Source organism: Streptomyces sp. R41 (assembly GCF_041053055.1).
GTDB lineage: Bacteria > Actinomycetota > Actinomycetes > Streptomycetales > Streptomycetaceae > Streptomyces.
In genome coordinates, this window is the sequence record NZ_CP163443.1 from 54,558 (window position 1) to 282,116 (window position 227,559).

The following is a 227,559-nucleotide window of genomic DNA, read 5'->3' on the forward strand; positions in this document are numbered from 1 at the left end:
CGAACTCGAACGCGCCCGGGCCATCGACAGCGGCCACCCGTCCGGGGAAAAGCCCTACGCCGAGCCCCGCGTGGCTGTGACGTTGTTCAGCGGGGTCTGGCACAAGTTCCGTGAGCGGTCACCCCCCGTAGTTATTGATCTTCCGTCGCGTGGTACGGAAGTCGCCTTGAAATCGCTCCTCGTGCGGGTGACACGGCCGACATTCGATGGCCGTGAACGAGGTGCTGTCCCGGTTGCAGGAGTTGTTGTTCCCATCGGTCCCGGGAGTCGCTGTCGTGGCCGTACGTACGGAAGGCGAGGCGTTACGCGTCGAGGCCCGGTGCACGCCCATCGGGGCCGCCTGCCCCGACTGCTCCCACTGGACGGAACGAGTCCACAGCTCCTACCTGCGGTTTCCCGCGGACCTACCCGCGGCCGGGCGGAGTGCACAACTCGTATTGCGGGTCCGGCGGTTCTTCTGCACGGCCAGGGCATGCGGCCGACGGACGTTCGTGGAGCAGGTGCCCGGCCTGACCCGCCGCCACGGTCGGGTCACCGAGCGGCTGCGGCAGACGATGAGCGCGATCGGGCTGGCACTGGCCGGCTGGGCCGGCGCTCGCCTCGCCCAGCTCATGGGCATTGCCACCAGCCGGACCACGCTGCTGCGCCGGGTGATGGACCTGCCCGACCCGACCGCGACGCGTCCCCGTGCCGTCGGCGTGGACGACTTCGCGCTGCGGCGCGGGCACGTCTATGGAACGGTCGTCATCGACGCAGAGACCCACCAGGTCCTCGACCTGCTGCCCGAACGCGACGCCGCCACCCTCGCCCCGTGGCTCGCAGCCCATCCCGAAATCGAGGTCATCTGCCGCGACCGCGCCGGCGCCTATGCCGAGGCGGCCGACACCGCCGCACCCCAGGCCCTCCAGGTCGCTGATGACGGCGGACTTGCGAAGCTCTTGGTAGGCGGACAGATCGGTCCGGTCTGACGGACAGTAAACGTCCTGGTGCACGGACGTGTGATCTCCACGCTGGTCCCGTTCAACGAAAGATCCCTCCGGGCAGGCTCGCGCTGTTTGCGATCAGCTGCCGCCGGCCCGGAGGGATGTTGACCAAGTCTGCCAGGGATGTCATGGAGATTCTCGAAGCGTTCGACCTGACCCGCTGCGCGTTCTCAGCCGCCCAGCTGGCCGGGTGCGATCCGAAGACCGTTCAGAAGTACGTCGATCGCCGTGAGGCCGGGCTCTCTCCGCAGGAGACGGTCCGCCGGCCCCGGTTGATTGACCAATTCCTTCCGAAAATCGAGGAGTTGGTGGATCACTCCAAAGGACGAATCCGCGCCGACGTCGTCCACCAGCGGCTGGTCGCGATGGGCTTCACCGGCACCGACCGCACCACCCGCCGGGCGGTCGCCGAGGTGAAAGCGGCCTGGAAGGACGGCCACCGTCGCCGCTATCGGCCCTGGATGCCCGAGCCGGGCATGTGGCTCCAACTCGACTGGGGCGAGGGCCCGAAGGTGGCCGGCCGACGCACCCAGCTGTTCTGCGCCTGGCTGTCCTGGTCCCGCTTCAGGGTGGTCATCCGGGCCTGGGACCAGACGTTGGGCACCCTGGTGGCCTGCCTGGACGCCACCCTGCGCCGGCTCGGCGGGGTCCCTGCCTACGTGCTCACCGACAACCCGCGCACCGTCACCATCGACCGCGTCGCCGGGATCGCGATCCGGCACCCGGACATCGTGGCCGCCGGCAAGCACTACGGCTGCACGGTCGCCACCTGCGAGCCGTTCGACCCGGAATCCAAGGGCGGCGTCGAGGCCACAGTGAAGATCGCCAAAGCGGATCTGGTGCCCACCACCGCCAACCTCCGGGCCGAGTACGGCTCGTTCGCCGAGCTGGCCGCAGAGTGCGACCGATGGTGCGAGCAGGTCAACGCCCGCCCGCACCGCTCCACCAAGACCGCCCCGGTGCTGCGGCTGACCGCCGAGCGTGAGCACCTCCACCCGATCCCTGCCGCCCCGCATCATGCCGCGCTCGGCGACGAGCGGGTCGTCGACGACGACCAGACCATCAGTTTCGGCGCGGTCCGCTACTCCACCCCGCCCGGCTTCGTCGGCGCCCGGGTGTGGTGCCGGGTGACCGGCGACGAGCTCGCCGTGACCGCGATGACCGAGACCGGGCTGGAGGAGATCTGCCGACACCAGCTGTCAACACCGGGTAATCCACGGATCGTTGACGCCCACTACCCGCACCATCCCGACGGCCGCGGCATCCACCGGCCCAAGCCGAAACCCCGCACATCGCAGGAGATCGCATTCCTCAACCTGGGTGAAGGTGCCCACCGGTGGCTGGTCGAGGCCGGCGCCGCCGGCATCACCCGGGTTCGTTCGAAGATGGCCCGCGCGGTCGAACTCGCCGTCGCCCTCGGGGCCGAGGCGGTCGACGAGGCGCTGGGCATGGCGGCGATCGCGGGCCGGTTCGCCGACGACGACCTGCCCTCCATCCTCGACCACCTGGCCTCCGCGGCCGCCGTCGGCGACCTGGTCGTCGCGGACGAGAAGCACTCCGTCCAGCCCGGGACCAACTCCTGGAAGGGGTTTGGCCAGTGACCACCCATCCCACTGCTCCACCGATCCCGGACGCCCTGGACCATCCTGCGCCGGATGCGGCTGCCCTACCTCCGCAAGGCCGCACCCGACGTGCTCGCCACCGCGCGGGCCCAACGCTGGGATCCCGCCGAGGTGTTGCGGGTGCTGCTGAACGAGGAGGTCATCGGCCGGGACGCGGCCACCCCACGGATGCGTCGCAAGACCGCCAACTTCCCCACGGGCAAGACGTTTTCGTCCTGGAGACCGGAGGAGTCCTCCATCCCCGAGCCCACCCAGCAGGCCCTCAACACGCTGGAGTGGATCGGCCGGGCCGAGAACCTCGTGCTGGCCGGCCCGTCCGGCACCGGCAAGTCCCACTTCACCGAGGCCCTCGCGCACGCGGCGATCGAGAAGGACCTGCGGGTCTCCTCGTTCACCCTCGAATCGCTGACCGCCACCGTCGGCCGGGCCAAGGTCGACAGCACCACCGCCCGCACCGTCGCCAGGATCTGCCGCAGCGACCTGATCGTCGTCGACGACATCGGCATGCTGCCGGCCGGACAGGACGCCGCCGAAGCCTTCTACCGCATCGTCGATGCCGCCTACGAGCGCAGGTCCGTGGCCGTGACCAGCAACATTCACCCCTCGGGCTTCGACTCGATCATGCCCAAGACGCTCGCCACCGCGACCGTCGACCGGCTTCTGCACCACGCACACCTCGTCCCGACCAAGGGCGACTCCCACCGCCTCGCCGAGGCCCTCGCCGGGAAGGGAGTGATGCCGCTGAACTGACGCCTCAACCGGAAATCACGTGTCCACCAGCGCGGACAGAACCTGTCCACCAGCCCGGATGTCCACCGCCCGCCCAACCAGACTTCTCCATGACCGTTGACATGCGTTGCGGAGAACGATCCCGTCACCCGATCAGTGGCCACGCTGAAAGAGCTCAGTGAACGCCTTTGCTCCGCAGCGGTGTCGGCTACACCCCGTCGCCTGAAACGCCACTCTCTGCGGGGCCAATTGCCTGGGCAAGCCGCGGGTCTCCTGCGAGGTCGCGTACGTTCCAGCCAGCATGCCCATCGATGACTGATTCTGTGAAGATCCTTTGACTCTTCCGTGGTGTCCATGATCCGATTCGCCGGGCTGGGTGCGACATGTGTCCGCATCCAGCTGCATGTTGTGCGCACATGACCAGTGCGCGCTGACACGTCAGACAGGGGAGAAGACGTGCGACTCAGACGAGTCCTCATGGCGATATCCGCGCTTGCCCTCATCGCGAGCGGAAGCAGCACGGCCGTTGCCTCGACCGACGACGCGGCCAACTCCGCACATGCGGCGGCCATTTCGCCGACACGGGAATCCAGCTCAACTGACAGACCGCAGGTTGTGCAGCCGCGAAAGAACGCCAAGAGCACCGTGCCGTGCGACCAGATCCGAAAGCAAGCAGCGGCCCAGGGAAAGGCGACGGCCCTGTGCGTGGAGTCCGTCCCGGTGTTCCAAGCCCCCAAGCGGGTGGCACGGGCCGCCACTGGCAGTGGTGTGACCTGGTGTGATGCTCAAGCGCAGGGTCAGGTGTATGTGACCCGGAAGTCTATCTGCGAGAACCAGGTGTCCCACGTGAGCCTGATCGTCCCGGAGACGCGGGAGGTCCTCGGCGAGGCTTGGCTCAACATCAAGCAGGAAGTCAACACCAAGAACACCGACGTCAACTTCAGCGAGGACTTCTTCCTGCGCGTGCAAGCAGTGACCGGTGCGCTGGTGAGCGGCTTCAACGTGGCAATCAAGGGCGAGTGCGCTGCAACGTCGGCATGCCAGCAGGGGCTGGGCCCGTGGACGGGGCCGGCCCCGGTGACGCTGTTGTCGGAGAAGGAAGGGACCTGGCAGCGTAACTGGAAGAACACAACGGGATTTGACACCTTGATGCTCGAGTACACCCTCACTGCGTCATACGGGGCCGCGAAGGCCTCCTACTCGTGGGGGGTGAGCCAGAATGCCGGCTGGCAGGTCCGGTGCGACAAGGAACTCAGCACCGCGGGATGCGTGGTCCCCAAGTACACGCCCACCTTCGAAATCCCGTCCAAGTACAACGAGGCACGTCAGTTCATCGGCATGGTGCAGGCGAGCATGTCCAGCCACCCGGGCTGGGAGGGCAAGGGAGAGCCGCTGCACCGGGAAGCCAACGAAACGGTCGCGCGGAGGAATCGCGACATCGTCTGCGACGACACCTTCAGGCCCAGCTCAAGCACCCCCAAACCGGTCCAGTGCGATGAGTTCCCCTTCGCCGGGTCGAAGGAAAGCGGAGCTCAGCAAGGGGTCACCGAAGGGAAGACCTGTCAGCAGTACTCGGTTGTCTCCGAGACCAGGGAGGGCAAGGAGTACCTGTCACTGACCTGGCCCGGACTGAACCAGGGCAAGATGCCTCCAGCGAACGCCAAATGCGCCCGGGCCAGCATGCCGAAGGTCCAGAACGAGGGCGTGGGCGGCGAACTCGGAAGGAAAACGAAGAAGTGGCGACTCCTCATGGGAGACGCATACTGGGTGGACGCCGGGAACAAGTAACCGCCAGCCATGACGCCGCTGTTCGGCCCGTTGACGGTGACGAACAGCGGCTATTGCAGCAGGTCAGACAACCACGCCGAGGTAGTCATGAGCACTGAAATTTTCCCGAATAATCAGCTGTACCAGTTCGGGTACTGCGCGATCTTCGCGAAAGCCATTTCACCGATCGACCTCCTCACGAGAGTAGCCGGTGGCCCAGTCCAGCCAACCCTGGTGAGCCGCACCCAAGCAGAGATCATCGTGGCACTTGGAGAGGACATCAGCGAGGACGACCTGCCCGAGCTGGACATCGACGAGCTGCACAGTGTCGGGCTCCTCCAGGACGACGGCCCCCTGCTGCGCGCCGGCACGCACGGCGACTGGTCATTTGTCATCGAGCCAGAAGGCCCCTACCTGGCCAACGACGAAGTCCTCAAAACCGTGTCACATGACACTACCGCCTTGTCAGTACGTCAGAGCGATTCGGGATCCTCCTGGATTTCCTACGCCGAGAACGGAGAAATCCTCTCGTCCTTCGATCCGCTCTTCCCCGGCAATGACTATGGGAAGCAACCCCAGGTACTGGAGCAACTCACCGGGCACTTGGAAGCCATCAGCCATGGAGAGCGCTACGATTCCTTCCCAAACGCACTTCGGAAAATTCAGAAGGAATTGCATTGCACAGTTCCTCAGGAGGCAGACGCAGGTCCTCTGCAAGCGATCCGAATCGCCGGGGGCTACTAACAACTCGGAAACCTACAAAAACGCGAGCCCACCTCACCGCGCGGCCTTCATGTCTGATTGCCTCTGGATGGAGCACGGGATCAAACGAAGGCCGCCTCCACGCCCGCCAGTTCCTGCCTCGGGTCACCAAGCTCTAGGAATCACTCGACCAGCGACGCACCCCAGGACGAATAGTCATTTCCTGAAGGGGCGGTGTACGTCAAGTACCCTGTTTCCGGCTGTCAAAGGTTGGGCCCGCAGGGCCCCAAGTACCTTCTGTGGCAGGCTCGATACCGGAGGTATCCATTCGAAGCAGCCCCTGACGCCCGTCGCGGGTTTGACGACCAGGGATGTGTCGCGGACCCCTACGGCCAGGTACCAGACTCCGGGTGACAGTAGCGCCAGACGGCCAGCTCACTCAGCTCTCGGCCGCCTCGGGCCTGCCCCGGTCCCGGCACTCACGGAGGAAGCGCAGAACCTCGCTTCCGAGCATGAGGACAGCAGCGGCTGCACCAAGAGCCGCGTTGAAGGTTTCCACTGCCCAGGGTCCCTCTCTCCGGGACCTGGGCATCAGGCGTGCCAAGATCCCGGCACGTCTGTACATGCCTGGATTCCTTGGTCACGCCCGGCAACTGAATCCGACAAACTGCGGCTTCCCCCGACCAGTTGCTCTTCGCGGGCAGTGGTTGGACCCCCGGCGCTGACGCCCCTCCATGGGAGCCCGACATCGAGGCGATACCCCAAGGCGGACATCAACAATCCTAGGAATGACGCCCGTCAGCTCCTGACCGCTCCCCCGTCAGCACACGCGCGCGAGCAGGTGAGTCGACCCGGCCCCGCCCCGCTTTCGTGCGGCACGCGTGCCTGGGTAAGGGTCGGGTGCGTCCGATGTCTGCACCGACATGGGCAACCGGCCCTCGGGAGCTGGTGAAGGCCTGGGACCTTGGGAGTGGGGCTTGCCCGCATCGTCCAGCAGCGGTACGCACAGGGGTAGCTGGTGCGGGTCTCGGTGAAGGCGGAACGTGCTGTGATCACTGGCGGGTTGTGATGACGCGCAAGCGGGGTCGTCCCCGCCGTGGGGCTCTTCTGGAGCCAGGAGTCGGGATGCGCGTGCGATGGAGCGGCCGGCAGGTGGCGGAGGCGTCGTTGACTCCCCGCAGTCCCGGCCGGTACGAACGTGTCCTCATGCCCAGCGACGAGAAGACGCTTGCAGCGATCGGTGCGATCGCCACGGGTGAGAGCAGTGCCCGTCTCTATGTCGCCCCCGCCCCGCCGGACCAGCCGAAGCGGCTGCACTTGTGTGTTCGCGGAGCTCCCGGCGCTGTGCGGGTCACCGGTTTCCTTGAGGCTTACCGGGATCTTCTGGTGCGGCAGACACAGGCTGCCATGCGGCGTGCCGCTACCGAATATCAAAAGGCTGGCGACGCAGAAGTCGCAGGCCGGCTGCGGAGCATGGCCGGTGCTTTGCCTGCCGCGAGACGGGCTGCGGACAAGAAGAGCAAGGGCCGCAGTGTGCGGACGGTCTCCGGTGGGCTGCCGACGCTCGGGCACCGCCACTGAACCTCGATCTGTCTGTTGTGCCCGGGCGGCGAGGCCCACGTCGGCGGCCTGCTCGCAGCGTCGCTCTCGCGCAGATGGTCAGGCCGGGCCCGCGTAGACGCCGCGTTGTCCGGGACGGGTGGTGGCGCTCAGCCGCGCACCAGCGGTGCCGGGCATCGGGGTGCGCGGTCTTCCACGCACAGGCAGAGGAGTCGGGTCCGAGCCCGGCGTTGACGATCAGCATCTCGCCCAGGCGGTTCAGCCTACGGCAGCCCGTCGGCCCGGAGAAGGAGCCGGTTCAGGGCGTCACGGGTCAGCTGTCGCTGCTCTGCGAGGACCTGTTGGACGCGTTCCTTGGCCGTCTCCACCGGGCCATGAACGCGTCCTGGCCGGCCATCAGATTACCGACGGTGCATAGCGGTCGGCATGAGAATGACCCGGCCTTTCGTCACTCACGTCAGCCACAGATGAACACCATCCGTCAGTGCCAACCACGAGGTCATTGAGCCTGCGCCACTGACGCTCAGATGACGATGCCCAACTGACGCTCCTCCGCAGACCGTCACACGACAAGAGCCGACCCCGAGTCGAGCGCTCCCTGCTGGCCGTGTACTGGGCAATCTCCGGCTACGGCCTGCGCGCCTCCCGAGCCGCGGGTGGCTGGCGCTGACGATGACCGCCACATTCTGCGCCCTACTGCCGTGGGGCCTGCCGAAGGAAGCCCCGAAGCCGGAGACCACCGGCCGCCTCACCGGCCAAGAAATCTCCCTGCGCACTGACACCCCAGCCCCTCGCAACCCGACCGGGCCGCTGAGCGAGCAGCTCAACGGCGAGCGCGCTGAGAAGGCCCTGCGGGTGGTCCTCAACTCGGTGATCTTCCGCACTTCAGGGCAGAACCTCACCACCGCCGGCACCTACATCGAGATGGCCTCCCGGTTCATCGAGCCGATTTCTCCTTGCCCTGGCCCTGCTCGCCGTCCGTGGCCGCGTCAAGCGGTAGCAGCAACACCAGCTCGGCCGGGACCTCGACCAGGGTTCCGTCGAGGCTGTGCAGCTCGCCAACCGCGGCGCCGTCGTACGGCGCGACGGCACCGTGCTGTACGCCAACGAACTCACCCCCGAGGGCAACTGGTCGCGCCATCCCGCAGCAGAGCGGCGGTGCGCGTGGAGCGGTCGCGACCGTGGACCGCTCCCGAGACCGCCGTCCTCCGCCGCGAGCTGCCCCGCACCCGAGGCGCCTCCCCCGCGGAGCAACGGCCCGCACGGATGCCTGCGCTTCGACTCCGCCGCCTACCTCCCCCTACGGCACGCAGGTAACCATCTTCGACCGCATCACCCCGGTCATGCACTACAACCGGCTGCGAGGAGCTCAGATAGGTCCCCAGATTGCTACTTCGCCGTCTGGGACGCACACAATGCGTCGCCCATCTGGGTAAACCACCCCCCAAGCCTCATATTCATCGTGCGGAGGGGCGGTCAGCTCTTCCCCTCCTTCAAAGGACATGGACAGCACTCCTGCGTCGCTGTAGCTCGCAGTTGAGATCACCGAATGGAGTAGCTCCACGATGCGTCCCGCCACTGGACCGGGGCTTTCGGGATCAAACCTCACGTGAATCCCATCAGCTCCCATGAGCGTTGCGTCCGTTTCGATGCGCATCTCGACATCTCCACTGGTGAAAAGGGTCAGCGCACTATCGAGGCAAACTCTGTCGACCGATTGCCCTCGAAGTTCCAGGTCCATGACTACCATCCAGCCGGCAACGGGTAGGTTCCGTCGGAATTCATGGGGATATGTGTTGCCGCTCTGTCCCCAGGCTTGCCATTCAGTCCAATGGGTTGACCATGCTTGTTTTCGAAGCGGACGTAGCCGTTCGGGTATCTCGACGTCGGGCTCATGATGCGAATCGACGTGGATTTACCTTGCGCGTCGGCGGGCGAGCGCCAAATCATACCCTTTCCGTTTTGGGCGGTACCTGCAGTCCATTCACCCGTGGTTCCTGCGGGACGCTGCGGAAAAATACTATTTCCTGCAGAAAGCTGCGGACCAAAATTCGGACACGCGGTGCTGTTGTGAACCAGCACCGGAATATCTCCTGCAAGCACATAATACGTGTGGAGCCCGTTAACAGTCAGGTCGTGCATGTCGGCCTGGCCAGGCCGAGCAAGCACCGCGACAATCACCGCATGGCTGGCATCTGCGGAATTCACGATGTGGCCTGGTGTCAGTCGCCCTGCTTCCTTCCACGCCTTGGCCGTATCGTCCCAGATGGGGTGGAGAGATGTCGTGTGCAGGGTCTGCAGGCGTCCGTCGCGACCGCGGATCTTCACATCGATGAGGTCACTGTCGTGATTGATGTAGGTGGCCGTTACCTCCCGGGTCCCTTCATGGCGTCCCGTGCCCGGATCGGCAGCCTCGACTTGATCCCCTGGTTCGACCTTGCCGATAGGCTTGGTTTTCCCGTCCTTCATCAGGACCGGAGTTGAATGACTGAAGCTGCATCCGGCCGCTTTGAGGACTTTACTGAACGCTGCTCCGACTTCTCCGGCGAGAAGGATGGGAACGGTCTCTGACGCTTCCTTCATCGAGTCATACGCGCCCTTGTCGACTCCGCAGAGTTCAGCGTTGTCAATGCAGTAGGTGGCAGCGATTCTCTTCGCTTTGGCGAAGTCGCCGGTTTCCTTCCATACCCGGTATGCCTCGGAACAGGCGGCTCGACCGAAGCAAGCCATGGCTGTTCTGTCGCCGTCGCCGACGGGTGCGTCCCAGTAACCTCCACCCGTGCGGTTTTGGCCGTAATAGACCCAGAGGTTGGCAAGACGATCCTCATCCATGTTCTCGGGCCGCGGCAGAAGCGACAGCATGAAGTCGCCTGTGGTGGGGTCACCATCGGTGCCATTGCCCTCCTGAAATTCGCTGGTACCGCCGTAACCGTCGCCTTTGCCGCCGGGTTCGTAGTCGCTGCCGCCCTGGTCGAGGTGTCTTGTCAGGCCGGTGGGGTCGGAGTAGTTGATGGGGTCGTTGCCGCTGTAGCTGTAGGCGGAGAGGTTCTGCGGGTCATAAGGGGCGCTGAGGGGATCGGGGCTGAGGAAGCGGCCCAGATGCGGGTCGTAGGCGCGGGCGCCGAGGAGGGAGAGGCCCGTGCTGGTGTCTTCGGTTTTGCCGAGGAATCCGTTGTTGGTGCCGGTGGGCAGGGCGCCGCTGCGGTCGTCTCCGAAGGGGGTATAGCGACGGCGGGTGGCGGTGCCGCTGGTGGCGTCGACCGTGAGCTGTGTGGAGGCCTGGTTGTCGGCCATCAGGTAGGTGACTTTGCCGCCGGAGGTGGTGTTGCCCATGGTGGTGCGCATGGCAACGGTGGATCCGCCGCTGCTGTAGTACCGGGTTGCACTGACTTTGATGCCGTCGTTGCGCAGTTCCATGCCGCCGATGTAGGCGACGGTTTCCTGCGGGGTGGTGCGGACGGCGAGGTTGCCGTCGGCGTCGTATACGTAGCGGGTCAGGTCGCTGCCGGACGCCTTGGTGGTCTTGACGGTGGAGAGTTGGCCCTGCTTGGTCCAGGTGTAGTCGGTGGTGGTGCTGGGTTCGACGCGCTTGAGCATCGTCCCGTCGGCGTCGTAGGTGATGGTGTCCGTACTGGTGGTGGCGCCGGCGGTGATGTGGTTGATCTTGCGGACGCCGTGCGGCCAGTCAGCGTTGGCGGTCGTCCAGGTGCCCGAGTCGTTGTATCCGGGGTAGAGGTAGTCGCGGTTGGTGGCCTTGCCGGCCTGGTCGGTGTCGGTGACGGACTGGAGGTTGCCCAGGCGGTCGTAGGTGTACGCGGTCTGGTAGGGGGCTTCGCCGGTGAAGTCGGAGTTGTTGCCCAGGGGGCACGTGCCCGCCCCTGCACGGGTGTAGGCGTTGGTCAGTCGCGCCTGGTCGTCGTAGCGGAAGCACTGCGCCTGCTCGGCCTGACCGCTTGCCTGTTCAAGCAGTTGGGTGATCTTCCCGTCGAAGTCGTAGCTGTAGGTGTCCTTCTGGGACTCGGTGATGAGCCGGTCGACGGTGGTGGTCGTGGAGATGCCCTGCAGCCAGCGGGTGCCGTTGTCGTCGAAGTAGCTGTACGAGCGCTGGGCCGTAACACTGCCGGCCCCGATGGTCGGCATGCCGTATAGACGGTCGGTCAGACGGCTGTACGCGTCGTAGACCGTCGTCTTGACGTAGGTCTGCTGGTCGGAGGTGAGGCTGCGGGGCTGTCCGTAGGAGTTGTATCCGGTGGTGACGGTTTCTTGGGCCAGGCCGCCGGCCGCGGGGTAGTTCACCGAGGTGACGTGGTCGGCGGCGTCGTAGGTGAAGCCCGTGGTGTAGTCGCCGGCCAGGCCGGTGACGTTGGCCGGGATGGTGACGGTCGTGCTCTCCGGGCGGCCGCGGTCGTCGAAGCTGTTGACCTTGGTGGTGTAGGTGTTGCCGCTTGTGTCCCGGCTGATGGCCGAGGTGATCTGGCCCTTGCCGCCGGGGGTGGACTGGCCGTCCCACACCCATGCGGCCAGTTCATCGGCCCCGCTGGTCACGGACGTCTTGCGGCCCAGGCTGTCGTAGCCGTAGGTGAGGACGGTCTTCCCGTTGTTGCTGGTGGTCTTGCTGATCTGTCCGTTGGCGTCGTATTCCGTGGTCGACGATCCGGCGTCCGGGTCGTCGACCACGGTGCGCTGGCCGGCCCAGTTGTAGGTGTAGATGGTGTTGTTGCCGCGCGGGTCGCTGATCTGCTTGAGCTGGCCCGTGCTGGTGTAGGTGTACTGGGTGGTGTAGGCGGAACTGCCGTTGTGCTCGACGACCTTCGAGGTCTGCCCGTACACGTCGGTGTAGGTGTCCGTGGCTCCGCTCGTCGTCGGGGTGACGGTGGTGTAGTCACCGTGGTACGACGCCAGCGCACGACCGTACAGCTGAGGCGAGGCAGAGGTTCCGTCACCGACGAGAATCTGCGACTCGGTGGTGCGGCTGGCCCAGTCCAGGGTCAGGTCGGTGTAGGAGGGAAGGTCCTTCACCTCGGGGCTGGAGGGTCCGCCGGAGCCTGCTGTGCCTTGGTTGCGGAAGACGGCGGAGGTGCCGGTGACGTTGCCTGCCGTGTCGTAACGGGTGACGGCCACCTGCCGGTTGGGTACCTCCTCGCCCGTCGACGGGTCGATGCCGTAGGGGATCGGAGTCTGTGTCTCCCGGGCGCGGCCCAGACCGTCGGCGTAGGTGTACATGGACAGATAGGTGGTCCCGGACTGCAGGGTCTGGGTGCCCACGCGGGGGTAGCCGTCGACCGAGTCCGGCACCCCGCCGATGGGGGAGGTGGGGATGCTGTAGCTGAACTTCGCCGACGGCGAGGTTCCGGTCTCGGTGGGCTTCCACACCTCGAGGGTGCGGCCTGCGGCATCCAGAGTGGTCTTGGTGATTTTCCCGTTGGGGTCCTTGCTCTGGTAGGCCACACCCCAGAAGCGGGACAGCCACACCGTGGAGGTCAGGGGACCGCGGTAGGCGGCCGGACCGTCGGGGTCGGGGGTCGTGGTGGTGATGCCGTCTACCGGCCAGGAGTTGTCCGGGCTGTAGGTGATGGTGGTGCGGTTCGCCTTGCCGTCTTCGGTCCACACCGTCCGGCCGGCGTTGTCGTAGCCGTGCTTCACCCGCAGGAAGTCGGTCGATCCTGACGAGGCGTAGGTGCGCAGCTCGGTCGGGTTGCCGTCGACGGGATTGTTGGCGCCCACCGAGGCGGCGTTGTCGTAGAAGGTGACGGTGTAGCCGTCCTGGTTGTCGGCGCCCCGGCCGTCGCATCCGGAGCCGTCCGTGCTGTAGTGCCGCGTTTCGTCGATGAGGACAGTCCACCGCTTGACGTTGCTGCCGTCGTATGGGTCGTCGTTGTAGGCGCGGCCGAAGGTGGTGCAGCGGTTGTCCGAGACGCCCTTCTCGCCCTGGTCGTCGACGCGCATGGGCAGCCCGTACTTGTTTGCGGTGTCGTTGTCGTCGAATTCGTTCTGGACGACGTGTTCACGCCAGCCGGTGGAGACTTTGGTGAAGGTGGTGGATTCCTTCTCGCGGACGAAGCGGGCGTCGGGCAACCCGGTGTAGGTCGCGGTGGGGTGAACCCAGTACTGGTGGAACACCCGTTCGTGCGAGTCGCCGGTGTCGTCCCGCTTCGACGTTTCGATCGTCTTGCCCTGCAGCCACGGCGAGTCGGTGTATGAGGTGCCCTCACCGTCGGTGACGCTGACCGAGCGGGTCTTCGAGGGATCGGCCTTGTCGGTGCGGTCGGCGTCCAGGCCGCGGTAGAGCCAGTGGAAGGTGGAGTGCTTGACGGTGCCGGTGCCGGTGGTGACTTCGACGCGCTGGTAGCCGCGCCAGTCCGACCAGGTCTCGTCGTCGTCCGCGGTGAGGGGGTCGTTGGTGAAGCGCCAGCCGGCCCCGCCCTGGTAGTCGTAGGTGGTCGTCATCTCCGGGGCGCCGTCCTGGTTGCTGGTCACCGTCGGGTCGACGGTGACCTTGGTGACCAGGAATTTTTTGAACCAGCCGGTGGTGGAGTCGGTCGCCCCTTCGGGGGTCCATTTCTGCCAGTAGCAGTCCTGGGTGTTCGACGACTGGGTGGGGTAGTTGTCCGAGCTGCACGCGTTGGGTGAGCCGTAGGAGACCGTGGTGGTCGCTCCGAGGTCCCCGTGGATCGTCTCAATGCGGCGGAAGTTCAGCTCCTTCTCGCCTACTTGGTTGTCCAGGTCGATGCCGTTGAAGTTGATGACCGGCAGGATGATGTCTTCGCCCGACTTGTACGTCTCGCGCTGCACGTAGTCCAGCCACAGCGTCTTGCCGACCGAGCCGTCCGGGTTGGGCAGCCCGTGCTTGGTCTGGTACTGCTGCACCAGGTCCCAGCCGGCGGCCGACGTGTCCAGCACGTAGGTCTTGATGTCCCACAGCATGTCCTTGGTGAAGAACGTGGGGTAGTACGTCTTGCCCGCACAGTAGTAATCCGCCGACGAGCCGTCACACAACAAGTCGACCGGCACATCCGGATACGACGACGGCGTGGAGGAGATCGATGGGCAAGGTTTCGGCTCGCTGCGCAGCGGGTCCGCGTCAGACATCCGCTCCACGCACCGGCCCACATGGGACAGGACGACCCTGCCGGTCGGCTTGGAGCCGGCGATCTGCGTCGGCCACCCGTACTGGATCTCGGTCAGGTAGCCGCCCGCGGTGTACGAGCGGGCCTTGTCGGTGTTGGCGACCGACCGGTAGTAGTTGGTGTCCTTGTCGTAGAAGTAGACCGACTCGACCTCGTTGGCATCCACGGTGCGGTCCAGGTTCCACCGCCAGGCCTGCGTGCACGGCTCGGGGAACTGGTCGTGGCACGGCTCGCCCTGGTCGTTTCCGACCACGGGTTCGGTGAAGACGGAGGCTGTCGCGCTGCTGGTGCGCTCGGAGCGGCCCCAGCCGAAGTAGTAGCGCTTCCCGTCCTGGGTGGAGATCACCCAGTACTCGTCGTCCGCGCCGTGCCCGCCCGTCAGGTGCTGCACTCGCCAGCCCGGGTCGTCCTGCACGTGGTAGGAGCCGGTGCCGGTGTTGTCCTGGACGAGCTGCGAGCTGACGCCGTTGAGGCTGATGACGTAGACCGCGCCGTCCGGCTCCTCGGCCGTGTTCGGCGAGTCCCAGCACATGTCGCCGATCGTCTTCAGACCGTCCTGGCTGCAGTTGCGGTAGCGCCGCTCGATGAAACCGACACCCAGGTCCCAGCCCATACCGACCCAGGAGGCCTGGTTGTTGGTGGCCGAGGTGCGGCCGTCCACCGACTGCGAGTTGTACGTCATCGCCAGCGACGGGGCCGACCCCATCGCCGGCCTGGGCAGCTGCACCGGCAGGCTGTAGGTGAACGCGCCGGAGCCGGTCGCCACGTCCCAGGACCCGCTCGGTGACAGTGCCGAGGCCCGGTAGTCACCCTGGTCCGAGGACGAGCCGGTGGTCACCGCGTAGACGCTCGCACCCGCACCACTGGTCAACTGCGAGGACAGCCCGCTGTCGTCCGGCTCGGCCACCACCGTTGCGGTCAGCGTGCCCGCGGTGGTGTCGTTGTCCACCGGCACGAATTCACGGCTCGTGCAGCCCTCGGCATCGGGGGTCTCCAACGCACAGGCGGGAAGCTTCACGAGCCGCAGCCGGGAAGCGAACTCGCCGCCGTAGGCGTACTTGAAGCCGGAGTAGTCGATGCTGACCTGCACCTGCCCTGGCGTGGCCACCCCGTCGGAGCGAGTGACCTGCAGACCGAGCCCGACCCCTCCCGCCGGCGCGACGTCGGCACGGTCCAGCACCCGCACATCGACCTGATCGGGAGACACCGGGTCATCCGCAGGCTCAGCCGATGCCGAAGGAGAATCCGAGGGCTCGGGTGAGGAGGTCACGCTCGTCTCGGGCGTGGGTGACGTGGCCGCCTCGGGGCTGTCCGAAGGGCCGGGGCCCGTGGACGGTGACGCGTCGTCGTCCGTGAGCCGTGCCGAGGCCAGTTGGGCAACAGCCCCATCTTCTTCGGGCAGAGGAGCCACCTCGACCACGTCACCGACCGCAGTGACGTCTTGGTCCTGCGACTGCGACGCGGACGCGCTCGGCGTCACCGCCCCCGCATCACCAGGCGCCACCTGCGACAGGTCCACCGTCGCCTCGGCCGCACTCGGCCAGTTGGGCGCGGGCAGCGCCTTGCCCACTTCCTCCGCCTGCTGCGCGGGCACCCTACCCAGCGACTGGGAGGGCACGATCGGTGTCGAGTCCTCCGCAGCGGCCGCCTCGGGCGGCGACACCACCGACATCGTCGACAGCAAGCCGGCCATCAAAGCACCGGCTAGCCCAACTGACAGCAAACGCGCACGCCTTACGGCCACTCGACCCCCCACGCATGCCACCTGCATCACACGCAAGGGCAGTCCAATGAATCAACTGCCGTCATCCGGGCACGCCGAACGTGCTCACCAGCACGACGGGATCGGCCTGACCCGGAATTTGATCAGTGAAGCGGGACAGTAGTTCCTGTGAACAGGGCGTGAATAGAGGGTTCGTTCGCAGGTTCCATCCTGGAGCTGTGACGTTCTCCACACACAGATGACCTGCCAAGCAGGTGCCTGACCTGCACTTCAAGCAACATTGTCCTGATTCGAGCTTTTGCGTGGCCGCAGCGAAGGGCCGCATCCGGCCGCATCAAGCACAGCGCAGCCCCGCCGCGGAGGGAATTTCCCGCGAGCGAGGCTGAGTTCTCTCCGGCATCTAGCTCGGCAGCAGCACGGTGAACGACGGTCTCCCCGAGGCGTCGAAGTAGGTCACCGTCCCGCCCCTGCGGACGACGTCGAGGACGACACTGCCCGTCACGGACTGGCCCGGCGCATACTGCCTGTCGATGTCCCCTCCCCCGACGGACTCCCGCGTCGTGCAGTCCCGCTCGCCTACCCCGTCCTGGCACCTCATCGCGCCATACGGGCTGAAACGCCCGGTCTCGTTCCCGACGTTCTTGATCGTGAGGGTGAGGACGACGTACTGCCCGCGCTTCGACCCGTGCGATGTGCCGAGCTCCGCCGCCGACAGATACTTGGCCGACTGCACCCTGACGCGCATCTTCGTCGACACCGATTCGTCAGACCCGTCCACGGCCGTATACGGGCCGACCGTTCCGACCATCAGCAACGGGGCAAGCGCCGACGAGGACGGCTCCTCCGACGGCTCCGAGACAGACTCCACATCAGCCTGCGCAGACACCGACGGCTTCGCAGCCCCCTCATCCGAGGGACTCTCTCCCGAACACCCCACCGCGAAAGCGGACAGGACCACAGCCGGCACAACGGCACGGCGAACACAAGCGCGCACAGCGCATCCCCCCCATGAACAGCGGCCCTCCCTGGCCGCAGGAGCCGTAAGAGTAGGCCACGCACCGCGTGCACCTGCGAGGTGTGTCCCCTTCCCCGTGCGCGCAGCAGCGGCCGCGTCCTGGGCGCACCGGGCAGACACCACCGACGGGCCGCCTTCGGGCCGCTGCCAGGCGACCTTACGAAGGGCACGAATCACAGGGCGTGCAGTGGCCGCCTGGGCCGTGTCGACGACCGGTGATCATGTTGGGCACCGGCCACGGTCTAAAAGTCCTGCGATTCCCGTACGCCGAGCCGCCCTGCATCCACATCGTCAGCGGCCGACGGGTCGGTCGAACGGTCCCCGTGGAAAACCTCGTCACGTGCGTTGAGCAGGCGTGACACCCCCTCCACGCGAACCCGGTTGGAATCTGGCTTCTCAAGTGGCGGGCCGTGGAAGGCCTCGCCCCGTCAAGCGGGCGCGCGGAGTGGTGGGATCCGCCGCCTGCAAGGGATGCGCGGGAGCATGAGGGTGGATGGCGTCCCGCCAAGTGGTGTAGCGGGGCATGGCCCTTCTTGGGTGGACGTGGCTATCTGAAGGCGCCGTCAGGTGAACGCGGCTGCTGGCAGCTCTGCCTCCGTCTCCTCCCAGGGGAGGTCGATGCCGAGCTCGCCCTCCAGGAACCGCAGGAACGCGACGTCGCCCATCTCGTTACCGCTGTGAACGAAGCCAAGCGCCACTTCGGCTGGTTCGCCGTTCGTAAGGTGCGGCTGGCCGGGCTCGAAGGACGTCACCGGCTCCCCGCCGTTTCTTTTGGCGTAGCTGGGCTGTTGGTGCTACTCATCAGCCCAGCCGGCGGTGTTCGAGTAGGACTCGTAGGAGTAGCGGGTGCTGCGATCCCACTCTTCACCGGTGATTCGACTGTATGCCTCGTCTGGCACGTAGAGCAGGCTCTCTGCCCAGATGAGGTCTTGGGCGTAGGGAGTAAACAGCTGCGGATCGCGGAGCACTGCTTCGTAGGCTTCGCGGCTGGCGGCCACAACGGCTGCGCGGGTGTAGAGGAAGCTGTCGCTCGACAGGTCGTGCCCGTACTCCTTGCGATCCAGTCGGTAGAGCGCCCATGACAGCTGCTCGGCGAACCCGATGACCGTCGCAAGCGGTCCAGCGGAGAGACGGTTTGTCAGTGCCATGGCCAGTTGTTCGGCGTCCGGGTCGGGCGTGGACGGTGTGCAGTCGTCGATGAGCTGCCAGAAGGCGTTCTCGTTCATGCGCAGAGCATGATGGAGGGCTCTGACAGCGGCTGCCCACGGCCCCACCGTCTGTGCCCTACCCCACCAGACGACGGTGGGAGATGAGGGCTGTGGAGATGGCGACGAAGGCGAGGAAGTGTTCAGCTTTGCGCTTATAGCGTCGCCTGCCGGCAGAACGGGGACAGAGGGTGGACTGAAGCCGCGTGCTGTCGCACAGACCGCCGGGCATTCTACGATCCGGCGCATGATGGACCCCGAGGTGCCACGTCCGATCCTGTCGACCGAGGCAAGTACGGCTCGAAGATCCACCTGATCACGGAAAGAACCGCAGATTGGGTGACCCGCACGTCCGTCCGCACTTACTGATCGTTTCAGAATGAGTTCCGGAGGCGGCGAAGGCATATGAGGCTGCAGGTCAATTCGAGCAGACCTTGGTGGAGATCGGCGCGTCGTTCGTAGCGGGTCCGGAGCCGGCGACGTCGCGTCGGTCGATCAAGGGTTTGATGCCGCGTTTCCTCGATGCTTGACGCCTTCGACGCATTGCCTGAGCCGTTTTAGAGATCATCTCAATTGGTGAGTCTGCGGTAGCAGATGAGGGTGCAGGCGATGCTGGTGAAGGCCAGGAAGTGGATGGCCTGCCGCTCGTAGCGACGGTGGAGACGTCGGCAGCCGGCGAGCCAGGCCATGGTGCGTTCGATGGTCCACCGGTGGCGCCCCAGCTTCTGTGACGTCTCAACTCCCTTGCGGGCGATGCGTGGTGTTATGTGGCGTAGGCGGAGCCATTGCCGCAGGTGACGGTTGTCGTAGGCTTTGTCGGCGTGAAGCTTGGCGGGGCGCCGACGGCGTGGACCGCGCCGGGATCTGATCGGTGGGATGCCGCGCACGAGCGGTTCGAGGGCCTGGCTGTCATGAAGGTTGGCGCCGGAGATGCCGACGGAAAGCGGCAGTCCGGTCCGCTCGTTGATCAAGTGGATCTTCGAGCCGTACTTGCCCCGATCTACAGGATTCGGACCCGTCAGGTCCCCTTTTTCAGGGCCCGCATGTTCACCGAGTCGATTGCGCATCGTGACCAGTCCAGCTCGCCTCGAGCCCCCAGCTCGTCCAGGACCAGACGATGCAGTTTCGCCCAGACCCGTTGTCGGCTCCACTCCATGAACCGGCGGTGAGCCGTGGCCCCCGATGGCCCGAACACGGGCGGGACCTGCGACCACGTGCACCCGGTCGTGGCCACGAAGACAATCGCCGCCAACACCTCACGGTCCCCATGACGGCGCCGACCACCACCCTGCGGCCGAGTCGGCGCCTCCGGCACCACCCGCTGGAACAACTCCCACAGCCCATCTGGGACCAGACGCTCAGTCAGCAACACAGCACCAGACTACCGGCATCACCAATTGAGATGATCTCTTAGAAGCCGTTGTCTTTCCGGACGTGATCGTTGAGTTTCCGCTGCTCAGGCATGGTTCGGGTGTCGTTGCGGGAGAGTTCGGGCGATCAGTTCGTTCTTGGCGATGCGGAGATGACCGGTGACATCGGTGATGGGTTTGCTGGAGGAACGTGAGACGGCTGCCCGGGTGCGGGCGGAGGAGCTTCAGGCGGAAGCGGACCGGATTCTCGCGGAACTTGCCGAGGCGGAGGCGGTGTTGGAGCGTCGGGTGATCGCCAGGGTCGAGCTGGCCGAGGCCCTGGCCGCGCCTGGCGATGCTGCCGATGCGTCTGCCCAGGAGGTGGCGGCCCCGGTGCCGCCGGCCGGGGCGGCGAGGGTTCCGGTCTCCGGGTCCGTCGTGCAGCGGTGGCGGGAGGGGATGACGGCGGTGGCGCTCGCGCCGGACTACCGGCGGATCGTGGAGCTGCTGGAGGATGAACTGACGGGCGGCGGGGAGGGGTTGATGGCGAAGGAGATGACGGTCCGGCTCGGGCTCGAGTCGGTGCCGGCGAAGATCGAGGGGGTGCGGTCGAAGGCGAAGCGGCTGGTCGAGCGGGGCTGGCTGACCCTCGCGCCGTCGGGCCGGTTCATGCCGCGAGTGTCGTCTGTTCCTGACGCGGCATCCTGATCGTCTGACCGTGGGCAGTGGTGCGGGCCAGGCGGCGGGCCATAAGCATGCTCGCCGAGAAGTGGATGAACGCCTCGCTGCTGGCGGGTAGCGTCTCGTAGTCCCGGGCCAGACGCCTCGTGCGCAACAGCCACCCCAAAGTTCGTTCCACCACCCACCGTCTCGGCAGTACCACGAATCCCTTCATGTCGTCGCTCCGCTTGACGATCTGCAGGGTGAGCTGGAGTTTCTCCTTCGCCCAGTCGACCAGGACGCCCGTGTAGCCGCCGTCGGCCCACACCAGGCTGATCTTCCTGAACCGCGTCCGCAGCCGGGGCAGCATGACGCGGGCGGCCTGCCGGTCGGTGACGTCCGCGGCGGTCACCAGCACCATCAACAGCAGGCCGAGGCAGTCCGTGATGACGTGCCGGCGCCTGCCGTTGATCTTCTTCCCGCCGTCGAAGCCGCGTGAAGCAGCCGGCACCGAGGCGGCGCCCTTCACCGACTGCGAGTCGATGATCGCCGCACTCGGCTCCGTCTGACGGCCCTCGGCCTCACGGACCTTCCCGCGCAGCCGGTCGTGCAACTCCTTTACCAGGCCGTTCTCCCTCCACCTGCGGAAGAAGGCATACACGCGGTCCCAAGCGGGGAAATCCGCAGGAACCGAGCGCCACTTCACGCCGTTGTCGGTGACGTAGAAGACCGCATCCAGCATCTGCCGGTGACAGTAGCCCTCCGGCTGGCCGCCCCTACCCTCCAGCCACGCCGGCACCGGCAGCGCGTCACGCACCACCGCCCACTCCGCGTCGGTCATGTCCGACGGATACCGCCGCGCCCTCTCGGGCCGGTCGGCCGCGTTCCCGAACCGGTGAGCGAGGCAATCGCACACCGACACGCGGGAGTTGGACGGGACGAGGGCCGTCACGCAAGACTGGAACAACAGGGCCTCCTGATACTCGAGTGGCGTCGCAACCCCGAGCTACCAAGGGGCCCTGTTCTCATGCATCCACCCGGCTAAGATCACCCGACCAGGCACCCTGTTCGACCAGAACCGTCCTCGTGATCGATAGGAATACGGCCTCTTAGACGCCATCTCAATTGGTGACGAGTGGCGTCGATAGTCGCTGGCAGACGTGCTGTGGCGGCGGTTGAATGTCGTGGTGAGCAACTTCTGGACAACACCTGCGCATCACGCGGTCGAGCACGAGGATGCGGAAACCCTGGCCCAGATGCTGGCCGACGGCACCGATCCCGATGAGGTCTTCAGCAACATGACGCTGTTGACGCACGCGATCGATGCCGAGGGCGACGGCTCCCTGCAGAGCGGCAAACCGTTGACCGTGCACACCACTGCTGTGCTGCTGGCCTTCGGGGCTGACCCGGAGCTCGCCGACCCAGACGGTCGCACCCCCATGGACGTGGCCGAGTACTACGGCCACGACCTGGCGATGAAGCTACTGCGGGCCCACATCAGCGGCCGAGCCGCCGGTAACAGATGAGCGTGCAGGCGATACTCGTGAAGGCGAGGAAATGCTCGGCCTTGCGCTCATAACGACGGTGGAGGCGGCGGCAGCCGGCGAGCCAGGACATGGTGCGTTCGATCGTCCAACGGTGACGTCCCAATCGCTGGGAGGTCTCAACTCCTTTGCGGGCGATGCGGTGCCTGATGCCGCGGCTGCTTAGACGTCATCTCATTGGTGAGTCTGCGGTAGCAGATGAGGGTGCAGGCGATGCTGGTGAAGGCTAGGAAGTGGTCGGCTTTGCGTTCGTAGCGGCGGTGGAGTCGGCGGCATCCGGCGAGCCAGGACATGGTGCGTTCGACGGTCCAGCGGTGGCGGCCAAGTCGTTGTGAGGTCTCGATGCCCTTGCGGGCGATGCGATGCCGGATGCCTCGGCTGGATAACCATCGCCGCAGGTGGGCGTAGTCGTAGCCCTTGTCGGCGTGAAGTTTGTCGGGCCTGCGGCGTCGGCGTCCCCGGCGGGAGCGGATCGGAGGGATGCCCTGTACCAGGGGAATCAGCGCCTGGCTGTCGTGCGTGTTGGCGCCCGAGATGCCGACGGACAGGGGCAGGCCGGTCCGTTCCGTGATCAAGTGGATCTTTGACCCGTACTTGCCCCGATCTACAGGATTCGGGCCTGTCAGATCCCCCTTTTCAAGGCCCGCATGTTGACCGAGTCGATCGCGCACCGGGACCAGTCCAACTCACCGCGGGACCCGAGTTCGTCGAGGACCAGGCGGTGGAGTCTGGCCCAGACTCGGGCCTTCGTCCACTCGGTGAATCGTCGGTGAGCCGTCGCGCCGGACGGCCCGAACGACGCGGTCGGCAGCTGCTGCCACGTGCATCCCGAGGTCGCCACGAACACGATTGCGGCCAACACTTCGCGGTCGCCGTGCCGGCGCCGACCACCACCCTGAGGCCGCGACGGCGCCTCCGGCACCACCCGCTGGAACAGCTCCCACAACTCGTCCGGCACCAGCCGCTCAACGATCCCCGCCATGGTCGACAGCGTACTCAACCAAATGAGATGGCTTCTTAACCATCGCCGCAGGTGGGGATAGTCGTAGCCCTTGTCGGCATGGAGCTTGCCGGGCCTGCGGCGCCGGGGGCCCCGGTGGGACCGGACCGGCGGTATGCCCTTCACAAGTGGGATCAGGGCCTGGCTGTACCCGGCACCGCGGTTCGGACAAGGCCGAGCACAGCGTCAACCAGCGCCGGTTGCTGCTGCTCCTGCTCGACAAGCGGCAGCAGGTAGCGCACCTGAGTGCGCTGGCGCAGGTGCCGCTGGCGATGTGGCTGTGGTGGGACGGCTACGTCTCCACCCGGCAGGCGCAGCGGGCGTGGGTGACGTGGGTGGGGCGTGGCAGGCGCAGCCAGGAGGTGGCGCGCGAGGGTGCTGTGGGTCTGCTGGAGCAGGTCGGGCATCAACTGGCCGGCGAGACCGCGCGGGCCCGGTTCGTGCGGATCATCACCGCACTGGGCAACGGGAGGACCCTGACGGTGCGCGGGCGAGCCGAGCTGCTGGATGCCGTACGGGACGTGATGGAGCCGGAGTCGGTGTTCGCCGCCAGCGGCCTCGTCCGCGCGCTCGGCCCCGCGCAGACACCGATGACCGTCGAGGCGGTCGTGGGCCACGTCGAGGCCCTCAGCGCCGCGCTGAGCCGCACCCTGGACGGGACCGTGGACAGTGCGCTGCTGGAGCGTGCCCGTGCCGTCCACCGTGCCTCCATGGCCGACTACCTCGCCCAACGCGGCGACCTCGCCGCCGGAGCCGGAGAGCTGGCCAGCCTCTTTCGCGAGCCCACCCTCCAGGAACAGTTCGACCAGGCCGGGAAGCAGCTGCTGCTCGTCGTAGGGATGGAGCTGCTCCACGGCCGTACCCGTCCGGCCGGGCGGTAGGAGCGGCGTACTTCGCCGGCCAGACAAGGCGCAGCCGTCAACGGGCGGTTCGCGATGCCCTTCGAAGGGCGTCGGAACGAGGCCGCGAGATCCTGCTGCGTTCAGCCCCCCGGGTCCTGGGGGTGCCCGTCCATATCACCGTGCCGCGGGTGAAGGGGGTGGGTGCCGTCCAGGGCGTCGGCTTACGCCGAGGCGTGCGGCACTCGATCATCGACCAGGTCACCCACTGAAGCGAGGTAACCACCAGGTTCGCGTAGCGATGGCCGGCCTCGGACGCCCCCCAGGAAGCCCCACAGCCCGGCCGATCCTCTGGAGATACCATCAGCTCTCTTTGCGATCATCTAGGGGAAACCGTGCGTCGACGTCGAGTATCCATATGTGCCGCTCTTGGAACTCTTGCCCTGGTCACAGCCTGCTCGGACTCACAGGCCTCCCCCACCTCCACCGCACAGCCATTGACTTCGGCCACCACGCAGTCATCGACTCCGGCCACCACGCAGTCATTGACTACGGCCACCACGCTCGACCAAGCCGATGAGCGCCTCCACGAGCTGTTGCTCAAGGTGACCACGGCCGCACGGAAGTCAGGACCGCCCCCGATCGGCGCCGTGCATCCCGCAGTGGAGACCGCTCCTGACTGCCAGGATCCGGGCACCGCGAGACACACGGTAACCATGTCGCTCCTTCAGGGGGCCGGGTCTGCGGACGTTGGCCCGGATGTCCGAGCCGACCTCCAGAAGCAGGGCTGGAGCATGGGCGGATGGCGCATCCATGACAAAAGAAGGCGCTACACATCTCCGGGCAAGTTCGGGGGATTCACCATCTTCGTCTCCTACGTGAAGGGCTCCGGCGAGACGAACGTGCTCGCGAACACTCCGTGCCTGAAGGGCTCGCCACTCACGAAGTCCTCAATGTTCCCCGAACCTGGCAGCACCGAACCCCAGTAAGCTCCCAGCGGTGCGCAGGACGACAAGGACGGCGGACTGCGGCTAAGGGCTGGCTAGCTCGTGCCCGCACGCACCTCGTGCAGCAGCTGGCGATGCGGTGCCGGATCCTGCGGCCCCGGAGCCATCTCCTCAGGTGGTCGTAGTCGTAGCCCTTGTCGGCGTGGAGCTTGGCAGGACGTCTGCGGCGGGCCCTCGGCGGGAGCGGATGGGCGGGATCCCGCGCACAAGGGGCTTCAGGTAGGAGTCGGCTCGGGCTTGTCGGCGCGGACGGACATAATTCGGCTGTGGATCTGAGACCGGAGTTGTTGCCCCCGCCCGTGAGTCGGCAGCGGCTGGACGAGGTGTGCGCCGAGGTGGAGCGGATCGCTGACCTGCTGGAAACCCGCCCGGAGGCGGCGGGTGAGGCGATCAAGGCCTTCAACGCGATGACCGGGCACGACTACGTGGCCCTCGACTTCGCCGAGTACCACGGCAGCAGGAGCCTGGAAGAGTTCGGCACAGAGGCGGCCCGGCCGGCCCGCCCCGTGGTCGCGGACATCACCCGGGACGAACTCGTGGAGATCGTCCGCAGACTGCTGACGGTCTCTCCGGAGAGCGACTACTACCTGCGGCTCCTGGAAGCGAACGTGCCGCATCCCCACGTGATTGACCTGATCTTCCACCCCTCGGACGACCTTCAGGACGCATCTGCGGAGCAGATTGTCGATGCGGCTCTGAAGTACCGACCGATCGCACTCTGAACCCTGCGCAGATGTCAGCCGGCCGTGGCCTGTTGCTCGGCGCGGGCGCGGGTGGTGGGTCAGGAGACTGCAGGTAGCGGCGCAGCATGGAGGCGTCGAGGTCCTGGCGCTGGAGGTGGGCGGCGAGGTGACACACGTGGCAGCGTCCAGGCGGCTCAGCGCACCGTGGCGGCGTCTCGCGGGACGAACCGCGTGTAAGGGTGGGCGGGGTCCGGGCTCGGCTCGCCCGGCGGCAGCACGGGAGCGAGCGTCTCGAACACCCGCTCCATCACCTGGTCCGTGTACCCGTCCATCGTGGCCGATGCCTGGAGCAGCACACCCCCCGCCCGCAGCGAAAGCACCCGGTGGAACGCACCCGAGTCCTCCAGCGCCGCGGCGCCACCCAGCCGCGCTGCAAGTTCCGCCGGACAGACCGTCACCCAGGCGTAGCCGCGTAGGAACCGCCGGCCTTCGCGCAGGGACGTGCGCCGCCTGCGGCGCAGCACGGTATCGAGGTTGGTGAGCTCGTCGAAGTTGTCCCACTCGATGTGGCCGAAGAGGGGGCTGCTCCCATCCAGTGCGGCGTACAGGAAGTCCACCACCGCAGTGCAGGATGCGGCGTCATCCGGGGAGTTGACGCTGGCCGAAGCCGATGCCCGCCAGATGGAACCGTCATCCATGACGTGATAGGAACTCGCCCGTCCCAGCACAGCCATGGTCTCCATGGGACCGATCGCCCCGACCACTCGACCGGCATCGGTGACGGCGAGAACTGGGCCGACGGTGCCAGCCTGAATCTGATGGTGGAGGAATGCGAGGCCGTCGCTGGTGAGGCGGTGGGCGAAGGCGGCGAACGTGGCCTGTACGGGCGCTGGTAGGCCGTGTACGGGCCGGACTGGCCCTTCTTTGTGTGACTGGGCCTGGCCGAGTTCCCGGAGCTGTACGCGCGTGACGGCCGTCCCGGCAGGGGGTTCGTCGTTGGGGCCGTGGAAGGTGATCACGCGAGCTGTGGCGGTGGCGTGGTCGGCCGCGAGCTTTGCCGCCAGGTCGGCCGCCTCGTCATGGCCGGGCCCGTAGGTGTAGACCGTGAGAGTGCCGTGGCCGCGGTGGATCAGGGTGGGGATCAGGGTGCGGACGCTGTTGTGCTCGATTGCATCGGGCAGGACTATCTCGTCCTTGTGCTCGGACCAGCGCTGGTCCTTGTCGTAGGGGAGGAACGTGCCGGTGCCGGCGACGCGGACGATGTCGGTGAAGAGGCCGGGATCGAGGGCGCCGGGGTGGACGGGGCCGATCGTCGGCACGTACGGCACAGCTACGACAGGCTGCAACCAGTCCCACTTCAAGCGCATGGCACTCACGCTACTCGCCTGGCGCACAGGGCTCAGGCCCCGGCGCGTTCGGCGGATTCCACGCGACCATGCAGGGGGCCTTTCTCTGCTCTGGGGTCAGGCTTCGGGGCGTCGGTCGTAGGCGGCGAGCGTCGCCTTGTTCGTCGACGCGTCCTGAAAGACAAGCTCCCACGGGCCGGTGTTCACATCGAACTCCTTGCCGAACCCGACCCACTTGCCCGTCATACGGCGGCCGGTCGGCTCGACGAGCAGCTGAATCGCGCCGTGGTAGCGGGCTCCGCGGTAGTAACCCTCGGATGCCGTCTGCTCCGTCCACGTGCCGGTAGCGACGTGACCCTCTATCTCCAGATCCATCGTCAGCGGCGAGTCCGACGAGCCGGGCAGGGAGCGCACCGTGAGCCGGTTGCCGTGCTGCAGGATCACCGCGTAGTGCAGACCCGTGAAAGCGGAGTCACGGCCGCTGGAGAAGTACTCGTACCGCGACAACCACACCCCCGAGTAGTTGCGTGACGAGGTCTGCGGCACTCCCTGCGGCGCGTTCACCGCGGGGCCAACGCCGTTGGCTCCTGCTTCCATGTCGTGCCCGCCGTGGCCGTCGTCAGAGACGCGCGCCAGGGGGACGGTGACGGTGAAGCCGAGCGATTCGATGGGCAGGCCGGTGACGTCCTCAAGGGCGCGGGCGTAGACCGGTCGGGGTGAGGTAGTGGTGCCGGCTTCCCAGCGCTGCACCAGTCTCTTGTTCGCATCGTTGGGGACACCTGCGCGGGCGCCGGCCTCACGGACCGCGCGGGCGAAGTCGTCTTGGGACAGGAGCATGCCCATACGTACTGCTCGCAGGGCGCTGTTCGGTGTGGCCATACGAGCACGGTAGACCTCGGCCGCTCGGAATGACACCGAAATGACACCCCCGATGTCGCCGGTTTGACGCCTGCACTGACGCCGCGCAGCCCACCGTGACGGGGCCACCTTGAATCCGTGACCGATACAGGCAGCGACAGCATGCACCCAGGTCTGACCATCACGGTCTACCGAGTCGACCCCGAGACGATGAAGCGCACCCCCGTCTACTCCCGCTCGCTCTCGCCCGCCGACGAGCCCGTATTCAGCCTGGCCTTCCCGCCGTGCCGCTGCTTCCGCTGCACGAAAGGCGGCTGACCGGATGAGCCCGATGTGGGACGACAAGCCCGAGCACACGGAAGGGATCTGCGTCGCCTGCGGCCAGCACACCGATAACGGCATAGTTCGCTGGCTGCCCCGCACGTCCGGACCCGACGTCCGCCTGATCGTCCACGCAGAGGGCAACGAGTGCTGGCCCAAGCAACCCGTGGAGCCCATCCGGCTGGCCAGCTCCGGCCTTTGAGACCCCGCCCTCGTACCCCGTGGCTCCTGAGGGCGGGCGGCCCAGTAAGCCCGATCAGAGCGGCGCACACATCGAAGCCGGTGCCGCCGTCCTGTCTATCCACAGAGGGGGAATGAACGGTGTCTCTGCACCCTGTCTCACCCAACACGGTGCTCGCCAACGCGCTCACGAGCGCCGAGGATGTTCTCGCACCATGCATTCGCAATACGCCGCCCGACCGCGTCGTGTTCGTCGTGGGCACTCAGATCAACGGCGCGCCGCACCTGGGAACTTCGCTCGTGCAGTCCCTCAGCTTCGCCGCTGCGGCGCGCGTCCGCGACCGCTTCGCGTTACCTGTCGAGGTGCACTTCGGCGCCCTCGACAACGCGCCGCACGAGGTCATCACCGACCCGGCATCGGGCCACAGCTACCAACGCGCCTACGCGCACGCGCTCGGCGAGGACGCCCTGGCCGCGGACGTCGATGAGATGTACCGGCCGCTGTTCGCCGAACTGTCCGAGCGGCTGCACGTGCCTTACTCGATCGAGATGTACTCGCAGCAGCAGGCCGGCGAGCACTTCCGGCGAACGTGGCTTCGCACGCATCGACGCATCAACGCTGCTCGCTGGTGGCTCGCCCCCTCGACGGGTGTGCCGCACGTGCGCGTCCCCTGCCCGCAGCCCGGGTGCGGATGGGCAGAGAAGTACGCCGAGCGGACCTGCATTCGCACGAGCGGCGACGAGCGCGCCGAAGTGAGCTCAGTCTGCCTGCATCACGGCCCGTATGAGGTCACCATCGAGCCGACCCGAGGCGGTTACCTCGACCTCGCAACGCTGTATCGGAATCTCGTCAAAGAGTTGTCTCTCGCCGGGTCCCCGGGGCGCCTGTACGTCATGGTGAAGGGCGGCGACTGGGTGTTCGGCTCGCAGCTCGTCGACGGCGCACTGCAGGCAGTCGGGCTCACGCCGGGGCAGCGGCCGGCGCGGCTATTCTGCCCGCAGGTCGTCACGGACACGGGCGCGAAGCTATCGAAGTCCCTCATACGAGACGGTCTCGCCGACTTGCCCGACGGCTCCGCCCCTTGGATGCTCGACACCCGACTCTGGTCAGGATCGTTGTCCGACTACGCCGAGCAGCTGCTCGGCATGGCCGAGGTGCTGCTGTCGAACCCCCGGCACTTCTTCCGCTCGTACTCGGCCGGCGAACTCGGCCGCCTGATGACAACAGCCACTAGGAGCGTTCCCGCCTCATGAAGGAAACCGCCGCTCGCGTCCACGAGCTGAACCTGTACCGCCGGTACTTCGACCTCGTCGCAGCCGGCCGCAAGACGATCGAGGTGCGGGTGCGGTACCCACACCTCAAGGACCTCACCGCCAGCGACGTGATCCGCTTCCGAATCAAGGGCACCGAAGAGACGTGCGAAGTACTCGTGCGGCGGGTCACCGCGTATGACGACTTCGAGGCGCTGCTCGACGGCGAGGGACCAGTGAACGTCAACCCGACCGCGAGCCGCAACGAACAGCTCGCGAACATTCGAAGTATCTATGGCCCTGAAAAGGAAGCGCTCGGCGCTCTCGCGATCGATATCGAGCTCATCGCATCGTGAGCCCAGGAGCCTGACACGCACGATGAGCCCCGGCCGGCGGCTGGTTCCCTGCCGGGGCTCTCAGCTGCCCTCAGGCGGGCCTGGGGCGAGGAGCAGGGAGTTCCCACTGCGCATCGTCGTCGACACCGTCGACACCAGCGACACGGCCTCGATCATGCTCTGTGCCGACGAACACCGGTGGGCGGAGGCCCGGTTCCCGCGCAGCAAGGGCGCCGTCGCCATCGGCGAGACCCCCTATGTGAGGGACGACGTCGTGCGGGACTCCCCGCCACCTGGTTGATCTCTGCATGACGAGTACAGCGCGGCCCAGCACACTCGTTGCTGCCCCTGTGCCGCGACCGCGCAGCGGCCCGACCATGACGCCGTGGTGGGGACGCCCCTGTCTCGACCCGCCAAGGTCTCCGACGTGGTCGGTAGTCTCAGCCCCGGACAGATCGTCGCGATCGAGTGCACGGTCTCACGCTCGTCCAGACCGCAAAGACGCTGGAATCGTGGGCGTGACAGTAGAGGTCGTCGGGATCGCGAGGCGATGACGGAAGCCGATGTCCGGCCGGAGTTCCGTGCGGCCGCATAGCAGCGGCGAAGTTAGCGGCCAGCCCGAGTCTCGCCTCACGCGGCAACGTCATTCCCAGGCGAGTTGCCCTCTCTGGAACGATGCCGGAGTGTGGCAGCGCCTACGCAAGGTGCTGCTTCGGCCCGGCCTCGGTCGACCGGCTGTGATCACCGACGGCCATGGCACCCCGCTCGCGGTGCTGTCGACCGACGGCAACCGCAACGGCGTCACCCAGCTACTGCCTTGCTCGACACGATCCCGCCGGTCCGCCGCTGGGTAGGCCGTCCCCGCCGCCTAGGGCGCGCCACCAGCAGGGTTGGAAACCACAATCCCAGAGGCTGAAAATGATGTCCGCAGCTGTGTTCGGAAGTGGAGGAGGGTGCTGATCACACCAGCCGCGGGTGTTCTGCCCTTCACTCGTACCGGCCAGATTCCTTGTGCCAGTCGTAGTTGGAGCGCTGCCAGTTGCCCATCCCCGTGATGAAGTACTCGACGCCTGGTTGGCCGGTGTCAGACAGGAGCCGGTATTCGTCGGTCGCCTGCAGGAGTTCTGCGTGGTCCTGGAAGCGCCGCACAGCGGCGTGGAGTTGTTCCCTGCTCCTAGCGAGGACCTCCTCGAGACTCGGCCCTGACCGCTCCCGGATGATCACATGGTCGTGGAATCCGCCGCTCTCCTTCTCCTTCTTTGCACTGAACGCGTCGTTCACCTGGGCGACGATGTCGCCCAGGTGCTCGCGCAAGCGATTCACCGGTGCCGTCGACTGGATGGACTCGGGAATCCCGAAGTGCCATCCACGCTCCAGTAGGTCGAGGTACACCGGCGCCCCACCGGCGATGGGGCGCAGTGCACACATAGCCCGGGAAGCGCTCAGCCCACAACCTGATGCACCATGACTCAAACCAGCTCGGGCTGCGGTTCCGGTTGCTGCGCTGGTGCCGCATTCGGATCCCACAGCTTGGTGGTCCGCACGTAGCCGTGGACCACTGAGGTCATCGCCAGAATGAGAAGTGGTCCAAACACCCACGGGTGTTTGGCCATCTCCATCGGCAGATAGCGATATGACACCAAGAGCGCGGCGAAGACCGTCGCACCGTAGGCGACCAGCTGGATTCCTGGCCGGTCCCAGCCACGGTCGAGCGAGCGCATCGCCGCCTCGATCGTGAGAGCAAACACCACACCGGCAACGAGATCCGCGCCGTAGTGGTAGCCGAATCCGAGCGTCGCGCTCAGCGTGGCAATGAGCCAGAACGCGCCTGCGAATCGCAGAAGCCGTGGACCCTTGCGGGAATGAATGAAGAGCGAGGTGGCCCACGCCGTGTGCAGGCTGGGCATGCAGTTGCGTGGGGTGATCTGGTCGAACGGGATCTGGTGCGGGGTGTAGATCGGCGGCGGCATGTCCGGCCACAGGTTGGCCACCGCCCAGTGGCCGCCGTCGGCGCCGTAGGCGAAGACCGGTCCGACCACCGGGAAGAGCATGTAGATGCCGGGCCCGAGCAGGCCGATGACCAGAAAGGTGCGCACCAGATGGTGGCCCGGGAAGCGACGCTCGACCGCCACGTTACGCAGCTGGTACAGCGCGAAGATCGCCGCTGCCAGCGGGAGCTGACCATAGACACCGGCGAGAACATGGGAACCGATCGGGCCGATGGCCTCGACAATCCGCCCTGCCAGCCACGACGGGTTGCCCAGCGCGTGATCGGCGGTTGCCACGTACTGGTCGAGCACCGCCGGGCGGGTCTTCGACGTGATGAGCAGCCAGGTATCGCCAGTCTTGTGGCCGGCCACCAGCAGCAGGCCCAGCCCGACACCCTTCAGCAGCAGGACACGTTCCCGGCCGGTGCGGCGCGTGACAGCGATGACCGCATAGCCCAAAATCACCCACAACGCGCCGTTGCCGAAGTTCATCCTGGCGTCGACCGCCCACCGCACCAGCCAGAAGGCGACGTCGATGCCGATCGCGACACCAGCCGCGATGAACCGTTGCCGCCAGGTGAGCACCACCATCATCAACGCCATACCGGCGTACAACAGCGGCCCCGAATGGGGGGCGAATATCACCTCTCGCACCTGGTTGGTGATCGGCCCCGGCAGGCCGTAGCGGCGCGCGGCGATCTCCAGCGTGATGAGGAATCCGAGAGCCGCCACACCGGCCATGGCCCACAGCATCGCCCGCCGTTGACGCCACGCGGCGAACGTAATTCTGCAGGTTATTCGCGAAAACACCCGCAACGCTATAGATATCAATTGTTCGGCCGATTTGTTAGATGTTAGGTAGATGGGTAACACGGAACGCCGGCCGCGGTCAGGGCGTCGATGACGCCGTGAAGGCGGGCGGCCTTGATGTCGTGTACAGCGCCGGACGGTCCCGGCGACGCCCAGCGCCGTGCGCCCGCGGGGGTTGCTCCGACCGAAGGGGACCGTCCCACACCGTCTCGGTGTGGGACGGTCCCCTTCATGCGTGCGGTCCGCTGCCCGGACAGCCCGGCGCTCAATGCGCGGGCAAAGTCACCGTGCCCCAGAGGGGCTGGTGGTCCGAGGGGTTGGCGGTGTTCGAGCCGATGGTGCAGCCGGACCAGGTCGCGGAGGTCGAGCCGAAGAGGTAGTCCAGCTTCGAGCTTCCCTTGGTGGGCCTGTTGGCAGGCTGATCGCACTCCTTGTACGCGTTGTACAGCGGCTGGAGGACCGGCTCGCTGCTCCCGTCCGGCGTCACGGTCGGGGTGGCGTTCAGATCGCCGCCGAAGACGGGCCGGTAACCGCTGTACTGAGCGACCTGCTGCGCCAGGTAGGTTGCTTGGGCCTGCTGCGTATACCGCTTCGGGTCGTCGTAGCCGGAGCCGCCGGTGCTGAAATGGGCCGTGCAGGCCATGACGGCCCAGGTCGGAACAGCGGCGCACAGGGCGGTGCGGCGCTCCGTGTCCGCCGGGGACTCCAGCTCCACTGCCTTGTACCAGGTGTTCTCGGCGGGCACGGCGATGGCGACGCCGTAGGCCCCGCGATTCGCGCCGCACGACTTCTGGGCCCAGTGGCTGGTGCCGACCTTGTACTGGATCGGGGCGAACCGGACGTCCCAGGTGTCCGCCCCGCCGTCGAGGGTGGCTTCCAGCTTCTGCTCCAGCGGCTTGGCCAGCTTCTCGCAGAACTCCTCGAGGAAGATCACGTCAGCCTGCGCGGCGACGGCCCGCTGCGTGACGGCGTAGGCGAACTCGTCGGCCGAGTAGTCGTACATCGGGCAGTCGCCGTTGTTGCTGCAGGTGTTCCAGGTCAGCGCGTGGATATTGCGCGTCGGCGTGGACGCGGCGGTCGGTGGCTGCGACGAGGCGGGGATCGGAACGAGCTTGAAACGCTCCCAGGAGCCCGGCGTCGTGGTCATACGGGCCCGCAGCAGTCCCTCGTCGCCGCCGGTGCTGTTGACCTCGGCGGAGACGTAGTAGTCCTGGGACGTGCCGCCCTCGGTGAAGTTGTACTGCAGCGCGTACCAGCCGTCCTTCAAGTCGACCAGCTCAAACCGCTCCCAATTGCCGATGGCGTCGGTCTGCCGGGCCCGGAGCATGCCGAAATGGGAGTCCGCGTCGTGGAACTCGGCGGACACATAGAGGCCGTTGGCTTCGGAACGCAAGGCGGCGTGCGAGCCCTTGTCGTCGGTGTGCAGCGTGAAGGTCTCCCACGACCCGAGGCTGCTCGGGTCGCTGCAGTTCGTTCGCGCGCGGAGCTTGCCGGACTGGTTGCCGGCGTCGTTGATCTCCGCCGAGACGCACACCGGCTTGCCGGCGTTGTCGCTGGCCGCCTTCGACTGGAGCGCGTACTTACGCCCCGCCGACTTCTCGGTCAGGACGTCGCCCGCCTGCGCCGACGACGCTATGGACAGCGTGAGGAACGTCAGCAGGAGCGCGAGCAGGGCTCCCGTACGCGTTGTTCTTCGCAACGTAACTCCGTTCTCCTTCCCAGGGTGTTCCTCGGGAGGTCCTCATTTCTCGGTTCCACCGGCGGTCTCCGCGAGGCCGGTGCCGGATGGTGCCGAGCGTCGTGTCGGGCACGCCCGCGTGCGGCGGCACGAGGACACGCAAGGGCCCGGCACAGCCTCGTGTTAGCCCGTGCCGTGGGCGATCTGGATCTTCTCATAGAGTTAAAGTCCGATAAACAGAGAATGAGGTTTTTCTAAACTTCCTCCGAGGGTCGGCAGTGGGCTGCGAGCAGGGCCTTGGCCTGCGGAAGCTCAATGTCGACCAGGAGTGGAGGCCAGATGCCAGAACCTCAGCTTGGGAAGCTCAGGTGATGTAACACGGCGCCCCCGCTGACCTGCGGAGTCGGCGCGCTGACGCGTGGCCGGCCACCGACTCGGCAACTCGCCCTGAACGGCGGGGATCTGGGGAACCTCGACTCGTATTCGACAGGACGGTTGAAGCGGTCGGGCCCGACTGCCAGCGCTCTTGCGAGGGGTTGAGAACTGCTGGCATTGGAGTGTGTGTGAGTGTGTAAGACTATGTATTAGTGTATTGGCATGAACCTTACGGAGTGGGCGCGAGCGCAGGGGATCAGTCCCCATACCGCTTACCGCTGGTTCCGTAACGGCACTTTGCCGGTGCCTGCTGAACGTGTCGGGCCGCGCACGATCCTGGTGAACGTCGAGGCCAACACCGCACCCGAGGCGGTTGGCGGGATCGGCCTGTACGCCCGCGTCTCCTCCCACGATCAGAAGGCGGATCTGGAGCGTCAGGTTGCTCGGCTGTCGGAGTGGGCGGCGAAGGCCGGTCACCGGGTGGTGCGCGTGGAGTCCGAGATCGCCTCGGGCATGAGCGGTGCCCGTTCCAAGGCCCGCCGCCTGCTGGCCGACCCGGACGTGACCACGGTTGTCGTGGAACACAAGGACCGACTGGGCCGCATGAACGTCGAACTCGTCGAGGCCGCACTGTCCGCCCACGGCCGCCGCTTGGTGGTCCTGACCGACGGTGAAGTTGAAGACGACCTCGTGCGGGACATGGTGGAGGTCCTGACCTCGTTCTGTGCCCGCCTGTACGGGCGCAGGTCGGCGAAGAACAGGGCGTGCAAGGCGCTGGAAGCCGCCAAGCGTGGCTGAGCTCCGCCCGATCGATCCGCCGTTCGTTGCTCTCGGCCCGTCCGGGGTGGCGATCCGCGACCGCTTCAAGGGCCTCACGGCCGAGGATGACAAGGTGTTGTGCCTGGTCGGGCTACATCTGGGTTCGCTCGCGTCGAAGGACCTCGCGGCCCGCTGTCGCGATGGGCTGGAGCATTCCACGGACACGTGGGCGGCGCGGAAGCGGGAGCTGACCTCGCAATCGTCGTCGCGGTGGGCGGGGGCGATCACCAAAGCCACGCATGATCAGTGGGCGCTCGCTCGCCGCTGTCAGCTCGCGCACATCCAGAACCTTGAAGCCGGCATCAAGACCATCCGGCATCGGCTGTCCCTGCCGATCGGGGAGAAGGGCAGCAAGAAGGCTCCGGGCGGATACCGCAGTAAGCAGGAGTGGTTCGCCAAGGCCCGGCGTTTGCAGGTGCTTGAGGACCGGCTGGAACGCGAGCGGACCGACCGCGAGGCTGGACGAGTTCGCGTCGTGCGCGGAGGCAAGCGTCTGGCCCGTGCCCGGCACAACCTGGGGGCCGCGCAGCTCACCGAGACCGGATGGCGGCAGCGGTGGGAGGCCGAGCGCTGGTTCATCCAGGCGGATGGCGAGTCCGGGAAGCGGTGCGGGAACGAGACGATCCGCGTCACCCCGGACGGCGAGGTGAGTATCAAGCTCCCGGCCCCGCTGGCTCATCTAGCGAACGCAAAGCATGGCCGGTACGTCTTCGCTGCAAGGGTGCGGTTCCCGCACCGGGGGCAGGAATGGGCCAACCGGATCGAAGCGAACCGGGCTGTGGCCTACCGCATCCACTACGACGTGGCGCGCGGGCGCTGGTACCTGACCGCCTCCTGGCAGTATCAGCCAACCAAGACCATCCCCATCGAGGCCGCGCTCGCCGAAGGCGTGATCGGCGTCGACACCAACGCTGACCACATCGCCGCATGGCGCCTCGATATCCACGGCAACCCGATCGGCCAGCCGCGCCGCTTCTTCTACGACCTGTCCGGCACCGCGGAACATCGCGACGCGCAGGTCCGGCACACCCTCACCCGGCTGCTGAACTGGGCCAAGACCTGCGGCGTGCGCACTGTCGCGATTGAGGACCTGGACTTCGGTGCGGAAAAGACGCGCGAGAAGCATGGCCGCAAGAAGCGGTTCCGCCAGCTCATCTCGGGCATGCCCACGGGTAAACTGCGCGCCCGGCTGACGTCTATGGCCGACGCCGCCGGTATCGCGATCATCGCTGTGGACCCGGCCTACACCTCCAAGTGGGGCGCCCAGCACTGGCAGAACCCGCTCACCAGCAGCAAACGCAAGACCACCCGTCACGATGCGGCGAGCATCGCGATTGGACGACGCGCCCAAGGGCACCCGATCCGGCGTCGGACGGTACCGCCCCCACACGACCAGAGCGATCGTGTGGGGCATCGGACCGTCCAGGCCGACCGGCGTGCTCATGGGTGCGAGGAACTCCGCCCCCGCATTCCCGGACCACGCACACGATGCGCTGGGACCGGATGCGGAGCGAATACGGGGGACCAGTGTGCCCAACACCGTTCGGGGCACGCGGCTGAACATGTGCAACTCATGCTCAGTCTTTAGGAACGGTACGAGACTCCCGAAGCGTGGTCGGCGAGCTGTGGGAGCTAGGGAGGATTGAGCGCCTCGCCATCGGCTTGTGAAGTCCGAGCAGGGCGTAGACCAAGGGCCCAGTTCCCAGGCGGACCTGAGCGGAGAAGTACGTGACCGTACCTCAGTGTGTGCATGCCCCAGACGAAGGGTTCCCGGCTCACGCGAGCCGGGAACCCTCCGAACCGGTGTGGACTATCGGTTGATGCGGCTCATGTCGGCGTACCGGTCGCCGACCGGTGCCACCACCTCGGACAGCTGCTTCAGTTGCTCGGTCGAGAGCACCAGCTCGTCCGCCACCACATTCTGCTCCAGGTTGGCGACCCGGCGCGTGCCCGGAATGGGCGCGATGTCGTCGCCTTGCGCGAGCAGCCACGCGAGCGCAACCTGAGCGGGGGTCGCGCCGAGCTGCTTGGCGACGTCGTCCACCTGCTCCACGATCCGGATGTTCGCCTCCAGGTTGTCCCCCTCGAAGCGCGAGTTGGACCGACGCCAGTCGTCGGCGTCGAGCTGGTCGAGCGAGCGGATCGTGCCGGTGAGGAAGCCGCGGCCGAGCGGCGAGTAGGGCACGAAGCCGATGCCGAGCTCGCGCAGGGTGGGGAGCACTTCGGCCTCGGGGTCGCGCGTCCACAGCGAGTACTCGGTCTGGATGGCGGTCATCGGGTGCACGGCGTGCGCACGCCGAATGGTGGCGGGCGCCGCCTCCGACAGACCGTAGTGGCGGATCTTGCCTTCCTCGATCAGCTCGGAAAGCGTCCCGACCGTGTCCTCGATCGGCGTCCCAGGGTCTATCCGGTGCTGGTAGTAGAGGTCGATGTAGTCGGTGTTCAAGCGTCGCAGCGAGCCCTCGACCGACCGCCGCACGTTCTCGGGGGTGCCGTTCAGCCCGAGGACCGGCAACCCATTCTTCTCGGGCACGAGGTGGTTGATCTGACCGAACTTGGTGGCGATGACCACCTCGTTGCGGTGGCTGGCGAACGCCTTGGCGAGCAGCTCCTCGTTCGTGTACGGACCGTAGGTCTCGGCGGTGTCGAAATAGGTGACGCCCAGCTCCATGGCGCGGTGGATCGTGGCGATCGACCCGGGGTCGTCAGTACCGGCGCCGGTGTAGCCCCCGGACATGCCCATGCAGCCGAGGCCCAGACGAGAGACCTCGAGCCCCTCGCGTCCCAGGGTGATTCTTCTTCATGCGGATAGCCTTTCCTGATAGGGACCGATCTTGTAGTCGATGGCGGCGAGGCTCACCGTTTCCTTGAGCCCATCCATTGCTGGGCATATCCCTTCGGTGAGTGAGGGTGCGGCGCTGGCGCGGCAGGTGGGAACAGTGCCGGAGGCGCTGAGGCGGGAATGCGCCGCCTGCAGTGCCCGGTAGTTTCTGCCCTGTGCGCAGAACGAGCGCTTCGACCGGTGCGTTGACGCCCGGTGAGTAAGTCCACTGCAGGAGCGCGACGAGGGTTACAAAAGGTACTTTTATGTTCCTGGGGGACACCGGAATTGGGCACCTTCATGGATGACGACGACTGTGCCCCCTACCGAATCGCTGCGTAACGCGGCGACATCCACAAGGCGATCCACCGCCTTCGTGAACTACGTCCGCCATTCGCACGATCAGGGTGCCCGGCCTCAAATGGCCCAGCGCCGACTGCCGAGTGCGGTAAGCCCGGTCATTTATGGAGCCGGTGCGGGGAGCGGAATGTCGCCCACGTTCCCACGCCGCCCGTGCGCCTTGTGTATGGATCACGCCAGGTGGAAGGCCGTCCGTGCCTTCCACCCGGCACCGGAACGCCTCCGCTCGGAGCGTGCCGGGGATATGAGGCTCAGGACGAGGGGCCTTGATGGCGGCGGTGAGGGTGCTGAGGGCCGGAACGGTACGACACCGACGCGCTCGCCGAGATTCGGCGCTCCGTGGGCGAGCGGGTCTGGTGGAGCCTCTACATGCAGCAGCCGCGCCTGCAGGACGGCGGCGTGTGGCAATGGCCGTGGACCAGCAACAACCCGCATCAGCGCAGCTCAATTCCGCGGCATCGACCTGGCGCGCATCGTAGTTGCGGTCGACCCGGCGGGCGGAGAGTCCGCGGTCGGCGACGAAACCGGCATCGTCGCCGCAGCCTCCGCCCGCGACGGCCACCTGTACGTCCTTGACGACCGCTCCGGCAACCGTGGCGCCGACTCCTGGGGCCGTGAGACCTGCCTTCTCGCGATCGAGCTGCGCGCGGACGCCATCGTGGTGGAGAGCAATTACGGCGGCGACATGAGCCGCCAAATCCTCCAACAGGCCTGGCAGGAACTCCAGCGTGAGCAGCGCACCGAGAACATGGCGATGCCCGCGGTCCTGCCGGTCACCGCCAAGCACGGCAAGAGGTTGAGGGCGGAGCCGATCGCCCAGCTCTACGAGCAGGGGCGCGTTCACCACATTGGGGAGTGGCCAACGCTGGAGCAGCAGATGGTGACATGGGTTGCCGGCATGGACTCCCCAAACAGAATGGACGCAGCGGTACACGCACTGACGCAGCTCGCCGACCCGCAACAGGGCGGCTTCACATCGTCGGCCTATCAGGATGGCCGACTGAGCGGACGACGATGACAGTCAGTCCGCGCCTCACCCAGCTATGCCGTCCCCGCGTCATGAAGCCTCGCTGTCAACTACCTCGGGCTGAAGCCCGAGGCTTGTAAGTCCTGTCCGCCACTGGCTGTGGCGTCTGGCCTACGTCCTACACCTTGACGGTGTTGGGGCGGTTGACTGCGCCCCGCTGCCACACAGCCTCGCCACGGTGGGCGATGTTGCGGGAGCCGTTGCGGTCCGCGTGCATCACCACTCCGCAGGAGCGGCACGCGAACCAGGCCTGGGACACCCGGTTGGTGCGGTGGGTGTGCCAGCACTCGGAGCACTGGCGGGAGGTGTTGCGCGGGTCGACGAAGACCACGGGCACACCTGCCCGCCGTGCTTTGTACTCGACGAACGCGCCGAGCTGGGCGAAGGCCCACGAGTGCAGCCGGTACCGCTGTTCCTTCTTGGCCGTGACCCTCTGCCGGATGCCCTTCAGCTCTTCCAGGGCGACCCCGTGCGAGGTGCGTTCAGCGGTCTTGACGATTGTCTTGGCGATGTGGTGGTTGGTGTCGGCGGCGAACCGGGCCTCGCGGCGGCGGATGCCTTTCAGCCTGCGCTTGGCGCTTTTGGTGCCCTTGGCCTGCAACTTCTGGCGCAGGCGGTTCATGCGCCGCCGGTAGCGGTTCACCTTCCGCCCGGACATGATCTTTCCGTCCGACGTGGTGGCGATGTTGACGATGCCGAGGTCCACGCCGAGGAAGCCGTCAGGCTCATACGCTGCGGGTTCGGGCAGGTCGATGGTGGCGACGAGATAGAGCGTCCCGTCACGCAGCATCAGGTCGGACTCGCCCTTGCGGTACTGGAGCATCTTCAGTGCCTCGGGCGAGCACACGAACGGCACGCCCTTGATCCGGCCCGCGACGGTCCAGATGGAGACGGTCTTCTCGTCCAGGTTCCAGGTAAGGCACCGGTCGTCGAACGGCTGGGCCGCGTCCTCGCGGAAGACGATCGGCTTGGACTCCGCTTTGCGCCTGGCCTTGCCGGTCAGGTGGCCGGCCTTGATGTTCCCGGCCATCGTCGCGTAGGCGTCCACGACCTTCTTCACCACTCGCACCGCCGGTTGCGCCGACAGATCGAAGGTGGCTTTGAGGTCGTAGTACACCTCGTCCTGCAACTCGTTGCGGCGCTTGAGGCCCTTGTTGAACGCCACCGTGGAGACCCAGTTGGCACCTCGGTTGCAGGCACGCAGGGTCGCGGCCAGCGTGTCGGCGTCATAAGCCGACCGGGGCCGCAATTTCACCTGCGCAACAATCTTCACACAGCTGACCCTAGTAAGCCCGAACAAAGTAGGTCAACTCGGGGCCGCCCTGGGGGCTTTGTGCTGCGCAGCGATGCTGCGGCGCTCCGCGCCGCAAGACCGAGGAAGCCATTCCTCCCCAGCCTGAAGGCCGGGGCATCCTGGCTAGATGTGGGTGAAAGGCCACTTGAGCTGGTGAACGATCGCGGCACGACGACGTGATCAATCCTTCTCCCTCCGGGGGTTGGGCGCAGGGGCACTGTTCGCAGAGCAGAGGGCGGCACTAGGCTGCCCGGTGAGGCCCGAGCCCCCGGCAGCAGCTCAATTGCTCCGCCCCAGGGAGGCGCGTGGTGCACGCAGGTCTCGGCAGCGCCTTCGCGCATTCCCATTCGGCGAGGCAGGACTCGACCTCCGGCAATCGTCAACGCTGTCTCGGCTGCGGCGATGCACCGCGTCCCAATTCGGTGTCAGGGCATCGAACCAATCTTGACGTGATCCGAACTTCACGACGAAGCCAGCCAGTTGACCCAGATCTCCCTCTCGTTTCGGCGGCAACCGGCCGCTGGCCCCCGATGCCCAGCCACACGAGGAGTCCCCTGTGACTGCAACTGCTCTCGCACCCCCTGAGACCACCGTCGGCGAGGAGTTCGGCAAGGAACTCGACCGAATCCGCTCCGAGATCATCGCCGCGCGCGGCGCTGGCGACGCGCACTACATCCGTACCGTGATCGCCGCCCAGCGCGGTCTGGAAGCGGGAGGCCGGCTCGCCCTCGCCGTCTCGCTATTTCCGCCTGCCTGGGCGGCGGGCACGGCCATGCTTTCCCTCGCCAAGATCCTGGAGAACATGGAGCTGGGCCACAACATCCTGCACGGTCAGTGGGACTGGATGGGCGACCCGGCCATCCACTCCACAACCTGGGAGTGGGATTTCCTCACGCCCGCCGAGGCCTGGAAGCACACCCACAACCACCTGCACCACACGTACACCAACGTCGTGGACCTCGACCGCGACCTCGGGTACGTCGTCTTCCGGATGAGCGCCGAGCAGGCCTGGCGTCCGCGCCATCTGGCCCAGCCGTTCTACAACTTCCTCCTCGCGCCGCTCTTCGAGTGGGGCATCGCGCTGTACGACCTGGAGCCCGATGCCGTCGCCGCCGGTCGCAAGTCGTGGCGTTCCTTCCTGGACGACGTGAGCGGGTTTCTTGCCAAGGCCACCCGCCAGCTAGCCAAGGACTATGTGATCTTCCCGTTGCTCGCGGGCCCGTCCGCGCTGCCCTGCCTGCTCGGGAACCTCACCGCCAACACGGTGCGCAACGTGTGGACCCACACCATCATCTTCTGCGGCCATTTCCCCGGGGCCGTCCAGACCTTCTCCGGGGAGCGCATCGAGGGCGAAACCCGCGGCGAGTGGTATCTGCGCCAGATCCAGGGCTCCGCCAACATCGAGGGCGGTCCGCTCTTCCACATCCTCAGCGGAAACCTCGGCCACCAGATCGAGCACCATGCCTTCCCCGATCTGCCCAGCAACCGCTATGCGGAGATCGCCCCGCAGGTGCGCGAACTCTGCGAGAAGTACGGCATCCCGTACGTCACCGGCCCGTTGTGGCGGCAGTACGGCTCCACCTGGGGCCGCATCCTGCGCTTCGCCGTACCGACCGGCTGAACTGCCCTGACGGAACTGAGGCGTTCGCCGCTTCGGACGCCTCTTGGGGCCGGCACGCAGCCACCTCAAGAAGCGCGGGACGCTCTGTCCGGCCGGGGGGTCGTTCCGCAGCCTTCGAGTAGCTTGCCAGGATATGGCTGAGGAGAATTCCCGTACCCCGCGCGAGGAGACGACACTGGAGCTGGCCGACCGCAATTACGGCGCGCAGATCCTGTTCGCGTTTCTGCTGACGCTGGCCTTCACCGCCCGCTTCCCCACGCTCGATACGGCGCAGCGCACCATGTACATCACCACTCTGCTGCGCGCGGTGCTCGCGGCGGCCCTGTTCACTGCACCGGCTGCCTTGCACCGCACGCTGTTTCAGCGCGGGGCCAAGCCCGAGATCGTGCGGACCTCTCCACGGCTCGAGGGGGCGGGTATGAGCGTCTTGATGCTGGCTCTCGCCGGTTCCGTGCTGCTCGTCGTGGACGTGGTGCTCGGCCGGGTCGAGGGCATGATGGCGGGGAGCGCGACGCTGCTGTGTGCAGCGGTCTGTGGGGGCTGTTGCCGCAGCTCGTCAGGCGGCACGCCGCACGGTCCGAGGCCCGTGCGGCCCTGGGACCGCCGACCAGAGCAGGCCAAGTGGGCGCAAGTAGTCAGGAGTGATGCCCGTCGTGCCGAACCTAGTTGCCGACCGTGACTGCGATGCGGGTGACCGGTCGGCTCCCCCCTGATTCCAGAACACAGCCGCCGCAGTCACCGGTGTGATGCATGCACCGGTTCCCTGCGGCGGCTGTGTTTCCTGCGGGGAGGGCAGTGTTACTGGCTGGCGGGTGCTGACATGTGCAGCAGCCGTTCGGTGATCTCCCGGTACGACCTGAGCGCGAGCCGTAGTTCCTCGGTCTGCGTATCTGTTTCCTGGTCCTGCCAGCCCGATCGCAGGACGCGCCGCTGCTCCGTGAGGGTGCTCGTGAAGTGGGTGGCGACTTCGTCGAAGACACTGTCGGCTTCCTCCACGGCCTGGCGTGGGCTGTCGACGAAGGTGTTGAGGGCCTGTTGGAGGCGCAGGGTGAGCTTGTCATGTTCGCCCTGCGGGAGCAGCTCCGCGACCGGCTTGCGATCGGGGCTGGGGCTGGGGCGGTCGGCGTTGGTGGCGGGTTCACGCGGTGTGTGAGCGGGTTGGGTGGGAGGTGTCTGAGAGGCCCGCTGGGTCTGCGGGGTGCGCTGGGGCGCGGGATCCGTGCCTCCGGGCTGGGGGTGCCGTGCGTGTTCGGCGTTGTGCGACATCAGGTGCTGCTTCCCTTCGCGTGGCGTCGGTTCAGTGCCCACGGGGCGTGGCCGTTGCCGTCGGGGGACGGCGGGCGGTGCCGGTCGAAGTCGCCGGCTTGTTCGGTGACCAACGTCTCGAAGAGGCTTCGGGCCTCGATCATGGCCTCCCGCATGTCCTCGGTGTCGCCCTGGCCGTGTGCCGCTGCGTGCACGCAGCGGTAGCCGTGGACATGGGCGGCGTGGTGGACAGAAAGAGCAGCGAGTTGCTCCTCGAACTGTTCGCCGTCGGGGAAGCCGCGGTCCCTCGCCAGGCCTGCAAGGAGTGCGTCGGCCGCGGTGACGGCCTTCTGTGGCGAGTCGACGAACTGTTCCTGGATGTCGGCCCACTGAGCCCTGTATTGCGCGCGGGCCTCGGGCGACAACGGCTGCTCCACGAGGGAGCCGTGTTGCTTGACGCGCTCGCCGAGTTCCTGCTCGGCAGCCTTGGTGTCGCCGTTGTGGTCGGCGACGGCACGGTCGTACTCGGGTCCGAAGCGGTGCTTGAGCCCGCGCCCGCCGCCGTCGCGGATGCGTCCACGTCCGACGATGAGGACGGTGACCGCCGCGATGACGATCACGGCGATGATCACGATGGTGAGCATGGCGGCCTTCTCTGGCTCTCGGCTCGTAGGTTGTTTGGCTTCATTACCGTCCCCATCAATTCCTGTCGGCTGACTCCGCGTTGGCCTGCCGGGTGGTGTCCACGCGACGTGGGCACCACCCGGGGCGTTTGTGGTCAGTGCCTGAAGGCGTCCTTGGCCTTGTCGCCGGACTGCTTCAGGTTTCCGGAGATCTGGTCGGTCCTGCCTTCGCGCTGCAGTCGCCTGTTGCGGGTGGTCCGGCCGATGCGTTCGGTGACCCGGCCCTTGAATGCCTGGGTCTTGTGCTTGATCGTCTGTCCGACGCTCATGGTTGTCCTCTGCTCATTCGCTGGATGGGCTCCCGCGCGTGATTGCCGTACAAGCCGCCATTCCCGCGGGCGGGAGAGCGCCTGGTGTGGACTACCCGCGACTGCGCCCGTACCGGCGGCCGCCACCGCCACGCCTGCCCCCGCCGCGTCCGCGCATCGCGAAGCCGACGAGCCAGACGACCAGCAGGACGGCGGCGACCCACCAAAGGGCCTGCATGGTGAAGCCGAACCCGAACACCACCAGGATCAGCAGAAAGAGAAGAATCCATAGGATCATCGCCGGGCCTCCAGATCGCGGGGATTTCCTGTGTTCCGCGGGGTCTGGGCGAAGCGGGAAGGTGGAATGCGTCGCCCCGAGTGATCCGGAGCGGCATAGCCCTACGCCGTGCTGTCAGTCAACGCCTGGCAACTTCCCTTGTCAACGTAGTGTCGGCACGGGGGAGTTCTGCGAGCTGGGCAGGGGCCGCTGGGGCAAACGGAGCCTCGGCGGGAGCGTCGACCGGCTCGGCCGGCGGCGCCGGCAGGATGCGGTCCTCCCACCAGGACAGGGCCAGCACGGTGGCGAGCAGGACGAAGGGCGTCGAAGCCGGAACGATCAGCGCGTACATGTGTGTCGCCTGTCGTGAAATGTGTGCGGCGCGGCGGGCAGCAGATGGACGGTGCCCGCTTGGGGCGCATCGAGGCTGCGTCAGGATCGCGTAGCGACGGCGAGTGCGGGAGCGGCCCGTTGGTGGCGGGGCAGGTTCCGGCACCGATGCGCGAGGTGCGCCCTCGAAGGAGCGCGAGAGGTGATCGACGCTGCCGGGGGCTCGGGCCGTACCGTGCACGGTAGCCCTCGCCGCACTCCCTGAACAGACGGCAAGTGGCCATCTGCACCAGGTAGAAGACCGTTACATGGGGCGCTATCCGCAACCTCTGGGCAGGGTTACGCTGTTCGCACAGGCCCCAGTCCCCGGCAGTGATGCCTGGTTCCGCTCCCGGGGAGGCCCGCCGTGTTCGTTCTGCTTCTCGTCCTGATCGTGGTCTTGTTCGGCCTCGGCTTCCTCAATCCCCTCTGGTGGGTGGCCGCGGCCGTGCTGGTCTTCGGCGCCACCCGGTATGGCCGCGGTGGTGGCGGGGGCTGGATCCGTGGTGACGGGTCCGATCTCGGGGAGTACCGGGACTACGAGAACCGCCGGGATCGTCAGGACCGCTGGGACCGTCGCTACAGCCGTCAGCACCGGGCGCGCTGGAGGGGCGAGGACCGGCGGGACCGCGAACGCCGCGGGTGACCTGTGAAGTTGCCTGACATCCAGAGGTTCCGGGGCGGCTTCAGCCACGCCGGATGCGTGGAAATCGTGGAGAGGTAGATGCCATGCATCGCACAACCATGCTCCCAGAGGATTGGTGGGATCTGCGAGCCGAGGCCTCGGTAGAGAACTCGGCGGGTCAGGATGTCGTGGCGCTGCGCGCTGAGATCGATCAGCTGCGGCGGTCGCTGGCCGCCCGTGCGGTCGTCGACCAGGCCTGCGGCATGGTGATGATCCTGGCCCCCTGCCGCCGGGGGCCGGCCAGGAACCTGCTGATGGACATCTCGCGGCAGTGCAACACCAAACTTCCGGAGGTGGCTGCGGCTCTGGTCGCCGCCTGGGAGGGGGAGCCGCTTTCGTGGCGGATGCAGCGGGCGCTTCGGCGCGCACTGCGGCGGCTCTACGCGGAAGACCGGGGGTGCGACTCACCACCGGCGGATGAGCCGTCCGGAAAGGGAAGGTCATGATTCACGCAGCCGACGTCCGCGAATGGCGCAACCGCGACGTCGTCGACACCGAGGGCCACAAGATCGGTGTGCTCGAAGCGGTCTATGTGGACACCACCACCGATGAACCGGCCATGGCCACGGTACGGACCGGACTGCCCACCCGGCACCGTCTGCTCTTCGTCCCCATCGAGGACGCGATCGCCGGGCCGGGCTATCTCAAGGTCGGCTATGTCAGAACGCTGGTGAAGCAAGCTCCCTCGATCGGCACCGACGACGTGCTGCCCGCCGGGCAGGAGGAAGCGATCTTCAAACACTACGGCCTGCCCTACCAGCCCGGTGCAGCCGGGGAGAGGCAGCTGGCGCGCCGCTGAACGCCCATGGACATGAGGACTGCGTTGCGAGGACTGCGTTGTGAGGTACGCACCATGCACCAGCTGACCACGCCCCATGAAGAACAGCCTCTGTTGACGGCTGTGGTTTCGGCGAGGGATGCGGCTTTGCTGGCCGAGGTCGTCGAACTGCGCGCCAAGAACAAGCAGTTGGAGCAGGCGCTGGCGAGCCGAGCGGTGATCGACCAAGCGCGCGGCATGGTGATGGCCCTGGCACCGTGTTCCAGCGAGCGGGCCTGGGACCTGCTGGTGGACGTATCGCAGCACTGCAACGTCAAACTCCGGAACGTGGCTGCAGCCCTGGTCGCCACGACGAGGGACAAGACGCTCCCGGAACCGATACAGCGGGAGCTGCGCCGGGGGCTGCGGCGCCTTCACGCGGCAGACCGGAGATGACGGCACGCGCGCCCAGCGGACGGCACCGGGGCTGTGAGCTCAACCCCCCGGTGCACTTGTCCGCGCTTGGCCATGGGACGCTCCGTCGAGTATCCCAACTCTTGTGATGGCAAGCACCCTCGGCCCGGCTCTCGCTGCTGTTTTCGGGCCTGCCCTTGACCATCACGTCCACCTTCACCACGCCTACGTCGTACTTGTGCTCCTGATCCGGTGGCAGGGGGGAGGCTCGCGCTTCCACGGTGATGCGGTGTGCCCGGGAACTGTTCCGGGCACACTGCATCGCGCCGCCCAGGCGTCAGCCGATACCGAACGGCTGCTGACCCATCTGGCCGTAGCCGAAGCCAGGCCGCTGGCCCTGCTGACCGAACCCACCACCCTGCTGGCCCTGCTGGCCCTGCTGGAGCAGCGCCACGATCGCCGTCGGCAGCGCCTGCTGCACGGACTGTTCCACCGCATGCTGGATGCCGGTTTGCAGCGAGCGGTGCAGCGCGAGAGCGAGGTACGGGTGCGCCTGCTGGGCCATGCCCTGCTGCTGGAGCTGCTGCTTGATCTGCTGGATCTGGTGGAAGGTCTGCTCCACTCGCTGCGCGACCTCCTGGCTCGCCTGCTGACAGGCCTGCTGGATCACCTGCTGGACCACCTGGGCGAGCTGCTGCTGACCACCCGTCTGCGGGCCGGCCTGCTGCATGGGTTGAGTACCGGTCATCGCCGACATGAATCCTCCATTCGAGGCCATCAACGGGAAGACGGCATAGGAATTTATGCCGTCTTTGTCGGATAAGCCTGAGGATCTAACCGCTAGGTCGGTGTCGACTCCACTGCAATCGGACGACTGACTCCTGGGTACCGCGTTCGGATTGCCGCCTCCACCGGCATACGGAGTGAGATTTTCTCAGTGAAATGATCTTCGTGAAGCGGCGCGAATCGCCTGCGCGTGGGCGAAACGGATGAGCGGTACCCGGCCACGGACAGGCCAGACGTTGGCCTCAAGCCGGTACGCGCCCATAGGCATGGGCCGGTCATCAGAGCAGATTCACGGCCGCGGTACAAGTCCATGCCCTTCCAACGACGACGCTGGGATTAGGTGCAACGGAATCGTCACCCAACCGCGGGGGCGGAATTCCGTCCGCCGCGCAGCAGTAGCTGGTGTCAGCCTCAGCCTGCCGAACAGGACGGATACCGGCGTCGGCGTAGTGGGGCGCTTCTTTCGCAAGATCCTTTTTGTCCTGTCGCCGGATACCTCGCGGCGGGTCGTGCGTGGAACGGATCGGGATGATCCGCACTTAGGCCGTCTACCAGTAGTGCCGTCGTCCACGGACCGCGTGTCCCAGCGATCCCAGGATCCACAGAATTGCCCCGATGACGAGCAGGATGATCCCGATGGTCCACAGGATGGCGATGTTGGCCAGGAAACCGATGACGAGCAGGATGACTCCAAGGATGATCATGATGTCCTCCGATCTCGCGGAGTAATCCCCCTACCCAGGGTCCCCGGCCCGCCTCAGCGCAAACCCACACCTGAGTGCCCGGAAGTTGGCTAGGTCGCGGCCGAGCGGCATCGCGGTCGATGGTCCCCAGCGAGTGGGCCACCAGTCCCCGGGGATCCTGCCGTCCCTGTCGCGGTGGCTTCGTGGGCGCTGCGGTTCTACTGTAATTACCAGGTAGACCCCGGAGCGCATCATGATCGTCATCCTCGGACTCATCATCTTGATCGCCGCGGTAGTCGTCGGCGTGGCCGGTGTTCTCACCAACAGCGCCAGCGGGCATGAACTCACCGGCGGGTTCTCGGTATTCGGCCACGGCATGACCGGCTCCACCGGCACGCTGTTCCTGTACGGCATCATCGTCGGAGCGGCGGCCCTGTTCGGGCTGATCCTGCTCTTGACCGGTGCACGCGGACGCCCTTCTCGCCGAGGCAGCGTCTCGCGCCGCGGAGTCAAGCAGTCCCGCGGCGAAACGGCCTCTGCCGGGAGGGACCGCGACGACCTGGTCGACGGACGCGAGCCCGCCCGCGCGGAGGACGCGAACGCGCGGGGGAACTCACCCCACGGTGATCGCACTCTCACCCCGGACGGCGGTCGTCGCAGCAGATTGCACTTGTTCGGGCACCGATCCGCCCCCCAGTAGACGTGCTGCCGCACACGCAGAACGCTGACCGGCCAGCGCCACGGATACTCCTCCCACCGAACCCCAGCAGACAACTCACCCAGGGTGGCTCCCCATGAGTATCGCGAAGAAGATCGCGCACAAAGCCGAAGCGATGAAGGGCGGTGCCAAGAAGACAACCGGCCGCGCCACCGGCAGTCGGCGCCTGCAGGCCGAGGGCCGCGGAGACCAGGTCAAGGGCAACATCAAGCAGGCCGGGGCGAAGATCAAGGACGCCTTCAAGCACTGACCACTCCGCCCCGTCGACCCGACCAGGGCGACGGAAAAGCACGTGTCGAGGGGCCGGGTCGCCGGTTCGTCAGCGAGCCTTCGCCGCCAGCGCATCGCGGACCGGCCAGTCCGTACGGCGGCCACGTCGTACAGGAAGAGCCCCATGCCCGCTGCCGCGAGCATGGCCACGACCGTCGCGGGCACGCGTCGCGCGGACCAGAACCGGTGCACGTGCCGACCGGAGTCGGCGCCTACCGTCGCGCCCGGTCCGGGCGTGCCCGCCGCGGTGGACGAGCACCCCATTCCGGAAGGGAGATCGGGGTAGATGGCCGGCACACGCTGGGTTGCCGGCTCCGGCTCCTGTTCGCTCATCTCGTCCTCCCCCGCCTCATGCCCCGCGTGTGCGCTGAATGCAGCTGTTCGACCGAGACCACGACTGTGTGCACGTCCATGCCTGTCAGCCCGCTCACCTTCTCGGCGACTGCGCGGCGGACCGCACCGCACTGCGCGCCGATGTCGGACGGGTAGCCCAGCTCCACCGCGATGTGCACCCGCGCCTGACCGAGCACGGTCCTCCGCTCGGCGGCGCCCGTGTCGGCAGCGCCTCGCGAAGCTCTTTCGCGTTCAGGTGCGGGCCGAACCGATACCGTCGCGTGCGGCTTCGAACGGCCGGGAGGGACGAGATGGGCGGACTCGCTGAATCCGCGCAGCGCCTCGCGAGCCGCCTGGGAGGCGATCTTCGCGACGACCCGATCGGCGACACTAGTCGCACCGCGGCCGCCTGCCGGCACCGCCTTGGCCGTGGCCTCGGTCTGGGGCACTGGTCACCGTCGCCGGTCGACGCGCTCGCGGGTTCGGGAGAAGCCGCCGAGCTTCAGGTCACCGTCCAGGAACCGCCCGGCGACGAATCCGCCGGCGCCCAGCGCCGCCACCAAGAGAAAAGCCCCGAAGCCGCCGAAATACCCGGCGAAGGCGAGCGCCATCCCGGCAACCAAGCCCACCACGGCCATGCTCATCGTGCCCTCCTTCTTGTACCGCCGGTCGGCTACCGCAGCCGTGACGGCTCTTCCTCTTCGTCCTCCTCGTCGGGAAGCTTCACGTCGCTGACCGCCACGTTGACTTCGACGACTTCCAGGCCCGTCATCCACTCGACGGCGGAGATCACACTCTCCCGCACGGCGCCCGCCACATCCGTGATGGAGACGCCGTAGTCGACAACGATCGCCAGATCGATGGCCGTCTGTGTCTCGCCGACTTCGACCTTGACCCCGCGCGAGACGGACTTGGTGGTGCCGGGTACGCGTTCCCGCGCGGCGCCGAAGGCCCGGGAGATTCCGCTGCCCATCGCGTGGACACCGACCACATCACGGGCTGCCGTTCCGGCGATCTTCTCGACTACACCGTCGGCGATGGTGGTCCGGCCCCGGGTGCCGGGCTCGCCGCCGCGCTTCGCGCCGACGTTCTTCCTGAGGTTGTCCCCCGTGAACTCGGCGCCGGAGTTCTCGGGCCGGTTCTGCTGTCCGGTATCGGTCATAGCCGGTCGTCCCTTCCGAGGAGAGGAACCTGCCGTCCGCTTTTCCACCTTAAGTCCGTTTCGCTGACACGGCTCCAGGCATGCGGCAGGCGTGGGACCGCCCCACCGAACAGGCGGCATGAGCAGCCGCAACAGGGTAGTTCCGGCAGTCTGGGCACAGCACGGCAGCGAAAGAACGCGGTAAGAGAAGGGGTGAGAGACGATGACGGATGACGGATGGGCCAAGGCCGTACGGCAGCAACTCGGCCTGGGCCGACTACTGCCGCTCGGCGGCCCCGAGGACGGGTCCTGGATCACCGAACAAGCGGCCAGCGGAGTACTGAGCCGCGCACCCTCCGGAGTATCCGGGATTCGGCCGGGCACGCTGCGGATCCGCCTGGCTGACCCGGAAGCAGCGCCGGAGCCAAGTATTCCGGCACCCTGGACCGCACTGCCGCCCGGACCGCTGCGGATCGAGGCGGAATTCTCGGCGCCGGCACGGCAGCCGCTGCCCCAGATCGCGGAGCAGCTGCGGCAGACGCTGCTCGCAGCGGCTGTCGAACGTCTCGGGCTGGTGGTGGCCGAGGTCGATCTGCATGTGACGGATCTGCTGGAGGTTGCGGCGTCGGCGCAGCAGCCGACCGCGGCCGAAGCCTCCGAAAGTGCAGCCGGAGAAACCAGTGCCTCGCACGTCGCGGTCACCAAGCCCGGGCACCCGTCGCCCGGGCCGGTGCCGGTGCGGGACCCGGCAGCGGAGCTGGCCACCGTTGCCATCGCTGTCCCCGGCGTGACCCGCCTCGCCCCCGTTCCAGGACTGCCCACGCCCATGGCCAGAGGAGGACTTGCTCGCCCCGTCCGGATCGAGGACAGCGACGAGCCCCCAGACAGACACGTCCAGATCCAGCTGGCGGTCGCCGAGACTCATCGCGCTCTCGATGTCTCCCTCGCCGTCCGTGCGGCGGTGGCCGCGGCAGCGGAAGGGGACGCCCCCGGCTCGGTGACCGTCGCCGTCCTCGTAACAGCGGTGGAGCCGGGTCAGGTCCTGCCGACATGACCGGCAGGACAAACACGGAAATCGCGGCCTCGCGTTCGGCTCACGGGTGGCGCGGTGTTGCCCGTGCACGCCCGTTGGCCGTCGCCCGCTGCGGCGCGTCACCGCCTGTGGGGCTGATTCCAGGCTCCGGTTCCTCCCCTCGGCTGTTTCGCCGGACTGCACCGCCGTCACTGTCGCCGTCTAGGCGGCGCAGTACACCAGCAGCCTGGCCATGAGGTTGATCCACAAAACGACGGCGACCGCCACCCCGAGAGGCCGCGATGCGCTGAACACTGAAGAATCGACTGCGACTTTCAGCGAAATGCTGAGCACTGTGCGACGCCCGACGCCAGTGGGGCGTGCGCCCGATCAGCGTGCCTCAGACTGCATCCTCTCGTGGACGGCGGTCATACATGGCGAGCAGTAGCGTTCGGTCGGCGGGTCATCGGAGACCGGCCTGGTACGCACGGTTTGTGCGACCTGCTGTCCGCACAAGGTGGTGCGGGCATCACCCTTGGCCCTTACGTGCCACATGACTCCGGCACCGGTTGTCGCAGGGTCGGCGATCATCTCGTACATCGGCCTCTCCCCTGGTTTATGGCCCCGGCTGGGCATGGGTCGCTTGCCTGGCGCGAAGCCGGGTGACGGGCCGCGAATCGGGCGCCATCCCGCTCGTCCATGCAACTACGCCAGCATCTGATCGGACCATCGGAGGGGGCCGACCGGGTGAATCAGAAGGCGTTGACCTGCTCGGGCCCAGTTGAGTCACGGCTACTGCGACACTCCGTGAACACCGCCACCCACTCGTCGTCGGCAGCCCGGGTCCAGCTCTGACTCCGGCTCTTTCAGCGGGCTGTCCCAGTGTGCTGCCCCTGGTGCGGCGTGACTGTTCCGGCAGAGGATCGGCGACCTCATCGCCGGAAGAAGCAGAACGGGCAGGACACAAAGCCCCTGGGGCGACGGTGGGCACTCACCGCCGGGGCGGGGCGTGACCAGAGGCAGATATGATGAACGGTCCGCGGCATCGGAAGGCACCATCGGCATGCCTGTCGACTACCACGGGCAACGACGGTCTCACGGACTGCCTGAAGTCACGCTGCGCACCCGGGAGAGAAGATCGCCGCCGCTGCCGTGAGGCGCAGCTTCTCCAGCGCGTCGATCTGGCCCCGCGCCCGGTCCAGCAGATCCTGCAACTGGGATTCATCCAGACGGGGCTCCTCCGCGGCCACGACAAGCAGCGTCCGCCAGATGAGAGTCTTCCCCTCGACTCCCAGCCGTAGGGTCTCGAGCTCGATGAACGTGCTCAGCCCGGAGCGCCGGTACACGACTCCGTTTGGTTTCAGGCGCCCCAGCCGCTCGGCCGCCCAGCCACCGTAGACCTTGTAACGGCGTGCGGGGACGCCGAGTGCGTCCATGAGTTCGAGCAGGGTCTCCCGGTCCTGGGCGATCTCGTCGGAGATGCGCTTCAGGTCGGCGCTGCGCGCCGAGTGGCGGTGCTGATGGGCGATGCGCTGCGCGAGCCCGATGCCGAAGGTGGCACCGGCCAAGTGGTCATTCAGGTAGATCCCGAGCTTGTCGCGATGCATCCTGGGCCGCCCCTTTCTCGACTGTCCTCGGCGATCTCCTCGACGGTGCGACCGCGTACACAGGCGGGCTGGGAGCACCGGCGTCGGAATTCCCCGCACCACGACAGCAAACCGCGAGAGAACGGAATCGACGGGGCGAAATGCTGGGAAAGGACCCGAACGGCTCACGGGTCCAGACGCTGGAGGCTGCATCGGAATCCTCCGCGCCAGCCTGGCAGTACCTGCCCCAGGCCGCACAGCAGCTGCGGCAGACCCTGCTCGCAGCGGCCCGCGAGCGCCTCGGGCTGGTGACGACCGAGGTCGACTGCACGTGACGGACCTCCTGGAGGACCCGGAATACCCGACCCCGGTCGCAGCCACCGAAACCGGAGCGTCCCACGTCGTGGTTTCCGGCCCCCTGCACCTGTAACCGGGCCCGGTTCCCGTGCGGGAACCGGGCGCAGAGCCGGCCGACGCGGCGATGGCCGTACCCGGCGTGATTCGCCTTGCTCCAGTTCCGGGGCTGCCCATACACCAGGCCGGAGGAGGGCTCGCTTACCCCGTCCGGATCGGGTAGGGCGACGAGCCCTCAGGCAGCACGTCGAGATCCAGCTGGCGACCGACGAGGGCCATCGCGCGCCCGCCGTCGCCCGCGCTGTCCGGACGGCAGTGACCGCGGCGGCGGAAGCGGACGCCCCCGGCCCGGTGACGGTCGCCGTTCTCGTGATGGCGGTGGAACCCGCCAGGGGTCGGCCAGCGTGACTGGCGAGACACGTATGGATTCGGGCGCTCTTGACCGCGCTCGGCATTACGGGCCGCGCGCTGGAGGCGCCGTGCGGCGCGGTGCTGCTGGTGCGCCGTCGTTGGACGCCGCCCCCTGTGATACGTCGCCGGCTGCTGGGCTGACCCCGGGACCCGGGCCCTCACCCTCGGCTGTCTCGCTGGACTGCTCCGCTGTCGCCGTCCAAGCGGCGCAGTACAGCAGCAGCCTGGCCATGAAGTTGATCCACAGCACGACGGCGACCGGCACAGCGAAGGCGCCGTACATGCTCTTCCCCGCGACGCCCTGCAGATAGCCGGTCAGCAGCCACTTGAGCAGCTCGAAGCCGACCGCACCGATCAAACCTGCGACCACGACCGCGTGTCGGCCGGGATGCACCCGCGGCAGCCGGGTGAGCAGGTAGACCAGGAGCAGGAAGTCGACGAGCAGGGCGATGGCCAGGCCGGCGAGGAACAGCAGCGCCCGTCCCGCCCCGCCCTCGATCCCGACCTTGTCGGCGGCCCAGCCGACGGCACTGTTCGCGAACACCGAACTGCCCATGGCGACCAGCCCGACCACGCCGAGACCGACCAGCACCCCGGTGTCCTTGAGCCTGAGCAGGATCGGGTTTCCCGGGTCCTGCTCCTTCTCCCACACCGCGCGCAGGCACCCGCGCAGGGCGCCGACCCAGTTGATGCCGATCACGAGCAGCAGCGCGCCCGCGATGAGCCCGACGCTTCCGGCGTGCGCGACCAGGCGGTTCAGGTTCAGCAGGTCGGAAAGGCCCGGCGCCTGGGCGGCAATCTTGTCCTGGAGCTTCCCGAGTTGGTCCTCGCTCAGCAGCGCAGCGCCGATCGCCGCACCTACGGTGATCAGTGGAAAGAGTGCGACGAAACTGGTGAAGGTAATGGCGGCGGCGAGCCGGGCCCAGTGGACCGCATCCAGCCGCTCGAACGCCCGCCACACGTGAGTACCCCTCAGCCGTGCGATCAGAGGCAGCCTCGTCAGTGATTGCATGAAGAACACCCACTCTCAGCGTACCCACGGCGGGGAGAAGAGGCATCCGGCGGCGAAGCCTCACCGAGGTCCGTGGCGAGGCGCGTGCCCTGTGAATGCGGCAGGAGAGCCGGGTCGGTAGTCGGGGCCTCGTGAGCGGTGAGCGCCGAAGGTGTTGCGCGAGGCGGCGGCCTTCAGCCTTCACCCCACCACTTACCAAATAGAACAATTAGGGGCAATTTGTGGAATCCTGGAATGTGGCACGTCAAGGGACGGCATGTGTGGCGGTGGTCGTCGTTCGCCCCTATCTGGCTGTCGGCGTGCGCTTTCCATGAGTGGAGGATGCGATGTCGACAATCGTCATCATCGTGGCTGTCGTGGTCGTCTTGGCTCTGGTCGCGCTGGCCCTGTGGACCATGGCCCGGCGCCGGCACCTGCGGGAGCGTTTTGGGCCGGAGTACGAGCGCACGGTCGAGGCGAAGCACAGCCGTGGAGCGGCCGGCCGCGATCTGCGCGCGCGCGAGGAGCGGCATGAAGCTCTGGAGATCAGGCCGCTGCCCTCGACGGTTCGGGACCGGTACGCCCGGGATTGGACCAGTGTGCAGGAGCACTTCGTCGACAGTCCCGACCGGGCCGTGGGTGAGGCGGACCGGCTCGTGACCACGCTCATGAGCGAGCGTGGCTACCCTACCGACAGTTACGAGCAACAGAAGCGGGACCTCTCGGTGGAACACTCCCGGACGCTGGAGCACTACCGCGTCGCCCATGAGATCAACGCGCGAGCCGGAGGCAGGGACACCTCGACGGAGGAACTGCGGAGCGCGATGGTCCACTACCGGGCGCTGTTCGAGGAACTGCTGCATGACGGCACCGGTTCGCCGGATGAGAAACGCCGATGAATGACCAGCGGCCGGGAGCGGCAGCTACCACCCCATGGAGGTGAAGGGACATGCAGAGAGAAGCGCCATCCGGACGCGACGAGTATCCCGAACCCGTCGAAGAGAGTCTGTCCACCGAGGACATCGCCCGGCCCCAGACCGATACGTCGCAGCAGCCCTCAGACGAGGACCGGACGGCAGCCCCCAATGCCGACCGAGCAGCGCCTAGGACCAGAATCACGGACGAGGCCGGAGACGAGCCGCACGCCGTAGCCGGCGAACGCAACGCGTCCACGCAGGAGCCCGATACTGTCCCGCTTCTCGGGCCCCACGAGAGCGAAGGCCTCCGTACCAGGTGGCAGGAGATCCAGCAGGGATTCGTCGATGACCCACAGAAGTCGGTCCTCGCCGCAGACGGGCTCGTCGCCGAGGTCATGCAACTGCTCGCCGTCACATTCGCCGACCGCAAACAGGCACTCGAAGGCCAATGGCACCGCGGCGAGGAGGCCGCCACCGAGGACCTGCGCCTGGCCCTGCGTCAATACCGGTCCTTCTTCGACCGCCTGCTCAGTACCTGACCACCGGCCCGGCCCTCACGGCCCGTCCGGCCGGTCACTGCAGGCACCTCGGCGAGGCGCATCATGACCGGATTCTCGCTACTGGGTGCGGAGTTGCCCGCTTCGCGCTTTCCCGGTGGGCCTTCTTCGCGCGCTCGGTGATGCAGTGTTGTCCCATGGGACTGTCGATGACCAGGTGCGCCCGGCCGCCCGGGCGGCGATCGTACCGACCGCTTCCGGGGCGACGGATGATGAACCCGCAGAGGATCTGATCGGTTTCAAAGTCGAGGCGACCGATGGCGGCATCGGCAAGATCGACAAGCACTCCGACGACGTCGGCGCCGCCCTGGTCGCCACGACGAACGGCGAGCCGCTCCCGGAACAGATGCAACAGGAACTGCGCCGGGCGCTGCGGCGCCTTCATACAGCAGATCGGTGGTAACGGCCTGCACACCCAGCGGGCGGCACCGGGAGTTGTGACCTCAACCCTCCGGTGCCTTTGTCCACGCCGGCGATGAGACGCTCTGTCGGGTATCCCCTCTCTTGCGACGGCAAACCGCCTGCGTGTGCGCATCCTCTTCGGCCATCTGCCGATTTTCGGGAGCCCGGTCCGAATGTTTGGCGAAGTCCGATGGGGGGACCCAGCCGACGGCAGTTCGGCGAACAGAAGCCCTGCTGTGTTTTCTTCGAAATTTCGAGGAGGAGTACTTCGTGAGTGACATATGGGGCTACGATCCGACCGCCGGCCACAGCGCGGGCATCAACCTGATCGGTTTCACGGTGGAAGCCACTGACGGCAGCATCGGGAAGATCGACAAGCATTCCGACGAAGCCAGCTCGGCCTATGTCGTGGTGGACACCGGTGGATGGATCTTCGGCAAGCAGGTACTGCTGCCTGCTGGCACCATCAAGCGCGTCGACGTTCCCGAGCAGAAGGTCTACGTGTCCCGGACGAAGGAAGAGATCAAGGACGCGCCTGAGTTCGACCCGGAAAAGCATCTGGGAGACCCGGACTATCACGAGCGTTTGAGCTCCTACTATCAGCGTCCGATGGCCTGACCCGGCAGTGCTTGACTGCCTCGGTGGTGGTTCGTCCGGGGACCTGCGGCTGAACCGGCATCGGGGCGAACCAGGGTGCCGACCGCCCTGATCGCCGGAGAGAAACCGGCGTGGTCGGGAAACGTGGTCCGGGAAATAGGACCAGGGGTGTCTTGGGCCATAGATTTCCCCGGTCGTCCTCCATGCGTGGATCGAGTACCGGAATGACTCTGCCGCGGCTCGCGCTTGACTGCGTGACTGCATTTCCGCCTTTCACCGGAGGGTCATTCGGCTCCCGTGCGGTTCCTCAGGCCCCCGGTGCGGACTCCACCGCGCCCGGATAGGAGCGCCTTCCCGCAACGGAGGGGATCAGGCGCTGTCCCTTCGGTGAAAGCGACCGGTCCGCGACAAGCGAACTACCGCGTCCACGCCGGGATTTGGCGGAGACCAGGCGCTGGTCGCTGTTCCCCGGCCGACAAGCGTCGTGGGCCACCCCCTGTCGCCGACGGGAGTTCGACCGAATGCTGAGACCGGTACGGCGCTCTCGTAGGGCTGTCGGTGATGTCTCCACATGTGATAGTCGATCTGCATGCCGAAGAAGTCTTCCGGGGGCCACCGCTCGTCTGTGTCGGTACGGCTGTGCCGTGTGATCCGAGATTCGCCGGCCGAACGCGGATGGCGGCGGGGCAGAGAGATCGAACTTGGGCCGAGGTCGCTGGGCTTTGCGGCGCTCGGATTCCTCACGCTGGTGCCCCTGCTGATCGTTGTCTCCGCGGCTGATCCGGCGCACGGGCGGGGGTTCGCGCAGTGGCTGGGGGACGGGCTCGGCGTGTCGAGGGCCGCCAGGGACCAGGTCGCGCAGCTGTTCGCGCGGCCGGGCCAGGTGCTGCAGACCACGACCGCTTTCGGCCTCGCCGCTCTCGCTGTCTTCGGTCTGAGCTTCGGGGCGGCGGTGCAGACCGGCTACGAAAAGGTCTGGGAGCTGCCCCCGGCCCGCTGGTACGCCAGATGGCGACACGTGCTGTGGCTCGCCGTACTCGTCGGATCCCTCTTCCTGACCGGCACCACCACGCTGTGGCGCCATTCGGCGGCCGGCACGCTGGCCGCGACGCTGAGCGCCGTCCTGTTCTTCTGGTGGTCGCAGCGGATGCTGCTCGGCGGGCGGATCGCCTGGAGCGCCCTGCTCCCCGGCGCGGCGGCAACGGCGGTCGGGCTGCTCGGTCTTCGGGTCTTCTCCCGTCTCGTCTTCTCACCGCTGATCGCCTCCAGTGCCGTCACCTACGGTCCCTTCGGAACCGTCCTGGTCATCCAGTCCTGGCTGGTCGGTGTGGGCGTCGTCGTCTTCGGCGGTGCACTGGCGGGCCGCCTGCTGCACGAGGAACTCCCCCGCGTGGCACAGGCCCTGAAACAGCGGACTCGGCGACAACGGCCCTGACACAGCGACAACCGCGCGGAACAGCACAGGCGCCGACAGCAGGCCCAAGCCGGGAGTGGCCAGTGCTGCGTCGGCGACGCCCAAGACGATGACCGATGACTCAGCCGGCTACGCTCCGGCCGCTGCGCGTCGACCGCGCGCATCAATTCCCCCGCCCGGGGCACTCGAGAGCGGTGGACGCGCACCGCACGCCCACGCCATGGGGAGGACATCGTGACGTCGTCTCACACACAAGGGCGCGGCCGGGCCGCGAAGTCCGCGGCCCGTGCCACGGAGAACGAGACGCTGACTGCCGCAGGGCGAGCGGGCTTTGTCGCCCGCGGCATCGTGTACGTACTGATCGGACTCCTGTCCATCCGGATCGCCGTCGGGAACGGCGGCGGCCAGGCGGACCGCCAGGGCGCGCTGCACGAGATCGCGGCGCAGCCCTTCGGGAAGGCAATGCTGTGGGCGCTGGTGGTCGGCTTCGCCGCCATGGCGCTGTGGCGAGGTGCCCGCGCCGTGCTCACCCGGGGACCCCGGCGGAAGGCGAGTTCGCGCGTGCTGGACGGCGGCCGGGCGGTCTTCTACGGCTCCGTCTGCTGGGGCACCGCCGCGTACGCCGCCGGGGGCGGCCAGGGTTCCAGCGGCAACACGCAGTCGCAGGACTGGACGGCATCGGCGCTCAAACTGCCGTACGGCCAAGTGCTGGTGGGCGCCGCGGGCTGCCTCCTGATCGGCATCGGCACGGTACTCGCCGTCCGGGCGGCCTTGCGGCGCTTCCTGCGGCAGCTGGACACCGGCACCATGAGTCACCGTACAAAGCAGATCGTCACCGCTCTCGGCGTGGGCGGAGGCGTGGCACGTGGCGTGGTGTTCGCCGCGGCCGGGATCTTCATCCTGGTGGCAGCCATACGCTTCGACCCGCACGAGGCCAAGGGCGCGGACGCGACACTGCGTAGCTTCGCGCAGACACCGGTGGGGCCGTGGCTCCTGGTCGCCATCGCGATCGGGCTGATTCTCTTCGGCGTCTTCTCCTTCGCCTCAGCCCGCTGGCGCCGCCTGTAAAACGGTAAGCCAAACCAGGTCAGCGAGGTTTCAACTCTTCTGCCAGGGCTACCCGTTGAACATGTCCAGACGCTACGGCGGCAACCCCGCGGGGACGGTCATCCTCCTCATCGCGGACATCACGGCACTGATCCTGATCCTGTGGATCGCCTTCTACCTGTTCGACGCCAACACCGCCAACAGCACGGTCTCCTGGGTACACGACGCGGCGAACTGGCTCTCGGGCTGGTCACACAACCTGTTCACCATCCACTCGGACAACTGGCGCACCGTGGTCAACTACGGCCTGCCCGCTGTCGTCTACCTGCTGATCGGTCACGCGGTGGCCGGCCGGGTCAACCGCACCTAGCCTCCCTCCGCCGAGGCGCAGCCGCGCGTAGAACATCAGGGCGGGACGGGCCGCCATCGGCATCGGCCCACCGCCCTCGATGCCCACGTGCCGGAGTCCGTGCGCAGCATCGACTGTCCGCGAGATGCGGACGGCACTGAACGGGCAGCCCCAGTCCCAGTCCCCGGCAGCATGGCACTCCGCCCCGAGGAGGCCCACGGTGTCTGCAGGTACCGCAACTCCCCTCATCCCCGCAGAAGTCCCCCGCACTCCGAGGCGGGCGAATACTCGCATGTCCGTGCAGAACTGCTCCTCACCTGCCGTGTCCACCCCGGGCCGGCGGCCTGTACTCGCCGGTGTGCCGGAGGGCTGCGAGAAGGTCGTCGTCAGCGGCAGCCTCGCTCTCGCCACCGTTCCAGCACTGCGCGAGCGCCTTCTGAGCCCACGCCACAACCCCGGAAGCCAGTTGAACCTCGACCTGTCGGGCGTCACCTCCTGCGACACCCTGGGCCTCGGGCTGCTCGTCGCCACGGCACGCAAGGTCCACCTCTCCGGCGGTGGCCTGCGCCTCGTCGCCCCGAGCCACGCCGTCGCCGAGGCGCTGAGCGACAGCGGGCTGATCCGGCTCCTCCACGTCCTTCCCGATGCCGGCACAGCTGTCGGCATCACGGCGGCCGAGGCGCCCGACCCAGAGCTCCTGACAGCGGCCTAGACACACAGACGACCGATGGACATCCCCGCTTCGCCGGGCGCTGTGCCCTTGAAGGGGCTGAAAACTGCTCCATGGTTCATCAGTGGATGTCAGTCTTTCTGAGTGTGCATCATGAGCTCGTGAAGCTTTCCGAGTGGGCGGCACGCAATGGCGTGCACTACCAGACCGCGTGGACGTGGGCGAAGGAGGGCCGAATGCCGGTTCCGGCGCGTCAGACACCGTCCGGTACGTGGCTGGTCGACGAGCCTGCCGTGGACACGACCGGGCGCGTGGTGGTGTACTGCCACGTTTTTTCGGCGGACCAGAAGCCGGACCTTGACAGGCAGGTCGCGCGCGTCGTCCAGGGCGCGACGGTGTTGGGATTGCCCGTTGCCGGTGTCGTCACCGAGATTGGATCCGGCCTCAACGGTCGCCGTCGCAAACTGCACCGGCTCCTGTCCGACCCGGGCGTCGCCGTGATCGTGATCGAGCACCGTGACCGGCTGGCCCCATTCGGTGTCGAGCACTTGGAAGCTGCCCTGTCGGCATCCGGTCGGCGCCTGGTAGTCCTCGATCCCGCTGAGACTGCCGACGACCTGGTGCGGGACATCACCGAGGTGCTGACCTCGATGTGTGCCCGCCTGTACGGTCGCCGGGCGGCGAGGAACCGCGCCGTTCGCGCTATCGCCGCAGCAACCGCGCAGGAAGACCAGTAGTGCCGAAGAACAAGCGCCTGCAGCCGCAGCCGGGAACCGACCGGTACCTGTGTCCCGGCCCCGTATCCGGTGTCCTTGGAGTCAAGCGTCACATCATCGCTGAGGCCATGCGCCAGGCCGGACGGGATGAGCCGCTCTCCGTGGCCGAGGCCACGGCATGGCGTGATCACCCGGAGAAGGCGCCGGAGGTAGGCATAGCCGTGCTCGCCACCGTGGTCGCTGCGAAGGCAGAGCGTGAGCACCGCGAGCGCCAGGCGGACATCGAGTATGAGCACCACATGCTCAACCTGACCGAGAAGGTCACCAAGCGTCTGCTCGCTGGAGCGAAGCACTTTCGAAACCCGGACGCCGAGCTGATCGCGCAGGACATGGCGTTCCGCGCCAGCAAGGAATTGTGCCGCGCGCACACCGACAAGTGCGGCGAGATCAACCCCGAACTCCTCTCCAAACTCGACCTCGCCGCCCTACGGTGGGCCGGCATCGATCCATACGCCCACTCGACGTGGATCGTGCACCGGGGGGACTGCTCGGCGTGAAGAAGTTCCAGCCGCAGCCCGGTTTCGTGGTCCAGGCGTATCAATACGCCCTGGACCCGAACGCCGGCCAGGACAAGGCGCTCAGGTCGCACTGCGGTGCCGCCCGCGCCGCCTACAACTGGGCTGTGAGCTGGGTGTGTGCGGCGTGGTGGCAGCGGAAGGCGGAGGAGTCCTACGGAATTTCCGCCGACAAGCTCACCGAGTGGCGGCCGTGGTCGCTGCCCTGCCTGCGGAAGGCGTTCAACGAGGCCAAGCACACCGACCCCAGGTTCGCCAGATGGTGGACAGAGAACTCCAAGGAGGCGTACTCCACCGGCCTGGCCAACGCCGCCGCCGCGTTCGACAACTACGCCACGTCGAAGAACGGACGCCGTAAGGGCTCCCGCATGGGCATGCCTCGCTTCAAGTCGAAGCACAAGGCGCCTCTGGCGTGCCGGTTCACCACGGGCACGATCCGCGTCGAAGCGGACGGCCGGCATGTGACCCTGCCCCGGCTGGGCACGATCCGCGCCCACGAGCCCACCGGCAAGCTCCTGGGCCACGTGCAGAACGGGACGGCCCGCATCCTGTCCGCCACCGTCCGGCACGAGCGAGGATGCTGGTTCGTTTCCTTCCAGACCGAGGTCAAACGCGACATCGTCCGCGTCGCCCGGCCCGACGTCGCAGTCGGGATCGACCTCGGCGTGAAGGTCCTCGCGGTCATGGCCGACAGCGCCGGAGAGATCCGCTGCATCCCCAACCCGAAGCACTACGACGATGCGCTCAAGATGCTCAAGCGCCTGTCCCGACGTGTCTCCCGCCGCCGGGGGCCGAACCGCAGAACCGGGCAGAAGCCCTCCCGCCGCTGGGTGAAAGCGAACGAACAGCGCAACAAGGTGCATCACCAGGTCGCGAACCTGCGCGCCGATGCCCTGCACAAGCTGACCACCCGCATCCGCGCCGAGTACGGCACCGTCGTGGTCGAAGACCTCAACGTCGCCGGAATGCTCAAGAACCGTCGCCTGGCACAGAAGATCGCCGATGCCGGGTTCGGGGAGATCCGACGCCAGCTCACCTACAAGGGCCGGCGCAACGCCTGCCGCACCGTGGTAGCCAACCGCTGGTATCCCAGCTCAAAGACCTGCTCGAACTGCGGCGCGGTGAAAGCCAAGCTGCCGCTGCACGTCCGAGTCTTCTCCTGCGACGCCTGCGGCCTGGTCATAGACCGGGACGAGAACGCCGCACGCAACCTCGCCGACCTCGCGTCGGCCGGCATGACAGGTACCGGAGTGGCCGGAGACCTGGGCACGCGAGTGCCGAAACCGCGTGGAGCCGACCAGAAGACCCGCACCACCACCCGCAGCCGCACGGCCACGGGTGGGCGGGCAGGTGGCGCAAAACCGACCCACAGTCGGAAGGAACCGCGAGACCTTCATCAGGACACCACGACCCAACTCGGGCTGTGGTGACACCGTTAAGGACCTTCCGTGTGGAGACGCACGGATTGCTGATGTCTGACTACGACCTCAGCAACGGTGTCCCCGCAACCGACCCCTCCCTTGTGAGCACGTGGAGTGGCGGTCCGCCCTCTACCCTACGCGTCAGTGGACCGGGCGTCGGCGCGAGCGTGATACCGAGCGCACGAGCAGGTACAGCACGCCGGCGACGAGGAGCAGCACGCCGGTGGACAGTAGATACAGCATGCCGTCCACGACAGCGCCGATGATGACCAGCGCGAGGGCGCTGCCGAGAAGAACCAGGAAGAAGACCATGGCCCAACGCCTCCGGGCGTCGTGGCGGATGGGTGGACCGGACGACCTTGGGGCAGCATCAGGAAGGCGTGACCGTCAGTCGTACGAGGGTGCGACGGCGTGCGGAGTCAGGTCATCTACCCGTAGTGCTGGCGTCCGCCGACCGCGTGACCGACCACACCCAGGCTCTACAGGATGACCCCAAGAATGATCATGGTGTCCTCCGCTCTCGCACGGACCTCAACTTCAGGGTAGACGCAACCTGTGGCGGTGGCCTGCTGGGCAGAACGGTTCTACCGTGGGGAAGGGAAGTGGCTCCCGGGAGCGCGTCCTGATCATCATCGGACTCGTCATCCTCGTCCCCGCGCTGGTCATCGGCGTCGCCGGCGCTCTTTTCAACAGTGGCAGCGCCCACGAGTTCACCGGCGGATTCTCGGTCTTCGGTGTCGACGTCACCGGCTCCACCGGCACGCTCTTCCTCTACGGCACCATCGTCGGGGCGGCGGCTCTGCTCGGGCTGAGCCTGATCCTTACCGGTACACGCCGCACCACTCGCCGCGGCCGCACTGCACGTCGCGGGCTCCAACAGTCCCGGCGCGAGACTGGCCCAGCCGAACAGGAACGCGGCGGTCTGATCAACGAACACGACACCGCCCGCGCGCAGACGGAACAGCCGGAGCGGAATGACGAAGACCGCGCCGACTTGGTCGAACGCCCTCGTACCCCGTTACCTCATACCCGGGTCCACTCCGTCCGCTTCGCCGGGCCGCTCGGTGCTTGCGTTGTGTGCCAGGCCGTCCGGTGTCGCCTCCGTTCGCTCCCCGAGAGGAAGGACCAGCGCCCGCAGGATGGGCAGGCTCGGCGGCCGGTTCAGTTCTCCGACGTCCTGCCATCCCCAGGAGAGGAAGGCGTCATAGGTCACGTGGTCGGTCTGACTCACCAGAGTTACGCCGAGGGAGGCCTGGTGGTCGGCGAGCAGTCGCTCCTGCAGGTGGCGGGCGAGGCCGCGGTTGCGCTCATGCGGGTGGACGACGATTTCGGTGATCGCGAAGACATGTCCCGAAGCGGTGAGCTGCTCGATGTTCTGCGGGAGTGCCCCGACGAATCCGTGCCACCAGTCGCCGTCACGCCGCACCGGGAACCCGAAGACGCAGCCCACCAGCACTGCCGTCTCCGCTGCCACTGTTGCCTCTGCGACCATCATGTCGAATCCCGGCTTGCCTACATCGTCCGTGAGGCGGCCCAGGAAGCCCTCACGGTTGTGGTACTCCTCACCGGCCGCCGTATCCGCGGACTCCACGTACAGATCCGCCAGGTCCTCACGCTGGTCCTCGGCCTGCCAGCGGCTCAGCCCGCGCAGGTATATCTCTCCGCCCGCGGACGGCTCGTAGCCCTCTACCTTCTGGGCCTGCCCCGGTCCTGACCGTGCCATCACAGCGCACGGCCCAAGAGGGCAAGCGTGACCGGGGCAGGCGGTGACAGAGTTCCATCGAGGGACGGGAGGCGCAGTTGCAGGGACTTCCCTGCTACGGCGATCTGCTGCGGAATGGACATGACGCCTCGGTTCGGGTAACCCGCTGCACGTACGAAGAGCCAGGTGAACGGCCTTGCCGGCAGGCTGAGTTCCCGGGCCTGCTTCCCGGCCGTTTTCCCTGCGAGGATGCGCCGGGTGACCGGAGGAAGGTTCCGCTCCCGGCAGGCATCGTGGCCAACTGACAGTGTGCCGCCGGGGTCTGGGACGCCTACTCGGCAGCATAGTCCCCGGGCCGCGCCGATGGGCTGCCCGCAACAGTCATCGGCTGGTGAGCCGGTAGGGGATGGTGCAGATGACGGCGTCGGTGCTGGTGCGCAGTACGGTCGCGAGAAGTAGGCCGCGCTGGTTTTGCAGGATCCGGTAGCGCCATCGGCGTGGTTGGACCTCGGGGATGAGGACGGCGACCTGCCGATTGCCCTGTTGCGCGTGCTGGACGTACGCGACGATCGGGTGCACCAGGGAGCGGTGCGGGCTGTTGAGGGTGTCCAGCCGCACGCCGGGGTCCCAGAGGTCCCATTGGGTACGGAAGGCGGCGCTCTGCTCTTCCTCGGGGTGGACGCTCACGGCAACGACGTCGTTGCCGAGGGACAGTGCGGCGTGCAGGGCCTGCTCGGTGAGCTTGCTGATGCCGCCGACGGGGACGATCACCAGGCTCTTGGCCGGATGAGGTGGGTGCGGGCGTCGGCCCAGGTCGAGTTCGCGTCCTACGGCCTGGTAGTAGCTGTGGATCCGGGAGAACAGCAGCATCAGCGCTGGCACGGTGAGGACCACCACCCAGGCGCCGGCGGTGAACTTTGTGGCGATGAAGACCGTGGTGGCGGTCGCGGTCAGGAGTGCGCCGGTGCCGTTGAGGGCGGTTCGCAGCTTCCAGCGCGGGGAGCGCAGGCGGTACCAGTGGAGTACCAGGCCGCTCTGGCTGATGGTGAATCCGATGAACACCCCGATCGCGTACAGCGGGATCAGCCGATGGGTGTCGGCGTCCACCGTGATCAGCAGGACGGCCGCGAGTACCGCTAAAACGACCACGCCATAGCGGTGGACCGGCCGTTCGGCCCGCAGGCCGAACAGGTGAGGCAGCCGGTCGTCGTCGGACAGCAGGCTCATCAGTACGGGCAGGCCGCCGAAGCTGGTGTTGGCGGCCAGTGCCAGCACCACGGTGACGGCGATGCTGGCGGCGTAGTAGGCCCAGCCGGTGCCGAACGAGCCTGCGGTGAGCTGGGCCAGCACGGTGACCCCGCCGCGGGGCGTGACGTGTTCGCGGTGGATCAGCACCGACAGTCCGATGAGCATCGCGCCAAGCAGGCCGCCCAACATCAGCTCGGTGCGCTGGGCGTTCCGGGCACGCGGTGGGCGGAAGGCGGGAACTCCGTTGGCGATGGCTTCGATCCCGGTGAGAGCCGAGCAGCCGGCGGCAAAGGCCTTGAGGATCACGATCGCGCCGAGGGCCTCGCTGATGTGCACGGGTTGTGCGCTGCCGACCAGTGCGGCCGGGTGAGGGCGGAGCAGACCGATGACGATGACGCCGAAGACCGTGACGAGGAAGACCACCATCGGCAGCATCAGAACACGGGCGCTTTCGGCGATGCCCCACAGATTGACGGCTGTGATCAAGAGCAGGCCGATCAGGCACATCCCGAGCATGTGGTGGGCAAGGGAGGGGAACACCGATGCGAGGCTGGCGGCCCCTGCGGCGAGACTCACCGCGACGGTCAGTACGTAGTCCACCACCAAGCTCGCGGCCGCCAGCAGACTGACGGTGGCCCCGAGATTCTTCTTGCCCACCGCGTAGGCGCCGCCCCCGTCGGGGTGCACCGCTATGACCTGGCAGTAGGAGACGACCAGCACGACGAGCAGGCCCGCGATGGCCAGGGTGACCGGGACGGTCAGACGGAGCGCCGAGGTACCGGCCACCACCAGTACCAGCACGATGGCTTCCGGCCCGTATGCCACCGAGCTGAGCGCGTCGAGCGACAGTGCGGCCAGCCCTCCGAAGCTGGTGAGATGGTCCTTCTTCCCCTCCCCGTGCCGCGACGGCACCCTCGGCGTGACCTTCTTCGGCCCCGTTCCAAAGCCCATGCGTGCCTTCCCTGCTCCCTGTACTCAAGCGCGCCGGAGGACGGCTCTTGTAGTTACCGGCAACAAAGCCAGTGGGGTTCTTCCTGGTGGGGCGGCTGCGTCCGTTCGCCGCCTCGGAGACGGCGTCAGGCCACCAGGCCGTGGAGGGGTTCGGAGTCGTCGATGAAGGCGCGAGCCACATCGGACAGGCGTCGGTTGTGCGCACGGGCGTAACTGCGCAGGGTGGTGAAGGCCTGTTCCATGTCGATGCTCTGGCGTTCGGCGAGTTTGCCCTTGGCCTGCTCGATCAGTACGCGGCTGTTCAGCGCCGTCTGCAGCTGCTCGTTGAGAACCGTGCTGCGATGGGTGGAGCGTTGTTGCAGGAGGCTGATGGTGGCGACGTCGGCCAGGGCCTGGGCGATGAGTGTGCCCGCCGGGTCGAAGGGGCCGGGGGCGGCACGGAAGAGGTTCAGGGCGCCGACGACCTCGTCCCGCAGGCGCATGGGCAGTGCCTGGACCGCCCCGAACCCGCTGCGGTGGGCCGCCGTGACGAAGCGCGGCCAGCGGTCGACCTCCTGGGTCAGGTCGGGGACGATCACCGGTGTGCCAGTGCGGAAGCACTCCAGACAGGGGCCCTCGTCGTTCTGCAGCTGGAAGAGTTCCAGCAGGCGCACCTGCTCGTCGGAGGCGGCCATCACGCGCAGTTCACCGTCGCGGTCCGCGAGCAGCACTCCGGCCGCACTGGCGCCGAGCAGCCCCACGCAGCGGTCGGTCAGCAGGCGCAGGAAATCAATGAGGTCGAAGTCGGCGACCAGGTTGTCCGCCAGCTCGACGAAGGTCTTGGCCAGGAGCCGCTGATTCATCATGCACACCCTCGATTGAGACTAGTCCCGCCGGGAGGGGGCGGGAAGTACAGCACGTTCGTCGGTTGGCACCGGTGCGTCAGGTTTCCTCGTCGGTCCGTTCGGGTTCCGCGTCCGGGGAGAAGCGGAGTCGATGGGCCACCACGTCGGCGGCCACGTCCGCGAGCCGGCGGCCCTGCATATAGGCGTAGGCGCGCAGCCGTACGAAGGCTTCTTCGATACCGACGCCGAGCTGGACGGTGAGGATGCCGGTGGCCTGGTCGATCTCCGCCCGGTATCCGCCGAGATCCTCGAAGCCTCGATCTTCCAGCGCTCCGTCGACCGGCGCGCCCGTCTCCTCGATCCGGGCGTCGAGCAGGAGCAGCGTCGCGAGATCGGCGAACGCCAGCGCATCGGCCAGCTCCTCTGCATCCAGCACCGTCGGCACGTCGGCGTACAGGTCCAGGACTCCCGGGCTGATCGCCCCCATCTGCAGAGGCAGCGCGAACACCGCGCGTGCCCCGGCTTCCAGGGCGGCATCGGCGAACACGGTCCAGCGGTCCTGCAGCACACCGGTCAGCAGATCGGGTGTCAGGACGGCCGAGCCGTGCAGGAAGGCATCCACGCAGGGCCCCTCGCCCAGCGTGAGCTGCAACTCCTCCAACTGCTCGCTGATGTCGTCGGTGCTGCACAGCGGATGGCTCGCCGCAGTCCGGGACATCGCCGACAGCCCGGCCCCGCCGACCGGCAGCGCGGCCACGGCCGCGGTGCACACATCCACCACACCGACCCGGGCACCGCGTCGCGCAGCCTGCTCGGCGACCAGCACCTGAATCCGCGCCGAGCGGCTGTCGGACCTCATCCGGGCCACCGCGTCCAGGCATCGTGAGCAAGACCCTCCAGCCGCGCCGCGGTTCGCTCCCCGACCGGAAGGACCAGCACCCGGAGCACCGTGGCGCCGACTGACCTCCAGACTTCTCCTACGTCCAGCCAGCCCCAGGAGCGGAGCGAGGCGAGGGTCGGGTGATCGGCCTGGTCTACCAAGGTGACGCCGAGGGACGCCTGGTGGTCGGTCAGCAGCCGCTCCTGCAACTGGCACGCCACGTCACGGTCCTGGTCTTGCGGGTGCGGGCGGACCAGGATGTCGGTGATCGCGAAGACGCTGCCGGACTCGGTGAGTTGCTCGATGCTGCGCGGTAACGCGCCGTCGAACCCCAGCCACCAGAAGCCGTCGCTGCGCACCGGGAATCCGAAAGCGCATCCCACCAGGCCGTCCGTCTCCGCGATCACCATGGCGAACCCCGGCCGCCGGATCTCGGCGGTGAGACAGTTCAGAAAGTCCTGGCGGCTGCGGTATTCGTCACGGGCAGACATGTCGCGGGAGTCCACGTACAGATCCGCGAGCCCCCCGGCCAGGCCCTGCGCCTGCCAGCGGTTCACTCGACGCAACCGCAACGCGTCCATGGTGGACGGCTCGCCGCCATCGGGCTTGTGTGGCTGCCCTCGTCCTGACCGGGCCGTCACCGCACATCGCCCGAGAGGACAGGCACCAGCGGAACAGGCCGGTGCGGCGAGGCTTGAGCGATCGGGGCTGGGACATCCCCGGGAGGAGACGACAGGTTCCCGACCGGAGGGCCGAGGAGCAGGAACCCGGAGCCGGTGAGGTCGAGGATCAGGCCCAGTGCCGGTGGCGGGTGGTGCAGTCGTAGGATTCCGCCGGCCTCTGTGGTCTTCTGTGAAGCGTAAAGGAAGGCATTGAGGCCGCTGCAGTCGCAGAAGGTCACAGGGGTGAGGTCGACATCGACGATGCGGATGCCGTCGCTCAGACACCGCGCCAGTGCTGCGCGCACCAGCGGCGCCGATTCCAGGTCGATCTCACCGGCCAGGGTGATCAGCGTCCGGTTCTGTCGATCATGACGGTAGATGGTGAGCTGTGGGAGGGGCATGACGCCTCGGTTCAGAAGACCATCCGACAGTGCACGCGGTGACGCCGGGATTCCCGGCCCCCCTTGGCGCGCTCCTGGCAGGGGCGTACGTTCGGCGGAGGCGGAGCAACGGCCGGCCCACCAGCCTGTGCGACAGGACAGCGGACCCACCCAGTTCCCTCCAGGGATGCGCCGGGTGACGGACGAAAGGTCCGCTCCCCGCAGCCATCTGTATCGAGCAACGACAAGCCGCCGGGGTCTGGGACGTCCGTACAGCAGCATAGCCCTCAACTGGGTGCGGCAGACGGCCCGAAGCCGCCCAGTCCCAGGATGTGGACGGTGCCAAAGGCCAGCGCGCATATCCAGTGACCTGCACGGTACTTGGGCCAGCAGCACGAAGGCGGCGGCTGACAGCCGCTCAGGTATGGCAGTCCGTCGACTGCCCGAGGAGGTGGCTTCGCATGACGGAGCCGAACGGTTCAACCCGGCAGAAGTCCGATCCCGATGAGCCGAGCATCGGCGTGGGCACGACGCTTCAGGCCGCACGGCCCGGGCCTCAGGAACCGCCGGAGACCCGGGGCCGGACGACCATCGCGGACGGGGTGGTGGAGAAGATCGCGGGGATCGCCGCCCGGGAGGTCCCCGGAGTCAACGCACTGGGCGGCGGATTCACTCGCACCATGGGCGCCGTGCGCGACCGGGTCCCGGGCGGGCACGCGAGCGCGGGGCGCGGCGTCAAGGTCGAGGTCGGCGAGAAGCAGACCGCCATCGACCTCCAGGTCGTCGTGGAATACGGGGTCAGCATCCGCGAGGTCGCCGCAGAGGTCCGTGAGAATGTGATCGCGGCGGTGGAACGGATGACGGGCCTGGAAGTCGTCGAAGTGAACATCGCCGTCAACGACGTGCACCTGCCGGACGAGGACACGCCAGAGACCAGCGGAGACCGGGTGCATTAGGGCCTCACCCCAGCAGACACAGGCGCGGCTGTCAGAGGCGGCGGCCGTGCCGCGTCCGACAGGAAGGCGTGAACCTCGGCAGGCATACCGGTGACACCGACCTGTCCCGGACGTACTGAACAGTCGCGAGGCGTGCAGCGGCTCACTGTCGTAGGTCACCACCCAAACACCGATCGGCTGGTCGCCGACCGGACTGAGGGGGATGATCGACATTGCGACGAAGGAGCCGAGCCACGGCAAACCGACTGCCTGCGGCCAGCGGCGTATGAGCTCCTCCTGGTCAGAGAAGAATTGCGGCGTGCCGGTTCGGATCACACAGGTCACCAGTTCTGGATCACCCAGCGACAGGCCGTCCATGGCGTAGCTCTGCCGCGGCTCGACCCTGGCATCGGAGGCGACGCGTAGGAGCCCCGTCGCGTTGTCGACGAGCGCGAGCAGAGCGCCCGTGCCGCCGAAGGTCGCCGCGACCCGCGTCAGTACAACCTGCCGCAGTTCCTGTTCGGTGGCGGCGGCGATCAGGGCCGAGGAGAAGGCGGCGATCTCGTCGGCACGCTGCCGCTCGGCACTCAGCGTGGCCAGCACTTCCTGTCGGCCCTCCTCGAGCTGCGTCTCGTCGCGGAACACCCCAAAGACCTGCTCAGGGCCGCCATAGCCCAGCTGGATCCGACGGATCTGGCAGGCCACATGGTGGGAGACGGGGCGGCGGTCGAGCGCACGATCCGTCCCAAGGCCTCCCGGTCATCTGGGTGAACTCGCCGGACCATACTGGAAAAGGAAACGGAGGCCTCCGGGAACAGCGCGGCCAGGGCGGGTGCGCCACCCAGCCACTCCAGCTGGTGCTCCTCGGGTGAGTACATCCACAGGCCGAGGTCCGCAGCCGCGGCCGCCAGCTTGAACGGGACCAGCAGACCGCCCAGGTCGTTGCGCGCGTCCACCAAGTGCACCCACACCAGCCGGGGGCCACCCGCGGGATCTTCCACCGGCCGGGCCTCGACGAGGCTGACCACGGACGCGCTGCCCGGCCCTGGGAACTGCAGCACACGCATCGCGACCGTCTTCGTCGTGGCCCCGTGCGTCAGCAGATTCTCCCCCGAGGCCCGCTGGGTTTCGGGCAGCATTCGGAGGAAGTCATGACCTACGCACTGCTCCGCCGGCCTGCCCAGCATCGCGGCCATCGAGGCGTTGAGGGAGCGGATGGTGCCGTCCAGGGTCAAAAGAGCCGACGGTTCAGTCCTCCGAATGAGTTCGTCCAAGGTGTCCATCTGCCGCACCCCGACAATCATCGAGCGATGAACAAATGATCACTCCTCATCATATTCCGCGCTTTTTTCTGCGATGCCCTGTAAAGGGCTAGTGCACCCGCGCTACGCCGACACGCTGCATCGAGGCCGTCAGGGGTGAAGCAACTGGCCTGCTGAGCCGCGCGGGGTTGTCTGGGCCGCCTCGGGGCGACCAGGGTCGACCGGGGGCGACGGCGCAATCGCATGGGCAGGGGCCGCGTGGTGCTGCGCGGGTACCCGCCGGCCTGAGAAGTTCGCCGGCATCCCCATTGCCGGGGCCTGCCTACCTACGTAGAGCCCATCGAGGTGCCTGCGTCCTACGTCGATGACGTCCCGGCCGAGCTGCACGGCTCTGTCGGCGCAAACGTCGCGCGTCTCTACAGGCAGCTCGCCCGCGACCTGTCCGGCGGCACCCACACCGAGCCGGACTTCGAGCACGCCCTGGCAACGGCACCGGCTCATCGACGCCATCGAGCGCGCCGCCGCCAGAGGCACTCCAGATCGTGAAGTGACCGACACACGGACGTCCGGCGTGCTCGCGGGCGGGCCGCCACAGGAGGTAACCCTGCCGACGCGCTCGCGCACCCTCAGGACCCGGTCCGTACACAAACGGCGCATTCCCTGTCGCGTCCGCCAACCCCGGCCGCCGTCTCACTGAAGCGGGCCATACACCGCGCTCCCCCAGGGCACGCCCGTTCGGCATCCCGCGGTGGCACCTAGGACGGTCGTGGAGCCCGCCTGTCCTTGCGCTGTGCCAGTTCCTCCGACCGCTGCCGCGCACGTGGGGACCAAGCTCCTGCGGAGCTGCCATCACGCCCAGCACCTGGGCAGGTTCGGCGGCCACCGGCCGGGCAGCCTCCAGGGTGCTCCGACCGTCCTCACAGCGGTACGAGGCTCCGTGCCGTTCGGACTCTTCACCGGGTAGCGGATCATTCGCGGGGCGAGAATCAGGGAGTGACTGTGCCATCTGAGACCTCGCCCGCGTCGGGGCAGACCCTGTGTGGCAAGGAGGTTCGCAGCCCTCTGTTGGCTTTCCTCCACACCGAGACCGGCAGTGCCGCGGTGCTGCTCGCTGCCGCGCTCGCGGCGCTCACCTGGGCGAACATCGGACCCGGCTCATATGAGAACTTGTGGGGCACCGAGCTGTCGGTCCGCATCGGATCGGACGGGGTGTCCCTGGACCTGCGCGAGTGGCTGAACAGCGGGCTGATGGCTCTGTTCTTCTTCGTCGTCGGCCTGGAGGCACGCCGCGAATTCGACATGGGCGAACTGCGAGAACGCCGGCGGTTCACCCTGCCGCTGCTCGCCGGACTCAGCGGCATGCTCGTCCCCGTCGCGATCTACCTCGCCGTCAACGCGGGCGAGGACTCGGTCCACGGCTGGGGCACCGCCATGTCGACGGACACGGCCTTCGCCCTGGGCATGCTCGCCATTTTCGGAGCTCGGCTGCCCGGCAGTCTTCGGGTCTTCATCCTCACGGTCGCCGTCGTAGACGACTTCCTGGCCCTGGCCGTCATCGCCGTCGCCTACAGCGGAGCCATCGAGCTGCCCGCACTGCTGACGGCGCTCGGCCTCTTCGCGGTCGTCCTGCTGGTGCGTCGCACCCTCGGGGTCCGGATCCCCTCCTTGTACGGGGTGCTGGGCGTGGCGATCTGGGTGGCGCTCCTGAAGTCGGGTGTGGACCCGGTCGTCACCGGCCTCGCCATGGGCATGCTGACCTACGCCCGGCCCGCGGAGCGGAGCGACCTGGAACACGCCAGCAGGCTCTTTCGGCGCTTCCGGGAGCAGCCGACCCCGGAACTCGAGCGCAGCGTACGCCGCGGGATCGCCTCGACGCTCTCACCCAACGAGCGGCTCCAGCGGATGTTCCACCCCTGGACGAGCTACGTGATCGTGCCGCTGTTCGCCCTCGCCAACGCCGGCATCACCATCAGCGGCAACCAGTTGGCCCACGCCTTCACCTCGCCGATCACCCTCGGCATTCTCCTCGGCTATGCGCTCGGCAAACCGCTCGGCATCATCGGCGCGACCTGGCTCACCACGCGCGCCAGCCGAGGACGCCTCCACCCACCGGTCGGCTGGGGCGCCATCACCGCCGGCGGCACCCTGGCCGGAGTGGGATTCACCGTGTCCCTGCTGATCGCCGCACTTGCCTTCGACGGCGCTCGGTTGGAGGAGGCGAAGATCGGCATCCTCGCCGCCGTGGTCTGCTCGTTCCTGCTCACGTTGCTGGTCACCTGGGTGATCGGCGCCCTTCCCCGGCCATCCCGTGCCCGGGCCCTGCTCGGCACGGGCCAGGCCATCGTCGACCTCAGCGACCCCGTCGACGTGGACCGCGACCACATTCGCGGCCCACTGGACGCACCCGTGACGCTCGTCGAGTACGGGGACTTCGAGTGCCCCTACTGCGGGCTGGCCGAGCCCGTGGTGCGCGAACTGCTCGCCGACTTCGGCGACGTGCGCTACGTGTGGCGGCATCTGCCGCTGGCCGATGTGCATCCCAACGCCGAACTCGCCGCAGAGGCTGCCGAAGCCGCGGCCCTCCAGGGCAGCTACTGGGAGATGCACGATCTGTTGATGCAGCACCAGGGCAATCTAAGTTTCAAGGATCTGCTGCGCTACGCGGAAGAGGTCGGTCTCGACACCGACCGCTTCCGCGGCGACGTCCACGCCGGCGTGGGCGCCGGCCGGGTCGCCGCGGACGTGGAGTCCGCCGATCTCAGCGGCGTGTCGGGCACACCGACATTCTTCGTCAACGGCCGCCGCCATCACGGCGCCTACGACATCGCCACGCTGTCCGCGGCGGTACGCGCCGCCCGGGAACGGGCGGCCCTCACCGGGGCAGGCCAAGAGACCTGATAGTGGCTCAGAAGAAGCAATGCGGGAACCTCCGACTCTGCAGACAGTCGACGCGTGTTGCCGCTCGGCTGAAAACGCCACCAGGAGGATGGACCTGCGGCTGACGACTGCCGTCCAGGACACACTTCCATTCGTCGACTCGACCGGGATCCCTACCGCCTCAAAGTGGTGCCAGCGATGGAACGGCCTACGGCACTCCTTTCGCCACGGCAGTGAGGGCGGGTTCGATGCCCGGCGGTGCGCGGTCGAGATGCTGCCAGAGAAGGCGGCGAACGCCGTGATCGTGCTGGAAATCCTGACCAAGATGATCCTGTCCACCCTCGCCGAGAAGATCGCCGAGGGCGGACAGGATACTTTGCCGGCCGAACACGCCAACCTCGACGATCTGCTGATCGTTCAGCGGCTGCTCGGACACGCCAGCTCCACGATGCGGTCTCCGCGCCACATCCGGCGGACGAACCTGCTGGTTGCGAAGGCGATTGCGGAGTGAAACGACCAGAACAAGACCTACGCCGACAACGCGAGCCGTCTGGCAGAACGGCAGGCGGTCTGATGCCCAGACGAGGAGAACGCAGGTCCCGGTAGGGGGCGAAGCCGCGTGAGCGGGTCAGGCAGGTGTCCCGGATCGGGACGCGCGAGCTGATCTACATCAATCCCAAGGGCACAGCCACGCGGCGCGTGATCCGCCCGGAGAACTATCGGTGCTCGCAGTTGGTCATCCAGCTGGCGCACACCACCGGGCTACGGCTTGACGAACAGCCAGACCCAAACGCGCGTGACCAGGCTGCTCGCCGAGTTCACCGACGGCCGCCCGGCGGCCCCGGGGGCTGGAGGCGGCCGCAGCACGGCTGGACGGAGCGGTCATCGACCTGATGGAAGCGATCGTAATCTTCGCTTTCGAGAAGGACGTGCAGGACGGCTACCCCGCCGACTCGCCACGACCTCACTTGGCGAGTCCTTTCGGTGATCGTCAACCGTTAACTCAGACGGGAAGTTCGGTGATGCTGAGGGCGAAGTCCAAGTTACCCACCCCGTGGTTGGCGAGGCCCACCGTGACCACGCCCGCTCCTTCCAGCCAGTGCGCCATTTTCAGGCCGCCGACGTCCAGCGGGCGCAGCCCGAGGCTCTCGACGAACGCCTCCACACTTGCCTTGGCCTGCGCATTGTCGCCAGCGATGAAGACGTCGGGCCGACCCTTCTCCAGGACTTGGCGGAAGACGGTGTTGAACGCCTTCACCACGCTGGCGCTTGCCGGCGCGGCCTTGGCGACTTCTTGTGCGATCGAGGTCTCCTCGCGGTGGGCTAGCCCGTCGAACGTGGAGTTGAAGGGATTGCTGATGTCCACGATGACCTTGCCCGCGAGAGCGTCTCCGTACTGGGCGACGACCGGCACGACGCCGTCGTACAACAGGGCCACGATGACGATGTCCCCGGCCGGGGCGGTGCCCCATTCTCCCGTCGTGGCGCCGCCGCCGAGAGCCTTGGCCAGGTCAGCGGCCTTGGACTGATCGCGGCCCATGACCTCGACGGTGTTACCGCCCGCTATCGCCCGCGCGCCGATGGTGCGGGCCATGTTCCCGGTGCCGATGATGCTGATGTTGCTCATGAGATGTCCTGCCCTGGTTGTGGTTGTTTGATTCAGATGGCGGTGGTGCCACCGTCGGCGACGAGTTCCATGCCGTTGACGTAGCTGGAGTCGTCGGAGGCGAGGAAGAGGGCGGCGGTGGCGATTTCGTCAGGGCGGCCCATCTGGCCGCGGGGGATGAGGGACTCGAACTGGCGCTTGGTGGCCTCGTCGAAGAGTTCTTCCTGCTTGGCGGTGGCGACCTGGCCGGGGGTCAGGACGTTGACGCGGATGCGGCGGTCCTTGAGCTCGTTGAGCCAGACGCGGGCCCAGGCCTGCTGGACGGCCTTGCTGCCGGCGTAGACGCTCCAGCCGGGGAAGGCGCCGAGGGAGGCGTTGGAGCCGGTCATGAGGATGGAGCCGCCGTCGTTGAAGAGCGGGAGGGCCTTTTGGACGGTGAACAGGGTGCCGCGGGCGTTGAGGTAGAACGCGGCGTCGAAGTGGGCCTCGGTGATCTCGCCGAGCGGGGCGGGCTCGCCCCCACCTGCGCTGGCCCACAGCACGTCGAGGCTTCCCTTCTCCCGCTTGACGGTGTCGTACAGGCGGTCCAAGTCGTCCAGGTCGGCGGCGTCGCCCTGGACGCCGGTGACGTTGCGGCCGATCTGCTTCACGGCCTCGTCCAGGGCGTCCTTGCGGCGGCCGGTGATGAAGACGTGCGCTCCCTCGTCGACGAACAGCTTCGCGCCGGCCAGCGCCATGCCGGTGGTGCCGCCGGTGATGACCGCGACCTTGCCGTCAAGCTTTCCCATAGTCGTTCCCTTGAGTCGGTGGTGCCGTGGGTACCTGGGGCGACGGTGTTATGTACACCGCCCTGTGTGCTTACGGTACGGGGCGGGTGGCCGGGGTGCAACTATGTACACCGGTCGTTACCTAACTGCGGTACGGTGGATCCATGACGGAGATGGAGAAGGGCCCCACGGGCCGCCGCCGCGGCCGGGGCGCCCGCGAGCGCATCATCAGCGCGTCCCAGCAGCTGTTCCGCGAGCAGGGCATCAACCGCACCGGCATGGACCAGCTTTGCGCGGCGGCCCAGGTGTCCAAGCGCACGGCCTACCAGCACTTCAACGGCAAGGACGAACTCGTCGCCGAGTACCTGCGCCGGTTCGACCCCTCCGTTCTGTCCGGCGTGTTCGACCGCACCGACCTCACGCCCCGCGAACGGCTCCTCGCCGCCTTCGACATCCCCCCCACCACCCCCCTGTGCCCCTACATCGCCGCCGCCGTCGAACTCCACGACCCCCAGCACCCCGCATCCCAGTGCGCACGCGACTACAAGAAGGCCGTCGCCGCACGGCTCGCCGACACCGCCCGCGAAGCCGGCGCCGCCGACCCTGAACAGCTCGGCGAGCAGCTCGCGCTGCTCATCGACGGCGCCGCGGCCCGCACCCGGGTCCTCAACGCCGACGCCTTCCCCACCGCCGCCGCCATCGCCGCCGTCCTCATCGACAACGCCATCCCCGCCACAGCCAGCGATGACCGACGACGGGAGGAAGTGTCGAGTTGACGTGGCACATCGCGGCCGGGCTGGACGCGCTACCGGTCACGCGGCTGCACCGGCCGGCACGCGACACCAGCCGCCCGGCACCTGGCATTGAAGGCTTTTACGGAACTGCCCGGCCCGCCCGCCTGTTGAAGGCCACAGCAGAAGCCACCGGGGAGAATGGCGCCCCTCGAAGGTTGCAGGAGTTCGAGGCCGTCGTCTCGGCCCAGGGCGCTGACGCGCCGCCGGTTCGAACAGAGGGCTGATCACATACTTCCGTACGCGGTGGCGCATGAAGAACTCGTACGCAGCTGGCAGAGGTTGTCAACTTGACCGGCCCTGAAGGACCGGGCTTGGAGGTAGGGCACCACTGGCTGCGGTGTGGCCTCCTCCGTCCAGACACCCTTATGAGGTGGCAGGGACGCGTGACTCACGCCCCGCAGTCCACACAGCCTCGCCCTTGCGGGCGATGTTGTGGGAAGCGTTCCGGTCTGCATGGGCAACGACCCCGCAGCTTCGGCAGGTGAACAGGGCCTGGCTTGCCCGGTTCTTCTTGTCGAGGTGGCCGCACTCGCAGCACTGCTGCGAGGTGTAGGCGGGATCGACGAAGACCACGGGCACGCCGGCCCTGCGGGCCTTGTAGACGATGAAGTCTGCGAGCTGGGCGAAGGCCCAGGAGTGAAGCGCGACCCGTTGGGGCTTGCGGAGCCGTACCCTCTGCCGGATTCCCTTGAGTTCTTCCAGGGAGATCCCGGCCGAGGTGCGTTCAGCCTCGGTCACAATCGTCTTGGCGATGATGTGGTTGGTGTTGGCGGCGTGGCGCTGCTCGCGCCGGTTGCGCTTCTTCAACAGCCGCTTCGCGGACTTGGTGCCCTTGGCCTGCAACTTGCGGCGCAGGTCCAGTTGCCGCTTGCGGTGCCGGTTCAGGCCCCGCCCGGCTGCCTTGTGGCCGGTGGAGGTGGTGGCGATGTTGACGATGCCGAGGTCCACACCGATGAAGCCGTCCGGCTCGTAGGGATCGGCCTCGGGAACGTCGCAGGTCGCGATCAGGTAGAACACGCCCTCGCGTTCGATCAGGTCCGATTCGCCCTGCCGGTGGTCCCGGAGCGTCTTGAGTGCGTCAGGCGAGCAGGCAAAGCGAACGTTCTTGATGCGCCCGGAGGTTGTCCAGATGCTCACCGTCTGCGCGTCGTACTGCCAGCTCAAACACCGGTCGTCATACGGCTGCGCGGACCCGGGCCTAAAGGCGATGGGCTTGGACTCGGCCTTGGTACGGCGCTTCGATCCAGGCTTGCCGACGTTCCCGGCGCGGATGTTGGCCCTGAGCGTCGTGTAGGCATCGCGGGTCTTCTTGATGATGTGCTGGGCGGCCTGCGCCCCCAGTCCCCGCGACCGCAGTTCGCCGTAGGTGTGCTTGCGCAGCTCGTATTCACGCGGCACACCCTGCTCGAACGCCACCGCCGACACCCAGTTCGCGGCCTCGTTGACCGTGTGCAGCGTCACCGACAGCGCGGCCACCTGCTCGGCCTGCGGCATCAGCTTCACCTGCACGACGACCTTCACGCGGGCGATCGTATCGACGTATGTCACCACGCTGGGAGCCAAACCCCAATATTCGCAGGAGTCACACGGTCGTCTGCACCCGCCACGCCCACGTGGTCGTCACACCCAAGTACCGGCGCGGACCGTTCACCGACGAGATCCTTCGACGCTGCCAGGAAGTCATGCGCGCCGTCTGCGCGGACTTCGAAACAGAGTTGGTCGAGTTCAACCGCGAGACCAATCACGTACACCTGCTGGTGCACTACCCGCCGAAGGTCTCCCTGTCCCGGCTGGTCGGCTCCCTCAAGGGCGTCTCCGCCCGCAGACTCCGTCAGGAGTTCCCCGGACATACCCGCAAGTACCTGTGGGGTGACCACTTCTGGTCGCCCTCCTACTTTGCCGCCACGTGCGCAGGCGCCCCGCTGTCGATCACCAAGGAGTACATCGACAACCAGAGGCGTCCCGGCTGAGGTCAACCGTGCGGACCCGCGGGAACCTGCAGGCCAGAGCAGTCCAGAGAAACACTTCCTCCCGGGCGTGAACGCCCGGGGTTCCGCGCTAGATCCTGCTGAAGATGCGGGTGGCCCATCTCGGCGACGCCAGCCCGAAACGAAGGCCCACAGGCGGGCAGCCAACACGTCCGGCTGGAACCCGCCGTCGGGTTCTGGATCCCAGGGACCGACTCCCGACGCTACGAACGGCAGACCGTCGGTGAACGGCTCCGCTCCGACGACAGGGCGATTAGCCGACTCGAGCCGCGTCCGCAGCACGTACTTCCAGTCGGTCTCAGGTGCTTCCGGGCCCCCCAGACAACTGCTGGCCGAAGAACGGAACCGTCTCAGAGGTCAGCCGCAACAGCACCACTGCGTCAGGCCATTTCACTCTTCAGCGCATGATGAACGGAGTCAGCCGAACTGCTCAAGCGTGCCTCGTGACGGCATCGCCGCCAAGCTGCCACATCTCATAGTTCCCACACTCTGCCGTGATCTCGGCCGTCGACTGAGCCGCAGTGACGAAGTCATCTACTACCGGCGAGGTGTGCGATGCCGCCACCGCGAGGCACACCTGGTCGGGCGCCAGTTCCGGGATGGGCACATAGACGACGTCTGGATGCGAGTAGAACACGGACGCCGAACGGGCCAGGAAGGAGATGCCCCGTCCGGCCGCGACATGCTCGAGCGTCTCGTCCACCCCGCGCACCGGGTACCCGGCATTGGGGTGCGGGCGCTTGGTGGGCTGCGTGCTCGGGTCACCGTGCCAGACCAGCGGTTCGCCGGCCAGGTCGGCCTCGGTGACCTCCTCCTTGCCGGCAAGCCGGTGGCCGGCGGGCAGTACCGCTACGCGCGGCTCGGTGTACAGCGGGGTGACGCGCAGGCCGGCCTCGTCGATGGGCAGCCGCACATAGCCGATGTCGATGCGGCCGTCGAGCAGCATCGCAGCCTGGTCGTCCCCTTCGATCCGCTGCACGTCCACGACCACGTCCGGGTGCCGGTCCTCGAACGCACGGGCCGCCGGGATGACCGGGATGCCGGCCCGGAAACCGACCATCAGCCGCCGCTTGCCGCTGGCGGCCGCGGACACCCGGCGGCGGACCGCGTGGGTTGAGGCGAGCAGCGGACCGGCGTCGGCCAGCAGTTGCCGGCCCGCGTCTGTCAGCTCTACGCCGTGGCGATCCCTGGTGAACAGCGAGGCGCCGAGATCCTTCTCAAGCGCGCGGATCTGTCGGCTGAGCACCGGCTGCGCGATATGGAGCTCATCGGCGGCGCGGCCGAAATGCAGCCGGTCGGCCACGGTGACGAAGTAACGCAGTTTGCGCAGATCCAGATCCATGGCGCCTCCCGGCCTGGTGATGCCTTCAAGGTATCACCACAGCTTCAAGAGGTCTTGGACACCCACTCAGACTCGATGGCAGCCTGAAAACAGGCGCTTAAGGGCGCCGAAGTGAATTCGACCCAAGAATTCGACACTGGAATTTGACAGCAGGGCCAAACCCCGGAAAGCAGGAACACCGATGAGCAGCATCAGCATTATTGGACTGGGAAACATGGCCAGTGCTTTGGCCGGCCGGGCGCTCGCCGGCGGTAACGCCGTCGAGATCATCGGCCGCGACCCGGCCAAGGCCAAAGAATTGGCCGCCACGCTCGGCGGCGCCACGGTCGGGACGGCCGGGGCCGCCCCGGCCGGGGACATCGTGATCCTCGCCGCGCCGTACGCCGGCGCGGCGGCGGTCGTGAGGGAGTACGGGGACGCACTGCGCGGCAAGGTCATCGTCGACATCACCAACCCCGTAGCCCCCGACCTGCAGGGCTTCGTCGTCCCCGACGGCAGTTCCGGCGCACAGGAGATCGCCAAGGCGGCTCCCGACGACGCGCATGTCGTCAAGGCGTTCAACACTGTGTTCTCCCACGTTCTGGCCGCCGGCCCGGCCGAGGGCCGCCCTCTGGACGTGTTCATCGCCGGCGACGACGCGCAGGCGAAGGCACGCGTTTCGGCGTTCGTCGAGAGCTTGGGGCTGCGCCCCTGGGACACCGGGGAACTGTTCATGGCGCGGGCACTGGAGAACGTCGGCCTGCTGGAGCTGGGCCTCATGAACCACTCCGTCAAGCACACCAATTTCTCCCTCGGCATCGCCCTTCTCGGCTGAGCGCACCCGTACCGCTACCTCTCGTGCCGCATTACGCCAGTTCACTTACGGCACGAAAAGACCCTGCACCTACCCTCAAAAGGACAGTTAAATGCGCGTTTTCGTCGCCGGGGGGACCGGCCATTCCGGTTCGTACATCATCCCCGAGCTCATCGCCGCCGGGCACGAGGTCACCGGCCTGGCCCGGTCGGACGCTTCCGCAGCGGCCGTGTCCGCGCTCGGCGCGAAGGTGCGTCGCGGCGACCTCCAGGATCTCGACGGGCTCAAGGAGGCAGCCGCGGACTCCGACGGCGTCATCCACGTCGCGCACAGGCAGGATCTGCTGCCCTCCGGCGGGCTCGACGCCGTGGCCGCCGCGGAGCTCCCGATCATGCTCGCGTACGGCGAGGCACTCGCGGGAACCGGAAAGCCGCTGGTCACGGCCGGAAGCATAGGCTCGCCCGGGAACCTGGGCCGGCCGGCCACCGAGGAGGACCCGGCCCTTCCCGCCGGCGATGAGCACAAGGGCACCCTCCGGGTTCGCAACGTCGTGGAAACCGCCGTCGTCGGCCTCGCCAAGCAGGAAGTGCGGTCTTCGGTCGTGCGGATCGCCAACATCGCGCACAGCACGACCGATCGTGCCGGCTTCCTCCCCACGCTGATCGCGCTCGCGAAGGAAAAGGGGTTCGTCGGCTACCACGGCGACGGCGCGAACCTGTGGAACGCCGTGCACATCCGCGATGCCGCCACCTTGTTCCGCCTGGCGCTGGAGAAGGGGCCGGCCGGCAAATACTGGCACGCGGTCGAGGACGGGGGCATCACCTTCCGCGACATCGCCGAGGCCATCGCCAGCCGCCTGGGCCTGCCCGCCGTGAGCGTTCCCAACGATGCCCTGATGACGCCGGGGTACTTCGGGTTCCTCACGAATATCGTCACGCAGAGCTACCCGGCGTCCAACCTCATCACCCGCCGGACCCTCGGCTGGGAACCCGCCCGGCCCGGCCTGCTCGCCGATCTGGACAACGGCCATTACTTCCCCGCCGGCTGACTGCGGGAACCCGGATCGTAGCGAGCCCTGCAACCGGCAAGTTCGGCTCTTTTGAAGGACGTTGAGATTATGACGACTGTGGGATTCATCGGAAGCGGAAGCATCGGCAGGACCCTCGCGCGACTCGCTGTCGGGGCCGGGCACCAGGTGGTGCTCAGCAACTCGCGCGGTCCCGAAACGCTCGTGGACACGGCCGAGGAACTGGGGCCGCGGGCGTCCGCGGCGACGAGCGAAGAGGCCGCGGCGGCCGGTGACATTGTCGTGGTCACGGTGCCGGTCAGCGCCTTCCCCCACGTGCCCGCCGCGCCGCTGGCCGGGAAGACGGTCATCGACACCTGCAACTACGGCCCCGAGCGTGACGGGCACATCCCCGAGCTCGACAGCAAGTCCCTCACCTCGAGCGAGCTGCTTCTGCGGCACGTCCCGGACGCCCTGCTCGTAAAGGCGTTCAACAACATCTTCTTCAAGCACCTGCTGTCGCTCGCCCGCCCGGCAGGGGCGGCCGACCGCTCCTACCTGCCGATCGCCGGGGACTCCGCACCGGCGAAGGCGGCGGTGACCGAATTCATCGACTCCATCGGCTACAGCGTGGTGGACGCGGGAACGCTGGCCGACAGCTGGCGGCAGGCGACGGGCACGCCGGTGTGGGGAACACCGTACGGGCCGTACTCGAACGAGAAGGGCCAGCCGGTCGGCGAGGACGCCATCCGCGCGGCACTGGCCACCGCAACGCGGTAACCGTCAATTATCGCGGACCGTGATGTGGTCCGGCCGTGCCATGCCCCCGCCCGGTGGATACCGGGCGGGGGCATATTTCGCACGCAAAGGCGTCGACTCCAGCGACGGGTTGCCCCTGCGTCTCGTCGCGCGGAGTCAGGTTCGACGTCGCCGGGTCAGGTCGCGGACTGCTCCCTGGGCGGCCACCTGCCCGCGCAGATTCGTGTTGGCCTCCTTGAGCTGGTGGTTCTCGATCTCCAGGACCTGGACGATCCGGGCCAAGAGCTGCGCCTGGCTACGCAGATCGTCGCGTTCGGCGCGGATGCGGGTCAGGTCCTGCTGCTGCTTGTCCGCGCGGGCTCGCGCCGGCTCGGGCACGGTCTCGGGAAGGGGGTCGTGGCCCCTGACCAGGGCGTAGAACAGGTCCTTGAGCCGGTGTCCTTGTGGGTGAGCTTGTTGCGGCGTAGGCCGGTTTCCGCGGCGAGGGAGACGATGGTCAGCTTGCCGTCGGAGTGCAGCGGGGCGCCGATCAGCAGGCGCACCATGGCGTCGGTGATGGCGCTCTGATCTCTGAGGCGTCCTCGGTGCCGTCGTGACCCTGGGCGTGGGCGACGGCCTCGCCGGCGAGCTGGGCCAGCGCCGCGCCGTCGCGCGGGCCGGGGGCGGCCGCGGCGGCGGTGTTCATCGTCGCTCCTCGGATTCGGCACTCGGCGGCTGGGCGTCGTGGCGGCGGATGATGTCGGCGAGATGGGCTCTGCGTCTGGCGAGACGAGGATCGGTTGTCGCTCGCGCAACCCGAGCGCTCGCTCGCGTGCCTCCAAGTCCTCCCACCCGGGAACCGGCTTGCCACCATCCCCAATCCAGAACAGCCGCCACTCGTACGCCACTTGACTCCCACAGCCGCAACACGACATGAGGCAACACAGCATGTGTCCACAGAACACCGCTATTGGGTCATACCAGGGTGCACTGGGCAGGATCGCGGCCGCACTCACAGTGAAGTCCGCCCACAGCGTGGGGCATTGGCGAAGTGCCTGAAGGACCGAGATTGACGTCGCCCACTGGTCAGAGGCTGGTGAGCAGGCCGTCGAGTGGGGCGGGTACGCGGTCGGGGTCGAGGGCCTCGACGAGGACGCGGCCGTAGCGGATCTTGCGTCCTTTCTTCGTGCCGAGGAAGCGCCGCAACTGCTGCTGTGAGGTGCGGCCCCGCTGGGCGGGCTGGTGCAGGAAGGTCTGCAGGGCGCGCAGGTCGCCCTCCGCCCGGACGAGCTCCTCCACCCGTGTCACGCCCAGCGCGCGGATGAGCTCGTCTTCCAGATCCGCCGCGCAGACGAAGAACCCCTGCTGTGCTGCGCTGGCCCGCTCCAAGCCGCGGGCGTAGTAGCGACGCTCCGCCTCGTCACACAGTCCTGTGAGGCGGAGGCCCAGGCCGGGGGGCCCGAGGAGGCGGGCGAAGCGCCCGACGCTCATCGCGCCGCCCATCGGCAGGACGCAGACTCCTTCGGCCGCCAGGTTCCGGCCGCGGCTCGCGGCCAGCGCGCTGACCGCTGCGACGTCGCTCGGCCCTTCGAGCAGAACGGCTGCTCGGACGGACAGCCGCGCGGCCAGCTCGCGCGCGGGGTCACCGGGGCCACCGGCCGCCCACGCGGTGACCGCCTCCCGGAACGACCCCATGTCAGCCACGAGACGAGTCTCCGCCCGTCCCGGCCACCACGCCAGGGAATTTCCGCCGGCGCGCCGATCGGCGATGAGCAGTCGGGCCCGACGGTCCGAACGAAGGAGCAAGCTGCCGCCAAGTGCAGCCCGAGGCGGCCGCAAAGATGATCGCCGCCGGCACCTCCCGATCTCCATGCCGCCGTCGGCCGCCGCCCCCACGACCGCGAGGGCGGCTCGGGCACCACTCGCTGGAAAAGCTCCCACTGCTCATCCGGCGCCATGCGCTCCACGATCCCCACAGCCGCAGGCCACCGGGCCGTCAACGCGGGCACGGACTCGTCGCCGTCGGCACGGGCGACCCGGCCCACGCCGTGGCCGAAGCGGTCACCCGGGCGCTGGCGGTCGACTCGCTGGCCCGCACGGCCCTCGCCGTGGCCGCCACCGGCGCTCCCCTGCGTCCGATCCCCGACGAGGACATCGCCGAACTGCCCGATCCGGGACCGGCGTTCAACCATGGCCGACGCCGTACGGGCGCTCGAGGAGTCGTACCGCGATCTCGCCGACGGAGTCGGGATCTGCCGTCCGCGCATCGACCTGTCCCTGCCCGTCGACGACACGCGGGTGTACCGGTGGGGAACCATGGAGGGTAGCTCCGCGCGCAGCGGTTACGTCGCCATCCGGATGAAGTCCGACGTGCTCAGGGAGACCGGCCCGCCCGGGCTGCGGACGCAGGAGAAGTACTGCGTGCGGCCGGGGCGGTTCTGCGGGCTGGTGCTCCTGCTCGACGCGCGGACCGGCGAGCCCGTGGCCCTGCTCAACGACGGGTTGCTGCAACACCTGCGCGTAGGTGCCGATTCAGCCATCGGTGTGCGTTTCGGTGCCCGCGCGGACGCCCGGGTGCTGGGTCTGCTCGGCTCCGGGGGCATGGCGCGCAGCCACGTCGAGGCGTTCTTGGCCGTGCGCCCGCTCGAACGGGTCCAGGTATACAGCCCCACCCGGCGCCACCGGGAGCGCTTCGCCGCCGAGATGCGGGAGCGGCACGGCCTGGAGGTGGTGGCGGTGGACGAGCCCGAACAAGCCCAGCACGGCGCCGACATCGTGGCGGGCTGCACCGACACCGTCGGCGACGTCGTCTTCGGGCACCATCTGCGCCCGGGAACGCACGTCACCTGTGTCGGAGGGCGGCCCGACGCGCGGGCACGGGATCGCTTCGACGTGTGGCTGCGGCTCGGCAGTGCCAGTGCGCCCGCCTCGGCTCCCGGCTGGGCCACCGAGGACGAATACGTGACCTACCGGGCCCGGCCGGACGCCCCGGTCTGGCGGCACCATCACGACAGAGGCGGACACCGGCCGCCCCAGCACGCCCGGCTGGTCCGCCTCGACGCCGCCCTCGCCGGCCACGACCGTGCCCGTGACGACGAGGAGCAGGTGACGTTCTCCGAACGCGGCAACATCCAGGGCGCCCAGTTCCACGCCGTCGCGGCGGTCGTGTACGAGCGCGCCAAGGAGCGCGGGCTCGGCCACGAGATCCCGCGCGATTGGCTGCTGCAGGACATCCGCGAATGAGCACGGCAGCGGGGCGCCCCCTGCCAATGCCGGTAGGGGCCGAGCCCGTTGCATCCGCACCGCCGCCACACGCACAGCAGGCGTCGTCGCAGGCAGAGGCAGACGTACGGCAGCCCGAGCGCATCGTCGAACACGCCCGCAGCGTCCTGGACTTCACCCGTCCGATCGCACTGTCACTCATCGCGCTGGTGGTTCGAGCGGCCGCTGCGCCGCCTCAACCGGCGCCCGAGCGTGCGGACGGTGGCGGCACCCCGGCCGGCCCGAGCACCTGTGAGCGGAACTGCATCGGATGCAGGTGCCGAGGTTCGGAGAACCCGACGAACCGCCAGGTGGACGCACCGCGCCGGAGTAATCGTGGCTGTGCCGATCGATCCATGACGTTCCGCCCGATCGCCCGAGGCTGAACGGGAGTTGGCGTTCGTTGCTTGGGGATCCAGACCCGGCCATTCCGCTACGCCATTTGGGAGACGCGCGTCACATTGCCCAAATGCCGGATTGACTTGAAGCGCTTCAGGTATCGGAGGCTTTCTGCATGGCAGCAGCGAGGACAGAACAAGCCGTGGGCCTGACCATCCAGGAGATGGCTCGCCGATCGGGTTTCACCGAGCCCACACTCCGCTACTACGAGAAGATCGGCCTGCTGGGAAAAGTCGCCCGGGACGAGTCCAGCGGTCATCGCCGGTACGAGCCCACGACCGTGGACCGCATCGAGGCGCTGTCCTGCCTGCGTTCGGCGGGGATGACGGTCAGTGGGATGCGCCGCTACCTGGACCTACTCGCGCAGGGAGACTACGCGGCGGCCGAGCAGCGGGATCTGTTCGCCTCGCAGGCGGAAAAGCTGGCCGCCGACATCGAGCAGCTTCAGCTGCGCCTGACGTATCTGCGGCGCAAGGCAGACCTGTGGGATGCCCGTGTCCGTGGGGACTCGGCCGCCGAGAAGCGGGCAATCGAAGCTGTCACGCGCGTAATGGACCAATTCACGTACTGAAGGACTGAGCAAGATGAGCACAGAAGATTTCGCCGCCTCCCCCTCAGAACTCGGGACGGTACTCGTCACCGGTGGTACCGGCTTTGTCGGCAGCCACTCGGTCGCCCGGCTGATGAGCGAGGGGTATCGAACCCGTGTGACGGTTCGGGAGTCCGGACAGGAGGCCGAGGTACTGGCAGCGCTCCATCAGGCCGAGGTCGATCCGGCGGGCCGGCTGGAGTTCGTCGTCGCCGACCTCAGCGCCGACCGCGGCTGGGTGGAGGCCATGGACGGTGTCAGCCACGTACTGCACCACGCGTCGCCCTTCCCGTTCACTCCGCCCGAGACGGAGGACGAAATCATCCTCCCCGCCCGTGACGGCGCCCTGCGGGTCATCTCCGCGGCCCGAAAGACCGGCGTCCCGCGCGTGGTAATGACGTCGTCCTACGCCGCGGTCGGATACACGCTGAAGCCTGACAACCACTACTCGGAGGCGGACTGGACCGACCCGGACACCGAGGGCCTGCCTGCCTACCACAAGTCGAAGGTTCTCGCCGAGCGTGCGGCCTGGGACTACGTCCACACCCATGGAGACATTGAGCTGACGGTCGTCAACCCGACTGGCATCTTCGGTCCTCAACTGGGCAACCGGCCGTCCGGCTCGGTCGGTCTGGTCACGCGCATGCTGACCGGGCAGATGCCGGTGGTGCCGATCATGTACTTCGGCGTCGTCGACGTGCGTGACGTCGTGGATCTGCATCTGCGCGCCATGCTGCACCCGAAAGTGGCCGGCGAGCGCTTCCTCGCCGTCAGCGGACCGTCGATCAGCCTTTTCGACATGGCACAGATCCTGCGTGAGCACTTCCCCGCCGCAGCCGCACTACTGCCCTCCGCAGAGCTGACCATCGAGGAGGTGCGCGAGGCCGCGAGGACCGAGCCGGCCCTGCGGGATGCCGCAACTCTGCAGGGCAGGATTCCCGTCATCAGCAATGAAAAGGCCCGTTCGATGCTGGGATGGAACCCCCGGGACGTCAACGAAACGATCCTGGCAACCGCGGACAGCCAGATCCGGCTGGGCCTGACCCTGCCCGAGGGCGACAGCCCCGCGCCGTGACCGACATGGGCAGCCGGACGCGGGACGAAGCTCGGCGAAGGTCCCACGTCGAAGTCATACGACGGAACCGGCGAGTGCTGCCTGACCGGCTCCAGCACGTCGCCTGCATCAGACGTAGTCCCAGTCGCCATGCCGCCCCCTCACGCTGCAACAGCCTCTGATCCTGCGGTCCAGAGCTTCCGCGACGTGATCCATAAGAGAAGCCCTGAGCGATGAAGCCCTGACCGGCGACGAGGCTGACGGTCCTCACGGCGTCATCCGCCTACGCACAACCACCGCGGGCGGGTGGCCGAAACACGCCGATGGGGGCACGCTTGAACTATGAGCGTGCACCCTTCCCCAGACGCTCATGATGTGCTGCCCCTGCTGTCTCCGATGCTCGCGGTGATTGGCGCGCCGCCCGGTCCGGAGACGGAGGCCGAGTTCGCGTTTGAGACGCTCTGGAACGGGGCCCGGGTCATTGCCTATCTGCCCGGCGACGGAAGCGTGCGGCTGTTGTCCCAGACTGGGATGGATGTCACCGCGCAGTACCCCGAACTCCAGGCGCTCGCCAGACTCCTGCCCGCGCCGGAGGCCGTGCTCGACGGCGAAATTGTCACCTTCGACGGTGACGGACACCCGTCGGTGGAGCGCCTGCAGCAACGCATGAGCCTGCACCACCCCGAGGCCATCGGCCACGCAGCCAATGACCTGCCGATCCAGCTGATGCTCTTCGACATCCTCTACCTCGGGGAGCCGACGGTGCAGCTTCCCTACACCGCCCGCCGGGACCTCCTCGATGACCTGGGCCTTGCCGGTCCCGGCATCGCGACGCCCGCGGCCTGGCCCCCACTCGCCACCCAGGCCATGGAGCAAAGCCTCTATGAGGGCTTCGACGGCGTGGTCGCCAAACGTCTCACCAGCCCCTACCTGCCCGGCCGCCGCACCCGCGACTGGATCAAAATCAAGCACCTGAACGCCGGAAAGTGAGCACACCCGGCCCCGCAGCCCCTCGTGCGCCTCGCAGCGGCTGGGCCGCCACCGCTTGACCATCGAGCGCACCATGGCGGGGCTCGCCGACGGTCGCCGCCTGACACGACGCCACGAGCGCAAAGGCGACCACTTCCTCGCCTTCACGAGCCTCGCCAGCGCACTCATCTGCTGCCGCAGGCCCGCGAAATGAGATGACTTCTTGGGCCCGTGCCCACACCTGCCAGGTCCCCCGCATCCAACGCCGCCCAACCAGACGATTGCGCTTCGCCACCCGAGCGGACACGCAGCACCAATTCAGCCAGGCCGGAGGTCCATGGGGAGCATCATGCCCGCCTACCTCGGTTTGGACATGCCAATGCGCTGCCGCTGGGCAATGTGAGGGGCCAGAGGGAGCATGGAAGCACGGGTATTCAGAACCGAGGCGTGCGGCGTTGCCTGCAGAGGTCGGCATGTCCTGCCCTGGTGGAGGAAGGTCTGGGATGACAGCCGAATCCTTCCAGTTCAACGGTGACGAGTTGGACCTCGAGCCGTCCCGGCCGATCGGCCTGCTGGATGTGCTGAGCGTGGCCGCGGTGGTCCTGGACGCCGGCGGGCGGATTGTGTTCTGGACCCCTCAGGCCGAGGAGCTCTTCGGCTATACCGCGGAAGAGGCCCTGGGCAAGTACGCAGCGCGACTGTTCATCCACCCGGAACATCTGAAGGCTGTCCAAAGTCTTTTCGCGGAGGTGCTGGAGACCGGCCGGAGCTGGGCCGGCGCCTTCCCCATCCGGCACAAGGACGGCACCACTCGGCTGATGGAGTTCCGCAACATGCGGCTGCTCGACGATCTCGGGGATGTGTACGCCCTCGGCATCGCGGCCGACCACACCCTGCTCCAGCGCGTCGAAACCGACCTGGCCCTGTGCGAGCGGCTGATCAACCAGTCCCCGATCGGCCTCGCACTCCTGGATCCCGACCTGCGCTACCTCTTGGTCAACCCCGCACTGGAGCGCATCGACGGCATACCCGCCGAAGACCACATCGGGCGCCACATGAGGGAGACTCTGCCCTTCCCCGACGTCGACACCATCGAGTCCGCCCTGCGCCAGGTGCTCACCACCGGAACCCCTCTGCTCGACCAGTTCCACGTGGGCCGCCCCCCGGCCGACCATGACCATGAGCACGACCTCGAGCACGACCATGCCTGGTCCCTCTCCTTCTACCGGCTGGAGGACCCCGGCGGGCGGGTCCTGGGCGCCGCCACCTCGGTCGTCGACGTCACCGAGCGGCACCGCGCGGCCACCCAGGCCGACCGGGCCCGGCGCCGCCTGGCTCTCATCGCCGACGCCTCCATCCGCGTCGGCACCACGTTGGAGGTGGAGCAGACCGCCCACGAACTGGCCGAGATCGCCACCCCCGAGCTCGCCGATGTGGTCGCCGTGGACATTCTCGACTCCGCCCTGGCCTGCCGCCGCTCACGCAGACCGGACAACGGCCCGGAACTCTTCCGCGCGCTTGCCCTCAAAGCGGCGCATCCCACGGTGGCCCTGCGTGCCGCCGACCCTCCCGGTGACCTCGCCGCCTACGGGGGCGACCGCCTGGTCACCCTGTGCGTCCACACCGGCCGACCGGTCCTGGTACGCCACGTGGGCGACCACGATCTACAGCGCATCGCCCGCGACGCCGAGGCCACCGCACTCCTGGCCCGCGCCGGCGTCCACTCCTATCTCGCCGTGCCGTTGATCGCCCACGGCGAAGTGCTGGGCGCCCTCGACCTCAAACGCACCCGCAACCCGCTCCCGTTCGACCAGGACGACGTCATCCTGGCCACTGAGCTCGCCACCCGCGCAGCCGTGGCCATCGACAACGCCCGCTGGTTCCAGAGCGTGCGCAACACCGCCCTGACCCTCCAGCGCAGCCTGCTGCCCGACCACGCGCCGCACCACACCGGCCTGGAACTCGCCTCCCGCTACCAGCCCGCCCAGAGCACCAGCGAAGTCGGCGGCGACTGGTACGACGTCATCTCGCTGGCCGACGACAGAACCGCGCTGGTCGTCGGCGACGTCATGGGCAACGGCATCGACGCAGCCGCCACCATGGGCCGGCTGCGCACCGCCACCTGCGCCTACGCAGACCTCGACCTCGCCCCGGACGCCGTGCTCCAGCACCTGGACAAAATCACCTGCGATCTGGAGCACTACATCGTCACCTGCCTCTATGCCGTGTACGACCCCCACACAAGGCAGTGCCACATCGCCAACGCAGGACACATGCCGCCCGCGATGGCCCGCCCCGGCCAGGCTCCCGCACTGCTCGACCTGCCCTCCGGAGCCCCGCTCGGCGTCGGCGGCATCTCCTTCGAGACCACGACGGAGGACTTCGGCCCCGGCGACCTGCTGGTCCTCTACACCGACGGCCTCGTCGAAACCCGGCAACACCCCATCGACGACCGCCTGAACGTGCTCCTCAGCTTCCTCGACGAACCCCAAAGGCCGCTCGAAGAGACCTGCGACCTCCTGCTGTACGGCCTGCGCCACCCCGACGACCACGACGATGTCGCCCTCCTCGTCGCCCGGGCCCTCTAGCCGATACAGCGGCCCACCCCGCTACACGTGGAGCCGCCGCCTTCTCCACAACACCGCCGCCACGAGAAGGGACGATGCCTGTTCACCGCACGCGAATCCAACGAATCGAGCACCCACCCAGGCTGACCAGCCGAGCTGCCCGTTGCGGTGTGGGCGGGTCGGCGGCGCAAAGCCGAATGCGGGACTGCGCGGCGCCTGCTGTCCGCGCTGGTGAAGCAGAGGCGCATCACCGGGCGGGGCCGAGGCGATCTTGGACAGTGTCCGCAGCAGCGACACCTCCCGTGATCAAGGAGAAAAGAATGCCCATCGATACCCTCGAACGATTCCTCGCCGCTCTGAGCCCACGCGCCCGAGAACACCTCCAGCAGCAACCACGCGAGGAGCAGGAAAAGCTCGCCGCCGCCTGGGAAGCAGAACTGAAGGCGGACACCGACCTCGACACCCTGAGCGAGCTGTCACCCGCCGCCGCCGAGAGCGAGGCAGCCACACGGGTCTTCAAGAAGCTCTTCGAGTAGCTGACATACGACATCCTGGCGGCCCGCTTCATATGTTCCGGCCGCCAGGGTGCATCTCACGCGACGCACGTCCCAGGCAACTCCTCGAGCAGCCTGTCGAGGATCACACCCTGCCCGAGGGGAAAGGCTCGCAGCATCGCGCTGACGACTACCCGTGCCGAGCCGGTGGGCGCGCACGCTCCGCGTCGGCGACCGGCGGTTGGATCTCGCCGGCCTCGATGCCGTACTCAAGGGCGAAGAACACGGCGGCAACGCGCTCCGCGATGTTCTACTCAAGGTTTCACCCCGAGTCCCCACACTTCGCCGACCGCGATGATCGGGTCGAGGCCTGAGGCGGCCTGGACCTGGTGCGACAGCCGTTCAAAGGTCCCGTCGGCCAACCGTGGCCTGCGCCGATCAGCCCGTGCCGCGATCCCCGTCTCGCCTGGTCAGGGCCGCCCGGCGGTGCGACGCTGGGGTGGAGAGGGGTCCGAGGAGGGAAACCCGGGAGGGCCGATGGGACGGGACGTCCCGGCGCTGGTTTTCACCCGCGAGGACCGTCGCCGGTACCGGATCAAGATGCAGGAGTGCCTCGACGCCCTCGCGCAGATGCTGCGCGATTCACGGTTCGAATCCGAACATCCCCAGGTGGGCCTGGAGATCGAGCTGAACCTGGTCGACGACGAGGCAGAGCCGACGATGTGCAACACCGATGTGCTCGAGGCGATCGCGGACCCGGCCTGGTCCACGGAGCTCGGCCGGTTCAACCTCGAGATCAACATTCCGCCCCGACGTCTGACAGCGGGCGGCCCCGACGCCTGGGAGTCCGAGATACGCGCCGCGCTGAATCACGCGGAGCAACGCGCCAGGTCGGTCGACGCACGTCTGATCATGATCGGAATCCTGCCTACCCTGCGGGAGGAGGACGTCGGCGAGACGGCGCTGTCGGAGAACGCGCGCTACCACCTGATCAACGAGCAGGTCTTCGCGGCTCGGGGCGAAGACCTCCTCATCGAGGTGGACGGCGTCGACCGGCTGCGGACCTACGCCGACACGATCACCCCCGAAGCCGCCTGCACCAGCACCCAGTTCCATCTCCAGGTGTCCCCGGAGGAGTTCGCCGATTACTGGAACGCCGCGCAGGCGATCGCCGGGATCCAGGTCGCGCTGGCGGCCAATTCTCCGTTCCTGTTCGGCAAGGAACTGTCGCACGAAACCCGTATCCCGCTGTTCGAGCAGGCGACCGACACCCGCCCACAGGAGATCAAGGTGCAGGGAGTGCGACCCAGGGTCTGGTTCGGAGAGCGGTGGATCAACAGCGTCTTCGACCTCTTCGAGGAGAACCTGCGCTACTTCCCGGCGCTGCTACCCCTGTGCGACAAGCAGGATCCAGCACAGACGCTGGACCGCGGCGACATCCCCGAACTGGCCGAGCTCACTCTGCACAACGGCACCATCTACCGCTGGAACCGCCCGGTCTACGCCATCGCCCACGACAGACCTCACCTGCGGGTGGAGAACCGTGTGCTGCCCGCCGGCCCGACCGTCGCCGACACCCTCGCCAACGGCGCCTTCTACTACGGGCTCACCCGAGCCCTCGTGGAGGAAGACCGGCCCGTGTGGTCGCGGATGTCCTTCTCGGCCGCCGAGGACAACCTGCACACGGCCGCGCGGCACGGCATTGATGCGCGGCTGTACTGGCCAGGGATGGGCGAGGTGCCGGTGCCCGAACTCGTCCTGCGCCGTCTGCTGCCTCTGGCGCACCGGGGACTGCAGCACTCCGGCATGGACGAAGCCTGGCGGGAGCCGCTGCTCGGCGTCATCGAGCAGCGGTGCGTCACCGCACGCAACGGAGCGGTCTGGCAGAAGGAGATGTTCCACCACATCGACGCCACCACCCATGCCGGCCGCCACGAGGCCCTGCGGCGGATGACGCAGCAGTACATCGACTACATGCACCTCAACGCCCCGGTTCACACATGGCCGGTCGACTGACGGAGTTCACCTCCGCGACGGTGGTTGATGGTGCCGGTATGAAGCGGCAACGCCTGACGGTGAGTGCCAGCGGGCGCCGAAGGGCTCGATCGTGGACGCCGTCGAGCCGCAGATCCGCGAACCAGGGCCTGACCACTACCGGCCAGATATGCGGCGGCCTCGGCGGCCATGCCGCCGCCGGGGCCGGGCCATCGCCAGGCACGCAGCGAACGTCGGGGCCCGCGTGGTTGCCGTGGGGCACTCCCCCGCGCGGCCCGCTCGCCCAATTCGCCGACGGCGGCTGCACCACGGCCCTCACCTGCACGGTCGTCCCAGCCGACCGGCGACGGCGCCGCGCACGCTCCGCGCGGACACGCTCGCCGAGCTGCGTGCCGGTCTGCGCTCCGGCAACGCCTGAGCCAGGTCGGGCGCGGCGGCGCGGACGTCGTACTGATGCCCCCGTCGCCGTTGCCGGGCGGGATGCGGCCGACTCCGGGTCATGGTTTTCGATCACCTCATCTACGCGCGCCCCGAACTGGCCGCCGTCGTGGCCGAGTTCACCGCGCCTGCGGTGCAGCTCCGGCCCCGGCCGCACCCACGTCGGGCGGGGCACCCTCAACGCTCCGCCAGGACGTGATCGACATGTTGATCACGGCTTCGAATCCGGCATAGCCTCGTGGAATGGTGCGGAGCGAGGCAGAGACTGTCGACGGCTATCTGGCCGAGGTGCCCGAGGAGCGCAGGCACGCCTTGACCAGGTTGCGGAAACTGTGCCGAGAGGAACTGCAGGGCTTCGACGAAGTCATGGCGTACGGGATGCCCGCATACGAGCGGGACGGCGCCGCGGAGATCGCGTTCGCCAGCCAGAAGCAGTACGTCTCCTTCTACCTCATGCGCAGTGACGTCCGTCAGGCGTTCGAGCAGCGGCTGGCCGGGCCGGACATGGGCAAGGGCTGCCTGCGTTTCCGCAGGCCGGAGAACATCGACTTCGTTCTATTGCGGGAGCTGCTCAAGGCCACCGCGGCCCGGCCCGGGCAAGATCTGCTGATACCGGCAGGTCGTCTGTGCCGCCCGGCACCTGGCAGGGCCAGGGAACAAGCTGAGACGAGGCGACACGGGCTGGTGGGGCCAACGGTCACGCGTCGACGTAGGGCCCGTTTTCGGTGGGGTGCTGCTCGGCGCGGTATTCCTCGACGGCCTGTGCACCCGTCGCGCAGGCCGTCGACCGCAGGATCGCCGTCTCACCGGCGGGGCGGGCGGCAGCACCTCGTGGGAGGCACGTGCCCGCGCAAGGCCGTGGACCGGCGTGAGACTGTGGTGCTAAGGATTAGGCCCCTTGAGGGGATCCGCACCATGGCGACAGAGGGCATGGCGTACGAATACCTCGCTGAGCCGTTCGACATCACCCGTGCGGCTGTGGTCGGCATCGACGCGCACGGTCTGATCGAGCGATGGAGCAAGGGCGCGCAGGCTTTGCTCGGCTACCGGGCACGCGAGGTTCTGGGGCGGTCTGCCGCCTCACTGCTGACAGGCGGAGCAGACCTCGCGTCCGCCGTGTCCGAGCCGTGCCGTGCGGGCAACGGCTGGGAAGGTCTGGTCGCCGCCAGGCATCGCGCCGGCCACCGTGTGGAACTGGCACTGCGCACCTGCCCGCTCCAGGACGGTGGTGGGCGCCGAAGCTGGCTTGCCGTGGTCACCGAGGTGAGCTCGCTGCGCAGGTGGGAACTGGGCCAGGCAGTGCTGCGCGGCCTGCTCGACCAGTCGCCCATAGGGATAGCCGTGGTGGACACCGAGCTGCGGTACCAGCTGGTCAACCGCGCGCTGGAACGCATGGACGGCGTGCCCCTCGAGCTGCGCGTCGGCCGCAGAGTCGGGCAGGCCGTGCCCGGGGAGGCCGAATCCACCCTCGAGTGGCAAGCCAGGCAGGCGCTGGACAGCGGACAGACGCTGCTGACGTTCCAGCATGCCGTGCCTGAACCGGACGAGCCCCTGCGAGGGGACCGTGAGCGCGTCAGGCTCTGTGCGTCCTTCCGGTTGCAAGACCGCACCAGCCGCGTCCTGGGCGTGTGCCACACCGCGGTGGACGTCACCGACCAAGGCCGGGCCCGCCGGCGACTCGCCCTGGTGAACGAGGCGAGCAGCCGCATCGGCACCACCCTGGATCTGGACCGGACCGTGCGCGAGCTGGCCGAGATCGTGGTGCCCCAGGTCGCCGACTTCGTCGCCGTCGACCTGCTGGAAACGGTTTTGGCGGCCCGCGAACTCGCGCCCGTCGCGGTGGACGGAGCGACAGTGCTGCGCCGCGCAGCGCACCTCTCGATCCAGGAAGATCAGCCCGAGGTCGTGGTCACAGCCGGTGATCCCACCCGCTACCCGCCCACCTCCCCGCAGAGCCGATGTCTGGCCACCGGTCGCTCGATCCGCGACCCGGTCATCGACGAGTCGACGTCGTGGCTGGCCCAGGACCCGCTGCGCACGGCCAAGCTGCGCGTTCTCGGTGTGCATTCCCACCTGGTCGTCCCCCTCCAGGCCCGAGGAAAGACCATGGGCGTGGCCACGTTGCTGCGCTGGAAGTCCCCGGAGCCCTTCGACGACGACGATCAGCTTCTCGTAGAAGAACTCGCAGCCCGCGCGGCCGTCTGCATCGAGAACGCCAGACGTTTCACCCGCGAGCACAACACCGCACTCGCCCTCCAGCACAGCCTGCTCCCCCACGGCCTGCCCGAGCAGAGCGCGGTCGAGGCGGCCTACCGCTACCTTCCCGCCGACACCGAAGCCGGGGTCGGCGGAGACTGGTTCGACGTCATCCCGCTGTCCGGCGCACGGGTCGCCCTGGTCGTCGGGGACGTGGTCGGACACGGTATCCACGCCGCGGCCACCATGGGCCGACTGCGCACCGCTGTGCAGACGCTCGCCGACCTCGACCTGCCGCCCGACGAGCTCCTGGCCCGCCTCGACGATCTGGTGATCCGACTCGCGGACGAAGCCGACGCCGCCGACGACGCCCGGGTGATCGGCGGGACCTGTGTATACGCCGTCTACGACCCCATCTCACGCAAACTCACCGTCGCACGGGCCGGACATCCCAGCCCCGCCATAGCGCACCTGCGTGAACCAGTGGAATTCCCCGACATACCCGCCGGGCCACCGCTCGGACTCGGCGGCCTGCCCTTCGAATGCGCCGAGATCGACATCGAGGAAGGAAGTGTGATCGCCTTCTACACCGACGGCCTCATCGAAGCCTCCGACCGCGACGTGGACGTCGGCTTCGAACGGCTCTGCTTCGCGCTGGCCCACCCCGACCGACCACTCGAAGAAATCTGCAACACCATGGTCCGGATGCTGCTGCCCGAGCACCCACGCGACGACGTCGCCTTCCTCGTCGCCCGACCCCGCACGCTCAGCGCCGACGACGTCGCCTCCTGGGACGTACCCGCCGTTCCCTCAGCCGTCCACACCATCCGGCAGATGGCCAACCGGCAACTGAGCGCCTGGAACCTCGACGACGCCGCATTCACCACCGAACTCATCGTCAGCGAACTCGTCACCAACGCGATCAGGCACGCCTCCCAGCCCATCAGCCTCCGCCTGATCCGAGAACGCACCCTCATCTGCGAGGTGTCCGACAGCAGCAACGCCTCACCACGCCTACGCCGCCCCGTCAGCACCGACGAAGGCGGACGCGGACTCTTCCTCGTCGCCCAGGTCGCCCAACGATGGGGAACCCGCTACACCCCCCAAGGCAAAACCATCTGGGCAGAACTACCACTGCCCTCCGAACAAGCCCACCCCTCACCGAACCGGACGCAGATAGGCAATACCGGACCGACATGAGTAACAGCGCCCCGCCGTCCAGCGCCGCAGCGGCGCCGGGCCGCCGCGCCGCGGCGGGGCGGGGCACTGGACCGTCTGATGCGAAAACCGGAGTACGGGCGAAAGCCGCGCGTTGTCAGGACGCAGGGGCCGTCGCCTGGCAGCCGGGGCACAGGCCCCAGAAGGTCACGGCGGCCTCCTGGGTGAGATACCCCTCCGGCAGCTGCGGTTCCATGCATGGAGCCGCGCCCACGCTGCATGCGACATCACGGATGTCGCCGCAACGGCAGCAGACGAAATGGTGGTGATTGTCGTGACGCTCGGTCTCATAGCGGGCCGGATGCCCGGCAATCTGCGTGCACCGCACCAGACCGGCATCCGTGAGCGCGTGCAGGACGTTGTAGGTCGCCTGCAAGGAGAGGCGCCCCGTCACCTGCTGAGCCCGCTCACGCACAGTGTCGGCATCGAGATGGCCCAGCGACTCGGCAACCACCATCAGCACGGCCATGCGTTGGGCCGTCACCCGTAGGCCGGCCCCACGCAAGCGTGTCACCGCCTGCGCCATGGGCTCCGCGCCGGTCGTCGCGGGCGTCATGCCGCCTCACTCCCCCTGCCGCCCTCCAGGGCCTGCACGCCCTGGAACTCCAGCCCCTCCAAGCCGCCCGGCCCCCTCCCCTGCGGATCCATTCGCTCCGGGCCGCAGGAGTCCGCGCCGGCGGACAGCTCGAACCACACGCTCTTCCCCACCGGCCCCCGCTCACAGCCCCACCGTGCGGCCAGCATGTCCACGAGCGCCAGTCCTCGGCCCCCCTCGTCCTCCAGGCCGGCTTCCGTCAGGCGAGGAGGCTGCGAAGAACCGTCACCGACCAGACAGCGCACATCCGACACCCACTCCAAGGTCAGGCACAGCGGGCCGGCGCCATGCCGCAGCGCGTTGCCCACCAACTCACTCACCAGCAACTCGGCGGTCGCCACGAGCTCCCCTAGACCCCACCGGGGCAGCACGTCACGTATCGCTTTGCGCGCCACGCCACACGCGGCCAGCGACCACGGCAGAACCCACGGCCCACCGACGAATGACTCCACCATCCCAGCGGAGGACATGGGCAGGCCAGGGCCGAGGGCAGCCGGATCGGCGACTGCTCCCCACGTGCGGGATTCTCCGGGGACTGTGCGTTCCATGACGGCCTTCGGGAGACGGATACGAACTCTCATTCCACCGTAGGGCTGAACTGGAATCAGTCAAGTCTTTAGATAGCACCACATTTAACGACACGCCCAAAATAGTCGAAAATCTCCGGGTACGGACGACCGGCTCCAGAAGCACACGGGGGCAGGGCGGAGCCTCCTGGACGGCTCTCCCGTTCAAGGGGCCCGCCGGTGGTGCCACAGGGCAGGCCGGCCCCGCCTGCCATTGGCCGATGCGCGTCGGTCAGGCGCCGCCGTCCTCGGCAACGCTCCGGATGCGGGAGTGGCCCGCCATCGGCGGAAACGCTCCAGATGCCTGCCCACACCCCGAGACACCAGCCCCGGACAACGTCCCGCACGAACCGAGGCCCGAGTCGCCGCTGGGCCTGAGTGCTGATGCGACAGGCGGATGAGCTGGCGATGACTCCGTTCGCATGACGTACGGCCTCCGCTGCAACCAGCCAGTCCACGAACCGACTCCTGGCATGCAGAACCGATACCTCATGTGAGGAGATCCTTGTGGCAGCCCCAGCTTTCGAGTCCGGCACGGCTCCGGCACAGACCTTCGTCGACCCCTACGCCTGCGACGAGCCCGGTTCCTCTTGGTGGGAGCCGACCCCACGGCCGGTGCAGGACGAGTACCTGCTGCCGGCACCGGATCCCGCCCGTCGCCTCGACATCACGATCAGCCCCGCGCGACCGAAGGCGGCTGGACCTGCATGCCGCCCTGACCGCTGTCGGCGTCCCGCCCCGGTCCGACGACCGGCAAGCCATCGAGCAGCTCAGTGCCCTGTCCGACAGCATCAACGCCACCATCCAGCGCTGGATCCACCACTCCGCATAGCAGGGCTGCGGTCAGTGGCCGCCGGTGGGACGATCGCAGCCGGTGTGGTCGGGATAGCCGCCGAAGGCATCGGCCTGAGTGGAGTCGCGATTCATCGTGCCCTCCACACACAGCGGGAACGCGTCGATGAGGAAGCCGACCCCGGTGGGACCGTTCTGGTACGCCTGCACCTTCCCGGCGGAGAAGCCAAGGGCGGTCAGTGCGCTGTGGGTGCTGCCCGGGTCGAAATCACCGCGCTCACGCAGCGGTTCGAGCGCGCCTTCGACACGCCGGACGGCTGCGAGCCCATCGCAGCGGTGCCGGCCGTGCAGCGGAAAGGGCACCATGAAGCCATGGTTCTCGGCGTAGTGGTCGGGCGGCGGTGTGGCCGGGCCTGAGCTCTGTGCTCTCGCCGATGGCGTGGGCGTGGGGCTCTCGCCGGGGCACGGGAAGTCCACCGGTTTGCTCGGCGTCGCCGCGGTCCGCGAAGGCGCTTCCGCCCCTGCGGCGCCCGGCCGGTGCGTCCCGCACCCGGTAACCAGTAGGGCCAGCACCGCCATCGGCAGCATCCCGAACCGGGCACCCGTCGTCCTGATCATCCTCATGCCCTGATCCTCCCTCGCGCCGAACCCGGCGTCATGAGTCTTCTGCTCAGAGCGGCTTGATACGCAACCGCACCAATCAGCCGGAGCGGTAGCCGACACCGCCGTGCGGCGCGGCCGGCCCGGGGCATGGCCTACGGTTCCTGTTTCGGATCACGGCAGGCTCGTGTGTCCTCGCATCGCAAGGGTCGGCGGATCCCGCACCGACCCCTGCTCTGGGGCCCATTGAGCATGGCGCGGTTGTCGCCTTTGTCGGCGGCCGGTAGGGGGAGGAACGTGAGCGTGCGCGCTGCTTCCTTCAACGGCTTCGACGACCGCTGCGGCGAGCAGGTCCTCACGCTCCGCCGCCTCACCGACGGGTCATCCCGCGCCCCGCCGACCCAAGGGCGTGACCTCACGCGACGCACCGATCACAGATCGCAGCACTCGGCGACCGTCGCCCCCGTCGGGCCGGCCGCACGCCGGGCCGTCCCTGGTTACCCAAGGCCGGGCCGACCGGCCACGGGGACGTATTGCGCGAGGTGCTCAAGCACGACGGGCCCCTCGGTGCTGCCACGGATTGAAGCCCACGCAAGTGTCAGCCTCCTGCACCGACCGTCGCCCAGCCAGCAGCAATGATCGCGGCGGTGGCCACGACGAGTATCACGGCCCGTGCCACCACCCGCACATCCGACAGGGTCGTGTCCCTCGTCGTGGTGTTGGGGATCAACTGGCGGGCGTGTTTGGAGTGTTGGGCAGCGCCGGGTCGCTTTCGGGGAGTTCGCGGTAGATCTCGCCCATGCTGCCTTCGGGGAGGTAGCGGCGGGGAAAGGCGATCCATTCGTCGTGCATCTCGAAGAGCACGGCGGTGACCAGCCGGATGAGCGCGTCGTCGTTGGGAAAGACCTGGACGACATCGATCCTGCGCTTGATCTCCCGGTTCACCCGTTCCAGCGGGTTCGTCGACTGGATCTTCTTCCAGTGCCGCGGCGGGAAGTCCGCGAACGCGGTCAGATCCTCCTTCGCCTCCAGCAGCATCGCTTTGACCTTGGGGAACTGGGTGCCGAGCATGTCTGCGACGGTGTCCAGCTGCGTGCGCACGAGGCCGGCGGTGGGCTGGGTGAAGATCGTGCGGATCGTCGCGGCGACCATTTCACCGGAATCCCGGTCGATCACGCTGAAGGCATTTCGCAGGAAATGAACCCTGCACCGCTGCCAGGCGGCGCCGAGCATCACCTTGCGGACCGCAGCGACCAGCCCGGCGTGCTGGTCGGTGATGACCAGGCGAACCCCGGACAGGCCGCGCTCTCGCAGCGAGCGCAGGAATTCCTTCCAGAACGCCTCGCTCTCGCTGTCGCCGACCATCAGGCCCAGGACCTCGCGGTTGCCGTCCTCGGTGATGCCGGTGGCGACGACCACGGCCCGGGAGACGATCTGATGGTTCACCCGCGCCTTGCAGTAGGTCGCGTCCAAGTAGACGTAGGGGAAGCGGACGTGGTCCAGCGGGCGGGTGCGGAATGCGGTCAGCGGCTCATCCAGCATCGTGCAGATCCGCGAGACCTCGGACTTGGAGATCCCGCTGTCCCCGCCCAGGGCTTTGACCAGGTCATCGACGCTGCGAGTGGAGACGCCATGCACGTATGCCTCCATGATGACCGCGTAGAGGGCCTGGTCGATGCGGCGCCGGCGCTCCAGCAGGCTGGGGAAGAAGCTGCCGGTGCGGACCTTGGGGATCTCCAGGTCCAGGTCGCCGGCCAGCGTGGTCAGCACCTTCTCGCGGTGCCCGTTGCGGACGTTGGTCCGCGTCGGCGTGCGCTCGTTCCACTCCGCACCGATGTGAGCACTCGCCTCGGCCTCGATCAACTCCTGCACCATTCGCTCGGCGATGGCGCGGATGAGCTCGATTCCGTCGGTCGAGCGTAGTGACTCAAGCAGCCGTATCAGTTCAGACTGGGACAGGGCCATCGTGCACTCCTCGTGGTTGAACTGGGCGTTCACCAAGGAGAGTTACGCGATGGCCCACCTCCTGTTCAGGGAGCGGTCCTCACCCGTGGAAGTGCGCCCCGGGCAGACGCCCGCGCACTCCCAGCCACTGATCCCGTACACCACGACAAGGGACACCATCTCCGACAGGGCCGACCGCGGCAAAAGATGGCCTTCCCTGTCGGCGACGACGCTGCTTCCTGACGTCCAAGCGGCGGCTTCGGTTGCCTGTTCCGGCCCGCAACACTCGCAACCCGACCGTGCGGGAGAGTCGACCATCAGCCAGTACGCACCCAGCAGTGAGGCCGGAACAGCAGGGCCCAGAACACCGTCACCATTCCTGTCCGGTTCCATGCTCAAGCAACGAACACACCGCAGTGCAGAAACGGTTACGTCCACTCCGCACACCGCACGAGGGGTGAGCCAGCGTGCGGCGCTTGACGGAATGGCACGGCCTTCCCCCTGTGCAGCACCGCAGTTCCTGCGGGGCCTGCTACCCGATCAGATCGGCGAGGACGTCGCCCAAACCAGCGGTCAGTGGACCTGATCTCTGGCCACGCATCGCAGGAATGCGGTCCTTCACCTGGGAAGGACGACGAACGCATGGACGAGCTGCACCGTATGCACTTGCAGCACATGGCGGACGAACAGTGGCAGCACAGTGTCGCGCCAGCAGTGGACGTCACGCTGGTCGGCCGCTACTACGAGCCGTTCGCCGACCATGCGGTGTCGGTGGCCCAACGCGTCGTCTGTCTGGTCACCAGTGAACGCCTTGACGAGGTGGCCATGGACGAGCCCATGATCACGTGACCTGGTCCGACCTCGCAGCCTGCACGTCGGGCAGTGCGTCGGAGTGGCCGCCGACAGCCGCCACGGTGCGCTTGCTGCACCAGTTCGGTGACGGCATCGGAACGGCCCTCACCCACGGGGCTGTTCATCCGGCGCGGCAGCGTCATGGTCATCGTGTGCGTTCCGCGCGATCGACCGGCCAACGTGCGTCCACGCCGGTTCGTCCGGGGTCTCGGGTCGGGAGCGCATCAATCCGTCGAGGTAATCGATCGCGTGTCGGGTGACGTAGCGGTCCGGATCCGGCGACTGCAGGTAGCGGCACACAAGGTCGTCATCGACCTCCTGACGCTGAAGGTATGCGGCCAGCGCGCCGACGAGCAGTTGGTTGTGCGCCAGAGCGTCGGTCAGGGCATACAGAACCAGCCGCTGCCACTCGTCCATGCAGGTCTTGTGGTGGCTGCCAAGTTGCTGGGCCCTGGCGAGGTACTTGCTGATGTAGCGGCAGTGGTAGGTGACGGCGGCCAGCAATTCCACCGGAACGGCGGAATCCGCGGAGCGCGGAGCCGGCACGGCCTTACGGGCCTGGCGTGCCGGCGGCAGAGCGTCGCGGATCTGCTGAAGACCTTCGGACTGCTCAGGCCCGCCGGGTTCCTCACTGCGTCGCACAAGGCGCTTTCGTGAGTATTGCGTCATGGTGGATGCCTCCTGCCGTTCCCACGATCTGGCGCTGCAGGTGGCAAGCCCAGCTCCTCGGAGCGGTGATTGACGCGGTGCGCCAAGGGCCTGCCTGTCCGCAGCAGTCGTGAGCTGCTGCGGCGCTCAACTGGGCACCGTCACAGCACCCAAGAGGCGGCACCGCCCAGTAAACGATGCGATCCTCCACCGGTTACGCCACATACCCCGCGCCGCGGCCGAGGCGGTCACGGAATCCGGCCGACAGGCTGTGGCCTGGCTGCTCCAAGCCCTCTCGGCGCGGCATGCGGCTGGTCGCCGGCGGCGGCGGTCGCCGTGCCCCCGCGGCCCCGTGAGGACTGGTCCAGCGCGCCCGACTCGCAGGGAACTTCAAGTAGTGCTGAAGGAACTTCGACTCGGCATGGTGCGACTCGTCCTGGCAGTCGTCGCCCCGGCTGCGTTCTCCTTGCCGGACTGAGCGCACATGGCACGTATGTGGCCGATGTGCTGCCCGGGCTGATCCTCGTGCCACTGGGAGGCGGCCTGGTCCTCGTCGGATCCACCGATTATGGAACCGTGCCCAGATCGGCGGTGATCCAGCGTTCCGGCCGCATACGGACCACGACGTGATCGGCAAGTTCCACCTCCGCCCATGCCACAAATCCGTCGAGTGCCTCACCAGAGAGGTAGCGGCCGGCCATCTCGCGATGGTGCGTGCTGGTCCCCTCAGTTACTTCAGCGACCGGCCCTTCGACCGACACGTACCGGGGCGTCGGCTCCGTGCGCTGGACCAGCAGGCTGAAGCGGCCCGCCGCTCTGATCAGCGTCATCTTCCGAGAGCCCGCGCCGGTGAGGATCCACGGCAGACCGCCGGGCTCGTACGCATACCAAATCGGAACCATCAACGGCCCGCGGTCGTCGCCTGCTGCGACGCCCAGCGCGGCTACATGCGGCTCAGCCAGAAAGCCTTCGCGTTCTTCGCGTGAAAGCGCCATGCGCCGACTGTAGGCCCAGCCACTGACAACGACTCCGCGAGAAACGGCAGCACACCGCCGTCATCTGACCCGCGATCACGACCCTCGACTTGCCTGGGAGATCCGAGCGAAAACGCCGAAGTCCGCCTGTCCGGCCACCTCCAGCGGGTTCCGTACCCATTTGGTCGCCGACATCCTCGCCGGCTCCTCGGAGCCGTAGAAGGCGACGCGCGCGTAATCCAGCCGTTCGCCGTCCTGGAAGTAGGTCTGGAAGACATCGCGCCAAGCCCAGCACTTCTTGTCGCCGATCGGCACCTGGAAGATCGACGGGGCCAGCGGGTGGACGCCGAAGGCCACTTCGGCGGAGCCCGAGGCCATCCGCTCGACAGAGTGCGCGCCGACCGTTGATCACGCGGCGGACAGCACCGTATGGATCTTGAGGGCGAGGTGGACCTGCAGCGCCTGGTCGCCATGGCGCCAGTGCGGGCCGAGCAGCGAGGTGACGCGGTCGATGCGCTGGTAGAGGGTGTTGACGTGGATATACAGCTCGGCAGCCGTGCGACCCAGGCCGGTGTCGCACGCGAAGTAGGTGAGCAGGGTGCGGGCGAGTTCGCCGCCGCGTGCGGTGTCGTAGTCGAGGACAGGGCCGATGGTGCGGCGCACGAAGCGCTGCAGCTCGTCGCGGCCCGTCTGATGGAACAGCAGGCCGTAGACGCCGAGTTGGCTGGGCGAGGCGCCTTCTCCGTCGCGGTCGAGCGCGAGCAGGACATCCAGGCAGCGGGCCGCGTCGTGGTGTGCCTCGACGATGGCGTCGACGCCGGGCGCAGCCGTCGCGGCGCCGACGGTGACCGGGCTGTCCACGGCCCGTGACAAGTGGTCGGCCAGGCTGCGGGCTGCCTCGTCCGGGTCCGGGTCCTGCGGCAGGAGGACGACGGTGTCGCCCCGGTATTCGCCCGCGAGACCCCGGGCATGGGCGGCGTACGAGGCGGCGGCATCCGCGATGCGCCGTCGGTGGGTGCTGTCGCGACAGCGGGCGGCGAACACCGTGTGCGGGCGGTGCAGGTCGAGGCCCACCAGGGTGGCCCGGCGCCGCAGGCCTTCCCGGTTCCGGTGCGGGGAGCCGAGGAGGTCCTCGAGGATCTCGCCGCGCAGCCGGTGCTCGGCCTCGGCGACGGTGCGTTCGCTGAGCAGCATCAGCGCGGTGACGAGCGCCGCGCGCTCCAGGGACCGCACACCTGACGCGTCCAGGTGGTCGCGGACGAGCAGCAGTACGCCCAGGAGTTCGCTGCCGGCGACGATGGGGGTGGCGCACGCGGCGGACCCGTCGGCGCCGGCCGGGATACGTCGGGTGCGGCGGGCGTCCGTGCTCAGCACCCGGGCGTCACGGACGGCGTGGGCGGCCGGGCACGGATCCGGGAGCGTCCCTTCGTTGCGGGCCTGTTCGACCAACGGGTCGTCGCCGGCGGCGGCCATGGTGCGGCCGCGAGGGTCCAGCACAAGGATGCTGCCGCCGAGGACTTCGGCGAGGGTCTGCGCCACGTCGGCCATCCCGCCGCCGTCGAGAACGATGGTCGTGAGCCGCTCGTGCAGGGCGGCGGCGCGCTCGATCGATTCGCTGTGGGCGCGGATGACGCCGTTGGCTTCGGTGAGTTCGTCGACGGCTCGGCGGACGTCCTGGAAGAGGGTGGCGTTCTCGATGGCGATGGCGGCGTGGTTGGCGAGTGAGACCAGCAGGGCCACTTCGTGGTCGGAGAAGGGGCGGACCCGGCGGTTGGCGGCGAACAGGACGCCGATGACGTTCTCGCCGAGTTTGAGGGGTACTCCCTGGATGGAGATCAGTCCCTCGCCGCGCACGATGTCGTCGATGCTGTGCTCGAAGCGCAGGTCGGCGAAGTAGTCGGGGGTGTTGTAGGGAACCGCTGTCTTGGCCACGAGCCCGCCGAGGCCCGCGCCCATGGCCAGCCGGGCCTGTTTGAACGCGTCCGTGCGGATTCCGTCGGTGACCCGCATGTAGGTGTCGCCGCGTTGGCTGTCGTTGAGCATCAGATAGGCCACGTCGGTGCCGAGCAGGCCGTGAGCCCGGCGGACGATGGCCTGGAGCACGGCCTCCAGATCACGCAGTGAGGACAGGTCGCCCGCGGTCTCGTAGAGCGCACCGAGCTCGGCCTCCCGGCGCCGGCGCTCCTCCAGGCGTGTGCGTACCTGCAGGGCGTCGTCGACCAGCGGGGCCAGCCAGGGCCGGTCCTGCTCGGGGCATCGCTCGAGGAGGGCTTCGTATTCGCTGTGTGCGGCGTCCTCGCGCAGCAGGCGCAGCAGGCGCGCCGCAGGCTCCACATCGGCCCGACTGTGTGCGGTCGTCGAGTGCACGGATGCCTCCTGGGTGTTCCGGTACGCGTTCCCGCCTGCGATGTTCGCCGTCCCGGCCTGGTCTGCACAGATCTACGACGACACCGGCTGCGACGAGTCGTCGTTGTCGTGTTCCAGATGTGGTTCCGGGTCGGGTGTCGGGGAGCCGGTACGGGGGCGCAGCGCGTGCGCGAGCGTGCCCCACACTCCTCGGCGGAAGAGCAGGACGACGACGATGAAGACGCCGCCGGTGACCAGGCCGGTCTCCTCGAAGCCGGAGGTGGACAGCCAGTCCTCCAGGCGGACGATGGCGCCGGCGCCCAGCAGGCTGCCCCACAGCGTGCCCATGCCGCCCAGGACCGTCATCACGACGACTTTGCCGGAGGTCGTCCAGTACACCTCCTGCAGCGAGGCGAAACCGTGGTTGACCGCGTACAGTCCGCCCGCGAGGCCCGCCAGGAACGCGGAGACGGTGAAGACGACGAGCTTGTAGCGGTCGGCGGGATAGCCCAGGGCGCGGGCACGGGCGGGATTGTCGCGCACGGCGGCGATCACCCGGCCGAACGGGGAGTGGGCGATCCGCCAGGCCGCGGCGAGGCCGAGCAGCACCACTGGCAGGGCCGCGTAGTAGAACACGAACGAGTCCGACAGGTCGAAGCCCGGCAGGTCGCGGGGAATTCCCTGCAGACCGTTCTCGCCGCCCGTGACATCGCCCCATTGATTGGCGATGAAGTACACCATCTGCGCGAACGCGAGGGTGACCATGGCGAAGTAGATGCCACTGCGCCTCACCGCGAGGAACCCGATGGGCAGGGCGAGCAGCGCGGCCGCCCCGGCGCCGCCCAGGACGGCCACGTAGAACGGCAGTCCGCTGTGGAGGGCGATCAGTCCGGTGACGTACGCCGAGCTGCCCCAGAACGCCGCGTGGCCGAAGGACAGCAGTCCGGCGTGACCGAGCAGCAGATCGAAGGCGACGGCGAACAGTCCCCAGCACAGGATGTCCGTGGCGACCGGCGGATACAGGCTCCAGGGCAGGCCGAGGGCGACCAGCAGTCCGGCGGTGAGCAGGCCCCACCGGATCCAGGCCGGGCGGCCGTGCAGCTTGTCGAGGAGGGCGAGGATCATGCGTGTTCCTCCTTGCCGAAGAGTCCGGCGGGCCGGACCAGCAGCACGACGGCCATCAGCAGATAGACCGAGGTCTGGGAAAGGACGGGGACGTAGAGGTTGCCGAGCGCCTGGAGCATGCCGATGGTGAATCCGGCGAGCACCGAGCCGAAGACGGAGCCGAGACCGCCGATGACGACGACCGCGAACACCGTGATGATCAGGTCGCTGCCCATGCCTGTGTTGACCGCCCGCATGGGTGCGGCGAGCACCCCGGCCAGGGCCGCGAGCCCGACGCCGAAGCCGAAGACCGGCGTGACCCAGCGTCCGGTGTCGATGCCGAACGCCCGGGTGAGCTCGGGCCGTTCGGTGGCCGCCCGCACGATGGTCCCGATCCGGGTGCGGGTGAGCAGCAGCCACACGGCCAGGCAGAGAGCGACCGAGACGGCCAGGACGAACACCTGGTAGCGCGGGAAGTCGAAGAGGCCCAGGTCCATCGAGCCGGTGAAGGGACCACGCTCGTACGGCTGGGAGTGCGCGCCGTACTTCATGCGCAGCAGGTCCTGGCAGACCAGTGCGACGCCGAAGGTGAGCAGGAAGTTGTAGAGCGGGTCGAGAGCGGTCAGGCGGCGGATCAGCAGCCGTTCGAGGAGGGTGCCGGTGACGGCGAGGGCGAGGGGGACGAGCAGCAGGGCCCACCAGAAGCCGAGCCCTGTGGTGTCGGCGAGGGCGACCGCGCCGAACGCGCCGAGCATGTAGAGCGCGCCGTGGGCGAAGTTCACCACGCGCAGCATGCCGAAGATGACCGCGAGGCCGAGTGCGAGCAGGGCGTAGAAGCTGCCGCTGACCAGCCCGTTGAAGGCCTGTTGGAGGAACGAGGTCATGGGTGGGTCCTGTCTTCGGCCGGTGGCCTGCCCGTCGGGCTCCGTCGTGCGGCGGGCGGGCCACCGGGCCCTGGTGGTCAGCTGAGGTGGCAGTCGGGGGAAGGCTTGTCGAATGCCTCGGCCGCGGGGATGGTCTTGACCGGCTCGGTGTAGTCACCGGTCTCGCTCGCCTTGGCCGGGTCCTTGACCTTGGCCAGGTAGGCATCGTGGACGACGCGGTGGTCCTCGGCCCGGACGGTGGCGTTGTGGGCGAAGAAGTCGCTGAACTTGGTGCCGTCCAGTTCCTTCGAGACGTCGGCCGCCTTGTCGCTGCCCGCCTTCTGCGCGGCCTCCAGATAGTGCGTTGCCGCCGAGTAGTCGGCCGCCTGGACGAAGGTGGGCCGCTGTCCTGTGCGTTCCTTGAACCGGTCGGCCCAGGCCTGTGCCTTGGCGTCGACGTTCCAGAACCAGGCCGTGGTGAACATCGTGCCGGCCAGTTTGGCTGCGCCGATGGCCTTGATGTCGCTGTCGAAGAGCAGGCCGATGGCCAGCTCGATGCCCTTGTCCTTCAGTTTGAACTGCTGGTACTGCTTCACGACGTTGGCCAGATCACCGCCGGCCTGCAGGGCTCCGAGCACGTCCGGCTTCGGCTTCAGGCGTGGTGCCTTGAGCAGGAAGGTCGAGTAGTTGTCGCTGGGGAACGGCGTGGGGTCCTTGGCTACGATCTTGCCGCCCGCGCCCGCGATGGCCGTCTCGAACTTCTTCTGCATGTCCTGCCCGAAGGCGTAGTCCGGGTAGATCGTGTACCAGTTCTTGCCGCCCTGTGCGGTGACCGCGGCGCCGGTGCCGTGCGCCAGCATGTAGGTGTCGTAGGCCCATTCGTAGGTGTACGGATTGCAGGTCTTGCCCGCGAGTTCCGTGGTGGCGGCGCCGGTGTTGAAGTACAGCTTCTTGGCCTGGCCGGCGACGGTCTGCACGGCGAGCGCCGCCGACGAGGTCGGTACGTCGAAGAGCGCGTCGGCCTGCTTGCGGTCGTACATCTCCCGGGCCTGGGTGTTGGCTATCTCCGGCTTGTTCTGGTGGTCGGCCTTGATGACCTCAATGTTCTGGGTGACCGCCTTGTCGCCGTACTTCTTCTTGAAATCGTCGACGGCCATCTGCACGGCCTGCACCGAGTTCGGACCCGCGATGTCCGCGTACACGCCGGACAGGTCGGTGAGTACACCGAGCACGATCTTGTCGTCGCTGACCTTCCCGCCGCCCGAGCTCGGTCCGCCGCCCCCGCAGCCCGCGAGCAGTGCCCCCGCGGCGGCTGTGGCCACGACCGTCGACAGCCTGTGCTTCATTCCATCCTCCTGATGCGTACGTCCCGAATGAGCGGGGTGAGGGGGTGTCACAGTCCGAGATAGGCGAGGAGTTCGCCCTCGCGCCGGCGTACGTCGGCGTTGTCGAGCGACTCGACGACGCGGCCCTGCGCGAGGAGGTAGTGGCGGTCGGCGACGGTGGAGGCGAAGCGCAGGTTCTGCTCCACGAGCAGCACCGACACTCCGTGCTCCTTCGCCCCGCGCAGAATCTCGCCGATCTGCTGCACGATCACCGGAGCCAGGCCCTCGGTCGGTTCGTCGCACAGCAGGACGCGTGCGCCGGCGCGCAGGACCCGGGCGAGCGCGAGCATCTGCTGTTCACCGCCGGAGAGCTTGCCGCCGGGGAAGCGCCGGCGTGCGGCGAGCACCGGGAAGGCGTCGTAGATCCGGGTCAGTGGCCACGCGGAGCGCGGGGCGGCCGGCGGGAGGGTCAGGTTCTCCTCGACGGTCAGGCCCGCGTAGATGCCTCGGTCGTCGGGCACGTAGCCGAGGCCGAGCCGGGCCCTGCGGTGCGGGGGTGCCGCCGTGATGTCGCGGCCCGCCAATGCCACTCGGCCGGTCATCTCACGGTGCAGGCCCATGGCGCAGCGCAGCAGGGTGGTCTTGCCCGCGCCGTTGCGGCCGACGAGGGTGACGACCTCGCCCTCGCCGACGCGGAGGGACACCTCGTCCAGGGCCGTGGCCTCGCCGTACCGGGCGCTGAGGTCCTTGATCTCAAGCACGATCGGCCCCCAAGTACGCCTCGACGACGCGTGGATCGGTCTTGACCCGGTCGTAGGGGCCCTCCACGAGCACTTGACCGCGCTGCAGGACCGTGACGGTGTCGGCGAGCGAGCCGACGACACTCATGTTGTGCTCGACCATCACCACGGTGCGTCCTTCGCGGATCTGGTCGACGAGGGCCACGGTGCGGTCGATGTCCTCCAGGCCCATGCCGGCGGTCGGCTCGTCGAGCAGCAGCAGCGCGGGGTCGAGGGCGACGGCGAGTGCCAGTTCCAGGGCGCGCTTCTGGCCGTAGGGAAGGTTTCCGGCGGGCCGGTCGGCGAGGTGCGCGAGCCCTACGTCGCCGAGGAGTTCCAGGGCCCGGCCGGCGAAGCGGCGCATCAGTTTGTCCGTGCGCCAGAACCGGTGGCCGAGACCGGTGCCGGACTGGAGCGCGAGCTCGACGTGCTCCCTCGCCGTCATCTGCTCGAAGAGGCTGGTGACCTGGAACGAGCGGGCGACGCCGAGGCCGGCGATACGCTCCGGGGGCTGCCCGGTGATGTCGTGTCCGTCGAAGGTGATGCGCCCGCCGGAGGGCTTGAGAAATCCCGTCAGCAGGTTGAACAGGGTTGTCTTTCCTGCTCCGTTGGGGCCGACGAGCGCGTGGACCGTGCCCTCGGCGACGCGCAAGTCCACCGCGCTCACGGCGCGGAATCCCTGGAACTCCTTGGACAGGCCTTGCGTGACCAAAATGGCGCGCGGTTGTCTCATGACGCCTCGGATGCGCAGGGGATGCACCGGCGGATGCCGATGTGGGGCAGACGTTAAGTTCGGCCATGAGCAGGGGCTACGGAGAGAATCTCCACAAGCCGCCCCTGCGCGGGTGTGGGTTTTCTCCCTCACCGCTTCGCGCCGCCCGGCGCAGATGTGGGTACTTGCTCCACTGAGGTGCGGAACGGTGTGGAGTCTTCCTCCGTCGCTACGGTCCCGCACCGCGGTGACGATGTGCGCCATGGCGATGATGGAGACCCCGCTCAACACCTGGCTGCTGTTCGGCCGCGCCCCGCGCTACTTCCCCGACACCGAGGTGGTCACGCGACTTCCGGACGGCCGTGTGCATCGTTACACGTACGCCGAATTCGCCTGCCGCGCCCAGCAGTTGATGCATGCTCTGGATGCCCTCGGTCTGGCGCCGGGTGACCGGGTGGCCACCCTCGCCTGGAACGGCTACCGGCACCTGGAGGCCTACTGGGCCGTGCCCTGCACCGGGCGCGTCCTGCACACCCTGAACCTGAGGCTCTCCCCCGAGGACCTGGCGTACGTCATCGGCCACGCGGACGACCGTGTCGTCCTGGCCGATCCCGATCTGCTGCCCCTCCTGGAGAAGGTGCAGGAACGGGGCGGCCTCGCCGGCGTGCGGCATGTCGTCGTGCTCGGCGACGAGGTGCCCGACACCGCGCTGCCGGGGGTGGTGGCGTATGAGGAGCTGATCGCCGGACTGCCGGACACATACGCCCCCCGCGACATCGACGAACGGTCGCCGCTCGGTCTGTGCTACACCTCCGGCACCACCGGACGCCCCAAGGGCGTGCTCTACACCCACCGTTCGACCGTGTTGCATGCCATCGCCGCGTCCTCGCAGGCCGCCATGTCCATCGGCCCCGGTGACTGCGTGCTGCCGGTGGTGCCGATGTTCCACGCCAACGCCTGGGGCGTCCCCTACACCGCCACTCCGTACGGTGCCAAGCAGGTGTTCCTCAGCGGCTCGCTGGATCCCGCGGCCCTGGTCGAGCTGATGGCCGCCGAGCGGGTCACGGTCGCCGCCGGTGTGCCCACGATCTGGATGGCGGTCGCCGACGAGATCGCCGTCCGCGGCGGGCTGCCCTCACTGCGGCATCTGTTGTGCGGCGGGGCCCGTCCGCCACGTGCCCTGATCGAACGCTACCGGCGCGACTTCGGTATCCCTCTGGTGCAGGTGTGGGGCATGACCGAGACCTCGCCACTGGCCAGCCTGGCGTGGCCGAAGGAACGGATGCGTGACTGGGACGAGGATCGGATCACCGACGCGGTGCGCACGCGGGCGGGCCTCCCGCTGCCCGGCGTGCAGATGGACATCCGCGACGAGATGGGCAACTCCCTGCACTGGGACGGCATTTCGATGGGTGATCTGCTGGTGCGCGGCCCGTGGATCGCCGATTCCTACCTGGGCGGCGAGGGTGCCGCCCAGTTCACCGAGGACGGCTGGTTCCGTACCGGGGACATCGCCGTCGGCTCACCGGACGGCTATGTCGTCATCGCCGACCGCGCGAAGGATCTGATCAAGTCGGGCGGCGAGTGGATCTCCTCGGTGGACATGGAGTCGGCCGTCATGGCCCTGCCCGAGGTCGCCGAGGCCGCGGTGATCGCCGTCCCCGACGACAAGTGGCAGGAGCGACCGCTGATCTGCGTCGCCCCGCGCCAGGGCGCCACCGTGACCCTCGAAGGCGTACGGGCTCACCTCGAGGCCGCAGGCTTCGCGCGCTGGCAGCTCCCGGACCGTATCGAGGTCGTGGAGGCCATCCCTCGCACCGGAGTCGGCAAGTTCGACAAGAAGGCGCTGCGCGCCCGCTTCGACTCCTGATCCTCAAGCACCTCTGTCCGAAGCCGCTGCTCGGGCAGCTCGCGACCCTTTTCCCCCTTCTCCCCCGCCCGGAGGCCGAACCATGCACCTCAGACGCCCCCTCACCTTGTTGTCCGCCGTGCTCCTGTCGACGGCGGGAGTGTCCGCGAGCGCCACGGCGGACGCGGCGCACCCCTGCGCCGGCCAAGCCCACATCGCCGTACCCGGCGCGGAGTTGCAGACCACGGCCTGTCTGCCCGACATGACCACGGCCGCGACCGCCGGTACCGCCTACACCGACCCCGCGGACTGGGCCTCACTCGCCGCGAAGGGCACCAAGAACCCCACCGGCGTCCCCGGCATCCAGGTCGACGGCTACTTCCCCGACTCCTCGCACCTCAACAAGACCCACGGCTGGAACCACGACTCACAGTTCGTCATCCGGCTGCCCGAGCACTGGAACGGCGGCCTCGTGGTGACCGGCGCGCCCGGGACGCGCAAGCAGTACTCGCTGGACACGCTGATCTCCGACTGGGTCATCGCCCAGGGCTACGCCTTCGCCTCCATCGACAAAGGCAACAGCGGCCCCGACTTCTACACCGACGGCAAGCGGCCCGGTGACGCGATCGCGGAATGGAACCGCCGCACCACCGAGCTGACGCGCGCCGCGAAAACCGTCGTCCGGCAGGCTTACGGCCATCACCCGCGCCGCACGTACATGACCGGCATCTCCAACGGCGGCTATCTGACCCGCTGGCAGCTGGAGAACCACCCCGAACTGTACGACGGCGGGGTCGACTGGGAGGGCGCGCTCTGGACGCCCGACGGGCCGAACCTGCTCACCTATCTGCCGACCGCGGTCGACTACCAGGCGGGCCGGGCCACCCACGCCGACATGATCGCCGCCGGATTCGCCCCCGGCACCGAGTTCCTGTGGCCCTACCACGAGGCGGCCTACTGGGGCCTGACGCAGAAGGTGTACCGCGCCGAGGTCGACCCTTCGTACGACCCGAAGTGTCCCGGGGCGTCGGCCGGTTCGACGACGGCCGAGATCCTCGCGCCCTGCGCGTCGGACGCCTCGTACGACTACGCGTCGCGGCCGCTCTCCGTGCGCCGGGCGGTCGAGCGGATCTCGCTCACCGGCCGGATCGGCAAACCCATGCTCACGCTGCACGGCTCGCTCGACGCACTCCTGCCGATCGCGACCGACTCGGACGTCTACACGCGCATGATCGACGACAGCCACCGCGGCCGTCTGCACCGCTACTACACGATCGAGGGCGGCACCCACGTCGACGGCCTGTACGACACCTATCCGGACCGGCTCCGCCCGATCCTGCCCTGCTACCGCTCCGCCTTCGGCGCCCTCACCGACTGGGTCGAGCACCGGACGGCCCCGCCGGCGAGCGGCGCCGTACCCAGGCCCGCATCCGGCGACCTGGTCAACTCCTGCGTGCTGCACTGACGTCGACGTCATGCCCAGTGGAGGCGGCCGACACCCGCGGTGATCGAGATGTGTGGTCCGCCTCCGCTGGCGGGCGGCCGCCGCGGTTCTACGGTGCAGCGGACCGCCCGCTCCGGAGGGACGACCGGGGCGGCGTCCGCCCCCCCATCCCCTCACCACGGGAGGACCGCATGTCGGTTCGTGACCGCGCCCGTATCTCCTGCTGGGCCGGGCTGCTGGCTCTGCTCCTCGCCCTGCTCGCCGTGCCGCAGAGCGCATCGGCGGCATCGCTCACCCAGGTGACCGGCTTCGGCTCCAACCCCGGCAACCTGTCGATGTACACGTACGTCCCCGACAACCTGCCGTCCGGCGCTCCGGTCGTCGTGGCGCTGCACGGCTGCACCCAGAGCGCGAGCGACTACTACAGCCACTCCGGCTGGCCCAAGTACGCCGACACCTACGGCTTCGCGCTGGTCTTCCCGCAGACCTCCAGCGCCAACAACGCCAACTCCTGCTTCAACTGGTACCAGTCCGGGGACTACACCCGCGGCCAGGGCGAGGCCCTGTCCATCAAGCAGATGGTCGACTACGCCAAGTCCCAGTACGGCAGCGACCCCGCCCGCGTGTACGTGACCGGGCTGTCCGCCGGCGGCGCCATGACCTCCGTGATGCTCGCCGACTACCCCGACGTCTTCGCAGGCGGGTCCATCGACTCCGGCATCCCGGCCGGCTGCGCCACCGATCTCAGCAGCGGACTCACCTGCCAGTACAACCCCGTCAGCAAGACCCCGCAGCAGTGGGGCGATCTCGTCCGCAGCGCATCCGGCGGCTGGAGCGGACCCTGGCCGCGGGTCGCCGTCTGGCACGGCTCCGGCGACTCGACCGTCAACCCCGCCAACGCCACCGAGTCCCGCGACCAGTGGACGAACATCTGGGGCATCGGCCAGACCCCGTCCTCGACCACCACGCTCACCGGCGGCACCACCCAGGCCGTCTACAACGACGCCGACGGCAAGCCCGCCGTGGAGACCTTCACCGTCTCCGGCATGGCACACGGCCTCGCCGTGAACCCCGGCTCCGGAACCGACCAGTGCGGCACGACCGGCACGTACTACCTCAACTACATCTGCTCCAGCTACTACACGGCGAAGTTCTGGGGCCTGGACAGCACCTCCGGCGGTGGCACCGGCAGCCTGCCCGCGCCCAGCGGTCTGAAGGTCACCGGCACCACGGACACCAGCGTCTCGCTGTCGTGGAACGCCGTCGGCGGCGCCGCGTCCTACAACGTCTACCGCGGCGGCACGAAGACGGGCTCGACGACCTCCACCTCGTACACGGACACCGGGCTCGCCTCCGGCACCGGATACAGCTACACCGTCGCCGCCGTCGATTCCTCGGGCAGAGCCGGTGCCACCTCGACGGCCGTGCCGGCGACCACGACCGGCTTCCAGCCGCAGTGCTTCACGGCAAGCAACTACCACCAGGTCGCCGCGGGCCGCGCCCACCAGAGCGGCGGCTACACATACGCCAACGGCTCCAACCAGAACATGGGCCTGTACAACACCTTCACCACCCACACCCTCGAAGAGACCTCCACCGGCTACTACGTCATCGCCGACTCCGGCTGCCCCGCCTGATCAGGCACGTCCCTGCTCACCGCGTTGCCGTCGGTGAGCAGGGGTACGGCCGGGCGCCGCGATTCATCGCGCAAAGCCGCCGCAGACCAGGCCTGGCCGCCGACGCAGTCGGATTCGGGCGTGCACAGAAGGCAGACGGCTGCCGCCCTATCGGAGCTCACCGGCATCGTTCGCCGCTTCCAGCCCGGCGGCAGTGCCGTCCTGCGTGTGTCACGGCGTGGCCGAGGCGTGCCGATCGGCGCTCGATGGTTCAGAAAGGACCGTGCAGGGCGCCCAGTTTGTCGGTCAGGCGCAGGTTCTCGGAGTAGTCGACCGGGCAGGCGATCACGGAGACGGCGTCGTCGTCCAGAGCGCGTCGCAGCACGGGCAGCAGCTCGTCCGCGGACTGGATCGCGTAGCTCCGGGCACCGAAGCTCTCGCCGTAGGCGACCAGGTCCGGGTTGGTGAACCGGGTATGACTGTGGCGGCCGAGCTCGAGCTCCATTTTCCAGGTGATCAGGCCGTACTCCTCGTCGACCAGGACGAGGACGACGAGGGGGACCCGTTCGCGGACGGCGGTTTCCAGTTCCTGGGAGTTCATCAGGAACGAGCCGTCGCCCATCAGGGCCAGCACCCGTCTCTCCGGCCGGGCGAGCTTGGCGGCGATCGCGCCAGGTAGGGCGAAACCCATGGTGGACAGGCCATTGGAGACGAGACACGTGTCCGGTTCGTACGCCGGGTACAGCCGGGCCATCCACATCTTCCCGGCGCCCGTGTCGGCGAGCACGATGTCGGCGCGGTCGAGCGCGGCGCGGACGTCGGCCACCACCCGCTGAGGGACCAGCGGGAAGGCGTTGTTGTCGCGTCCGTACTGGAGTTCCTCGGCGAGCAGCGACCGGATCTTCTCACCGGCCCCCGTGTCCCAGGTGAAGCCTTCGGGCAGGGCCGCGGCGAGCGAGTCCAGCGCCTGGGAGGGGTCGCCTTTGACGCCGACCGAGACCGGGTAGTGCGCGTCCACCTCGGCCGGAAACTGGTGCACGTGCAGGATGCGCTTGTCGCCCTGCGGATTGATCCTGGCCGGGTCGAATTCCTGGATCTCGTAGCCCACGCACACCAGCACGTCGGCTGTGTCGAAGCCGAAGTTGCTGTAGTCGTGGCGCATGAAACCGATCGCGCCGAGCGCGTTCGGGTGGTCGTCGGGGAAGACGCCCTTGCCGTGGAACGTGGTCGCGACCGGGATGTTCAGTCGCTCGGCGAACTGTACGAGGGCCGCCGAGGCGCCGGCCCGGGCGGCGCCATGACCAGCGAGCACGACAGGGTTCCGAGCCGCTGCCAGGACCGCGGCGGCCCGAGCGATCTGGGAGGGTGACGGCGCGTCGGCGCGGACCGTGTCGATCTGCAAGGGGGTGAGCGGCTTGTCAGGGCGTGCCGCTTCAATGTCCTCCGGAACCGCGAGGAATACGGCGCCGGGGCGTTCGCTCTGCGCGGTCTTGAACGCCTTGCGCACCATCTCCGGCACCGCGTCGGGACAGTGGACGCCGGCCGCCCATTGAGTGACGGGAGCGAACATCGACACCAGGTCGATGACCTGGTGGGACTCCTTGTGTATCCGGCGCAGGGAGCCCTGGGCGGCCAGGGCCACCAGTGGCGTGCTGTTGGTCGTCGCGTCCGCGGTGCCGAGCAGCAGATTGATCGCACCGGGCCCCAGCGTCGCCGAGCACACCCCCGCCCGGCCGGTCAGCCGCCCGTGGATCTCCGCCATGAACGAGGCGGCCTGCTCATGACGCACCAGTACATACCGGATCCCGGAATCGTTCAGCGCGTCGACGAAGCGGATGTTCTCCTCGCCGGGGATCCCGAAGACATACTCCACGCCTTCGGCCTTCAGACAGCGCACCAGCAGATGCGCGACGTCCTCCACGGCCGGCGTGCCCGGTGACCGCACGGACCGTTCTGTGTCCATGGGGCGAACGTAGATGCCTCGCGGACCGCCGGCCACTCATCGGCAGCCGACCGGGGCCGATGGGTGTCCGATGCCCGGACGCAGCTCCCGGGCGCCGCTCCCGGCCGCGAAGACGGCGCGCGGTTTCGTTCGAAGGCACTGCTGTGGCGGTTGCCGCGGCCCGGCCACACGATGGACGCGCATGCGCCGCCGTGAATGGCACGGCGGCCTGGTCTCCACAGGAGGACCGTGTGACCGCTTCGTCACCCGCCGCCGACGCACCACCGGCCCGCTACGACGACCTGCGCGCCCTGGTGATCAACTGCACCCTCAAACGGTCGCCCGAAAAGAGCAACACCCAGGGGCTGATCGACCGCAGCACGGCCATCTTGGACGCACAGGGCGTCCAGGTCGACGTCGTACGGGCCGTCGACCACGACATTGCCATCGGCGTCTGGCCCGACATGACGGAACACGGCTGGCAGACCGACGCCTGGCCGCGAGTGTACGAGCAGGTCATGGCGGCCGACATCCTCGTGCTGGCCGGCCCCATCTGGCTCGGCGACAACAGCTCCGTGATGAAGCAGGTGATCGAACGCCTCTACGCCTGTTCCAGCCTGCTCAACGACGCGGGCCAGTACGCCTATTACGGACGGGTCGGCGGCTGCCTGATCACCGGCAACGAGGACGGCGTCAAGCACTGCGCCATGAACGTGCTCTACAGCCTGCAGCACCTGGGCTACACCATCCCTCCCCAGGCGGACGCCGGCTGGATCGGCGAGGCGGGACCCGGCCCGTCCTACCTAGACCCCGGTTCGGGCGGCCCCACGAACGACTTCACCAACCGCAACACCACCTTCATGACCTGGAACCTGCTGCACCTGGCCCGGGCCCTGAAGGACCTTGGCGGCATTCCCGCCTACGGCAACCAGCGCACCGCCTGGGACGCCGGCTGCCGCCACGACTACGAAAACCCCGAGCACCGGTAGGCCTGATCCCGGCCAGTGCGGTGACCGTCTGGGTTCACCCGGTTCGGCGATAGTTCCTGGGCGTCCGGCGGGACGGAAGCTGTGTTGAACGTGCGTCCGGTGCGGTGCCTTGTGGCCTTGGCAAGGTGATGCAGGTCGTGCGTCAGCGGTGCGGTCAGGTCGTCGTCACCCCCGGGCTGCCGGCCGCTACTTGGTGCGCAACATGAGAGCGTGGCGAGTGTTGTCGCCGTAGACGCCGGTCTCGTCGCCGCGGATGCCATACCACTTCTGGAATCTGGCCACGGCCTGCCGGACCTCCTCGTCGTATCGGCCGTCGATCGCGCCGCCGTCGTAAATGTTCGGGACCTGAAGCAGACGTACCTGCAACTCGTAGACTCCATGGCCGCTGTCGCCCTGGCGCAGCACGCCCGTGCCCGGGATCTCGGGAAGCGAGGGAGCCGGGGTGTCGGGCAGTGGCTGGTCCAGCCGCCCAGCCGGCGGGGAGGGGGCCTCCGGTACGGAGTTGTTGACCAGCAGCGAGGAGGCGAGCAGCAGTCCGCTCACGGCGCCCAACCCGAAGACTCCGGCGACACGGGTCTCCCGCCGGTCGGTGAAGCGCCGCCATCCTTGGCTTCTCTTCGCGTGCGCGCGGACGGGTGGCGGTGACGCCCCCGGCGGGGCGAGGAGTTGGTCCGGCTGTGGGACCGGGCGATGAACCGGGTGTTGAGTCGAGCGTTGCGAGGTGGCCGACCGAGTGGCGTCCGGGCGCGGACGGGTCCCACGACGCGCGCCCGCGTGTTGAGGGGTTGGGGTCAGGGAGGCTGGGGCCCGGGGGGTCACCGGCGGCGCGGCGTGCGTCGTGCCTTCGCCACGCGCCGTACCCGTCGGCGAGGGTGGAAGAGTCTCCGGATCCGCCTCCCGCACCCACAGCGGCTCCACGACTACCGGCTGCTGAACATTGACCTGACGTGCGCCACCGGTCGGCAGTGGCTGCACGACAGACGCCGGGACGCCGTGCGGTCGATCCGGATCGGGGTCGGGCTCATGCCTTAACCGCTGTGTCCATCGGGTCAGGGGTTGGGACGGGGTCGTGCTCGGGGTCGGATCAAAGAAGCCTGCGTCCCTCGCCGGCTCATTGTGGCGGCCCCACGACGGCGGCGGCGGTATCTCGGCCCACTCCTGCGGCTCGTCGAACGCGTAGAGGTCGGCGCGTGCGGCGTCCAAGGCGTCCAGCACGGCCTGGAAGGAGTCCCGCACCTCGTGCGCGACATCAGGACCTGAACCGGGAGCTCGCTGTGGTTCGGTGTCGTTGAGGCCCACCGGCAGTCCTCCTCAACCATGTCAGCCATGCATGTGCAAGGTCATGTCCCGTGCCCCCAGGGACAGTTCCGTGACGGGAAGCTCAGCCGCACGACCAGGCCACGCCCTGTTGTTTCGTTGTCATGCGATACGCAGCCCGTGCGACCTTGTCTCAACCGTCTGCCGCGACACAGACCACATTCCGCAATGGCCGCGCGGAGTTGACCGCCTGCCCCACTACGCCGGGACAGGCTCCTGAACCCTCCCTGTCCCGGGGGACCAAGTGGGAAGCATCAACTCAGTTGCCAACGCACCCGCAGCTCGGTCGGCGCAGAAGGCGTCGTGCGTGCCGCACGCACCGCTCACGGCAAGAGCTATGGACTGGTCAAGGCCGCGGTCCGGATCCTGCACGCACCGCGGGCTTACGCCCAGGGCATCTTCGCCCGGCCGGACAGCTTCGACGCCGTGGTGCGCTACTCGAACGGACTGGGCCATCTGCGGGCCGACTCTCTGCTGGGAGCAGCCTGCGGAATGGGGATCAAAGTGTTCGGAGTGCCCGGCCGCTCACTGCCGCACGACGAGGCGGAGGCGACGACGTTCGACCTCAACCTGATCAACAACCGGGTGTTCTTCGCCAACCGGCTGCGGCAGTGGCTTGCGGACTTCCTCACCCGCGAGGGGACGCTGGAACGGGACGAATGGCTGTGGGACGAGCTGTTCGCCATGATGTCGTTCACCCAGGTCCCGCGGAAGAACCTGCTCTCGTACACCTACGGACAGCGGCGGCAGGAGCCGGCCGCCAGCGCCGAACTCCTCGGCTGACCCGCCGGTCGCCGACGGCCGACACCGCGGTCGGCAGGTCGGGCGCGAACGGTCGGCAGGTCAGGCGGGCACAGCCGGCAGGTCGGGCGGCATCGCGGCCGCGATGCTGACCCGCTGACCCGCTGACCCGCTGACCCGCTGACCCGCTGACCCGCTGACCCGCTGACCCGCTGACCGATTGTCAGACCCGCCTGGGCGAGGGCCCGCACCGGGGGCCGTCGAGCGGAACGGTTTCGCCCGGCCGGAGCACCGCCCGGTCCGGGCTCCGCGGAGAAGGCGGCGCGGCATGTGCTGTACCGCCACCTTGGGCCGGCGGGCCGGTGCCGGATGTTCAACCGGGCGACGCAGACAAGTGAGACAAGATGCCGCACACCTCGTCCACGATCTCCCGTACCTCCGCCTCGTCCGCGCAGTCGCCGAGTTCCCGCGCAGCCCCTCCGATGACCGTGGTCAGCACGATCACCCGTACCCGGCCCGCGCGACGCCGCTCGTCCACCTCAAGGAGCCGGGCGTTGCGCCGCACCCAGGCACGGTCCCACTGCCGCCGCAGCGCGTCGAAGCCCGCCGGGCCGTCGTTCTCCACGAGCAGCCTGCCGATACGGCGGTTCTCCCAGGCACCCTCCAGGTAGGCCCTCGCTCCCTCCACGAAGAGGGCGATCGGGTCTTCCACCCCGCGGCCTCGCGCCTCGGCCAGCACTCCTGCGGTCCGGCGTTCCTGTTCCTCCCGGAACTCCTCCCACAACTCCAGGTACAGCCCCCTCTTGCCACCGTAGTGATGGAAGAGACTGCCCACGGGGATGCCGGAGCGCGCCGCGATCTCGGTGGGGCTGGCGTCGGCGTAGCCGCGCTCGGTGAACACCTCCAACGCCGCGTCCAGCAGCGCGCGCCGGGCCGAGTGGTCCGTCGCGGCAGGAATCCCCTGCACGGCCGGCCGCAGTCGTGCGACCTCGTTCCGTGCCGGCTCAACGGTCTCGCTCACCGCCTGTCCTCGCCTTCTTGGGCCCCGTCGCGGATGGCGAGGGCGACCAGCAGTTCCAGGAGGTCCGCGATCCGGCGGGGATTGCGGCCGGTGCGTTCCTCGATCCGGCGCAAACGGTAGTGCGCCGTGTTGTGATGCACGCGCAGCCGGTCGGCGGCCAGGCGAAGGTTCAGGTCCGCGTCGGCGAACGCCCGTACCGTGTCCGCCAGCGTGTCGCCGCGCCTGCGGTCCTCCTCCAACAGCGCGCTCACGCGTGGATCGACCAGCTGACGGGCGATGTCGTCGGCGCGCAGCACCAGGTAGTCGAACGGGGACAGCCGGGGCAGCGCCGCCACTCCGCCTCCGGACGGAACCAGTTCGAGCGCTTCCCGTGCCTCCTGATGGGCACGCGGCAGTTCGGACGCGCCCCGGGCGACCGTGCTGATGCCCATGGACAGCACGATCCCCTCCCGGGCGAGCCGCTGCTGCATGGCATCGAAGTGCGCGCACACGTCTTCTTCGTCCATGCCCGCGCGCACCATGGGCACGGCCACCACCTCACCGTGGCGCACCACCACCAGGGTTCTGCTGGCCCAGACACCCGCGACACTGATCGCCGCACTGGTGGCATAGCCGTTCTCGGCCGACACCGTGTCCCCGGTGCGGTTGTCGCGGACACAGGCCGCCACGACCACCATCATCGGTGAGTGGGGCCCGATGCCGTACGCCTGCGCCGCGGCGAGCAGGGGGCCGCGTGTCGGCGCCACACCCGCCAGGAGCTGCTCCAGGAGGTCTCTGCGCTCCCGGTCCGCGTCCGCCACGACATGCTGCTGGTACTCCACATAGGCCTGCGCCGCATGCGTACTGGCGAAGTCCACGTACCGCATCAACGGTGTGACGAGGGACAACGCGGCCTCCTGCGCCGCCGGTGAGGTACCGGCGCATTCCAGCAGCGCGTCCCAGAAGACCTGCCGGCCGACCCGGAAGGCGCTGATCCAGTCCTCGAGGGCGAACCCCGCGCGTGCCCTGCGCATGGCCGCCGCGCGGCTGAAGACCAGGTCCTCCGGCGCGATGTCCCCCTCACCGGCCAGTACCGTCAGTTTGATCCTGTAGTGCGACAGGACCTGGTCCCGTACGTCGTCGAAGAACCGCTCGTCCTGCACCGCGTACGAGGGGATCTCCCCGCGCATCACCGCCACGGCGGTGTCCGCCACCTCCTCGACCCGGTCGTGCACGGCGCGCAGGATCCGCCGCCGCTCCTGTCGAAGCGGTTCGGGCAGAGCGGGGGTGCCGACGACCAGCGCACGAGGCATGCCGCAGATCGTGTGCCGCGTCCTCGTCTCCCGTCAACAGCTCCGGCCGGGATGCCCCCGAACTGTTCGCGGCGCACAGTCCACCGGTCGCGAAGTTGGGTTCTCGCACCCAATGTGCGCCAAGAAGGCGCCCCCCTACTGTGACGCTCGCCCACCCCCCAGGGACCTCGGAAAGGGCGTCACACATGCTCGCGGTCGACGGTATCACCGTGCGCTTCGGCGGGATCACGGCTCTGGACGGCGTCGCGTTCGCCGTCGAGGCCGGCACCGCCGTGGGGCTCATAGGGCCCAATGGAGCCGGAAAGACGACGTTGTTCAACTGCCTCACCCGGCGCTGCGCACCCGATGCCGGAACGGTGCGGTACGAGGGCGGGGACCTGCTCGCTCTCGCGCCGCACGCCGTGGCCGGCCGCGGCATCGCCCGCACCTTCCAGAACCTGGGCCTGTTCCCACGGCTCACGGTCCGGGAGAACGTCATGGTCGGCGCGCACAGCCGAGGTCGCGCGGGACACCTCGCCGCCGCGCTGCGGCTCCCCCGCGTCCGACGGGAGGAGGCGCAACTGCGCGACCAGGCGGATGAGTTGCTGCGCCGGCTGGACCTGGAGGACGTAGCCGACCAGCCCGCCTCCGGACTGCCGTTCGGCACGCTCAAGCGCGTCGAACTGGCCAGGGCACTGGCGGTGCGACCCCGACTGCTGCTGCTGGACGAACCCGTCAACGGACTCAGCCACGGCGAGGTCGACGCGTTCGCGGACCTGGTGCGCGCCGTGCGCCAGGACTTCGACCTCACGCTCCTGGTGGTCGAGCACCACATGGGTTTCGTGATGGGCCTGTGCGACCGGGTGGTGTGCCTCGACTTCGGGCGCAAGATCGCCGAGGGCCCGCCGGAACAGATCCAGCGCGACCCCGGAGTCATCGAGGCGTACCTGGGGGTGGCTGCATGAACGACCACACCTCCGACCGGCCCGAGGACAGCGTGCCAGGGACGGATCCGACGGGCCAGGACCACCCGGCCGAAGAGCACGTCGCCGCCACCGCGAAGAGCGCCCCGGAGGGTCACGGGGCCGGGCACACCGCGGCCGGGGAACCGGCCGAGCCGGACTTCCTGTGCGTGTCGGACCTGCACGCCGGATACGGCCAGGCCCGCGTGCTGCAGGGCCTCGACTTCTCCGTCGCACGGGGAGAGGTGTGCGCGATCCTGGGGCCGAACGGCGCGGGCAAGACCACGACCCTTCGGGCCCTGTGCGGCATGGTCCGCGGCCGCGGCTCCGTGACGCTCAACGCTAGGCAACTGCTGGGCCGCTCCCCCGAGCAGGCCGCGAGGCTCGGCGTGGCGCACGTGCCCGAGGGCCGGGGCACCTTCAACGACCTGACCGTCGAGGAGAACCTGCGCGTCGGCGCCCACCTGCGCACCGGCGTCCTGCGTCGCGGCAGAGACGAGCGCGCGGCCGTGGCGGCCGACCTGCAGCGGATCTACGCCTACTTCCCCAGGCTCCGCCAGCGCACCCGCCAGGCCGCGGGCAGTCTCAGCGGCGGCGAGCAGCAGATGCTCGCCATCGGCCGGGCGCTGATGCTGCGTCCCGCCCTGCTTCTCCTCGACGAGCCGTCCCTGGGACTCGCACCCCTGGTCACACGCGAGCTGTTCGAGATCGTCCGTGCCGTCAACGAGGAGGAACGCACCACTGTGGTCGTCGTCGAGCAGAACGCCAAGCTCGCGCTGGACATCGCGCACCGGGCCCACGTGCTGGAGGCCGGCCGCCTGGTGCTGTCCGGCCCGGCCCGGCAGATCCGTGAGGACGGGCAGGTCGCCGAGGTGTACCTCGGAGTCTCCGTCCGCTCCCGGCAGGGTGGGTGAGCATCGTGACCGAACTTCTCCAGCAGGTGGTCGAGGGCATCGGGGCCGGCGCCGTCTACGCCAGCCTGGCTCTCGCCCTCGTGCTGATCCACCGCTTCACGGGAATCGTCAACTTCGCCCAGGGTGAGCTCGCCATGCTCTCCACGTACGTGGCCTGGCAGTTGATGGCGTCCGGCATGCCGTTCTGGCTGGCGCTGCCGGTCACCCTGGTGGTGTCCTTCATCGGCGGCATGCTGGTGGAGCGGGTGATCATCCGGCCCGTGGAGGGCGCCCCCGAACTGACCGTCGTCATCGTCACGGTGGGCCTGTTCATCTTCGTCAACGCGGCGGCCGGCCTGATCTGGTCGTTCACCGTCAAGGACTTCCCGCAGCCGTTCCCCGACGGCGGCATCGACCTGGCCGGGGTCAGCGTCGACTGGTCCACCCTCGGGATCATCGGCGTGGTGGCCGCCGTGATGGGACTGCTGTACGTGCTCTTCCAGCACACCTCGGTCGGCCTGGTCATGCGGGCGGTCGCCGCCAATCCCGCGTCCGCACGGCTGTCGGGCATCCGCGTCGGCCGGGTGCTGATGCTCGGCTGGGGCCTGGCCGCGACGGTGGGCGCGGTGTCGGGCGTACTCGTAGCCCCGCTGCTCTTCCTGGAGCCCAACATGATGGGCGGGGTCCTCATCTACGCGTTCGCCGCGGCCACCCTCGGCGGCTTCGACAGCCCGGTCGGCGCGGTCGTCGGCGGTCTGCTCGTGGGCATTGCCGAGACGCTGGCCGGGGCGTACGTGGATGTCGTCGGCGCCGACCTCAAGATCGGCGTACCGCTGGTGATCATCCTGGCGGTGCTGCTGGTGCGGCCCCAGGGCCTGTTCGGACGGGCGGCGGTGGAGCGGGCATGAGCACGAGTACGAGCACGAGCACGAGCACCGGGATCCTCCGCGCCGACGGCGCCCGCGCCGGGCGACTGCGGGCTCTCCTGACCGTCCTGGCCGCGGTGGCGGCCGCCGTCGCCGCACCGTTCTACTTCGCCCCCTTCCAGGTCTTCCAGCTGACCATGGTGCTGCTGTACGCGGTGGCGCTCGCCGGACTGAACCTGCTGGTCGGATACGGCGGGCAGATCTCCCTGGGGCACGGCGCGTTCTTCGCGGCCGGGGCCTACACGGCGGCGGTCATGCTCGACCGGTTCGACACCGGCCATCTGGCCACGCTTCCGGTGGCCGCCGCCGGATGCTTCCTGCTCGGCCTGGGCTTCGGCGTGCCCGCACTGCGGCTGAGCGGGCTGTATCTCGCCCTGGTCACCCTCTCCTTCGCCGTGTTCCTGCCGCCGCTGCTCAAGCGGCTCGAACCGGTGACGGGCGGCTCCATGGGCCTGACCGTGGACAAGCTGCAGCCGCCCGCGTGGAGCGGACTGGCCGAGGACCAGTGGACGTACTTCCTCGTACTCGCCGTCGCCGCGGTGGCGCTGCTGGTCGCCCGCAATCTGCTGCGGTCGCGAGTGGGCCGTGCGCTGCTCGCCATCCGGGACAACGAGAGTGCGGCGGAGGTGATGGGGGTGCGGCTGTCTCTGCACAAGACCCTCGCCTTCGCGTGGAGCGGGATGTTCGCGGGCGTCGCCGGCTGCCTGTACACGTGGGTGATCGGCTTCGTCTCACCCGACTCCTTCAGTTTCGTGCTGTCCATCACGCTTCTGGCGGGTCTGGTGGTGGGCGGACTGGCATCGCTGTACGGACCGCTGCTCGGCGCCGCGTTCGTGATGTTCGTGCCGAACGTGGCGCAGGACCTCAGCGAGGCCGCACCCGGTGTGGTCTTCGGACTACTGATCATCGCGGTGATGTACATGGCCCCGACAGGACTGGCCGGTCTGGTGGGCCGCGTCCTGAGCGCGGCCGCCCGTCGCCTCTCCCGTACCAGCACCCCCGACCTGACGCAGTCCCCCGGGCCCGCCCCGTCCGCGCCCCTTGCCGATCCCGCACCGCCCGAAGCCGAACCCGTGGGCGCACCGCCCCGCACGGAAAAGGAATGAATCGCATGCGCAACAAGACCGCTCTGCGAGCGGCCGCCACGGCGACCGCAGCCCTGCTCACCGCCACCGCCTGTGCCACCCAGCGAGGGCAGGAGGACAAGGACACCACCGCCGGCGGCGCGTGCAAGGGCCAGCAGACCACCGGCATCACCGACAAGAGCATCAAGCTGGGCGGCATCTACCCGCTGTCCGGACCCGCCTCCGCGTACGGCACGATCAGCAAGGGCGTGAGCGCCTACTTCAAGAACGTCAACGACAAGGGCGGAATAGACGGCCGCAAGGTCGAGTTCGTCGTCCGCGACGACGGCTATCAGCCGCCCAAGGCCGTGGAGGAGGCCAGAAGACTGGTCGAGCGGGAGAAGGTCTTCGCCGTCTTCCAGACCCTGGGCACCCCTTCCACGGCGGCCGTGTGGGACTACCTCAACAAGCAGAAGGTGCCGCAGCCCTTCGTCGCCACCGGCGCCTCCATCTGGGGTACGGACGACAAGCACCCCTGGACCATTGGCTGGCAGCCCAACTATGTGGCGGAGGCACGGATCTACGCCAAGTACCTCAAGGACAGCAAGCCCAAGGCGAAGGTCGCCGTGCTCTACCAGAACGACGACTTCGGCAAGGACCTGCTCGGCGGGTTCGAGAAGGCTGTCGACGGCAGCGGCATCAAGGTGGTCGCCAAGGAGAGTTACGAGGTCACCGACCCGTCGGTCTCCGCGCAGATGGCTAACCTTGCCCGCTCCAAGGCGGACGTGCTCCTGAACATCACCACACCCAAGTTCGGCAGCCAGGCCCTCGCAGCCGATGCCAAGAACTCCAAGTGGAACCCGCTGCACATCGTGAACAACGTGTCGTCGTCCGCCGCTGTGCTCAAGCCGGTCGGGTTCAAGAACGTCCAGGGCGTGGTTTCGGCGACGTACTTCAAGGATCCCGCCGATCCGCAGTGGGCCGATGATCCGGAGATGAAGGAGTATCGGCAGGCGATGCGGAAGTACGCACCGGACGCCGACCCCGCCAATCAGTTCAACGCCTACGGCTGGGCCGTCGCCTCCAGCGTGCACCAGGCACTCGCCGCGATGAAGTGCCCGACCAGAGAGGGGCTGCGGGATGCGGTGCGCAACCTGAAGGACGTCAAGGTGGGCTTGCTGCTGCCTGGTGTCACTTTGGCCACCGGGCCCGATGACGGCTTCCCGATCGAGACGATGCAGCTGATGCGGTTCAAGGGCGAGCGGTGGTCGCTCTTCGGTGAACCGGTGGACACACGCAAGGAGTTTGGGCCGATCACTCGCTGAGGCGTCCGCGCCTCTCACTCACTGAGGCGTCCGGGCCGGTCGCTCACAGCGGTGCGGGCGGGCAATCGTTCCCGGGGGGCCCGCCACCGTCCGGACCGTCCCGGAAAGGACGGCCGAGCGCAGGCGCGGGGACCGGCCGGCCGGTCCTCGGCGGCAGACAACGGGAGGGGCCGCCGAGTGCGTACGTGGGTCGGCCGCCACCCGGGTCCGGGTGGCGGCCGACTCGTGGACGCACAGCTCTCTCTTCCCCGCTCCCCCGCCCGGCAGGTGCCGAGGCACCCCCGGGTCAGCACGAATTGCCGCCGGCGTCCTCAGACGCCGACAGGTTTGCCCGGGCCGGGCACGTTGCGGAAGCGGAACGGCTCCGGCTCGCGCCCGGCCTGGATGAACCAGCACTCCCCGGTGCCGTCACCGGTGACGATCCGCAGCACCGTGTCCGCCACCACATGAGCCGGGATCACCGGCAGTTGCTGCTCGGAGAGCATGTCGCGCAGCGGGTCGATGATCCGTGACTCGGCGAACCCCGGGCAGACCGCGTTGAAGCGCACGTTGTCCGGGGCGAGGGCCGGTCCCAAGGAGCGTGCGAGTCCTACCACCGCATGCTTGTTGGCCGCATACAGCGGATCGAACGGCACCGCCGCCAGGCCCGCCAGGGACGCGGTCGCCACGATCGCCCCTCCGCCACGGGCCCGCAGCGCCGGCAGCACCGCATGCGTGCCGAAGACGACACCGTCGAGGTTGGCGCCCATCGCCCGGCGGTAGCGCGCCGGGTCGAAGTCCTCGCCGACGCCGCATCCGGTCGCCACGCCCGCGTTCAGGAACGCGATGTCGACACCGCCGTATTGCTCCTGAGTGAAGTCCACCAGCGCACGGTTGGCGTCGAGGTCGGAGACGTCACAGGCGCGGAAGTGGCCACCGACCATGTCGGCCACCTCCCGGCCGCCCCGCGCGTCGAGGTCCGCGACAACCACGCGCGCCCCCGCCTGCGCCAACGCCATCGCCGTGGCCCGGCCCAGTCCGCCGGCACCGCCGGTGACGATCGCCACCTTGCCGCGGAGCGCGGCGTTGTCGGTCTGCTCTTCCCGTGCGGCGGTAGCCCTGCTCTCGGCGGCGGTCATGCCAGCTCGAGCACGAGCTTGCCGACGTTCTCGCCGCGGAAGAGCATCTGCAGCGTCTCGGGGAATTCGTCCACGGTCCCCCTCACCACATGTTCTTTGACCTTGATGCGGCCGTCGCCGATCCAGGCGGAGATCTCCTGCGCGGCCTGCGCGTAGCGCTTGGCGTAGTCGAAGACGACGAAGCCCTCCATGCGGGCGCGACGCACCAGCAGTGTGAGGTAGTTCGAGGGGCCCTTGACCGGCGTGGCGTTGTTGTACTGACTGATCGCGCCGCAGACCACGACGCGCGCGTGCATCGCCAGCCGGGTCAGGGCGGCGTCGAGGATGTCTCCTCCCACGTTGTCGAAGTAGACGTCGATGCCGTCCGGGGCGTGTTCGCGCAGCGCCTTCCTGACGTCGTCGGCGCGGTAGTCGATGGCCACGTCGAAGCCCAGCTCGTCGGTGAGCAACGCGCACTTCTCGGGCCCGCCGGCGATGCCCACGACCCGGCAGCCCTTGGCCTTCGCGATCTGCCCCACCATGGTGCCGACCGCGCCGGCCGCCCCCGACACCACGACGGTCTCGCCGTCCTTGAGCGCCCCGACGTCCAGCAGGCCGAAGTAGGCGGTCATGCCGGGCATGCCCAGCGCCCCGAGATACGTCGAGGGCGGAGCGAGGGAGGTGTCGATCTTCAGGGCGCCTCTGCCGTCGGAGACCACGTACTCCTGGACGCCGAACGTGCCGACCACGTGATCACCCGGCTGGAAGCCGGGGTGGTTGGATGCGGTGACCTCGATGACCGATCCGGCGCGCATCACCTCACCGATGCCCACCGGAGGCAGGTAGGAGGGGCGGTCGTCCAGCCAGCCCCGCATGGCCGGGTCCAGCGAGATGACCCGCGTCCGGCCCGCGAACCGGCCAGGTCCGGGATCCTCCACGGGTCCCGAGACGTGCTCCCAGTCATCGGGTTTCACCTGGCCCACGGGGCGGGCTGCCAGACGGATCTGGCGGTTGGTCGCAGACATCACGCCTCCTGTTGTTCGCGGCTCCAGGCGAGGGTACCGACCAGTAGGTATGTCAGGGGCCGTGATGTTCACCACACGCCGCCCCCTGCCCTCGGGGGACCGCCGGCGCACGCGGGTCCGGACAGGTCCCGGCGTCCGGCCACAGCCACGGCGAGAGGTCTACGGCAAGTACCAGTCGGCCATCTGCAGACCCGGCAGCCCGGCGCAGGTGCGCAGCGCCGTGCGAATCAGCTGGCTGGCCGGACCGGTCGGCGAGTCGGGGTCGACTGCTCGGCCTGGTCCTTCCGGTCTCGCCCCTGGAGCAGTCGTGCGGTCTGGTCGGACACCGGCGCGGCCAGCAGTGCGGTGACCAGGTCGACCAGTCGGCTGGTGAACAACCGGTCGTCCCTGCGGGGGCGGGCGGCGGCCCGGGCGGCGAGTTCGGCGTGACAGAAGCGCATGGCGGTGAAGCGGGTGTGCAGGACCGCCGTCGACTCGGGAGCGAGCAGAGGCTCCACCAGGCGCCGCCACGGGTAGATGCTCGACCCCTCCGTCACGACGACTTCGACCAGGGGTTCCGGGCGGTTGAGGAGTTCGGCCACGATCTGCAGGAACTCGCGGCCGCCGTCGGGATCGGCGAGCTTCGCGGCCGCCGGCAGCACCAGTGCGGTGGCGAGGGAGCGGAGATCGGCCGTCCCGCTGTCCTCGTACTGCTGCAGTAGCGCCTCCCGGCCGGCGTCCACCGCGGGAAGGTGTTTGTCGAGCACGGCCCGCAGCAGACCCGCCCGATCGCCGAAGTGGTACTGCAGGGCCATCGCGTTGCGCTGGCCGGCGGCCCGCTTGATCTCGTTGAGCGAGACCCCGTCGACACCCTTCACCGCGAACAACTGCTCGGCGGCCCGGATGAGGGTGCCGCGAGTGTCACTGGCCTTCCGGCCCCGAGGCGACGCGGTGGCCCCCGTCTCATGTGCTGTCACGGATGCCCATGCTACCTTCAGCATGCCAAAGTAATACGCTCGCATTAATAATTGATCCGGGCGCCTCTTGACGTGCCGTGCGAACCCCGGGAATTCCGCGACCGGGCCCGAGGCCATGCGCTTCGCCACTCCGGCGCCCTCGCTCGCACGGACGCCACCCTGCGCCTGGACGGAGGAATCCAGTGAAGGCACTGACCTACCGCGGCCCCCACGACATCCGCTACGGGGACGTCCCCGACCCGGCCGTCACCAGCACCACCGACGCGGTCGTCCAGGTCACCACCGCCGGTATCTGCGGCAGCGACCTGCACATCTACGGTGGCAACGGGTTCAGCCCCGACGTCGGCTACACCCCGGGACACGAATGCGTCGGCGTGGTCGTCGAAACGGGCAGCCAGGTCACCCGCTTCAAGCCCGGCGACCGGGTCCTGGTTCCCGCCTCGGCCGGCTGCACCCTGTGCAGAACCTGCGCGAGGGGGCTCACCGCCAGGTGCGAGCGCGCCCAAGCCCCGACGGATCTGTGCTACGGCGTGAGTCCGCAACTTCCGGGCAGTCAGGCCCAGGCCCTGGCTGTGCCGCATGCCGACGTCAACCTGGTGCACCTGCCCGAAGGCATCTCCGACGAAGCCGCCATCGTCCTGACGGACAACGCCCCCACGGCCTGGTACGGCTGCCGCCGCGCCCGCATCCAGCCCGGTGAAACGGTCCTGGTCATCGGTCTGGGCCCGGTCGGCCTCATGGCCGCGCAATCGGCCTTCGCGATGGGTGCCGCCCGCGTGCTGGGCGCGGACCTGGTCGCGGAGCGCCGCGCCTTCGCCGCCACCCTCGGCGTCGAGCCGGTCGAGGGCGAGGACGCACGGGCGGCCATACGGGAGATGACCGCGGGACGCGGACCGGATGCCGTGGTCGAGGCCGTGGGCTCGGACGCCACCATCGAACTCGCCCTCAAAGCCGTCCGGCAGGCAGGACGCGTCAGCGTCATCGGGGTCAGCCACAACAAGGCCTTCCCCTTCCACATGGGGCTGGCCCAGATCAAGGAGCTGGAGTTCGCCATCGGCCTGTGCTCAATCCATTACGAACTCCCCACCCTGATCCCCCTCGCCCAGGCCGGCCGCATCACGCCGGAGGTCGTCGTTTCCCACCGCTTCGCCCTCTCCCAGGGTCCCGCGGCGTACGAACTGTTCAACAGCCGCGCCGACGGTGTCCGCAAGATCCTTCTCGACCCTGCCCGTTGATCCAAGTTCGCCGGTCTCCCCTCGAGGGCACAGACCGGATCCGTACCCCCGTCGGACATCGGCAGATCACCGCCGACCTGATGTGCATCGAGCCCGAAACGTGACGTGCGGCTGGCTTACCAGGCATTCCGACCAGTCGGTATCGTGCGCCGCCGCACCCGTTCTTTTGAGCTCCTCCACTGCTCCGAGCCGCACTGGAAGGCCACGCGATGACATACGCCGACGACAATCGGTACCCGCAATCAGCCCCGACGGGATGGCCGCAGCGGCGGACCGAGCCCTATGGGCATGCCCCTCGGCACAAGTCGTACGAGCGGAATCCGGATCCGTGGCAGGACGACGCGTACGGATACGACGCCTCCTCCTTCGACGCGTACGGGGCATACGGGCAGAGCCCCGTGCACGAGCAGTACGCGCACGAGACCCGTCCGCCCGGTGCCGACCTCACCGCCCTCCGCTCGGCCTACCGCCTGCTCCGCCGGGTCTCCACTCTCACGGCGCTGGGCTCCTTCGTGGTGTACGTGGTGCTGTCCTGCGCCGCTGCGGACCTGATGGGGTCCAAGATCGCCGGGGAGCTGAGTCTGGGAATGGCCCTGGGGGTCCTCCAGCTCGTCGTCACCTTCGCGGCCGTCTTCTGGTACGGACGCAGCGCACAACGCTCGGTGGACCCGCTGGCGCGGGTCGTCAGGGAACGGTCGGTCAGGGCGCGCCGGGATGCCGGGGTGGCGAGATGAACGACTTCAGCTCCGGGACGCAGGCCACCGTCCTCATCCTGTTCACCGCACTGGTCACCCTCACGCTGCTGATGTGCGTGATGGCGGGACCGGACCGCGACGACCTGACGAACTTCTACACGGGCTACCTCTCGCTCACCCCGCTCAAGAACGGGCTCGCGATCGCGGGCGACTACATCTCCGCGGCCACGGTGTTGAGCACCACCGGCATCATCGCGCTCGCCGGATACGACGGCTACGTCCTGGCGGTCAGCACGGCTCTGTCATTGGTGCTGCTGATGTTCCTGCTGGCAGAGCCCCTGCGCAACGCCGGCCGATTCACCATGGGCGACGTCCTGGCCCGCAACATGCCGGGGCGGGCCGTGCGTATCGCCGCCTGCGTGGTGACGCTCTCGGCGACCCTCCCCTTCCTGGTCGTCCAGCTCTCCGGGGCCGGGTCGCTGCTCACCTTCATCCTCAACATCCCGCACGGGGCGGGCGCCAGGACGACGTGCATCGTCTTCGTCGGCAGCCTGATGATCATTTATGCCGCGATCGGCGGCATGAAGGGCACCGCGCTCATTCAGATGATCAAGATCGTGCTCCTGCTCGGTACCAGCGCCGCCGTCGCCGTCCTGGTGCTGAACCGCTTCGACTGGAGCCTGGGCGACATGCTGAGGGCCGCCCAGCGCGGCAGCGGCGCGGGCCCCGCCTTCCTCGAACAGGGCCTGCAACTGGGCACCTCCACCAGCAACCGGCTGGACTTCGTCAGTCTCCAGATCACCGTGATCCTCGGCGTGGCCTGCCTGCCGCACATCACCATGCGCCTGTACTCCGCGCGGGACGTGCCGGCCGTGCGCCGCTCCATGTCGTGGGCGGTCAGCACGGTCACCACGTTCTGCCTGCTCGTGATCATCATGGGTACGGGCGCGGCGGCACTGGTGGGCTCGCGTTACATCACCGCGGCCGACCCGCACGGCAGGACGTCGGTACTCATGCTGTCCCGGGTGCTCGGCGGGGACGCCTCCTCCGTCGGCGCGACGGTTCTCTACGCGGCCGTGGCGGGAATGATCTTCATCACCCTGCTGTCGTCGGTCGCCGGGATGACCCTGGCCGCGGCCTCGTCACTCGCCCACGATCTGTTCGCCCATGCGGCGCGACGGGGACAGGCGGAGCCGCGTACGGAGATGACGGTGGCGGCGTGGACGAGCGTGGCGGTGGGAACCGTTGCCATCGTTCTCTCCACCCTCGTCCAGAACTGGGACGTCGGGGTGCTGACCACGCTGGCCATCTGCATCGGGGCATCGGCGGTCGCGCCCGCGCTGACCTACTCCCTGTTCTGGCGAGGATTCACCCGCACCGGCATGCTCGCCGCCCTGTACGGCGGCGCAGCCTGCGCGGTGGTGCTGATGATCTTCTCGAAGGCCGTTTCGGGCACGCCGTCGGCCGTCTTCCCGGACGCCGACTTCCACCTGTTCCCCATGCAGTCCACCGGCATCGTCTCCATCCCGTTCGGCTACCTGGCGGGCTGGCTGGGCAGCCTTCTGGACCACCGGCGCCGCGCCGCCGAGAGCCGCGAGTATCGGCGACTGTACGAGGAGAGTGAGGCACGGCTGCTCGCCGCGGCCGAATGACCAAGGCGACGGGGGGGGCGCCGTGTCCGGGGACTTCGGCCGCCACGCGGCCACCCTCGACCGCAGCCGTCCTCAGCCACCTCCGGCTACGGCAGGGGCACCGTGTCGCCGACGAAGTCCCCCAGGGACCCGGGCGCGCCGCGCGGGCCCCTGGCGCGTCTACCCCTTTGACCTGCATCAGGGCACTGGAGTCTGGACAAGCTGACGACCTGTGAGCTGCCTCACCCACCGCGGCGGTTCACACCCACGAACTGCCTGGCCAGCACCCCTGTTTCACCCCGGGCGACCGCGCGTTGGCCGGATACGTCAATAAACTGTCATTGCAGCCAGTGCGCCACCCGATACAGGCTGTGACCGTGTCAGAGAGACGTGTTGTTGTGGTGGTGTACGCGGGCGCGCTGGCCCTGGACATCACCGGACCGATCGAAGTCTTCGATACCGCCAACCGACTCCTTACCGCGTCGGACGTCCCCTACCGGATCGACTTCGTCTCCGCCGACGCACCACTGGTGCGCATGAGTTCAGGAATGGTGGTGGAAGCCTCGCCGCTGGAGGCGGCGCAGGGCCCGATCGACACACTCCTCGTGCCGGGCGGCTGGAGTTTGAACAGCGCGCTGCGGGACCGGGCGCTGGTCTCCTGGATCGGCCAGGCAGCGGCCCGGTCCCGCAGAGTGGCCTCCGTATGCGGCGGATCCTTTCTGCTCGCCGAGGCGGGCCTCCTCGACGGCCGGCGCGCGACCACGCACTGGGCGTACAGCGAAGCCATGGCCTGTCGCTACCCGGACGTGACGGTGGACGCCGAGCCGATCTTCGTCTGGGACGGCCCCTTCGTGACCTCCGCTGGAGTCTCGACCGGGATCGACATGGCGCTGGCCCTGCTGGAGGCCGATCACGGCTCTGCTCTCGCACTGGAGACGGCGCGGTTTCTGGTGCTGTTCCTCAAGCGGCATGGAGGACAAGCCCAGTTCAGCGCCGTCCTCGACGCCCAGTGGGCCGACCATCCGCCGATCCGGGCAGCACAGGAGTGGATTCTGGAGAACCTGCACAACCCGCTGCCCGTGGCCGAGATCGCCCAGCAGGCCAACATGAGTCAGCGCAACTTCGCCCGGGTCTTCCGGCGCGAGGTGGGCACGACCCCCGGCCAGTACGTCGAGCGGACACGCATCGCCCGCGCACGAGAGCTGCTGGAGACCACCGACCTGACGATCCGTGAGATAGCGCGCCGCTGCGGATTCCCCGCACCGGAGACCTTCTTCCGCTCCTTCGGACGAACCCTGGGTCTGACCCCGAAGGAGTACCGGCACCGCTTTCAGGTCATCTCGCCATCCGGCCTCATCGACCGGCACTACGAGACCGACAGGAGCTTCGCATGAACACCACGACCACGGGCATACCCGAGGCGGTCACGGCACGCCTGGTCGACTACCTGGCCGGGGAACTCGCCAGGGCCGGAGTCACCCACGTGTTCGGCGTCGGCGGCGCGAACATCGAGGACCTTTACGACGCCGTGCACCGCGGCGGCGCCGTCCGCGGTGTCGTCGCCAAACACGAGTTCTCCGCCGTCACGATGGCCGACGGATACGCCCGTACCACCGGGCGGCTCGGCGTGGTCGCCGCCACCTCGGGCGGCGGCGCGATGAATCTCGTACCGGGCCTGGCCGAGGCGTACGCCTCCCGGGTGCCCGTGCTGGCCCTGGTGGGCCAGCCGCCGACCGGCCAGGAAGGCCACGGGGCGTTCCAGGACTCCAGCGGCAAGGCGGGCTCCTTCGACGCACGGCAGGTGTTCGCAGCGGTCTCCACGTTCTGCGCCCGGGTCGACGACGCGGACTCGCTCACGGAGTTGCTGCCCCGGGCGATGGCGGCGGCACAGTCCGATCCGCGAGGGCCTGCCGTACTGCTGCTGCCCAAGGACGTACAGCAGGCACAGATCCAGGTGCCCGGGCGCGACGTGGCGCCGGCACCTGGCATGCCGACATCGACGGCGTCGGCGACGCGGCTCGACAGCGACGCCCTCACCGCCGCGTCGGACATCCTTCGCGAGGCCGGCCACGTCCTCGTCATCGCCGGTGAGGACGTGGCCGCCGCGGACGCACGCGCGGAGCTGGCCGAACTGGCCCGACGCCTCGGGGCGTGGGTGGCGGTCACCCCCGACGCCAAGGATGTGTTCGACAACCGTGATCCCCGATTCGCAGGCGTAGCGGGGGTGATGGGCCATGCCAACGTCGAGGACTGTCTGCGCCGGGCCGACGTGTGCCTGCTGGTCGGTACCCGGCTGCCGCTCCTGGCACGCGGCGGCCTCGACCGCGCCCTGGCCACCACCGAAGTGGTCTGCCTCGGTCCCGAACCGCCCTTCGTGGCGGGCACCGTACTGGGCGGCGGCCTGCGGGACGCGCTGCGCGCGGTGACCGGTCGGCTTCCGCCGCGCCCACGCGCCTGCCCGCAGCACGCCGGTCCCCTGCCCACGCCCATCCCGAGCCCGGTTTCTCGGGCCCGTGAGGGAACCGTCCCCTACGCCCAGGCGGTCGCCGCGGTGGAAGCGGCACTCCCCCAGGACGCGCACGTCTTCGTCGACGCCGGTAACGCGGGGGCCAGCGCGGTCCATCTCCTCCCGGCACCGCGCCACGGCCGCTTCGTGGTGGCCGTCGGCATGGGCGGCATGGGCTACACCTTCGGTGCCGGAATCGGCGCCGCGCTCGCCACCGGCCGACGCAGCTACGTACTCGCCGGCGACGGTGCCTTCTTCATGCACGGGATGGAGGTGCACACCGCCGTGGAGTACGCCGCACCCGTGACCTTCGTGATCTTCAACAACAACGCCCACGCCATGTGCGCGCTGCGTGAGGAGTTCCTGCAAGGCGGCGTCCGCAGCGACGACGTGTTCGCCCGGACCGACCTCGCCGCGGGGGTGGCCGCCGCCTTCCCGACCCTGCCGGCCACCGGGGCCGACGACGCCGCCCAGTTGCGCAAGGCACTGCTGCGCAGCAATGCGGGCGGCGGTCCGGCGTTCGTCACGCTGGACTGCGACCCACGGGAGATCCCCCCGTTCCTTCCCTTCCAGTCCGCCCGGTCCGTCCAGTCCTTCGCCCAAGCTGGCCAAGGCACCACGGCGACGCCGGCAGCTCAAGACACCAACGGCGCCCAAGGCATCCAAGGCAGCGACAGCACTCGAGGAACCGAGAGCAAGGAGAGCTCAGATGAACGAGGAGTCGTCCACGTTGGCTGACATCCCCGGTCTGATGCGGATCGAGAACCCCGGCAAGGAGGAACTGACCGCCCACTGCATGGAGCTCACCCACGCCGTCTACCCCCACCATCAGGTCTACGGGCAGTTCTGCACCATCCACGCACACGTCGACTGCCCACCGGAGCAGGCCTACGACTACCTGCGCCAGGGCCACCACCTGGAGGAGTGGACCTGCAGCCTGCGGGACTTCGCACCCTCCGGCACGCCCGGGCTGTGGGTCGGCTACGACCGGCTCGAGGACGACACCAGGATCTACTGCAAGGTTGTCGCCGACCCCGAGGCCATGACCGTGGACTACCACTGCTCCTGGGACCAGGGCGAGAAGCTGTGGATGATCTACCTGATGCGCGTCGTCCCGGCCCCACTGGTGCTCGACAAGCCGGGCTCGGTGATCACCTGGACCAACTGCCGGCACCCCTACTACGACGCCAACCCGCACCCCGACATGGCTCCCCGCTCGGACCGGCCCTGGGTGGGCGACTTCTGGGACCTCTTCTACGCCGGACACACCGTGGAGATGAACAACCTCAAGGCGATCCTGGAACACCGCCACCGCAACGGCCTGCCCATCAGTATGGCTCCGGCGCAGGCGGTGGCGCGGTGACCATGGTCAGCCTCACCGACGTCGCGAGCTATCTTCCCGGCGAGCCGGTCCCCGCGGAGTTCTACACCGACTACCCCGGAGCCGAGGACAAGCTCCGCGACCATCCCATGTTCAAGGTGCCGCCGTTACGGCACCACGTGGCCGCGGACGAGACCAACGCGGACATGGTCGAGCGTGCGGTGCAGCCTCTGATCGAACGGCACGGCAGGGACGAGATCCGGGGCGTCGACGTGCTGTTGGTGCACAGCCAGCTGCCGGACCTGCCGTTCGTGGGCGCCGGCACCGAGGTGGCACGCCGGCTGGGCCTCAACCCGGAGTGGCTCGTCGACGTGGCCAACGCGGGCTGCGCGTCCTTCGTGTACATGCTGAAGATGGCCCGGCAGATCCTCACCACCACCGAGGCGAAGACCGCGCTGATCTGCAACGCGCAGAGCGCCGCGGGCCAGTGCTTCACCCAGTCCGAGGTGCGCAGGCTCGCCCAGGCCGCGATCCCGGGCGACGGCTGCGGCGTGGGCTATGTGACGACGTCGGCCGATACCCCGGTCCTCGACGTGGAGACCCGGCACATCGGCGCCTACGCCGGGGACATGACCGTGGCGGTCGACGACGGCCGCAAGTACTGGGAGCCCGGCGAGTCCCAGCTGCGGATCGGGTTCACCGACTCCAGTGTCGCCAAGGTGCTGGCACGCGGGAACCGCCTCGTCCCGGAGGTGGTCACGGATCTGTGCCGGCGGCTCGGCGTGGCGAGCACCGACATCGACGTCCTCATCACCAACCAGCCCAACCGCACCTTCCTGCGGAACTGGCGAGAGGCGCTGCAACTGCCGGCCCAACGGCACCTCAACACCTTCGATCAGTACGGGAATCTGTTCGGAGCGGCGATCCCGATCACCCTCGACCACGCGAACCGCTCACAGCGGATCGAGGACGGCGACCTGGTGGTCCTCGGAGGATTCGCCCACGCGGGCGACTTCGCCGGTGCCGTCGCCGTCCGCTGGCACGGCGGGCGGGGCTGACCGATGGACATCCCCGTGCTGCACCGACTCGCCCTCAACGAGAGCCCCTATCCCCCACTGCCCTCGGTACGCGAGGCGATGCAACGGGCCGTCGCGCAGGCCCACCGGTACCCGCAGTTCCACCCCGACGACCTCACCGAGCGGATCGCCGACTGGTGCCGGGTGGCCCCCGACCGTGTCATGGTCGGCAGCGGATCGATCGGCGTGGCCCTGCAGTTGCTTCAAGCGGTGGTCGAGCCCGGCGACACGGTGGCCTACGCCTGGCGCACCTTCGACGCGTATCCCCTGCTGGTGGCCATGGTCGGCGCTCGCCCCATCCCCGTACCCCTGTCGCCGGACGGACGCCAGGATCTGGACGCCCTGCTCGCGGCGCTCGACCACAGCACCCGCGTCGTGGTGCTGTGCAATCCGCACAACCCCACCGGAAGCCTGGTCACCTCGGACGACCTGTCGGCGTTCCTGCACCATGTCCCGCGACACGTCACCGTGCTGCTCGACGAGGCATACGTCGAGTTCGCCCGCGACGCCGACCTGCCGGACACACCCACGCTCGTGGCCGAATACCCCAACCTGCTGGTCCTGCGCACCTTCTCCAAGGCCTACGGTCTCGCCGCACTGCGGGTCGGCTACGGACTCGGCGCACCCGACCTGATGGCACGGATCCGCCGGCACCAACTGCCTTTCGGGATCAACACAGTGGCAACGGAGGCGGTGAAGGCGTCGCTGCAGGCCGGCAGCGAGCTGCGCCGACGCGTGGACACCATCGTCGCCGAACGCGAACGGCTCCAGCTCCACCTCGTCGACCTCGGCTGGCACATACGCCCGAGTCACACCAACTCCGTCTGGCTCAGCGCGCCCGAACCGGTCGACGCGGGCGCCACGGCACTCACCGCCGCCGGTGTCGAGGTACGCCACTACCCCGGCGAGGGACTCCGGCTCACCGTCGGCAACCGGGAGGCCAACGACGCCGTGCTCGCCGCGATGGCGGGGGTTGAGAGCTGCTCCCTGTTGAGTGAGCAGGGGTGAGTGTGAGAAAATTCTGATTCTCCCGCCAGCTGCACAGGTCCGTGGCGGACCGCACGCCACCGCGGCGGCCGGGCATTGACTGGACGGATCCCGCCGGGCTCCCCGTCATGTGCGGAGCCCGATCGAGACACGACGACACCCGGAGCAGGGCAAGGGCGCCGTCTCAGAAGGCGGAGTTGGCGAACCAGTGGGCCAGCAGGTCCTCGTCCCCCTCGTGCACGAGGACTTCCGCGTCGTAGGACAGGCGGCCGTAAAGGAGCAGCAGCAAGTCGGCCGCGGTTCCTCCCACGGTCGCGTCAGCGGTGTCCACGGCCGGGTGGGTCGTGTCGAGTCCGAAGCCGTCGGGCCGCAGGCGCACGAGCCAGTCGCCGTCCCCGTCGGTGGCGCGGAAGCGGATGGTCTTTTCCGGGCCGTGCAGGTTGGCCACCTTGGGGGCGAAAAAGGTGGCGAAGGGCAGATTGACGAGGAACTCATCGATCCCGTCGACCGCGGCCGGGCGGTCGATCGTGGACCGCAGGCCGAGCGCCAGCTCGGCGTCCACTCGGTGCAGCAGGGTCTCGAAAAGCATCCGGCGTACCCAGAAGCGGGCCTTGTGGTCGGCGCCCCAGGCCCACATCGGCAGGTTCGGATCGGTGGCTGCGAACGCCTCCGCGGCCACGGTCGCGCTCTCGGCCAGCCAGTCGGCGTATCCGCTCTCCTGATCCGGGAGCTGCAGGTCCACTTCACGCCCCTGCGGGGGCTCCTGGATGCGCGCCCGCAACAAGACCGAGAACCAGCGTTGAACGCTGCCTGTGTGCTTGACCAGGTCGGCCAGCGTCCACCCGGGGCAGCTCGGCACGGCGGTCCTCAGGTCGGCGTCCTTGACCGCCGCTACGAACCGGGCGGTCTCCGCCGCGACCGCCATTCGGTGGTCGTTCGAGGCAAGAACGGATCCGCGCTCGGCCGAGATCTTCATCGGGATTCCTTCGTGGACACACCGCCCTTCAGGGCGGAGGGGAAACGGGCTCCTGCGGGCGGAAACCTTTCCCTACGCAAACTTCGACCAATTACTTGAGAACCTGGAAGCTTGAGGACTTCAAGCAATTGCAGCGACCGTAGCGACCGATACTTGAGATGGTCAAGTTTTCCGGCGTATGGTGACGCTCATGACAGGCACCCCCCACGTCGACACAGCCCAGCTCATGGAGCTGCTCTCGGTGTCGCTGGCCGCCTACTACGGCGACTTCACGGTCGCCGCCGCGAACGAAAACCTCACGGCCAGCCAGGGCAAGACACTCAATGTGCTGCGCCGGGGACCTGCGTCCATGAGCGCCCTTGCCACCACGCTGACCTGCGATGCCTCCAACATGACCGGGATCGTCGACCGGCTGGAGAGGCGCGGCCTGGTGCGCCGCGAGCCCAGCCCCTCCGACCGGCGCGTCAAGAACGTCATCCTCACCGACGAGGGCGAGCGGGTCATCGACGTGATCCGCAGGAAGATGCACAACACGCTCGCCGGTCTGAACAGGCTCAGCGAGCAAGAGCAGAACACTTTGTACGCGCTACTGGAGCGCACTTTCACCTCGCAGCCCGCTGCCGTCTGAGGTCTGTGGTCACCGCCTGCACCGAGCAGCCGTCCGTCGACCTGGAGGACTTCGCCCGCCGCACCCGGCTGCCCGCCGCACGAAGCGGTGCAGCTCGTCGCGGCCCGTCTGATGGAACAGCAGGCCATAGACGCCGAGTCGGCTGGGCGAGGCGCCCCTCTCTGTCGCGGTCGAGCGCGAGCCGGGGCGCCTGTCATCGCCCTGCCGACGTCATCCGGCGCAGGGCCGCATGGACGCGTGCCATGCTGGTACTGCGGATCATGACGGAGAGCGGGGAAATACGACAGCGTGAGGACAGTGGCACGGCCGAACTGGACGGGGATCTGGGACCGGTTCGAGGCATCCGACCCCGGGCTGTTGCGGCTCATGGCCGGGCTGCGGACCGTTGGTGCCATCGCACTCACGCTCGCGGTCCTGGCCCTGCTCGGCGCCGATGTCAGTCACATGGTGACCGGCGCCATGGCGGCCATGGTCGCGACCTTCGCCATCAAGGAGAAGCAGCGGCGCGAACAGGCCCTCACTCTCGCACTCGGCCTGCCCGTAGCCCTGGTGGCGATGTCGCTGGGGGCACTGCTGAACACCAGGGTCGTCGCGGGCGATCTGTTCTTCATTGCCCTGATCTTCGCCGCCGTGTACAGCCGCCGCTTCGGAGACCGCGGCACAGCACTGGGCCTCATCGGGTTTCAGATCTACTTCGTCGCCCTCTTCGTCAGGGCCACCTCCGCCGCCCTGCCGGGGCTGTGCGGAACGCTGGCCGTCGCTTTCGCCTGCAGCGCGGTGGTGCGGTTCGGCCTGGTCGTGGAGACCCCCGAACGCATCCTGCTGCGACTGCGCGAGGCCTTCCGGGCCCGGCTGGCCCAATTGGTGTCAGCCCAGATCGAGTTGCTCGACGCCGGGCCCGACCGCGCCGAGAAGGCCCTGGAGGACGTTCGCCGGCACACCGCACGCCTGCACGAGAGCGCGATGATGATCCAGGGGCGGCTGGAAGAGGGAACGAGCAACAGCGCCACCGCCTCGCTCGTCCAACGGCGCGTGGCCGATGCCGAGATCGCCGCCGAGCGGCTCGGCGTTCTCCTGCTCACCGCGCGCAGCGCCGAACGCGCCGACACGCTCACCCTGCACCTGCCGCACGCGCCGGTACCGCCTGCCGGCGACCGGCTGCGCGCCCAGGACGACACCACCGCGACGCTGCGCCGCGATCTCAACGCACTGCGCCTGCTCGTGATCCGCCCGGTCTCGAACGACCGCGGCACCGCGGTGGCCCACCTCCGCAACCGGCTCCTCGGCTACCGGGACGAGGAGAATCTGCCGCGCGCCTCGGCCGTCGTACAGGACGTCTTCCGCGGCATCGGAGAGGCGGCGCGCTCCGTTCTGGGCCTGCGGCTGGCCCTCGACGGCCCCCAGGACGAGTCCGACGACACACCCGCGACGACCCGTTCCCGGGAGGAGCTCGATGCCGAGGACGTCGCCATCGCCGGGGCCGAGGAGACCGTGCCGGGCGGGAACGACCGCAAGAGGCTGGAGCGGCCCACGACGCGGGCCGCGGTCCAGGTGTCGGTGGGTTCGGCCCTGGCCATCGTCGGCGGGGAGTTCCTCTCCAGCCAGCGCTGGTACTGGGCGGTGCTGACCTGCTGGGTCGTCTTCCTGAACACGGCCTCGACCGGGGAGATCCTCGTCAAGGGCTACCGTCGGCTGCTGGGCACCGTTCTCGGCGTGGTCGCCGGTGTCGGTCTTGCGGGCCTGGTGGGCAGCCACACCTGGACGGCGTTCGCACTCGTACTGCTGTTCATCTTCGCCATGTTCTTCACCGCGCCGCTGTCGTACGCCCTGATGTCCTTCTTCGTCACGGCGATGCTGGGCCTGCTGTACACGCTGCTCAACACCTACAGCGCCTCGGTTCTCGTCCTGCGCATCGAGGAGACCGCGCTCGGCGCCGCGTGCGGCGTGATCGCGGCCGCCGTGATCCTGCCGGTGCACACCGATCGCCGTACCGACGAACTCCTCGGCACGGTGCTGACCCGGCTCGGTGACGTCACCGGTGCCGCGGTGGAGCAGTTGAGCGGCGGTCCCGCACTCGATCTGCTCGACAGGGCCCGAGATCTGGACACGGCACTGGACGATCTACGGGCCTCCACACAGCCGCTGACCCATCCGATCACCCCGCTGCGGTCCCGTCGCCAGACCGCTCGCTACATCGTGGCCCTGCTGGAGACGTGCGCCTATCACGCGCGTTCCCTGGCGGCGACGGCCGAACTCCTCCCCTACAGCAAGACGATCGCCGCGGATCCCCGTCTCAAGGGTGCGGGACGGCGCATCGCCCACAACATCGACGTACTCGTCGCCCGCGTCGAGGACGACGACAGCGACGGGGTGGCCGAGACCGGCGCGAGCCTCGCTTCCATACTGGAGACGGACGCGCCGGGTCCCCCTCGTCACGACCGCGTCACGGGTCGGGTGCTACGGCATCTGCAGCGCCTGGACGAAGGGGTGATCGGTCTGGCCCGCCCCCTGGGAGTGACCGTCTCCACACCCGACAAGGCATCGCCTCGGGGTCGGGTCCCGTAGCTCGGTTCGACGTCGTGGCCCTCAACCCACATTCCACAGGAACCGGTGCGTGTGGATCCCGAAGTACGGGAACGACTGCACCTGCCGGACGCCTTCGATCGGTCGCACGACGTCGTTGACGAAGTCCAGCAGATCCCGGGGGCCCGGGCAGACGACCTCGGCGAACAGGTCGAAGCCGCCGGAGGTCAACACCGAGTAGACCACCTCGGCCCGCTGGGCCAGTTCGTCGGTGACCGCTCGCGGGTCACCGTCCACGGCGATGCCGAGCAGTGCCATGGACTGTCCGCCCATGCCCATCGGGTCCGTGACTCCGACCACCTGTACGGCCTGGGAGTCGAGCAGTCGCTGCAGCCGCTGGCGGGCCGCCGATGCGGACAGGCCGACTTTCGGGCCCAGTTCGGCATACGCGATACGGCCGTCGACCTGCAGTTCGCGCAGGATGGCCCGGTCGATCTCGTCCACGCTGTTCCTCTCCGACTCACCCTGACCAAGATTAACGGCGCGGTTCAGCCGACCAGTTCGGACAGCGCGGCAGCGAAGACGTCGGTGTGTGTGTCCACGTCCTCCTCCGTGGTCGTGGGGCACATGAGCGCCATGTTGTGGAACGGGGTGAGCAGGATGCCTCGGTTGGCGAGGTAGAGGTGGAGGTAGTCCTCCAGCTCCGTGTCGGCAGCGGCGGCGGATTCGGTTCCGGTGCGCGGCGCGGAATCGGCGAAGCGGTACTCGGTCCGGGCGCCGAGCCTGCTCACCGACCACGGCAGGGCCCGCGCGTCGATGCCCGCGCGCACCCCGGCCTCGAACCGCTCCGACAGCTTCGACATCCCGTCGAAGGCCTCGTCGGTGAGAACGTGTTCCAGGGTCGCTCGCATCGCCGCGACGGAAAGGGCGTTGCCGGCGAGGGTGCCGCCGACTCCGCCCATGTCGACCAGATCCAGGTCGTCACGGTCCAGGAGCTTCTCGGCAAGCTCGGCCGAGAGCCCGTACGCACCGGCGGGGATACCGCCGCCGATCGCCTTGCCGATGGTCAGCAGGTCCGGCTCCAGGCCCCACGCAGCGGTGCAGCCGCCGGGACCGGCAGAGAAGGTGTGCGTCTCGTCGTTGATGAGGAGCGTGCCGTACCGGCGCGTCAGTTCCCGCACGCCTTCCAGGTAGCCGGGTTCGGGCAGCACGATGCCGATGTTGGTGAGCGCGGGCTCCATGAGGACGGCGGCCACGTCGCGGTGGGCGAGTTCGCGCTCCAGCTGCGCCAGGTCGTTGAACTCCGCGACCCTGCTGGTGAGCGTGACGTCGCAGGGGGCGCCGACGTTGCCGGGCCGGGCGGTGCCGCGCCCGTCCGGACCGACCACGATCAGCGACTCATCGACGCTGCCGTGGTAGCTGTAGCTGTTCACCAGGATCTTCGGGCGTCCGGTGACCGCCCGCGCCAGCCGGATGGACCAGCGGTTGGCGTCGGTCGCGGTCAGCGAGAAGCTCCAGCGCGCGAGCCCGAAGCGGCGGGTCAACTCGGCGCCCACCCACTCGGCGTCCTCGGTGGGCAGCATCGCGGTCGCCCCGCCGAGTTCCCCGAACCGGCTCCGCACCGCCTCGGCCACCACCGCGGGTGAATGACCGGCCATCGCGCCCGTGTCACCGAGACAGAAATCGATGTACTCGTGGCCGTCGATGTCCGTGATCCGGGCGCCGCGCGCCGTGTCCAGGTAGCGAGGAAAGGCACCCGCGGTCTTGTTCATCCACGTCATCGGGACCCGGCCGAAGAGGTGGTCGGCCCCTTCGTAGGCGGCCTTGGAGCGCGGGTTCCGACGCTCGGCCTCGGTGATCTCACGGGCCAGGAGCTGCTGCAGGCGGGCGCGGTCCATCGGGTGCTCCTTCATCTGGTGACCGAATGCAGCGATCCTACGAACGAAAATATCGCGACAGCAAGCCTTGGCGATCGATTCAGCTGCAGAGGCAATCGAATCGAGAGTCCGCAGCGCGCACCAGGTGAACTACCCGCGCCACACGGGCCCTGTCGGCCCCTGTGAAAGCTTCAGCCGACGAGGCGCCCTCCGCATGGGCTGCGTCCGTTCGGGTCCAAACAGGCCACGGCGCCGACCGCGCAGCGTCTGCGCCGCTCACGCTTGGACAGTGTCCGCAGCAGCGACACCTCCCGTGATCAAGGAGAAAACAATGCCCATCGATACCCTCGAACGATTCCTGGCCGCTCTGAGCCCACGCGCCCGAGAACACCTCCAGCAGCAACCACGCGAGGAGCAGGAAAAGCTCGCCGCCGCCTGGGAAGCAGAACTGAAGGCGGACACCGACCTCGACACCCTGAGCGAGCTGTCACCCGCCGCCGCCGAGAGCGAGGCAGCCACACGAGTCTTCAAGAAGCTCTTCGAATAGCTGACATACGACATCCTGGCGGCCCGCCACGTACGTTCCGGCCGCCAGGGTGCATCTCACGCGACGCACATCCCGTCGAGCTCATGCCACGATCACGGCAGGCGTCAACTTGACCCGGTCCTTCAGGACTTTGTTGGCGGATTCGGTGGTCAGGCGGCCAGTTCGAGTCCGAGGCGGGCGAAGCGGCTGATGTGGGTGGTGCCGATGGGGGTTTCGGTCCACCAGGCGTTGAGGCGGTGGAGGTTGAGTCCCGTGGCGATCAGGACATGACCGAGGTGGGTTTTGTGCAGCCCGCGGTAGGGCGTGGTCCGTGTCCGTGTCACCCGGACCGCCTGGGAGATGGTGCCTTCGACTCCGGCGCGTGTGCCGTAGGCGGCCCTCCACTCATCGGTCTCCTGTTGGCGTCGACGCTGGTCAAGAGCTTGCTGCTGGGGTTGGGTGAGCAGGGTCAGGCTGCGGCCGTACTGATGGTTGGTGGCGCTGGTGCACCTGGCGCGTACCGGGCAGGCGTCGCAGTCGGTCTTGGCGAAGTGGACCCGGATGATCTCGGTGCCGGTGGGTTTGCGCTGTGCGGACCAGCTGACGCTGCGCTGTCCGCGGGGGCAGGTGACGGTGCGGGCCGGCCAGTCGATGGTGAAGGCGTCCTGGCCGAGGCCGTCGCCGGCCCGGCCCTGGGCGGTGGTGTCGGCGAAGACCGGTCCCATCAGCTCGATGTCCTGCTCGGCGGCGGCGACCAGCAGTGCGGCGGAGGTGTAGCCGGAGTCGACCAGGTGGATGCCGGGCAGCAGGCCGCGCGCGGCCAAAGCGTGGTGGACGGGCGCGGTGATCTCCGCGTCGGGGACGGTGGCGTCGGTGGTGACCACGTTCGTGATCAGATGCGGGGCGTCCGGCTCGCAGGTCTCGGTGAAGTGGACCTTGTAGCCGTCCCAGCCCGCGCCGCGCTTGACGCTGTAACGGGTGTCGGTGTCATACGGGCTGGACGGGCCTTGACCCCTGATCTTGGACACACGAGACACTAGATCTTGAGGATCTGAGAACGGACATCTCGTGGTCATGAAGCACTACCCCGCCGAGTTCAAGGCGGATGCGGTCGCGCTGTACCAGTCGCGGCCCGGAGCGGCGACCTCGACACACTCAACACCGAACTCTCAGCCTGGCAGAACGCCACCAACACCGACCAGCGTCAGGTGGACTGGCAATTCACCACCCACGATGCACGCATCAAACTGCGCCACCTCTATCCCAAACATTAGCCGCGACAGTCCACTAGCCTCGATCTTGCATGAGGGTCCGTCAGCAAGCTGACGGACCCTCATGCAAGATCGAGGCTAGGTTCGGTGTGACTACCGGTGTGATCGCGACGCGGACAGGGCGACTGACGTCTTCGCCGGGACAGGCACAGCGCATCCTCTTGCGGCGATCAGATCTGGTTGAGTCCGCCATCCACGAAAAGCTCGGATCCGGTGACGAAGCTGCTCTCATTGCTGGCGAGGAACAGTGCGGCAGCAGCGGCCTCGTCCGGGTGCCCCATGCGGCCCAGCGGAATCTGGCTGGCGAAGGCGTCCCTCATCTGTGCGGCCTGGTCGGCGTCGGCAGCCAGGCCGGTGATGCCCGGGGTGACGATCGGGCCGGGGACCAGGGTGTTCACCCGGATCGCGCGGCCGCTTAGTTCGTTGGCCCAGGTGCGCGAGAAGGAACGGACCGCGGCCTTGGACGCGGCGTACACGCCAAAGGCGGCGCCGCCTGAGGTTGCGGCAGTCGATCCGGTCAGGATCACCGAGGCGCCGTCGTTGAGCAGCGGAATGGCCTTCTGAACAGTGAAGAGCATTCCCCGTACGTTGATGTTGAAGGTGGCGTCGAAGTGCTCCTCGGTGACCTGCTCAAGAGCAGCGAACTGACCGCCGCCCGCGTTGGCGAACAGTACGTCGATGGGCCGGCCTCGCTCGGCGACAGCCGCGTAGAGGCGGTCGATGTCCGCGAGATCCGCGACGTCGCCCCTGACGGCGGTGGCTTCGCCGCCGATCTCGGCCAGCGCGGCGTCGAGGGCCTTCTGCCGGCGGCCGGTGATGAACACGTGGGCGCCTTCACGTGCGAATCGCTTGGCGGTGGCCAGTCCGATTCCGCTGTTGCCTCCGGTGATGACTGCCGTCTTCCCGTCAAGCTGCCCCATGATCGTTTACCCCTGTCCGGTGCGAACGCCAGAAGTCGTGCACCAAGTGTCACTGCGGTTTTACAGCCCGAACCGGACGGCCCCGAGCCCAGTTATGGACTATACGGTAAAGAACCTTGTTATGGACCGCACGGACAAAAACGTGACCGCGGGCACGCTGTCGAGGCGCGACAGGGCGGCCGGCACAGGCCTGTCCGCGAGGGCGCCGGGAAAACCCCTGACGGAGAGCCATGCATTGCACGCCCCCTATCGCCCGGCCTCACCCTGCACGGCGGCCCTGCACGGCGGCGACAAGGGGAACGCCCAGGTCCTCCCGCGTCACCGCGAGCAGCCGGGCCTGTGCTGCGTGCCCGACGATCTGGACCGACAGGTCAAGAAGAACGTATGCTGTTGTCATGGGACGACCGCGGAATTTCGATGACAACCAGGTACTGGAGTCTGCGCGCGAGCAGTTCTGGAATCAGGGATACGCGGCTACATCACTGCAGAACCTGACGGACGCCACCGGACTGGGCAAGGGAAGTCTGTACGGCGCCTTCGGCGACAAGCGACAGCTGTTCTTGCACGTACTGGACGGCTATCGCGAGGAACAGCTGAACGGCGTCCGGGCGGTCCTTACCGGGCCCGGGACGCCCTTCGAACGCCTGACCCTGCTCGTTGAGGGAGTGGCCAAGGGATTCAAGGAGGACCCGCAGCGCCGCGGCTGTCTTCTGGTCAACAGTACGTCCGAGCTGCACAACAACGATCCGGATGTGGTCTCCCGAGCCCGGACCACCTATCAAGCGGTCGAAGATCTTCTGATCGCCTGCGTAAAGGAAGCCCAGGACGACGGGACGGTCGAACCGAGCGCGGACGCCCAGGAGCTCGGGCGACTGCTCCTCGCCGTCATGCAGGGCATCGAGTTTCTCGCCAAGACCGACATGGACGGCTCAGCTCTGCTGCAGATAGGCCAAGCCGCCCTCAAGCAGCTGTCCCGGCACTGACCATCCTGCGGGTCGGCATCGTCCACAGGTGATATGCCGACAAACAGCGATCCGGGTGGGCCCGCCTGGGATCGGCGCGCGAGCGTCCCTTCGTACGTTCCAACGAGTGGCCCGGCCGCCCGCCCCAGCACAGTTGCCGACCCGCCCCTTTCGTCATGCCCTTGAGCGGGCCCTCTTCGGCCGTGCGGCTGCGCCATCGACTGCGCCTCACCGCGGGCCGGACGACGCTCTGGCAGCCGACGGCGCCGGACCGTTTCACACGAGCGCTGCGGGCGAGCTCTACAGATTCCCGCACAGGACCTTGGTTCGCGGCTCCCATTCGCATGCCGACGGGGCGGCGGGCGCTCAAATAGTGCATTGATCGACTGACTTCGCAACGCATTTGAAGGAGACATACGTTCTTGACTGTACGGTCCATAAACTCTACCTTTGTACTGCGACCCGCGGATTCGCTACTGCAAGGGGACGTCGGGTCGGCGGTAGACAGGTACAGACTGTTCCGCTGCACGGCAGGGAAACGCCGGGGCGGGACTGCGCGAGTGTCTCGCGTGCCCCTCCGCAAACGACTGCACACGCCCAACGAAAAGTGATCACCATGACCACCCCTCCCCAGCCGCTCTTCACCTACAGCCTCCACAACGTGACGATTTCCGTCAGTGACCTCGACGCGTCGATCCAGTGGTGGAACCGGGTGTTCGGCCTCACCCTGCTGGCGAAGTCCCGCTTCGACGCCATCGGAGCGGACGTTGCCTTCTTGGAGGGGCCCGGTTTCCGGCTGGAGCTCCTTCAGCCCGCAAACGGTGTGCGGATCCCTGAACTGACGGCAGAGCCCCCCGCCCACATCCGCCCGATCGGCAACAAGGCCCTGGTCTTCCGTGTCGAGGACCTCGACAGCGTGACCCGCACCTTCCGTGATCTGGGGGTGACGACCGTCTGGGAGCAGATGGACCTTGGCGACGGCAGTATCTCGACCGCGATCCGTGACAACGACGGAAATCTCATCAACGTCTTCCAGCAAGGCGCAAGCCCGGTCGGCTGACACGGCGAACCGATCAACCTGGCCGCCGAGCCAGATTCAGCCGCTCCGGACGTAGTTGTCCGGGACATGGTTGGCGCCGCCGACCGCCGCCGCTGCCTAACGCAGGTTTGCGGCGGCCGGGCGGCGAATGCCCTTTGCGCATGCGGCCAACGCGCGGTCTGCCAGGCGATGAGCCGGCCCTCCCGGGCGGCCAATTCGCAGCGCCGACTCCCAGCAGTTCCAGCGGCAGTGCTGCCGTTCACCGGGGTGCGAGCCGTCGCTAACTCCGCGCGAACTCAAGCAGGTCTTTGTTGAAGATCTCGGCGTACTTGGGCACCATCGCAAGGCCATGAGGCGCGCCCTCGTAGACCTTATACTGCGCGCCCTTGACGATCTTGGATGATTTGGCGCCCGCGGAGACGATGGGCACGATCTGGTCGTCGTCGCCATGCACGATCAGTGTCGGCACATCGACCTTCTTCAGGTCCTCGGTCGTGTCCGTCTCGGAGAACGCCTTGATGCAGTCGTAGGCGCCCTTGATGCCGACTGTCATGCTCCAGAGCCAGAACTCGTCACGCGTTCCCTGGGAGACGGTCGAGCCCTCACGGTTGGCACCGTAGAACGGGGCACTGAGGTCCTTGTAGTACTGCGAGCGGTCCGTGAGCACACCCTGGCGGATCTCGTCGAACACCTCGATCGGCAGGCCCTCAGGGTTGGCTTCCGTCTTCAGCATCAGCGGCGGGATCGCGCCGAGCAGGACCAGCTTGGCGACCCGTGCCGTGCCGTGCCGGCCGATGTAGCGGGTGACTTCGCCGCCGCCGGTGGAGTGCCCGACCAGAATGACGTCGTGCAGGTCTTCGGTTTCGATGACCGCGGCGAGGTCGTCGGCGTACGTGTCGAGGTTGTTGCCGTCCCAGGGCTGACCGGAGCGGCCGCCACCGCGCCGGTCGTGAGCGATGGCGCGGAATCCGTTGTCCACCATGAGCTTCATCTGGGGGTCCCAGGCGTCGGCGGTCAGCGGCCAGCCGTGGGAGAAGAGCACGGGCTGGCCCGAGCCCCAGTCCTTGTAGAAGATCTGCGTGCCGTCCTCGGCGGTGGCGAAGGGCATGGTTGCGCTCCTCTCGATGTCCGCTCGCGGGCCCCTTACGTCACGCCCTCCGGGGATGTGACGCGAAAGCGGCGCCGCATAAGGTCAACATTAATTGCGGGGCAGCGATTCAGCGCGTCTGGAACCACTGCTTCGGTACGAGTGGGACGGTCGTTGCCTGACAGGCGAGGAAGTGGTCTGTCTCGTACGGTGGTCCTTGCGGTCAGGAGAATTCACCGGTTACGCCACCCGAGTGAACTCCCTGGCACAGTCACCCACCCGCCCTGAACATCACCACCGGTGGCGGGCGGCAGCCAGGTGATCACGGGTCGTTACTACTCGTTCTGTGACACGCGGAGGGCAGGACATGGGATCCGACGTTGACGTGCTGGTCGTCGGTGCTGGTCCAGCGGGGTTGCTGCTCGCAGGTGACCTGGCCGAGGCCGGAGTGCGCTGCACCGTCGTGGAACGGCGAGAAGGGGAATCCCAGCTGACACGCGCATTCGCCGTTCACGCCCGAACGATGGAGCAACTGGACGCCCGCGGCCTGGGCGACGACCTGCTGCTGACCGGCCTCCGTAACCCGATCTTGCAATTTCTGCGGATCGATCTGTCGCACCTGCCGACCCGTTACCCCCACGTGCTCGTGACGCCCCAGTACAACACCGAGCGACTGCTCCTGTCCCGCGCCCTGACACACGGCGTGAACATCATGCGGGCCCACGAAGTGACTGGCGTCCAGCAAGACCCGAGCGGTGTCGACGTCACCGTGAAGACACCAGCCGGCACTGAACACAGCCTGCGCGCAGACTTCGTCGTCGGCGCAGACGGACGAAACAGCTGCGTGCGCCAGTCCCTCGGCCTCCCATTCCCCGGCCGCTCCGCCGTTCGCTCCATGATGCTCGCAGACGTCCGGATGGCTGATCCGCCGAAGAAGCCGCCCACGGTGGCAGCGACCGGAGACGCCTTCGCCATTGTCGTCCCGTTCGGCGACGGCTGGTTCAGGGTCATGGCCTGGAATCGCCACCACCCCATGCCCGACAACGCATCGGTCGATCTGGAAGAAATCAAAGACGTCGCCCGCCAGGCGCTCGGCAGCGACTTCGGCATGCACGACCCTCGCTGGCTCTCCAGATTCCACAGCGACGAACGCCAGTCACCCCGCTACCGAGTAGGCCGAGTATTCCTCGTCGGCGACGCCGCCCACGTCCATTCCCCGGCCGGCGGCATGGGCCTCAACACCAGCATCCAGGACTCCGCAAACCTGAGCTGGAAACTCGCAGCCGTTCAGCGTGGCCGCGCACCAGACACCCTGCTCGACACTTATCAGAACGAACGGCACCCGGTGGGACACCGGGTTCTGCGGATGAGCGGGGCACTGCTCCGCGGCGTCCTCACCACGCCACGGGCATTGTGCGGCCTCCGTGACTTGTCAGCGCGTACGGTGCTGCAAACCCCACCAGTGGCCCGACGACTGGCCATGGCAATCTCGGGAATCGACATTTCCTACGCCGCCGCGGTCGGCGCGCATCCCCTTGTCGGGAAGCGGGCACCTGACGTCCCCCTCAGCGACGGACGCAGACTCTACGAAGCCCTCCGTAAGCGACGGTTCGTCCTTGTCACACCGTCCGACACGGAGCGCTTCCCCTCACTGATCACAGAGTGGGCTGGCGAGGTGGAGATCGTATCCCCGAAGGGCGCTACCAAAAAGAGTGTTCTGGTCAGACCAGACGCCTATATCGCATGGGCTATCTCGGACGAGTCACCTGAACATCGCATCGACGCGGCCCGTCAAGCATTGACCGAATGGTGCGGCACACAGGGCTCCAGCTCTGTAGCCCCTTCACCCGACTAGTAGGACTCCGTTAGGTCGTTCTTGATCTCGGTGTTCTGTGTGTCCTGCTGGGCAGCGGCTGTTGGCAGGTGGTGCAGATGCCGGTCCAGCACCTCAAGGTGTCCTGGAGTGCATCAATGATCTGGTAGAGGGTGAGGCTGCTGGACTGGGTGCTTTTGGGGCCAGGCGTTGTTCGGTGAGGAAGGCGTGGGCGGCGGTCACGAGGGTGACGTGGTGGTGCCAGCCGGGCCAGGATCGGCCTTCGAAGTGGTCCAGGCCCAGGCCGTGCTTGAGTTCGCGGTAGACACCTCACGGCTTAACTCGTCAAGCGGCCGTGGCGAGTTGTGAGGGGAAGGCCGTGTTCTCGTCGAAGAGCGTGCGGTGCTGGAGACAGTGGTAGAGCTGGCCGATCATGCGGTTGAAGAGGTTCCTCTGGGCGGCTGCATGCCAGTCTCCGTGCTCGTCGCGGCGCCTGCGGTAGTGGGCCTTGGCACCGGGCGAGCCGTTCACCGCCGAAAACGCCCAGAGATAACCTGCGTGATTCAGACGGTCGTTCTTCACCCACCGCCTGGTGATGGATGACTTCTTTCCGGAGGCTCTGGTCACGGGCGAGGAGCCGGCGTAGGCCTTCAAGCCGCGGGCATCGGCGAACCGGGAACGGTCGTCTCCGATCTCGGCCAGCACCCGAGCGCCGAGCTGGACGCCGAGCCCCGGGAAGCTGAGGATCACTTCGGCGTCCGGGTGCTGGAGGAAAGCCTCTTCCACCGCCGCGGCGAGGCCATCGGCGGCCTTGTAGGTAGCCTCGAGTTGGAGGAGGAGGGCCAACATCTGGGTGCCGAGTGCCTCCTCGACCAGCGGCGGCTGATGGGTCCACTCGGCGCGGAAGATCAAGCGAAGCGCTCGGCCTCGGCCTCGATACCCCGCTTTCGGCCGGCTCGCTTGAGCGCAGCCTGGAGCTGGGCACGGGTCAACCGCGAGGCTTGGGCCGGCGTGGGCGGCAGGCGGAGGAGTTCGTGCGCCTCGGGGCGGCACAAGCCGTTTTCCCACTTGCCGACGGCTTCCAGAGCTGCGGGGTAGCACTCGCGTAGCAAAGAACGCAGCTGGTTGGCGACCTGCTGCCGGTTCCAGACCGCGTCTTGCTGGGCGCGGGCAAGGACGGCGATAGCGCGTGCCAGGTCGGAGTCGTGGGGCAAGGGCCGGTGAGCGCGCATGTCGGTGCGCAGAATGTTCGCAAGCATCAGGGCATCGCCGGGATCGGACTTCTTGCGGCACACACTGTGCCGATCGCGATAGCGGGCCGCGGCAAGAGGGTTGATCGCGAACACCTGTCGCTTGCCGGTGCGCAGCACGGCGACGAGGAGGCCGCGGCTGGTCTCGATCGCCACTGGGATCGGGTTCTCTTCGCTGTCACCGTGCTCGGCCAGCAGGTCCAGCAGGTCCTTGTAACCGGTCGCGTCGTCCGTGATGTGCCGTTTGGCCAGCAGCTGGCCTGTGTCGTCGACCAAGGCAACGTCGTGTGTCTTCTCCGCCCAGTCGATACCGCAGTAGGGGCGTTTCCCCTTGAGCGTGGACACCCTGATCATTGGATCGTGATGATCCATAGGACAGGAGTTCCCGTTGGGGACGTCGAAGTACTCGCCTGAGTTCCGGGCCGATGCCGTCGCGCTGTATCACTCGAGCCCGGGTGGGACGTACGCGTCGGTGGCCAAGGACCTGGGCGTCAACCACGAGACGCTCCGCACGCGGGTGCGGGATGCCGAGCAGGCCGCCCGGCCCGGGGCGGTGGAGGCCACCGCGATGGAGAAGGAGAACCGGCAGCTGCGGGCGCGGGTGAAGGAACTCGAGCTCGAGCGGGAGATCCTGCGGAGGGCCGCGAAGTATTTTGCGGCGGAGACCAGTTGGTGAGCAGCCGCTTCCAGTTCGTCGAGGATCACCGTGGCGCCTTCGGCGTCAAGCGGCTGTGCCGGATACTCGCGGTCTCGCGTTCCGGCTTCTACCGGTGGCTGGCCGGCGCATCCGCGCGGGCCGGCCGGGCGAGGGCGGATGCCGAGCTCGCCGAGCACATCAACCGGATCCATCAGGAATCGGACGGCACCTATGGGGTTCCGCGCGTCACCGCCGAGCTGAAGGAGGCCGGGAGGCCGGTTAATCACAAGCGGGTCGAGCGCGTCATGCGCAAGTTCCACATCGTCGGGTTGCACCTGCGCAAGAAGGTCCGCACCACCATTCCCGAGCCGTCGGCGACACCGGTGCCGGACCTGCTCCAGCGGGACTTTGTTGCCCAGGAGCCGAACACCAAGTACGTGGGAGACATCACCTATCTCCCGATCGGCAACGGCCAATTCCTTTATCTGGCAACGGTGTTGGACCTGTGCTCGAAACGCCTGACGGGCTGGTCGATCGCCGACCACATGCGGACCTCGCTGGTCACCGACGCGCTCAGGGCCGCAGCGAGGGCCCGTGGCGGGGACGGTTTGCGCGGGGCGATATTTCACAGCGACAACGGGGCGCAATATGTGTCGAAGGAGTTCGCCCAGGTCTGCTCGGAGCTGGGCGTGACCAGATCGCGAGGGGCGGTCGGCACAAGTGCGGACAATGCCGCCGCGGAGAGTCTGAACGCGACCATGAAGCGCGAGACGCTCCAGGGCCGCAAGCGGTGGAACGGGGCCAGTGAGGCCCGCCTCGCGGTCTTCCGCTGGGCGACCCTGGCGGTTCTGGAAACGGAGCCCTCACAGACCACCGAGCCAGTCCCCGATCCTGCGCAGGTCCACCTTTCGCTTTGCTGATCGCATCTCGGACGGCCGGCTCCGCGCGCGCGAGCGCTGCCCGTGCTCCGGCGTTCCGGGGGCTCGCCGAGGCGAGGGACGTGTCCTGCTCACTCCCGGATTCCTGGCTGCGCTACCTCGCCGAACGGGCCGGCACCCCGCGGTGGGGAGACCGCGACGAGCCGTCCGCCGCCGCCGCGTGGCGGCAGCTCGACCACGAGCTGTCGGTCATCGCGCAGTTGGGCATGGCCGGGTACTTCTTGATCGTCCATGACGTGTGCCAGTTCGCGGCCGGCCGCGGCATCCTCACCGAGACCGAGCCCGGTCTGTTCACCCAGCCTCGCCGATAACCCGACCACGAGCCCGCGATCAGCCGATCTCACCCCACCCGAAACGGAGATCACATCACGAATCGCCCTCTCAAGCTTGAGGTGTCGAGGGCCGATGAACGGATCATGACCTCGACGTACTCCCCTGCCCACCGGCGCCGCGCGGTCCGGCTGCCCTCCTCCGTCAATGAGCTGCTGCCCGGCAGGAACGCGTCCCGGCAGCCGTTGCTGCGCATGGCAGTGTGGATGGTGCCTGCGCTTGTGGTGGGGCTTGCCGGGTTTCAGCGGCGCTGGATGTCCGACGACGCCTATATCTACGTACGGACCGTGCGGCAGATCCTGGCGGGGAACGGGCCCGTGTTCAACGCGGGCGAGCGGGTCGAGTCCTCCACCGGCACGCTCTGGCAGTGGCTGCTCGCGGCCGCTGGACTGGCGAGGGTGGATCTCGCGACGGCCGCGGTGTACGGGGGGCTTCTGCTGACCGCCGCCGGATTCGCGCTCGCCGGACTCGGAGCGCTGCGACTGCATGGCAACCGGGCAGTGCTTCCGCTCGGCTCCCTCGTCCTGCTCGCACTGCCGCCCGTATGGGACTTCGCCACCTCGGGACTCGAGACAGGGCTCGCCACCTGCTGGATCGCCGGGGCCTGGCTCGCCCTCACCACACGCGCCCAGTCCCTCGCGACCTCACTGCTGCTCGGCCTGGGGCCCCTGGTACGGCCCGACCTGGGAATCGTGTCCGTCGTCTTCCTCGGCGCGCAGTGGCTCCTGGCGCGGCCCTCCCGGCAGGGCACCCTCGCGGGAGTCGCGGTCGCGGGCGCGCTTCCGGGCACGTACGAGATCTTCCGTGCGGGCTACTACGGGCACCTCGTGCCACTGCCCGCCGTCGCCAAGGAGGCCTCGCAGAGCCTGTGGGAGCGGGGTCTCGGTTATCTCGGGGACTTCTCGGGGCCCTATCTGCTGTGGCTGCCCGCACTGTTCATCGCCGCCGCGGTGCTGCCCTCGCGCGGGCAGCGGACCGAGCGGGCCACGGCACCGTTCGGCCACTCCTCTCCCGGCCGATCCAGGCTCCTCGCCGCGCTCGCACCCGTCGTCGCCGGACTGTTGTGCTGGGCGTACGTCATCAAGGTCGGCGGCGACTTCATGCACGGGCGGATGCTGCTGCCCGGGATGCTGCTGATGCTGTTGCCCGTCTTCGTCGTGCCCGTCACACGGGCGAGCGCGCTCGCCGCGGTCGGAGTCGGTACCTGGGCCGTGGTGTGCGCGGGCTGGCTGCGGATTCCGTACGAGGGACAGATGGGCCCGGCCGGGATCGCGGACGAACACGGCGTATACGCCCTTCGCAACGCCGACGCCCACCCCGTCCACCACACCTTCGCGGGCGCGCCCTGGCATCTCGCCCACGCGCTTGAGGTGCAGCAGGCCGAGCGCACCGGCGCGCCCACGCTACTGCTCGGCGGACACGACAGTATGGCCGCCAACTCGCCCTCGGTGACAGCCACTTATGTGGTCCTCGGCTGGAACGGGGCCGTCGTGCCATTGGACGGCGCCGCGCTCGATCCGATCGGGCTCGCCTATCCACTCGCCGCCCACACCCAGCGAGTCGACGGCGGCCGCGTGGGCCACGACAAGCACCTGCCCGCCGCCTGGCTCGCCGCCGACCGGGGCGATGCGGCCGACTTGCCCTCCGGCCTCGACCCGGCCCATGTCAACGCGGCCCGCCACGCCCTGCGCTGCGGCCCCCTCGCCGACCTCCAAGCCGCTACACGGGATCCGCTCACCCCGGGTCGATTCCTGCGCAATCTCGCCGGATCCTGGGCGCGCACCTCGTTCCGCTTCCCCAGCGACCCGGTAACAGCGGAACGGGAGCTGTGCCGCGGGAACTGACACGCGGCATGATGATCGCTGACCGAGGGCTACGCGCCCTTTCAGGGCGTGATCACGGGCTCGATCAACACCCACCGCTCGTTGGACAAGTCGCCAGCGCGGCTTGCCTTCGCCGTCGGCAGCGGCCTCTCACCGATGCACGGCGTCGTCCCTGAACTCGCCACGGATCTCCTCGATCTACCACCACGGCAGGGCGCGGCCCTCCTGGAACATGTATGCCTCGCGCGGCCGCCGCCCCGATCCTCGGGCGCCTTTGCCCACGACGACGAACCGGCCCCACCGGCCGTGCTCCCGGTGGAGGTACCCCGGGCGGACGCCGCACAACTCCGCCGCGGGGACGTAGAAGTCGCGCATCGCCCTCTGTGACGGCGGGATGCGCAGACCGAAGTCCCCGCGGTGCGCGGCCAGTTGAACGGATCGACCGGCGACTCCGCGGTGGCACCGAAGCGGTACTCCACCAGATCCGGGGAGCGTTCAGATCCGGAGAGGCAGCCCGAACCGCCGTACGAGGGCGGGGTCGTGGAAGGCGGTGACAGCGGCGATGGCCGGGCCGCGCAATGTGATGACCTGGACGGCGAAGGCGTCGCCGTCGTGGTACATGGCGAAGCCCGGCTGCCCGTTGGCCCGGAGGGGAACCAGCCGGGTGCCCTCGCCGCGCAGTCTGGCAGCGAGCAGCCCGATGACGCTGTCGCGGCCGGCGAACCACGACGGATTGGGAGGCATCTGCCAGACCGCGTCCTTGGTCAGGAGCCGGGTCAACGCGGCGATGTCGGCCCGCTCGAACGCGTCGGCGTACCGGTCGAGAAGGGCGCGTTGCTCCTGCTCGGCAGGCTCGGCGATCTCGTCGATGGCCGGTTCCAGCCGGTCAAGGCGGGCCCGGGCGCGCTGCAGTGTGCTGTGCACCGCAGCGGGGGTGATGCCGAGCACGTTGGCGGCCTCCTCCGCCGACCAGGCCAGCACGTCCCGCAGAATGAGCACCGTCCGCTGCCGCGCGGGCAGGTGCTGCAGGGCAGCGATGAGGGCCAGTCGCAGTCCGGCCCGCCCGGCCACGACAGCCGCCGGATCGGCCTGTTCGTCGGGGATCGGCTCCAACCACGGGATCTCCGGATCCCGCCGGCCCAGCGTGATCGGGTCGGTGGCCGGGCCGCCCAACCCGGCAGGCAGCACGCGGCGGCTACCGTCCCGCAGCGCGTTGAGGCACGCGTTGGTGGCGATCCGGTAGAGCCAGGTGCGCAGCGAGGCGCGGCCCTGGAAATCCTCGTACGACCGCCAGGCACGCAGATAGGTTTCCTGCACGAGGTCCTCCGCGTCCTGCACCGACCCCAGCATCCGATAGCAGTGGGTCAGCAGTTCTCTTCGGAACGGCCCGGTCAGGCGGACGAACTCGTCGTGTGGCTGCTCGATCACGGTCACCCTGTGTTCCTCCCTTTCTTGTACAGACACACCAGGCCACCGGAATTCATCGGGTCCGGCCCGGCCAATTGAGCAGCGCCGCCGGTCGGTACTCATATGGACAGAAAATGGGTTCTGGGGCTCGCCTCCGCGGCCTCGGTGATGGTGGCGCTCGACGCCACCGTGGTGACTACGGCACTGAGCCGGATCCGGCTGGATCTCGGCACCTCGATCGAAGAACTCGAATGGACGGTGAACGCCTACAGCCTGACCTTCGCCGTCCTGCTGATGACCGGAGCCGTGCTGGGCGACCGGTTCGGACGGCGGCTGGTCTTCACGACCGGGCTGGCGCTGTTCACCGCGGCGTCGGCGGCATGCGCGCTCGCACCGGGCGTGGGCTGGCTGATCGCGGCGCGGGCGGTGCAGGGCGCCGGTGCGGCACTGGTGATGCCGCTGGCGATGGCGCTGCTCAGCGCCGTCTATCCGCCGCCCGACCGGCCGAAAGCGCTGGGGCTCTTCTCCGGGCTGACCGGGCTCGCGGTGGTCGCAGGCCCGGTGGTGGGTGGCGCCGTCACCCAGGGACTCGCCTGGCAGTGGATCTTCTGGCTCAACCTGCCGATCGGCCTGGCCGTCATCCCTCTGGTGCTGCGCCGGGTCCCGGAAAGCCGCGGTGGCGGAGGCAGCGTGGATGCCGGCGGGCTGGTGCTGGTGACCGGTGCCGCGCTCGGTCTGGTGTGGGGACTGGTCCGCTCGCACGCCGCCGGGTGGGGCAGCGCCGAGGTGGTCGGGGCGCTGATCGCGGGCGGGCTCTGCGCAATCACCTTCGTGGCCTGGCAGCGCGTCGCCAAGCGGCCGATGGTGCCGCTGGGGCTGTTCCGGCTTCCCGGCTTCGCGGCGGGCAACGCCGCCGGGGTGTTCCTCTATGCCTCGCTCTACGGGTCCTTGTTCTTCTCGGCGCAGTACTTCCAGACAGGTCGCGGAGACGCTCCGCTGGGCGCCGGGCTGCACCTGCTGGCCTGGACCGCATCGGTGACGGTCGTGGCGCCGTTGGCGGGCAGGCTGACGAACCGGGTCGGCGCGCGGCCGCTGGCCGCACTCGGGCTGGCCCTGCAGGCGGCCGGGATGGGATGGCTCGCGCTCATCGCCACACCGTCCGTGCCGTACGGGGAGATGATCGCTCCGATGCTCATCGCCGGGACCGGCGTGAGCATGGCGATGCCCGCCGCCCAGACCGCCGTACTCAACGCGGTCACGCCCGAACAGATCGGCAAGGCCTCCGGGGTGTTCAACACCGGCCGCCAACTGGGCGGAGTGTTCGGAGTCGCGGTGCTGGCCCTCGTGTTCAGCAAGGCCGGGAGCTACGCGGGCCCGGCCGCCTTCACCGACGGGTTCACCGCGTCGATCGCCGTCAGCGGCGCGCTGTCGCTGGCGGGAGCGGTGGCGGCACTGGCCATCCCGGGCCGCCGGCTCACCCCGGCCCCCGCACCCACGGCACCGGTGCTCACGCCGAACCGTTGAACTGCTGATTCAGGCACGTCACGATCTGCTGATTCAGGCACGCAACGGCGCGCATTGCACGGAACACCGCCGTGCCGTGCTCGCCGTGCAGCGGCCGGCTTCTCCGTCAGCAGCCTGAACATGCCGGTGTTTCCTGCGGCGTTGAGCCGTCACTGCCGTGCCATCATGCAGGCCGCTCTCGATCACCCGCAGCCGGTGGAGCCGGGTGGGCGGCAGCGTCCGGGCGAGTACATCAGCATCGGCTCCTTCACCAACCTCGCGGCCGACGTGAAGGCGTTCGCCATCTGGCTGGATGCGCACGGGATCAGCGATTTCCGCGAGGTGACCGACGTCGTGCTGGACCTCATCGAGGACTTCCAGGCCCGCGTTCGGGCCCAGGGCCACACGCCGTTGGTGGCTCAGGCACTGGCGGAGCAGATCTCTGAGCTCAAGGAAAAGCTCGCCGGCACGGCGACGGCCCTGGCTGCCGAGCGCGCCACCACAGCGATACTGAGAAAGATCGTCGCGGAGCTCGATCTCGAACTACATGCCGCACGTGACGGGAGCGGACCCGTGCCGATCGCGAGCCTGCCCGCCCGGCGCCGTCGGCCCGCCTCAGGGTCCTGAACGCCGCGGCTGTGTCTCGTCGGAGAGTTGATCCCCGTTCGGCGACGGTACCTGCGGACGTCGTTGCAGAGCGGGTGCATAGGATCGCCGGCATGACACTGCGACCTGTTCTGGTGAACATAAAGGCTGTTGATGACTCGGCGGTCGGCCGGTTCTGGGCGGAGGCGCTCGGCTGGGGTGTTTCCAGCCAGGAACCCGGCGCGACCGCTGCCAAACCCGCCGGCTTCGATTGGCTGGACCCGGTCGGTGTCTGCATCGACGTCATTGCCGTCCCGGAACCCAAGACGGCGACAAAGAACCGTGTGCACCTCGATCTCGCCACCACCTCTGCGGCCCATCAGGCGGAGTTGGTCGCGCGCCTCCGGTCTCTCGGTGCGACGCCCGCCCACGTGGGCCAGGGCGATGTGCCGTGGACGGTCCTCGCCGACCCGGAGGGCAACGAGTTCTGCGTGCTGGAGCCTCGGGAGATCTACCGGGACACCGGGCCGATCGCCCGGGTGGTGGTCGACTGTGCGGATCCGAGGGCCATGGCCCGGTTCTGGGACGAGGCGATGGACTGGACCCTGCGCGAGGTGACCGACGATCATGCGGTGTGGCGCTCCGCCAAGGGTGTCGGCCCGTATCTCGAGTTCCTCCGCACTGGCGTGAAGACCGTGCCGGACCGCGTCCATCTTGACCTGGTGCCGGACGCCGGTGACGACAAAGCGGCGGAGGTGGCCCGGCTGCGGGCCCTCGGCGCCACCGACCTCGACGTCGGCCAGGGCGACGTCCCGTGGACGTGCCTGGCCGACCCGGAGGGCCACGAGTTCTGCGTCCTCGCCCGGTCCTGACGTGGAGCTTTGACGACACCCCGACACGTGAGCCCTGTCTGCTCATGCGCCATGACCCCTGGTGGGTTGCGCTGCGGCGTCTCAGTCGATTCGGGCGGCGAGAGCTTGCGTGTCGGGGGGGGCGAGATCAGCTCGCTCACCGAGCACAACACTCAACTCGCCAACCGATTCCTCATGTCGCCTGTCAAGCCGCGAGAGCAACGGGTGGCCTGGGCTCGTAGCACCGGCCGTCACGCAGGAGGGCCCCAGCCCCGCAGTCTGCCGAACCGGACCGCCGATGTGGTGACTCTACAGATGGCGACAGGTGAGATTCCGACAACTGGCTTTGCCTAATGAATGCCACAGCTCTGGGGCCAGCGCGGGTCTGTCTGTGACGTGGGTTCGTCGAGGATCAGCAGTGACGGGGAGCGGTACAGAGCCCGGGAGCAGGCGATGCGCTGCCACTGGCCGCCGGACAGTTCAGCTCCACCGAACACTTCCCGGGCAAGGAGGGTGTCGAGTCCGGCGGGCAGGTCTTCGACGGCCTGACGCATACCGACCGCGTCGAGTGCTGCCCACACGGGGCCGTCATCATGGGTGCGGGGCTGCCCGCGGGTGACGTTCTCCCGCACCCGCAGCGGCCATTGCCCAAAGATCCGCGGGACCACGCCGCTGTGGGTCCAAACGGAGGCGGGGTCGGTCTCGGCGAGATCCGTGCCGTTCCAGGTGACGCGGCCCTTGTCGGCAAGGTAGATGCCGGCAATCAGGCGGGTGAGCGTCGACTTCCCGGAACCGTTGACACCGACGATCGCGAGAATGTGTGACCCGCGTCGCCAGCGCCGTGGCCACGTACGCGACAGGGCCTGGTGCAGACGCTCGGAGACCGTGCCGCCGCCGAGGATCGGGCGCATGGCGTGGGCGGTCGCCGCCAGCAGGACGGCCGCGGCCGCCCCCGTGACAGCCGGGCAGGTCAGGAGCAGCAGTACCGCTCGACGGTCAATGCGCCAGGACATGTGACGATGCGGCGCAGGACGCTCGGGACCTGGGCGCACAGCTTGCGGAAGGACGCTTCACCGAGCGGGTTCACGGAGTATTCGCCCGAGTACCTGATCTCAGCGGGCGGAGGTGGGGGAACCGATCCGGTAGTCGGCTCTTGGGTGTCAGCAGGGGTCAACTGAGCTCCTTCGTCGGTCGCGTTGGGCATTTGCGCGGTGGCGTCGACATCAACGACCCACGCCTCGATATCGAACTCACGTGTTTGAAACGGGAGTTGATCCGCAGGACAGAGCGATCCACGGCTCCTGCAGGGGTCATCGACCCTTGCGCCGCCAGAGCCACCTCCGCAGCGATCGATGGCCGAAACGCCGAGGCCGAGACCTGTGAGGCGGGTGGGGTTTCGGCCGCGCCGCCGCCGGGCGCGCTAGGCGGTGGTGATCGCCGCCTCTTGGTCAGTTCCCGGAACGCCGTGCATGGTCTGACCTGCTCCGGCGCGCAGCGTGGGTGACATACCGGTAGGCGGAACCGTCCTGCCGCGGGCGGGACGCCGGGCTCAAGGCTGGCGAAGTGCCAGCGAATGCGGGTCTCATCGACGCAGTGCGCCGACGACTCATCGCTTCAAGGTCCAAGGCCGGACGACGCGTGATCACCCCGGGTCACACACCCAGCGCCTCGGCCTCCTATGCTCGGGTGCAACCATTCGAAACCAAAGGAGCGGAGCAATGAGCCAAAACGTCTTTTTCGAGGTGACTGCCAACGGCGAGCCGATCGGCCGTATCGAGTTCAAACTCTTCGACGACGTCGTCCCGAAGACTGCGCGGAACTTCCGTGAGCTGGCCACAGGCGCGCACGGCTTCGGCTACAAGGGCTCGCCGTTCCACCGCGTCATCCCGGACTTCATGCTCCAGGGCGGCGACTTCACCAACCAAAACGGCACGGGCGGCAAAAGCATCTACGGCGAGAAGTTCGCCGACGAGAACTTTCAGCTCAAGCACACCAAGCCGGGCCTGCTGTCCATGGCCAATGCGGGCCCGAACACCAACGGCTCGCAGTTCTTCATCACCACCATCGTCACCGACTGGCTGGACGGCAAGCACGTCGTCTTCGGCGAGGTCGTCGAGGGCATGGACGTAGTGAAGGCGATCGAGGCGCTCGGCAGCCGTTCCGGCACCCCCGGCAAGAAGATCGTCATCTCCGACTGCGGCACTGTCTGAGCGGACTGACCGCGTGGCTGAGTCATACGGGGCCACCACGCTCGGCGCCAGATGACGAGGCCACCCCTGTGCCAGTGCCGAGGCAGACGTAACCGTGGTTCTCGGACCTCGCGGTCACGGCCCGGGGCTGTTTGAGCCTGTCGGCCGACTCGAACTGCTCTTTCTCGAAGCCGGAAGGCGTGTCCGTTTGAGCCTGTGCCCAGGCGGACACGCCGACTGTCGGTCGTCTCCTACGGGGTGATGTGCCGGGCGTCTCGCCGCCGCGGGTAGTAGCCCACCCCCTCACATGCGGGCTGGCCGGCTGCCGGTGTCCGGTTGGTGGTGCCCGTGACCTCGAGGAGTTCCTCCGGCGCAGCCAGTTGTCGGCGTAGGACACGATGCTGGTGCGCGCTGGAAATCAATTCCCGGCGCCGACGACTTCGACGTTGACACCGCCGAACGCTACGGCTGGGTCAACCGTTCCCCTCCGGACAGCGAACTGGATGGCCTCGCCGACAACCTCGTTCCGTTACCGCTCGGCGATCACCTGGTTCCAGCACCACGGGCTGTGCCACGTGCACAAGCGCACCGTGAGGTTGCCGTGGCCTGCCATGGAACCCTGCACTGAGACCAACGCTAATTCATCTCGACATGAGTTTCGTCCTCCTCCGGGCCGCATCCCACCTCCACGCGGCCTCCTCCCTGCATCCGCGGCAGAGGACCAGATCCATGCCGGCCAGCCGATGACACGCCGGCAGACGCAGAAAAGGGAGCTGCCGGTGCTATAGGTCCGCACCCCTGCGGGGAACTCGCCCACCGCGGGGGCCTCCGAGGAGGCGTCGGCCGTGTTGTGCCGCAGGCGTCTCCCTCAAGGTTCAAATACTCAGCGTGATCGCAGCGGCGACACCGCCCAGGCCGAGGGCAAAGGCGGCCTCGCCCCATCCGCCCGCGCCCCACCGGAAGAACCGGTCTACAGCAAGCCGGCCCGGGCCGATGGCAGCGACAGCCAGGGCAACCACGCAGATGCAGACGCTGTACTCCACGCCGCCGTCCGCCTCCCACAGACCATGAGCGCCGGTGACGGTCGCCATGGCATTGACCATCACACCGATCAGGGCAGCGGCCGCGAGTGGAGTGAACAGTCCCAGGGCCAGGCCGAGGCCACCGAGGAATTCGGACAGACTACCGATCACGGCGAAGAGTTTTCCCGGGCGGTAACCGAGGTCGGCGAACCCCTTGGCGGTCGCCGTCAGGCCGTCACCTCCGAAGATCCCGAACAATTTTTGAGCGCCGTGCGCGGCCATCAGCAGTCCGAAGGTCAGTCTGATCAGCAAAAGGCCGCAGTCGGCGGCGGACGCCGTCGCCTCGGTGGTGACGTGCGCTCGCGATTCCGTAGGACTCGAAAGACGGTACAAGATGCGCTTCGTATGCATTTCCATGCTCCGGAAAGAACGCCGGAACGGACGTACCCCCAGCTCGGACAGACGCCGAGGCACCGGTCGGCGGTAGGCCCTGCGCAGCATCGCAGAGCACGCACACACCACCCCTGCCGATCCTTCCCCAGCGACCACAATCATGCATCTGGGCGCCAGCTGCCGCACGGCAACCGCAAACGACCGTTACGGTTCCGAAAATGGTCTCAGCATGGCCTTCAAACAGGTGACCGGCAGTTCCCCTCGCGCCTACCGCAACGGTCTGCCGACCCGCCTGAAGAATTGGCGGGCCGTTCCCGGAGGTGGCCATACGCCGGAGCGCGCGGCAAGCGCGGTGCCCCGGTCCGCTGCCAAGTCTTCTCTGGTTGCACGGTCCAGACCGAGGGCAGCCGACAGCCGGGGCGTCCTCTCCAAGTCGCCGTTGCGCCAAGGGCGCGCAGTCGGCCGCCCCGGCAATTCGGCCGCTACAGCACTTGGTCAATGGTGAGGGGCAGCGAGCGGATGCGCGCGAATGAACCTTGTGGAGAATGAACTTGTGCTCCTCCGCTGCCGGCGCCACGAGAATTCCGTACTCGCAGTTCGGCGGAATGGATTCGCGGAATACACGTACGGGCGTGCCGGAAGGCCATCGCGTACCACTGCTACCGGATTCCATCATCGAGATCGACTCCGCCCTCCACCCTCCTCCGCGCCAAATGTCCGCGACGTCGGCGCGTTCCCGCTGTGAGTGCGCTTCGGCTTCGGCAGAATCGAGAAGGCGAGGGAGTGATGGTCCATTGTCGCGCGCACAGGCCGACTTGGGACATCAGCGGTCTGCATGTCTCGGCCACACAACGAAAAGGAACATCATGAAGATCGTAGTTATCGGCGGGACCGGACTCATCGGCTCGAAAGTGATCACCCGGCTCACAGCGCACGGCCACGACGCAGTTGCTGCATCTCCGAAAACCGGCGCCAATACAATTACCGGCGAGGGCCTCGCCGAAGTGCTGTCCGGCGCGGACGTGGTGGTCGACGTGACGAACTCGCCGTCGTTCGAGGACCAGGCGGTCATGGACTTCTTCACGACATCGACGGCGAACCTGATTGCCGCGGAGAAGGAAGCCCGCGTCAGCCATCACGTGGCCCTGTCCATCGTCGGTGTCGAACGCCCTTCGGACGGGGGCTACTTCAAGGCCAAAGCCGCGCAGGAACAGTTGATCCGGGACTCGGGACTGCCGTACTCGATTGTGCACGCGACGCAATTCTTCGAATTCATCGGCGGCATCGCCGACACCGCGACCGACGGCGACACTGTCACGCTTCCGCCCGTGTCGTTCCAGCCGGTCGCTGCTGACGACGTCGCGGCTGCCGTAGCACGGACGGCAGTCGGCGAACCCGTGAACGGCATCGTAGACATTGCCGGCCCTGAAGCCGGCCGCTTCGACGAGATCGTCGCCCGGGTCCTTGAGAGCCGTAACGACCGCCGCAGAGTCGTCGCGGACCCGGCCGCCCCCTACTTCGGAGCCCACGTGAGCGAGAGGTCCCTCATCCCCGAAGAAGGCTCCCCCCATGGCGAAATCACTCTCGACGCCTGGCTCGAAGCGTCCGCCAAGTAACCTGTCGCGCAATGCGGGGGTGCGGTACACGAAGGTGTGCCGTACCTCCTCATAGAGTTCTACAACTCTTGGGCCATCGCTCTACGTAGTCGGCTAGGACGGTCGTGGAGCTCGCCCGTCCTTGCGCTGTTCCAGTTCCTCGTCATCGACGAGTACGAGCATGGGCTTACCCGGCTCGCACAGCATCGTGACGACGAACCGGCTCCGTATGTCTGGGCGGTTGTTGCCATCCTGGTAGTGGATCACGTCGCCTCCCGGCTCCCAGAGCGCCTCCCACTGCTGTCTTCCACGCCTACCGCTGCCCCTGATTTCCTGGGGGGTTTGCCACCGGTTCCTTGTTCGCCATCACGCCACCTCCGGTCCGGCGCCGATGCGGACAGCCGATCGACCGAGCCGCAGGTGGCGTGTACCACCCTGCCCGGACCGAATGTCGCCTCGTCACGCAGACCAGGCAACCAATGATCACCATCCGCGCCCGGGTACCGACGGCCGTTATGCAGATTCCGCCGTCCCCATGGAGCTCAGCCATCGCTGCTCCCTGAGTGCAGGCGGTTACTGCTCGTACTCAGGCTCGTCCCAGGCGCCTGCCTCGGGACATGCCGGTCGGTGAATCCGCGCACCGCCCGTCGGCTTCCGCTCAACGCGCCCAGGAACCGATCACGAACGTCGCCGTGCCGTGGCCGGCGCATTACGTGTGGGCGGAGCAGGCTCCGGCTGGGAGGCCGGCGGCGTCGGCTGCTTCTTCGAGGAGCGGAGGCCGCCGAGCAGCAGCCGTCTCGCGGGTCGTTCCACCGCCTCGTACAGCACCCAGGACAGGCCGAGGGACACAGTGAACGCGACGGCAGTGGCGGCCAGCCCCGCCGTCACACCGAAGCAAGGCGAGGTGCCGAGCACGTTGGTGCCGGCCCGCAGCACCAAAAGGTGAACCATGTAGAAGGCGAACGAGAGTTCCCCCAGCCGTACCAGCCGCCGGTGACGCCACAGGGAGGGCAAACCGTGCAGGTCCGCGACAGCCGCTGCCGGAATCAGCAGGGTGAAGCCGATGACGGTGCAGGTGGTGGCCGGGTAACCCGCGGTGACCTGCGGGACGAGGAAGTAGCCGATGATCGCCAGGGCGAGTGAGGCTTCCAGGCTCGGTCCGCGCCACCGGCCGATGAGCACCAGGCGGGCGGCGGCGGCGCCAAGGACGAACTCCGGCAGACGCGCGGCGGGCAAGGAATAGAGCGGTTGGCGCAGCCAGTGGTGCGCGTCTGCCCACGCCAGTGCCAGTACGGTCAGCACCGATACCGCCGCGAGCGCCGCCGATGCACGGGCGCCGAGACGACGCAGCAGGAGCGCCAGCAGCGGGAAGGCGGCGTAGAAGAAGGCCTCGCAGGCCAGCGACCAGCTGACCGGGTCCAGCGTCTGCCACCACGGCCGCCACCAGGAATGGACCAGCAGGACATTCGCCAGTCCCTGACGCAGCGTCGGCTTCGCCTGATGGGCCAACGTGTATGCCATGAGCAGCGCAACCGCGGCGATGACCAGATGCACGGGCAGGATGCGAGCGATGCGCCGCCGCCAGAAGGCGAGTGCGCGGTCGTTCGGCCGTGCGGACCACGCCAGTACGAAACCGGACAGCATGAAGAAGAAGGACACTCCGGCGGCGCCGGCCTCGAATCCCCATGTCAGGAAGCGACCGCCGGCGCCGCCGAAGTAGCGGAAGTTGTGCACGTGCAGTCCGAAGACCAGCAGCGCGGCCACCCACCGCAGTCCGGTGAGGGACGGCAGTGAGGGCACCGAAGCGAGCGGAAGATTTTGGGGGCTGGTCGCAGTGGCGGTGGCGGGCGGCGTCCGGGTCGCCTTGTTCGCCGTCGTCATCGAGTCACCTGCCGGGAGCGTTCGTGTGGGGCATGAAAGGGACCGTTGCCCGTTCGTCACCTTTCATTCCGGTCACATAGGCAACATCACACCGGTGCCGACTGGCACCGGGGGCCACACGCCTTGACGCCAGGCAAGGACACGCCCGTATGGCCGACCGGGGAGAGCCGAAAGGGTGAGCGGGGACTACTGACGTTGTCGCTGTGATGTCGTCAAGGTGAGGCCGGTTTCGGCGAGGCATCCGTCGATGCGCTTGCTGCGGTACTGAATCTGGCGGAGACCGTGCCGAAGCGTGCTGATGAGGTGGTCGGGGTCGGTGAAGGCGGTGTTGGTCTGGCTGCTGCGCCGCAGCAGGGACCAGATGCCCTCGACGGGGTTGAGGTCGGGTGCGTAGGCCGGCAGAAAGTAGCAGGTGATCCAGTCGTGGGTGTCGATGAACTCCCGTAATCGGCGGTCTTTGTGGACGTTGAGGTTGTCCCACACCAGCACGATCGGTGCGCCGAGTTGCCGGTGGGCGGCGATGAGCAGGTCGCGATAGTCGGTCCAGGTGAAACTGCGTCTGCCACCGCGTTTGTGATCGAGATGCCGTTTGGGCCGGTAGATCAGCCGTGAGTGTTCGCCCTGCTTGTAGCAGGCGAGCGCGGCAACGGAGAAGCGGCGCTGGGAGCGTCCCCGGACCCGGATGACGGGTGTGTGGCCGCGTCGGGCCCAGGTCCGTGCGGTGGGCGGCGTCATCGAGAACCCGGCTTCGTCTTCGAAGCACAGCCAGGCGTCGAGCGCCGCCACGGCCCTTCCACCTGCGGCCAGGTCTCCTTCACCCAGCCCGCCACGGCCTCCTCGTCGCGCTCGATGGCTCGGCGGGCTGGGACCTGGTGACTGAAGCCGTGCCGGTGCAGCATCCGCGCGATCGCCGACAGCGTCATGCTTTTGTGGAACCGGCGCCCGATCAGCGTCTTGATCCGCGCCAGCGTCCACGTCTGGTCCGGCCAGCCATGGGCGACCGGCCCTTTGGCCAGCTCCTGCTCGAGCACGGCGAACAGCTTCTCGCTCAGCTTGGGCAGCGATACCGGTCCGGCAGACCGCAGCCCCTCCGCGCCGGCGTCGTGCCAGGCCCGGCGCCAGCGCTGCACCGAGCGCACACTCACCCGTAATTCCTTGGCGACCTCGGCGGTGGAGGCACCGACTGCGAAGCGCTCCGCGGCCTCCAGCCGGATCCGCTCGCGAAACGCCTGCCGTTCAGGCGTCAGCCCACCACCCTGCGGATATCTCACACAACCGGCATACCGCGACGATCACACATCGTCATCCCTCAACGACATCACGCCGCAAAAGTCAGTAACGCTGTTCCGTGGCTCCGCGCGCCGGCAGGGGGCAGCTGCCCCCAGGCAGCCTGGCCCAAGCGGCCAGTGGTGCGGACGGGCGGACCTGGTTCGCTGCCCACTGAGGGGTCGGCGGCCTCAGTCCCCTCCAGCGGAGGGCAGCCGCCGTTCCTGACTCTGGTGGTGATCAGCAGGCGCGGACTGTGAAACGGTGCAGTGAGGGCGAGTGCCCTGCGGAACGGATCGGCAGTCGTCCGGTGGGCGCACCTGGCGGATACCTCGTAGGTTGGAGATGAAAGCGGTCGCGCTCGTAAAGATCGGCAGGGCACGCGCGTGACGACAGCGGATATCGATTTCGAGGAACTGTTCGACGCCGCGCCGAACCCGTACCTGGTGCTGGACGCCGACCTGGTGGTCCGCTACGCCAACCGGGCCTACCTCCGGGTCACCGGCAGGACCCGCGAAGAACTGGCCGGGCGGTACATCCTGGAGGTATTCCCGGACACGCCTGCAGCGCCGGGCGCGGCGCGTGATTTCGGCGCCTCACTCCAGCGCGTGCTGCACTCCCGCGAGCCCGATGTGGTGGTACCGCAGCGCTTCGACATTCCCGTCGCCGGCCGGCCGGGCGACGTCGAGGAGCGATGGTGGTGCGGGATGTCCAGCCCGGTCCTGGGGCCGGACGGCACTGTGAAATGGATCATCGCGTGGGCCGACGACGTCACCGAGTTCATGCACTCCCCTGTCATCCGTGAGCTCACCCCGCCGCTGAGCAAGCAGGCAACAGGGATCGCGGCCCAGGTGTACGCCCGGTCGCACGATCTGGAACAGCTGAACGAGCAACTGCGCCAGGCGCATGCCCGTGAACGTGAAATCGCCGTCACTCTGCAGGAGGTCATGCTCCGCTCGCCCGACTTGGACAGGCACCGGGACATCGCCGTGCGCTACCTGCCTGCCCACGGATCACTCAACGTGTGCGGCGATTGGTACGACGTGGTCGATCTGCCGCCCGACCGCTACTCCATCGCTATCGGGGACGTCGTCGGCCACGGCCTGCAGGCCGCAGCTGTCATGGGCATGCTGCGCAGTGCCCTGAGCGCAGCCATCCGAGCCGTTCCCAGCCCCGCGCAGGCCCTGGAGGTACTGGGTCTGTACGCTCGGGCGGTCGACGGCGCGCTGGCCACCACCGTAGCCAAAGTGCTCATCGACCCGCGCAGCCGACTGATCATCTACAGCAACGCCGGCCACCCACCGCCGGTACTGCTCCATCCAGACGGCAGCTGGCAGCTGCTGGACCAGGCCACAGACCCGCCGCTGGGCGCCAGACCGGAACATGTCCCCCGCCCCCAGGCCGGCATGTCCTACACCCGAGGGGACACCCTCGTGCTCTATACCGACGGCCTCATCGAACGCCGCGGCGAAGACATCGATGCCGGCCTGGCCAGGCTGACCGAGTCCCTCGCCCAGTACAGCACCCTCGCCGTGGAACAACTCGCCGATGCACTGCTGGCCCACCTGGGCGTCACCAGCGGTAGCTGGGATGACATCGCCCTGGTCATCGTCCGCCTGTGACCGTTTCCAGAAACAGGTACCGAGGGACGCGCGTGGGCTTACGAACCCGCACGCCCCTCACGCCCTCAACCGAGACTCCCAACACCGATGTCCCGTGACAGTGAATCTGAGCGCGCGCCGACGGCCGGCGCACGCCGCCTCAGCCCGATGGAGCGGGGATGGCCACCGCGGGCGCTTCGGAGCCAAGTTCGTCGAGGTACGCATCGATCCCGAGCTCGGCCTGCTGCGCGTGGCACGAGTGGTCTCGGCCATCGACGGCGGGCCATCCTCAATGCCAAGAACGCCACCAGCGAGATCATCGGCGGCACGGTGGGCGGCATCAGCCAGGCGCTGTTCGAGGACACCGCCACCGACGAAGGGACCGGACGCATCGCCAACGCCACCTTCGGCGACTACCTGATGCCCAGGGGACGTGGTCCACCCGTGACCGCCTGACTATCGCCTACCAACGCTGCCGCCACCTGCCTACGCAGGTTGTCAACAGGGCGAATGTCGCCTGGTACGCCCACGCTAGATTCCTAGGATGCTAGCATCGCCCCGTGAGTGACGAAGAGGTCAAGCAGTTCAACGTGTACTTGCCGGTCGGACTGATCAAGCAGGTCAAGCATCACGCCATCGAGTCGGGCATGTCCCTCTCGGCGTTGGTCGCAGACGCCCTGCGCGCCTACCTCGACGACACCCACGGGCAGCCACAGCAATCGTCCGAGAAGGAGACCTGACATGGCGACCGACGGGATCGAGGCCGTGTTCCTGGAGACCCACAACTGGGGCAGGGCAGCGCAGTTCTTCCAGGCACTGGGCTTCGAATTGGAGTTCTCGACCGACCACAGCTCCGGCCGGTTCCGCAATGGCGACGGTCCGTACGTGTTCATCGCTGAGGTCCCCGAGGACCGGGAGCCCCAGACGCAGATCGTGATGAAGGTGTCCGACGCGGATGCGTTCCGTCCAGATCCTGCCGTCGAGGTGGTCACGCCGTTCGAGGACACCCATTACGGGACCAGGGAAATGACTGTCCGTGACCCCGACGGACGTTTGTGGAGCCTCCAGGCCCCGGCGAAGAACTGACCGTAAGGAGAGGGACATCGTGGCAGGCGAGCAGAACGAGCTGCCGGACAGCACCGCGGTGCGGGTCGCCCTCTGGCGGGCGATGCACGTGCAGGTCGACCCGCCGCCCCACGTGCTCGAGGACGAGATCGGACTGGAGCTGGCGGCCCCCGACGAGGGATGGAGGCACCGCCCGGACATGGAGCCGCGCGGCACGAGCGGGTTCCGGGCGGCCATTGTGGCCCGTGCTCGTTTCATCGAGGACCTGGTTGCCGAGCAAGCCGGCCACGGCGTCGACCAGTACGTCGTCCTGGGGGCCGGGCTGGACACCTTTGCCCAGCGCAGACCGGAGATCGCCTCCCGCCTACGGGTCTTCGAGATCGACCAGCCGGGCACCCAAGCCTGGAAGCGCCAGCGCCTCATCGAGCTCGGCCACGGGATCCCCGACTGGCTGCGACTGGTGCCGGTCGACTTCGAGGCGGCCGGGGATTGGTGGGAGCAGCTGTCCGACGCCGGCTTCGATCCCGGCCGGCCGGCGGTCGTCGTCTGCACCGGTGTCACCATGTATCTCACCAAAGACGCCAACGCAGCTACTTTGCGCCGGCTCCGCGGGCTCGCCCCCGGCTCGACGCTCGCCATCACCTTCATGCTGCCGACCGAACTCGTCGATGACGCCGATCGCCCCGCGCTCGAGGCGACCAAGCCACAGGCCCGAGCAGCCGGAACGCCGTTCATCAGCTTCTACACCCCGCAGGAGATGCTGACACTGGCCCGCGACGTCGGCTTCAAAGACGCCCGACACGTGTCGGGATCTGCGCTGGCCGCACGCTACTTCGCCGATCGGACCGACGGCCTTCGCCCGTCAAGCGGGGAGGATCTACTGGTGGCCACGGCCTGACGCCCTTCGGCCACACCACCCGTTCCGAAAGCAAAAGTTGGGATATGGCTGCCGGCACAGAGAGATGGCCGGTCGGTTGGCTCCGAGCCCCTACCCGAAGAAGGGCAGACTTTGGCCGATGCGGCACTAGTCCGATTTGCCGACCGATGAGCCCCGACTCGCGCGGCGCAGTGATCGACAGGCAGGGCGCCTACCTTGGATTGGCGGCACGGCTGCACCAGCGTTCCCCAGGCCGCGCGCTGCCGCCCGAGGCGACACGGGAATCCGCAGAGCTCCCGCGCCTGCCGTCCACCGCAGGCGCGGGAGCAATCACCGGGTCGCCTCAGCGAGAGGTCAGCTTCCACAGATGGTCGGCAGTGCCGTTGTCGTCCCACTGGAGGACCTGGGCGCCGGAAGTGGTGCTCATGTTGTTGACGCCGAGTACGAGGCCGCTGTTGTAGTTGGCGATCTTGTAGTAGCCGTTGTCGGAGGGGATGAGCTGCCAGAGGTGGTCGGCGGTTCCGTTGTCGCCCCAGATCAGGGCTGTGCCTCCATCGCTGGTACTCATGTTGTTGATGCCGAGCAGCAGACCACTCGCCTGGTTGACGATCTTGTAGAGGCCCGAACCCGCGGACACCAGCGTCCAGTTCTGGTCGGTGCCGGTGGTCGAGGTCGAGGTCGCCTGGACGACAGAGGTGCCCTGTGCGGTGCCGGCGTTCTGGGTGTCCAGGGCGAGCCCGCTGTTCTTGTTGGTGATCTGGTAACGCCCGGCCAGCGAGGCGGGCGTACCGCTGGGGGTGACGACCAGGTGGTAGCCGTCGGACGCGTTCATTGCGACGGGGACGGTGATGGAGCCGTTGCTGACCGTGTAGTCGGCCTCGGAGATCGTGAACGGGGCCGAGACAGCTGTCGTACGGCCCTTGGAGGGGGTGTACTCCAGCTTCACGTGCACCTTGCTGCCGAAGGCCGACAGAGAGCCGAGTCCGTTGACATTGACTGCCGTTGAGCCGGTTCCGCCGCCGAAGATGACGCTGATCTGTCTGCCGTCACCGGTGAGCGAGGCGGCCCCGTCGATACCGGTCTGCGCCGGGGGCGCGGTGGTGAGCATGTTGCCGGACATGTCGCCGTACCACTTGTAGAGCCAGTACGAGCCATTGGGCGAGCCGCCGGTATCGGTGAGGGTGTCGCCGAGGGTGCCGTAGTGGTTCCAGAAGGCGAGTTCGGCGTCACGGACTCCGGCCCGTTCGAACTTGGCGACGTAACCGATGAGCGAGCCCGGCACCCCGATCTCGCTGGGGGTCGCGTATTCCTCGATGGAGATGGGCCGAGGGCTGATTCCGAGGCTGCTCTCCAGGGAACGGTAGGCCGAGACGTGGGCGGCGATGTCCTTGCTGCCCTGGAGTTCGTGCCAGGCGATGACGTCCGGGACAGTGCCGCCGGCCTTGGCGTCGGTGAGAAATTGGCTCATCCAGCTCTGGTTCCACGCGGAGTAACTGGGGCCCTGAATAGGCGTGGTGGTGTCCTTCGCGCGCACCTCCTTGAACGTGCGCGCCCAACCGGCGTCGAACGCACCGGCGTTGGTGGTGTCCCAGGTCCAGTCGGGCTCGTTCCACAGCTCGTACGCACTGATGTTGGTGGCACCGGAGGACTTGACCGAGGCGACCTGGGTGTCCACGGCGGACAGCCAGTCACTCCAACTCACCCACTTGTAAGGGAAGTTCGGGTACCAGTCGGGCATGCGGACGACGACCTTGGCGCCCGCTCTCGCGGCCTTCGCAGCGACCATCAGAGAGTCACCGGCGGGGGCGGGCTCGCCGTTGGGCAGCTGCTTCCCACCGGGGGCCATCTGTACGAAGGTGTTGGGCTTCAGCGGCTGCACGAGGCTGTCGGCCGGGGTGCTCGCGTCGGCGAGGCCGTAGAGGCTGCCGGTGGCGACATGAGTGACGGACCGCATGGTCTGGTTGGCGTTGACGACCAGGGTGGTGGACGCGGTGGGGGCGGCGTCGGCGGGGGTTCCCGTCAGGGCGGTCGCTGCGGCGGCCAGGACGGCCACCGCGACAAGAACGAACGGCCGTCTGCGGATGGGAGGCTGGGATCTCGGGACAGGCATGGGTGGCGGCTCTCCTGACATCTGAGGAGGTGGATGGTGGGCTGACGTCCCGGTCAGTCCTTGATCGCGCCGGCGGTGACCCCGGCGGCGACGTACCGCTGCGCGAGGACGAGGAGGGCGGCGGCGGGTACGGACGCGACGACCGCGGTGGCCATGATCGCGTTCCATTCCTGGTTGTTGTTGCCGATGTAGTGGTAGATGCCGAGGGTGATCGGGCGCATGTCGCCGCCGCCGTCGAGGGTGTTGGCGAAGACGAAGTCGGACCAGGCCCACAGGAAGCTGAACAGCGAGACGGTGACCACGGCGTTACGGCTCACCGGCAGTACGACCGACCAGAAGGTGCGCAGGGTGCCCGCGCCGTCGATGCGCGCCGCGGCGGTGAGTTCGTCGGGGATGCCCGACATGAACGCCGTGAAGATCATGACGCCGAAGGGCACAGCGATGGTGGAGTCCGCGATGATCAGGCCCCACCAGGAGTTCAGCAGACCGGCGTTGAGGAAGATCCCGTAGAAGCCCATCGCCATGACGATGCCGGGGATCATCTGCGCGATCAGCAGGGCCAGGGCGAGGATGCCGCCGCCACGCGGACGCAGTTTGGCGAGCGAGTAGCCGGCCGGAGCGGCGAGGACGAGGGTGACGGCGACCGTGCCGAGGCCGATGAGCAGGCTGGTGCCGAGGTAGGGCATCTGATCGTTCAGGACGGCCCGGTAGCCCTCGAACGTGGGGTGCAGCGGAAGCAGGTCGGGCGGGGACTTGCGCATGTCCTGCTGCGGGGTGAGGGACACGTTCAGCATCCAGTACACCGGGAAGAGCATGAGCGCGGTGAGCAGGAGGCCGATGACGGTGTAACGGCGGGAGCTCGTAGGGGACTTCACGCTTCGTGCCTCCTCTGGACACGGATGTAGAGCAGACCGAAGACGAGCGCGATGAGGATGAGGATGTTACCGACGGCGGCTCCGGGGCCGAACTTCGGGAGCAGGGTGCCGAATCCGAGCTGGTACGACCAGGTCGCGAGCGTGGACGAGGAGTCGCCGGGGCCGCCCTTGGTCATGATCCAGATCAGGTCGAACACCTTGAGTGTGTACACCAGGCCCAGCAGCAGTGTGATCGCCGAGACCGGCCGCAGCAGGGGGAAGGTGATGCGCCGGAACTGCTGCCAGCCACTCGCTCCGTCCAGCGAGGCGGCCTCGTACAGTTCCCCGGGGATGTTCTGCAGTCCGCTGTAGAGGATGACCAGGTTGAACGGGATGCCGATCCAGATGTTGGCGATGATGACCGAGGTCAGCGCCCAGTGCGGCGAGGTCAGCCAGTCGACGGGCGAGACGCCGACTAGGTGGAGGGCGTAATTGACCACCCCCGACTCGCTGTTGAGCATCCAGGACCAGGTCGACGCCGACACGATGAGCGGCAGCAGCCACGGGATCAGGAACAGTGCCCTGAGGGTGGGGGCCAGGCGGAAGTGCCGGTTGAAGAAGACCGCGAGCGCCAGTCCGGCCGCGTACTGGAAGGCGATCGACACGAAGGTGAAGACCATCGTGTGGCGCAGCGCAGGACCGAAGGTCGGGTCGTTCAGTACCTGGGAGAAGTTGTCCCAGCCCGAGAACGGCGCGTTGTTGTCGACGAACGACCGGACGGTGTAGTTGCGCAGGCTCAGATCGAGGTTGCGGTAGAGCGGGTAGAGGTAGAAGGCGACGAGGTAGGCGATGAGCGGGGCGACGAAGGCCAGCGCGATCAGCCGGCTCTTGCGGCGCCCACGGCGTGACAGGGAGTCGCGCCGGTCGGCGGTGCCCGTCGCTCCGGACCCGGCCGGGGAGCGCTTCGGGCGGCGGTCGACTCGGGCGATGGTCATGCGAACTCCTGGATGCGGGGTGGCGGTGTCCGGTGCGCGGCGCCGCTCGGCGTCAGCCCTTGCCCTTCTCGGCCGCCGTCTGCGCCGTGTCGAGTGCGTCCTTGGGGCTCTTGCCGCCGGACAGGGCCCCCTGCACGGCGGTCCACATCGGCTGCGAGATGGTCGGGTACTTCGTGCCCAGACCGTCACTGGTCCGGCCACGCGCCGCGGCCACGGCATCTACCCACGGCTTGAGCTTCGGGTTCGCCTTGACCTGCTGGGCCTGCACCGCCGCGGTGGGAGCGACGTATGTCAGCGTGGTGTCGCTGGCCAGCAGGTTCTTGGAGCTGGTCAGGCAGGTGACGATCTTCTTGCTGACGTCGTAGCGGGCGGTGTCCTTCTGCACCGGGACGGTGACGAACTCGCCGCCTGTCGGCACCGGGGCCGAACCGCCGTTCTGGCCGGGGATGTTGACGATCCCGTACGGGAATCCGGCCTTCTCCGCGTTGGCCAGCTGCCAGGTGCCGTTCTCACCGAACGCGTAGTCGCCAGTGGCGAACTCCTGCCAGCTGGTGGTCTGGGTGTTGTTCAGGACGTCCTTGGGTGCGTACCCCTCGTCGACCCACTGCTTCCACAGCGACAGCGCGGCAACTCCCTTGGCGGAGTTGAGTTCGGTGAGGTCGCCGCCCGCGCCCCAGAACCAGGGCAGGAACTGGAAGCTGCCCTCCTCCGTGTTGATCGCGGAGAACGTGATGCCCTTCTTGCCCGCCGACTTGATCTTCTTCAGGGCAGCCGTCAGTGACGCCCAGTCCTTGATGGAGGCGGGATCGACGCCCGCGGCCGTCAGGACCTTCTTGTTGTAGTAGAGCGCGAGCGTGTTGGCGCCTATCGGGACGCCGTAGGCCGCACCTTGGAGGGTGCCCGCGCCGATGATGTTCTTCTGAATCGCGGACGTGTCCAGCCCGAGATCACTCGTCTTGTTGAGGATCCCGGCCTCCACCATGGTGGAGACAACCGGGTTGTCCACCAGCATCACGTCGGGCGCGTTGCCCTGCTGGGCCGCCAGCAGCGCCTTGTTGCCCAGGTCCGTGGTGTCGTACCCAGTGCGCTTGACCTTGACGCCGGCGTCGGTGCCGCACTGCGTGACGCGCTTGCCCCAGTCCGAGGAGGCGTCGAACTGCGGGTAGGGGTCCCAGAAGGTGTACGTACCCGACTTGGCGGAGGAGTCGGAGGAACCCGAACCACCACCCCCGCAGGCGGTGACGGAGGCAAGGGTGCCGACGGCGGTGAGGCAGGCGAGGAGGGTACGGCGGGTGCTTCTCATTGCGGTGACCTCGTTGTCAGGGTGGTCATGAGGGGATCGGAAGGAGCGGTGCGGGGGCCGGACGTGAGGAACGTCAGGAGGTGGGCAGCCAGACGCGCATGCTGCCGTCCTGCCGGTTGGCCCACGCGTAGTAGGGGATCGCGGTCAGTTCGACGGGCTCGCCCGAGGGTGCGGGCTCGGGCGTGGCTTCGGCGGACCGGTAGGGCCACCAGCCGGCGTCCGGGATCTGGCGACGCCGACCCGCGGCGACCACGGTGGTGATGCCGCCGAGCAGGTCCGGCCGTTGTTTCACGGCCAGCGGGCGGGCGGTGTCGATGACGATGTCGTCGAGCCCGCCGCCGGGGTGGTCGACCTGTTCCAGGCAGTACACGAGCGGTCCTCGTTCGATGGCCACGCAGCCGCGGACGGCGTCGACCCGGGGGTCGGCCGCGGTGAGGCGGGGTTCCAGGCCGAGTTCCAGGACGACCTGGTCACCCGCCGCCCAGCTGCGCTCCAGCCGCAACCAGCCGTCCGCGAGCGGGGCATCGGTTTGGTCATAGGTGCTGCTGCCGCATCGCACGCGGTACTCGCGGCACCACTGCGGGATACGGAGCGAAAGCGTCCAGGGGCGGTCGGCCGGGGACTCCTCGACCGTGAAGGCGATCGTGCCGTGCCAGGGGTATTCGGTCTCGGCACGTACGGCGACCGAGGCGCTGCCGGCGAGATCGGCGGCGTACCGCCCGGTGACGTACTGGTGGATCTGCAGGCCGTTCCCCCCGGCGTCGGTCGAGGACAGGTAGTGCTCCAGAGAGGCCAGCAGGCGCATGGCGTTGGGCGGGCAGCAGGCGCAGCGGAACCAACGGGTGCGGCGGGCCGACTGGTCGCCGCCGGTGTCCGTGTGGCCGTCGCGGACCTGGAGCGGATTGACGTACAGCCAGCTTTCGCCGTCCAGGGAGACACCGGCGAGGAAGCCGTTGTAGAGGGTGCGCTCGATCAGGTCGCTGTAGCGGGCCTCGCCGGTGAGCAGGGCCATCCGCCAGCTCCACTGGATGGAGGCGATGGCGGCGCAGGTCTCGCAGTAGGCGCGTTCGTTGGGCAGCTCATATGGGTCGCCGAAGTCCTCCTCGTCGTGGTGCGCACCGAGCCCGCCGGTCAGGTGGGTCTTGGTGGCGGTCATCGCCTGCCACAACCGCTCGGCTGCGGCGCGCAGTTCCGCGTCGCCCGTCTCCGTGGCCAGGTCCGTCGCGCCGGCCAGCAGATAGAGCTGGCGTACGGCGTGTCCTTCGACGTTGGTCGCCTCGCGCAGCGGCACGCGGTCCTGGCAGTAGGCCTCGCCGCCGAGCAGGCCGTGGCCGTAGCGGTCGACGAAGTAGCCGGCGAGATCCAGGTAGCGCTGCTCGCCGGTCTCGCGGTACAGCTCGACCAGGGCGGTCTCGACCTCGGGGTGGCCGTCGATGCCGTCGATGGGCTTGCCGCTGCCGGGAAGGCCGAAGACGGAGTCGATGTGGTCGGCGAAACCGCGTGCCACATCGAGGAGTTCGTCACGGCCGGTGGCCCGGTGGTGGGCCACGGCCGCCTGAATCAGATGTCCCGCGCAGTACAACTCGTGGCCCCAGCGCAGGTCCTGGTAGCGCTCGCCGCCCTTGCGGATCTGGAACCAGGTATTGAGGTAGCCGTCGGGCTGCTGGGCGTCGGCGACCAAGGAGACGATCCGGTCGACTTCGGCGGCGAGTTGGCGCGACTCGGGGCCGTTGTGCTCACCGCCCGTCTCCGGGCCTCGCTGAGCGAGCCGCCAGGACGCGGCCTCCAGCCACTTGTAGACGTCGGTGTCCACGAACGGGTAGGCGCCTTGGAATTCACCCTGCGCCGTACCCGCCGCCAGGCGCAGGTTGTACAGGTTTCCCGCGGACTCCAGCAGGCCGGGGCCCTGTGGGATGGACGTGCGCGCGTTGACCTCTCGGCGGGCGTGCCAGAAGCCGGTGCGCACGTCGACGGTGGCGGGACGCAGCGCGGCGCGGGCATCCGGGCCGGGGCGGACCGGGCCCGCTGCGGGCAGGGCGGAGCGGGTGCGGGGCATGGTTCTCCGGAAGGTGGTGGCGGAACGGGACCGGCATGCGGGGTAGGGCGCGAAGACCCCCGTGCTCTGGGCGACAGGGCTCATGGAACTCGTTTGAGCAACCGTTTTCTCTGCCGAGAAGTAGAGGGCAGCCGGGTGGACTGGTCAAGAGTCGCGGCAAGAGATTTTCTGTTGCTCGGCGGCTGGCACTTAACCCCGAGTCCCTGCGACGATGAGGATGCCGCTACCATCTAGGAAAAGGTTTGCTCGTGACCGCTGCTCCAGGTTCTCGCTCCACAGGCCCGGCGAAGCTCGCCGACGTCGCCGCCCTGGCGGGCGTCAGCGTGGGCACGGCATCGAAGGCCTTGAACGGCGGCGGGCGGATGAGGCCCGAAACCCGTCAGCGAGTCCTTGACGCCGTGGAAACCCTCGGATTCCGGCCCAACCAGCATGCGCAGAGCCTGCATACCGGCCGGAGCTGGACGGTCGGGCTCATGACGACAGACGGCATCGGCCGCTTCAGCACGCCCGTGCTGCTCGGCGCCGAGGACGCTCTGGGAGCCGGAAAGATCTCCGTGCTGCTGTGCGACACCCGCGGCGACGCCATCCGGGAGCAGCACCATCTGCACAACCTGATGGACCGCCGCGTGGACGGCATCATCGTCACCGGCCGCCGGACGGATCCGCGTCCGCCGCTGACCGGCATCGAGGCCGTCCCCATCGTCTACGCGCTGTCACCCTCCACCGACCCAGCCGACACCTCGGTGGTGTCCGACGACCGGGGCGGGGCCAGACTCGCGGTGGAGCACCTGCTGGCCACCGGCCGCACCCGGATCGCGCACGTCACGGGCCCGGAACACCACGCCGCCGCCCGAGACCGCGCCCGGCACGCGGCCGAGCACCTGGAGCACTCCTCGCTGAGCCTCGCGACCGGCCGGGTCCACTACGGCGAGTGGAGCGAGGCGTGGGGGCGCCGCGCCGCCGACGCGGTGCTACGCACCGCGCCGGACACGGACGCCTTCTTCTGCGGCAACGACCAGATCGCCCGCGGCGTGGCGGACGCGCTCCGCGAACGGGGGGTGAGCGTCCCCGGCGACATCGCGGTCGTCGGCTACGACAACTGGGACACCATGGCCCTGGCCTCCCGCCCACCCCTCACCACGATCGACATGGACCTCACCGAGATCGGCCGGATCGCCGCCCTGCGGCTACTGGAAGCCATCGACTCCGACCCTGCGCCGGGCGTACACACCGTTCCGTGCCGGTTGATCGTCCGCGACTCCAGTTGAGCTGCCCCTTTGGAAGCTCCCCCAGGCACCCAGGCCGATCAACGTGGGCAGGTTCCGGGCGGCCCTCGTGGTCACGAAGGCGGCGAGAACACGTCCCGCGCGGCCAGGAGCGCGCAGTGGTCGAGGAAGGTCCCACCAGACCGGCGGCCTGGTGGGACCGTTTCGTCGTCGGCCATGACAGGCCGCACCCGCTGAGTGATGCCCGGCTGCTGGAGTCGATCGGTCTGTCGATCGGGCCAACGCGTCTGACGGAGGTCGCCGTGTCAGCGGCCGCCGCCTGCGCCCGGCTCGGCGCAGGCGCCTGCGGCGCACGTGGTGAGCCAGTCGTCGAAGTCGGCGTCGTAGCGGGTGCCGATGTCGGAGTTGTAGACGGCGTAACCGCCCGTGTAGTCGCCGACTCGGAAGTGGGCGAGCATGCGTTGGATGTCCGCCGGGTGCTTCTCGAACATGTAGCGGACCGCGAGGTAGCCCCAGGGGTAGGTGCGGGTCACGTCGCTGTTGGCGTAGGTGTTCTGGAACAGCGTGCTCAGTGTGTAGGTGTGCCTGCCCGCCTCGGTGACGGCCTGGTCGTCGGTGATGCCGCGGTAGCTGTAGGAGATGTATTCGGCCAGACCCTCGATCCACCAGACATCGGGGACGGAGGTCTGCTGGGTGAAGTCGCCCTTCATGTCATCGCGGGCATCGAGGTAGTGCGTGTACTCGTGGTTGAGGTTCCAGATCCGGGCCACGAAGCCGTCGTCGTAGTCCTTCTGGTACATGATCGAAAGGGGGTGGTTGTGGGGGTCGGCCGGATCTCCCACGAGGGTTATGCCGCCGTTGTCCGTGCTGACGCCGAAGATCGCCCCGGCGTAGGTCTGGTAGTCGGCGCGGCCGGCGAACACGACGAGCTGGATGGTTGATTCGTACTGGCCGGGTATAGGGCCCTCGTCCTTGACGAGGCGGTGGAAGTACGGGTCCTGGGCCAGTACGCCGGCGCATGTCGCGTCGAGGTCGGCGGCGGTCAGTGCCTGAGCCCGGATGGTGTGCGTCGCGTCGCAGACGCGGGTGATCGGCAGTGCCGCTCTCGTCAACTGGCCGGTCAGGTCACAGACGTTGTAGTACGAGCAGCCGGCCTTGTCGTAGTAGTCCACTTGGGTCGCGACCGCGACCCACAGCTGGGCTGTGGGGCCGGTGATCTCCGCGGCGTTCAACAGGCCGTTGGCCAGCGGCCGGACCCTGGCCTGCAGCGCGGGGTGCTCGACATAGCGGGCGAGGTTCATTCCGGCGTTGGAGTCCAGATAGGCACGAGCGGTCCCCAGCAGGTTCATGTGGTTGAGTGCGAACGCGTTGAGGGTGTCGATGATGCCCGGGTCGGCCGTGACCGCGTTGACGTAGGCGGTGTTCCAGTTGCCGCGCCAGAGAGGGGTGTAGACGTCGTTGACGGCTGCCACCATGCTGGTGATGCCGTCGTAGGAACTGTTGTATCCGCCCAGCACCCGCCGGTAGACCTTCAGGTAACGGTCCTGCAGGTCGGCACTGTCGGTGAGAATGATGACGTCACCGAGGATGTCGCCGTTCGCGGAGGTGACGTCCCGTGAATGTGGGCGGGCGAAGAAGGCGTCCAGGCCGGCTGCCGTGGCTGTGCTCAGGGCCGCGCCGTAGGGGCCGACGTCTGACGGGTTGTAGAACTGCACGTAGTAGCCGGCGCGCACGAACAGCACGAGTTGCCACACGTGGGCCGAGTTGTCGCCGCCGTACCTCCTCGCCGCGCCCGTGAAGGCTTTCGCGATGGTGGTCATCTGTGCCTCGCGAAAGATCTTGTGCGCGTCGGTACCGGTGACGGCGAACAGGCTGTTGACGCAGTCCATGGTCGAGGCCTTGACGAATGCAACGAGTGCGGATCCGGTCCGGCTGCCGAAGTCGGCCGGAGTGCAGGAGGCCGTGCTCGGCGAGGCTTTCGGTCCGGCCGTGGCGGCCGGGTCATGCGGGGGCGTCGCCGCCCTGAGGGGCGGGAGTTGGGCGGGAGTCACCCTTCGGGCTTGCACGGCCCGGTCCAAGGCGCCGAGGGTCGAGCCGGTCGGTGGCGCGGGCGGCGTCGTGCTTCGGGATCCGGAGACGGGGTTGGTGTCAGCCGGTGACGGGGGCGCGGCGAACGCCGGCGTCGCCAGCAGGCCGGCAATGGTGACTGCGGCAGCGAGAGATCCGACCACGCATCTGGGCAGGGCGAAGCGGTAGCGCATCTGGACTCCTTCACGGATAGATGCGCCTCGAAAGCGGTGATGAGGCGTGAGAGGCACCTTCTCAATCCCCATCGCCGCCAACAATGGGGTGTGACATAGCACATTGCACCGCCGAGCCATAACATCCGGCAGGGCCACACCATCCGGCACGACATCCGGCCGGACGCCCGGTCCGGTCGGCAGGCAGGCAGCCGCGCACAGCCCGGTGCGGCCTGAACCCAGGCCTAAGGCCCGGCCACGCTCCACGTCCGCGAGGCCCACGCCCTCAAGTGCGGCGATTGCGCGATGAGTTCGCGGTACGCCGCAGTGGCGGAGACGAAGAGCGTCTCGGATACTTCGTCGGCAACCCTGTCACGCCGCCAGGCCAGCACGTAGCGGCACCACAGCGGTGTGCCGATCAGCGGTTTGATCAACACGTCCGGGGTCGGCCTGAGCGTCGCCTGCACCAAGGACACCCCGAGGCCGTCGGCAATCATGTTCTGCAACTGCACTTGGTCGCCGAGGAATTCGTGCACCGCCACCGGCGAGAAGCCGGCCGCCTCACACGCGGCATAGAAGACTCCCGGCCAGCCGGCCCCGTCGTCAGGTGTCACGAACCACGCATCGTCCGCCAGATCGGCGAGCGCCACCTGAGGGCGATGCCTGAGCCGGTGACGAGCCGGCAGGGCCACAAACGTCGGCTCGGTGACGATCCCGCGATGTGCCACTGCGGCGGAGTGGCGTAATTCCATTCCGGGATAGTCCGCGGCGATCGCCACATCCACCTCTCCCCCCTCCAGGAGTTCGACAATCCGAGAGGACGCGTACACGCTGCTCACGGTCAGCGACACATCGGGCAGCCGACTTCGGACCCGGACCACCATGCCCGACAGAACCGGTGAGTTGGTCGCGGCCACGCGCAGGATCCGGCGCATTCTCGCCGCGCCCCCGACTGGACGGAGCCCGATCGCCTCCGCGCGTGCGAGGACGTCCCGTGCCTGAACCAGGACCTCCGCTCCGTATGGCGTCAGCCTCACACCGGACACCCCGCGCTCGAACAGCGATTTACCAAAGAAGCGTTCGATCCGTTGAAGCTGCGTGCTCACGGCCGGTTGCGAGTACCCGAGCTCCGACGCGGCCCGGCCGAGGCTCCCCGCATCAGCGATCGCGCACAGCACGCGCAGATGCCGAAGCTCCAGCTCCATCCGCCCTCTCCCCGCCCGATCACCGGGCCTCCCGGCCACCCGACCGTGACAACAATGCCGCCCTCTGGTCACACCAGCGGAGGGGAAGCGTTCCATCGCGCCGTCCCGCCCACAAGACACGGATGCGCCGCCATTCGGCACGCGAGTCTCTACGCGGCCGCCGGGGCAGGCCTGCCCGTGAGTAGACGCTACGTCGCCCAATCGCGGTGACCGGCCGACAGCCCAGCATCGGGCCGCGCCCGAGCGATCCGAGGTCCAGACCTCCATACGCCGCGGCGGACGGTGTCGCGGTACAGGTGGTCCCACGAACGGAATCGTCCGATGCCACCGGGCCGGCGCGGCCCGTATCCGCGCCGGTGACCCTCGAGGGCGCCGCGATCGCCGCGCGGGCAGATGCGGTGTTTTGGACCTACGGTGATCTGAGAGAGGCCGGCAAACCGAACCGGTACTGCGGAGGAGGCTGAGATGGAGGAGCACTTCGTCTGGGTAACGACGCGCCGCCTTCAGTCGGGCGCCTTGGAGGAGTTCGAGCGGGCATGGCGCCCGACCCCCTACCCGCACGGACTGCGCCGCGCCTTCGCGTACTGGTCCGAGGACGGACAGGAGATCACCGGAGTGTCGTTCTGGGACTCCAGGGAGACATGCGACTCCTGGCGGGCCTCCGAGCCGGAGGCGCAGCGCCGTGCGGCCATGGCCCCGTACGTCGTCGAAGAGCGGGAAGGCTTCTACCGCGGCCGTGAACTCACCATCCCCCAGGGGTAGCCATGGGCGAGTGGGAGCAGCAGCCCGAAGCAGCCGCGGTCCCGTGACCCGTTCACTCGCACGGTGGCCCAACAGATTCCGCGTCCTCCGCTGCTCGCGCGGGAGGCCGGCCGGCGGCACGCCGCCCCAGATGCCGGGTCCGCACTGTCGGAGGCGTTTCGGGCCGCCGCATCAGAACACGTGGGCGCACGGTGCCCGCGTCGGCGGACACAGGGCGGGCCTCCACCGCACTGATCATGATCCCTCGGTTGCGAGGTTGACCGCAGGCATCACGCGGAACGTCCCGGGGACCGGTCCTCGTTACCGAGCGAGTCCGGCTTTGTAGCAGGCGGGCCGGAGCTCCCGGGTGCAGATCTGGTCGACGGTGTACACGCCATCCTTGAGCAGTGTCTGCTTGATGTTCGCGACCGTCACCGTCCTCGGAGTGAGCAGGACGGATGGGATGTCCTTGGTGGTGGGGCTGTCGGTCGTCGTCGTGGTGACGCCGCGCAGATCCTCGCCGCGTCCCAGGGCAACGGCCATGGCGACGGCCGCGGCGGCTTCCGCCCTGAACGGTTTGTACACCGTCATGTACTGCTCCCCCTTGACGATGCGCTGCACGGCGTCGAGGTCGGCGTCCTGGCCGGTGACGGGAGGAAGCTTCCGGACACGGGCGCTCTTGAGAGCGGAGATGACGCCTGCGGCAATGGAATCGTTGGCCGCAAGGACACCGCCGATCCGGTCCGGGCCCAGGGCCGCGATGGCAGCGGACATGTTGGTGTGGGCTTTCTCCGTGCTCCAGTCCACGGTGTCGTACGACCTGGCGATCTTCACCTTGCCTGTGATGACGGACATCGCGCCCCTCCTGAACCACGCCGCGTTGGGGCTGGTCGGATCGCCGTTCATCATGACGACGTTCCCGCCGTACGCCTTGTCGCCCATGGCCTTCAGGAGCGCCTCGCCCTGGAGTCTGCCGACCTGCGCACCGTCGAAACTGACATAGCCCGAGATCGGGCCTTCGGCGAGCCGGTCATAGGCGACGACGCGAACACCCGCCTTGTCCGCCTCCTGGATCGAGGAGCGGAGCGCCCTGGTGTCGGCGGCGTCGAGGATCAGCACCCTGACCCCCTTGGTGATCATGGACATCATCTGTTGCCGCTGCCTCGTCGCGTCGTTCTCGGCGTTGGCGTACTCCATGGTGCAGTGGGGACACAGTTCCTTCAGCCGCTTCTCGAGCAGCGGCTTGTCGGACTGCTCCCAGCGGGGAACCGCTCGGCTCGGGAGCAGCAGACCGACGGCGAAGCTGTCCGTGCCCGCCTCGCTGTCGCCTCCGCAGGCGGCCAGGGGCATGGCCATGAGTCCCGCGACGAGCGCCGTGACGAGGTGGCACGTACAGGTCCTCATCGCGGACCCCCTTGCGCCATGCGGGGCCCCGAGTCCGCGGGAGTCGGCTCGCGCTGCGGCACAATGATCTCGCTCCACACCTGCTTGCCGCCGGCCACCGGCACCGAGCCGAAGGACTCCGACATGGCTTCGACCAGAAGCAGGCCTCGGCCGCCGGTCGACTCCCAGTCCACGATCACCGGCTTGGCGGGCGCACGCGGCGAGGTGTCGCTCACGCAGACTCGCACCCGATCCCCGCGGAGCGTCAGGTCGAGGCGGACCGGACCCTGGGTGTACACCACGGCGTTGGTGACAAGTTCGGACACGACCAGCAGGACCGCATCGGCTACTTCTTCGACTTTCCACCGCCGCAGAGTGCGCGCGGTGAATCGGCGGGCGTGCATGACGGCGTCGGGCAACCGCCACACCACCCAGCCGGCCCGTATCGGCCGGGTCTTCATGCCGTCGTAGCGCAGCAGCAACAGCGCCACGTCGTCCTCGCGACGGCCGACGTCGCCGAGCAGTTCGTCGGCCATCAGCCCTGGATCCGCCGGATCCGCCGCGGCGAGCGCGGTGCGCGTCCGGTGCATACCCTCGTCGAGGGGCAGGTCGGCGGCCTCGACCAGGCCGTCGGTGACCAGGGCGAGCACACTGCCGGGGGCCAGTGCGACTGCGGTCATGGGGAACTCCGCCTCCGAGGAGACGCCCAGCGGGAGCCCACCCTCGACCTGTACCTCCTCGGTAGTGCCGTCGGGATGCCGTATCAGCGGTGACAGGTGCCCGGCCCGGACGAACAGGATGTTGCCCTCTTCCAGGTTCAGTTCGGCATAGCAGCAGGTGGCGAACAGATCGGTCTCCATACCGACGAGGAGGCGGTTCGCGTACGAGACGACCACGTCGGGCGGGTGCCCTTCCACCGCGTACGCCCTGACTGCCGTACGCATCTGGCCCATGATCGTCGCGGCTCCGGCACTGTGTCCTTGAACGTCACCGATGACCAGTGCCACCCGATCCTCGGAGAGGGCGATGACGTCGTACCAGTCGCCGCCCACCTGCAACCCCCGCCTGGCGGGCAGATAGCGGGCGACGGCGGTCCCCCCTGGCAACTTGGGGAGGCGCCGGGGCAGCAGACTGCGCTGCAGCATCGTCGCGAGCTCCTGCTCGGCGTCGTGCGCGTGCGTACGCTTCAGTGCCTGCCCGACCAGCGCCGCGGTGGCAGTCAGCAGGGACCGCTCCTCGGGGACGAACTCGTGCGGCTGATCCCAGCCGACCAGGCACACGCCGACGACCCGGCCCTTGGCAGGAAGTGGAAGGACGGCCAGACCTCCGGTGCCGATGTCCGCCAGTCCGGGTTCGAGGGCTGAGCCGGCGGGCCACAGATCCATGCGCCCGTCCCGCAGAGCCATCTGAAGGGTGGGCAGGGCGCTGACCGGTGCGTCGGGCCACTCCGAACGCCACTCCGAACGCCACTCGGAACGCCAGGTCTCCGGCCAGGCGGCGGGCTGCGGCGGGTCGAGGACGGTGATCACGAGCCGCTCGTCCTGCAACTCGGCGAGCGCCACCCGGTCGGCGCCCAGCGGCTCTCGAAGCGCGGTGACCACCACTCGGCTGACGTCATCGATGGTTGCGGCATCATCGAGTGCGGCAGTCAGCCACTGGATCCTGGAAACGTCGTCGGCACTCCGGCGCAGGAGCGAGGCCGCCGTCACCACGCCCAGCACCTGCTCCGGCCGATCGTCGGTGCTCTCCACACGGCAACTCAGGCTCAGCCAAAGCATTTCACCAGTGGGACGGCGGACTCGGAACTCCAGCTCCCGCCGGCCGAACGCCTGGGTGGACGGCTCCAGGACGGACATCAGCGCGGGCATGTCCTCCGGGAGTGCGTGCGCGAGCAGGGTGTCCGCCTTGCCGTCGAAGTCATCCGGCGTGATGCCGACCAGCTCGAGCAGTGTCTCGTCCGCCTCAATCAGGCCTGTGTCCGGCGCCAGGACGAATGAGCCGACGCGCAGGCTCCGCAGGGCGGTACTCAGCAGCGACGACGGCGTGGGTCGGCCGGCCCCGGCCTGGAGCACACCGGTGACCGCGTCGGCGTACCGCTCCAGGAAGCGCCGTTGCTCGGCCTCGAAGCCGTCCGCGCAGGCGCCCACGACGACGAGGCAGCCCAGCCGACTACCCTCCGTTCCGAGTGGCAGCGCACCGAGCGACGCCTCTGCTCGCGGCGGCGACGGCCCACCCTCGGAGTAGGAGGCGAGCGTGACGGGATTCAGCCATAGAGGCCGGTCGGTGCGAAAGGCGTGCGCCGCTGGTGACCCTCCGGACAGAGGCAGAAGCTCTGGGAGCCCGCACTCGGAAGTGGCGCCTCCGGCCGTTTCCACCAACCGCAGTACTTCATTCCCGACGCCGAGCACGTAGACCGCTGCCAGCGCCGCTCCGGCGAACGTCAGGGCCCGATCACTCGCGGCGTCCTCTGGCACCGGAGACGGTGAACCGGTGTCTGCGGCGTCGACCTCGGATGCCCGCGGCTCCGAGACCCCGGCCCGGGCACGGCCGTCATGAGGCATGTCCGCAACCGACCTCCCGTCCATGCCGCAGGTGCCGACAGCTCGAGATCGGGGCACCCACCTACCAGAGTCGCATATAAGGGCCAACCAGACAGATCCACCTGATTGCCATCGCCAGCAGGCCCGGCCGCCGGATGCGGGCGTCCTCGTACGTCGGGCCGAGCGTCGAGGGCGCCCTCGAGGCCGAGCGGAACCACCTCATGCGGGATTGCATGCCCAGGCAGCGCGCCTGTCCCATCAGCAGGCGGTGCGGTCCGGACGGAGGTGCTGCCTATCGCCCGGCCGCGGCGCGGCAAACCGCTCCTGCGGAGGGTGGCCCGCTGCGGGAAGCCCGCTTCGGGTCCGCAGTGAAGCCCCCTTCGGACGGTGTACCGGGCCGAACATCACTGGCCGGAGCCGCTGCGTTCGCAGATGACCGCAGCCGGTGCCACACTGACGACGTGGTCGTCTTGCCACGTCCACGCGGTTTGTTCCAGGCGGACGTTGGGCGTCGGCACAGTGGCTGGCTGTCGGCTGCTGGACTGGGCCGACAGGACGCGTGGGCTGGTGAGGAGGCCGGGTGTCGCCATGCTCAATGAGGGAGCCACCGGTGCCGGGCTGGGCGGGCCGAGTCCCCACCTCGCCGGGGCGGGCGACGCCACCCCGCGACCATCGGAGCCGCAGCTGCCCGTGAAGGCAGGGACGGGTGTTCGCCTGGATCTCCATGCCGGCGTGCCACCTGGCTCAACGCGGCCTGCGCCATCACGCCCCGTCGCCCGTGGCCCATACGGCCCGGCCGCCCCGCCGACGAACCTTGACGCCCGCGACGCACGTGCGCCTTTCCCTCAGGCGTGGACCATGCCGGCCGGACCCGACAGGCCGGTGTGGCCCCGCTGCTCCCCCCTGAGCCGGTCACCAACCACCTGGCGTACGCCGACGGGGCGCAGCACCCAGTCCTCATCCCCGATGGAGGCCAGGCAACCGTGAGCGCTCCCTGACCACACAGGGGGAAAGAAAAGGGAGGTCTCTCAATGAAGGCCTTCATACGGGACACGGCCCTCACCCTGACCGCTGTCTCGACGGCCGTTGCCCTAGCGGCCTGCGGGTCGGGCGCCGAGAACGACCCCGACGGGGAAAACACGCCGACGATCGGGCTGCTCCTGCCGGACGCCACCACGGCTCGTTGGGAGACACAGGACAGGCCCTTGCTCGAGAAGAAGATCAAGGAGCTGTGCGACGACTGCACGGTCGAGCACGCCAATGCCAAGGGCGATGTGGCCACCCAGCAGGAGCAGATGGACTCGATGATCACCAAGGGGGTCGATGCCCTCGTGCTCGTGCCCGTGGACGCCAGATCGCTCGGCCCCACGGTCAGGAAGGCGCACGAAGCAGACATCCCGGTCATTGCCTACGACCGTCTCGCCGAGGGCCCGATCTCGGGTTATGTCTCCTTCGACGGCGAAGAGGTCGGCAGGCTCCAGGGCAGGGCACTGCTGACGGCCATGGGCAACAAGGTGCCCGACGCCCAGATCGTCATGATGAACGGCGATCTCAGCGACCCGAACGCGGTGGCGTTCAAGAAGGGCGCACTGTCCGTACTCAAGGGGCGAGTGAAGATCGGCAAAGCGTACGACACACTCGACTGGAGGGCGGAGACCGCGCACATGAACATGTCCGGCGCCATCTCCGCCCTCGGCGTCGCCAACATCGACGGGGTCTACGCCGCCAACGACGGCCTCGCCGCCGGCAGCATCTCCGCCCTCAAAGCGAACAAGGTCAACCCGCTGCCCCCTGTCACCGGGCAGGACGCCGAACTCGGAGCCGTGCGGCGTATTGTCGGCGGCGATCAGTACATGACCGTCTACAAACCCTTCGGACCCGAGGCTTCCGCCGGCGGCGCCATGGCTGTGGCCGCAGCCCGCGGTGAAAACCTCGACCGGATTGCCACGGGCACGGTGAGGACCCCCGGTGCGGAGGCGGTTCCGGCCGTCATGCTCACCCCGCTGTCCGTGACCGTCGCCAATATCGAGGACACCTTGGTCAAAGACGGCGTGTACACGATCCAGCAGATCTGCACCCCCCGGCTCGGGGCCGCCTGCGACAAGGCCGGGCTGACCTGACAGGCCGGTTCCGACCAGGTCCGTGCCCCGGGAAGGAGATGGTTTCCGTGCCGACTCCCCCCTTGCTGGCGCTGCACGGCGTGTGCAAGCGCTTCGGCGTCGTCGAGGTCCTCACGGACATCGAGCTGGAGATTCACGCCGGTCAAGTCGTCGCTCTGCTGGGCGACAACGGGGCCGGCAAGTCCACCCTGGTCAAGGTGATCTCTGGCGTCGCCCCCGCGGACAACGGCGTCATCGAGTGGGAGGGCCGGACAGTCGACATCAGGCGCCCCCACGACGCCCGGGACCTCGGCATCGCCACCGTCTACCAGGACCTCGCGCTGTGCGGGAACCTCGACGTTGTCGGCAATCTGTTCCTCGGACGGGAGATGCGCAGGTTCGGCTTCCTCGACGAGGTGGAGATGGAGCGCCGCACCAGACACCTGTTGGAACGCCTGACCAGGGGCGTCCCCGATCTGCGCGGACCCGTCGTCTCGCTGTCCAGCGGCCAGCGGCAGACCGTCGCCATCGCTCGCTCGCTCCTCGGCGACCCGCGGGTGCTCCTCCTGGACGAACCAACCGCAGCGCTGGGAATCGAGCAGACCGCCGAGGTCCTGGACCTCGTCGACCAGCTGCGTGACCGCGGCCTGGGAGTACTGCTCATCAGCCACAACATGGGCGATGTGAAGGCTCTCGCAGACCGGGCCGCTGTGCTGCGGCTCGGTCGTAACAACGGCTTCTTCGACGTGGGCACCACGTCTCACGAACAGATCATCTCCTCCATCACCGGCGCGGCGGAAAACGTGCCCCGCCGGATGGCCCACCGGGAGGCGGGGTGGTGAAAGGGATGCGCAACATGGCGGACAACCCGCGGGCCGAACCCGCCACACCCACGGCCGAGGCCCGTCAGCCGCACCGCACGCGGACCATCGCCCATGCCATGGAGGGTTGGGTCACCGTCTTCCGGCGCAAACTGAGCGCCGGTGAACTGGGCGTGCTCCCCGTCGTCCTCGTCCTCGCCGCGGTCTGGATCATCTTCCAGGCTCTCAACGCAAACTTCCTCTCACCCCGGAACCTGTCCAATCTCAGCGTGGACATCGTGGGCACGGGCCTGATCGCGGTCGGCATCGTCTTCGTGCTGCTGCTCGGTGAACTCGACCTGTCGGTCGGCTCGATCAGCGGCCTCGCGGCGGCTGTCTTCGCCGTTCTGAACGTGAACAACGGCGTGCCGGAATGGCTTGCCCTGATCGTCGCGGTGCTCGCGGGTACCTCAGCGGGAGCCCTCCAGGGCTACTCCTTCGCCAAGACCCGGGTGCCGGCGTTCGTCGTCACACTCGCGGGGCTGCTCACCTGGAACGGCCTCATGCTCTACATCCTCGGGAACAGCGGCACCGTCAACTTCGACGAAAACGGGCTCGTCGCCAAGCTGACCAGCTATTACTTCACCAACGCCGGCGTCGCCTACGGAGTGGCGGCGGTCGCCACGGGCATGGTCTTCCTCGTGTCCTACCTGGGCAGTCGGCGCCGTAAGGCCGTTGCCATGCCGTACCGCTCGCTCCGGGGAACCGCGCTGCGCACGGGAGCGGTCGCAGTGATCGCGTTCGCCGCCGCGTATGTGCTCAACCAGTTCCAGGGCCTGCCGCTCGCCCTCCTGATCTTCCTCGTGGTGGTGGCCGGCCTCGACATCGTTCTCCGCCGCACGCACTACGGGCGGCAGGTCTACGCACTCGGCGGCAGTGTCGAAGCAGCCCGTCGCGCCAGCCTCAGTGTGACGCGGGTGCGGACCGCGGTGCTCGCGGTCTCGGGCACCATGGCCGCGGTCGGCGGCCTGTTCCTGGCCTCGCGCATCACCTCGGTGAGCCAGAGTTCAGGCTCGGGCGTCCTGCTGCTCAATGCCATCGCAGCAGCCGTCATCGGTGGCACCAGCCTGTTCGGAGGACGCGGTACGACCTGGTCCGCGGTGCTCGGCATGCTGGTCATCCAGTCGGTCGCCTCAGGCATGGCGATCACGGACACCCCCACAGCCGTTCAGTTCGTGATCACAGGCGGGGTGCTCTTCGCCGCGGTGGTCATCGACTCACTGTCCAGACGCTCGCAGGAGGCACATGGGCGGGCCTGAGCTGACTGCTCCCCGCCCATGCTGCTGGGCAGGCCTTGCACCTGCGCCCTCGCGCAGGCAGCGGGGCGCCTCCCTTGTCTTTGGTGAGCCGGTGCGGCAGGGCGCCGGCCATCGCGTTGCGTGCGGCGGTATGTGCGCGCAGCCAGGCGGCCTCCGGTGGCGTCCGGCCTCCGATAAGTAAGAGGCCCGGGCCTGACCGGCCGAACATGTCGGCCCGAACGGCCACGACTCGGCCGCAAGGACAGTACGTTGGCTGTCATGTATGCCACGCGAGTTTCGCGACGCGTCAAGGCGGCCCCCGCAGCCGTCTATCAAGCGCTCGTCGACCCGAACGCGGTGGCGGCGTGGCGCGTGCCCGCCGGCATGACCAGCCATGTCCACGCCTTCGACGCTCGCGAAGGCGGCACCTTCCGCGTCTCGCTCACCTACGACGACGCAGCCGGGTCAGGAAAGTCGGACGCCCACACGGACACCTACCAGGGCCACTTCGCGCGACTCGTCCCCAACGAGCTGGTGGTTGAGGTGTTCGAATTCGAGACATCCGACGATGCGCTGCGCGGCACGATGACGATGACCACCTCACTCGCCCCGGTGGGCGACGCGACGGACGTCGTCATCGTGCACGAGGGCATTCCCGATGACGTGCCACGCGAGGACAACGAGTTGGGTACGCGGATGGCGCTGGACAACCTCGCCCGCCTGGTCGAGAGGGACTGATCCCTCACCGGCCCTTCTCGCCGCCCGGCTCAGTCGAGCCAACGCACGGGTTGATCAGGATCAGTCACCCACGAACCACAGCACCGGTCAGCGCCGTCACTCAGCCGCATCCATGCGGAGCCGATCGAGACCCTCCCTGATCGCGCAAGGCCAACATGCCGACACTCAATCGGCGTTGGGTGCGATCGACGCTCATTCGATCCCCAGGGGCCCGATGCCCAGGTCCTTACGCATGAGATCGCGCATCTGGGCCATGGCCTTCCGACGCTGTGCGATCAGAGGCACGTCCTCGGCGGAGCCGACGGTGGCTCCCCGGGCGTAGGCATCGCGCAACCGGCGCAGGCTGTGGAACGCCTCATTCCCGGCTGTCACGACTTGCTGCGGGCCCACGAGCCAAAGGCGTTCGCTCGCCGTGTACAGGCCGGTGGCGCGGAAGGCTTCCCGCACGGCCGCCTCACGCGCCGACTCGGACATGTGATCGCCCAATGCGACGGCGCGCATGTCCTCACCGGCTGTCTTGAGCGCGGAGACGAACTCCGTGTACACCTCGCGTCGCACGTCCAGAGCGTGCCGGGTCTCCTCGCGCCGCCACCGGTTGCGATCGGCGATCAGAGTGGCAGCGATGCCGATAACGGCACCGGTCAGTGTGGAGAGCAGCGGTATCCAGTCCATGCGCGGCAGCTTGTCCGAACCAACGCCGCCACACCAGAGGCCTCTTGCTGCCCATCGGCCGCAACGGGTGAAGGACCCGCGTCGAGCCCCCGCCGCCGGACGCAGTACGGCGAGCCCTCCGTGGAGTGACGCGGCCGCGGCAACGTGGCAGAGCGCTGAGGCCGGCTTGGACAAGCCCGTCAAAGAGACGCGCTCTGGGTGACTACTGGGCTCGCCAGGATCGAAGCCGTTCGGCGATCTCATACGAGTCCAGGCGTAGGGCCCGGATCTGGTGGATCAATTCCCGCCACAGTTCGAACTTCGTGTCCACGCGTTCCTCCGAGGCTTCCAGGTAGGCGATGGCCACGCTGTACCCGAAGAACTCGTTGCGGGCTGGGAGGGGACGCAGCAGGACGCACTCCTCCAGGAACACAGCGGCCCGCCAGAAGGCATCTGGATGGTGCTGGTCGTGGCGCGGGGGATCGACCTTGTGCCGGGCTGCCATGCCGACAAGGACAGAGAAGTCGTTGACGGTCAAGTCGTCTCGGAGGATGTCTTCCTGACGTTCCAGGAGCCATCGGTGGTCGACGTACAGTTCCACAGGGTCAGGCCGCCTGCTGGGTGTGGTGTCCAGCCGGCGGAAGCCCGCCGAACTCGGCGTCGAAGGCGTCCATGACTCCGGGCTCGCTGATGGCTCGGCGGAACGCGGCCGTTGCCGTCTCGAGCTGCCTCTCGTGCTCTTTCTCCGAGGCCAGCTTGGCCAGGTAGTCCTTCATGGACATTCCCGCACCGTCCGCCAGGGCCTTGAGCCTGTCTCTGGTGGTGTCGTCGATCTTGACACTGGTGTCTGCCATGGTTCGAGTATGCCGCTCGGCATACCATTCTGGCTACCAGCTCATGAGCGGCTCTGACCAAGCGGCCACCCGGCAGTCAGCAGGCCCACGCAATGCGCGTCGAGCCGCGCCGAGCAGCCGCCTGGCGTGGGCCGATGCCGTAGGCGGCGTGCACCGCGCCCCCGCACCTACCCCAAACGGGCGCTCGTTCAGCGCCTCCATACCTCCGGACCGCCCCCATGCCACTCGATCAACCCCGACTCTGCGACATCCAGTTCGTCCCAGTCCGGCAGGCCGGCGCCCCGCAAGAACACCGTGAGATCGTGCAGCGAGTAGGCCGTGCCGAGGATCGTACTGTCGACGCGCACCCCGCGGCCGCCGGACTCGGACGGCGGGTAGACGATTACGCGGCGCTCAGGCATGCCACCAGCGTGCGGCGACCTGGCACAGGCCGCACGCTGGGCGCGGCCACCCGCTGGAGCACCCTTACGGCGATGATCTATCGGGAGCCGGTCCAGATCCGTAGGTTCGTCACGTGCCCGGCATACGGGACCGGCGGGTGGGGGCCTCGGGAACCGCGGTGATGTCCGTCGCGCGCAGCTCCGGTAGTCATCCCATGTAGCCGAGGCAGCCGATGAGACGAAGCTGATCGTCGTGAGCATGCACTTCACTTCTTCCCGTGCCGGGCCATGAGATCGCCACGGGACATCGAGCTTTGGACCCTGCCGTACCCAAGGTCTCTCCCGACCCTCGCGCGCTCGCTGATCCGTGCGGCGAACCGAGACTTGCGCGGAGCGCCGGAAGGTCGCGAGTGCCGTGCCCAGTCCCGTAGCAGCGCTGGGTGTGCACCGCGGCCCCTGCCAGTGGTCGCCTCACAACTCATCGGCAGCGCTGATCGGGTTCTTGCCCGGTCACGCCCCCGGGATGTTCACGAAGCCGGCTGACCGTGCCCGCGAGCCTGCGGGACAGACTCACGGTGTAGGTCAGCGGGCGCTGACGGCGCCCGCCCCGCTTCCATCAAGCCATTGCTCCCAGCTCAGATTGAACGCGGCGTAGCCGTTGTCGGCCGGGGCCTTCCCCCGCGGGGATCCAGTGACGGTGACCGGGTCGCCCTGTTTGACCTGGCCGTAAAACCACTTGGCGTCGGACAGCGACAGGTGGACGCAACCGTGCGAGCCTCGGGCGCTGCCACTGCCCGGTTTGGGGTCGCCGGTGGAGTAGTGGACATACGTGCCGGACTGGGTGAGGTGGACGTCCCACGGGAGGGTCAGGTCGTAGTAGTCGGCGCTGCCCTTGTTGCAGCTGATGCCCACGCTGCACGAGGTCATGTGGACCTTCTTCTGCTTGTCGATCACCGCCATCGTGCCGTCCCAGGTGGGGTACTGGGCACTGCCGGCATTGATGGACAGCGTGCGCATCAGGTTGCCGTTCTTCGTGACCTTCATCGTGTGGCCCGTGGCGGAGACATCCGCCCGGACGTCGTCACCGATGGTGAAGGTGTGGGTGTAGCCGTGCGTGCCATAGCGGCCGTTGCCGTTGGCGACTCCCTCAAGATCGGCGTCGATCTTCACCTTCGTGCCGGATGGCCAGTACGTCTTGGGCCGCCAGTCGGCACGCCGGTCACCGAACCAATGCCAGGCGCCGATGACCGTTTGGGAAGCGGTCACCTTCATGCGCTTCTCGATGCCGGCCCGCGCCTTGGCGGCCACCGGGTTGGTGAAGACCACCGAGATCGGCATCGCGACCCCGACCGTGGTGCCGGTCTGCGGCGTGATCGTATCCAGCAGCATCGGCGGTCCCGCGGGCTTCGACGGGCTGGCGGTCACCTTCCCGGACGCTCCGTCCTTCCCCTCGACGGACTTCTTCGCCGGGCTCCCACTGCCGCAGGCACTGGTGCCCACAAGCATCGCGCCCATCATGAGTGCAAACCCTATGCGGGTGGTGCGGTGCCTCACGTCTACCCCGCTCTTCGTCTGAATCTTGCCCATAAGGTCTATGCCCTGCTCCGACCGCTTCAGCGGCCGCCCGTCCCGGCGTGATCCCTTGAATGTCATAGGGGCGTCCAAACGATCGTGATCGAGGACCTGACCGACCACACCATGGTCAAAGGCCCACGCTCGCCCGCGCCATCAGTGACGCGAACTGGACCACGATGCGCGGCATGCTGAAGTACAAGGCTGCCTGGTACGGAAGGGACCTGGTCGTCATCGACCGATGGTGCCCCTCCTCCAAGCGGTGCTCTGCCTGCGGCACCCTCACCGAGAAGATGCCGCTCAGCTTCCGTGCGTGGACATGCGACGACTGCGGGACGACCCACGACCGGGACGTGAATGCAGCCATCAATGTCAGGGCCGCCGGGCTGGTGGTTTCTGTCTGTGGAGCCGGTACAAGACTTCAACGGAGCACTCCGGGCGGGCAGTCGGCGATGAAGCAGAAAGCCTCACGGCGCGAGCCGTGAGAATCCCCCTCGAGTCACGAGCGGGAGCAGTCAACGTCTGGCCTCAACGTCCTCTTTCTCTGAGACAACCGAGATCTGGCTGTGGTTCCAGCGGATTGGCAAAGCGCGCATCACTGGGACTCGGTGGACGGAACCGCCGCCTCCCACGGCTGAGCTACTGCCCTGTCGGGCCGCCTCCCATACCGCCCCAGCCTCGTTCCCTCCTCCAGTCGGCCTGTTGACTTCAGCAGCTCGGCGGCGTCCTGCAGGGCGCGGGCAACTCCGGCGTCGACGGCAGCGGTATAGAGGCGGAAGGCGATCCGGAGCAGCCCGCCTGCATCTGCTGCGCGGGCGAGAGTGGGACGGTCGGTGGGCGCGGCATGGTCGATGAGGGCGCCCCGCCGCCCCCCTCCCCCCGACATGCGAGCGGAGTTCCGTGTCCGTCGGTGATCAGCTGGTGTCTGGAGCCTACCCGGCCCGGTCGACCGGCGACGGACCCGGCCGGCGCCATTTTCAGGGTGCGGGTGCAACCACTCGAGGCGGCCGAGGGACATCAGCCAGTCGGCCCGGCGAGGTTCCGCGACTACGGTTCTCCGTGGCTTCTACGGTATTCGCCTGGGGGCATTGCGTAGCGTGACTTGAAGGCCCGGCTGAAGGCGGCGGCATCGGAAAAACCGGCGCGGATCGCGATCTCGGCAACGCTCCGGCCAGCCAGACGCGGGTCAGCGAGATCGGCGCGGCAACGCTCCAGCCGTTGCTCGCGGATGAATTCGCCAACTGTCCTGCCGTCCTCCCGGAAGAGGTAGTGCAAGGCGCGCAGCGAGATGTGGTGGGCCGCGGCGACGGCCGCGGGGGTGAGCTCCGGCTCGCCGAGTCGGGACCGGATGAAGGACTTGATCTGGTGCAGTTGTGCCACCCGCCGTGCCGCTGTGGTCTGCGGTCCGTCAACGTCGCTCAGACTCGCCAGGAACGCCGTGGTCAAGTCGACCACGGCAGAAGTCAGCCGGTGGGTCTGACCGGCCTCCAGCTTCGGTCCCTGCTCGACGAGCCCAGCGAGCAACTGACTCAGCAGGGCACCGATGCCCGTCCTGGACGGCAGCGCAGTAGCCACCATGCGACGCAGCGCCTGCTCCGGAACGGGCACCGTGCGCCGGGGCAGATGCAGCACGATGGACTGGGCCACGTCGTCGGTGGCGATCGACGCCCAGTACGGCTGAGAGGTGTCGTAGAGCACCAGGTCACCCGGGCGCGGATCTACCTGGTTACGGCCCTGCTCCCTCTGCATGGCCCCTTTGACGACCAGTGCCAGTACCCACAGTTCGGGGTCGGAACGCCGGATGAGGCGTCGCGAACGTATCGACTGCATAGCGGGGAACATGACGCTGGAGACACCGATCCCATCGCCCAGCGACAACAGCGTCGCCGAGGCGGAAAAGTCGGAGGCGTGCTCGGTGACGATCTCGTGCGGTGCCATGTCGCGGGCCACCAGATCGCAGAACCAGCTGAATCGCTCGGCTGCCGGCAGGTCCCGGCTACTAAACGTCATCACCCTTTAGTGCCACCCCCCTCTTGGCAGCCGCCGCAGACAGACGGCTGGGCGCCGCTTCCGCCCCACATGCATGCTCTTGCCCATCAGCAGCCTGGGGAAGCGCGTTATGCGTCAAGGACAGCCGTGACCCGTTCGACAGCCGCAGCGTTCGACGTCTCACTCTCCGCCCCCTACCGCTGAGGGCCGCACGTCTGGTCGGCCACCCCGCGCGCGAACCCGCCCAGCAGTGCGCCAACAATCGAAGCGCTCGGCAGGCGGCACGCCACACCACACGTACCGAGTTCGATCACGAACACCCCGTATCTCGTGCGCGGAACGTCAACAGTTCCTGCGCTGGCCATCAATGACCTGCGGAGTCCCGGGCGGCGAGGATAAGGCCCGTCGACCGCACCAGACGGACCGTGGTACGGGGCGGCCACGGGCCGCCAGGCGGAGCCCGGGGATACCAGGGGGAAGTTCCCAGGCTCCGCCTGGCCCAGACCATGTCTGGCCGAACCGGGCCCCCTCCGGGCCCAACCCTCCCGGGTGACGGGAGAGGTGACGGAGTGGCAGCCCGGGCGCCGGGGCGAAGCCACGTGGCCCGGCCCTGGCCCTGTAGGGGCGCCTCGGGTCCTGAGAGCTTCCATGTGGTTCTCGCTACGACCACGACAAGTACGTGCGCAAGGAACGGGCTGGTTCTCGACGGTTGACCGACATCCATTCACATGCCGTGGTCAGTCTGCTGAGCAGGTGACCTGGCTTGGTGTGCGGCAACGACCATGACGATGACGGAGATCAGGACGATACCGGCGCCGACGTAGAGCGGCGCGGTGTAGCCGAGCCCCGCGGTGATGGCCAGGCCCCCGAGCCAGGCGCCAAGGGCGTTGCCGAGGTTGGACGCGGACACGTTGGCGCTGGCGGCCAGCGCTGCCCCGTGGGCGAAGTCGGTGACGCGAGTGATCATGCCGGGCACGCTGGCGAACCCGGACAGTCCCATCAGAAACACCAGTATCACCGACGCCGTGGCGCTGCCGGCCAGCAGACCGAACACGGCCAGAGTGATGGCGAGTCCGAGCAGGGCGAGGACCAGGGCGCGGTCACGGTCACGGTCGGCCGCTCGCCCGCCGACCAGGTTCCCGACGACCAGACCGACGCCGTACACCATCAGCAACCAGGCGACATCCGTTGAGGAGAACCCACCGACCTCGGTGAACGTGTAGGCGATGTAGCTGAACGCACCGAACATCCCGCCGTAGCTGAGCGCGGTGGCTGTCAGGGTCAGCCAGACCTGCCAGGACCGGAACGCACGGAACTGGGCCCGCAAGCCGCTGGGCGGTATCGAGTCCGAGCGGCCCGTCACTGTCGGCGACCGTGCCTGGCCCGCCCAGCCGGGGACGAGGGCGACGATTCCCGCCAGCGCGAGCACGCCGATCGCGGTGACCGCCCAGAAGGCCGCTCTCCAGCCCCAGCGTTCACCGACCAGGGCGCCGAACGGCACGCCCAACACGTTCGCCACCGTCAGCCCGGCGAACATGACCGCCACCGCGCGGGACTTCTTCTCCGGCGCGACCAGGCTGCTGGCGACCAGCGAGCCGATACCGAAGAACGAACCGTGGCACAACGCCGCGACGATCCGCCCCAGCAGCATCACCGGATAGCTCGGCGCGAGAGCGGACAACAGGTTGCCGATGACGAACAACGCCATCAGGCCGACCAGGATCCCCTTGCGGGGCAGCCGCGCGGTCGCCGCGGTCAGCGCGATCGCGCCGATCGCGACACTCAACGCGTACCCGGAGATCAGCCAGCCCGCTGCCGCCTCGGACACCGCGAAACTCGACGCCACCTGCGGCAGCAGCCCAGCGATCAGGAACTCGGTCAGACCGATGCCGAAACCGCCGAGTGCCAGCGCGACAAGTCCACTCGGCATCCGTCGCTCTCCGATCGCGGGCCCAACAAGTCGCGGAGTACAGGACTTCCCGCCGCGGCGTGTGGAACGCCCCTGTCTCGAACCGCACGCGTGTGACCCGATGCCGGACCACGCGGCACGAGGCCCCACTATGCCACCACGGGTACGGAGTTCGTACGAGTGTCCGTTCGCCTTGTGCCGCCCGCGCGCCCAACCCCTCCCGTGCACCCCGGTGCAACGGCCGCGGTGGCGGGCTCCCTCTCAGCGTCGGTCAGGCCACGCCCTGCGGGTATCTCACAACCCAGAACCTGCGGCTCCCCAGCCCTCTATACGCGGTGCGCCCCGTGCAGGGTGACGTGGTTGATCAGGAGCTGCATGTCGCCCGCGCCCAGGTCCATGGCGAGCATGAAACGGGGCTCGTTGTTGAGGCGGTCGAGTAACGCCATCCCCTCAAGCGCCGGGCTGAAGGGCGGCACGTGGGCGCCGCGCAGCGCCGAGCGCGTGTATGGGCAGGGCTCTGATGGAAGCTGTCGGTGCCATCCCGGAACGCCGGTCGCGCCACCAGGGCTGATACAGGACTTCCGCCAGGTCGGGGTGGGTGCGCACGATCACGTTGTGCACGGCCACCGACCTGACAATGCAGCTGAGTCCGCCTGAATTCGCCGGCCGAACACACAGCCGTGCGACCACATCGTTCGGATCAGCGTGGTAGCCGAGTTGCCCGCGGTACTGGTAGCTGCGACTCGTCGAGCCCGACGGGTCGACAGATGTCGTCGTCGTGCTCCCCGCCCTGCGGGGATGGGGGTGGCACGCGCGTGATCACGTGCTGCTCTTGTGCTCCCCGCGCCCGCGGGCATGGTCCCCCGGACCGGCCTTCGGTTCTGCTGTGCCGGGAGCGCTCCCCGCGCCTGCGGTGATGGTCCCGAGCAGTGGCAGCGACGCGCGCCTCAGGCGGTGGCGAAAGATGACGCTGCGGGTGCGCATTCCGCCGAGCGCATCGATGTGCAGGAGACTGTGCTCCGTGAGCGCGCATCGCCGCTCCGTGCACTGACCTGTGAGGGACCACAGCATGATCATCTTTGGCACCAAGGGATACCTGTACCAGCTCGCGATACTGACGCTGGTGTGCGGCCAGTGCGGCAATCCCTCCGCGCACACGCTCAGGAAGCGCGTCACGAAGTTCACGCTCTTTTTCGTTCCGCTGTTCCCGTTCTCGACGAAGTACACGACGCAGTGCACATTCTGCGGTGCGGAGCAGAAAGTGACCAAGGAGCAGGCGGCGCAGCTGCTGGCGCAGGCCTCGAGCGGCCACGGCGGTCAGACGGTGGGGCAACCGCAGCAGCAGCCGCACCAGTTCTGAGCAGGTTCGTGCTCGCCTGCTCCCCGCGCACGGGGCGCGTCGTCGTCGGCGTGGACAGAGGCGATCTGCCCTCTCCGATCGGGGTCGATCAGGTTCTTCGGGGCCGCGGGCCGGCCCTCAGGCCCATGCACGTACCTGAAGGCGAAGACGTTGGCCGTGGCATTCGCACGCCTTCTAAGAAAACCTTGAAGGTGCCCTGCTCGCGGCGGTGCCTTCATGGCAGAAACGCCGCGAGGAGGGCAACTGGAGACGAGACGTCTAGACCAGGGCGCCGGCATTCCTCCCACGGGTGGGTGAGGAGTTAATGCAGTCGACTGGCCAGACGGCTCGATCCTGTCGGGCGTCAGAATTCGACGAGTTTCCCGTTCTCGATCCTGCACTGCCATTCCTGGTCGTACACATCGCCCGTGTACAAGCCGCTCCCGCCGACCTCGTTGACGTCTGCCAGGGTCTCTCCGTTGATGGTGAGGATGAGCCTGGCCTGCCACCTCCAGGCGCCCGTGTTCTTCACGTTGAGGCGGAAGTTGTATGATCCATCAGGCATTTCGCGCTGGAAGCGCCGGACCTCGCCCAAGCCAGTCTGCACGATCAGACGCCCGTTGAGGAACAGGAACGCGTCATCGTCACACGGGCCGATTTCGACCAGAAGATCTGCTGCCATCTTGTGCACCTCCCAGACGTGGACTGTTCACCCTCGCGCTCCGGAATCAAAGGTTCTAATTTTCGGAACTCGAAGGTTGCGCCCGGTGAACTTACTTGGGTTTCGGTGGCAGCGAAATACGGAAATGGGCGTATCGGAAAAGGGCATTCTGGACGAGCGTTCATTCCGTAAGCTTCTGTCCCGCCGTCATCCTTAGAATCGCACCTTCAGTCGACTCGCCTGATGCATGCTGCGTAGACAGAGGGGGGCTACTAATGCCGAGATGAGGACGGCACCGCGCTGCGACCGGAGAGCACGCATGAAAAATAGCGACCTTTTTGATGCCCTTGATGCCTCTGCCGCAGATGGATACGGTCACCGAAATTGGGCCTACCGGTAAGAAGTTGCTTCCGGGGGTCGGATTGCACGTTGGGGCCGCTGCGGTGTTTTGTGCGAGATCACGCTCGCCCTCAGGGCCTGTACGACAGGCGGGTACGGCTCAAGCGGGAAGTAGTTTGATCCGGACCACCTGACCGCCTGGTGCGGCCGCCCCGATGACCAGGAATCGCAGATCGGCAAGAAATCCCGCAGCACCGCCATTATGGGAGCTGCACATGAATTCCGGGTCCCCAATTATTGGTTCTGCTGCGTTGCCCTCCCTTCGGGTCAGGTCTAGCGTGGCCCCTGTGGCACCCGGCGCCATCTGTCGCGAGGCACCACGCCGCCGAGGGAAAACGTTCCCGAGCCTCCGCGGCGACCGCCCTGAGCTTGGTCCAATCCAATCGGGTTGTACGCGGGCGGATTTGACGCGACGGCGCGCTCACTGGCGCCCGGAGGTCGATGTGCTTTCCACGCGACACAAGACGGCAACCCTCAAGGGCCAAGAGGTCTTCTACCGCGAGCGCGCTTCTCCATCTACCTGCACGACTACGGAGCGCCCATCGGCTGGCGACTGGCACTCGACCCTTCCTATGACGTCAGCACGATCATCTCGCAGAGCGGCAACGCCTACGTGGAGGGCCTCGCCAAGCCCTTCTGGGACGACCTGTTCGCTTATGCCACGCATCCCGGCCCCGACATGGAACCGGGCGCACGGGCCAACTTCAGCCCCGACACGACCCGTTGACAGTACGAGATCGGCGCCACCGACAAGAGCGTGGTCAGCCCCGACACCTGGACCCTCGACCAGGTCCTGCTGGAACGGCCCGGCAACGACGAGAGCGTATACATCCACGGGTTCCTCGGGCGCGTGCTCAGATGAAGCGTGAGGGGGCTCGCGCACCTCCGGCTGATCGCCGGCTGAACGTGATATGCGCATGGCGGAGAATCTCGTATGGGTCGCCGCACGGTTCAGGAGGCCGACGCCGGGTCGGCCGTCGCAGAAGCTGATGCGACGTCCTTCCCTGTCGGAGCGTGCATGGGAGGCGCCGCAGGAGAGGTGGCATGGTGGCCACGTTGACAGCAGTGAATGTCGGGATGCCGAAGGACGTTCCCTGGCACGGCAAGACTGTGCACACCGGCGTCTACAAGCAGACCGTGACCGGGCCGCGGATGGTGCGGCGGTTGAACATCGATGGGGACGGCCAGGGGGACCTGGGCGGGCACGGCGGTGAGCAGCGGGCCGTGCTTGTCTACCAGCTCGACTCGTACCGCTTCTGGGCGAAGGAGCTGAGGCGCGACGACCTGGCCCCCGGCCAGTTCGGTGAGAACTTCACGGTCGACGGCCTGCCCGACGAGGAGGTCTGCATCGGGGACCGCTATCGCATCGGCGACGCCCTTTTCGAGGTCACCCAGCCCCGCGTGACCTGCTACCGGGTGGGCCTGCGGATGGGCGAGCCGCGGATGGCGGCGCTGCTCGTGGCCCACCACCGCCCCGGCTTCTACCTTCGGGTGATCGAGGAGGGCGAGGTCGAGGCCGGGCAGGAGATCGTCAAGGTTTCCACCGGGCCCGAGGCGATGACCGTCGAGGAGATCGACCGGGTGCTCTACCTGCCCGGGCACACTCGCGAGCAGGTCGAGCGGGCCTTGCGTATCCCCGCGCTCAGTCCCGGCTGGCAGAGCTCCATGCGGACCCTCCTGGAGCAGTCGGACGGCGAGCGCGGGGCTTCCTCGGGCAGCGCGGGACTGAATACCGCGGCTACCGCTCCGCCGCCCGGCTGGGCGGGCTTCCGGCCGCTGACCGTCACGCGCATCCAGCCCGAGAGCCGCAGTGTGTTCTCCCTGCACTTGGCAGCCGCGGACGGCTCCGCGTTGCCGGCCGCGTTGCCGGGCCAGTTCCTCACCGTGAAGGTCCAGCCCGAGGGCGACGTGCCGCCGATGATCCGCAGCTACTCGCTGTCCGGTGAGCCGGGCACCGGCACGTACCGGATCAGCGTGAAGGTCGAACCGCACGGTACCGCCAGCAACGAGCTCCGCGCCCACGCCCGCGTCGGCGACCGGTTGCAGGCCGCCGCGCCCCGCGGCACCTTCTGCCTGGCCCAGGGCGACAATCCGGTGCTGCTGCTGTCGGCCGGGATCGGCGTCACTCCCGTGCTGGCCATGCTGCACGCCCTCGCCCGCGAGCACTCCAGCCGCGAGGTGTGGTGGCTGCACGGCGCGCGGGACGGCACCGAGCATCCCTTCGCCCAGGAGAGCCGCGAGCTGATCGCCGCCCTCCCCAACGCGCGGTCCACCATCTACTACAGCAGGCCGGCCGCCGCCGACCGCCTGGGCGTGGACTATGCGAGGGCGAGCCGCCTGTCGGCCGAGCGCATCCTTGGGCTCGGCTTGCCGACCGACGCCGACGCCTACCTGTGCGGGCCGGCGGACTTCATGGCCGGCGTCACCGCCGCGCTCGTCGATTCGGGGCTGAACAGTTCCCGCGTCCACACCGAGATCTTCGGCGCCGGTCCCTCGCTCACCCCCGGGATCAAGGGCTCGTCGACGGCGGCGGCGCCGCACCAGCCCGCGGGCCCGCCCGGCACGGGACCCGAGGTCTCCTTCGCCCGCAGCGGCCTCAACGTCCCCTGGAACGACGCCCAGGAGTCCCTGCTCGAACTCGCCGAAGCCTGCGACATCCCCGTCCAGTGGTCCTGCCGCACCGGCGTCTGCCACACCTGCGAACTCGCCCTGATGTCCGGCACCGTGGCCTACTCACCCGACCCCGTCGAACCCCCCGCCGACGGCAACATCCTCATCTGCTGCTCCAAACCCACTGAAGGCGTCGTCCTGGACCTGTAACGCGACCGACACCCCCTGGTGCCGCCCTCGGCGGCCTCTCGGCCCGGACCTGCCCCAAGATCCGCTCCCCCGAGGCAGCGGATCGATGGACCTGACTGATCCTCTCCGCCTACACCCAACTCCGTCTCGCCCGCCCGCTCGCAGCCGATCTGCGTCGCCCTGGGAGAAACCAAGCTTCACCGCCAGCCCGGCCGTCCGGCATGCCCCACCACTCCCCACACCGCGGGAGTCGGCCCAACCCCCAACACCAGACGACCACCAATTCCGTGGGCCAGGACGCGGTCCTGCCGCCCAAGATATCCAGCCCGAACGTGCTGATCGCCACGGATGTGGCACAGCTCCTCGGAGAAGGGGAATGGTTGCTCAACTGACTGACCCACCGATGACCGGATCGGTCCGCAGCCGGACCCGATGCGGCCTGTCACCGCCCCTTCCGCGCAGCTCAGGCTTAGGGGCATGACCCGAGCACTGATCGTCATCGATGTCCAAGAATCCTTCCGCGCCCGTCCGCTGTGGGAAACCACCTCGGACTTGAAGATCGCCGACCAGGTGAACCGCCTGGTCCGGCTCTCCCGGCACACCGGAGACCTGGTGGTGTGGGTCCTGCACTCCGAGCCCGGCACCGGCGATGTCTTCGACCCGGCCCTCGGCCATGTCCGGCTGATGGAGGAACTGGAGCGAGCGGAGGGGGAGCCGCTGATCCACAAGACCTCGCACAATGCCTTCACCACCACCAACCTGCAGCAACTCCTCACCGAGCGCGGTATCCGCGAGCTCACCGTCTGCGGCATCCGCACCGAGCAATGCGTGGAGACCACCACCCGCGTCGCCAGCGACCTCGGCTACCAGGTCACCTTTGTCATCGACGCCACCGCCACCAATCCCATCCCGCACCGCGACGCTCCTTCCGACCAGAGCGTCGCCGAGCTGCTGGCCGACCCCCGCACGCTGCCTGCCGAGGAGGTCATCAGGCGCACCGAGTACGCCCTCGCCGGACGCTTCGCCACCATCGCGACGGTCGACCAGCTGGAGGCCTCGGCAGGACGTCAGGCATGATGACCGAATCGTGAGCCACGTTGTCTTCTTCCTGGTGCCCGGAGTCCACTTGCTGGACCTCGCCGGCCCCGCGCAGGTCTTCTCCACGGCCGCCGACTTCGGGCACCCCTACACGCTCGCCTACATCGCCGAACAGCCGCAGATCTCCACCGCCCAGGGGCTGCCGCTGGTGGCCGGGCTCGACTGGCCGGAGCTCGGGCCGGAGGATCTCATCGTGGTGCCCGGCTGGCGTTCGTTCGCTCTGGCAGACGGCCCGGCCATCGGCTCCGCCTCCCTGCAGGTCCTCCGGGACCACCACGCAAGGGGCGGGATCGTGGCCAGCGTCTGCGCCGGAGCGGAGGCGCTCGGCCAGGCCGGCCTGCTCGACGGCCGCCACTGCACCACCCACCACGACGTGCAGGACGAACTGGCCCTGCGCCACCCGAGGGCGATGGTCGTACGCGACGTGCTGTTCACCACCGACGACCGAGTGATCACCTCGGCGGGCATCGCCAGCGGCATCGATCTGGCCCTGCACCTGGTCGCAACCCGACACGGCCCCGCCGTCGCCGCCCAAGTGGCCCGGGACATGGTCGTCTACGCCCGCCGCAACGGTCATGAACCGCAATCCAGCGCGATGCTGCGCCACCGGTCCCACCTCGACGACACCGTGCACCGCGCGCAGGACCTCATCGACGCCCGCTTCGACCAGCCACTCCCCCTGCCCAGCCTGGCCTCGGCCGTCGGCGTGAGCGAACGCACCCTCACCCGCCTCTTCAGCCGCGCCACCGGGCTCACCCCGCTGCGCTATCAGCAGACCCTCCGCCTCGAACGCGCCCAACACCTCATCAGTCACGGCGCAACAATCGACGCCGCCGCCCGCTCGGTCGGCTTCGAGGACCCGCGCATGCTGCGCCGCCTCCGGGCCCGCACAACCTGACCGCATCAAGGCAACCGAACGCCCTCGACCGCACCACGCGTGCCCCAGGGACAAGGCGACATCCCAGGCCCAGCCCACCCGCGGCCCAGGACCTGAAGGGATTGCATGGCCATGCGCAAGCATGCATACTCTTCCTATGTCTAAGGTCCTCACCTCCCTTCCTGCCGGCGAACGCGTCGGCATCGCCTTCTCAGGCGGCCTCGACACCTCGGTCGCGGTCGCGTGGATGCGCGACAAGGGCGCCGTCCCGTGCACCTACACCGCCGACATCGGTCAGTACGACGAGCCCGACATCGCCTCGGTGCCCGGCCGTGCGAAGACCTACGGTGCGGAGATCGCGCGTCTGGTCGACTGCCGCGCGGCGCTCGTCGAGGAGGGCCTGGCCGCGCTCACCTGCGGGGCGTTCCACATCCGCTCGGGCGGGCGTGCCTACTTCAACACCACGCCGCTCGGCCGCGCCGTCACGGGCACCCTGCTGGTCCGGGCGATGCTCGAGGACGACGTACAGATCTGGGGCGACGGGTCGACCTTCAAGGGCAACGACATCGAGCGGTTCTACCGGTACGGCCTGCTCGCCAACCCGCACCTGCGGATCTACAAGCCCTGGCTGGATGCGGACTTCGTGACCGAGCTCGGCGGCCGCAAGGAAATGTCGGAGTGGCTTGTCGCCCACGACCTGCCCTACCGGGACAGCACAGAGAAGGCGTACTCCACCGACGCCAACATCTGGGGTGCCACCCACGAGGCCAAGACCCTGGAGCACCTCGACACCGGCGTTGAGACCGTCGAGCCGATCATGGGCGTGCGGTTCTGGGACCCTGAAGTCGAGATCGCCACCGAGGACGTGACGATCGGCTTCGACCAGGGCCGCCCGGTGACGATCAACGGCAAGGAGTTCGCCTCCGCCGTCGACCTGGTGATGGAGGCCAACGCCATCGGCGGCCGCCACGGCATGGGCATGTCGGACCAGATCGAGAACCGGATCATCGAGGCCAAGAGCCGCGGCATCTACGAGGCGCCCGGCATGGCCCTGTTGCACGCGGCGTACGAGCGCCTGGTCAACGCGATCCACAACGAGGACACCCTCGCCCAGTACCACAACGAGGGACGGCGCCTCGGCCGGCTGATGTACGAGGGCCGCTGGCTGGACCCGCAGGCCCTGATGGTGCGCGAGTCGCTGCAGCGCTGGGTTGGCTCGGCGGTCACGGGCGAGGTGACGCTGCGGCTGCGGCGCGGTGAGGACTACTCGATCCTCGACACCACCGGACCGGCGTTCAGCTACCACCCGGACAAGCTGTCCATGGAGCGCACCGAGGACTCGGCGTTCGGCCCGGTGGACCGGATCGGCCAGCTCACCATGCGCAACCTCGACATCGCCGACTCACGCGCCAAGCTGGAGCAGTACGCCGGGCTCGGCCTGATCGGCAGCGCCAATCCCGCCATCGGTGCCGCCCAGGCGGCCGCGACCGGGCTGATCGGCACCATGCCGGAGGGCGGCGCCGAGGCCATCGCCTCCCGCGGTGAGGTCTCCGAGGACGACGAGATGCTGGACCGCGCCGCGATGGAGTCCGGCACGGACTGACCAGCCACCGTCGAGCGGAAGGCTCGACACCCCCAAGGGGGATGCACCACCGGATAGGCCGGCTCGGCGCCAACGCGAGCCGGCCTTTTCCGTTACCCGGCGCCCTCCTCCCTTCGACCGGTGCTCGCTCAGCAATTGCGAGACGCAGCGAGAGCTCCTGGGCCTCGGTGTGCGCCAGGGTGGGGCATCCCGCTGTGGGAGCGAACGAGGCACTTCCGTGCCTACTCGTCGAGGCTCATCCCCGGACCACTCCAGACCCGTGCCTACAGCGAGGCCCTACTCACGGCGATTCGTGACAGGCGCGCTCTGCCTGACGACCTGGAGGAGGCCGTTCAAGTCCGCGTCGACAAGCAGCGCATCTTGCTGATCACGTCGGCAACCGATTCTCTCGGGTGTTTGCGCGCAAGCTCGTGCAAGTTCATCGAGGCTGACTCTCCACCGTTCCCAGCTTTGTCGTCATCAGGACGACGCCCGCGAGGGGACGGCTCGATGACTCACCCAACGACCCATCCCAGTCCACCTGTTGAACTGCCTTTGAGACTCGACGCCGATCCCCCTCCGGTTGCCGACTGCGATGGGTGCACGGCGCTGGACAGGGAGCGCAGCAAGGCACGAGCAAAGGGCAACGGGCAACGGGCAACGGGCCCAAGGTCTCTGACTGCAATGTGGAGTTCCGCAGCCATCCGCACGAGGGGCAACCGCTCGTCGAGGAGACTGAACAAACAGCGATGCCCGGGCTGTACTACAGCGCTGGTCGTCAGTGGTACGTCGGTATCGACCGGAACCCGATGAGCCGCTGCGCATCGCATACCGAGCTGCGCGCCCCGGTCGCCCGCGCGATTCTGGATGGTGAGGCGGCCGCGGGCCGTAGGCCGTGAGCCGTTACGCGAAGGGAGCCGGTCATGTCGTACCCCGCGTATCCGGAGCCGCGGTACCTCGGGAAAGGAGGTGAGGTCAGCGCGGTCTTCCGGGTGGCGGACGCTCCGGCCGACCTCACCTCGGAATCGGGGAATCGGACGAGCTACCTCGCGACGCACGCCTCGACGGGCGGGGAGTTCGGGCTGTACCGGGTCGACATGGTTTCGGGCTCGCCCGGGCCCAGTACGCACTTCCACCGGTCGATCTCGGAGTCGTTCTTCGTGCTCGGCGGGGAGGTGAGCCTGTTCAACGGCCAGCGATGGACGACTGGGCGCGCGGGGGACTTCCTGTACGTCCCGGTCGGCGGGCTGCACGCGTTCCGGAACGATTCGGACGCGCCCGCATCCATGCTGCTGCTGTTCGCGCCGGGTGCGCCGCGCGAGGAATACTTCGAGCGGGTCGCGGAGATGGCGCGCAGGGGCGGCGAGGAGTTCGCGGAGTTCCTCGTTCGGCACGACTCGTTCTTCGTCGACACGGAGGGCGGGCCCGGCAAGGCCTGACACGGGCCTCCATGCTGGACGAGCCGTTCGTAGTCCCGTGCGTGACGGCGGGCCTGCATGATCCACGCCCGACTTCGCTCAATGACCCACCTTCGGGACAGCACGATGAATCCGGTGGAGTCCTTTGGGCGGCTGACCGTCTTGATGGTGACCTCGGGGTGCATCAGGCGGAGCCGGAAGAGGACTTCTATGGCGGCGCCTGGCTGTCGTGTGGGTCGGCAGAAGTGACCATGATCAGCAGCGGCGGGCCGCAGGTGGCGACCACCAGTGACGCTTGCGGCCGTTGGTCTTTTTGCCTGCGTCCCAGCCGCGAGCGGCCTTGGAGACGGTCTCGGCGGCTTTCACGCTCTGGGAGCCCATCACGGTGGCCACGGGTGGCGGCCGGCACGGACTGGCTGCTACCGCCCGGCGCGCAGGGCGCCGTTGATGGAACCGGCCGGGTCCCATCACCGCCGCCACCGCCGGACACACAATGGTTCGACGCTGATCGAACAAGTGGGTTATGCTCGGCCAATGCCCGAACAGCACCCCCATGAGCCCGGGGAGATAACCTTGCCTCGCGTCCTCGCCGCGCTCAGCGACCCGACGCGTATGGGTATCGTGCGGATCTTGGCCGACGGCCGGGAACACGGGTGGGGTCAGCTGCGAGCCCCGGTGGCCAAGTCCACGCTCAGCCATCACCTGAAGATCCTGCGCGAGGCCGGTATCACGCGTACCCGCCAGGAAGGCACGCGCTGCTACGTCACGCTCCGACGGGAAGAGCTGGACGACCGCTTTCCCGACCTGACCCGGGCCCTGCTGTCGGCGGCACACGCGGAAGATGTCGGCGACCATGTCACCGAGGTGGAAGCCTAGAGCCCGGAGACACTCACCTCGGGCGCGTCGCCACGGCGGCAGAAAGGCTCCGGCGGTGGCGGGATCACCCAAGGCGTGACCGTCTTCCCCTCTGCCAGCCAGCCCAGCGGACCGCGACACAGGCGCAGTTCATAGAGGAAGGGTGCCGCTGCTGCCGTCGTGGATCACCGGGGAGACGAACCGAGTAATCTCCGCCTCGTCAGTGGCGTACGTCATGGTGTTCCTCATTTCTTGCCGTGTTTCTGTTGCCGTGGTGTAAGCCCCGGCTCACCGGCAGGGCGGATCGGCGGCGGCCCCGGGAAGCCGCAAGGGCGGGCATACCGCGGCGGCCTGTTACCAGTGGCCCGTCAGGTGATCTCCAGGCCGCCGTCAACGGTGAGGACCTGACCGGTAAGCCACTCCGTAGCGGGATCGGCGAGACGGAGGACCCATGCGGCGATCTCCTCGGGCCTGCCCCGGCGCCCCAGGGGGATGCGTGCAACCTCTGCCTCCTTGATCCGCTCGACCTCCACCTGAGGCAGGCCAGACGCAGACAGTGCGCCGCTCTCGACCGGTCCGGGGGCCACGGCGTTCACCCTGATGCCCTCCGGGGCCAGCTCGAGCGCCCAACTGCGGGTCAGGTGCTCGATCGCCGCCTTCGATGCGCCGTAGTGGCTCGCGACGGCGATCGGACGGTGACCGAAGGTGCTCGCAATGTTGACGATCGAGCCACGCGTCGCCTGCAGATATGGCAGTGCGGCCCCGGCCAGCAGGCTGGGAGCAGTCACGTTCGTGTCAAACACGCGCCTGACGCGCTCGAAGGTCACCTCACGCAGGGGCATCATCTCCAGGATCCCGGCGCCGTTCACCAGGACATCCAGCCGGCCCCAGCGTTCCACCGCCGCCCGGATGATCTCCTGAGGAGCTCCTTCCTCAGTGACGTCGCAGCGGACCGTCTCGATCGAGGGGTGGACGTCGGAGAGTTCGGAGAGCGCTTGGGCGTTGCGTCCGACCCCGATCACCGAAGCACCCGCGTCTGCGAAGGACACGGCGACCGCGCGACCGATACCCGAGCTCGCCCCGGTCACGATGGCGACCCGGTGGGTGAAGTCGACGGTCAGGCCATTCGACACAACGAACCCCTTTCATTCGATGTTCGTTGAACATCGAAAAACGTACCACGATGCCCTCCATGCGAGAGCGCGCCCGACCAGTCACGAAAGTGACATATCATGCGCTCCGCGGGCCTGCAGCAGCCGTTTTGTCGGTCATGTCCCGTCGGGTGGTGCAGCCACTGGTCGAGCTGATGCGGTTCCGGCTCGATGAGTTCCTGGCACGAAAGCGCTCGCCCCACGCGGGAACCCGACTTCCCGAATGGGGCGTACACGCGGGCTTCGAGGACTAGGTGATTGTGTTCATCCCCACCGAACGGCAGTGGAAGCCTTTCGATCTTCAGGTGGCTGCTGCGAGGGGCAGGGAAAGCGGATGCTCGGCGCCAGCCCCTGTTGCTAGCATCTGCGTCATGATCACGCTTTCGCCTCAGCACCGGATGATGCCCCGCCAACGGGGCTGCTGAGCACGGACGCGTACCGAATCCGAGGCCCCGGGGATGGGGCCTCGACGTGTTGTGCGGACCGGGCCTCGCCACCCGGTTGGAGGACCCATGACCGCATCACGTCACTACATCACCACGACCATCCCCTACGTCAACGCGCGCCCGCACCTGGGCTTCGCCCTGGAGCTCGTTCAGGCGGACACGCTGGCCCGCCACCGGCGCCATCGAGGCGCTCATGTCCGGCTGCTCAGCGGAACCGACGACAACTCGTTGAAGAACGTCCTGGCTGCCGAAGCCGAGGGCGTCGACGTGCAGTCACTGGTCGACCGCAACGCCAACGCGTTCGCCGCCCTGCGCGTCCCACTGGCGTTGTCGCTCGACGATTTCATCCGCACCAGCAGCGACCCCCGCCACCGCGCCGGGGTGGAACGGCTGTGGCGCCGATGCGCCGCGGCGGGCGACCTGTACCGCAAGGAGTACGAGGGCCTGTACTGCGTCGGCTGCGAGCAGTTCTACACCCCGGGCGAACTGGTCGACGGTCGTTGCGCCGAGCACGGCACCGAGCCTGAGCACGTTGCGGAGGAGAATTGGTTCTTCCGGCTGTCCCGCTACGCCGACCGGCTTCACGAGCTGATCTCGCACGGCAGCCTGCGCATCGAACCTGCCGCCCGCCGTAACGAGGTCCTCGCCCTGATCGCCGGCGGCCTGCACGACTTCTCCGTCTCCCGCTCCCACAGCCGCGCCCGCGGCTGGGGTATCCCTGTGCCCGGCGACCCCAGCCAGGTCGTCTATGTGTGGTGGGACGCGCTGGGCAACTACGTCACCAGCCTCGGCTACGGCAGCGGCGCCGCCGCGTACGACCAGTGGTGGGTCACCAGCGAGCGCCGCATCCACCTGGTCGGCAAGGGAGTGGTGCGCTTCCACGCCGTGTACTGGCCGGCCATGCTCCTGTCGGCCGGACTGCCGCTGCCCACCGACATCCTGGTCCACGACTACCTCACCGTCGGCGGCCGCAAGATCAGCAAGTCCGGCGGGACCACCGTCGACCCGGTCTCCCTGGCAGCGGCCTATGGCACCGACGCGGTGCGCTGGTGGCTGCTGCGCGACGTCCCTCGGGTCGGCGACGCCGACTTCACCTCCGACCGGCTGACCGCGCGCACCGACGCGGACTTCGCCGGAGGGCTGGGCAACCTCGTCCACCGCATCGTGACGATGGTCCACCGCTACCGCGGCGGCGTGGTCCCCTCGCCCGAAGTCGATCAGCCCGCTGTGGTGGCGCTCGTCGACGTGTGCCAGAAGACTCCCGGCCTGATCGATGCCGCTCTGGCCGATTTCGACTTCCGTCACGCCATCCGTGCTGCCTGGGGCATTGTGGAGGAGGCCAACCGCTGTATCGACACAGCCCGACCCTGGGAGTTGGCCCGAGCGGAGCGCCAGGACGAGGATGGAGCAGCCGGTCGCCTCGACACAGTGCTCGCCGCACTGGTCACGGCGTGCCGCGTGCTCGCCGACGAACTACAGCCCTTCATCCCTGACGCCGCCGCACGGATCGCACAGCAGGTGACACCCGTCGACGGGAGTCTGCCGGCCGCACGCCCGCTCTTCCCCCGCCTCCAGGAGCACACGCAGCACGCCTGACACCTGTGCTCCGCGGGCGGCTTTCACCCCCTCCCTGGTTCCCGCCCCAAGGAAGTGGAATCGGCGAAATGCGATCTGCGAGGTGGCGGAGCGCGCGTCGCAAGTAATGATTCTTCACGGCATATCGGCGGGCGGCAGACCGAGGGCAACGCGACTGTTGCGCCCTTCTGTCGCCCGCGGCCGGTCTGAACACGCTTCAGCGGAACTCGGCGGCGCGGTCCCGACTCGTGCGCGGCGGAGGAAGAGCATGGTGGCGACAACTGACATCGACCTGGCCGGTGTTCCTTCGTAGGGTGGCAGCCGCTGATCGTCCATTTCACCATCGCGCGCCCGCAGAGGACCGAATGCCGACCAAACTTGTCCGGTACCTGACAGCAACAGCCGCGGTACTCACGCTGCTGATCACGGCGCCGACCGCAGTCGCCTCCACCCCGGAGCCCGTCGCCTCCGAGGCCCCCGTCCAGACCACTCCCCCGGCGGCCGACACCTGGCAGCCTCCGTTGTCCACCCGCGGACGGTACATTGTCGATGCCCAGGGACACCGGTTCCGCCTGAAGTCGGCCAACTGGGACGGCGCGCAGGGCTCGTGGACGGGAAGCGGCAGCACCGCCGATCCCGCCAACCACCACGCCGGCCAGAACTCCTACGGCGTACCCCTCGGCCTGGACCGGGCCCCGCTGGCCGAGCTGCTGGCCGACTTCCACGAACTCGGCATCAACAGCATCCGGCTGCCGTTCTCCAACGAGATGATCCACGCGACAGCTGCCGTGCCGGACGCCGCCGTCGCGGCCAACCCTCAACTGCGCGACAGAACGCCCCTGCAGATCTACGACGCCGTCGTGGCCGCCCTGACCGAGGACGGGTTCGCGGTCATCCTCAACAACCACACCAACACCTCCCGTTGGTGCTGCGGCATAGACGGCAACGAACGCTGGAACAGCAGTCAGTCCACCCAGCAGTGGGCCGACGACTGGGTGTTCATGACCCGCCGTTACGCCGCCAACTCCCGTGTCGTAGGCGCGGATCTCTACAACGAAGTACGCCGTGACGTACTGGACGACCCCAACTGGGGCCTGGGCGATGGCCACGACTGGTACGCCGCGGCCCAACTCGCCGCGGACCGCATTCTCACCGAGGCCAACGCCGAGCTCCTCATCGTCATCGAGGGCATCAACTGGACCGGCGTACCCGTCGACGGACTGCCGCACGACCGCCCCACCCTCACGCCCGTGCGCACGCTTTCGCACACCCTCGTGGACGCTCACAAGCTGGTCTACTCCGCACACTTCTACGGTTACACCGGTCCCCGGCACAGTGGCGCCACCGGAGTCGGCGAGACCCACGATCCCCGTTACCAGGACCTGACCCGCGACCAGCTGTATCAAGTCCTCGCCGACCAGGCCTTCTTCGTCACCACGGAAGGGCAGCACTACACCGCGCCCGTGTGGGTCAGCGAGTTCGGCATCGGAGCAAATGAGACGGGTGCAGCCGCCCGCACCTGGTTCGGCAACGTCACCGACTACTTCGCCGACCACGACGCCGACTTCGCCTACTGGCCCCTGGTCGGCTGGGAGGGCCACGACGACTGGGCTCTGCTGCGCTACGACACCGCGGGGCGACGGTACGGCATCCTCGACCAGGGCGACTGGCGCGGCACCGCGTGGGATCACCTCATGACGTCTGCGACCCGCACCGGGTACATCGCGCCGATACCGGTCTGGCGCATGCTCGCCACCGACCATGGCGACTACGTCCAGTCTCTGCGGGTGCGGGCCGGCGGCGACTGGGATCCAGGCGCCTACAAGGCCGCCTGCCCCGACGGCCTGCGGTTGATCGGCCTCAGCCACTCCGGCGGCCGTGGCCTGTGCACCGACACGTCCGGCGGCGACCTGCGCGGCGCGGGCAACGCCCAGACGGTCGTCACCGACGAACGCCACGTCCCCGCAGGCGGCGACTGGGCCGGCGGCTACACCAAACTCCAGTGCCCCGCCGGGCAGTTCCTCATCGGCTACAGCCGCCGCGGTGACCGTATGTCGGCGGCCCTGTGCGCGCCCGCCCGCACGTCATTGGGCCGCACCGGACGGACCGTCTGGTTCGACCGCTCCGACAACCGGCCTACCGATGGCGCCGGCGGCGACTTCGCCCAGGGCCATTACAAAGGCCAATGCGCGGCCGACGAGTACGCCGCCGGTATCGCCTTCACCACCCGCGTGGGCAGCACGCCAGGCCCCTCGGCACTGTTGTGCAGCCCGCTACAACCCTGAAGCACCTCACGGCCACAGACATACGGACGGGTAGCGACGGGAGGCTTCGGCGTGGTTGCCGGGGAGCGGGCTCCCGACGGACTCGGTGCCCCGGAAGGCCGCGCGGTCGGCTTCCCCGGCGCGGTTTGCGTCGGCAATCCGCGCCGGGCTCGTCCGCCTCTGCCAGGCATGCCTGCGCACCCCCGGCAACCCTTAGCGATCCGGCTGTCGCGCCCGACGCCACCGGACGGGTGAGGGTGGACCGACCGGTCAGACCGGCGGAGATACCGGCATCGGCCGCGCGGCACGTCCGTCCGGTTGTCGGTGAGACCTTCTCGGCGGCGCTGACGCCGGCCCGCGCTCGGTGCGCCGCACTCCTCGTCGGCTCCGGCAAACCGCGCAACGTACCCGACGGAACATTTCAGGACGTTTTACCGAATGGGCGGCACCGGCATCCAGCGCGGCAGGGGGCACACGGCCAGGCTGTCGGAGCTCCTGTACCGGCGCTCCGCCACCTCCGCCGGGAATGGTTGCACCCGCTCATGGTGACATCCATCACGTCGGCCTCCCGCATCAACGCGGTTCGGTAGTACATGGCGCCCGGGCGACATGTAGAGACTTGCCGTCCGGAAACAGACATACGGCGCACATGATCCGATGGCATGCGTCCCACTCGGTTCCTTCGTGCCGCCCTCCGGGCATATGGGGCCTCCTGACGGAGCGCCAGGTCCTGCCACGCTCCGGTGAGCCGGGGCTGCACACCTGTGCGCCCGATTCAAGCGCGATCGAGTACTACGAGGCCGGGTAGTAGTGCCGGTCATTGCCGGTCACTCACTCAGGTTTTAACAATGACGGCCCCAGACGGCGTCACCGCAGCTCAGGCACCGCGTCCGTGCAGAGCCGAGCCCACCGGAGACGCACCCGCGACGACGGAGCGAGGTCCGCATGAGCAAGCACCGCAGGAAGACGCGCCACAGGCAGATAGCCATCGCTGCCGTCGCACTCAGCGCGCTGGCGATACCGACCGCCGCCATGGCCTGTATGAACGATCCGGGCAGCGAGAACGCCGAGTCCTACGGTCACTGGAGGCACTGGAAGAACGCGTCCCTGCAGGAACGGTGGAGGGGCGGCGCGTGGACCGCGCAGCCCTCGGCACCGGCTTCGCACGCAGCCACCGCGCCGGCTTCGCACGGAGCCACCGCGCCGGCTTCGAAGGCACCCACCGCACCCGCCTCAACGGCACCCGCCGCACCCAAGCCGCCCGCCACCGCATCCCCGAGCGCCCCCAGCACGGCGGCCCCGGCATCCAGCGCCGTGGCTCGCGTCGTGGCTCTGGTCAACAGCGAGCGCAGCAAGGCCGGATGCTCCCCCGTGACCCTGAACGCGAAGCTTTCGAAGGCCGCCCAGGATCACAGCGCGGACATGGCGCGCCACAAGAACATGTCCCACACGGGCTCCGACGGTTCGGACCCTGGCGAACGGATCACGCGTGCCGGCTACGCCTGGAGTGCCTACGGCGAGAACGTCGCGTACGGATACTCCACCCCCGAGCAGGTCATGGCGGCCTGGATGTCCAGCCCCGGCCACAAGCACAACATCCTGACCTGCGACTTCAAGGAGATCGGCGTCGGCCTCGCGCAGCCCGGCGACTACTGGACGCAGGACTTCGGCACGGCCCGCTGACCGCTCGCGCCGACCTCCGCACCCATCGCGACGTTCGTTGCCCCCGCCCCGGGATCAGTCCCGGGGCGCGGGCAAAGGAGATCGCCTACAGAAGCGGGACCAGCTGGGCCCGGAGACCCTGTGTCCGCATTCGACTGCCGTCCCCGAGATGCTCCTGCCTGGTAGTCAGTGCGCGACGAGCTGCTGGCCGCCGTCAATGTCGTACGTTGCGCCGGTGAGCGCGTCGTTGCACATGATGTGTACGGCCAGCGCGGCAACGTCGGCGGGGCCGACGACCCGTCGGATGGGAAGCGTGGCGCGCAGCTCCTCGCGCCGTGCCTCGAGCTGATCGCCCAGGAGCGAGGCCGACAGGGGCGTGTCGACGAATCCGGCAGCGATGAGATTCACGCGGATCGGCGCCAGTTCGAGCGCCAGGTTCGCGATGAGGGCGGGCAGGGCCGCGGTCATGGCGGACACCACGGTCATGCCGACACCGTGGTGCCGACCGCCGGTGCCGCCCATGAACAGCAGCGTGCCCCCGGCTCGGACCTTGTCACGGCTGTAGAGGGCGACCCCGAGTGTCGTGGCGAGGCGCTCGTCGAATTCACGGCGCGCGGCTGCGAGGTCCATGCCTGCCAAGGGCATGTAGGAGGGGCTGCCGGCTGTGACCATCACATGGTCGACCGGCCCGGACAGATCCTCGAAGAACTGCTTGAGGCGGTCGGTGTCGGTGGCGTCGAACGCCGCTGTGCTCACCGGGTCGAGCTCGCGCGCAGCCTGCTGCAGCCGTTCCGGGTTCCGGCCGACCAGCACGACCTGGCCACCGCCTGCGCGTACCTGGCGGGCGGTTTCCAGTCCGATACCCGCGCTGGCCCCGATCACCACCACGGTCTGGTCGGCGAGGTCGGGCCGGCGGTGAGTGCCGGGAGCGCCGGCTGCGGCCGTCATGGCGAAACGCCGCCACCGAAGACCGTCACACCACCGTCGTCACTCAGCGCGCTGCCCGTCATCCGAACCTCCGGGTATCAGTCTCTGGTCCCAGTGTCGCCCTTCGGGCCGCTGATCGCCTGTCTGCCGGCCCAGCTGCCTGCACTTCTGCCCACGGGCGCGACGGCAACCGCAGGATCGGCCGGCGCGGACAAGGAGCCGCCAGGAGCGGTGGCACCATCGGCACGGCGGGCCGGCCGCAGTCGCGGAGCGGACCCGGGTTCAGCCGCCCAAGGCCGCCTGGACCACCGCCTTGGCCTCCTCCTGCACCGTACGCAGATGGTCCTGCCCGAGAAACGACTCGGCGTAGATCTTGTAGACGTCCTCGGTGCCCGAGGGCCGTGCAGCGAACCAGGCGTTGCCGGTCGTCACCTTGATGCCGCCGATGGCCGCGCCGTTGCCGGGGGCGTGGGTCAGCACCGAGGTGACGGCTTCCCCGGCGAGGGTGTCCGCGCCGACCTGTTCGGGAGAGAGCCGGGCGAGCAGGGACTTCTCCTCGCGTGACGCCGGGGCGTCG

The 227,559-nt window shown here is 68.1% G+C and carries 201 protein-coding genes and 24 pseudogenes (2 of these 225 running past the window's edge); 116 read left to right on the forward strand and 109 right to left on the reverse strand.

From position 1 onward, the window contains the following. From AB5J53_RS00330 to AB5J53_RS00360, 7 genes and pseudogenes are all read left to right on the forward strand, one after another. Positions 1-70 (forward strand): annotated as a pseudogene (locus tag AB5J53_RS00330) (YihY/virulence factor BrkB family protein) (its annotated part extends 278 nt beyond the left edge of the window); the annotation flags it as partial. 136 nt (positions 71-206) lie between these two features. Further along, on the forward strand, positions 207-968 hold the full coding sequence (locus tag AB5J53_RS00335; protein WP_369243636.1) for an ISL3 family transposase: 762 nt from the start codon (positions 207-209) through the stop codon (positions 966-968). A 116-nt stretch (positions 969-1,084) separates the two neighbouring features. Next, positions 1,085-2,584: an IS21 family transposase gene (gene istA / locus AB5J53_RS00340; RefSeq protein ID WP_369243637.1), complete on the forward strand. Its 1,500-nt coding sequence runs from the start codon at positions 1,085-1,087 to the stop codon at positions 2,582-2,584. Further along, positions 2,581-3,355: pseudogene (gene istB, locus AB5J53_RS00345) on the forward strand (IS21-like element helper ATPase IstB). Before istA ends, istB begins: the two are co-directional and overlap by 4 nt. Before the next feature lie 456 nt (positions 3,356-3,811). Beyond that, a complete protein-coding gene (locus AB5J53_RS00350) occupies positions 3,812-5,122 on the forward strand; it encodes a hypothetical protein (protein ID WP_369243638.1) in 1,311 nt (436 codons plus the stop codon). 9 nt (positions 5,123-5,131) lie between these two features. Beyond that, positions 5,132-5,845: a DUF6461 domain-containing protein gene (locus tag AB5J53_RS00355; protein WP_369243639.1), complete on the forward strand. Its 714-nt coding sequence runs from the start codon at positions 5,132-5,134 to the stop codon at positions 5,843-5,845. A gap of 1,164 nt (positions 5,846-7,009) precedes the next feature. Continuing rightward, positions 7,010-7,384, forward strand: a complete 375-nt coding sequence (locus AB5J53_RS00360; RefSeq protein WP_369243640.1) for a hypothetical protein — start codon at positions 7,010-7,012, stop codon at positions 7,382-7,384. Positions 7,385-8,300: 916 nt separating this feature from the next. On the opposite strand, the gene AB5J53_RS00365 is transcribed toward AB5J53_RS00360, so the two are convergent. The 8 genes and pseudogenes from AB5J53_RS00365 to AB5J53_RS00400 form a co-directional block, all read right to left on the reverse strand. After that, the gene (locus AB5J53_RS00365; RefSeq protein WP_369243641.1) at positions 8,301-8,504 is read right to left on the reverse strand and encodes a hypothetical protein; all 204 of its coding nucleotides are present in this window, start codon (positions 8,502-8,504) and stop codon (positions 8,301-8,303) included. 228 nt (positions 8,505-8,732) lie between these two features. Then, on the reverse strand, positions 8,733-9,113 hold the full coding sequence (locus AB5J53_RS00370) for a DUF6188 family protein (RefSeq protein WP_369243642.1): 381 nt from the start codon (positions 9,111-9,113) through the stop codon (positions 8,733-8,735). Next, positions 9,107-16,183, reverse strand: coding sequence for an RHS repeat-associated core domain-containing protein (locus AB5J53_RS00375; protein ID WP_369243643.1), 7,077 nt, complete (start codon positions 16,181-16,183; stop codon positions 9,107-9,109). The genes AB5J53_RS00370 and AB5J53_RS00375 overlap by 7 nt, the downstream gene beginning before the upstream one ends. A gap of 430 nt (positions 16,184-16,613) precedes the next feature. After that, positions 16,614-17,081 (reverse strand): DUF4352 domain-containing protein, encoded by a 468-nt coding sequence (locus tag AB5J53_RS00380; protein WP_369243644.1) that lies wholly within the window; start codon positions 17,079-17,081, stop codon positions 16,614-16,616. Positions 17,082-17,791: 710 nt separating this feature from the next. Next, positions 17,792-17,980, reverse strand: a complete 189-nt coding sequence (locus tag AB5J53_RS00385) for a hypothetical protein (protein WP_369243645.1) — start codon at positions 17,978-17,980, stop codon at positions 17,792-17,794. A 42-nt stretch (positions 17,981-18,022) separates the two neighbouring features. Continuing rightward, the gene (locus AB5J53_RS00390; RefSeq protein WP_369243646.1) at positions 18,023-18,454 is read right to left on the reverse strand and encodes a DUF4240 domain-containing protein; all 432 of its coding nucleotides are present in this window, start codon (positions 18,452-18,454) and stop codon (positions 18,023-18,025) included. A 353-nt stretch (positions 18,455-18,807) separates the two neighbouring features. Next, positions 18,808-18,912: pseudogene (locus AB5J53_RS00395) on the reverse strand (IS5/IS1182 family transposase); the annotation flags it as partial. A gap of 90 nt (positions 18,913-19,002) precedes the next feature. Then, positions 19,003-19,799 (reverse strand): IS5 family transposase gene (locus AB5J53_RS00400; RefSeq protein WP_369251965.1). Its coding sequence is split into 2 segments (ribosomal slippage): positions 19,003-19,463 and positions 19,463-19,799, totalling 798 coding nucleotides; the frame shifts between segments, so codons are not numbered across the junction. Positions 19,800-19,962: 163 nt separating this feature from the next. On the opposite strand from AB5J53_RS00400, the gene AB5J53_RS00405 reads away from it, so the two are divergent. Further along, a complete protein-coding gene (locus AB5J53_RS00405) occupies positions 19,963-20,490 on the forward strand; it encodes a hypothetical protein (protein ID WP_369243647.1) in 528 nt (175 codons plus the stop codon). Here the strand turns inward: AB5J53_RS00405 and AB5J53_RS00410 are convergent. After that, positions 20,450-21,283 carry an IS5 family transposase gene (locus tag AB5J53_RS00410; RefSeq protein WP_369243648.1) on the reverse strand — a complete coding sequence of 278 codons (834 nt, stop codon included), beginning with the start codon at positions 21,281-21,283 and terminating at the stop codon, positions 20,450-20,452. The genes AB5J53_RS00405 and AB5J53_RS00410 overlap by 41 nt on opposite strands. Positions 21,284-21,629: 346 nt before the next feature. Here AB5J53_RS00410 and AB5J53_RS00415 point away from each other — a divergent pair, with 346 nt between their 5' ends. Next, on the forward strand, positions 21,630-21,968 hold the full coding sequence (locus AB5J53_RS00415) for an ankyrin repeat domain-containing protein (RefSeq protein ID WP_369243649.1): 339 nt from the start codon (positions 21,630-21,632) through the stop codon (positions 21,966-21,968). Here the strand turns inward: AB5J53_RS00415 and AB5J53_RS00420 are convergent. The 4 genes and pseudogenes from AB5J53_RS00420 to AB5J53_RS00435 form a co-directional block, all read right to left on the reverse strand. Continuing rightward, positions 21,940-22,146: pseudogene (locus AB5J53_RS00420) on the reverse strand (transposase); the annotation flags it as partial. The gene AB5J53_RS00415 and the pseudogene AB5J53_RS00420 sit on opposite strands and share 29 nt — an antisense overlap. After that, entirely contained in the window at positions 22,106-22,561 is a 456-nt protein-coding gene (locus AB5J53_RS00425) for an IS5 family transposase (RefSeq protein ID WP_369252927.1), read from the reverse strand. The gene AB5J53_RS00425 and the pseudogene AB5J53_RS00420, both read right to left, overlap by 41 nt. 47 nt (positions 22,562-22,608) lie before the next feature. Beyond that, on the reverse strand, positions 22,609-22,968 hold the full coding sequence (locus tag AB5J53_RS00430) for a transposase (RefSeq protein WP_369252929.1): 360 nt from the start codon (positions 22,966-22,968) through the stop codon (positions 22,609-22,611). 30 nt (positions 22,969-22,998) lie between these two features. After that, positions 22,999-23,133: pseudogene (locus AB5J53_RS00435) on the reverse strand (IS5/IS1182 family transposase); the annotation flags it as partial. Between AB5J53_RS00435 and AB5J53_RS00440 the strand changes: the two are divergent. Then, complete coding sequence (locus AB5J53_RS00440; RefSeq protein ID WP_369243650.1) at positions 23,115-23,867, forward strand: hypothetical protein; 753 nt, start codon at positions 23,115-23,117, stop codon at positions 23,865-23,867. The pseudogene AB5J53_RS00435 and the gene AB5J53_RS00440 sit on opposite strands and share 19 nt — an antisense overlap. A gap of 1,035 nt (positions 23,868-24,902) precedes the next feature. Here the strand turns inward: AB5J53_RS00440 and AB5J53_RS00445 are convergent. Continuing rightward, positions 24,903-25,066 (reverse strand): annotated as a pseudogene (locus tag AB5J53_RS00445) (IS5/IS1182 family transposase); the annotation flags it as partial. Between the two features lie 32 nt (positions 25,067-25,098). Here AB5J53_RS00445 and AB5J53_RS00450 point away from each other — a divergent pair. Next, positions 25,099-25,554 (forward strand): hypothetical protein, encoded by a 456-nt coding sequence (locus AB5J53_RS00450; RefSeq protein WP_369243651.1) that lies wholly within the window; start codon positions 25,099-25,101, stop codon positions 25,552-25,554. Positions 25,555-25,709: 155 nt separating this feature from the next. On the opposite strand, the gene AB5J53_RS00455 is transcribed toward AB5J53_RS00450, so the two are convergent. After that, on the reverse strand, positions 25,710-26,882 hold the full coding sequence (locus AB5J53_RS00455; protein ID WP_369243652.1) for a hypothetical protein: 1,173 nt from the start codon (positions 26,880-26,882) through the stop codon (positions 25,710-25,712). Positions 26,883-26,978: 96 nt separating this feature from the next. Then, positions 26,979-27,740, reverse strand: a complete 762-nt coding sequence (locus tag AB5J53_RS00460) for an XRE family transcriptional regulator (protein ID WP_369243653.1) — start codon at positions 27,738-27,740, stop codon at positions 26,979-26,981. A gap of 117 nt (positions 27,741-27,857) precedes the next feature. Between AB5J53_RS00460 and AB5J53_RS00465 the strand changes: the two genes are divergently transcribed. The 6 genes and pseudogenes from AB5J53_RS00465 to AB5J53_RS00490 all read left to right on the forward strand — a co-directional run. Beyond that, on the forward strand, positions 27,858-28,037 hold the full coding sequence (locus AB5J53_RS00465; protein WP_369243654.1) for a hypothetical protein: 180 nt from the start codon (positions 27,858-27,860) through the stop codon (positions 28,035-28,037). A 4-nt stretch (positions 28,038-28,041) separates the two neighbouring features. Continuing rightward, positions 28,042-28,242 carry a hypothetical protein gene (locus AB5J53_RS00470; protein WP_369243655.1) on the forward strand — a complete coding sequence of 67 codons (201 nt, stop codon included), beginning with the start codon at positions 28,042-28,044 and terminating at the stop codon, positions 28,240-28,242. Positions 28,243-28,361: 119 nt separating this feature from the next. Continuing rightward, positions 28,362-29,474, forward strand: a complete 1,113-nt coding sequence (locus tag AB5J53_RS00475) for a hypothetical protein (protein ID WP_369243656.1) — start codon at positions 28,362-28,364, stop codon at positions 29,472-29,474. Continuing rightward, positions 29,471-29,827, forward strand: coding sequence for an ASCH domain-containing protein (locus AB5J53_RS00480; protein ID WP_369243657.1), 357 nt, complete (start codon positions 29,471-29,473; stop codon positions 29,825-29,827). The genes AB5J53_RS00475 and AB5J53_RS00480 overlap by 4 nt, the downstream gene beginning before the upstream one ends. 22 nt (positions 29,828-29,849) lie before the next feature. Continuing rightward, entirely contained in the window at positions 29,850-30,107 is a 258-nt protein-coding gene (locus AB5J53_RS00485; protein WP_369243658.1) for a hypothetical protein, read from the forward strand. Positions 30,108-30,474: 367 nt separating this feature from the next. Continuing rightward, a pseudogene (locus AB5J53_RS00490) lies at positions 30,475-30,624 on the forward strand (IS5/IS1182 family transposase); the annotation flags it as partial. Between the two features lie 169 nt (positions 30,625-30,793). On the opposite strand, the gene AB5J53_RS00495 reads toward AB5J53_RS00490, so the two are convergent. From AB5J53_RS00495 to AB5J53_RS00510, 4 genes and pseudogenes are all read right to left on the reverse strand, one after another. Further along, the gene (locus tag AB5J53_RS00495) at positions 30,794-31,234 is read right to left on the reverse strand and encodes a hypothetical protein (RefSeq protein WP_369243659.1); all 441 of its coding nucleotides are present in this window, start codon (positions 31,232-31,234) and stop codon (positions 30,794-30,796) included. A 41-nt stretch (positions 31,235-31,275) separates the two neighbouring features. Further along, positions 31,276-32,547, reverse strand: coding sequence for a phosphatase PAP2 family protein (locus tag AB5J53_RS00500; protein ID WP_369243660.1), 1,272 nt, complete (start codon positions 32,545-32,547; stop codon positions 31,276-31,278). A gap of 122 nt (positions 32,548-32,669) precedes the next feature. After that, positions 32,670-32,759, reverse strand: a pseudogene (locus AB5J53_RS00505) (IS5/IS1182 family transposase); the annotation flags it as partial. A 110-nt stretch (positions 32,760-32,869) separates the two neighbouring features. Then, the gene (locus AB5J53_RS00510) at positions 32,870-34,303 is read right to left on the reverse strand and encodes an endonuclease/exonuclease/phosphatase family protein (protein WP_369243661.1); all 1,434 of its coding nucleotides are present in this window, start codon (positions 34,301-34,303) and stop codon (positions 32,870-32,872) included. A 576-nt stretch (positions 34,304-34,879) separates the two neighbouring features. Here AB5J53_RS00510 and AB5J53_RS00515 point away from each other — a divergent pair. Next, positions 34,880-35,455 (forward strand): IS607 family transposase, encoded by a 576-nt coding sequence (locus AB5J53_RS00515; protein WP_369243662.1) that lies wholly within the window; start codon positions 34,880-34,882, stop codon positions 35,453-35,455. Continuing rightward, positions 35,448-37,064: an IS200/IS605 family accessory protein TnpB-related protein gene (locus tag AB5J53_RS00520; RefSeq protein ID WP_369243663.1), complete on the forward strand. Its 1,617-nt coding sequence runs from the start codon at positions 35,448-35,450 to the stop codon at positions 37,062-37,064. The genes AB5J53_RS00515 and AB5J53_RS00520 overlap by 8 nt, the downstream gene beginning before the upstream one ends. 222 nt (positions 37,065-37,286) lie before the next feature. Here the strand turns inward: AB5J53_RS00520 and AB5J53_RS00525 are convergent, their stop codons facing one another. Beyond that, entirely contained in the window at positions 37,287-38,270 is a 984-nt protein-coding gene (locus AB5J53_RS00525) for an aldo/keto reductase (RefSeq protein ID WP_369251967.1), read from the reverse strand. A 631-nt stretch (positions 38,271-38,901) separates the two neighbouring features. On the opposite strand from AB5J53_RS00525, the gene AB5J53_RS00530 reads away from it, so the two are divergent. Next, positions 38,902-39,675: a hypothetical protein gene (locus AB5J53_RS00530; RefSeq protein ID WP_369243664.1), complete on the forward strand. Its 774-nt coding sequence runs from the start codon at positions 38,902-38,904 to the stop codon at positions 39,673-39,675. Between the two features lie 127 nt (positions 39,676-39,802). Here the strand turns inward: AB5J53_RS00530 and AB5J53_RS00535 are convergent, their stop codons facing one another. Then, on the reverse strand, positions 39,803-40,957 hold the full coding sequence (locus tag AB5J53_RS00535) for an RNA-guided endonuclease InsQ/TnpB family protein (protein WP_369243665.1): 1,155 nt from the start codon (positions 40,955-40,957) through the stop codon (positions 39,803-39,805). A 577-nt stretch (positions 40,958-41,534) separates the two neighbouring features. On the opposite strand from AB5J53_RS00535, the gene AB5J53_RS00540 reads away from it, so the two are divergent. After that, complete coding sequence (locus tag AB5J53_RS00540) at positions 41,535-42,599, forward strand: fatty acid desaturase (protein ID WP_369243666.1); 1,065 nt, start codon at positions 41,535-41,537, stop codon at positions 42,597-42,599. Between the two features lie 133 nt (positions 42,600-42,732). Beyond that, a pseudogene (locus AB5J53_RS00545) lies at positions 42,733-43,244 on the forward strand (DUF6328 family protein). A gap of 153 nt (positions 43,245-43,397) precedes the next feature. Here AB5J53_RS00545 and AB5J53_RS00550 read toward each other — a convergent pair. The 4 genes from AB5J53_RS00550 to AB5J53_RS00565 form a co-directional block, all read right to left on the reverse strand. Continuing rightward, entirely contained in the window at positions 43,398-43,865 is a 468-nt protein-coding gene (locus AB5J53_RS00550) for a hypothetical protein (RefSeq protein ID WP_369243667.1), read from the reverse strand. Then, positions 43,865-44,488 carry a hypothetical protein gene (locus AB5J53_RS00555; protein ID WP_369243668.1) on the reverse strand — a complete coding sequence of 208 codons (624 nt, stop codon included), beginning with the start codon at positions 44,486-44,488 and terminating at the stop codon, positions 43,865-43,867. Before AB5J53_RS00555 ends, AB5J53_RS00550 begins: the two co-directional genes overlap by 1 nt. A gap of 134 nt (positions 44,489-44,622) precedes the next feature. Further along, complete coding sequence (locus tag AB5J53_RS00560) at positions 44,623-44,796, reverse strand: CsbD family protein (protein WP_369243669.1); 174 nt, start codon at positions 44,794-44,796, stop codon at positions 44,623-44,625. A gap of 91 nt (positions 44,797-44,887) precedes the next feature. Further along, entirely contained in the window at positions 44,888-45,070 is a 183-nt protein-coding gene (locus tag AB5J53_RS00565; protein ID WP_369251969.1) for a hydrophobic protein, read from the reverse strand. A 718-nt stretch (positions 45,071-45,788) separates the two neighbouring features. On the opposite strand from AB5J53_RS00565, the gene AB5J53_RS00570 reads away from it, so the two are divergent. From AB5J53_RS00570 to AB5J53_RS00585, 4 genes are all read left to right on the forward strand, one after another. Next, complete coding sequence (locus AB5J53_RS00570; RefSeq protein ID WP_369243670.1) at positions 45,789-46,067, forward strand: hypothetical protein; 279 nt, start codon at positions 45,789-45,791, stop codon at positions 46,065-46,067. Between the two features lie 83 nt (positions 46,068-46,150). Next, on the forward strand, positions 46,151-46,552 hold the full coding sequence (locus tag AB5J53_RS00575; RefSeq protein ID WP_369243671.1) for an ANTAR domain-containing protein: 402 nt from the start codon (positions 46,151-46,153) through the stop codon (positions 46,550-46,552). Continuing rightward, the gene (locus AB5J53_RS00580; protein WP_369243672.1) at positions 46,549-46,905 is read left to right on the forward strand and encodes a PRC-barrel domain-containing protein; all 357 of its coding nucleotides are present in this window, start codon (positions 46,549-46,551) and stop codon (positions 46,903-46,905) included. Before AB5J53_RS00575 ends, AB5J53_RS00580 begins: the two co-directional genes overlap by 4 nt. 54 nt (positions 46,906-46,959) lie before the next feature. Then, positions 46,960-47,319, forward strand: coding sequence for an ANTAR domain-containing protein (locus AB5J53_RS00585; RefSeq protein WP_369243673.1), 360 nt, complete (start codon positions 46,960-46,962; stop codon positions 47,317-47,319). A gap of 295 nt (positions 47,320-47,614) precedes the next feature. Here AB5J53_RS00585 and AB5J53_RS00590 read toward each other — a convergent pair whose 3' ends face one another. Continuing rightward, the gene (locus tag AB5J53_RS00590; protein WP_369243674.1) at positions 47,615-48,025 is read right to left on the reverse strand and encodes a hypothetical protein; all 411 of its coding nucleotides are present in this window, start codon (positions 48,023-48,025) and stop codon (positions 47,615-47,617) included. A gap of 586 nt (positions 48,026-48,611) precedes the next feature. Then, positions 48,612-48,767: a DUF6131 family protein gene (locus AB5J53_RS00595; RefSeq protein ID WP_369243675.1), complete on the reverse strand. Its 156-nt coding sequence runs from the start codon at positions 48,765-48,767 to the stop codon at positions 48,612-48,614. Between the two features lie 232 nt (positions 48,768-48,999). Here AB5J53_RS00595 and AB5J53_RS00600 point away from each other — a divergent pair, with 232 nt between their 5' ends. Both AB5J53_RS00600 and AB5J53_RS00605 read left to right on the forward strand, forming a co-directional pair. Next, a complete protein-coding gene (locus AB5J53_RS00600) occupies positions 49,000-49,446 on the forward strand; it encodes a hypothetical protein (protein ID WP_369243676.1) in 447 nt (148 codons plus the stop codon). Positions 49,447-49,540: 94 nt separating this feature from the next. Next, a complete protein-coding gene (locus AB5J53_RS00605; protein ID WP_078983438.1) occupies positions 49,541-49,714 on the forward strand; it encodes a CsbD family protein in 174 nt (57 codons plus the stop codon). A 44-nt stretch (positions 49,715-49,758) separates the two neighbouring features. On the opposite strand, the pseudogene AB5J53_RS00610 reads toward AB5J53_RS00605, so the two are convergent. From AB5J53_RS00610 to AB5J53_RS00625, 4 genes and pseudogenes are all read right to left on the reverse strand, one after another. Next, positions 49,759-49,998, reverse strand: a pseudogene (locus tag AB5J53_RS00610) (hypothetical protein); the annotation flags it as partial. Positions 49,999-50,063: 65 nt separating this feature from the next. After that, positions 50,064-50,516: an Asp23/Gls24 family envelope stress response protein gene (locus AB5J53_RS00615; RefSeq protein WP_369243677.1), complete on the reverse strand. Its 453-nt coding sequence runs from the start codon at positions 50,514-50,516 to the stop codon at positions 50,064-50,066. Positions 50,517-50,519: 3 nt separating this feature from the next. Beyond that, on the reverse strand, positions 50,520-50,711 hold the full coding sequence (locus AB5J53_RS00620; RefSeq protein WP_369243678.1) for a hypothetical protein: 192 nt from the start codon (positions 50,709-50,711) through the stop codon (positions 50,520-50,522). Between the two features lie 29 nt (positions 50,712-50,740). Further along, positions 50,741-51,229, reverse strand: a complete 489-nt coding sequence (locus tag AB5J53_RS00625; protein WP_369243679.1) for an Asp23/Gls24 family envelope stress response protein — start codon at positions 51,227-51,229, stop codon at positions 50,741-50,743. A gap of 202 nt (positions 51,230-51,431) precedes the next feature. Here AB5J53_RS00625 and AB5J53_RS00630 point away from each other — a divergent pair, with 202 nt between their 5' ends. Continuing rightward, positions 51,432-52,262 carry a hypothetical protein gene (locus tag AB5J53_RS00630; protein WP_369243680.1) on the forward strand — a complete coding sequence of 277 codons (831 nt, stop codon included), beginning with the start codon at positions 51,432-51,434 and terminating at the stop codon, positions 52,260-52,262. A gap of 1,070 nt (positions 52,263-53,332) precedes the next feature. Here the strand turns inward: AB5J53_RS00630 and AB5J53_RS00635 are convergent. Continuing rightward, positions 53,333-53,827 carry a hypothetical protein gene (locus AB5J53_RS00635; protein WP_369243681.1) on the reverse strand — a complete coding sequence of 165 codons (495 nt, stop codon included), beginning with the start codon at positions 53,825-53,827 and terminating at the stop codon, positions 53,333-53,335. 140 nt (positions 53,828-53,967) lie between these two features. Between AB5J53_RS00635 and AB5J53_RS00640 the strand changes: the two genes are divergently transcribed. Next, positions 53,968-54,141, forward strand: a complete 174-nt coding sequence (locus tag AB5J53_RS00640) for a hypothetical protein (RefSeq protein ID WP_369243682.1) — start codon at positions 53,968-53,970, stop codon at positions 54,139-54,141. Positions 54,142-54,614: 473 nt separating this feature from the next. Here the strand turns inward: AB5J53_RS00640 and AB5J53_RS00645 are convergent, their stop codons facing one another. Next, complete coding sequence (locus tag AB5J53_RS00645; protein WP_369243683.1) at positions 54,615-55,583, reverse strand: YihY/virulence factor BrkB family protein; 969 nt, start codon at positions 55,581-55,583, stop codon at positions 54,615-54,617. A 326-nt stretch (positions 55,584-55,909) separates the two neighbouring features. On the opposite strand from AB5J53_RS00645, the gene AB5J53_RS00650 reads away from it, so the two are divergent. The 11 genes from AB5J53_RS00650 to tnpB all read left to right on the forward strand — a co-directional run bounded on the left by AB5J53_RS00650 (position 55,910) and on the right by tnpB (position 64,236). Then, positions 55,910-56,461 (forward strand): hypothetical protein, encoded by a 552-nt coding sequence (locus AB5J53_RS00650; protein ID WP_369243684.1) that lies wholly within the window; start codon positions 55,910-55,912, stop codon positions 56,459-56,461. Between the two features lie 50 nt (positions 56,462-56,511). After that, entirely contained in the window at positions 56,512-57,018 is a 507-nt protein-coding gene (locus AB5J53_RS00655; RefSeq protein WP_369243685.1) for a hypothetical protein, read from the forward strand. Between the two features lie 199 nt (positions 57,019-57,217). Then, the gene (locus AB5J53_RS00660; protein WP_369251971.1) at positions 57,218-57,439 is read left to right on the forward strand and encodes a hypothetical protein; all 222 of its coding nucleotides are present in this window, start codon (positions 57,218-57,220) and stop codon (positions 57,437-57,439) included. A gap of 269 nt (positions 57,440-57,708) precedes the next feature. Continuing rightward, the gene (locus AB5J53_RS00665) at positions 57,709-58,056 is read left to right on the forward strand and encodes a PRC-barrel domain-containing protein (RefSeq protein ID WP_369243686.1); all 348 of its coding nucleotides are present in this window, start codon (positions 57,709-57,711) and stop codon (positions 58,054-58,056) included. A gap of 568 nt (positions 58,057-58,624) precedes the next feature. Beyond that, positions 58,625-59,470, forward strand: coding sequence for a ribonuclease BN (locus AB5J53_RS00670; protein ID WP_369243687.1), 846 nt, complete (start codon positions 58,625-58,627; stop codon positions 59,468-59,470). A gap of 213 nt (positions 59,471-59,683) precedes the next feature. Then, positions 59,684-60,517 carry a DUF1206 domain-containing protein gene (locus AB5J53_RS00675; protein WP_369243688.1) on the forward strand — a complete coding sequence of 278 codons (834 nt, stop codon included), beginning with the start codon at positions 59,684-59,686 and terminating at the stop codon, positions 60,515-60,517. 61 nt (positions 60,518-60,578) lie between these two features. Next, a complete protein-coding gene (locus AB5J53_RS00680) occupies positions 60,579-60,866 on the forward strand; it encodes a hypothetical protein (protein WP_369243689.1) in 288 nt (95 codons plus the stop codon). Between the two features lie 271 nt (positions 60,867-61,137). Then, on the forward strand, positions 61,138-61,557 hold the full coding sequence (locus AB5J53_RS00685; RefSeq protein ID WP_369243690.1) for an STAS domain-containing protein: 420 nt from the start codon (positions 61,138-61,140) through the stop codon (positions 61,555-61,557). Positions 61,558-61,676: 119 nt separating this feature from the next. Further along, positions 61,677-62,252 carry an IS607 family transposase gene (locus AB5J53_RS00690; RefSeq protein WP_369243691.1) on the forward strand — a complete coding sequence of 192 codons (576 nt, stop codon included), beginning with the start codon at positions 61,677-61,679 and terminating at the stop codon, positions 62,250-62,252. A 107-nt stretch (positions 62,253-62,359) separates the two neighbouring features. After that, a complete protein-coding gene (locus tag AB5J53_RS00695) occupies positions 62,360-62,788 on the forward strand; it encodes a hypothetical protein (RefSeq protein WP_369243692.1) in 429 nt (142 codons plus the stop codon). After that, positions 62,755-64,236, forward strand: a complete 1,482-nt coding sequence (tnpB, locus tag AB5J53_RS00700; protein WP_369243693.1) for an IS607 family element RNA-guided endonuclease TnpB — start codon at positions 62,755-62,757, stop codon at positions 64,234-64,236. Before AB5J53_RS00695 ends, tnpB begins: the two co-directional genes overlap by 34 nt. A gap of 132 nt (positions 64,237-64,368) precedes the next feature. Here tnpB and AB5J53_RS00705 read toward each other — a convergent pair whose 3' ends face one another. From AB5J53_RS00705 to AB5J53_RS00735, 7 genes are all read right to left on the reverse strand, one after another. Further along, positions 64,369-64,539, reverse strand: coding sequence for a hypothetical protein (locus tag AB5J53_RS00705; RefSeq protein WP_369243694.1), 171 nt, complete (start codon positions 64,537-64,539; stop codon positions 64,369-64,371). A gap of 706 nt (positions 64,540-65,245) precedes the next feature. Then, positions 65,246-65,950 carry a GNAT family N-acetyltransferase gene (locus AB5J53_RS00710; protein ID WP_369243695.1) on the reverse strand — a complete coding sequence of 235 codons (705 nt, stop codon included), beginning with the start codon at positions 65,948-65,950 and terminating at the stop codon, positions 65,246-65,248. 360 nt (positions 65,951-66,310) lie between these two features. After that, on the reverse strand, positions 66,311-68,128 hold the full coding sequence (locus AB5J53_RS00715) for an APC family permease (RefSeq protein ID WP_369243696.1): 1,818 nt from the start codon (positions 68,126-68,128) through the stop codon (positions 66,311-66,313). Positions 68,129-68,253: 125 nt separating this feature from the next. Further along, entirely contained in the window at positions 68,254-68,970 is a 717-nt protein-coding gene (locus AB5J53_RS00720; RefSeq protein ID WP_369243697.1) for an ANTAR domain-containing protein, read from the reverse strand. Positions 68,971-69,049: 79 nt separating this feature from the next. Further along, positions 69,050-69,811: an ANTAR domain-containing protein gene (locus tag AB5J53_RS00725; protein WP_369243698.1), complete on the reverse strand. Its 762-nt coding sequence runs from the start codon at positions 69,809-69,811 to the stop codon at positions 69,050-69,052. Beyond that, positions 69,808-70,413, reverse strand: coding sequence for a hypothetical protein (locus AB5J53_RS00730; RefSeq protein ID WP_369243699.1), 606 nt, complete (start codon positions 70,411-70,413; stop codon positions 69,808-69,810). Before AB5J53_RS00730 ends, AB5J53_RS00725 begins: the two co-directional genes overlap by 4 nt. A gap of 56 nt (positions 70,414-70,469) precedes the next feature. Beyond that, positions 70,470-70,895: an STAS domain-containing protein gene (locus AB5J53_RS00735; protein ID WP_369243700.1), complete on the reverse strand. Its 426-nt coding sequence runs from the start codon at positions 70,893-70,895 to the stop codon at positions 70,470-70,472. A 440-nt stretch (positions 70,896-71,335) separates the two neighbouring features. On the opposite strand from AB5J53_RS00735, the gene AB5J53_RS00740 reads away from it, so the two are divergent. Next, positions 71,336-71,830 carry an Asp23/Gls24 family envelope stress response protein gene (locus AB5J53_RS00740; protein ID WP_369243701.1) on the forward strand — a complete coding sequence of 165 codons (495 nt, stop codon included), beginning with the start codon at positions 71,336-71,338 and terminating at the stop codon, positions 71,828-71,830. Positions 71,831-72,396: 566 nt separating this feature from the next. Here the strand turns inward: AB5J53_RS00740 and AB5J53_RS00745 are convergent. Then, positions 72,397-73,092, reverse strand: a complete 696-nt coding sequence (locus tag AB5J53_RS00745; protein WP_369243702.1) for a PAS domain-containing protein — start codon at positions 73,090-73,092, stop codon at positions 72,397-72,399. A gap of 1,044 nt (positions 73,093-74,136) precedes the next feature. Here AB5J53_RS00745 and nhaA point away from each other — a divergent pair. Both nhaA and AB5J53_RS00755 read left to right on the forward strand, forming a co-directional pair. Beyond that, entirely contained in the window at positions 74,137-75,969 is a 1,833-nt protein-coding gene (gene nhaA, locus AB5J53_RS00750; protein ID WP_369243703.1) for a Na+/H+ antiporter NhaA, read from the forward strand. A gap of 88 nt (positions 75,970-76,057) precedes the next feature. Beyond that, a complete protein-coding gene (locus tag AB5J53_RS00755; protein WP_369243704.1) occupies positions 76,058-76,459 on the forward strand; it encodes a hypothetical protein in 402 nt (133 codons plus the stop codon). A gap of 492 nt (positions 76,460-76,951) precedes the next feature. On the opposite strand, the gene AB5J53_RS00760 is transcribed toward AB5J53_RS00755, so the two are convergent. Together AB5J53_RS00760 and AB5J53_RS00765 are read right to left on the reverse strand one after the other, a co-directional pair. Then, positions 76,952-77,575, reverse strand: a complete 624-nt coding sequence (locus AB5J53_RS00760; RefSeq protein ID WP_369243705.1) for an NADPH-dependent F420 reductase — start codon at positions 77,573-77,575, stop codon at positions 76,952-76,954. Positions 77,576-77,607: 32 nt separating this feature from the next. After that, positions 77,608-78,342, reverse strand: a complete 735-nt coding sequence (locus AB5J53_RS00765) for an SDR family NAD(P)-dependent oxidoreductase (protein ID WP_369243706.1) — start codon at positions 78,340-78,342, stop codon at positions 77,608-77,610. 143 nt (positions 78,343-78,485) lie between these two features. Between AB5J53_RS00765 and AB5J53_RS00770 the strand changes: the two genes are divergently transcribed. Further along, entirely contained in the window at positions 78,486-79,097 is a 612-nt protein-coding gene (locus AB5J53_RS00770; protein WP_369243707.1) for a TetR/AcrR family transcriptional regulator, read from the forward strand. A gap of 381 nt (positions 79,098-79,478) precedes the next feature. Here AB5J53_RS00770 and AB5J53_RS00775 read toward each other — a convergent pair whose 3' ends face one another. Beyond that, positions 79,479-80,609: an RNA-guided endonuclease InsQ/TnpB family protein gene (locus AB5J53_RS00775; protein WP_369251973.1), complete on the reverse strand. Its 1,131-nt coding sequence runs from the start codon at positions 80,607-80,609 to the stop codon at positions 79,479-79,481. Between the two features lie 47 nt (positions 80,610-80,656). Here AB5J53_RS00775 and tnpA point away from each other — a divergent pair, with 47 nt between their 5' ends. Further along, on the forward strand, positions 80,657-81,085 hold the full coding sequence (gene tnpA / locus AB5J53_RS00780; protein WP_369243708.1) for an IS200/IS605 family transposase: 429 nt from the start codon (positions 80,657-80,659) through the stop codon (positions 81,083-81,085). Positions 81,086-81,533: 448 nt separating this feature from the next. Here the strand turns inward: tnpA and AB5J53_RS00785 are convergent, their stop codons facing one another. Further along, positions 81,534-82,445: a LysR family transcriptional regulator gene (locus tag AB5J53_RS00785; RefSeq protein WP_369243709.1), complete on the reverse strand. Its 912-nt coding sequence runs from the start codon at positions 82,443-82,445 to the stop codon at positions 81,534-81,536. A 181-nt stretch (positions 82,446-82,626) separates the two neighbouring features. On the opposite strand from AB5J53_RS00785, the gene AB5J53_RS00790 reads away from it, so the two are divergent. From AB5J53_RS00790 to AB5J53_RS00800, 3 genes are all read left to right on the forward strand, one after another. Then, positions 82,627-83,259, forward strand: a complete 633-nt coding sequence (locus AB5J53_RS00790; RefSeq protein ID WP_369243710.1) for an NADPH-dependent F420 reductase — start codon at positions 82,627-82,629, stop codon at positions 83,257-83,259. Positions 83,260-83,350: 91 nt separating this feature from the next. Further along, positions 83,351-84,286: an SDR family oxidoreductase gene (locus AB5J53_RS00795; RefSeq protein WP_369243711.1), complete on the forward strand. Its 936-nt coding sequence runs from the start codon at positions 83,351-83,353 to the stop codon at positions 84,284-84,286. Between the two features lie 78 nt (positions 84,287-84,364). Further along, a complete protein-coding gene (locus AB5J53_RS00800) occupies positions 84,365-85,024 on the forward strand; it encodes an NADPH-dependent F420 reductase (protein ID WP_369251975.1) in 660 nt (219 codons plus the stop codon). Positions 85,025-85,159: 135 nt separating this feature from the next. Here the strand turns inward: AB5J53_RS00800 and AB5J53_RS00805 are convergent, their stop codons facing one another. The 4 genes and pseudogenes from AB5J53_RS00805 to AB5J53_RS00820 form a co-directional block, all read right to left on the reverse strand. Next, positions 85,160-85,381 (reverse strand): hypothetical protein, encoded by a 222-nt coding sequence (locus AB5J53_RS00805; RefSeq protein WP_369243712.1) that lies wholly within the window; start codon positions 85,379-85,381, stop codon positions 85,160-85,162. Between the two features lie 151 nt (positions 85,382-85,532). Continuing rightward, positions 85,533-85,688 carry a hypothetical protein gene (locus AB5J53_RS00810; RefSeq protein WP_369243713.1) on the reverse strand — a complete coding sequence of 52 codons (156 nt, stop codon included), beginning with the start codon at positions 85,686-85,688 and terminating at the stop codon, positions 85,533-85,535. Between the two features lie 380 nt (positions 85,689-86,068). Continuing rightward, positions 86,069-86,686 carry a TOPRIM nucleotidyl transferase/hydrolase domain-containing protein gene (locus tag AB5J53_RS00815; protein WP_369243714.1) on the reverse strand — a complete coding sequence of 206 codons (618 nt, stop codon included), beginning with the start codon at positions 86,684-86,686 and terminating at the stop codon, positions 86,069-86,071. Positions 86,687-86,744: 58 nt separating this feature from the next. Next, positions 86,745-86,940: pseudogene (locus AB5J53_RS00820) on the reverse strand (transposase); the annotation flags it as partial. Between the two features lie 232 nt (positions 86,941-87,172). On the opposite strand from AB5J53_RS00820, the gene AB5J53_RS00825 reads away from it, so the two are divergent. The 10 genes and pseudogenes from AB5J53_RS00825 (at position 87,173) to AB5J53_RS00870 (ending at position 100,144) form a co-directional block, all read left to right on the forward strand. Beyond that, positions 87,173-88,225, forward strand: coding sequence for a hypothetical protein (locus tag AB5J53_RS00825; RefSeq protein ID WP_369243715.1), 1,053 nt, complete (start codon positions 87,173-87,175; stop codon positions 88,223-88,225). Positions 88,226-88,251: 26 nt separating this feature from the next. Further along, positions 88,252-88,416: pseudogene (locus AB5J53_RS00830) on the forward strand (SAM-dependent methyltransferase); the annotation flags it as partial. A 341-nt stretch (positions 88,417-88,757) separates the two neighbouring features. After that, positions 88,758-89,213 carry a MerR family transcriptional regulator gene (locus tag AB5J53_RS00835; protein ID WP_369243716.1) on the forward strand — a complete coding sequence of 152 codons (456 nt, stop codon included), beginning with the start codon at positions 88,758-88,760 and terminating at the stop codon, positions 89,211-89,213. Between the two features lie 13 nt (positions 89,214-89,226). Then, positions 89,227-90,306 (forward strand): NAD-dependent epimerase/dehydratase family protein, encoded by a 1,080-nt coding sequence (locus AB5J53_RS00840; protein ID WP_369243717.1) that lies wholly within the window; start codon positions 89,227-89,229, stop codon positions 90,304-90,306. A gap of 321 nt (positions 90,307-90,627) precedes the next feature. Beyond that, the gene (locus AB5J53_RS00845; protein ID WP_369243718.1) at positions 90,628-91,275 is read left to right on the forward strand and encodes a hypothetical protein; all 648 of its coding nucleotides are present in this window, start codon (positions 90,628-90,630) and stop codon (positions 91,273-91,275) included. Between the two features lie 31 nt (positions 91,276-91,306). Further along, positions 91,307-91,468, forward strand: a pseudogene (locus tag AB5J53_RS00850) (IS5/IS1182 family transposase); the annotation flags it as partial. Positions 91,469-91,757: 289 nt separating this feature from the next. Beyond that, a complete protein-coding gene (locus tag AB5J53_RS00855) occupies positions 91,758-93,842 on the forward strand; it encodes a SpoIIE family protein phosphatase (RefSeq protein WP_369243719.1) in 2,085 nt (694 codons plus the stop codon). 299 nt (positions 93,843-94,141) lie between these two features. Then, positions 94,142-94,357 (forward strand): hypothetical protein, encoded by a 216-nt coding sequence (locus AB5J53_RS00860; protein WP_369243720.1) that lies wholly within the window; start codon positions 94,142-94,144, stop codon positions 94,355-94,357. Between the two features lie 495 nt (positions 94,358-94,852). Further along, positions 94,853-96,331 carry a glutamate--cysteine ligase gene (locus AB5J53_RS00865; RefSeq protein WP_369243721.1) on the forward strand — a complete coding sequence of 493 codons (1,479 nt, stop codon included), beginning with the start codon at positions 94,853-94,855 and terminating at the stop codon, positions 96,329-96,331. 660 nt (positions 96,332-96,991) lie between these two features. After that, the gene (locus tag AB5J53_RS00870) at positions 96,992-100,144 is read left to right on the forward strand and encodes a SpoIIE family protein phosphatase (protein WP_369243722.1); all 3,153 of its coding nucleotides are present in this window, start codon (positions 96,992-96,994) and stop codon (positions 100,142-100,144) included. A 115-nt stretch (positions 100,145-100,259) separates the two neighbouring features. Here AB5J53_RS00870 and AB5J53_RS00875 read toward each other — a convergent pair whose 3' ends face one another. The 4 genes from AB5J53_RS00875 to AB5J53_RS00890 form a co-directional block, all read right to left on the reverse strand. Continuing rightward, positions 100,260-100,718, reverse strand: coding sequence for a Fur family transcriptional regulator (locus tag AB5J53_RS00875; RefSeq protein WP_369243723.1), 459 nt, complete (start codon positions 100,716-100,718; stop codon positions 100,260-100,262). Further along, positions 100,715-101,098 carry an ATP-binding protein gene (locus AB5J53_RS00880; RefSeq protein WP_369243724.1) on the reverse strand — a complete coding sequence of 128 codons (384 nt, stop codon included), beginning with the start codon at positions 101,096-101,098 and terminating at the stop codon, positions 100,715-100,717. Before AB5J53_RS00880 ends, AB5J53_RS00875 begins: the two co-directional genes overlap by 4 nt. Before the next feature lie 1,068 nt (positions 101,099-102,166). Continuing rightward, complete coding sequence (locus tag AB5J53_RS00885) at positions 102,167-102,739, reverse strand: hypothetical protein (RefSeq protein WP_369243725.1); 573 nt, start codon at positions 102,737-102,739, stop codon at positions 102,167-102,169. Between the two features lie 702 nt (positions 102,740-103,441). After that, positions 103,442-104,680: an IS256 family transposase gene (locus AB5J53_RS00890; RefSeq protein WP_369251977.1), complete on the reverse strand. Its 1,239-nt coding sequence runs from the start codon at positions 104,678-104,680 to the stop codon at positions 103,442-103,444. A 606-nt stretch (positions 104,681-105,286) separates the two neighbouring features. Here AB5J53_RS00890 and AB5J53_RS00895 point away from each other — a divergent pair. Then, positions 105,287-105,508, forward strand: a pseudogene (locus tag AB5J53_RS00895) (PhoU domain-containing protein); the annotation flags it as partial. Positions 105,509-105,616: 108 nt separating this feature from the next. Here the strand turns inward: AB5J53_RS00895 and AB5J53_RS00900 are convergent. The 9 genes from AB5J53_RS00900 to AB5J53_RS00940 form a co-directional block, all read right to left on the reverse strand. Then, positions 105,617-106,180, reverse strand: a complete 564-nt coding sequence (locus AB5J53_RS00900) for a hypothetical protein (RefSeq protein WP_369243726.1) — start codon at positions 106,178-106,180, stop codon at positions 105,617-105,619. Positions 106,181-106,725: 545 nt separating this feature from the next. Next, complete coding sequence (locus AB5J53_RS00905) at positions 106,726-107,154, reverse strand: pyridoxamine 5'-phosphate oxidase family protein (protein ID WP_369243727.1); 429 nt, start codon at positions 107,152-107,154, stop codon at positions 106,726-106,728. 75 nt (positions 107,155-107,229) lie between these two features. Then, positions 107,230-107,511, reverse strand: a complete 282-nt coding sequence (locus AB5J53_RS00910; protein ID WP_369243728.1) for a hypothetical protein — start codon at positions 107,509-107,511, stop codon at positions 107,230-107,232. Between the two features lie 30 nt (positions 107,512-107,541). Continuing rightward, a complete protein-coding gene (locus AB5J53_RS00915; protein WP_369243729.1) occupies positions 107,542-109,500 on the reverse strand; it encodes a helix-turn-helix domain-containing protein in 1,959 nt (652 codons plus the stop codon). Positions 109,501-109,572: 72 nt separating this feature from the next. Further along, positions 109,573-110,604 carry a branched-chain amino acid ABC transporter permease gene (locus AB5J53_RS00920; RefSeq protein ID WP_369243730.1) on the reverse strand — a complete coding sequence of 344 codons (1,032 nt, stop codon included), beginning with the start codon at positions 110,602-110,604 and terminating at the stop codon, positions 109,573-109,575. After that, the gene (locus AB5J53_RS00925) at positions 110,601-111,467 is read right to left on the reverse strand and encodes a branched-chain amino acid ABC transporter permease (RefSeq protein ID WP_369243731.1); all 867 of its coding nucleotides are present in this window, start codon (positions 111,465-111,467) and stop codon (positions 110,601-110,603) included. The genes AB5J53_RS00920 and AB5J53_RS00925 overlap by 4 nt, the downstream gene beginning before the upstream one ends. Before the next feature lie 77 nt (positions 111,468-111,544). Further along, on the reverse strand, positions 111,545-112,792 hold the full coding sequence (locus AB5J53_RS00930) for an ABC transporter substrate-binding protein (RefSeq protein ID WP_369243732.1): 1,248 nt from the start codon (positions 112,790-112,792) through the stop codon (positions 111,545-111,547). A 47-nt stretch (positions 112,793-112,839) separates the two neighbouring features. Then, positions 112,840-113,532: an ABC transporter ATP-binding protein gene (locus AB5J53_RS00935; RefSeq protein ID WP_369243733.1), complete on the reverse strand. Its 693-nt coding sequence runs from the start codon at positions 113,530-113,532 to the stop codon at positions 112,840-112,842. Then, on the reverse strand, positions 113,525-114,283 hold the full coding sequence (locus tag AB5J53_RS00940) for an ABC transporter ATP-binding protein (protein WP_369243734.1): 759 nt from the start codon (positions 114,281-114,283) through the stop codon (positions 113,525-113,527). Before AB5J53_RS00940 ends, AB5J53_RS00935 begins: the two co-directional genes overlap by 8 nt. Before the next feature lie 241 nt (positions 114,284-114,524). Here AB5J53_RS00940 and AB5J53_RS00945 point away from each other — a divergent pair, with 241 nt between their 5' ends. The 3 genes from AB5J53_RS00945 (at position 114,525) to AB5J53_RS00955 (ending at position 119,192) form a co-directional block, all read left to right on the forward strand. Further along, the gene (locus tag AB5J53_RS00945) at positions 114,525-116,132 is read left to right on the forward strand and encodes a long-chain fatty acid--CoA ligase (protein WP_369243735.1); all 1,608 of its coding nucleotides are present in this window, start codon (positions 114,525-114,527) and stop codon (positions 116,130-116,132) included. A gap of 82 nt (positions 116,133-116,214) precedes the next feature. Further along, positions 116,215-117,576: a tannase/feruloyl esterase family alpha/beta hydrolase gene (locus AB5J53_RS00950; protein ID WP_369243736.1), complete on the forward strand. Its 1,362-nt coding sequence runs from the start codon at positions 116,215-116,217 to the stop codon at positions 117,574-117,576. A gap of 170 nt (positions 117,577-117,746) precedes the next feature. Continuing rightward, positions 117,747-119,192, forward strand: coding sequence for a PHB depolymerase family esterase (locus tag AB5J53_RS00955; protein WP_369243737.1), 1,446 nt, complete (start codon positions 117,747-117,749; stop codon positions 119,190-119,192). A 250-nt stretch (positions 119,193-119,442) separates the two neighbouring features. Here the strand turns inward: AB5J53_RS00955 and AB5J53_RS00960 are convergent, their stop codons facing one another. Beyond that, a complete protein-coding gene (locus tag AB5J53_RS00960) occupies positions 119,443-121,134 on the reverse strand; it encodes an acetolactate synthase large subunit (protein ID WP_369243738.1) in 1,692 nt (563 codons plus the stop codon). 230 nt (positions 121,135-121,364) lie between these two features. Here AB5J53_RS00960 and AB5J53_RS00965 point away from each other — a divergent pair, with 230 nt between their 5' ends. Continuing rightward, on the forward strand, positions 121,365-122,102 hold the full coding sequence (locus AB5J53_RS00965; RefSeq protein ID WP_369243739.1) for a flavodoxin family protein: 738 nt from the start codon (positions 121,365-121,367) through the stop codon (positions 122,100-122,102). Positions 122,103-122,288: 186 nt separating this feature from the next. On the opposite strand, the gene AB5J53_RS00970 is transcribed toward AB5J53_RS00965, so the two are convergent. Next, positions 122,289-122,645, reverse strand: coding sequence for a peptidoglycan-binding protein (locus tag AB5J53_RS00970; RefSeq protein ID WP_369243740.1), 357 nt, complete (start codon positions 122,643-122,645; stop codon positions 122,289-122,291). A gap of 1,077 nt (positions 122,646-123,722) precedes the next feature. Between AB5J53_RS00970 and AB5J53_RS00975 the strand changes: the two genes are divergently transcribed. Next, the gene (locus tag AB5J53_RS00975; protein WP_369243741.1) at positions 123,723-124,202 is read left to right on the forward strand and encodes a hypothetical protein; all 480 of its coding nucleotides are present in this window, start codon (positions 123,723-123,725) and stop codon (positions 124,200-124,202) included. Between the two features lie 331 nt (positions 124,203-124,533). Here the strand turns inward: AB5J53_RS00975 and AB5J53_RS00980 are convergent, their stop codons facing one another. After that, entirely contained in the window at positions 124,534-125,181 is a 648-nt protein-coding gene (locus tag AB5J53_RS00980) for a TetR/AcrR family transcriptional regulator (RefSeq protein ID WP_369243742.1), read from the reverse strand. Further along, positions 125,178-126,473 carry a PucR family transcriptional regulator gene (locus tag AB5J53_RS00985; protein WP_369243743.1) on the reverse strand — a complete coding sequence of 432 codons (1,296 nt, stop codon included), beginning with the start codon at positions 126,471-126,473 and terminating at the stop codon, positions 125,178-125,180. The genes AB5J53_RS00980 and AB5J53_RS00985 overlap by 4 nt, the downstream gene beginning before the upstream one ends. 185 nt (positions 126,474-126,658) lie before the next feature. On the opposite strand from AB5J53_RS00985, the gene AB5J53_RS00990 reads away from it, so the two are divergent. Genes AB5J53_RS00990 through AB5J53_RS01010 form a run of 5 tightly spaced genes read left to right on the forward strand, consistent with a single transcriptional unit; the run spans position 126,659 to position 131,622 of the window. Continuing rightward, positions 126,659-127,417: an ABC transporter ATP-binding protein gene (locus AB5J53_RS00990; protein ID WP_369243744.1), complete on the forward strand. Its 759-nt coding sequence runs from the start codon at positions 126,659-126,661 to the stop codon at positions 127,415-127,417. Continuing rightward, a complete protein-coding gene (locus AB5J53_RS00995) occupies positions 127,414-128,328 on the forward strand; it encodes an ABC transporter ATP-binding protein (protein ID WP_369243745.1) in 915 nt (304 codons plus the stop codon). Before AB5J53_RS00990 ends, AB5J53_RS00995 begins: the two co-directional genes overlap by 4 nt. Before the next feature lie 5 nt (positions 128,329-128,333). Continuing rightward, the gene (locus tag AB5J53_RS01000) at positions 128,334-129,215 is read left to right on the forward strand and encodes a branched-chain amino acid ABC transporter permease (RefSeq protein ID WP_369243746.1); all 882 of its coding nucleotides are present in this window, start codon (positions 128,334-128,336) and stop codon (positions 129,213-129,215) included. Further along, the gene (locus tag AB5J53_RS01005) at positions 129,212-130,339 is read left to right on the forward strand and encodes a branched-chain amino acid ABC transporter permease (RefSeq protein ID WP_369243747.1); all 1,128 of its coding nucleotides are present in this window, start codon (positions 129,212-129,214) and stop codon (positions 130,337-130,339) included. Before AB5J53_RS01000 ends, AB5J53_RS01005 begins: the two co-directional genes overlap by 4 nt. 5 nt (positions 130,340-130,344) lie before the next feature. Then, the gene (locus AB5J53_RS01010; protein ID WP_369243748.1) at positions 130,345-131,622 is read left to right on the forward strand and encodes an ABC transporter substrate-binding protein; all 1,278 of its coding nucleotides are present in this window, start codon (positions 130,345-130,347) and stop codon (positions 131,620-131,622) included. A gap of 311 nt (positions 131,623-131,933) precedes the next feature. On the opposite strand, the gene AB5J53_RS01015 is transcribed toward AB5J53_RS01010, so the two are convergent. The 3 genes from AB5J53_RS01015 to AB5J53_RS01025 all read right to left on the reverse strand — a co-directional run bounded on the left by AB5J53_RS01015 (position 131,934) and on the right by AB5J53_RS01025 (position 134,700). Continuing rightward, the gene (locus AB5J53_RS01015; protein WP_369243749.1) at positions 131,934-132,740 is read right to left on the reverse strand and encodes an SDR family NAD(P)-dependent oxidoreductase; all 807 of its coding nucleotides are present in this window, start codon (positions 132,738-132,740) and stop codon (positions 131,934-131,936) included. Next, the gene (locus AB5J53_RS01020) at positions 132,737-133,744 is read right to left on the reverse strand and encodes an NADP-dependent oxidoreductase (protein WP_369243750.1); all 1,008 of its coding nucleotides are present in this window, start codon (positions 133,742-133,744) and stop codon (positions 132,737-132,739) included. The genes AB5J53_RS01015 and AB5J53_RS01020 overlap by 4 nt, the downstream gene beginning before the upstream one ends. A 227-nt stretch (positions 133,745-133,971) precedes the next feature. Continuing rightward, entirely contained in the window at positions 133,972-134,700 is a 729-nt protein-coding gene (locus tag AB5J53_RS01025; RefSeq protein WP_369243751.1) for a TetR/AcrR family transcriptional regulator, read from the reverse strand. Positions 134,701-134,882: 182 nt separating this feature from the next. Here AB5J53_RS01025 and AB5J53_RS01030 point away from each other — a divergent pair, with 182 nt between their 5' ends. The 8 genes from AB5J53_RS01030 (at position 134,883) to AB5J53_RS01065 (ending at position 144,172) form a co-directional block, all read left to right on the forward strand. Further along, positions 134,883-135,935, forward strand: a complete 1,053-nt coding sequence (locus AB5J53_RS01030) for an alcohol dehydrogenase catalytic domain-containing protein (protein ID WP_369243752.1) — start codon at positions 134,883-134,885, stop codon at positions 135,933-135,935. Between the two features lie 209 nt (positions 135,936-136,144). Continuing rightward, positions 136,145-136,669, forward strand: a complete 525-nt coding sequence (locus AB5J53_RS01035) for a DUF485 domain-containing protein (protein WP_369243753.1) — start codon at positions 136,145-136,147, stop codon at positions 136,667-136,669. Further along, the gene (locus AB5J53_RS01040) at positions 136,666-138,282 is read left to right on the forward strand and encodes a cation acetate symporter (protein WP_369243754.1); all 1,617 of its coding nucleotides are present in this window, start codon (positions 136,666-136,668) and stop codon (positions 138,280-138,282) included. Before AB5J53_RS01035 ends, AB5J53_RS01040 begins: the two co-directional genes overlap by 4 nt. A 356-nt stretch (positions 138,283-138,638) precedes the next feature. Continuing rightward, complete coding sequence (locus AB5J53_RS01045; RefSeq protein WP_369243755.1) at positions 138,639-139,655, forward strand: GlxA family transcriptional regulator; 1,017 nt, start codon at positions 138,639-138,641, stop codon at positions 139,653-139,655. After that, positions 139,652-141,505: a thiamine pyrophosphate-binding protein gene (locus tag AB5J53_RS01050; protein WP_369243756.1), complete on the forward strand. Its 1,854-nt coding sequence runs from the start codon at positions 139,652-139,654 to the stop codon at positions 141,503-141,505. Before AB5J53_RS01045 ends, AB5J53_RS01050 begins: the two co-directional genes overlap by 4 nt. After that, positions 141,477-142,130, forward strand: a complete 654-nt coding sequence (locus tag AB5J53_RS01055; RefSeq protein ID WP_369243757.1) for an SRPBCC family protein — start codon at positions 141,477-141,479, stop codon at positions 142,128-142,130. Before AB5J53_RS01050 ends, AB5J53_RS01055 begins: the two co-directional genes overlap by 29 nt. A gap of 2 nt (positions 142,131-142,132) precedes the next feature. Then, positions 142,133-143,146, forward strand: coding sequence for a 3-oxoacyl-ACP synthase III family protein (locus tag AB5J53_RS01060; protein ID WP_369251979.1), 1,014 nt, complete (start codon positions 142,133-142,135; stop codon positions 143,144-143,146). 3 nt (positions 143,147-143,149) lie between these two features. Beyond that, positions 143,150-144,172, forward strand: coding sequence for a histidinol-phosphate transaminase (locus AB5J53_RS01065; protein WP_369243758.1), 1,023 nt, complete (start codon positions 143,150-143,152; stop codon positions 144,170-144,172). A gap of 163 nt (positions 144,173-144,335) precedes the next feature. Here AB5J53_RS01065 and AB5J53_RS01070 read toward each other — a convergent pair whose 3' ends face one another. Next, positions 144,336-145,127, reverse strand: coding sequence for a maleylpyruvate isomerase family mycothiol-dependent enzyme (locus AB5J53_RS01070; RefSeq protein WP_369243759.1), 792 nt, complete (start codon positions 145,125-145,127; stop codon positions 144,336-144,338). A 190-nt stretch (positions 145,128-145,317) separates the two neighbouring features. On the opposite strand from AB5J53_RS01070, the gene AB5J53_RS01075 reads away from it, so the two are divergent. Continuing rightward, positions 145,318-145,755: a MarR family winged helix-turn-helix transcriptional regulator gene (locus AB5J53_RS01075; RefSeq protein WP_369243760.1), complete on the forward strand. Its 438-nt coding sequence runs from the start codon at positions 145,318-145,320 to the stop codon at positions 145,753-145,755. Positions 145,756-146,121: 366 nt separating this feature from the next. After that, positions 146,122-148,320, forward strand: a complete 2,199-nt coding sequence (locus tag AB5J53_RS01080) for an FUSC family protein (protein ID WP_369251982.1) — start codon at positions 146,122-146,124, stop codon at positions 148,318-148,320. 21 nt (positions 148,321-148,341) lie between these two features. Here AB5J53_RS01080 and AB5J53_RS01085 read toward each other — a convergent pair whose 3' ends face one another. Beyond that, positions 148,342-148,782, reverse strand: a complete 441-nt coding sequence (locus AB5J53_RS01085) for an Lrp/AsnC family transcriptional regulator (RefSeq protein ID WP_369243761.1) — start codon at positions 148,780-148,782, stop codon at positions 148,342-148,344. Positions 148,783-148,826: 44 nt separating this feature from the next. Further along, entirely contained in the window at positions 148,827-150,176 is a 1,350-nt protein-coding gene (locus AB5J53_RS01090; protein WP_369243762.1) for a transaminase, read from the reverse strand. Positions 150,177-150,486: 310 nt separating this feature from the next. On the opposite strand from AB5J53_RS01090, the gene AB5J53_RS01095 reads away from it, so the two are divergent. Further along, positions 150,487-150,702: a hypothetical protein gene (locus AB5J53_RS01095; protein WP_369243720.1), complete on the forward strand. Its 216-nt coding sequence runs from the start codon at positions 150,487-150,489 to the stop codon at positions 150,700-150,702. Positions 150,703-150,851: 149 nt separating this feature from the next. Here AB5J53_RS01095 and AB5J53_RS01100 read toward each other — a convergent pair whose 3' ends face one another. From AB5J53_RS01100 to AB5J53_RS01110, 3 genes are all read right to left on the reverse strand, one after another. Then, the gene (locus AB5J53_RS01100; protein WP_369243763.1) at positions 150,852-151,709 is read right to left on the reverse strand and encodes a transposase; all 858 of its coding nucleotides are present in this window, start codon (positions 151,707-151,709) and stop codon (positions 150,852-150,854) included. Between the two features lie 413 nt (positions 151,710-152,122). Then, a complete protein-coding gene (locus AB5J53_RS01105; protein WP_319753993.1) occupies positions 152,123-152,872 on the reverse strand; it encodes a glucose 1-dehydrogenase in 750 nt (249 codons plus the stop codon). A 259-nt stretch (positions 152,873-153,131) separates the two neighbouring features. Then, positions 153,132-153,269 carry a hypothetical protein gene (locus AB5J53_RS01110; RefSeq protein ID WP_369243764.1) on the reverse strand — a complete coding sequence of 46 codons (138 nt, stop codon included), beginning with the start codon at positions 153,267-153,269 and terminating at the stop codon, positions 153,132-153,134. Here AB5J53_RS01110 and AB5J53_RS01115 point away from each other — a divergent pair. Together AB5J53_RS01115 and AB5J53_RS01120 are read left to right on the forward strand one after the other, a co-directional pair. Then, positions 153,268-153,855, forward strand: coding sequence for a TetR/AcrR family transcriptional regulator (locus tag AB5J53_RS01115; protein ID WP_369243765.1), 588 nt, complete (start codon positions 153,268-153,270; stop codon positions 153,853-153,855). The two genes, AB5J53_RS01110 and AB5J53_RS01115, sit on opposite strands and share 2 nt — an antisense overlap. Before the next feature lie 595 nt (positions 153,856-154,450). Further along, positions 154,451-154,894 carry a VOC family protein gene (locus tag AB5J53_RS01120; protein ID WP_147474078.1) on the forward strand — a complete coding sequence of 148 codons (444 nt, stop codon included), beginning with the start codon at positions 154,451-154,453 and terminating at the stop codon, positions 154,892-154,894. Between the two features lie 259 nt (positions 154,895-155,153). Here AB5J53_RS01120 and AB5J53_RS01125 read toward each other — a convergent pair whose 3' ends face one another. Beyond that, positions 155,154-155,981, reverse strand: a complete 828-nt coding sequence (locus AB5J53_RS01125; RefSeq protein ID WP_030172753.1) for an alpha/beta fold hydrolase — start codon at positions 155,979-155,981, stop codon at positions 155,154-155,156. A 346-nt stretch (positions 155,982-156,327) separates the two neighbouring features. Between AB5J53_RS01125 and AB5J53_RS01130 the strand changes: the two genes are divergently transcribed. Beyond that, positions 156,328-157,815, forward strand: coding sequence for an FAD-dependent monooxygenase (locus AB5J53_RS01130; protein WP_369243766.1), 1,488 nt, complete (start codon positions 156,328-156,330; stop codon positions 157,813-157,815). Between the two features lie 93 nt (positions 157,816-157,908). Here AB5J53_RS01130 and AB5J53_RS01135 read toward each other — a convergent pair. Both AB5J53_RS01135 and AB5J53_RS01140 read right to left on the reverse strand, forming a co-directional pair. Continuing rightward, a pseudogene (locus AB5J53_RS01135) lies at positions 157,909-158,097 on the reverse strand (IS701 family transposase); the annotation flags it as partial. Positions 158,098-158,118: 21 nt separating this feature from the next. Then, positions 158,119-159,377: pseudogene (locus AB5J53_RS01140) on the reverse strand (IS110 family transposase). Positions 159,378-159,411: 34 nt separating this feature from the next. Between AB5J53_RS01140 and AB5J53_RS01145 the strand changes: the two are divergent. The 3 genes and pseudogenes from AB5J53_RS01145 to AB5J53_RS01155 form a co-directional block, all read left to right on the forward strand. Continuing rightward, positions 159,412-160,493 (forward strand): annotated as a pseudogene (locus AB5J53_RS01145) (IS3 family transposase); the annotation flags it as partial. 167 nt (positions 160,494-160,660) lie between these two features. After that, positions 160,661-160,909: a hypothetical protein gene (locus tag AB5J53_RS01150; RefSeq protein WP_369243767.1), complete on the forward strand. Its 249-nt coding sequence runs from the start codon at positions 160,661-160,663 to the stop codon at positions 160,907-160,909. Positions 160,910-161,014: 105 nt separating this feature from the next. Beyond that, positions 161,015-162,772, forward strand: a complete 1,758-nt coding sequence (locus AB5J53_RS01155) for a hypothetical protein (RefSeq protein ID WP_369243768.1) — start codon at positions 161,015-161,017, stop codon at positions 162,770-162,772. Positions 162,773-162,952: 180 nt separating this feature from the next. Here AB5J53_RS01155 and AB5J53_RS01160 read toward each other — a convergent pair. Both AB5J53_RS01160 and AB5J53_RS01165 read right to left on the reverse strand, forming a co-directional pair. Beyond that, positions 162,953-163,221: pseudogene (locus AB5J53_RS01160) on the reverse strand (site-specific integrase); the annotation flags it as partial. 25 nt (positions 163,222-163,246) lie between these two features. Beyond that, on the reverse strand, positions 163,247-164,185 hold the full coding sequence (locus AB5J53_RS01165; protein ID WP_369243769.1) for a sigma-70 family RNA polymerase sigma factor: 939 nt from the start codon (positions 164,183-164,185) through the stop codon (positions 163,247-163,249). Positions 164,186-164,281: 96 nt separating this feature from the next. Here AB5J53_RS01165 and AB5J53_RS01170 point away from each other — a divergent pair, with 96 nt between their 5' ends. The 3 genes from AB5J53_RS01170 to AB5J53_RS01180 all read left to right on the forward strand — a co-directional run bounded on the left by AB5J53_RS01170 (position 164,282) and on the right by AB5J53_RS01180 (position 167,118). Then, positions 164,282-165,682 carry an MFS transporter gene (locus tag AB5J53_RS01170; RefSeq protein WP_369243770.1) on the forward strand — a complete coding sequence of 467 codons (1,401 nt, stop codon included), beginning with the start codon at positions 164,282-164,284 and terminating at the stop codon, positions 165,680-165,682. A gap of 120 nt (positions 165,683-165,802) precedes the next feature. After that, positions 165,803-166,288 (forward strand): hypothetical protein, encoded by a 486-nt coding sequence (locus AB5J53_RS01175; protein ID WP_369243771.1) that lies wholly within the window; start codon positions 165,803-165,805, stop codon positions 166,286-166,288. 92 nt (positions 166,289-166,380) lie between these two features. After that, positions 166,381-167,118 carry a VOC family protein gene (locus tag AB5J53_RS01180; RefSeq protein ID WP_369243772.1) on the forward strand — a complete coding sequence of 246 codons (738 nt, stop codon included), beginning with the start codon at positions 166,381-166,383 and terminating at the stop codon, positions 167,116-167,118. Positions 167,119-167,474: 356 nt separating this feature from the next. On the opposite strand, the pseudogene AB5J53_RS01185 reads toward AB5J53_RS01180, so the two are convergent. After that, positions 167,475-168,271, reverse strand: a pseudogene (locus AB5J53_RS01185) (ATP-binding cassette domain-containing protein); the annotation flags it as partial. Positions 168,272-168,815: 544 nt separating this feature from the next. On the opposite strand from AB5J53_RS01185, the gene AB5J53_RS01190 reads away from it, so the two are divergent. Continuing rightward, positions 168,816-169,307 carry a peptidylprolyl isomerase gene (locus AB5J53_RS01190; RefSeq protein ID WP_369243773.1) on the forward strand — a complete coding sequence of 164 codons (492 nt, stop codon included), beginning with the start codon at positions 168,816-168,818 and terminating at the stop codon, positions 169,305-169,307. A gap of 854 nt (positions 169,308-170,161) precedes the next feature. On the opposite strand, the gene AB5J53_RS01195 is transcribed toward AB5J53_RS01190, so the two are convergent. After that, complete coding sequence (locus AB5J53_RS01195) at positions 170,162-170,719, reverse strand: DoxX family protein (protein WP_369251984.1); 558 nt, start codon at positions 170,717-170,719, stop codon at positions 170,162-170,164. Between the two features lie 848 nt (positions 170,720-171,567). On the opposite strand from AB5J53_RS01195, the gene AB5J53_RS01200 reads away from it, so the two are divergent. Continuing rightward, positions 171,568-172,317 (forward strand): SDR family oxidoreductase, encoded by a 750-nt coding sequence (locus AB5J53_RS01200; protein WP_369243774.1) that lies wholly within the window; start codon positions 171,568-171,570, stop codon positions 172,315-172,317. A gap of 93 nt (positions 172,318-172,410) precedes the next feature. On the opposite strand, the pseudogene AB5J53_RS01205 reads toward AB5J53_RS01200, so the two are convergent. The 4 genes and pseudogenes from AB5J53_RS01205 to AB5J53_RS01220 all read right to left on the reverse strand — a co-directional run. After that, a pseudogene (locus tag AB5J53_RS01205) lies at positions 172,411-172,581 on the reverse strand (cupin); the annotation flags it as partial. Positions 172,582-172,974: 393 nt separating this feature from the next. Next, a complete protein-coding gene (locus AB5J53_RS01210; protein ID WP_369243775.1) occupies positions 172,975-174,177 on the reverse strand; it encodes an acyltransferase family protein in 1,203 nt (400 codons plus the stop codon). 186 nt (positions 174,178-174,363) lie between these two features. Next, a complete protein-coding gene (locus AB5J53_RS01215) occupies positions 174,364-174,912 on the reverse strand; it encodes a transposase (RefSeq protein ID WP_369251986.1) in 549 nt (182 codons plus the stop codon). Further along, positions 174,909-175,448, reverse strand: a complete 540-nt coding sequence (locus tag AB5J53_RS01220) for a transposase (protein ID WP_369243776.1) — start codon at positions 175,446-175,448, stop codon at positions 174,909-174,911. Before AB5J53_RS01220 ends, AB5J53_RS01215 begins: the two co-directional genes overlap by 4 nt. A 381-nt stretch (positions 175,449-175,829) precedes the next feature. Between AB5J53_RS01220 and AB5J53_RS01225 the strand changes: the two genes are divergently transcribed. The 5 genes from AB5J53_RS01225 to AB5J53_RS01245 all read left to right on the forward strand — a co-directional run bounded on the left by AB5J53_RS01225 (position 175,830) and on the right by AB5J53_RS01245 (position 179,007). Then, positions 175,830-177,065 (forward strand): PP2C family protein-serine/threonine phosphatase, encoded by a 1,236-nt coding sequence (locus AB5J53_RS01225; RefSeq protein WP_369243777.1) that lies wholly within the window; start codon positions 175,830-175,832, stop codon positions 177,063-177,065. A 309-nt stretch (positions 177,066-177,374) separates the two neighbouring features. Beyond that, positions 177,375-177,500, forward strand: coding sequence for a hypothetical protein (locus AB5J53_RS01230; protein WP_369243778.1), 126 nt, complete (start codon positions 177,375-177,377; stop codon positions 177,498-177,500). A 104-nt stretch (positions 177,501-177,604) separates the two neighbouring features. After that, positions 177,605-177,784 (forward strand): CopG family transcriptional regulator, encoded by a 180-nt coding sequence (locus AB5J53_RS01235; RefSeq protein ID WP_369243779.1) that lies wholly within the window; start codon positions 177,605-177,607, stop codon positions 177,782-177,784. 1 nt (position 177,785) lies between these two features. Then, a complete protein-coding gene (locus AB5J53_RS01240; protein WP_369243780.1) occupies positions 177,786-178,130 on the forward strand; it encodes a VOC family protein in 345 nt (114 codons plus the stop codon). A 19-nt stretch (positions 178,131-178,149) separates the two neighbouring features. Then, entirely contained in the window at positions 178,150-179,007 is an 858-nt protein-coding gene (locus AB5J53_RS01245) for a class I SAM-dependent methyltransferase (RefSeq protein WP_369243781.1), read from the forward strand. A gap of 322 nt (positions 179,008-179,329) precedes the next feature. Here AB5J53_RS01245 and AB5J53_RS01250 read toward each other — a convergent pair whose 3' ends face one another. The 5 genes from AB5J53_RS01250 to AB5J53_RS01270 all read right to left on the reverse strand — a co-directional run bounded on the left by AB5J53_RS01250 (position 179,330) and on the right by AB5J53_RS01270 (position 186,304). Next, on the reverse strand, positions 179,330-181,096 hold the full coding sequence (locus tag AB5J53_RS01250; RefSeq protein WP_369243782.1) for an RICIN domain-containing protein: 1,767 nt from the start codon (positions 181,094-181,096) through the stop codon (positions 179,330-179,332). 53 nt (positions 181,097-181,149) lie between these two features. Beyond that, complete coding sequence (locus AB5J53_RS01255) at positions 181,150-181,971, reverse strand: carbohydrate ABC transporter permease (protein ID WP_369243783.1); 822 nt, start codon at positions 181,969-181,971, stop codon at positions 181,150-181,152. Continuing rightward, positions 181,968-182,945, reverse strand: coding sequence for a carbohydrate ABC transporter permease (locus AB5J53_RS01260; protein WP_369243784.1), 978 nt, complete (start codon positions 182,943-182,945; stop codon positions 181,968-181,970). The genes AB5J53_RS01255 and AB5J53_RS01260 overlap by 4 nt, the downstream gene beginning before the upstream one ends. Before the next feature lie 52 nt (positions 182,946-182,997). Further along, complete coding sequence (locus AB5J53_RS01265) at positions 182,998-184,248, reverse strand: extracellular solute-binding protein (protein ID WP_369243785.1); 1,251 nt, start codon at positions 184,246-184,248, stop codon at positions 182,998-183,000. A gap of 73 nt (positions 184,249-184,321) precedes the next feature. Beyond that, positions 184,322-186,304, reverse strand: coding sequence for a glycoside hydrolase family 127 protein (locus tag AB5J53_RS01270; RefSeq protein WP_369243786.1), 1,983 nt, complete (start codon positions 186,302-186,304; stop codon positions 184,322-184,324). A 248-nt stretch (positions 186,305-186,552) separates the two neighbouring features. Here AB5J53_RS01270 and AB5J53_RS01275 point away from each other — a divergent pair, with 248 nt between their 5' ends. Beyond that, positions 186,553-187,572 (forward strand): LacI family DNA-binding transcriptional regulator, encoded by a 1,020-nt coding sequence (locus tag AB5J53_RS01275; protein ID WP_369243787.1) that lies wholly within the window; start codon positions 186,553-186,555, stop codon positions 187,570-187,572. 263 nt (positions 187,573-187,835) lie between these two features. Here the strand turns inward: AB5J53_RS01275 and AB5J53_RS01280 are convergent, their stop codons facing one another. Both AB5J53_RS01280 and AB5J53_RS01285 read right to left on the reverse strand, forming a co-directional pair. Continuing rightward, the gene (locus AB5J53_RS01280; RefSeq protein ID WP_369243788.1) at positions 187,836-189,791 is read right to left on the reverse strand and encodes a collagenase; all 1,956 of its coding nucleotides are present in this window, start codon (positions 189,789-189,791) and stop codon (positions 187,836-187,838) included. Positions 189,792-190,015: 224 nt separating this feature from the next. After that, the gene (locus AB5J53_RS01285) at positions 190,016-190,975 is read right to left on the reverse strand and encodes a LysR family transcriptional regulator (protein WP_369243789.1); all 960 of its coding nucleotides are present in this window, start codon (positions 190,973-190,975) and stop codon (positions 190,016-190,018) included. 465 nt (positions 190,976-191,440) lie between these two features. On the opposite strand from AB5J53_RS01285, the gene AB5J53_RS01290 reads away from it, so the two are divergent. Continuing rightward, positions 191,441-191,737 carry a hypothetical protein gene (locus AB5J53_RS01290; RefSeq protein ID WP_369243790.1) on the forward strand — a complete coding sequence of 99 codons (297 nt, stop codon included), beginning with the start codon at positions 191,441-191,443 and terminating at the stop codon, positions 191,735-191,737. Positions 191,738-192,037: 300 nt separating this feature from the next. On the opposite strand, the gene AB5J53_RS01295 is transcribed toward AB5J53_RS01290, so the two are convergent. Next, entirely contained in the window at positions 192,038-193,120 is a 1,083-nt protein-coding gene (locus AB5J53_RS01295) for a sugar ABC transporter substrate-binding protein (RefSeq protein ID WP_369243791.1), read from the reverse strand. Beyond that, positions 193,117-195,660, reverse strand: a complete 2,544-nt coding sequence (locus AB5J53_RS01300; RefSeq protein WP_369243792.1) for a SpoIIE family protein phosphatase — start codon at positions 195,658-195,660, stop codon at positions 193,117-193,119. Before AB5J53_RS01300 ends, AB5J53_RS01295 begins: the two co-directional genes overlap by 4 nt. 1,010 nt (positions 195,661-196,670) lie before the next feature. Between AB5J53_RS01300 and AB5J53_RS01305 the strand changes: the two genes are divergently transcribed. From AB5J53_RS01305 to AB5J53_RS01320, 4 genes are all read left to right on the forward strand, one after another. Beyond that, complete coding sequence (locus tag AB5J53_RS01305) at positions 196,671-197,759, forward strand: substrate-binding domain-containing protein (protein WP_369243793.1); 1,089 nt, start codon at positions 196,671-196,673, stop codon at positions 197,757-197,759. Between the two features lie 38 nt (positions 197,760-197,797). Continuing rightward, positions 197,798-198,580, forward strand: a complete 783-nt coding sequence (locus AB5J53_RS01310; protein ID WP_369243794.1) for an ATP-binding cassette domain-containing protein — start codon at positions 197,798-197,800, stop codon at positions 198,578-198,580. Positions 198,581-198,585: 5 nt separating this feature from the next. After that, positions 198,586-199,857: a sugar ABC transporter permease gene (locus tag AB5J53_RS01315; RefSeq protein WP_369243795.1), complete on the forward strand. Its 1,272-nt coding sequence runs from the start codon at positions 198,586-198,588 to the stop codon at positions 199,855-199,857. Between the two features lie 258 nt (positions 199,858-200,115). Next, complete coding sequence (locus AB5J53_RS01320; protein ID WP_369243796.1) at positions 200,116-200,574, forward strand: SRPBCC family protein; 459 nt, start codon at positions 200,116-200,118, stop codon at positions 200,572-200,574. Positions 200,575-200,766: 192 nt separating this feature from the next. Here the strand turns inward: AB5J53_RS01320 and AB5J53_RS01325 are convergent, their stop codons facing one another. The 5 genes from AB5J53_RS01325 to AB5J53_RS01345 all read right to left on the reverse strand — a co-directional run bounded on the left by AB5J53_RS01325 (position 200,767) and on the right by AB5J53_RS01345 (position 203,965). Further along, positions 200,767-201,246 (reverse strand): hypothetical protein, encoded by a 480-nt coding sequence (locus AB5J53_RS01325; protein ID WP_369243797.1) that lies wholly within the window; start codon positions 201,244-201,246, stop codon positions 200,767-200,769. 202 nt (positions 201,247-201,448) lie between these two features. Next, positions 201,449-201,730 (reverse strand): toxin Doc, encoded by a 282-nt coding sequence (locus tag AB5J53_RS01330; RefSeq protein WP_369243798.1) that lies wholly within the window; start codon positions 201,728-201,730, stop codon positions 201,449-201,451. A gap of 100 nt (positions 201,731-201,830) precedes the next feature. After that, positions 201,831-202,079 carry an antitoxin MazE7 gene (locus AB5J53_RS01335; RefSeq protein ID WP_369243799.1) on the reverse strand — a complete coding sequence of 83 codons (249 nt, stop codon included), beginning with the start codon at positions 202,077-202,079 and terminating at the stop codon, positions 201,831-201,833. 188 nt (positions 202,080-202,267) lie between these two features. Then, positions 202,268-202,480 carry a hypothetical protein gene (locus AB5J53_RS01340; protein ID WP_369243800.1) on the reverse strand — a complete coding sequence of 71 codons (213 nt, stop codon included), beginning with the start codon at positions 202,478-202,480 and terminating at the stop codon, positions 202,268-202,270. 561 nt (positions 202,481-203,041) lie between these two features. Further along, positions 203,042-203,965, reverse strand: coding sequence for an Ig-like domain-containing protein (locus AB5J53_RS01345; RefSeq protein WP_369243801.1), 924 nt, complete (start codon positions 203,963-203,965; stop codon positions 203,042-203,044). 156 nt (positions 203,966-204,121) lie between these two features. On the opposite strand from AB5J53_RS01345, the pseudogene AB5J53_RS01350 reads away from it, so the two are divergent. Then, positions 204,122-204,516: pseudogene (locus tag AB5J53_RS01350) on the forward strand (RNA-guided endonuclease InsQ/TnpB family protein); the annotation flags it as partial. A 562-nt stretch (positions 204,517-205,078) separates the two neighbouring features. Here AB5J53_RS01350 and AB5J53_RS01355 read toward each other — a convergent pair. The 3 genes and pseudogenes from AB5J53_RS01355 to AB5J53_RS01365 all read right to left on the reverse strand — a co-directional run. Then, positions 205,079-206,041 (reverse strand): helix-turn-helix domain-containing protein, encoded by a 963-nt coding sequence (locus AB5J53_RS01355; RefSeq protein WP_369243802.1) that lies wholly within the window; start codon positions 206,039-206,041, stop codon positions 205,079-205,081. A gap of 703 nt (positions 206,042-206,744) precedes the next feature. Continuing rightward, positions 206,745-207,950: an MFS transporter gene (locus tag AB5J53_RS01360; RefSeq protein WP_369243803.1), complete on the reverse strand. Its 1,206-nt coding sequence runs from the start codon at positions 207,948-207,950 to the stop codon at positions 206,745-206,747. Between the two features lie 429 nt (positions 207,951-208,379). Further along, a pseudogene (locus AB5J53_RS01365) lies at positions 208,380-208,724 on the reverse strand (hypothetical protein); the annotation flags it as partial. Between the two features lie 274 nt (positions 208,725-208,998). On the opposite strand from AB5J53_RS01365, the gene AB5J53_RS01370 reads away from it, so the two are divergent. After that, entirely contained in the window at positions 208,999-209,289 is a 291-nt protein-coding gene (locus tag AB5J53_RS01370; RefSeq protein WP_369243804.1) for a zinc-ribbon domain-containing protein, read from the forward strand. A 343-nt stretch (positions 209,290-209,632) separates the two neighbouring features. On the opposite strand, the gene AB5J53_RS01375 is transcribed toward AB5J53_RS01370, so the two are convergent. Beyond that, a complete protein-coding gene (locus AB5J53_RS01375) occupies positions 209,633-209,950 on the reverse strand; it encodes a hypothetical protein (protein WP_369243805.1) in 318 nt (105 codons plus the stop codon). Between the two features lie 1,422 nt (positions 209,951-211,372). Here AB5J53_RS01375 and AB5J53_RS01380 point away from each other — a divergent pair. From AB5J53_RS01380 to AB5J53_RS01410, 7 genes and pseudogenes are all read left to right on the forward strand, one after another. After that, the gene (locus tag AB5J53_RS01380; RefSeq protein ID WP_369243806.1) at positions 211,373-213,148 is read left to right on the forward strand and encodes an MOSC domain-containing protein; all 1,776 of its coding nucleotides are present in this window, start codon (positions 211,373-211,375) and stop codon (positions 213,146-213,148) included. A gap of 456 nt (positions 213,149-213,604) precedes the next feature. Then, the gene (locus AB5J53_RS01385) at positions 213,605-214,204 is read left to right on the forward strand and encodes an isochorismatase family protein (protein ID WP_369243807.1); all 600 of its coding nucleotides are present in this window, start codon (positions 213,605-213,607) and stop codon (positions 214,202-214,204) included. A gap of 10 nt (positions 214,205-214,214) precedes the next feature. After that, positions 214,215-215,123 (forward strand): GlxA family transcriptional regulator, encoded by a 909-nt coding sequence (locus AB5J53_RS01390; protein ID WP_369243808.1) that lies wholly within the window; start codon positions 214,215-214,217, stop codon positions 215,121-215,123. A 136-nt stretch (positions 215,124-215,259) separates the two neighbouring features. Then, positions 215,260-216,705 (forward strand): argininosuccinate synthase, encoded by a 1,446-nt coding sequence (gene argG, locus AB5J53_RS01395; RefSeq protein ID WP_369243809.1) that lies wholly within the window; start codon positions 215,260-215,262, stop codon positions 216,703-216,705. 135 nt (positions 216,706-216,840) lie between these two features. Continuing rightward, positions 216,841-217,068, forward strand: a pseudogene (locus AB5J53_RS01400) (Scr1 family TA system antitoxin-like transcriptional regulator); the annotation flags it as partial. Between the two features lie 302 nt (positions 217,069-217,370). Then, entirely contained in the window at positions 217,371-217,583 is a 213-nt protein-coding gene (locus AB5J53_RS01405; protein ID WP_369252931.1) for a hypothetical protein, read from the forward strand. Positions 217,584-217,607: 24 nt separating this feature from the next. After that, positions 217,608-218,123: a cupin domain-containing protein gene (locus AB5J53_RS01410; protein ID WP_369243810.1), complete on the forward strand. Its 516-nt coding sequence runs from the start codon at positions 217,608-217,610 to the stop codon at positions 218,121-218,123. A 20-nt stretch (positions 218,124-218,143) separates the two neighbouring features. On the opposite strand, the pseudogene AB5J53_RS01415 reads toward AB5J53_RS01410, so the two are convergent. Beyond that, positions 218,144-218,314: pseudogene (locus AB5J53_RS01415) on the reverse strand (IS5/IS1182 family transposase); the annotation flags it as partial. 322 nt (positions 218,315-218,636) lie between these two features. Here AB5J53_RS01415 and AB5J53_RS01420 point away from each other — a divergent pair. Continuing rightward, positions 218,637-218,978, forward strand: coding sequence for an ArsR/SmtB family transcription factor (locus tag AB5J53_RS01420; protein WP_369243811.1), 342 nt, complete (start codon positions 218,637-218,639; stop codon positions 218,976-218,978). A gap of 347 nt (positions 218,979-219,325) precedes the next feature. On the opposite strand, the gene AB5J53_RS01425 is transcribed toward AB5J53_RS01420, so the two are convergent. Further along, the gene (locus AB5J53_RS01425; protein WP_369243812.1) at positions 219,326-220,045 is read right to left on the reverse strand and encodes an SDR family NAD(P)-dependent oxidoreductase; all 720 of its coding nucleotides are present in this window, start codon (positions 220,043-220,045) and stop codon (positions 219,326-219,328) included. 575 nt (positions 220,046-220,620) lie between these two features. Here AB5J53_RS01425 and AB5J53_RS01430 point away from each other — a divergent pair. From AB5J53_RS01430 to AB5J53_RS01440, 3 genes are all read left to right on the forward strand, one after another. Beyond that, positions 220,621-222,150 (forward strand): methionine--tRNA ligase, encoded by a 1,530-nt coding sequence (locus AB5J53_RS01430; protein ID WP_369243813.1) that lies wholly within the window; start codon positions 220,621-220,623, stop codon positions 222,148-222,150. 344 nt (positions 222,151-222,494) lie between these two features. Further along, on the forward strand, positions 222,495-224,414 hold the full coding sequence (locus tag AB5J53_RS01435) for a glycoside hydrolase family 5 protein (protein WP_369243814.1): 1,920 nt from the start codon (positions 222,495-222,497) through the stop codon (positions 224,412-224,414). 924 nt (positions 224,415-225,338) lie between these two features. Next, positions 225,339-226,076, forward strand: a complete 738-nt coding sequence (locus AB5J53_RS01440) for a CAP domain-containing protein (protein WP_369243815.1) — start codon at positions 225,339-225,341, stop codon at positions 226,074-226,076. A 165-nt stretch (positions 226,077-226,241) separates the two neighbouring features. Here the strand turns inward: AB5J53_RS01440 and AB5J53_RS01445 are convergent, their stop codons facing one another. After that, positions 226,242-227,003 carry an SDR family oxidoreductase gene (locus AB5J53_RS01445; RefSeq protein ID WP_369243816.1) on the reverse strand — a complete coding sequence of 254 codons (762 nt, stop codon included), beginning with the start codon at positions 227,001-227,003 and terminating at the stop codon, positions 226,242-226,244. Between the two features lie 261 nt (positions 227,004-227,264). Further along, positions 227,265-227,559: the 3' portion of a phosphoglucomutase (alpha-D-glucose-1,6-bisphosphate-dependent) gene (gene pgm, locus AB5J53_RS01450; protein WP_369243817.1), read on the reverse strand. Its footprint extends 1,346 nt past the window's final position; 295 of the gene's 1,641 nt are visible here — the last part of the coding sequence; the start codon falls outside the window, past its right edge — the gene reads right to left on this strand; it ends in the stop codon at positions 227,265-227,267.

What these genes read in the sequence shown, in the direction of transcription:
- AB5J53_RS01335 (WP_369243799.1), bottom strand. Translation starts at nt 202,079, where the DNA reads ATGGCAGACACCAGTGTCAAGATCGACGACACCACCAGAGACAGGCTC.
- AB5J53_RS01080 (WP_369251982.1), top strand. Translation starts at nt 146,122, where the DNA reads ATGGCCGGGCTGCGGACCGTTGGTGCCATCGCACTCACGCTCGCGGTC.
- AB5J53_RS01320 (WP_369243796.1), top strand. Translation starts at nt 200,116, where the DNA reads ATGTATGCCACGCGAGTTTCGCGACGCGTCAAGGCGGCCCCCGCAGCC.
- AB5J53_RS00410 (WP_369243648.1), bottom strand. Translation starts at nt 21,283, where the DNA reads ATGACCGACGCGGAGTGGGCGGTGGTGCGTGACGCGCTGCCGGTGCCG.
- AB5J53_RS00460 (WP_369243653.1), bottom strand. Translation starts at nt 27,740, where the DNA reads ATGGCCACACCGAACAGCGCCCTGCGAGCAGTACGTATGGGCATGCTC.
- AB5J53_RS00940 (WP_369243734.1), bottom strand. Translation starts at nt 114,283, where the DNA reads ATGAGACAACCGCGCGCCATTTTGGTCACGCAAGGCCTGTCCAAGGAG.
- AB5J53_RS01190 (WP_369243773.1), top strand. Translation starts at nt 168,816, where the DNA reads ATGAGCCAAAACGTCTTTTTCGAGGTGACTGCCAACGGCGAGCCGATC.
- AB5J53_RS01285 (WP_369243789.1), bottom strand. Translation starts at nt 190,975, where the DNA reads ATGGAGCTGGAGCTTCGGCATCTGCGCGTGCTGTGCGCGATCGCTGAT.
- AB5J53_RS00355 (WP_369243639.1), top strand. Translation starts at nt 5,132, where the DNA reads ATGACGCCGCTGTTCGGCCCGTTGACGGTGACGAACAGCGGCTATTGC.
- AB5J53_RS01090 (WP_369243762.1), bottom strand. Translation starts at nt 150,176, where the DNA reads ATGGACCGCGCCCGCCTGCAGCAGCTCCTGGCCCGTGAGATCACCGAG.
- AB5J53_RS00495 (WP_369243659.1), bottom strand. Translation starts at nt 31,234, where the DNA reads ATGTGTGCACTGCGCCCCATCGCCGGTGGGGCGCCGGTGTACCTCGAC.
- AB5J53_RS00350 (WP_369243638.1), top strand. Translation starts at nt 3,812, where the DNA reads ATGGCGATATCCGCGCTTGCCCTCATCGCGAGCGGAAGCAGCACGGCC.
- AB5J53_RS01115 (WP_369243765.1), top strand. Translation starts at nt 153,268, where the DNA reads ATGGGACGACCGCGGAATTTCGATGACAACCAGGTACTGGAGTCTGCG.
- AB5J53_RS01110 (WP_369243764.1), bottom strand. Translation starts at nt 153,269, where the DNA reads ATGACAACAGCATACGTTCTTCTTGACCTGTCGGTCCAGATCGTCGGG.
- AB5J53_RS01370 (WP_369243804.1), top strand. Translation starts at nt 208,999, where the DNA reads ATGATCATCTTTGGCACCAAGGGATACCTGTACCAGCTCGCGATACTG.
- AB5J53_RS01410 (WP_369243810.1), top strand. Translation starts at nt 217,608, where the DNA reads ATGTCGTACCCCGCGTATCCGGAGCCGCGGTACCTCGGGAAAGGAGGT.
- AB5J53_RS00950 (WP_369243736.1), top strand. Translation starts at nt 116,215, where the DNA reads ATGCACCTCAGACGCCCCCTCACCTTGTTGTCCGCCGTGCTCCTGTCG.
- AB5J53_RS01380 (WP_369243806.1), top strand. Translation starts at nt 211,373, where the DNA reads ATGGTGGCCACGTTGACAGCAGTGAATGTCGGGATGCCGAAGGACGTT.
- AB5J53_RS00740 (WP_369243701.1), top strand. Translation starts at nt 71,336, where the DNA reads ATGACGGAGCCGAACGGTTCAACCCGGCAGAAGTCCGATCCCGATGAG.
- AB5J53_RS01330 (WP_369243798.1), bottom strand. Translation starts at nt 201,730, where the DNA reads ATGGCAGCCCGGCACAAGGTCGATCCCCCGCGCCACGACCAGCACCAT.
- AB5J53_RS01295 (WP_369243791.1), bottom strand. Translation starts at nt 193,120, where the DNA reads ATGAGGACCTGTACGTGCCACCTCGTCACGGCGCTCGTCGCGGGACTC.
- AB5J53_RS00810 (WP_369243713.1), bottom strand. Translation starts at nt 85,688, where the DNA reads ATGAACACCGCCGCCGCGGCCGCCCCCGGCCCGCGCGACGGCGCGGCG.
- AB5J53_RS00645 (WP_369243683.1), bottom strand. Translation starts at nt 55,583, where the DNA reads ATGCAATCACTGACGAGGCTGCCTCTGATCGCACGGCTGAGGGGTACT.
- AB5J53_RS00985 (WP_369243743.1), bottom strand. Translation starts at nt 126,473, where the DNA reads ATGCCTCGTGCGCTGGTCGTCGGCACCCCCGCTCTGCCCGAACCGCTT.
- AB5J53_RS00735 (WP_369243700.1), bottom strand. Translation starts at nt 70,895, where the DNA reads ATGCCCCTCCCACAGCTCACCATCTACCGTCATGATCGACAGAACCGG.
- AB5J53_RS01215 (WP_369251986.1), bottom strand. Translation starts at nt 174,912, where the DNA reads ATGACGCCGCCCACCGCACGGACCTGGGCCCGACGCGGCCACACACCC.
- AB5J53_RS01155 (WP_369243768.1), top strand. Translation starts at nt 161,015, where the DNA reads ATGACCTCGACGTACTCCCCTGCCCACCGGCGCCGCGCGGTCCGGCTG.
- AB5J53_RS01300 (WP_369243792.1), bottom strand. Translation starts at nt 195,660, where the DNA reads ATGCCTCATGACGGCCGTGCCCGGGCCGGGGTCTCGGAGCCGCGGGCA.
- AB5J53_RS00585 (WP_369243673.1), top strand. Translation starts at nt 46,960, where the DNA reads ATGCACCAGCTGACCACGCCCCATGAAGAACAGCCTCTGTTGACGGCT.
- AB5J53_RS00335 (WP_369243636.1), top strand. Translation starts at nt 207, where the DNA reads ATGGCCGTGAACGAGGTGCTGTCCCGGTTGCAGGAGTTGTTGTTCCCA.
- AB5J53_RS00720 (WP_369243697.1), bottom strand. Translation starts at nt 68,970, where the DNA reads ATGAATCAGCGGCTCCTGGCCAAGACCTTCGTCGAGCTGGCGGACAAC.
- AB5J53_RS00600 (WP_369243676.1), top strand. Translation starts at nt 49,000, where the DNA reads ATGATCGTCATCCTCGGACTCATCATCTTGATCGCCGCGGTAGTCGTC.
- AB5J53_RS00530 (WP_369243664.1), top strand. Translation starts at nt 38,902, where the DNA reads ATGAGGCTCAGGACGAGGGGCCTTGATGGCGGCGGTGAGGGTGCTGAG.
- AB5J53_RS01075 (WP_369243760.1), top strand. Translation starts at nt 145,318, where the DNA reads ATGACAGGCACCCCCCACGTCGACACAGCCCAGCTCATGGAGCTGCTC.
- AB5J53_RS01260 (WP_369243784.1), bottom strand. Translation starts at nt 182,945, where the DNA reads ATGACCATCGCCCGAGTCGACCGCCGCCCGAAGCGCTCCCCGGCCGGG.
- AB5J53_RS00550 (WP_369243667.1), bottom strand. Translation starts at nt 43,865, where the DNA reads ATGTCGCACAACGCCGAACACGCACGGCACCCCCAGCCCGGAGGCACG.
- AB5J53_RS00835 (WP_369243716.1), top strand. Translation starts at nt 88,758, where the DNA reads ATGGCAGCAGCGAGGACAGAACAAGCCGTGGGCCTGACCATCCAGGAG.
- AB5J53_RS01340 (WP_369243800.1), bottom strand. Translation starts at nt 202,480, where the DNA reads ATGCCTGAGCGCCGCGTAATCGTCTACCCGCCGTCCGAGTCCGGCGGC.
- AB5J53_RS00685 (WP_369243690.1), top strand. Translation starts at nt 61,138, where the DNA reads ATGTCCGTGCAGAACTGCTCCTCACCTGCCGTGTCCACCCCGGGCCGG.
- AB5J53_RS00515 (WP_369243662.1), top strand. Translation starts at nt 34,880, where the DNA reads ATGAACCTTACGGAGTGGGCGCGAGCGCAGGGGATCAGTCCCCATACC.
- AB5J53_RS00680 (WP_369243689.1), top strand. Translation starts at nt 60,579, where the DNA reads ATGTCCAGACGCTACGGCGGCAACCCCGCGGGGACGGTCATCCTCCTC.
- AB5J53_RS00635 (WP_369243681.1), bottom strand. Translation starts at nt 53,827, where the DNA reads ATGCATCGCGACAAGCTCGGGATCTACCTGAATGACCACTTGGCCGGT.
- AB5J53_RS01175 (WP_369243771.1), top strand. Translation starts at nt 165,803, where the DNA reads ATGCCGGTGTTTCCTGCGGCGTTGAGCCGTCACTGCCGTGCCATCATG.
- AB5J53_RS01060 (WP_369251979.1), top strand. Translation starts at nt 142,133, where the DNA reads ATGGTCAGCCTCACCGACGTCGCGAGCTATCTTCCCGGCGAGCCGGTC.
- AB5J53_RS00825 (WP_369243715.1), top strand. Translation starts at nt 87,173, where the DNA reads ATGGCCGACGCCGTACGGGCGCTCGAGGAGTCGTACCGCGATCTCGCC.
- AB5J53_RS00920 (WP_369243730.1), bottom strand. Translation starts at nt 110,604, where the DNA reads ATGATCCTCGCCCTCCTCGACAAGCTGCACGGCCGCCCGGCCTGGATC.
- AB5J53_RS00725 (WP_369243698.1), bottom strand. Translation starts at nt 69,811, where the DNA reads ATGAGGTCCGACAGCCGCTCGGCGCGGATTCAGGTGCTGGTCGCCGAG.
- AB5J53_RS01325 (WP_369243797.1), bottom strand. Translation starts at nt 201,246, where the DNA reads ATGGACTGGATACCGCTGCTCTCCACACTGACCGGTGCCGTTATCGGC.
- AB5J53_RS00865 (WP_369243721.1), top strand. Translation starts at nt 94,853, where the DNA reads ATGGGACGGGACGTCCCGGCGCTGGTTTTCACCCGCGAGGACCGTCGC.
- AB5J53_RS01280 (WP_369243788.1), bottom strand. Translation starts at nt 189,791, where the DNA reads ATGCGCTACCGCTTCGCCCTGCCCAGATGCGTGGTCGGATCTCTCGCT.
- AB5J53_RS01035 (WP_369243753.1), top strand. Translation starts at nt 136,145, where the DNA reads ATGACATACGCCGACGACAATCGGTACCCGCAATCAGCCCCGACGGGA.
- AB5J53_RS00360 (WP_369243640.1), top strand. Translation starts at nt 7,010, where the DNA reads ATGCCCAGCGACGAGAAGACGCTTGCAGCGATCGGTGCGATCGCCACG.
- AB5J53_RS00655 (WP_369243685.1), top strand. Translation starts at nt 56,512, where the DNA reads ATGCAGAGAGAAGCGCCATCCGGACGCGACGAGTATCCCGAACCCGTC.
- AB5J53_RS00910 (WP_369243728.1), bottom strand. Translation starts at nt 107,511, where the DNA reads ATGGCCTCGGGCTCCGCCGAAGTGGCCTTCGGCGTCCACCCGCTGGCC.
- AB5J53_RS00695 (WP_369243692.1), top strand. Translation starts at nt 62,360, where the DNA reads ATGCGCCAGGCCGGACGGGATGAGCCGCTCTCCGTGGCCGAGGCCACG.
- istA (WP_369243637.1), top strand. Translation starts at nt 1,085, where the DNA reads ATGTTGACCAAGTCTGCCAGGGATGTCATGGAGATTCTCGAAGCGTTC.
- AB5J53_RS00775 (WP_369251973.1), bottom strand. Translation starts at nt 80,609, where the DNA reads ATGCCGCAGGCCGAGCAGGTGGCCGCGCTGTCGGTGACGCTGCACACG.
- AB5J53_RS00790 (WP_369243710.1), top strand. Translation starts at nt 82,627, where the DNA reads ATGAGCAGCATCAGCATTATTGGACTGGGAAACATGGCCAGTGCTTTG.
- AB5J53_RS00455 (WP_369243652.1), bottom strand. Translation starts at nt 26,882, where the DNA reads ATGCGCTTGAAGTGGGACTGGTTGCAGCCTGTCGTAGCTGTGCCGTAC.
- AB5J53_RS01065 (WP_369243758.1), top strand. Translation starts at nt 143,150, where the DNA reads ATGGACATCCCCGTGCTGCACCGACTCGCCCTCAACGAGAGCCCCTAT.
- AB5J53_RS01240 (WP_369243780.1), top strand. Translation starts at nt 177,786, where the DNA reads ATGGCGACCGACGGGATCGAGGCCGTGTTCCTGGAGACCCACAACTGG.
- AB5J53_RS00995 (WP_369243745.1), top strand. Translation starts at nt 127,414, where the DNA reads ATGAACGACCACACCTCCGACCGGCCCGAGGACAGCGTGCCAGGGACG.
- AB5J53_RS00945 (WP_369243735.1), top strand. Translation starts at nt 114,525, where the DNA reads ATGGCGATGATGGAGACCCCGCTCAACACCTGGCTGCTGTTCGGCCGC.
- AB5J53_RS00625 (WP_369243679.1), bottom strand. Translation starts at nt 51,229, where the DNA reads ATGACCGATACCGGACAGCAGAACCGGCCCGAGAACTCCGGCGCCGAG.
- AB5J53_RS01010 (WP_369243748.1), top strand. Translation starts at nt 130,345, where the DNA reads ATGCGCAACAAGACCGCTCTGCGAGCGGCCGCCACGGCGACCGCAGCC.
- AB5J53_RS00855 (WP_369243719.1), top strand. Translation starts at nt 91,758, where the DNA reads ATGACAGCCGAATCCTTCCAGTTCAACGGTGACGAGTTGGACCTCGAG.
- AB5J53_RS01345 (WP_369243801.1), bottom strand. Translation starts at nt 203,965, where the DNA reads ATGCTTGTGGGCACCAGTGCCTGCGGCAGTGGGAGCCCGGCGAAGAAG.
- AB5J53_RS00755 (WP_369243704.1), top strand. Translation starts at nt 76,058, where the DNA reads ATGGACCTGCGGCTGACGACTGCCGTCCAGGACACACTTCCATTCGTC.
- AB5J53_RS00745 (WP_369243702.1), bottom strand. Translation starts at nt 73,092, where the DNA reads ATGGACACCTTGGACGAACTCATTCGGAGGACTGAACCGTCGGCTCTT.
- AB5J53_RS01355 (WP_369243802.1), bottom strand. Translation starts at nt 206,041, where the DNA reads ATGACGTTTAGTAGCCGGGACCTGCCGGCAGCCGAGCGATTCAGCTGG.
- AB5J53_RS01040 (WP_369243754.1), top strand. Translation starts at nt 136,666, where the DNA reads ATGAACGACTTCAGCTCCGGGACGCAGGCCACCGTCCTCATCCTGTTC.
- AB5J53_RS01070 (WP_369243759.1), bottom strand. Translation starts at nt 145,127, where the DNA reads ATGAAGATCTCGGCCGAGCGCGGATCCGTTCTTGCCTCGAACGACCAC.
- AB5J53_RS00575 (WP_369243671.1), top strand. Translation starts at nt 46,151, where the DNA reads ATGCATCGCACAACCATGCTCCCAGAGGATTGGTGGGATCTGCGAGCC.
- AB5J53_RS01250 (WP_369243782.1), bottom strand. Translation starts at nt 181,096, where the DNA reads ATGCCTGTCCCGAGATCCCAGCCTCCCATCCGCAGACGGCCGTTCGTT.
- AB5J53_RS00430 (WP_369252929.1), bottom strand. Translation starts at nt 22,968, where the DNA reads ATGGCGGGGATCGTTGAGCGGCTGGTGCCGGACGAGTTGTGGGAGCTG.
- AB5J53_RS00765 (WP_369243706.1), bottom strand. Translation starts at nt 78,342, where the DNA reads ATGGGAAAGCTTGACGGCAAGGTCGCGGTCATCACCGGCGGCACCACC.
- AB5J53_RS00875 (WP_369243723.1), bottom strand. Translation starts at nt 100,718, where the DNA reads ATGACGCCCGCGACGACCGGCGCGGAGCCCATGGCGCAGGCGGTGACA.
- AB5J53_RS00670 (WP_369243687.1), top strand. Translation starts at nt 58,625, where the DNA reads ATGCCGAAGAAGTCTTCCGGGGGCCACCGCTCGTCTGTGTCGGTACGG.
- AB5J53_RS00730 (WP_369243699.1), bottom strand. Translation starts at nt 70,413, where the DNA reads ATGGACGCGTTGCGGTTGCGTCGAGTGAACCGCTGGCAGGCGCAGGGC.
- AB5J53_RS01385 (WP_369243807.1), top strand. Translation starts at nt 213,605, where the DNA reads ATGACCCGAGCACTGATCGTCATCGATGTCCAAGAATCCTTCCGCGCC.
- AB5J53_RS00500 (WP_369243660.1), bottom strand. Translation starts at nt 32,547, where the DNA reads ATGCTGTGGGCCATGGCCGGTGTGGCGGCTCTCGGATTCCTCATCACG.
- AB5J53_RS01375 (WP_369243805.1), bottom strand. Translation starts at nt 209,950, where the DNA reads ATGGCAGCAGATCTTCTGGTCGAAATCGGCCCGTGTGACGATGACGCG.
- AB5J53_RS00650 (WP_369243684.1), top strand. Translation starts at nt 55,910, where the DNA reads ATGTCGACAATCGTCATCATCGTGGCTGTCGTGGTCGTCTTGGCTCTG.
- AB5J53_RS00925 (WP_369243731.1), bottom strand. Translation starts at nt 111,467, where the DNA reads ATGACCTCGTTCCTCCAACAGGCCTTCAACGGGCTGGTCAGCGGCAGC.
- argG (WP_369243809.1), top strand. Translation starts at nt 215,260, where the DNA reads ATGTCTAAGGTCCTCACCTCCCTTCCTGCCGGCGAACGCGTCGGCATC.
- AB5J53_RS01270 (WP_369243786.1), bottom strand. Translation starts at nt 186,304, where the DNA reads ATGCCCCGCACCCGCTCCGCCCTGCCCGCAGCGGGCCCGGTCCGCCCC.
- AB5J53_RS01360 (WP_369243803.1), bottom strand. Translation starts at nt 207,950, where the DNA reads ATGCCGAGTGGACTTGTCGCGCTGGCACTCGGCGGTTTCGGCATCGGT.
- AB5J53_RS00560 (WP_369243669.1), bottom strand. Translation starts at nt 44,796, where the DNA reads ATGAGCGTCGGACAGACGATCAAGCACAAGACCCAGGCATTCAAGGGC.
- AB5J53_RS01015 (WP_369243749.1), bottom strand. Translation starts at nt 132,740, where the DNA reads ATGACCGCCGCCGAGAGCAGGGCTACCGCCGCACGGGAAGAGCAGACC.
- AB5J53_RS00905 (WP_369243727.1), bottom strand. Translation starts at nt 107,154, where the DNA reads ATGGCGCTTTCACGCGAAGAACGCGAAGGCTTTCTGGCTGAGCCGCAT.
- AB5J53_RS00795 (WP_369243711.1), top strand. Translation starts at nt 83,351, where the DNA reads ATGCGCGTTTTCGTCGCCGGGGGGACCGGCCATTCCGGTTCGTACATC.
- AB5J53_RS00710 (WP_369243695.1), bottom strand. Translation starts at nt 65,950, where the DNA reads ATGGCACGGTCAGGACCGGGGCAGGCCCAGAAGGTAGAGGGCTACGAG.
- AB5J53_RS01420 (WP_369243811.1), top strand. Translation starts at nt 218,637, where the DNA reads ATGCCCGAACAGCACCCCCATGAGCCCGGGGAGATAACCTTGCCTCGC.
- AB5J53_RS00990 (WP_369243744.1), top strand. Translation starts at nt 126,659, where the DNA reads ATGCTCGCGGTCGACGGTATCACCGTGCGCTTCGGCGGGATCACGGCT.
- AB5J53_RS00370 (WP_369243642.1), bottom strand. Translation starts at nt 9,113, where the DNA reads ATGGTAGTCATGGACCTGGAACTTCGAGGGCAATCGGTCGACAGAGTT.
- AB5J53_RS00375 (WP_369243643.1), bottom strand. Translation starts at nt 16,183, where the DNA reads ATGGCCGGCTTGCTGTCGACGATGTCGGTGGTGTCGCCGCCCGAGGCG.
- AB5J53_RS00555 (WP_369243668.1), bottom strand. Translation starts at nt 44,488, where the DNA reads ATGCTCACCATCGTGATCATCGCCGTGATCGTCATCGCGGCGGTCACC.
- AB5J53_RS01180 (WP_369243772.1), top strand. Translation starts at nt 166,381, where the DNA reads ATGACACTGCGACCTGTTCTGGTGAACATAAAGGCTGTTGATGACTCG.
- AB5J53_RS00595 (WP_369243675.1), bottom strand. Translation starts at nt 48,767, where the DNA reads ATGATCATCCTTGGAGTCATCCTGCTCGTCATCGGTTTCCTGGCCAAC.
- AB5J53_RS01305 (WP_369243793.1), top strand. Translation starts at nt 196,671, where the DNA reads ATGAAGGCCTTCATACGGGACACGGCCCTCACCCTGACCGCTGTCTCG.
- AB5J53_RS01265 (WP_369243785.1), bottom strand. Translation starts at nt 184,248, where the DNA reads ATGAGAAGCACCCGCCGTACCCTCCTCGCCTGCCTCACCGCCGTCGGC.
- AB5J53_RS00485 (WP_369243658.1), top strand. Translation starts at nt 29,850, where the DNA reads ATGAGCCCCGGCCGGCGGCTGGTTCCCTGCCGGGGCTCTCAGCTGCCC.
- AB5J53_RS01055 (WP_369243757.1), top strand. Translation starts at nt 141,477, where the DNA reads ATGAACGAGGAGTCGTCCACGTTGGCTGACATCCCCGGTCTGATGCGG.
- AB5J53_RS00470 (WP_369243655.1), top strand. Translation starts at nt 28,042, where the DNA reads ATGAGCCCGATGTGGGACGACAAGCCCGAGCACACGGAAGGGATCTGC.
- AB5J53_RS00840 (WP_369243717.1), top strand. Translation starts at nt 89,227, where the DNA reads ATGAGCACAGAAGATTTCGCCGCCTCCCCCTCAGAACTCGGGACGGTA.
- AB5J53_RS01440 (WP_369243815.1), top strand. Translation starts at nt 225,339, where the DNA reads ATGAGCAAGCACCGCAGGAAGACGCGCCACAGGCAGATAGCCATCGCT.
- AB5J53_RS00870 (WP_369243722.1), top strand. Translation starts at nt 96,992, where the DNA reads ATGGTGCGGAGCGAGGCAGAGACTGTCGACGGCTATCTGGCCGAGGTG.
- AB5J53_RS00900 (WP_369243726.1), bottom strand. Translation starts at nt 106,180, where the DNA reads ATGACGCAATACTCACGAAAGCGCCTTGTGCGACGCAGTGAGGAACCC.
- AB5J53_RS01430 (WP_369243813.1), top strand. Translation starts at nt 220,621, where the DNA reads ATGACCGCATCACGTCACTACATCACCACGACCATCCCCTACGTCAAC.
- AB5J53_RS01310 (WP_369243794.1), top strand. Translation starts at nt 197,798, where the DNA reads ATGGTTTCCGTGCCGACTCCCCCCTTGCTGGCGCTGCACGGCGTGTGC.
- AB5J53_RS00715 (WP_369243696.1), bottom strand. Translation starts at nt 68,128, where the DNA reads ATGGGCTTTGGAACGGGGCCGAAGAAGGTCACGCCGAGGGTGCCGTCG.
- AB5J53_RS00955 (WP_369243737.1), top strand. Translation starts at nt 117,747, where the DNA reads ATGTCGGTTCGTGACCGCGCCCGTATCTCCTGCTGGGCCGGGCTGCTG.
- AB5J53_RS01210 (WP_369243775.1), bottom strand. Translation starts at nt 174,177, where the DNA reads ATGACGACGGCGAACAAGGCGACCCGGACGCCGCCCGCCACCGCCACT.
- AB5J53_RS00845 (WP_369243718.1), top strand. Translation starts at nt 90,628, where the DNA reads ATGAGCGTGCACCCTTCCCCAGACGCTCATGATGTGCTGCCCCTGCTG.
- AB5J53_RS00930 (WP_369243732.1), bottom strand. Translation starts at nt 112,792, where the DNA reads ATGAAGCACAGGCTGTCGACGGTCGTGGCCACAGCCGCCGCGGGGGCA.
- AB5J53_RS01445 (WP_369243816.1), bottom strand. Translation starts at nt 227,003, where the DNA reads ATGACGGCCGCAGCCGGCGCTCCCGGCACTCACCGCCGGCCCGACCTC.
- AB5J53_RS01125 (WP_030172753.1), bottom strand. Translation starts at nt 155,981, where the DNA reads ATGCCCTTCGCCACCGCCGAGGACGGCACGCAGATCTTCTACAAGGAC.
- AB5J53_RS01130 (WP_369243766.1), top strand. Translation starts at nt 156,328, where the DNA reads ATGGGATCCGACGTTGACGTGCTGGTCGTCGGTGCTGGTCCAGCGGGG.
- AB5J53_RS00590 (WP_369243674.1), bottom strand. Translation starts at nt 48,025, where the DNA reads ATGACCGGTACTCAACCCATGCAGCAGGCCGGCCCGCAGACGGGTGGT.
- AB5J53_RS01050 (WP_369243756.1), top strand. Translation starts at nt 139,652, where the DNA reads ATGAACACCACGACCACGGGCATACCCGAGGCGGTCACGGCACGCCTG.
- AB5J53_RS00860 (WP_369243720.1), top strand. Translation starts at nt 94,142, where the DNA reads ATGCCCATCGATACCCTCGAACGATTCCTCGCCGCTCTGAGCCCACGC.
- AB5J53_RS01290 (WP_369243790.1), top strand. Translation starts at nt 191,441, where the DNA reads ATGGAGGAGCACTTCGTCTGGGTAACGACGCGCCGCCTTCAGTCGGGC.
- AB5J53_RS00760 (WP_369243705.1), bottom strand. Translation starts at nt 77,575, where the DNA reads ATGAGCAACATCAGCATCATCGGCACCGGGAACATGGCCCGCACCATC.
- AB5J53_RS00580 (WP_369243672.1), top strand. Translation starts at nt 46,549, where the DNA reads ATGATTCACGCAGCCGACGTCCGCGAATGGCGCAACCGCGACGTCGTC.
- AB5J53_RS01315 (WP_369243795.1), top strand. Translation starts at nt 198,586, where the DNA reads ATGCGCAACATGGCGGACAACCCGCGGGCCGAACCCGCCACACCCACG.
- AB5J53_RS00630 (WP_369243680.1), top strand. Translation starts at nt 51,432, where the DNA reads ATGACGGATGACGGATGGGCCAAGGCCGTACGGCAGCAACTCGGCCTG.
- AB5J53_RS00960 (WP_369243738.1), bottom strand. Translation starts at nt 121,134, where the DNA reads ATGGACACAGAACGGTCCGTGCGGTCACCGGGCACGCCGGCCGTGGAG.
- AB5J53_RS01105 (WP_319753993.1), bottom strand. Translation starts at nt 152,872, where the DNA reads ATGGGGCAGCTTGACGGGAAGACGGCAGTCATCACCGGAGGCAACAGC.
- AB5J53_RS00705 (WP_369243694.1), bottom strand. Translation starts at nt 64,539, where the DNA reads ATGGTCTTCTTCCTGGTTCTTCTCGGCAGCGCCCTCGCGCTGGTCATC.
- AB5J53_RS01095 (WP_369243720.1), top strand. Translation starts at nt 150,487, where the DNA reads ATGCCCATCGATACCCTCGAACGATTCCTGGCCGCTCTGAGCCCACGC.
- AB5J53_RS00770 (WP_369243707.1), top strand. Translation starts at nt 78,486, where the DNA reads ATGACGGAGATGGAGAAGGGCCCCACGGGCCGCCGCCGCGGCCGGGGC.
- AB5J53_RS00365 (WP_369243641.1), bottom strand. Translation starts at nt 8,504, where the DNA reads ATGGCGCGACCAGTTGCCCTCGGGGGTGAGTTCGTTGGCGTACAGCAC.
- AB5J53_RS00890 (WP_369251977.1), bottom strand. Translation starts at nt 104,680, where the DNA reads ATGGCCCTGTCCCAGTCTGAACTGATACGGCTGCTTGAGTCACTACGC.
- AB5J53_RS01200 (WP_369243774.1), top strand. Translation starts at nt 171,568, where the DNA reads ATGAAGATCGTAGTTATCGGCGGGACCGGACTCATCGGCTCGAAAGTG.
- AB5J53_RS01120 (WP_147474078.1), top strand. Translation starts at nt 154,451, where the DNA reads ATGACCACCCCTCCCCAGCCGCTCTTCACCTACAGCCTCCACAACGTG.
- AB5J53_RS00390 (WP_369243646.1), bottom strand. Translation starts at nt 18,454, where the DNA reads ATGAACGAGAACGCCTTCTGGCAGCTCATCGACGACTGCACACCGTCC.
- AB5J53_RS01195 (WP_369251984.1), bottom strand. Translation starts at nt 170,719, where the DNA reads ATGCATACGAAGCGCATCTTGTACCGTCTTTCGAGTCCTACGGAATCG.
- AB5J53_RS00785 (WP_369243709.1), bottom strand. Translation starts at nt 82,445, where the DNA reads ATGGATCTGGATCTGCGCAAACTGCGTTACTTCGTCACCGTGGCCGAC.
- tnpA (WP_369243708.1), top strand. Translation starts at nt 80,657, where the DNA reads ATGTCACCACGCTGGGAGCCAAACCCCAATATTCGCAGGAGTCACACG.
- AB5J53_RS01005 (WP_369243747.1), top strand. Translation starts at nt 129,212, where the DNA reads ATGAGCACGAGTACGAGCACGAGCACGAGCACCGGGATCCTCCGCGCC.
- AB5J53_RS00885 (WP_369243725.1), bottom strand. Translation starts at nt 102,739, where the DNA reads ATGAGGATGATCAGGACGACGGGTGCCCGGTTCGGGATGCTGCCGATG.
- AB5J53_RS01020 (WP_369243750.1), bottom strand. Translation starts at nt 133,744, where the DNA reads ATGTCTGCGACCAACCGCCAGATCCGTCTGGCAGCCCGCCCCGTGGGC.
- AB5J53_RS01435 (WP_369243814.1), top strand. Translation starts at nt 222,495, where the DNA reads ATGCCGACCAAACTTGTCCGGTACCTGACAGCAACAGCCGCGGTACTC.
- AB5J53_RS00480 (WP_369243657.1), top strand. Translation starts at nt 29,471, where the DNA reads ATGAAGGAAACCGCCGCTCGCGTCCACGAGCTGAACCTGTACCGCCGG.
- AB5J53_RS01170 (WP_369243770.1), top strand. Translation starts at nt 164,282, where the DNA reads ATGGACAGAAAATGGGTTCTGGGGCTCGCCTCCGCGGCCTCGGTGATG.
- AB5J53_RS00640 (WP_369243682.1), top strand. Translation starts at nt 53,968, where the DNA reads ATGCTGGGAAAGGACCCGAACGGCTCACGGGTCCAGACGCTGGAGGCT.
- AB5J53_RS00605 (WP_078983438.1), top strand. Translation starts at nt 49,541, where the DNA reads ATGAGTATCGCGAAGAAGATCGCGCACAAAGCCGAAGCGATGAAGGGC.
- AB5J53_RS00620 (WP_369243678.1), bottom strand. Translation starts at nt 50,711, where the DNA reads ATGAGCATGGCCGTGGTGGGCTTGGTTGCCGGGATGGCGCTCGCCTTC.